Origin of the sequence: Sphingopyxis italica (genome assembly GCF_011926545.1) — a bacterium.
GTDB classification, from domain to species: domain Bacteria; phylum Pseudomonadota; class Alphaproteobacteria; order Sphingomonadales; family Sphingomonadaceae; genus Sphingopyxis; species Sphingopyxis italica.
In genome coordinates, this window is record NZ_JAATIT010000001.1 from 1,229,498 (window position 1) to 1,450,889 (window position 221,392).

General features: G+C 65.5%; 237 protein-coding genes, 2 tRNA genes, 3 pseudogenes and 1 riboswitch (1 of these 243 only partly in view). Of the genes and pseudogenes, 107 read left to right on the forward strand and 135 right to left on the reverse strand.

The features are described 5' to 3' along the window. Positions 1–125: 125 nt before the first annotated feature. The 3 genes from GGR90_RS05540 to GGR90_RS05550 all read right to left on the reverse strand — a co-directional run bounded on the left by GGR90_RS05540 (position 126) and on the right by GGR90_RS05550 (position 4,130). Positions 126–863: an energy transducer TonB gene (locus GGR90_RS05540; protein ID WP_167920050.1), complete on the reverse strand. Its 738-nt coding sequence runs from the start codon at positions 861–863 to the stop codon at positions 126–128. Between the two features lie 232 nt (positions 864–1,095). Continuing rightward, positions 1,096–2,415, reverse strand: a complete 1,320-nt coding sequence (locus GGR90_RS05545; RefSeq protein ID WP_167920052.1) for a glutamate--tRNA ligase — start codon at positions 2,413–2,415, stop codon at positions 1,096–1,098. A gap of 53 nt (positions 2,416–2,468) precedes the next feature. Continuing rightward, positions 2,469–4,130 carry an NAD+ synthase gene (locus tag GGR90_RS05550; protein WP_167920054.1) on the reverse strand — a complete coding sequence of 554 codons (1,662 nt, stop codon included), beginning with the start codon at positions 4,128–4,130 and terminating at the stop codon, positions 2,469–2,471. 145 nt (positions 4,131–4,275) lie between these two features. On the opposite strand from GGR90_RS05550, the gene GGR90_RS05555 reads away from it, so the two are divergent. Then, positions 4,276–5,211: a ribose-phosphate pyrophosphokinase gene (locus GGR90_RS05555; protein WP_167920056.1), complete on the forward strand. Its 936-nt coding sequence runs from the start codon at positions 4,276–4,278 to the stop codon at positions 5,209–5,211. A gap of 6 nt (positions 5,212–5,217) precedes the next feature. On the opposite strand, the gene GGR90_RS05560 is transcribed toward GGR90_RS05555, so the two are convergent. Beyond that, positions 5,218–5,760 (reverse strand): TetR/AcrR family transcriptional regulator, encoded by a 543-nt coding sequence (locus tag GGR90_RS05560; RefSeq protein WP_167920058.1) that lies wholly within the window; start codon positions 5,758–5,760, stop codon positions 5,218–5,220. 118 nt (positions 5,761–5,878) lie between these two features. On the opposite strand from GGR90_RS05560, the gene hisN reads away from it, so the two are divergent. The 4 genes from hisN (at position 5,879) to rplT (ending at position 7,726) form a co-directional block, all read left to right on the forward strand. Next, a complete protein-coding gene (hisN, locus tag GGR90_RS05565; protein ID WP_167920060.1) occupies positions 5,879–6,661 on the forward strand; it encodes a histidinol-phosphatase in 783 nt (260 codons plus the stop codon). 16 nt (positions 6,662–6,677) lie between these two features. Further along, positions 6,678–7,028: a GFA family protein gene (locus tag GGR90_RS05570; RefSeq protein WP_167920062.1), complete on the forward strand. Its 351-nt coding sequence runs from the start codon at positions 6,678–6,680 to the stop codon at positions 7,026–7,028. Positions 7,029–7,143: 115 nt separating this feature from the next. Further along, positions 7,144–7,347 (forward strand): 50S ribosomal protein L35, encoded by a 204-nt coding sequence (rpmI, locus tag GGR90_RS05575; protein ID WP_167920064.1) that lies wholly within the window; start codon positions 7,144–7,146, stop codon positions 7,345–7,347. Positions 7,348–7,360: 13 nt separating this feature from the next. After that, complete coding sequence (gene rplT, locus GGR90_RS05580; RefSeq protein ID WP_167920066.1) at positions 7,361–7,726, forward strand: 50S ribosomal protein L20; 366 nt, start codon at positions 7,361–7,363, stop codon at positions 7,724–7,726. A 281-nt stretch (positions 7,727–8,007) separates the two neighbouring features. On the opposite strand, the gene GGR90_RS05585 is transcribed toward rplT, so the two are convergent. Next, positions 8,008–8,898, reverse strand: coding sequence for a LysR family transcriptional regulator (locus tag GGR90_RS05585; RefSeq protein ID WP_167920068.1), 891 nt, complete (start codon positions 8,896–8,898; stop codon positions 8,008–8,010). A gap of 120 nt (positions 8,899–9,018) precedes the next feature. Between GGR90_RS05585 and GGR90_RS05590 the strand changes: the two genes are divergently transcribed. The 4 genes from GGR90_RS05590 to GGR90_RS05605 are packed head-to-tail and all read left to right on the forward strand — an operon-like array spanning position 9,019 to position 10,932. Continuing rightward, positions 9,019–9,651: a pyridoxamine 5'-phosphate oxidase family protein gene (locus GGR90_RS05590; protein ID WP_167920070.1), complete on the forward strand. Its 633-nt coding sequence runs from the start codon at positions 9,019–9,021 to the stop codon at positions 9,649–9,651. Then, a complete protein-coding gene (locus tag GGR90_RS05595; protein ID WP_167920072.1) occupies positions 9,648–10,256 on the forward strand; it encodes a glutathione S-transferase family protein in 609 nt (202 codons plus the stop codon). Before GGR90_RS05590 ends, GGR90_RS05595 begins: the two co-directional genes overlap by 4 nt. Further along, positions 10,256–10,477, forward strand: coding sequence for a tautomerase family protein (locus tag GGR90_RS05600; RefSeq protein ID WP_167920074.1), 222 nt, complete (start codon positions 10,256–10,258; stop codon positions 10,475–10,477). Before GGR90_RS05595 ends, GGR90_RS05600 begins: the two co-directional genes overlap by 1 nt. Continuing rightward, a complete protein-coding gene (locus tag GGR90_RS05605) occupies positions 10,474–10,932 on the forward strand; it encodes a DMT family transporter (RefSeq protein WP_167920076.1) in 459 nt (152 codons plus the stop codon). The genes GGR90_RS05600 and GGR90_RS05605 overlap by 4 nt, the downstream gene beginning before the upstream one ends. Positions 10,933–11,010: 78 nt before the next feature. On the opposite strand, the gene GGR90_RS05610 is transcribed toward GGR90_RS05605, so the two are convergent. The 3 genes from GGR90_RS05610 to GGR90_RS05620 form a co-directional block, all read right to left on the reverse strand. Then, positions 11,011–11,415: a GFA family protein gene (locus GGR90_RS05610; protein WP_167920078.1), complete on the reverse strand. Its 405-nt coding sequence runs from the start codon at positions 11,413–11,415 to the stop codon at positions 11,011–11,013. A gap of 80 nt (positions 11,416–11,495) precedes the next feature. Further along, positions 11,496–12,191 carry a helix-turn-helix transcriptional regulator gene (locus tag GGR90_RS05615; RefSeq protein WP_167920080.1) on the reverse strand — a complete coding sequence of 232 codons (696 nt, stop codon included), beginning with the start codon at positions 12,189–12,191 and terminating at the stop codon, positions 11,496–11,498. Positions 12,192–12,211: 20 nt separating this feature from the next. Next, positions 12,212–12,652, reverse strand: coding sequence for a DUF6265 family protein (locus GGR90_RS05620; RefSeq protein WP_167920082.1), 441 nt, complete (start codon positions 12,650–12,652; stop codon positions 12,212–12,214). 78 nt (positions 12,653–12,730) lie between these two features. Next, positions 12,731–12,842: riboswitch (TPP riboswitch) on the forward strand. Between the two features lie 42 nt (positions 12,843–12,884). Between GGR90_RS05620 and thiC the strand changes: the two genes are divergently transcribed. Both thiC and GGR90_RS05630 read left to right on the forward strand, forming a co-directional pair. Further along, complete coding sequence (thiC, locus tag GGR90_RS05625; protein ID WP_167920084.1) at positions 12,885–14,777, forward strand: phosphomethylpyrimidine synthase ThiC; 1,893 nt, start codon at positions 12,885–12,887, stop codon at positions 14,775–14,777. 166 nt (positions 14,778–14,943) lie between these two features. Beyond that, entirely contained in the window at positions 14,944–15,639 is a 696-nt protein-coding gene (locus GGR90_RS05630; protein ID WP_167920086.1) for a hypothetical protein, read from the forward strand. Positions 15,640–15,690: 51 nt separating this feature from the next. Here the strand turns inward: GGR90_RS05630 and GGR90_RS05635 are convergent, their stop codons facing one another. Next, complete coding sequence (locus GGR90_RS05635; protein WP_167920088.1) at positions 15,691–16,842, reverse strand: Fic family protein; 1,152 nt, start codon at positions 16,840–16,842, stop codon at positions 15,691–15,693. A gap of 185 nt (positions 16,843–17,027) precedes the next feature. Here GGR90_RS05635 and GGR90_RS05640 point away from each other — a divergent pair, with 185 nt between their 5' ends. From GGR90_RS05640 to arr, 6 genes are all read left to right on the forward strand, one after another. Beyond that, entirely contained in the window at positions 17,028–17,540 is a 513-nt protein-coding gene (locus GGR90_RS05640; RefSeq protein ID WP_167920090.1) for a 2'-5' RNA ligase family protein, read from the forward strand. Positions 17,541–17,571: 31 nt separating this feature from the next. Further along, positions 17,572–18,153 carry a GNAT family N-acetyltransferase gene (locus GGR90_RS05645; RefSeq protein ID WP_167920092.1) on the forward strand — a complete coding sequence of 194 codons (582 nt, stop codon included), beginning with the start codon at positions 17,572–17,574 and terminating at the stop codon, positions 18,151–18,153. A 62-nt stretch (positions 18,154–18,215) separates the two neighbouring features. Beyond that, positions 18,216–18,524: a hypothetical protein gene (locus GGR90_RS05650; RefSeq protein ID WP_167920094.1), complete on the forward strand. Its 309-nt coding sequence runs from the start codon at positions 18,216–18,218 to the stop codon at positions 18,522–18,524. Positions 18,525–18,606: 82 nt separating this feature from the next. Then, positions 18,607–19,254, forward strand: coding sequence for a hypothetical protein (locus tag GGR90_RS05655; protein WP_167920096.1), 648 nt, complete (start codon positions 18,607–18,609; stop codon positions 19,252–19,254). A 124-nt stretch (positions 19,255–19,378) separates the two neighbouring features. Beyond that, a complete protein-coding gene (locus tag GGR90_RS05660) occupies positions 19,379–19,933 on the forward strand; it encodes a PepSY domain-containing protein (protein WP_209023567.1) in 555 nt (184 codons plus the stop codon). Next, positions 19,933–20,355 carry an NAD(+)--rifampin ADP-ribosyltransferase gene (gene arr, locus GGR90_RS05665; protein ID WP_167920098.1) on the forward strand — a complete coding sequence of 141 codons (423 nt, stop codon included), beginning with the start codon at positions 19,933–19,935 and terminating at the stop codon, positions 20,353–20,355. Before GGR90_RS05660 ends, arr begins: the two co-directional genes overlap by 1 nt. 17 nt (positions 20,356–20,372) lie before the next feature. Here arr and GGR90_RS05670 read toward each other — a convergent pair whose 3' ends face one another. From GGR90_RS05670 to GGR90_RS05695, 7 genes and pseudogenes are all read right to left on the reverse strand, one after another. After that, positions 20,373–22,058 (reverse strand): recombinase family protein, encoded by a 1,686-nt coding sequence (locus GGR90_RS05670; protein ID WP_342449890.1) that lies wholly within the window; start codon positions 22,056–22,058, stop codon positions 20,373–20,375. Between the two features lie 232 nt (positions 22,059–22,290). Next, entirely contained in the window at positions 22,291–22,518 is a 228-nt protein-coding gene (locus GGR90_RS05675) for a helix-turn-helix transcriptional regulator (protein WP_088442360.1), read from the reverse strand. 406 nt (positions 22,519–22,924) lie between these two features. Further along, positions 22,925–23,479, reverse strand: a complete 555-nt coding sequence (locus GGR90_RS05680) for a fasciclin domain-containing protein (RefSeq protein WP_209023568.1) — start codon at positions 23,477–23,479, stop codon at positions 22,925–22,927. Between the two features lie 86 nt (positions 23,480–23,565). Continuing rightward, entirely contained in the window at positions 23,566–24,264 is a 699-nt protein-coding gene (locus GGR90_RS05685; RefSeq protein ID WP_167920102.1) for an anti-sigma factor, read from the reverse strand. Then, complete coding sequence (locus GGR90_RS05690) at positions 24,257–24,844, reverse strand: sigma-70 family RNA polymerase sigma factor (protein WP_342449891.1); 588 nt, start codon at positions 24,842–24,844, stop codon at positions 24,257–24,259. The genes GGR90_RS05685 and GGR90_RS05690 overlap by 8 nt, the downstream gene beginning before the upstream one ends. Positions 24,845–24,903: 59 nt before the next feature. Next, positions 24,904–25,114 (reverse strand): annotated as a pseudogene (locus GGR90_RS19415) (helix-turn-helix transcriptional regulator). 249 nt (positions 25,115–25,363) lie between these two features. After that, positions 25,364–25,591, reverse strand: coding sequence for a hypothetical protein (locus GGR90_RS05695; RefSeq protein WP_167920104.1), 228 nt, complete (start codon positions 25,589–25,591; stop codon positions 25,364–25,366). Positions 25,592–25,642: 51 nt separating this feature from the next. On the opposite strand from GGR90_RS05695, the gene GGR90_RS05700 reads away from it, so the two are divergent. From GGR90_RS05700 to GGR90_RS05720, 5 genes are all read left to right on the forward strand, one after another. Continuing rightward, entirely contained in the window at positions 25,643–26,305 is a 663-nt protein-coding gene (locus GGR90_RS05700) for a DUF4331 family protein (RefSeq protein WP_342449892.1), read from the forward strand. Between the two features lie 212 nt (positions 26,306–26,517). Then, positions 26,518–27,063 carry a DUF4331 family protein gene (locus GGR90_RS05705; RefSeq protein ID WP_342449893.1) on the forward strand — a complete coding sequence of 182 codons (546 nt, stop codon included), beginning with the start codon at positions 26,518–26,520 and terminating at the stop codon, positions 27,061–27,063. Positions 27,064–27,140: 77 nt separating this feature from the next. After that, a complete protein-coding gene (locus GGR90_RS05710) occupies positions 27,141–28,499 on the forward strand; it encodes a hypothetical protein (protein ID WP_167920108.1) in 1,359 nt (452 codons plus the stop codon). Then, positions 28,496–29,770: a HupE/UreJ family protein gene (locus GGR90_RS05715; protein WP_167920110.1), complete on the forward strand. Its 1,275-nt coding sequence runs from the start codon at positions 28,496–28,498 to the stop codon at positions 29,768–29,770. Before GGR90_RS05710 ends, GGR90_RS05715 begins: the two co-directional genes overlap by 4 nt. Before the next feature lie 232 nt (positions 29,771–30,002). Beyond that, the gene (locus GGR90_RS05720) at positions 30,003–31,952 is read left to right on the forward strand and encodes a ParB/RepB/Spo0J family partition protein (protein WP_342449894.1); all 1,950 of its coding nucleotides are present in this window, start codon (positions 30,003–30,005) and stop codon (positions 31,950–31,952) included. Between the two features lie 109 nt (positions 31,953–32,061). Here the strand turns inward: GGR90_RS05720 and GGR90_RS05725 are convergent, their stop codons facing one another. Beyond that, positions 32,062–32,616, reverse strand: coding sequence for a nucleotidyltransferase family protein (locus GGR90_RS05725; RefSeq protein ID WP_245198400.1), 555 nt, complete (start codon positions 32,614–32,616; stop codon positions 32,062–32,064). 107 nt (positions 32,617–32,723) lie between these two features. Between GGR90_RS05725 and GGR90_RS05730 the strand changes: the two genes are divergently transcribed. The 6 genes from GGR90_RS05730 (at position 32,724) to GGR90_RS05755 (ending at position 36,775) form a co-directional block, all read left to right on the forward strand. Then, a complete protein-coding gene (locus tag GGR90_RS05730) occupies positions 32,724–33,644 on the forward strand; it encodes a HEPN domain-containing protein (protein ID WP_167920112.1) in 921 nt (306 codons plus the stop codon). A gap of 150 nt (positions 33,645–33,794) precedes the next feature. Next, on the forward strand, positions 33,795–34,466 hold the full coding sequence (locus GGR90_RS19745; RefSeq protein WP_167920114.1) for a class I SAM-dependent methyltransferase: 672 nt from the start codon (positions 33,795–33,797) through the stop codon (positions 34,464–34,466). A gap of 180 nt (positions 34,467–34,646) precedes the next feature. Further along, entirely contained in the window at positions 34,647–35,186 is a 540-nt protein-coding gene (locus tag GGR90_RS05740) for a hypothetical protein (protein ID WP_245198402.1), read from the forward strand. Next, the gene (locus tag GGR90_RS05745; protein WP_167920116.1) at positions 35,183–35,695 is read left to right on the forward strand and encodes a sigma-70 family RNA polymerase sigma factor; all 513 of its coding nucleotides are present in this window, start codon (positions 35,183–35,185) and stop codon (positions 35,693–35,695) included. The genes GGR90_RS05740 and GGR90_RS05745 overlap by 4 nt, the downstream gene beginning before the upstream one ends. Beyond that, entirely contained in the window at positions 35,689–36,261 is a 573-nt protein-coding gene (locus GGR90_RS05750; RefSeq protein WP_167920118.1) for an RNA polymerase sigma factor, read from the forward strand. Before GGR90_RS05745 ends, GGR90_RS05750 begins: the two co-directional genes overlap by 7 nt. A gap of 76 nt (positions 36,262–36,337) precedes the next feature. Further along, positions 36,338–36,775 (forward strand): Ros/MucR family transcriptional regulator, encoded by a 438-nt coding sequence (locus GGR90_RS05755; RefSeq protein WP_167920120.1) that lies wholly within the window; start codon positions 36,338–36,340, stop codon positions 36,773–36,775. Between the two features lie 3 nt (positions 36,776–36,778). On the opposite strand, the gene GGR90_RS05760 is transcribed toward GGR90_RS05755, so the two are convergent. Genes GGR90_RS05760 through GGR90_RS05770 form a run of 3 tightly spaced genes read right to left on the reverse strand, consistent with a single transcriptional unit; the run spans position 36,779 to position 37,528 of the window. Continuing rightward, positions 36,779–36,946, reverse strand: a complete 168-nt coding sequence (locus tag GGR90_RS05760; protein ID WP_167920122.1) for a hypothetical protein — start codon at positions 36,944–36,946, stop codon at positions 36,779–36,781. After that, positions 36,943–37,239: a conjugal transfer protein TraD gene (locus GGR90_RS05765; RefSeq protein ID WP_209023569.1), complete on the reverse strand. Its 297-nt coding sequence runs from the start codon at positions 37,237–37,239 to the stop codon at positions 36,943–36,945. Before GGR90_RS05765 ends, GGR90_RS05760 begins: the two co-directional genes overlap by 4 nt. Continuing rightward, the gene (locus GGR90_RS05770; RefSeq protein WP_167920126.1) at positions 37,223–37,528 is read right to left on the reverse strand and encodes a conjugal transfer protein TraD; all 306 of its coding nucleotides are present in this window, start codon (positions 37,526–37,528) and stop codon (positions 37,223–37,225) included. The genes GGR90_RS05765 and GGR90_RS05770 overlap by 17 nt, the downstream gene beginning before the upstream one ends. Before the next feature lie 172 nt (positions 37,529–37,700). Here GGR90_RS05770 and traA point away from each other — a divergent pair, with 172 nt between their 5' ends. After that, the gene (gene traA, locus GGR90_RS05775; protein ID WP_167920128.1) at positions 37,701–40,706 is read left to right on the forward strand and encodes a Ti-type conjugative transfer relaxase TraA; all 3,006 of its coding nucleotides are present in this window, start codon (positions 37,701–37,703) and stop codon (positions 40,704–40,706) included. 15 nt (positions 40,707–40,721) lie between these two features. Continuing rightward, entirely contained in the window at positions 40,722–41,468 is a 747-nt protein-coding gene (locus GGR90_RS05780) for a DUF6118 family protein (protein WP_167920130.1), read from the forward strand. Between the two features lie 209 nt (positions 41,469–41,677). Here the strand turns inward: GGR90_RS05780 and GGR90_RS19750 are convergent, their stop codons facing one another. The 3 genes from GGR90_RS19750 to GGR90_RS05790 all read right to left on the reverse strand — a co-directional run bounded on the left by GGR90_RS19750 (position 41,678) and on the right by GGR90_RS05790 (position 43,371). Then, complete coding sequence (locus GGR90_RS19750) at positions 41,678–42,085, reverse strand: Rap1a/Tai family immunity protein (protein WP_425337877.1); 408 nt, start codon at positions 42,083–42,085, stop codon at positions 41,678–41,680. Further along, the gene (locus GGR90_RS05785) at positions 42,082–42,411 is read right to left on the reverse strand and encodes a PepSY domain-containing protein (protein WP_245198403.1); all 330 of its coding nucleotides are present in this window, start codon (positions 42,409–42,411) and stop codon (positions 42,082–42,084) included. The genes GGR90_RS19750 and GGR90_RS05785 overlap by 4 nt, the downstream gene beginning before the upstream one ends. Positions 42,412–42,480: 69 nt before the next feature. Beyond that, complete coding sequence (locus tag GGR90_RS05790; RefSeq protein ID WP_167920132.1) at positions 42,481–43,371, reverse strand: DUF1259 domain-containing protein; 891 nt, start codon at positions 43,369–43,371, stop codon at positions 42,481–42,483. A 204-nt stretch (positions 43,372–43,575) separates the two neighbouring features. Between GGR90_RS05790 and GGR90_RS05795 the strand changes: the two genes are divergently transcribed. The 4 genes from GGR90_RS05795 to GGR90_RS05810 all read left to right on the forward strand — a co-directional run bounded on the left by GGR90_RS05795 (position 43,576) and on the right by GGR90_RS05810 (position 47,809). Beyond that, positions 43,576–44,499 (forward strand): chromate resistance protein ChrB domain-containing protein, encoded by a 924-nt coding sequence (locus tag GGR90_RS05795; protein WP_167920134.1) that lies wholly within the window; start codon positions 43,576–43,578, stop codon positions 44,497–44,499. Between the two features lie 2 nt (positions 44,500–44,501). Further along, entirely contained in the window at positions 44,502–45,899 is a 1,398-nt protein-coding gene (gene chrA, locus GGR90_RS05800) for a chromate efflux transporter (RefSeq protein WP_167920136.1), read from the forward strand. 81 nt (positions 45,900–45,980) lie between these two features. Then, complete coding sequence (locus GGR90_RS05805; RefSeq protein ID WP_425337878.1) at positions 45,981–46,643, forward strand: superoxide dismutase; 663 nt, start codon at positions 45,981–45,983, stop codon at positions 46,641–46,643. 71 nt (positions 46,644–46,714) lie between these two features. Next, positions 46,715–47,809, forward strand: a complete 1,095-nt coding sequence (locus GGR90_RS05810; protein ID WP_167920138.1) for a Cj0069 family protein — start codon at positions 46,715–46,717, stop codon at positions 47,807–47,809. Between the two features lie 122 nt (positions 47,810–47,931). On the opposite strand, the gene GGR90_RS05815 is transcribed toward GGR90_RS05810, so the two are convergent. The 3 genes and pseudogenes from GGR90_RS05815 to GGR90_RS19755 all read right to left on the reverse strand — a co-directional run. Beyond that, positions 47,932–48,273, reverse strand: a complete 342-nt coding sequence (locus tag GGR90_RS05815) for a hypothetical protein (protein ID WP_167920140.1) — start codon at positions 48,271–48,273, stop codon at positions 47,932–47,934. A gap of 8 nt (positions 48,274–48,281) precedes the next feature. Continuing rightward, positions 48,282–48,974, reverse strand: coding sequence for a Glu/Leu/Phe/Val dehydrogenase family protein (locus GGR90_RS05820; protein ID WP_245198404.1), 693 nt, complete (start codon positions 48,972–48,974; stop codon positions 48,282–48,284). Between the two features lie 18 nt (positions 48,975–48,992). Then, positions 48,993–49,235 (reverse strand): annotated as a pseudogene (locus GGR90_RS19755) (Glu/Leu/Phe/Val dehydrogenase dimerization domain-containing protein); the annotation flags it as partial. 267 nt (positions 49,236–49,502) lie between these two features. On the opposite strand from GGR90_RS19755, the gene GGR90_RS19425 reads away from it, so the two are divergent. The 8 genes from GGR90_RS19425 to GGR90_RS05855 all read left to right on the forward strand — a co-directional run bounded on the left by GGR90_RS19425 (position 49,503) and on the right by GGR90_RS05855 (position 60,063). Next, on the forward strand, positions 49,503–50,582 hold the full coding sequence (locus tag GGR90_RS19425; RefSeq protein WP_342449895.1) for a YkvI family membrane protein: 1,080 nt from the start codon (positions 49,503–49,505) through the stop codon (positions 50,580–50,582). An 86-nt stretch (positions 50,583–50,668) separates the two neighbouring features. Continuing rightward, the gene (locus GGR90_RS05825; RefSeq protein WP_245198506.1) at positions 50,669–52,876 is read left to right on the forward strand and encodes a TonB-dependent receptor; all 2,208 of its coding nucleotides are present in this window, start codon (positions 50,669–50,671) and stop codon (positions 52,874–52,876) included. A gap of 59 nt (positions 52,877–52,935) precedes the next feature. Further along, positions 52,936–54,108 (forward strand): alpha/beta fold hydrolase, encoded by a 1,173-nt coding sequence (locus tag GGR90_RS05830; protein ID WP_209023571.1) that lies wholly within the window; start codon positions 52,936–52,938, stop codon positions 54,106–54,108. A gap of 7 nt (positions 54,109–54,115) precedes the next feature. Next, a complete protein-coding gene (locus GGR90_RS05835; protein ID WP_167920146.1) occupies positions 54,116–55,984 on the forward strand; it encodes a DUF885 domain-containing protein in 1,869 nt (622 codons plus the stop codon). A 10-nt stretch (positions 55,985–55,994) separates the two neighbouring features. Beyond that, a complete protein-coding gene (locus GGR90_RS05840; RefSeq protein ID WP_167920148.1) occupies positions 55,995–56,663 on the forward strand; it encodes a helix-turn-helix domain-containing protein in 669 nt (222 codons plus the stop codon). Between the two features lie 175 nt (positions 56,664–56,838). Further along, positions 56,839–58,383, forward strand: coding sequence for an acetolactate synthase large subunit (locus GGR90_RS05845; RefSeq protein WP_167920150.1), 1,545 nt, complete (start codon positions 56,839–56,841; stop codon positions 58,381–58,383). Between the two features lie 672 nt (positions 58,384–59,055). Continuing rightward, the gene (locus GGR90_RS05850; RefSeq protein WP_167920152.1) at positions 59,056–59,487 is read left to right on the forward strand and encodes an NIPSNAP family protein; all 432 of its coding nucleotides are present in this window, start codon (positions 59,056–59,058) and stop codon (positions 59,485–59,487) included. Between the two features lie 123 nt (positions 59,488–59,610). Next, complete coding sequence (locus GGR90_RS05855; RefSeq protein ID WP_209023573.1) at positions 59,611–60,063, forward strand: glycine zipper 2TM domain-containing protein; 453 nt, start codon at positions 59,611–59,613, stop codon at positions 60,061–60,063. 94 nt (positions 60,064–60,157) lie between these two features. Here GGR90_RS05855 and GGR90_RS05860 read toward each other — a convergent pair whose 3' ends face one another. Genes GGR90_RS05860 through GGR90_RS05870 form a run of 3 tightly spaced genes read right to left on the reverse strand, consistent with a single transcriptional unit; the run spans position 60,158 to position 61,863 of the window. Beyond that, entirely contained in the window at positions 60,158–60,556 is a 399-nt protein-coding gene (locus GGR90_RS05860; RefSeq protein WP_167920154.1) for a DUF1801 domain-containing protein, read from the reverse strand. Between the two features lie 10 nt (positions 60,557–60,566). After that, entirely contained in the window at positions 60,567–60,995 is a 429-nt protein-coding gene (locus GGR90_RS05865) for a DUF1801 domain-containing protein (RefSeq protein WP_167920156.1), read from the reverse strand. A 10-nt stretch (positions 60,996–61,005) separates the two neighbouring features. Next, the gene (locus GGR90_RS05870) at positions 61,006–61,863 is read right to left on the reverse strand and encodes a TauD/TfdA dioxygenase family protein (RefSeq protein WP_167920158.1); all 858 of its coding nucleotides are present in this window, start codon (positions 61,861–61,863) and stop codon (positions 61,006–61,008) included. A 170-nt stretch (positions 61,864–62,033) separates the two neighbouring features. Here GGR90_RS05870 and GGR90_RS05875 point away from each other — a divergent pair, with 170 nt between their 5' ends. After that, complete coding sequence (locus GGR90_RS05875) at positions 62,034–62,237, forward strand: dodecin family protein (protein ID WP_167920160.1); 204 nt, start codon at positions 62,034–62,036, stop codon at positions 62,235–62,237. 105 nt (positions 62,238–62,342) lie between these two features. On the opposite strand, the gene GGR90_RS05880 is transcribed toward GGR90_RS05875, so the two are convergent. Next, positions 62,343–63,230, reverse strand: coding sequence for an arylamine N-acetyltransferase family protein (locus tag GGR90_RS05880; RefSeq protein WP_167920161.1), 888 nt, complete (start codon positions 63,228–63,230; stop codon positions 62,343–62,345). Between the two features lie 195 nt (positions 63,231–63,425). Here GGR90_RS05880 and GGR90_RS05885 point away from each other — a divergent pair, with 195 nt between their 5' ends. Continuing rightward, the gene (locus GGR90_RS05885; protein WP_167920163.1) at positions 63,426–63,866 is read left to right on the forward strand and encodes a nuclear transport factor 2 family protein; all 441 of its coding nucleotides are present in this window, start codon (positions 63,426–63,428) and stop codon (positions 63,864–63,866) included. Between the two features lie 161 nt (positions 63,867–64,027). After that, positions 64,028–64,612 carry a 2'-5' RNA ligase family protein gene (locus GGR90_RS05890; protein WP_167920165.1) on the forward strand — a complete coding sequence of 195 codons (585 nt, stop codon included), beginning with the start codon at positions 64,028–64,030 and terminating at the stop codon, positions 64,610–64,612. On the opposite strand, the gene GGR90_RS05895 is transcribed toward GGR90_RS05890, so the two are convergent. The 7 genes from GGR90_RS05895 to GGR90_RS05925 all read right to left on the reverse strand — a co-directional run bounded on the left by GGR90_RS05895 (position 64,609) and on the right by GGR90_RS05925 (position 68,686). Continuing rightward, positions 64,609–65,037, reverse strand: coding sequence for an OsmC family protein (locus tag GGR90_RS05895; RefSeq protein ID WP_167920167.1), 429 nt, complete (start codon positions 65,035–65,037; stop codon positions 64,609–64,611). The two genes, GGR90_RS05890 and GGR90_RS05895, sit on opposite strands and share 4 nt — an antisense overlap. 73 nt (positions 65,038–65,110) lie before the next feature. Continuing rightward, positions 65,111–65,314, reverse strand: a complete 204-nt coding sequence (locus GGR90_RS05900; protein WP_167920169.1) for a DUF2061 domain-containing protein — start codon at positions 65,312–65,314, stop codon at positions 65,111–65,113. A gap of 73 nt (positions 65,315–65,387) precedes the next feature. Further along, a complete protein-coding gene (locus GGR90_RS05905; RefSeq protein WP_167920841.1) occupies positions 65,388–65,735 on the reverse strand; it encodes an Mpo1-like protein in 348 nt (115 codons plus the stop codon). Between the two features lie 317 nt (positions 65,736–66,052). Beyond that, positions 66,053–66,478, reverse strand: a complete 426-nt coding sequence (locus GGR90_RS05910; RefSeq protein ID WP_167920171.1) for an ExbD/TolR family protein — start codon at positions 66,476–66,478, stop codon at positions 66,053–66,055. Between the two features lie 35 nt (positions 66,479–66,513). After that, positions 66,514–67,035, reverse strand: a complete 522-nt coding sequence (locus GGR90_RS05915) for an ExbD/TolR family protein (protein WP_167920173.1) — start codon at positions 67,033–67,035, stop codon at positions 66,514–66,516. Between the two features lie 123 nt (positions 67,036–67,158). Next, on the reverse strand, positions 67,159–67,974 hold the full coding sequence (locus GGR90_RS05920; protein ID WP_245198406.1) for a MotA/TolQ/ExbB proton channel family protein: 816 nt from the start codon (positions 67,972–67,974) through the stop codon (positions 67,159–67,161). A 55-nt stretch (positions 67,975–68,029) separates the two neighbouring features. Beyond that, positions 68,030–68,686, reverse strand: coding sequence for an energy transducer TonB (locus GGR90_RS05925; protein ID WP_167920175.1), 657 nt, complete (start codon positions 68,684–68,686; stop codon positions 68,030–68,032). Between the two features lie 341 nt (positions 68,687–69,027). Between GGR90_RS05925 and GGR90_RS05930 the strand changes: the two genes are divergently transcribed. Next, positions 69,028–69,837 carry a hypothetical protein gene (locus tag GGR90_RS05930; RefSeq protein WP_167920177.1) on the forward strand — a complete coding sequence of 270 codons (810 nt, stop codon included), beginning with the start codon at positions 69,028–69,030 and terminating at the stop codon, positions 69,835–69,837. A gap of 132 nt (positions 69,838–69,969) precedes the next feature. Further along, a complete protein-coding gene (locus GGR90_RS05935; RefSeq protein ID WP_167920179.1) occupies positions 69,970–71,301 on the forward strand; it encodes a homoserine dehydrogenase in 1,332 nt (443 codons plus the stop codon). On the opposite strand, the gene GGR90_RS05940 is transcribed toward GGR90_RS05935, so the two are convergent. Then, positions 71,298–71,714 (reverse strand): hypothetical protein, encoded by a 417-nt coding sequence (locus GGR90_RS05940; RefSeq protein ID WP_245198407.1) that lies wholly within the window; start codon positions 71,712–71,714, stop codon positions 71,298–71,300. The genes GGR90_RS05935 and GGR90_RS05940 overlap by 4 nt on opposite strands. Positions 71,715–71,850: 136 nt before the next feature. Here GGR90_RS05940 and glpX point away from each other — a divergent pair, with 136 nt between their 5' ends. Continuing rightward, on the forward strand, positions 71,851–72,822 hold the full coding sequence (gene glpX, locus GGR90_RS05945) for a class II fructose-bisphosphatase (RefSeq protein ID WP_167920183.1): 972 nt from the start codon (positions 71,851–71,853) through the stop codon (positions 72,820–72,822). Between the two features lie 172 nt (positions 72,823–72,994). Here glpX and GGR90_RS05950 read toward each other — a convergent pair whose 3' ends face one another. The 3 genes from GGR90_RS05950 to GGR90_RS05960 are packed head-to-tail and all read right to left on the reverse strand — an operon-like array spanning position 72,995 to position 74,255. After that, positions 72,995–73,462 carry an SRPBCC domain-containing protein gene (locus GGR90_RS05950; protein ID WP_167920185.1) on the reverse strand — a complete coding sequence of 156 codons (468 nt, stop codon included), beginning with the start codon at positions 73,460–73,462 and terminating at the stop codon, positions 72,995–72,997. Continuing rightward, complete coding sequence (locus tag GGR90_RS05955; RefSeq protein WP_167920187.1) at positions 73,459–73,785, reverse strand: ArsR/SmtB family transcription factor; 327 nt, start codon at positions 73,783–73,785, stop codon at positions 73,459–73,461. Before GGR90_RS05955 ends, GGR90_RS05950 begins: the two co-directional genes overlap by 4 nt. Next, the gene (locus GGR90_RS05960; RefSeq protein WP_167920190.1) at positions 73,782–74,255 is read right to left on the reverse strand and encodes a VOC family protein; all 474 of its coding nucleotides are present in this window, start codon (positions 74,253–74,255) and stop codon (positions 73,782–73,784) included. The genes GGR90_RS05955 and GGR90_RS05960 overlap by 4 nt, the downstream gene beginning before the upstream one ends. Before the next feature lie 99 nt (positions 74,256–74,354). Here GGR90_RS05960 and GGR90_RS05965 point away from each other — a divergent pair, with 99 nt between their 5' ends. Further along, complete coding sequence (locus tag GGR90_RS05965; protein ID WP_167920192.1) at positions 74,355–75,284, forward strand: glutaminase; 930 nt, start codon at positions 74,355–74,357, stop codon at positions 75,282–75,284. Between the two features lie 3 nt (positions 75,285–75,287). Here GGR90_RS05965 and GGR90_RS05970 read toward each other — a convergent pair whose 3' ends face one another. Together GGR90_RS05970 and gyrB are read right to left on the reverse strand one after the other, a co-directional pair. Next, a complete protein-coding gene (locus tag GGR90_RS05970; protein ID WP_167920194.1) occupies positions 75,288–75,719 on the reverse strand; it encodes a septal ring lytic transglycosylase RlpA family protein in 432 nt (143 codons plus the stop codon). A gap of 131 nt (positions 75,720–75,850) precedes the next feature. Further along, entirely contained in the window at positions 75,851–78,397 is a 2,547-nt protein-coding gene (gene gyrB / locus GGR90_RS05975; RefSeq protein WP_167920196.1) for a DNA topoisomerase (ATP-hydrolyzing) subunit B, read from the reverse strand. Between the two features lie 107 nt (positions 78,398–78,504). Here gyrB and GGR90_RS05980 point away from each other — a divergent pair, with 107 nt between their 5' ends. Next, positions 78,505–78,939, forward strand: a complete 435-nt coding sequence (locus GGR90_RS05980) for a hypothetical protein (protein WP_167920198.1) — start codon at positions 78,505–78,507, stop codon at positions 78,937–78,939. 204 nt (positions 78,940–79,143) lie between these two features. On the opposite strand, the gene GGR90_RS05985 is transcribed toward GGR90_RS05980, so the two are convergent. From GGR90_RS05985 to GGR90_RS06020, 8 genes are all read right to left on the reverse strand, one after another. Beyond that, positions 79,144–79,641 carry a hypothetical protein gene (locus GGR90_RS05985; protein WP_245198408.1) on the reverse strand — a complete coding sequence of 166 codons (498 nt, stop codon included), beginning with the start codon at positions 79,639–79,641 and terminating at the stop codon, positions 79,144–79,146. A gap of 8 nt (positions 79,642–79,649) precedes the next feature. Continuing rightward, on the reverse strand, positions 79,650–80,336 hold the full coding sequence (locus GGR90_RS05990) for a nitroreductase (RefSeq protein ID WP_167920202.1): 687 nt from the start codon (positions 80,334–80,336) through the stop codon (positions 79,650–79,652). Then, on the reverse strand, positions 80,323–81,189 hold the full coding sequence (locus GGR90_RS05995; RefSeq protein ID WP_167920204.1) for an RDD family protein: 867 nt from the start codon (positions 81,187–81,189) through the stop codon (positions 80,323–80,325). The genes GGR90_RS05990 and GGR90_RS05995 overlap by 14 nt, the downstream gene beginning before the upstream one ends. Beyond that, positions 81,186–82,235: a stage II sporulation protein M gene (locus GGR90_RS06000; RefSeq protein WP_167920206.1), complete on the reverse strand. Its 1,050-nt coding sequence runs from the start codon at positions 82,233–82,235 to the stop codon at positions 81,186–81,188. Before GGR90_RS06000 ends, GGR90_RS05995 begins: the two co-directional genes overlap by 4 nt. Continuing rightward, positions 82,235–83,551 (reverse strand): DUF58 domain-containing protein, encoded by a 1,317-nt coding sequence (locus tag GGR90_RS06005; protein WP_167920208.1) that lies wholly within the window; start codon positions 83,549–83,551, stop codon positions 82,235–82,237. The genes GGR90_RS06000 and GGR90_RS06005 overlap by 1 nt, the downstream gene beginning before the upstream one ends. Next, positions 83,548–84,417: an AAA family ATPase gene (locus tag GGR90_RS06010; RefSeq protein WP_209023631.1), complete on the reverse strand. Its 870-nt coding sequence runs from the start codon at positions 84,415–84,417 to the stop codon at positions 83,548–83,550. Before GGR90_RS06010 ends, GGR90_RS06005 begins: the two co-directional genes overlap by 4 nt. 97 nt (positions 84,418–84,514) lie before the next feature. Beyond that, positions 84,515–85,753: a DUF4350 domain-containing protein gene (locus GGR90_RS06015; protein ID WP_167920212.1), complete on the reverse strand. Its 1,239-nt coding sequence runs from the start codon at positions 85,751–85,753 to the stop codon at positions 84,515–84,517. Then, on the reverse strand, positions 85,750–86,466 hold the full coding sequence (locus GGR90_RS06020) for a DUF4129 domain-containing protein (RefSeq protein ID WP_245198409.1): 717 nt from the start codon (positions 86,464–86,466) through the stop codon (positions 85,750–85,752). Before GGR90_RS06020 ends, GGR90_RS06015 begins: the two co-directional genes overlap by 4 nt. 187 nt (positions 86,467–86,653) lie before the next feature. On the opposite strand from GGR90_RS06020, the gene GGR90_RS06025 reads away from it, so the two are divergent. Beyond that, a complete protein-coding gene (locus GGR90_RS06025; RefSeq protein WP_167920216.1) occupies positions 86,654–88,855 on the forward strand; it encodes a thiamine pyrophosphate-dependent enzyme in 2,202 nt (733 codons plus the stop codon). After that, positions 88,852–89,901 carry an ACP S-malonyltransferase gene (locus tag GGR90_RS06030; protein WP_167920218.1) on the forward strand — a complete coding sequence of 350 codons (1,050 nt, stop codon included), beginning with the start codon at positions 88,852–88,854 and terminating at the stop codon, positions 89,899–89,901. The genes GGR90_RS06025 and GGR90_RS06030 overlap by 4 nt, the downstream gene beginning before the upstream one ends. Before the next feature lie 184 nt (positions 89,902–90,085). On the opposite strand, the gene GGR90_RS06035 is transcribed toward GGR90_RS06030, so the two are convergent. The 5 genes from GGR90_RS06035 to GGR90_RS06055 form a co-directional block, all read right to left on the reverse strand. Next, on the reverse strand, positions 90,086–90,739 hold the full coding sequence (locus GGR90_RS06035; RefSeq protein ID WP_342449896.1) for a response regulator transcription factor: 654 nt from the start codon (positions 90,737–90,739) through the stop codon (positions 90,086–90,088). A gap of 95 nt (positions 90,740–90,834) precedes the next feature. Continuing rightward, the gene (gene kduI, locus GGR90_RS06040; RefSeq protein WP_167920220.1) at positions 90,835–91,677 is read right to left on the reverse strand and encodes a 5-dehydro-4-deoxy-D-glucuronate isomerase; all 843 of its coding nucleotides are present in this window, start codon (positions 91,675–91,677) and stop codon (positions 90,835–90,837) included. Between the two features lie 106 nt (positions 91,678–91,783). Next, positions 91,784–93,940: a CehA/McbA family metallohydrolase domain-containing protein gene (locus tag GGR90_RS06045; RefSeq protein ID WP_167920222.1), complete on the reverse strand. Its 2,157-nt coding sequence runs from the start codon at positions 93,938–93,940 to the stop codon at positions 91,784–91,786. Positions 93,941–94,016: 76 nt separating this feature from the next. Beyond that, on the reverse strand, positions 94,017–96,713 hold the full coding sequence (locus GGR90_RS06050) for a TonB-dependent receptor (protein WP_167920224.1): 2,697 nt from the start codon (positions 96,711–96,713) through the stop codon (positions 94,017–94,019). A gap of 167 nt (positions 96,714–96,880) precedes the next feature. Next, entirely contained in the window at positions 96,881–97,654 is a 774-nt protein-coding gene (locus GGR90_RS06055) for a FadR/GntR family transcriptional regulator (RefSeq protein WP_342449897.1), read from the reverse strand. A gap of 256 nt (positions 97,655–97,910) precedes the next feature. Between GGR90_RS06055 and GGR90_RS06060 the strand changes: the two genes are divergently transcribed. From GGR90_RS06060 to GGR90_RS06070, 3 genes are all read left to right on the forward strand, one after another. Then, on the forward strand, positions 97,911–98,825 hold the full coding sequence (locus tag GGR90_RS06060; RefSeq protein WP_167920228.1) for a DUF4861 family protein: 915 nt from the start codon (positions 97,911–97,913) through the stop codon (positions 98,823–98,825). Between the two features lie 166 nt (positions 98,826–98,991). Further along, entirely contained in the window at positions 98,992–99,351 is a 360-nt protein-coding gene (locus GGR90_RS06065) for a VOC family protein (RefSeq protein ID WP_167920230.1), read from the forward strand. 53 nt (positions 99,352–99,404) lie between these two features. Next, the gene (locus tag GGR90_RS06070) at positions 99,405–99,998 is read left to right on the forward strand and encodes a DUF899 family protein (RefSeq protein WP_167920232.1); all 594 of its coding nucleotides are present in this window, start codon (positions 99,405–99,407) and stop codon (positions 99,996–99,998) included. A 48-nt stretch (positions 99,999–100,046) separates the two neighbouring features. Here GGR90_RS06070 and GGR90_RS06075 read toward each other — a convergent pair. From GGR90_RS06075 to GGR90_RS06095, 6 genes are all read right to left on the reverse strand, one after another. Continuing rightward, positions 100,047–100,121 (reverse strand) — tRNA-Glu (locus tag GGR90_RS06075). Between the two features lie 48 nt (positions 100,122–100,169). Next, positions 100,170–100,245: transfer RNA gene (locus GGR90_RS06080), tRNA-Glu, on the reverse strand. 93 nt (positions 100,246–100,338) lie between these two features. Next, entirely contained in the window at positions 100,339–102,117 is a 1,779-nt protein-coding gene (gene recJ / locus GGR90_RS06085; RefSeq protein ID WP_167920234.1) for a single-stranded-DNA-specific exonuclease RecJ, read from the reverse strand. Next, positions 102,114–103,640: a PH domain-containing protein gene (locus tag GGR90_RS06090; protein WP_245198411.1), complete on the reverse strand. Its 1,527-nt coding sequence runs from the start codon at positions 103,638–103,640 to the stop codon at positions 102,114–102,116. Before GGR90_RS06090 ends, recJ begins: the two co-directional genes overlap by 4 nt. Then, the gene (locus GGR90_RS19430) at positions 103,637–104,167 is read right to left on the reverse strand and encodes a PH domain-containing protein (RefSeq protein WP_245198412.1); all 531 of its coding nucleotides are present in this window, start codon (positions 104,165–104,167) and stop codon (positions 103,637–103,639) included. The genes GGR90_RS06090 and GGR90_RS19430 overlap by 4 nt, the downstream gene beginning before the upstream one ends. Positions 104,168–104,192: 25 nt before the next feature. After that, a complete protein-coding gene (locus GGR90_RS06095) occupies positions 104,193–106,154 on the reverse strand; it encodes an alkyl/aryl-sulfatase (RefSeq protein ID WP_167920236.1) in 1,962 nt (653 codons plus the stop codon). 64 nt (positions 106,155–106,218) lie between these two features. On the opposite strand from GGR90_RS06095, the gene GGR90_RS06100 reads away from it, so the two are divergent. The 6 genes from GGR90_RS06100 to GGR90_RS06125 all read left to right on the forward strand — a co-directional run bounded on the left by GGR90_RS06100 (position 106,219) and on the right by GGR90_RS06125 (position 117,017). Beyond that, complete coding sequence (locus GGR90_RS06100; RefSeq protein WP_167920238.1) at positions 106,219–106,707, forward strand: NAD(P)H-dependent oxidoreductase; 489 nt, start codon at positions 106,219–106,221, stop codon at positions 106,705–106,707. A gap of 69 nt (positions 106,708–106,776) precedes the next feature. Continuing rightward, positions 106,777–109,194, forward strand: coding sequence for a ligase-associated DNA damage response DEXH box helicase (locus tag GGR90_RS06105; RefSeq protein ID WP_167920240.1), 2,418 nt, complete (start codon positions 106,777–106,779; stop codon positions 109,192–109,194). A gap of 76 nt (positions 109,195–109,270) precedes the next feature. Further along, a complete protein-coding gene (locus GGR90_RS06110) occupies positions 109,271–110,302 on the forward strand; it encodes an aspartyl protease family protein (protein WP_167920242.1) in 1,032 nt (343 codons plus the stop codon). A 55-nt stretch (positions 110,303–110,357) separates the two neighbouring features. Then, positions 110,358–111,080, forward strand: coding sequence for a ligase-associated DNA damage response endonuclease PdeM (gene pdeM, locus GGR90_RS06115; RefSeq protein ID WP_167920244.1), 723 nt, complete (start codon positions 110,358–110,360; stop codon positions 111,078–111,080). Between the two features lie 152 nt (positions 111,081–111,232). Further along, positions 111,233–114,046, forward strand: coding sequence for a TonB-dependent receptor (locus GGR90_RS06120; RefSeq protein WP_167920246.1), 2,814 nt, complete (start codon positions 111,233–111,235; stop codon positions 114,044–114,046). Positions 114,047–114,287: 241 nt separating this feature from the next. Further along, positions 114,288–117,017: a TonB-dependent receptor gene (locus GGR90_RS06125; protein WP_167920248.1), complete on the forward strand. Its 2,730-nt coding sequence runs from the start codon at positions 114,288–114,290 to the stop codon at positions 117,015–117,017. A 249-nt stretch (positions 117,018–117,266) separates the two neighbouring features. On the opposite strand, the gene GGR90_RS06130 is transcribed toward GGR90_RS06125, so the two are convergent. Beyond that, positions 117,267–117,629, reverse strand: a complete 363-nt coding sequence (locus GGR90_RS06130; RefSeq protein ID WP_167920250.1) for a response regulator — start codon at positions 117,627–117,629, stop codon at positions 117,267–117,269. Between the two features lie 90 nt (positions 117,630–117,719). Here GGR90_RS06130 and GGR90_RS06135 point away from each other — a divergent pair, with 90 nt between their 5' ends. Genes GGR90_RS06135 through GGR90_RS06150 form a run of 4 tightly spaced genes read left to right on the forward strand, consistent with a single transcriptional unit; the run spans position 117,720 to position 120,262 of the window. After that, on the forward strand, positions 117,720–117,983 hold the full coding sequence (locus tag GGR90_RS06135; protein ID WP_167920252.1) for a DUF3572 family protein: 264 nt from the start codon (positions 117,720–117,722) through the stop codon (positions 117,981–117,983). After that, positions 117,980–118,621 carry an HAD family hydrolase gene (locus GGR90_RS06140; RefSeq protein ID WP_167920254.1) on the forward strand — a complete coding sequence of 214 codons (642 nt, stop codon included), beginning with the start codon at positions 117,980–117,982 and terminating at the stop codon, positions 118,619–118,621. Before GGR90_RS06135 ends, GGR90_RS06140 begins: the two co-directional genes overlap by 4 nt. Before the next feature lie 16 nt (positions 118,622–118,637). Beyond that, a complete protein-coding gene (locus GGR90_RS06145; RefSeq protein WP_167920256.1) occupies positions 118,638–119,102 on the forward strand; it encodes a RidA family protein in 465 nt (154 codons plus the stop codon). Between the two features lie 8 nt (positions 119,103–119,110). Beyond that, on the forward strand, positions 119,111–120,262 hold the full coding sequence (locus GGR90_RS06150) for a GNAT family N-acetyltransferase (RefSeq protein ID WP_167920258.1): 1,152 nt from the start codon (positions 119,111–119,113) through the stop codon (positions 120,260–120,262). Here GGR90_RS06150 and GGR90_RS06155 read toward each other — a convergent pair. Together GGR90_RS06155 and panC are read right to left on the reverse strand one after the other, a co-directional pair. Further along, positions 120,259–120,573, reverse strand: coding sequence for a sel1 repeat family protein (locus tag GGR90_RS06155; protein ID WP_167920260.1), 315 nt, complete (start codon positions 120,571–120,573; stop codon positions 120,259–120,261). The genes GGR90_RS06150 and GGR90_RS06155 overlap by 4 nt on opposite strands. Positions 120,574–120,714: 141 nt before the next feature. Continuing rightward, entirely contained in the window at positions 120,715–121,554 is an 840-nt protein-coding gene (gene panC / locus GGR90_RS06160) for a pantoate--beta-alanine ligase (RefSeq protein ID WP_167920262.1), read from the reverse strand. Positions 121,555–121,641: 87 nt separating this feature from the next. Here panC and GGR90_RS06165 point away from each other — a divergent pair, with 87 nt between their 5' ends. The 6 genes from GGR90_RS06165 to GGR90_RS06190 all read left to right on the forward strand — a co-directional run bounded on the left by GGR90_RS06165 (position 121,642) and on the right by GGR90_RS06190 (position 127,514). Next, the gene (locus GGR90_RS06165; RefSeq protein WP_167920265.1) at positions 121,642–122,463 is read left to right on the forward strand and encodes a division plane positioning ATPase MipZ; all 822 of its coding nucleotides are present in this window, start codon (positions 121,642–121,644) and stop codon (positions 122,461–122,463) included. A gap of 28 nt (positions 122,464–122,491) precedes the next feature. Further along, positions 122,492–123,874, forward strand: coding sequence for a phosphoglucomutase/phosphomannomutase PgmG (gene pgmG / locus GGR90_RS06170; RefSeq protein WP_167920268.1), 1,383 nt, complete (start codon positions 122,492–122,494; stop codon positions 123,872–123,874). A gap of 112 nt (positions 123,875–123,986) precedes the next feature. Then, positions 123,987–124,802, forward strand: coding sequence for an LPS export ABC transporter ATP-binding protein (gene lptB / locus GGR90_RS06175; RefSeq protein ID WP_167920271.1), 816 nt, complete (start codon positions 123,987–123,989; stop codon positions 124,800–124,802). Positions 124,803–124,941: 139 nt separating this feature from the next. Then, complete coding sequence (gene rpoN / locus GGR90_RS06180; protein WP_167920275.1) at positions 124,942–126,399, forward strand: RNA polymerase factor sigma-54; 1,458 nt, start codon at positions 124,942–124,944, stop codon at positions 126,397–126,399. A 271-nt stretch (positions 126,400–126,670) separates the two neighbouring features. After that, on the forward strand, positions 126,671–126,796 hold the full coding sequence (gene ykgO / locus GGR90_RS06185) for a type B 50S ribosomal protein L36 (protein ID WP_003046794.1): 126 nt from the start codon (positions 126,671–126,673) through the stop codon (positions 126,794–126,796). A 94-nt stretch (positions 126,797–126,890) separates the two neighbouring features. Beyond that, on the forward strand, positions 126,891–127,514 hold the full coding sequence (locus GGR90_RS06190) for an HAD family hydrolase (protein ID WP_245198414.1): 624 nt from the start codon (positions 126,891–126,893) through the stop codon (positions 127,512–127,514). Here GGR90_RS06190 and GGR90_RS06195 read toward each other — a convergent pair. The 3 genes from GGR90_RS06195 to GGR90_RS06205 all read right to left on the reverse strand — a co-directional run bounded on the left by GGR90_RS06195 (position 127,502) and on the right by GGR90_RS06205 (position 131,193). Continuing rightward, on the reverse strand, positions 127,502–128,491 hold the full coding sequence (locus GGR90_RS06195) for a S41 family peptidase (RefSeq protein ID WP_167920278.1): 990 nt from the start codon (positions 128,489–128,491) through the stop codon (positions 127,502–127,504). The two genes, GGR90_RS06190 and GGR90_RS06195, sit on opposite strands and share 13 nt — an antisense overlap. Beyond that, entirely contained in the window at positions 128,488–128,907 is a 420-nt protein-coding gene (locus tag GGR90_RS06200; protein WP_167920280.1) for a helix-turn-helix domain-containing protein, read from the reverse strand. The genes GGR90_RS06195 and GGR90_RS06200 overlap by 4 nt, the downstream gene beginning before the upstream one ends. A gap of 138 nt (positions 128,908–129,045) precedes the next feature. After that, positions 129,046–131,193, reverse strand: a complete 2,148-nt coding sequence (locus GGR90_RS06205; RefSeq protein WP_167920846.1) for a S9 family peptidase — start codon at positions 131,191–131,193, stop codon at positions 129,046–129,048. An 82-nt stretch (positions 131,194–131,275) separates the two neighbouring features. On the opposite strand from GGR90_RS06205, the gene GGR90_RS06210 reads away from it, so the two are divergent. From GGR90_RS06210 to GGR90_RS06235, 6 genes are all read left to right on the forward strand, one after another. After that, complete coding sequence (locus GGR90_RS06210; protein WP_167920282.1) at positions 131,276–133,102, forward strand: aminopeptidase P family protein; 1,827 nt, start codon at positions 131,276–131,278, stop codon at positions 133,100–133,102. A 7-nt stretch (positions 133,103–133,109) separates the two neighbouring features. Continuing rightward, entirely contained in the window at positions 133,110–133,571 is a 462-nt protein-coding gene (locus GGR90_RS06215; protein WP_167920284.1) for an acyl-CoA thioesterase, read from the forward strand. A 258-nt stretch (positions 133,572–133,829) separates the two neighbouring features. Further along, positions 133,830–134,297, forward strand: a complete 468-nt coding sequence (locus GGR90_RS06220) for a hypothetical protein (protein WP_167920286.1) — start codon at positions 133,830–133,832, stop codon at positions 134,295–134,297. Between the two features lie 34 nt (positions 134,298–134,331). Then, positions 134,332–135,276 carry a bifunctional diaminohydroxyphosphoribosylaminopyrimidine deaminase/5-amino-6-(5-phosphoribosylamino)uracil reductase RibD gene (ribD, locus tag GGR90_RS06225; RefSeq protein ID WP_167920847.1) on the forward strand — a complete coding sequence of 315 codons (945 nt, stop codon included), beginning with the start codon at positions 134,332–134,334 and terminating at the stop codon, positions 135,274–135,276. A 9-nt stretch (positions 135,277–135,285) separates the two neighbouring features. Further along, positions 135,286–135,900, forward strand: a complete 615-nt coding sequence (locus GGR90_RS06230) for a riboflavin synthase (protein ID WP_167920288.1) — start codon at positions 135,286–135,288, stop codon at positions 135,898–135,900. A 28-nt stretch (positions 135,901–135,928) separates the two neighbouring features. Continuing rightward, the gene (locus GGR90_RS06235) at positions 135,929–136,360 is read left to right on the forward strand and encodes a GFA family protein (protein ID WP_167920290.1); all 432 of its coding nucleotides are present in this window, start codon (positions 135,929–135,931) and stop codon (positions 136,358–136,360) included. Here the strand turns inward: GGR90_RS06235 and GGR90_RS06240 are convergent. The 6 genes and pseudogenes from GGR90_RS06240 to GGR90_RS06265 all read right to left on the reverse strand — a co-directional run bounded on the left by GGR90_RS06240 (position 136,357) and on the right by GGR90_RS06265 (position 141,499). After that, positions 136,357–136,848, reverse strand: coding sequence for an MmcB family DNA repair protein (locus tag GGR90_RS06240; RefSeq protein WP_167920292.1), 492 nt, complete (start codon positions 136,846–136,848; stop codon positions 136,357–136,359). The two genes, GGR90_RS06235 and GGR90_RS06240, sit on opposite strands and share 4 nt — an antisense overlap. Positions 136,849–136,972: 124 nt before the next feature. Continuing rightward, a complete protein-coding gene (gene ssb / locus GGR90_RS06245; protein WP_167920294.1) occupies positions 136,973–137,533 on the reverse strand; it encodes a single-stranded DNA-binding protein in 561 nt (186 codons plus the stop codon). Positions 137,534–137,565: 32 nt separating this feature from the next. Further along, positions 137,566–139,428 (reverse strand): ferrous iron transporter B, encoded by a 1,863-nt coding sequence (gene feoB, locus GGR90_RS06250; RefSeq protein WP_167920296.1) that lies wholly within the window; start codon positions 139,426–139,428, stop codon positions 137,566–137,568. Further along, the gene (locus GGR90_RS06255; RefSeq protein ID WP_167920298.1) at positions 139,425–139,673 is read right to left on the reverse strand and encodes a FeoA family protein; all 249 of its coding nucleotides are present in this window, start codon (positions 139,671–139,673) and stop codon (positions 139,425–139,427) included. The genes feoB and GGR90_RS06255 overlap by 4 nt, the downstream gene beginning before the upstream one ends. Before the next feature lie 54 nt (positions 139,674–139,727). Further along, positions 139,728–140,750 (reverse strand): annotated as a pseudogene (gene rhuM / locus GGR90_RS19435) (RhuM family protein). Positions 140,751–140,833: 83 nt separating this feature from the next. Then, positions 140,834–141,499, reverse strand: a complete 666-nt coding sequence (locus GGR90_RS06265) for a COQ9 family protein (protein WP_209023636.1) — start codon at positions 141,497–141,499, stop codon at positions 140,834–140,836. A gap of 194 nt (positions 141,500–141,693) precedes the next feature. Between GGR90_RS06265 and GGR90_RS06270 the strand changes: the two genes are divergently transcribed. Beyond that, entirely contained in the window at positions 141,694–142,779 is a 1,086-nt protein-coding gene (locus tag GGR90_RS06270) for an alkene reductase (RefSeq protein WP_167920300.1), read from the forward strand. A gap of 36 nt (positions 142,780–142,815) precedes the next feature. Here GGR90_RS06270 and GGR90_RS06275 read toward each other — a convergent pair whose 3' ends face one another. The 5 genes from GGR90_RS06275 to GGR90_RS06295 are packed head-to-tail and all read right to left on the reverse strand — an operon-like array spanning position 142,816 to position 146,676. After that, positions 142,816–143,439: a hypothetical protein gene (locus tag GGR90_RS06275; RefSeq protein WP_167920302.1), complete on the reverse strand. Its 624-nt coding sequence runs from the start codon at positions 143,437–143,439 to the stop codon at positions 142,816–142,818. Then, positions 143,432–143,857 carry a 6,7-dimethyl-8-ribityllumazine synthase gene (gene ribH, locus GGR90_RS06280; RefSeq protein WP_167920304.1) on the reverse strand — a complete coding sequence of 142 codons (426 nt, stop codon included), beginning with the start codon at positions 143,855–143,857 and terminating at the stop codon, positions 143,432–143,434. The genes GGR90_RS06275 and ribH overlap by 8 nt, the downstream gene beginning before the upstream one ends. Before the next feature lie 10 nt (positions 143,858–143,867). Next, the gene (locus tag GGR90_RS06285; protein ID WP_167920306.1) at positions 143,868–144,719 is read right to left on the reverse strand and encodes an EamA family transporter; all 852 of its coding nucleotides are present in this window, start codon (positions 144,717–144,719) and stop codon (positions 143,868–143,870) included. 7 nt (positions 144,720–144,726) lie between these two features. After that, a complete protein-coding gene (gene ribB, locus GGR90_RS06290) occupies positions 144,727–146,001 on the reverse strand; it encodes a 3,4-dihydroxy-2-butanone-4-phosphate synthase (RefSeq protein WP_167920308.1) in 1,275 nt (424 codons plus the stop codon). Positions 146,002–146,058: 57 nt separating this feature from the next. Next, a complete protein-coding gene (locus GGR90_RS06295; RefSeq protein WP_167920310.1) occupies positions 146,059–146,676 on the reverse strand; it encodes an ankyrin repeat domain-containing protein in 618 nt (205 codons plus the stop codon). A gap of 88 nt (positions 146,677–146,764) precedes the next feature. Between GGR90_RS06295 and GGR90_RS06300 the strand changes: the two genes are divergently transcribed. Genes GGR90_RS06300 through GGR90_RS06310 form a run of 3 tightly spaced genes read left to right on the forward strand, consistent with a single transcriptional unit; the run spans position 146,765 to position 148,570 of the window. Next, a complete protein-coding gene (locus tag GGR90_RS06300; RefSeq protein WP_209023578.1) occupies positions 146,765–147,409 on the forward strand; it encodes an SCO family protein in 645 nt (214 codons plus the stop codon). 2 nt (positions 147,410–147,411) lie between these two features. After that, a complete protein-coding gene (locus tag GGR90_RS06305; RefSeq protein ID WP_167920312.1) occupies positions 147,412–147,858 on the forward strand; it encodes a YcgN family cysteine cluster protein in 447 nt (148 codons plus the stop codon). 28 nt (positions 147,859–147,886) lie between these two features. After that, positions 147,887–148,570, forward strand: a complete 684-nt coding sequence (locus tag GGR90_RS06310; RefSeq protein WP_342449898.1) for a M48 family metallopeptidase — start codon at positions 147,887–147,889, stop codon at positions 148,568–148,570. A gap of 13 nt (positions 148,571–148,583) precedes the next feature. Here the strand turns inward: GGR90_RS06310 and GGR90_RS06315 are convergent, their stop codons facing one another. The 5 genes from GGR90_RS06315 to GGR90_RS06335 form a co-directional block, all read right to left on the reverse strand. Continuing rightward, complete coding sequence (locus tag GGR90_RS06315; RefSeq protein WP_342449899.1) at positions 148,584–150,719, reverse strand: PBP1A family penicillin-binding protein; 2,136 nt, start codon at positions 150,717–150,719, stop codon at positions 148,584–148,586. A 144-nt stretch (positions 150,720–150,863) separates the two neighbouring features. After that, positions 150,864–151,271, reverse strand: a complete 408-nt coding sequence (gene msrB / locus GGR90_RS06320) for a peptide-methionine (R)-S-oxide reductase MsrB (RefSeq protein WP_167920318.1) — start codon at positions 151,269–151,271, stop codon at positions 150,864–150,866. Positions 151,272–151,357: 86 nt separating this feature from the next. Then, positions 151,358–152,455: an NAD(P)/FAD-dependent oxidoreductase gene (locus tag GGR90_RS06325; RefSeq protein WP_342449900.1), complete on the reverse strand. Its 1,098-nt coding sequence runs from the start codon at positions 152,453–152,455 to the stop codon at positions 151,358–151,360. After that, positions 152,452–153,165 carry a methyltransferase domain-containing protein gene (locus tag GGR90_RS06330; RefSeq protein ID WP_245198416.1) on the reverse strand — a complete coding sequence of 238 codons (714 nt, stop codon included), beginning with the start codon at positions 153,163–153,165 and terminating at the stop codon, positions 152,452–152,454. Before GGR90_RS06330 ends, GGR90_RS06325 begins: the two co-directional genes overlap by 4 nt. Then, a complete protein-coding gene (locus tag GGR90_RS06335) occupies positions 153,162–154,232 on the reverse strand; it encodes a type III polyketide synthase (RefSeq protein ID WP_245198417.1) in 1,071 nt (356 codons plus the stop codon). Before GGR90_RS06335 ends, GGR90_RS06330 begins: the two co-directional genes overlap by 4 nt. Positions 154,233–154,363: 131 nt before the next feature. Here GGR90_RS06335 and GGR90_RS06340 point away from each other — a divergent pair, with 131 nt between their 5' ends. After that, positions 154,364–154,870 carry a DUF4402 domain-containing protein gene (locus GGR90_RS06340; protein WP_167920322.1) on the forward strand — a complete coding sequence of 169 codons (507 nt, stop codon included), beginning with the start codon at positions 154,364–154,366 and terminating at the stop codon, positions 154,868–154,870. Between the two features lie 163 nt (positions 154,871–155,033). Here GGR90_RS06340 and GGR90_RS06345 read toward each other — a convergent pair whose 3' ends face one another. Continuing rightward, a complete protein-coding gene (locus tag GGR90_RS06345) occupies positions 155,034–155,696 on the reverse strand; it encodes a YggS family pyridoxal phosphate-dependent enzyme (RefSeq protein ID WP_167920324.1) in 663 nt (220 codons plus the stop codon). Between the two features lie 57 nt (positions 155,697–155,753). On the opposite strand from GGR90_RS06345, the gene GGR90_RS06350 reads away from it, so the two are divergent. Further along, positions 155,754–156,380 carry a thiamine phosphate synthase gene (locus tag GGR90_RS06350; RefSeq protein WP_167920326.1) on the forward strand — a complete coding sequence of 209 codons (627 nt, stop codon included), beginning with the start codon at positions 155,754–155,756 and terminating at the stop codon, positions 156,378–156,380. Here GGR90_RS06350 and GGR90_RS06355 read toward each other — a convergent pair. Further along, complete coding sequence (locus tag GGR90_RS06355; protein ID WP_245198418.1) at positions 156,353–156,979, reverse strand: hypothetical protein; 627 nt, start codon at positions 156,977–156,979, stop codon at positions 156,353–156,355. The genes GGR90_RS06350 and GGR90_RS06355 overlap by 28 nt on opposite strands. Before the next feature lie 369 nt (positions 156,980–157,348). On the opposite strand from GGR90_RS06355, the gene GGR90_RS06360 reads away from it, so the two are divergent. From GGR90_RS06360 to GGR90_RS06400, 9 genes are all read left to right on the forward strand, one after another. Continuing rightward, positions 157,349–157,810 (forward strand): DUF3576 domain-containing protein, encoded by a 462-nt coding sequence (locus GGR90_RS06360; RefSeq protein ID WP_167920331.1) that lies wholly within the window; start codon positions 157,349–157,351, stop codon positions 157,808–157,810. Between the two features lie 51 nt (positions 157,811–157,861). Beyond that, positions 157,862–160,432, forward strand: coding sequence for a leucine--tRNA ligase (gene leuS / locus GGR90_RS06365; RefSeq protein WP_167920340.1), 2,571 nt, complete (start codon positions 157,862–157,864; stop codon positions 160,430–160,432). Between the two features lies 1 nt (position 160,433). Further along, the gene (lptE, locus tag GGR90_RS06370; RefSeq protein ID WP_167920342.1) at positions 160,434–160,997 is read left to right on the forward strand and encodes an LPS assembly lipoprotein LptE; all 564 of its coding nucleotides are present in this window, start codon (positions 160,434–160,436) and stop codon (positions 160,995–160,997) included. Continuing rightward, the gene (gene holA / locus GGR90_RS06375; protein WP_167920351.1) at positions 160,994–162,025 is read left to right on the forward strand and encodes a DNA polymerase III subunit delta; all 1,032 of its coding nucleotides are present in this window, start codon (positions 160,994–160,996) and stop codon (positions 162,023–162,025) included. Before lptE ends, holA begins: the two co-directional genes overlap by 4 nt. Before the next feature lie 159 nt (positions 162,026–162,184). Beyond that, on the forward strand, positions 162,185–163,285 hold the full coding sequence (gene pheS, locus GGR90_RS06380; RefSeq protein WP_167920353.1) for a phenylalanine--tRNA ligase subunit alpha: 1,101 nt from the start codon (positions 162,185–162,187) through the stop codon (positions 163,283–163,285). Beyond that, positions 163,282–165,669 carry a phenylalanine--tRNA ligase subunit beta gene (gene pheT, locus GGR90_RS06385; RefSeq protein WP_167920355.1) on the forward strand — a complete coding sequence of 796 codons (2,388 nt, stop codon included), beginning with the start codon at positions 163,282–163,284 and terminating at the stop codon, positions 165,667–165,669. The genes pheS and pheT overlap by 4 nt, the downstream gene beginning before the upstream one ends. Positions 165,670–165,854: 185 nt before the next feature. Next, positions 165,855–166,814, forward strand: a complete 960-nt coding sequence (locus GGR90_RS06390) for an alpha/beta hydrolase (protein ID WP_167920357.1) — start codon at positions 165,855–165,857, stop codon at positions 166,812–166,814. Positions 166,815–167,122: 308 nt separating this feature from the next. Continuing rightward, a complete protein-coding gene (mutS, locus tag GGR90_RS06395) occupies positions 167,123–169,732 on the forward strand; it encodes a DNA mismatch repair protein MutS (protein ID WP_167920852.1) in 2,610 nt (869 codons plus the stop codon). Then, positions 169,729–172,488, forward strand: coding sequence for a [protein-PII] uridylyltransferase (locus GGR90_RS06400; RefSeq protein ID WP_167920359.1), 2,760 nt, complete (start codon positions 169,729–169,731; stop codon positions 172,486–172,488). The genes mutS and GGR90_RS06400 overlap by 4 nt, the downstream gene beginning before the upstream one ends. On the opposite strand, the gene GGR90_RS06405 is transcribed toward GGR90_RS06400, so the two are convergent. Beyond that, complete coding sequence (locus tag GGR90_RS06405) at positions 172,485–173,036, reverse strand: methylated-DNA--[protein]-cysteine S-methyltransferase (RefSeq protein WP_167920361.1); 552 nt, start codon at positions 173,034–173,036, stop codon at positions 172,485–172,487. The two genes, GGR90_RS06400 and GGR90_RS06405, sit on opposite strands and share 4 nt — an antisense overlap. Positions 173,037–173,265: 229 nt before the next feature. On the opposite strand from GGR90_RS06405, the gene GGR90_RS06410 reads away from it, so the two are divergent. After that, positions 173,266–175,530: an NADP-dependent malic enzyme gene (locus GGR90_RS06410; RefSeq protein WP_167920363.1), complete on the forward strand. Its 2,265-nt coding sequence runs from the start codon at positions 173,266–173,268 to the stop codon at positions 175,528–175,530. An 18-nt stretch (positions 175,531–175,548) separates the two neighbouring features. Here GGR90_RS06410 and GGR90_RS06415 read toward each other — a convergent pair whose 3' ends face one another. After that, complete coding sequence (locus GGR90_RS06415) at positions 175,549–176,034, reverse strand: outer membrane protein assembly factor BamE (RefSeq protein ID WP_167920365.1); 486 nt, start codon at positions 176,032–176,034, stop codon at positions 175,549–175,551. Positions 176,035–176,193: 159 nt separating this feature from the next. Here GGR90_RS06415 and GGR90_RS06420 point away from each other — a divergent pair, with 159 nt between their 5' ends. Next, positions 176,194–176,727, forward strand: a complete 534-nt coding sequence (locus tag GGR90_RS06420) for a ubiquinol-cytochrome C chaperone family protein (protein WP_167920367.1) — start codon at positions 176,194–176,196, stop codon at positions 176,725–176,727. Then, entirely contained in the window at positions 176,724–177,248 is a 525-nt protein-coding gene (locus GGR90_RS06425) for a YceD family protein (protein ID WP_167920369.1), read from the forward strand. The genes GGR90_RS06420 and GGR90_RS06425 overlap by 4 nt, the downstream gene beginning before the upstream one ends. Here the strand turns inward: GGR90_RS06425 and GGR90_RS06430 are convergent. The 29 genes from GGR90_RS06430 to rpsL form a co-directional block, all read right to left on the reverse strand. Further along, positions 177,245–177,928, reverse strand: a complete 684-nt coding sequence (locus tag GGR90_RS06430; RefSeq protein WP_167920371.1) for a hypothetical protein — start codon at positions 177,926–177,928, stop codon at positions 177,245–177,247. The two genes, GGR90_RS06425 and GGR90_RS06430, sit on opposite strands and share 4 nt — an antisense overlap. A gap of 52 nt (positions 177,929–177,980) precedes the next feature. Further along, a complete protein-coding gene (locus GGR90_RS06435) occupies positions 177,981–178,634 on the reverse strand; it encodes an adenylate kinase (protein WP_167920373.1) in 654 nt (217 codons plus the stop codon). 48 nt (positions 178,635–178,682) lie between these two features. Continuing rightward, entirely contained in the window at positions 178,683–180,056 is a 1,374-nt protein-coding gene (gene secY / locus GGR90_RS06440; RefSeq protein WP_167920375.1) for a preprotein translocase subunit SecY, read from the reverse strand. 232 nt (positions 180,057–180,288) lie between these two features. Beyond that, on the reverse strand, positions 180,289–180,810 hold the full coding sequence (rplO, locus tag GGR90_RS06445; RefSeq protein WP_167920377.1) for a 50S ribosomal protein L15: 522 nt from the start codon (positions 180,808–180,810) through the stop codon (positions 180,289–180,291). 45 nt (positions 180,811–180,855) lie between these two features. Next, positions 180,856–181,062, reverse strand: a complete 207-nt coding sequence (locus GGR90_RS06450) for a DUF1737 domain-containing protein (RefSeq protein ID WP_167920379.1) — start codon at positions 181,060–181,062, stop codon at positions 180,856–180,858. 6 nt (positions 181,063–181,068) lie between these two features. Further along, entirely contained in the window at positions 181,069–181,254 is a 186-nt protein-coding gene (rpmD, locus tag GGR90_RS06455; RefSeq protein ID WP_037515666.1) for a 50S ribosomal protein L30, read from the reverse strand. A gap of 4 nt (positions 181,255–181,258) precedes the next feature. Then, on the reverse strand, positions 181,259–181,969 hold the full coding sequence (gene rpsE, locus GGR90_RS06460) for a 30S ribosomal protein S5 (protein WP_167920381.1): 711 nt from the start codon (positions 181,967–181,969) through the stop codon (positions 181,259–181,261). 2 nt (positions 181,970–181,971) lie between these two features. After that, on the reverse strand, positions 181,972–182,325 hold the full coding sequence (gene rplR / locus GGR90_RS06465; protein ID WP_167920383.1) for a 50S ribosomal protein L18: 354 nt from the start codon (positions 182,323–182,325) through the stop codon (positions 181,972–181,974). A gap of 3 nt (positions 182,326–182,328) precedes the next feature. Beyond that, complete coding sequence (gene rplF, locus GGR90_RS06470; protein WP_167920385.1) at positions 182,329–182,862, reverse strand: 50S ribosomal protein L6; 534 nt, start codon at positions 182,860–182,862, stop codon at positions 182,329–182,331. Then, complete coding sequence (rpsH, locus tag GGR90_RS06475; protein WP_167920387.1) at positions 182,862–183,266, reverse strand: 30S ribosomal protein S8; 405 nt, start codon at positions 183,264–183,266, stop codon at positions 182,862–182,864. Before rpsH ends, rplF begins: the two co-directional genes overlap by 1 nt. Positions 183,267–183,278: 12 nt before the next feature. Continuing rightward, positions 183,279–183,584 carry a 30S ribosomal protein S14 gene (gene rpsN / locus GGR90_RS06480; protein ID WP_037556379.1) on the reverse strand — a complete coding sequence of 102 codons (306 nt, stop codon included), beginning with the start codon at positions 183,582–183,584 and terminating at the stop codon, positions 183,279–183,281. Between the two features lie 49 nt (positions 183,585–183,633). After that, positions 183,634–184,212 (reverse strand): 50S ribosomal protein L5, encoded by a 579-nt coding sequence (gene rplE / locus GGR90_RS06485; RefSeq protein ID WP_167920389.1) that lies wholly within the window; start codon positions 184,210–184,212, stop codon positions 183,634–183,636. Continuing rightward, complete coding sequence (gene rplX / locus GGR90_RS06490; protein WP_167920391.1) at positions 184,205–184,525, reverse strand: 50S ribosomal protein L24; 321 nt, start codon at positions 184,523–184,525, stop codon at positions 184,205–184,207. Before rplX ends, rplE begins: the two co-directional genes overlap by 8 nt. 2 nt (positions 184,526–184,527) lie before the next feature. Beyond that, complete coding sequence (gene rplN / locus GGR90_RS06495) at positions 184,528–184,896, reverse strand: 50S ribosomal protein L14 (protein ID WP_011543078.1); 369 nt, start codon at positions 184,894–184,896, stop codon at positions 184,528–184,530. A gap of 59 nt (positions 184,897–184,955) precedes the next feature. Further along, entirely contained in the window at positions 184,956–185,237 is a 282-nt protein-coding gene (gene rpsQ, locus GGR90_RS06500; protein ID WP_167920393.1) for a 30S ribosomal protein S17, read from the reverse strand. A gap of 11 nt (positions 185,238–185,248) precedes the next feature. Continuing rightward, complete coding sequence (gene rpmC / locus GGR90_RS06505) at positions 185,249–185,452, reverse strand: 50S ribosomal protein L29 (protein ID WP_054589693.1); 204 nt, start codon at positions 185,450–185,452, stop codon at positions 185,249–185,251. Positions 185,453–185,456: 4 nt separating this feature from the next. Further along, positions 185,457–185,888 (reverse strand): 50S ribosomal protein L16, encoded by a 432-nt coding sequence (rplP, locus tag GGR90_RS06510; protein ID WP_037515653.1) that lies wholly within the window; start codon positions 185,886–185,888, stop codon positions 185,457–185,459. An 11-nt stretch (positions 185,889–185,899) separates the two neighbouring features. Continuing rightward, entirely contained in the window at positions 185,900–186,607 is a 708-nt protein-coding gene (gene rpsC, locus GGR90_RS06515) for a 30S ribosomal protein S3 (RefSeq protein ID WP_167920395.1), read from the reverse strand. 1 nt (position 186,608) lies between these two features. Beyond that, positions 186,609–186,989: a 50S ribosomal protein L22 gene (rplV, locus tag GGR90_RS06520; protein ID WP_088439838.1), complete on the reverse strand. Its 381-nt coding sequence runs from the start codon at positions 186,987–186,989 to the stop codon at positions 186,609–186,611. Then, positions 186,989–187,264, reverse strand: a complete 276-nt coding sequence (gene rpsS / locus GGR90_RS06525) for a 30S ribosomal protein S19 (RefSeq protein WP_166945010.1) — start codon at positions 187,262–187,264, stop codon at positions 186,989–186,991. Before rpsS ends, rplV begins: the two co-directional genes overlap by 1 nt. Positions 187,265–187,267: 3 nt before the next feature. Beyond that, positions 187,268–188,104, reverse strand: a complete 837-nt coding sequence (rplB, locus tag GGR90_RS06530) for a 50S ribosomal protein L2 (protein ID WP_058806666.1) — start codon at positions 188,102–188,104, stop codon at positions 187,268–187,270. Positions 188,105–188,106: 2 nt separating this feature from the next. After that, positions 188,107–188,418 carry a 50S ribosomal protein L23 gene (locus tag GGR90_RS06535; RefSeq protein ID WP_167920397.1) on the reverse strand — a complete coding sequence of 104 codons (312 nt, stop codon included), beginning with the start codon at positions 188,416–188,418 and terminating at the stop codon, positions 188,107–188,109. Then, a complete protein-coding gene (gene rplD, locus GGR90_RS06540; protein WP_167920399.1) occupies positions 188,411–189,037 on the reverse strand; it encodes a 50S ribosomal protein L4 in 627 nt (208 codons plus the stop codon). Before rplD ends, GGR90_RS06535 begins: the two co-directional genes overlap by 8 nt. Positions 189,038–189,039: 2 nt before the next feature. Then, positions 189,040–189,813: a 50S ribosomal protein L3 gene (gene rplC / locus GGR90_RS06545; RefSeq protein WP_167920401.1), complete on the reverse strand. Its 774-nt coding sequence runs from the start codon at positions 189,811–189,813 to the stop codon at positions 189,040–189,042. A 299-nt stretch (positions 189,814–190,112) separates the two neighbouring features. Beyond that, positions 190,113–190,424 (reverse strand): 30S ribosomal protein S10, encoded by a 312-nt coding sequence (gene rpsJ, locus GGR90_RS06550; RefSeq protein ID WP_003042199.1) that lies wholly within the window; start codon positions 190,422–190,424, stop codon positions 190,113–190,115. Between the two features lie 148 nt (positions 190,425–190,572). Then, positions 190,573–191,766 (reverse strand): elongation factor Tu, encoded by a 1,194-nt coding sequence (gene tuf, locus GGR90_RS06555; RefSeq protein WP_167920403.1) that lies wholly within the window; start codon positions 191,764–191,766, stop codon positions 190,573–190,575. Positions 191,767–191,918: 152 nt separating this feature from the next. Continuing rightward, positions 191,919–194,012, reverse strand: coding sequence for an elongation factor G (fusA, locus tag GGR90_RS06560; protein WP_167920405.1), 2,094 nt, complete (start codon positions 194,010–194,012; stop codon positions 191,919–191,921). Between the two features lie 60 nt (positions 194,013–194,072). After that, positions 194,073–194,543, reverse strand: coding sequence for a 30S ribosomal protein S7 (gene rpsG, locus GGR90_RS06565; RefSeq protein ID WP_039578261.1), 471 nt, complete (start codon positions 194,541–194,543; stop codon positions 194,073–194,075). A gap of 72 nt (positions 194,544–194,615) precedes the next feature. Further along, positions 194,616–194,987 carry a 30S ribosomal protein S12 gene (gene rpsL, locus GGR90_RS06570; protein WP_037515637.1) on the reverse strand — a complete coding sequence of 124 codons (372 nt, stop codon included), beginning with the start codon at positions 194,985–194,987 and terminating at the stop codon, positions 194,616–194,618. A gap of 318 nt (positions 194,988–195,305) precedes the next feature. Between rpsL and GGR90_RS06575 the strand changes: the two genes are divergently transcribed. Beyond that, positions 195,306–195,800 (forward strand): DNA-deoxyinosine glycosylase, encoded by a 495-nt coding sequence (locus GGR90_RS06575; protein ID WP_167920407.1) that lies wholly within the window; start codon positions 195,306–195,308, stop codon positions 195,798–195,800. Here GGR90_RS06575 and GGR90_RS06580 read toward each other — a convergent pair whose 3' ends face one another. Then, positions 195,801–197,102: a metal-dependent hydrolase family protein gene (locus GGR90_RS06580; RefSeq protein ID WP_167920409.1), complete on the reverse strand. Its 1,302-nt coding sequence runs from the start codon at positions 197,100–197,102 to the stop codon at positions 195,801–195,803. Positions 197,103–197,142: 40 nt separating this feature from the next. Continuing rightward, the gene (locus tag GGR90_RS06585; protein WP_167920430.1) at positions 197,143–199,296 is read right to left on the reverse strand and encodes a S8 family peptidase; all 2,154 of its coding nucleotides are present in this window, start codon (positions 199,294–199,296) and stop codon (positions 197,143–197,145) included. Between the two features lie 446 nt (positions 199,297–199,742). On the opposite strand from GGR90_RS06585, the gene GGR90_RS06590 reads away from it, so the two are divergent. Next, positions 199,743–200,432, forward strand: a complete 690-nt coding sequence (locus tag GGR90_RS06590; RefSeq protein ID WP_245198419.1) for a pyrimidine 5'-nucleotidase — start codon at positions 199,743–199,745, stop codon at positions 200,430–200,432. Further along, positions 200,429–201,271, forward strand: a complete 843-nt coding sequence (gene dapD, locus GGR90_RS06595) for a 2,3,4,5-tetrahydropyridine-2,6-dicarboxylate N-succinyltransferase (RefSeq protein WP_167920432.1) — start codon at positions 200,429–200,431, stop codon at positions 201,269–201,271. Before GGR90_RS06590 ends, dapD begins: the two co-directional genes overlap by 4 nt. 52 nt (positions 201,272–201,323) lie before the next feature. Here the strand turns inward: dapD and gpmA are convergent, their stop codons facing one another. From gpmA to GGR90_RS06660, 13 genes are all read right to left on the reverse strand, one after another. Then, positions 201,324–202,010 (reverse strand): 2,3-diphosphoglycerate-dependent phosphoglycerate mutase, encoded by a 687-nt coding sequence (gpmA, locus tag GGR90_RS06600; RefSeq protein WP_167920434.1) that lies wholly within the window; start codon positions 202,008–202,010, stop codon positions 201,324–201,326. A 143-nt stretch (positions 202,011–202,153) separates the two neighbouring features. Then, positions 202,154–202,621, reverse strand: a complete 468-nt coding sequence (locus GGR90_RS06605; protein WP_167920436.1) for a GNAT family N-acetyltransferase — start codon at positions 202,619–202,621, stop codon at positions 202,154–202,156. Beyond that, the gene (locus GGR90_RS06610; protein ID WP_167920438.1) at positions 202,618–203,727 is read right to left on the reverse strand and encodes a M14 family metallopeptidase; all 1,110 of its coding nucleotides are present in this window, start codon (positions 203,725–203,727) and stop codon (positions 202,618–202,620) included. The genes GGR90_RS06605 and GGR90_RS06610 overlap by 4 nt, the downstream gene beginning before the upstream one ends. Continuing rightward, positions 203,724–204,356, reverse strand: coding sequence for a DUF4136 domain-containing protein (locus tag GGR90_RS06615; RefSeq protein ID WP_167920440.1), 633 nt, complete (start codon positions 204,354–204,356; stop codon positions 203,724–203,726). Before GGR90_RS06615 ends, GGR90_RS06610 begins: the two co-directional genes overlap by 4 nt. 66 nt (positions 204,357–204,422) lie before the next feature. Beyond that, complete coding sequence (locus GGR90_RS06620; protein WP_167920442.1) at positions 204,423–205,088, reverse strand: cell wall hydrolase; 666 nt, start codon at positions 205,086–205,088, stop codon at positions 204,423–204,425. 201 nt (positions 205,089–205,289) lie between these two features. After that, positions 205,290–205,628, reverse strand: a complete 339-nt coding sequence (locus GGR90_RS06625) for a DUF1491 family protein (RefSeq protein ID WP_167920444.1) — start codon at positions 205,626–205,628, stop codon at positions 205,290–205,292. A 125-nt stretch (positions 205,629–205,753) separates the two neighbouring features. Then, complete coding sequence (locus tag GGR90_RS06630; protein ID WP_167920446.1) at positions 205,754–206,218, reverse strand: PTS sugar transporter subunit IIA; 465 nt, start codon at positions 206,216–206,218, stop codon at positions 205,754–205,756. 150 nt (positions 206,219–206,368) lie between these two features. Further along, positions 206,369–206,941, reverse strand: coding sequence for a ribosome hibernation-promoting factor, HPF/YfiA family (gene hpf / locus GGR90_RS06635; protein WP_167920448.1), 573 nt, complete (start codon positions 206,939–206,941; stop codon positions 206,369–206,371). Positions 206,942–206,985: 44 nt separating this feature from the next. Then, positions 206,986–207,687, reverse strand: coding sequence for a DNA polymerase III subunit epsilon (gene dnaQ / locus GGR90_RS06640; RefSeq protein ID WP_167920450.1), 702 nt, complete (start codon positions 207,685–207,687; stop codon positions 206,986–206,988). A gap of 19 nt (positions 207,688–207,706) precedes the next feature. Continuing rightward, a complete protein-coding gene (gene coaE / locus GGR90_RS06645; protein WP_167920453.1) occupies positions 207,707–208,330 on the reverse strand; it encodes a dephospho-CoA kinase in 624 nt (207 codons plus the stop codon). After that, on the reverse strand, positions 208,327–209,151 hold the full coding sequence (gene aroE / locus GGR90_RS06650; protein WP_167920457.1) for a shikimate dehydrogenase: 825 nt from the start codon (positions 209,149–209,151) through the stop codon (positions 208,327–208,329). Before aroE ends, coaE begins: the two co-directional genes overlap by 4 nt. Beyond that, positions 209,148–209,744 (reverse strand): Maf family protein, encoded by a 597-nt coding sequence (locus GGR90_RS06655; RefSeq protein ID WP_167920459.1) that lies wholly within the window; start codon positions 209,742–209,744, stop codon positions 209,148–209,150. The genes aroE and GGR90_RS06655 overlap by 4 nt, the downstream gene beginning before the upstream one ends. Continuing rightward, positions 209,741–210,553 carry a pyruvate, water dikinase regulatory protein gene (locus GGR90_RS06660; RefSeq protein ID WP_167920462.1) on the reverse strand — a complete coding sequence of 271 codons (813 nt, stop codon included), beginning with the start codon at positions 210,551–210,553 and terminating at the stop codon, positions 209,741–209,743. Before GGR90_RS06660 ends, GGR90_RS06655 begins: the two co-directional genes overlap by 4 nt. A 348-nt stretch (positions 210,554–210,901) precedes the next feature. Between GGR90_RS06660 and hemE the strand changes: the two genes are divergently transcribed. The 6 genes from hemE (at position 210,902) to GGR90_RS06690 (ending at position 215,337) form a co-directional block, all read left to right on the forward strand. After that, positions 210,902–211,930 (forward strand): uroporphyrinogen decarboxylase, encoded by a 1,029-nt coding sequence (gene hemE, locus GGR90_RS06665; RefSeq protein WP_167920464.1) that lies wholly within the window; start codon positions 210,902–210,904, stop codon positions 211,928–211,930. A 33-nt stretch (positions 211,931–211,963) separates the two neighbouring features. Further along, entirely contained in the window at positions 211,964–212,380 is a 417-nt protein-coding gene (locus tag GGR90_RS06670; protein WP_381448552.1) for a CopD family protein, read from the forward strand. Positions 212,381–212,574: 194 nt separating this feature from the next. Further along, positions 212,575–213,831, forward strand: coding sequence for a transcription termination factor Rho (gene rho / locus GGR90_RS06675; protein ID WP_167920468.1), 1,257 nt, complete (start codon positions 212,575–212,577; stop codon positions 213,829–213,831). A 9-nt stretch (positions 213,832–213,840) separates the two neighbouring features. Beyond that, complete coding sequence (locus GGR90_RS06680) at positions 213,841–214,134, forward strand: antibiotic biosynthesis monooxygenase family protein (protein WP_167920471.1); 294 nt, start codon at positions 213,841–213,843, stop codon at positions 214,132–214,134. A gap of 59 nt (positions 214,135–214,193) precedes the next feature. After that, positions 214,194–214,856 (forward strand): TerC family protein, encoded by a 663-nt coding sequence (locus tag GGR90_RS06685; protein ID WP_209023579.1) that lies wholly within the window; start codon positions 214,194–214,196, stop codon positions 214,854–214,856. Between the two features lie 94 nt (positions 214,857–214,950). Continuing rightward, entirely contained in the window at positions 214,951–215,337 is a 387-nt protein-coding gene (locus GGR90_RS06690; protein WP_245198420.1) for a DUF1489 domain-containing protein, read from the forward strand. Here GGR90_RS06690 and GGR90_RS06695 read toward each other — a convergent pair. The 3 genes from GGR90_RS06695 to GGR90_RS06705 are packed head-to-tail and all read right to left on the reverse strand — an operon-like array spanning position 215,334 to position 218,012. Further along, positions 215,334–216,911 (reverse strand): FMN-binding glutamate synthase family protein, encoded by a 1,578-nt coding sequence (locus GGR90_RS06695; RefSeq protein ID WP_167920475.1) that lies wholly within the window; start codon positions 216,909–216,911, stop codon positions 215,334–215,336. The two genes, GGR90_RS06690 and GGR90_RS06695, sit on opposite strands and share 4 nt — an antisense overlap. A 7-nt stretch (positions 216,912–216,918) precedes the next feature. Further along, on the reverse strand, positions 216,919–217,317 hold the full coding sequence (locus tag GGR90_RS06700) for a nuclear transport factor 2 family protein (RefSeq protein WP_167920477.1): 399 nt from the start codon (positions 217,315–217,317) through the stop codon (positions 216,919–216,921). Continuing rightward, the gene (locus GGR90_RS06705; RefSeq protein ID WP_167920479.1) at positions 217,314–218,012 is read right to left on the reverse strand and encodes a dienelactone hydrolase family protein; all 699 of its coding nucleotides are present in this window, start codon (positions 218,010–218,012) and stop codon (positions 217,314–217,316) included. Before GGR90_RS06705 ends, GGR90_RS06700 begins: the two co-directional genes overlap by 4 nt. Positions 218,013–218,119: 107 nt before the next feature. Here GGR90_RS06705 and GGR90_RS06710 point away from each other — a divergent pair, with 107 nt between their 5' ends. The 3 genes from GGR90_RS06710 to mnmG all read left to right on the forward strand — a co-directional run. Beyond that, the gene (locus GGR90_RS06710; protein ID WP_167920481.1) at positions 218,120–218,413 is read left to right on the forward strand and encodes a DUF6489 family protein; all 294 of its coding nucleotides are present in this window, start codon (positions 218,120–218,122) and stop codon (positions 218,411–218,413) included. A gap of 23 nt (positions 218,414–218,436) precedes the next feature. Beyond that, entirely contained in the window at positions 218,437–219,741 is a 1,305-nt protein-coding gene (gene mnmE / locus GGR90_RS06715; RefSeq protein ID WP_342449912.1) for a tRNA uridine-5-carboxymethylaminomethyl(34) synthesis GTPase MnmE, read from the forward strand. 75 nt (positions 219,742–219,816) lie between these two features. Beyond that, positions 219,817–221,392, forward strand: partial view of a tRNA uridine-5-carboxymethylaminomethyl(34) synthesis enzyme MnmG gene (mnmG, locus tag GGR90_RS06720; protein ID WP_167920485.1) — the 5' portion only. 293 nt of this gene lie beyond the right edge of the window; only the first 1,576 of its 1,869 coding nucleotides appear in the window; its start codon is at positions 219,817–219,819; its stop codon lies off the right edge, out of view.

Sequence of the window (221,392 nt, forward strand, 5' to 3'; positions counted from 1 at the left end):
GGCGCCGCGCGAGGCGCCGCCCTCCAATATCCGGGCGCCTTTGGCGGGATTCGGCCTTTCTGTCAAGCGAAAGCGAAGGACGGGCGGCACGATCGGCCGCCCGCCCGGAGGGGTCCGTTGGGTCCTCAGGCGTTCCTTATCTCGAAGCGGACGGTCATCACCTTCCAGCTTTCCTCGGGCACCCCGCCGCGCGTCGCGGGCTTGAAACGCCATTTGGCGAGCGCGCGGCGCTTCGTCGCCTCGAAAAAGGCGGGGCTGTCGGCGCTGATCAGCTCGACCGCCTTGACGCGCCCGTCGGTGCCGATCAGCACGCGGACCTTCGCCGCGCCCTCGATCCCGCCGCGCTGCTCGCGCGCCGGATATTCGGGCTGAAAGGCGCCGGCGAAGCGCGGATCGACGTCGGCGAGCACGAGTTTCGGCTTGGTCGGCGCGACGGGCGGATCGAGCGGGACCGACGGCCCGGTGCCCGTCCCCGCGGGCGGGACATAGGGCGGAAGCGGCGGCGCCTCGGGCGGGTCCTGCACCACCGTCGGCAGCGGGCTCGGCGGCGCGGTAAATTGCGTTTGCGGCTGCTGTGTTTGGGGTTTGGGATCAGGCTGGGGTTCGGGTGGCGTGGGCTTGGGCAAGGTGATCGATGTCCACGGCGGCGTGACGGTCGCCGGCTTATCCTCGACGATCATCGGCGACAGCGCCGCCGCAATGACCAGCGCCGCGGGCAGTCCCACCGCGAACAACGCCGCGAACGGGTGATGGGTTCGGCCGGCGCCATAGCTGCCGCGCGTTTGCAGTGCCGGGGCGGTGGCCGGGGCCGTTATCGCCTCGGGCGCGACCACAATCGCCGAAATCAGGGGTATCAGGGTCATGGCATCTCTCCTTGCCTGTCGACCCGGCCCGGGCGGCTGTCGACCGCCGCCATCAGCCCGGTCACGCAGTAATGATGTTATAACGTTACCTGCTTGTCAAGCCGATTACTTGACTCTGCTCCCCTGCGAAGACGGGGCGCATCTCCCGCCGCTGATCTTCAACCAGCCGGGCTTGGCCGCAAAATCGGGTGACGGGCTTCCGCCCTTCGCACGGACGCGATGATGGCTTTCGTTATGAGCCCCCGGCCGCCGCCAGCCGCGCGACCGCTTCGTCCTTGTCGATCAGCGGCAGCAACTCCGCCATGTCCGGCCCATGGTCGCGCCCCGTCAGCGCGCGGCGCAGCGGCAGGAAGAGCGCGCGGCCCTTGGCCCCCGTCGCCGCCTTCACCGCGCCGGTCAGCGCGTGCCAGGGGTCGCTCGCCCAGTCGATGCCCGGCGCGGCGGCGGCGGCGGCGGCGAGCACCGCGCGGTCGCCCGCATCGGCGGGCGGCGGCGCCAAGGGACCATCGAACACCGGCAGCCAGTCGGCCGCCTCGGCCACCGTCATCAAATTCGGGCGAATCGCGTTCCAGCGCGCTTCGCCGATCGCGGCGGGCAGCCGTTCGGCGACCGCGGCATGATCGGTGTGATGGAGGATCTTTTGACCCAGCAGCGCCAGTTCGGCCTCGTCAAAGCGCGCGGGGGCGCGGCCGAAGCGCGCGAAATCGATGCCCTCGATCAGCGGCGCCGCATCGGTCACCGGCTCGACCGGATCGCTGGTGCCGAGCCGCGCAAGCAGCGCGACGAGCGCGACCGGCTCGATCCCGTCCGCGCGCAGGCTCGCCATGCCGAGCGAGCCCAGCCGCTTCGATAATTTGCCCTCGGTCCCGACGAGCAGCGCCTCATGCGCGAAGTGGGGCGGCGCCTCGCCGAGCGCCGCGAACATCTGGATCTGCACCGCGGTGTTCGACACATGATCCTCACCGCGCACGACATGGCTGATCCCCATCGCGATGTCGTCGATCACGCTCGGCAGCAGATAGAGCCAACTGCCGTCGGCGCGCCGCACCACCGGGTCGGACATCGTCTTCGGCTCGAAATGCTGCGGCCCCCGGACCATGTCGATCCATTCGATCGCGGCGTCATGGTCGAGCCGGAAGCGCCAATGCGGTGCGACGCCCTCGGGCACCGGCGCATCGCCCGGCTTGCGCTCGTAAACCGGTGGCAGCCCGCGCGAGAGCAATATCTTGCGGCGAATGTCGAGTTCCTCGGGCGTCTCGTAACAGGCGTAGACGCGCCCGGCCGCCTTCAATTTCTCGAACTCACCCTCGTACAGCGCGAAACGCGCCGACTGGCGCTCCTCGCCGTCGATGTCGAGGCCGAGCCAGGCCAGGTCGGCGCGAATCGCATCGACATATTCTTCTTTCGACCGCTCGAGGTCGGTATCGTCGATGCGGAGCAGAAAGCGCCCGCCATGCTTGCGCGCCCACAGCCAATTATGGAGCGCGGTGCGGACATTGCCGACATGCAGGCTGCCGGTGGGCGAGGGGGCGAAGCGGGTCGTGACGGTCATGCCGGCGCCTATAGCGGGATTCGTCCGCGACGCGATAGAGCTAGACGGCCGCCCTACCCCGTCCTGAACCCGTGCGTGATCGGATAGCGCCGGTCGCGCCCGAAATTGCGCGTCGACAATTTGACCCCCGGCGGCGCCTGCCGGCGCTTATATTCGGCGAGCATGAGCAGCCGTTCGATCCGCGCTACCACCTCGCGGTCGAAGCCGTAACGCGCGACCACATCGTCGACGCTCGCCTCTTCCTCGACCAGCATATGCAGCATCCGGTCGAGATCGGCATAAGGCGGCAGGCTGTCCTCGTCCTTCTGGTCGGGGCGCAGTTCGGCGCTCGGCGGCTTTGTGACGATATTTTCGGGCATCACCGGGGTCACCCGGTTGCGCGACAGGCGCGGCACATTTTCGTTGCGCCACTTGGCGATCGCGAAGACCGTCATTTTGTACGCGTCCTTCAGCGGATTGTAGCCGCCCGCCATATCGCCATAGATGGTCGCATAGCCGACGCTCATCTCGCTCTTGTTGCCCGTCGTCAGCAGCATCGGGCCGAATTTGTTGCTGAGCGCCATCAGCGTCACCCCGCGGATGCGCGACTGGACATTTTCCTCGGTGATGTCGACGTCCTTGTCGGCAAAGCTGCCCGCGAGCATCGCGTCGAACGCCTCGACCGCGGGCACGATCGGGATCGTGTCGAGCCGGCATCCGATCATCCGCGCGCATTCAGCGGCATCGTCCAGGCTTTCCTTGCTCGTGTAGCGGCTCGGCAGCATCACGCACCAGACTTTGTCGGGGCCGAGCGCGTCGGCGGCGATCGCGGCGCAGATCGCCGAATCGATCCCGCCCGACAGCCCGAGCACGACGCCGGGGAAGCGATTGCGCTCGACATAGTCGCGCAAGCTGACGATCATCGCGCTATAGATGTCGGCCGGATGCGCTTCCCATTCGGCGATCGCGCCGGGTTCGCACCTCCAGCGTCCGTCGCCCGCGTTCGTCCAGCGCGTAACGCGCTCCTCGGCTTCCCAGTCGACGAGCCGATGCGCGGCCTGCCCGTCGTCATTAAGCACGAACGAACAGCCGTCGAACACCAGCTCGTCCTGCCCGCCGATGCGGTTGAGGAAGATCAGCGGCAATTGGGTTTCGGCAACGCGGCTCGCGAACACCTGCGTCAGCCGGCGCTCGTCCTTGTCGATTTCATAGGGGCTGCCGTTGAGCGAGATCAGCAGTTCGGCGCCCTGCGCGGCGAGATGCCGGCACACCGTCGGCAGCCAGCCATCCTCGCAGATCGGCAGGCCGAGCTTGATCCCGCGCCATTCGACGATGTCGGGCAGCGGCCCGGGAACGAAGACGCGCTTCTCGTCGAAGGTGCCGTAATTGGGGAGTTCATGCTTGCGCCGCGTCGCGACGATTTTCCCGCCGTCGAGCAAGGCGACGATATTATAGAGGTCTTCGCCCTCTCGCTCGACCGACCCGACGAGCATCGCCGGGCCGCCGTCGGCGGTCTCGGCGGCCAGCTCGGCGAGGAGCTTCGCCGCGCGCTCGGCGAGCGCGGGCTTCAGCACCAGATCCTCGGGCGGATAGCCGATCAGCTGGAATTCGGGATAGAGGATCAGGTCGGCGCCCCTATGCCGCGCCCGAACGCTACGCATCGCGTCGGCATTGGCGGCAAGGTCGCCGACGACCTGCGTCATCTGCGACAGGACGATGGTGAGCTGTTGGATCATGCGCCGGGTTTAGGCGCAAGCCGGACGATTTCAACCGAAGACCGATGTCCGCAACGCCCCCGGTGGCTTTAACCCCTTCCCCTTCTCTCCCGCGCTGGCTAAGGGGGCGCGCAATCCCACCCCGCGCGAAAGGGCTTCGCACCCCATGAAACTCATCTCCGGCAACAGCAACCTGCCGCTGGCCCGCGCGATCGCGGACTATCTCGAGCTGCCGCTCACCGACACCAGCGTGCGCCGCTTCGCCGACGAGGAAGTCTTCGTCGAAATCCACGAGAATGTCCGCGGCCAGGACGTCTTCGTCGTCCAGCCAACGAACTTTCCCGCGAACGACAATCTGATGGAGCTGCTCATCATCAACGACGCGCTGCGCCGCGCCTCGGCGAAGCGCATCACCGCGGTCGTTCCCTATTTCGGCTATGCGCGCCAGGACCGCAAACCCGGTCCGCGCACCCCGATCTCGGCGAAGCTCGTCGCGAACCTGATCACGACCTCGGGCGCCGACCGCGTGCTCGCGATCGACCTGCACGCCGGGCAGATCCAGGGTTTCTTCGACATCCCGACCGACAATCTCTATGCCGCGCCGGTGATGAGCGCCGATATCCAGGCGCGCTTCGCCGGCAAGAATCTGATGGTCGTCTCGCCCGACGTCGGCGGCGTCGTGCGCGCGCGCGCGCTCGCCAAGCGCCTCGACAACGCCCCGCTCGCGATCGTCGACAAACGGCGTGAACGCGCCGGCGAATCGGAAGTGATGAACATCATCGGCGACGTGTCGGGCCGCTTCTGCATCCTGATCGACGACATCGTCGATTCGGCGGGCACGCTCTGCAACGCTGCCGCCGCGCTCAAGGCCGCCGGCGCCGAGGGCGTCGTCGCCTATTGCACCCACGGCGTGCTGTCGGGCGGCGCGGTCGCACGCGTCGATGCGAGTGAGCTCACCGAACTCGTCATCACCGATTCGATCCAGCCGACCGACGCGGTGAACGACAGCGGCAAGGTCCGCGCGCTCACCGTCGCGCCCTTGCTCGGCGAAGCGATCAAGCGCATCGCCGACGAGACGTCGGTCTCCTCGCTGTTCGACTGACCCGCGTCAGCGCGCGACCAGCGCGCCGACGATAGAATCGAGCTGGCGCCGGAAACTCGCGTGATCGGGCACGGCATGGACCAGCCCGCGCGCCGTCCAGCACAGCGCCTGCGCCATGCTGCCCGCGCGCGCGACCGCCGAGCCGGGGCCGCTCAAACGGATCGCTTCGGCCATCGCGGCGACCAGCCGCCGTTCGGTGGCGCGCGCCGCGTCGGGCGGATCGCGCTGGAGCATCGCGATGATTTCGGCGCCATGCGGCGAGGCGTGGAGCGCCGCCATATGCCGCCCCACCCACGCATCGAGCGCATCGGCCAGCCGCTCGGCAAGCGTCTTCGCCGGCTGTTCGATACTGGCGAGCGCGGCCGCGAGCGAGCTATCGACCAAGCCCCTGGTCGCCCAATCGATCAGCGCGCCCTTCGACCCGAAGCGCAGATAAAGCGCCTGGCGCGAGACGCCGAGCGCCGCGGCGACATCCTCCATCGATGCCTTGCGCGGCCCGTAGCGCGCGAAAGTCGCGACGATCGGATCGAGAGGAAAATCGCCCGCCATAATGCGCGATTTTACAATTTATATCTTAATTGTAAAATCGATAAAATTGGGACCCGGAAGGGCGCAAATAGCTTTGCATGGGCTGGCGGTGCGGCGCGCGCTGGGCTAGCGCGAAGCCATGTCGATCACCTCTGACCTCGCGCTCGCCCATCGCCTCGCCGACGCCGCCGGCGAAGCGATCCGCCCGCTCTTTCGCTCCAACTGGGTCCACGAAGCGAAGGCCGACGCCTCGCCCGTCACCGAAGCCGACCGCGCCGCCGAAGCCGCGATGCGCCGCCTGCTCGATGCCGAGGCGCCGCGCGATGGCATCATCGGCGAGGAATATGGCGCCGAGCGCCCCGAAGCTTCGCGCCAATGGGTGCTCGACCCGATCGACGGCACGGTCAGCTTCATGGCGGGCCGCCCGATCTTCGGCACGCTGATCGCGCTGCTGCAGGACGGCTGGCCCTTGATCGGGATCATCGACCAGCCGATCGCCGGCGAACGCTGGGTCGGCGCGGCGGGGCATCCGACTTTATTCAATGGCGCGCCCGCGACGACGCGCGCCTGCCGCAACCTGTCCGATGCCGTGCTCGCGACGACCGGCCCGCAATATTTCAGCGACCATGACGGCGAGCATTTCATGGCGCTCGCCGCGAAGACGTCGCACAAGCGGATGCTCTTCGGCGGCGACTGCTATAATTACGGCCTGCTCGCGAGCGGCCATATCGATATGGTCGTCGAGGCGGGGCTCAAGCTCCACGACTTCGCCGCGCTGGTGCCGATCGTCGAAGGGGCGGGCGGGACGATGTGCGACTGGAACGGCGACCCGCTGCACAGCGAGAGCGCGGGCCATGTCATCGCCTTGGGCGATCCCGCGCGGCTCGAAGATGTGATCGAAGGGCTCGCCTGCCACCACTGAAGAGAAGGAAGCGATTATGGCATATGAAGGCAGCTGCCATTGCGGCGCGGTGACCTACAGCGTCGAGAGTGACATTCCCGACACGGCGATGAGCTGCAACTGCTCGCACTGCCGCCGCAAGGGCTTCCTCCTGACCTTCGTCCCCATCGACCGGTTCCGGCTGGAGAGCGGCGCCGACAAGCTCAAATCCTATCAATTCAACAAGCACAACATCGACCATCAATTCTGCGCCGACTGCGGCTGCCAGAGCTTTTCGGTCGGCACCGGCCCCGACGGCGCGAAGATGGCGGCGGTCAACCTGCGCTGCGTCCCCGCGGCCGACCTCGACGCGCTGAATATCCAGAAGGTTGACGGCGCGAGTTTTTGATCCCGAATCGCTTGCATTTCCGGGCGAATCCACCTAAGCGCCCCGCTTCCGATTGTGTCGGCTGGCTGAAAGGGCTGCCAGGCCGATACGCAAACGGACTTCAAAGGAGACCAAAATGCCCAAGATGAAGACCAAGAGCGGTGTGAAGAAACGCTTCAAATTCACCGCCTCGGGCAAGGTGAAGCACGGCGTCGCCGGCAAGCGCCACCGCCTGAGCAGCCATAATGCAAAATATATCCGCACCAACCGCGGCACCAGCGTGCTCAGCGATTCGGACGTGGCCCATGTGCGCCTCTGGGCGCCCTACGGCCTGAAGTAAGGAGCGCTAGACCATGTCACGCATCAAACGCGGCGTCACCACGCGCGCCAAGCACAAGCGCGTATTGGATCAGGCGAAGGGCTATTATGGCCGTCGCAAGAACACGATCCGCATCGCCAAGCAGGCGGTCGAAAAGGCCGGCCAATATGCTTATCGCGACCGCAAGGTTAAGAAGCGGAGCTTCCGGGCTCTCTGGATCCAGCGCATCAACGCCGCGGTCCGCGCCGAAGGCCTGACCTATTCGCAGTTCATGCACGGCGTGAAGCTCGCCGGCATCGAACTCGACCGCAAGGTCATGGCCGACCTCGCGATGAACGAAGGCGGCGTGTTCACCGCGATCATCGCGCAGGCGAAGGCGGCGCTGCCCAAGGCGGCCTGACGCTTTCAGCCAAGGCAAATGAGATCAAGGGCGGTCCTGAGGGGCCGCCCTTTTTCGTTGGGTCACGCGTGTATCGAATGCCGGGTTACGGGCGGAAGCCCCCGATCCTCCCCGGCACGGGGAGGGGGACCACCGAAGGTGGTGGAGGGGCAGGTGCGGAGTCGCGTGACGCATAGAGGACAGGAAACACCTCGCGTGCCCCTCCACCATGCTTCGCATGGTCCCCCTCCCCCAAGGGGGAGGATCGTCAGCTCACCACCCCGAAACCGCCCTTCCGACCCTCAATCCAACCCCGCCGCCCGCATCCGCGCCTTCATCGCGGCGACGAACGAGCGCACCGAGGGCAAGCCCGCGCGCGACGGCTCGAACAGCAGATGGACCGGCAGCGGCGGCGGCGCTTCGTCCGCCAGCAGCGAAATAAGCCGCCCCGCATCGACCGCCTCGGCGAGCTGATAGCTCAAGAGATTGGCGATCCCCAGCCCCGCCTCGGCCGCCGCCAGCACCCCGTCGACGCTGTTGACGACGAGCCGCGGCGGCGCATCGAGCCGCCAGCGCCGCGACGCGAATTGCCATTCGGCCGCCCAGCGCGGCCCCATCGTGCCGATCAGCTCGTGGCCCGCCAGCTCCTCGACCGTCGCCGGCGCCCCGCGCCGCGCGAGATAGGCGGGGCTCGCGACAAGCATCTGGCGCACCCGGTCGATCCGCACCGCCTTCAGCGCCGAATCGGCGAGCGGCCCGATCCGCACCGCGACGTCGATGCCCTCCTCGACGATGCGGACGTTGCGGTCGATCAGCATCATCCGCACGGCAAGCCCGGCGTGCTGCGCCATCAACTCGCCCACGACCGGCAGCACATGCAGGCGCCCGAACATCACCGGCGCGGTCAGGTGCAGCTGTCCGCGCGGTTCGGCCTCGGCGCCGCGCAGCTCGCGCTCGGCGCCCGCGAGTTCGGCGAGGATGCGCCGCGCCTGCTCCAGAAAGCCAGCGCCCGCCTCGGTCAGCGCGACCGCGCGCGTCGAGCGGTGGAACAGGCGCGTCCCCAGCCTGGCCTCGAGCGCGGCGATCCCGCGCGTCACGGCGGGCGGCGAACTGCCGAGCTTGCGCGCGGCGGCCGCGAAACCGCCCTCGCTCGCGACCGCGACGAACATTTCCAGCGTCAGCAACCGGTCCATGATTATTCCTTAAAACGAAATTAAGTTGTGCAATCTTCCGGTATTACAACGAACAGCGCAATTGCCTAAATCGGTCGCGAGCGAAGGCGGTCCCCTTCGCACCTTTCGAGAGGCCCGCAGATGGCGCAGAATTACCGGCACACGCTTTTCGACGAGGCCGTGAAAGCCGAGCAGCGACGCCAAGGCTCGCGCGCGTCCTATGACAAAATGGATGCGAACGCCGACGGCACCCCCGACACGCTGACGGCAAAGGAAATCGCCTTCATCGGCGAACGCGACAGCTTTTACCTGGCGAGCGTCACCGCCGATGGCTGGCCCTATATGCAGCATCGCGGCGGCCCCGCCGGCTTCCTTCGCCATATCGCGGGTAATCGCATCGGCTTCGCCGACTATCGCGGCAACAAGCAATATATCAGCACCGCGAACCTCAAGGGCAACGACCGCGTCTCGCTGTTCCTGATGGACTATCCGAACCGCGACCGGCTGAAGCTCGTCGGCCATGCGGTGAGCGTCGAGCTTGCCGACGATCCCGCTGCGGTCACCGCGCTGATGCCCGCAGGCTATCGCGCGACGCCCGAGCGCGCCTTCTTCATCGACGTCATCGGCTGGGAATGGAACTGCTCGCAGCACATCACCCCGCGCTTCACCGAGGCCGAAATTTCCGCGGCGGTCCGCCCGATGGCGGCGGAACTCAACCAGCTGCGCGCCGAAATTGCGGCCTTGCGCGCGGCCCAGAAAGGAGACGACCAATGATCACCCTCTACGGCTCGCCGCTATCGGGCAACACGCACAAGATCCGCATGGCGCTCGCCTTCCTCGGCCTGCCGTGGGACGAGCGGCTGACCGATGCCGCGGCGCGCCAGTCGGATGCGTTTCGCGCCCTGACCCCGATGACGCAGATCCCGCTCTATGTCGAAAGCGATTTCACCCTGCGCGACAGCCAGGCGATCCTCGCCTATCTTGCGGCGCGCCATCGCCCCGGCGAATGGGACGGCGATAGCCCCGAAGAACGCGGCCAGGTGGCGCTATGGCTCTCGCACGCCGCGAACGAGATCGCGAACGGCCCCGCGACGCTCCGCCTCGCGCGCAAGTTCGGCCTCGCCATATTCGAGGATCATGCCGCCGCCGTCACCGCGCGCATCCTGCCCGTGATCGAGGCGCATCTCGAAGGCCGCGACTGGCTCGCCGGCGACCGGCTCACCATCGCCGACATGGCGGCGAGCCCCTATCTCGCGCTGATGGGCGATGCCGGGCTCGACCTTGACGATTGGCCGGCGATCCGCGACTGGACGCGCCGGATCGCCGCCCTCCCCCTATTTCCCGAAATGCCGGGATGGGCGAGTGAAGGAGCCGCATAATGCCCTACGTCAATATCCGCATCACCCGTGAGGGTGCGACCCCCGAACAAAAGGCCGAACTGATCGGCGGCGTCACCGACCTGCTCCAGCGCGTGCTCGGCAAGAATCCCGCGACCACCGTCGTCACGATCGACGAGGTCGAATTTGAAAATTGGGGAATCGGCGGGCTGCCCGTTCTCGACTATCGCGCCGCACAGGCTGCAAAGGAGCAAAAGCGATGACCGCGAACAACGCCGCCCCCGCTTTCGCCACGATCATGCTGCTGACCGGGGTCGGCATCCCGATCCTCGCGGCACTCAACGGCGGGCTCGGGACGCGGCTCGGCAGCCCGATGGCGGCATCGATGATCCTCTTCGGCCTCGCCTTCCTTATCGCCACCGCCGGCGCGTTGATGACCGGATCGATCGGCCAGATCCGCTTCACCTCCGACATTCCCGCCCATTTCTATTTCGGCGGGTTGTTCGTCGCCTTCTACGTCATCGCGGTGACCTTCATCGCGCCCAAATTCGGGGTCGGCAATGCGATCTTCTTCGTGCTCGTCGGCCAGCTGATCAGCGCCGCGACGATCGATCATTTCGGCCTGTTCGGCGCGCTGCGCTCGGCGATCGACCTGAAGCGCACCGCCGGAATCGCGCTGATGATCGCGGGGGTATATCTGGCGCGCAAGACGGGTTGAAGGCGGGTTTCGACGGGTAGCGGCAGATACCGGCCATCGCCCCCGCTAAGGCGCGGGCGATGAGTCAGTGGAGCCCCCTCACATATGACCCGTCACCTCCGGCGCGTTCCACCAATTGTTCCCCGCGCCGTCCATATGCTGCACCGGCAGCGCCGCCATTTCGGCGGGCGACAAATCGTCGAGGCACGCGATCGACACCGAAACATAGGCGCCGCCGATTTCCTCGACATAGCCATGGCCGAACGACGACACCCCGCACGTCTTGCAGAAGACATGGTGCGCGCTGTTCGACCCGAACTGATAGTCTCCGAGCGCGACGGGATCGGTGAGCAGGCGAAAGGCGTCGGGCTTGACCTGCGCATTCCAGCCGCGCTTCTTGGTGCAGATCGAGCAATTGCATTTGCCCGTCCCCGCCGCGAGGTCGAGGTCGGCTTCGAACTTGACGGCGCCGCAGTGGCACGAACCATGATGGGTCTTGAGCATCTTCATCCTCCGGTCTGGCGGCGCCGTCACCCGGCGCCCCTCACCCGCAGAGGATTAGCCCGCTCCCCTGACAGATCATGTCAGGAGGCGGAATCATAGCCGTTCTGCCGCCACCAGTCGGCCATCAGCACCGCGCGCCGCCGCCCGAACCCCGCGTCGCCGATCCGCGCCGCGCCGATCCGGTCGATGCGAAAGCTGCGAAAATCCTGCCGCAGCAGGCACCACGCCGCGATGATCTGCTTGTCCTCGAAATAAGCGAGCGCCGCGGGCCAGATCGCGCGTTCGCTCGCGCGGCCCTTCTCGTCGGCATAGTCGATGTGCAGCGTCTTTTCGGCGCGCATCGCCTCGCGCACCGTCGCGAGCAGGGGCGCATTGCTCTCGCGCCAGCGGCTGTTCACCGGCCACAGCCCCGACTCGTCGATCCGCTGCTTGAGCTCGTCGGGGCTCGCCGCGGCGATCTTCGCGAGCGCCAGCCCCGCGGCGCGCGACAGCGCCCCGTCCTGCCGCCCCTCGACCCAGCGTGCGCCGAGAACCAGCGCCTCCAGCTCCTCGGCGGTGAACATCAGCGGCGGCAGGAAGAAGCCGGGGCGCAGCATATAGCCGACCCCCGCCGCCCCCTCGATCGGCGCGCCCAAGGCGACCAGCGCCTGAATGTCGCGATAGAGCGTGCGCACCGACACGCCCTGCTCGTCGGCGAGCGCCTCGGCGGTCACCGCCCGCCGCCGCCGGCGCAGGCTGTCGATGATCGCGAAAAGCCGCGCCGTCTTGTCCGCCATGATGCTTTCGTCCGCTCCGCTCAGCGCCGCCGATAGGCCCAGCTTCGCGCCTTCGACCCGTCGATCGCCGAAATCGTCGCGGTCAGCATGTCGCCGGAGCGGGCATAGGCGATGCGCTGCGGATAATCATGCGCCGCATTCTCGAAGGTCGCGCGCGCCATATCATGCCGCACCAGCCGGAACACGACGGGCACCCCGCCCTGCGGCATCGCGATATAGGAAATCGCGCCATCGTCGCCGCGCGCGATCCGGATGAACTCATACTCGCGCAGTTCCTCACCGCGTCCCGACCGGCTATGGCCGATCATCATCCCGCCGCGCGGGAGTGCCCAGCTCTCCTCGGTCCAGCGCCCGTCGGCCTCGCTCACCCAGTCGCCCGCGAGCCAGCCGAGATCGTCCACGCTCGCCGCCGGGCTCGCCGCCACGAGAAGCACCGCCAAAGCCGCCGCGATCATCCGCATGATCCTCTCCCTCGCCGCCCTTTACCACCGCCCGGTCCCCATCATCAATGGACAGCGCACCCCCCGCCCCCTATAACCCTCCCATCCCCGGGGAGCCTGGCGCGCAAACGCCGGTTGAGAGCGGAATAGACCGCGACCCGTTGAACCTGATCCGGCTAATACCGGCGGAGGGAGGGTCGGCTTTCACCGCGTGAGAACCGTCTTTCGCTCCGACATAATGGAGCGACTGCACATGGCCGACATCGATTCCCGCCTCGACAAAGCGCAAGCCACCCCCATCGGCGTCACCACCGGGCCCATTCGCGGCAGCCGCAAGATCCACGTCGCGGCGCAGACCGGCAGCGGTATCCGCGTCGCGATGCGCGAGATCGACCTCGACCCGCACAGCGGCGAGCCCCCCGTCCGCGTCTACGACACCAGCGGGCCTTATACGGACGTAAATGCCACCATCGACATCAACGCCGGCCTCCCCGAACTCCGCCGCGAATGGATCGTCGGCCGCGGCGACGTCGAGGAAGTCGCCCAGCGCGAGGTGCGCCCCGAGGATAACGGCCAGCTCGGCCCCGATCGCAGCGGCGGCGTCCCCGCCTTCCCCAACGTCCGTCAGAAGGTCCTCCGCGCGCGTGCCGGCGCGAACGTCAGCCAGATGCACTATGCCCGCCGCGGCATCATCACGCCCGAGATGGAATATGTCGCCGAGCGCGAGAATCTCGGCCGCGCCCGCCTGTCCGAATACAAGCGCGACGGCGAAAGCTTCGGCGCCAGCATCCCCGACTATGTCACCCCCGAATTCGTCCGCGACGAGGTTGCGCGCGGCCGCGCGATCATCCCGTCGAACATCAACCACCCCGAAAGCGAGCCGATGGCGATCGGCCGCAACTTCCTCGTCAAGATCAACGCCAACATCGGCAACAGCGCGGTCGCATCCGACGTTGCGAGCGAGGTCGACAAGATGGTCTGGTCGATCCGCTGGGGCGCCGACACCGTCATGGACCTGTCGACCGGCCGCAACATCCACGACACGCGCGAATGGATCATCCGCAATTCGCCCGTCCCGATCGGCACCGTCCCCATCTATCAGGCGCTCGAAAAGGTCGGCGGCATCGCCGAGGACCTGACCTGGGAAATCTTCGCCGACACGCTGATCGAACAGGCCGAGCAAGGAGTCGACTATTTCACCATCCACGCCGGGGTCCGCCTGCCCTACGTGCCGCTCGCGGCGAAGCGCATGACCGGCATCGTGTCGCGCGGCGGCAGCATCATGGCGAAATGGTGCCTCGCGCATCACAAGGAAAGCTTCCTCTACGAACGCTTCGACGAGATTACCGAGATCATGAAGGCGTATGACGTCGCCTACAGCCTCGGCGACGGCCTGCGCCCCGGCAGCATCTACGACGCGAACGACGAGGCGCAGTTCGCCGAGCTCTACACGCTCGGCGAGCTCACCAAGCGCGCCTGGGCGCAGGACGTCCAGGTGATGATCGAGGGGCCGGGCCACGTCCCGATGCACAAGATCAAGGAGAATATGGACAAGCAGCTGGAGGCCTGCGGCGAGGCGCCCTTCTACACCCTCGGCCCCCTCACCACCGACATCGCGCCCGGCTACGACCATATCACCAGCGGCATCGGCGCCGCGCAGATCGGCTGGTACGGCACCGCGATGCTCTGCTACGTCACGCCGAAGGAGCATCTCGGCCTCCCCGACCGCGACGATGTGAAGGTCGGCGTCGTCACCTACAAGCTCGCCGCCCACGCCGCCGACCTCGCCAAGGGCCACCCAGCCGCGCAGGTCCGCGACGATGCGCTGAGCAAAGCGCGCTTCGAATTCCGCTGGCGCGACCAGTTCAACCTGTCGCTCGACCCCGACACGGCGGAGCAATATCACGACCAGACGCTCCCCGCCGAGGGCGCCAAGTCGGCGCATTTCTGCAGCATGTGCGGCCCCAAATTCTGCTCGATGAAGATTTCACAAGAGGTCCGCGACTTCGCGAAGCTGCAAAATCAGGACAGCGCGGGCTTCATCGCCGCGGAGGAGGCCGAGAAGGGCATGGCGGAAATGAGCCAGGTCTATGAGGACACCGGCCGGGAGCTGTATATGGGCGCGGGTGGGCGGGAGCATGATTAATTTTGGCGCGAAATAGCAGAACCGTAGAGCAGTCTTATTGCAGGAATCTGTCCATGCCTACAAATCTTAGTCTTTTTATAAACATTCTTAAAATCTAGACATGGCAAATCTAACTCACTCGTCGTTCAAGCAGCCCCAAAATCCATACACGTTGCTATGGCGTTATATGGATTTGTCAAAATTTGTGGCACTTATTCAAAAGAGTTCTTTAGTATTTCCGAGAGCCGATAAATTAGGAGACCCGTTTGAAGGCAGCGCCCCGCTTCCTAATATTCAAGCCTTTCGGTATGTGATGGATTTACGGAAATCTCATCCGGATCAGGATCCCTATAAAGGCCTGTCAGATGAACAAGTTTCCTCGATTTTTTCTGGTGCCAGCTCATTCAGACGGCAAGCTCTATTGCTTAACTATATGAGTTGCTGGCATATGAATGATTCAGAATCAGCTGCCATGTGGAAAATATATAGTAAATCAAGCGATGCAGTTTGTATAACCACCGACTATCATACCTTATCTTCTATCCTGCCTGACGAGGTGTGTATGGGTGAAGTGGAATATGTAGATTACAATAGCACGTATGTTGATCCCATAAACTCTTTCAGCTTTTTTATGATGAAAAGAAAATCATTCTCACATGAAAAAGAAGCTCGAGCAATATTTGCAGACTTCGAATATTGGAACGATAGCAATTCCCCTTACATTAAGGAATTTTCTGTTCCCTTAAACCATCTGATAAAGAAAATTTATGTAAGCCCGGAATCTCCCGATTGGTTTAGAGATGTTGTTTCTGATCTTGTAATAAAATATGGGCTTGATATTCCTGTTCAACATTCAGAGCTTAACTCGGTTCCCTTATATTGAGTATCGAAGAATCACGGCGGGATTACGCTGACGGGTCCAATAACCCACAGCTCACTCTACCCGCAGCGCTTCCAATATCTCGTCGAACACAATCACCTTCGGATGGCTCCCGACCTCGCTCGCGACGCCCGCCCCGACCAGCACCGCCACATTGTTCGCCGCCGCCTGATAGGTCACGCCGATCTTGGCCGCGATGGCGGTGATCGTCATCGCGGGCTGCTCGAACGCCAGATCGATAATACGCGGCAGCAGCGCCGATTGGCGCGCCTTCTGGAACCGCTCGCGATAGCGCATCTGCAAATCCTGGAGCCGTTCGACGATCCGGATCGTGCCGAGCGCCGATTCGGTCACGGCTTCCAGAAAGAAAGATAACCACGGCAGCCATTCGCCCTTGCGCGACACCTCGTACATCAGGTCGATATAACGATCCTTATGCCGCTCGAGCCACGGCGACATGTAAAGCAAGGGCTGACGCAGCGTATCGCTCTGGATCAGGATCAGCGTGATCAGCATCCGGCCGACGCGGCCATTGCCGTCGGCAAAGGGATGGATCGTCTCGAACTGATAATGCGCCAGCGCCGCATCGATCAATGGCGGTATGCCGCCCCGATCCACCCGATTGATGAACTTAGCCAGATCGTCCAACGCATCGGCGGCTTGCATCGGTGGCGGCGGGATAAAGCGCGCCGTTTCTATCCTGCCCGTCCCGCCGATCCAGTTCTGGTCGCGCTTCAACTCGCCCGCATCAACCGCCGCGCCGCGATGCGTTGCGACACCATCCAGTAACAGGCGGTGCGCATTGCGCAAAAGTCTGCTGGAAATCGGCAACGCATCAAGTTGATCGATCGCCGTCTCCAACCCCCTCACATAATTATAGACCTCGCGGTTATCTTCCCGCTTTCCGGCGTCACCCGCACCGGCCTCAAACAGGAAGAGATCGGATAGCGTGGTGTAGGTCCCTTCCATGCCTGACGAGGAAACCGCCTCACGCCGCTGCAGAGGGCGGATGAGAAGCATCGGGTTGGCCATGCCCCGACCAATTCCGCGCAATTCGCCGATCGCTTGCGAGGCGGCCGAAAGCTGCTCTGCCACCGGATTCAAATCCAGCACCGGCGGCAGCTTCTGCGGTACAAACGCTTTGCGCCCACCGATCGTCGGAATGAGCGTGCCCGTTGCAGTCTTACCAAAACCGTTTTGCTCCATTATCGCTTCCTTGAAGAGATGGGACAGTTTTCTACAAAATCTTTGTTTCGTTGAAAACTCTTATCTCATGTTCAATGAGCGTTGAAAACCAAATTGGAGCATTCTCCTTCCATCCTGTTTCTCGCGCGCCAACACGGAACGCCCGGCAGTCGGCCTCGCCCCCACAGCATGCTACGCTCCCACCCATGCGCGCCCGGAACCCCCTCTACATCATGGCCAAGCCGCCGCCGGAGGTTCAAGCGCAGATCGCCGCGCTGCCGCGCAACGATCCGTCGCGCGGGGTCGATCTCCTCCATGTCACGCTCATCTCGCTCTACGACCTGCATCATGTGCCGCCCGAATGGCTGCCCGCGACCGTCGCCGCGCTCGACAGCTTCGTCGCGGCGCCCTTTCCGCTCCGCTTCGACCGGATCGAGAACCGCAAGGCGGTGACGCTGCGCACCCGCGATCCGCTGGCCGAGGCGCGGGCGTTCCAGAAGGCGCTGGTGAACCATCTGCTCGCCGCGAAGGCGCCGATCATGGACGGCACCACCCCCGAACCGCACATCACGATCAACTATCGCGGCGACCGGCTGAATGCACAGAAGATGCCGCCGATCGGCTGGACGGTCAGGGAAATCTTGCTGATGGAAAGCGTTGTCGGCAAGACCACCCATATCGAGCACGGCCGCTGGGCGCTTACGCCGCCCGGCGACTGAGCGCCGCGCACGGCGAAAGAGGAGCGTAGCCATGACGAAAATCACGATCGGCAAACCCGCGGACAAGGCGCGGCTGCTCCATACGCTGGTGCTCGGCTTTTCCGCCGACCCGGTGGCGCGCTGGGCCTCGCCCGATGCCGCGACCTATATGGACCGCCGTCACGAATTTTTCGATGCCTTCGGCGGCGCGGCGTTCGAGCATGGGACGGCGTTCGTCGCCGACGACGGCGCCGCGGTCGCGACCTGGCTGCCGCCCGGCGTCGAGCCCGACGGCGAGGTCATGGCGGCGATCATGGACGAACAGACGCCGCCGCACCGCAAGGCCGAAATGGACGATCTCGTCGAACAGATGGACCGCTTTCACCCGAAGGAGCCGGTCTGGTACCTGCCGCTGATCGCCGCCGATCCGGCGCATCGCGGCCGCGGGCTCGGCACCGCGCTGATGGAGGCGGCAATCGCGGTCATCGACGCCGACGGCCGCCCCGCCTGGCTCGAAAGCTCGAACCCGCGCAACATCCCCCTCTACCAGCGCTTCGGCTTCGAAACCGTCGGCGAGATCCGCACCGAAACCTCGCCGCCCCTGACCCCGATGCTCCGCCGAGGAAAAAGATGACGCAAGTCGCGCGCCCGGCCCCGCCATTGCCAACCCCCGCCCCGCGCGCTTATTCTCACCGCATGGCCCACCCCTCGAACATCGTCTATTGCACCGGCCCGCACGATCCGCACGCGCTCGACGGCATTTCGCGGCGCCACCGCAGCGGCGATCTCGACACGCTTTGTCCGGTCTGCCTCGGCTATGGCCAGTGGAACACCCAGATCGACCTCGTCAGCCACCGCTCGATCCGCCACGCCTGCCCCAAATGCGACGGGCGCGGCTGGATCGAGACCGGCGCCGACATGGTCCCCAGCCACGACACCGCGCTGTCGCCCGACGGCCAGCCGATGTGGGTCGTGCGGCTCGACCCCTCCGACGACCGCGAGTGACCGCGGCGCGCGATCCTATTTCGCACCGCGCCCCCCCCGAAAAGCCTTTCCTAAAATATCGGCGTCTGGTTCATCCTGTCCGATGAAGCCGGAAAAAATCCCCGCTCGCCCCGCCGCGCCGCACGACGATGCCGCGCCGGCTCCCTGCCACGCCCCCGCCGCCTTCGCCCCCGCGGTGCTGCGCGCGCGCCACGACGGCTGGACGCCCGAACGACAGGTCGGCTTTATCGAGGCGCTCGCCGAAAGCGCCTGCGTCGTGCAGGCGGCGGCCGCGGTCGGGCTCTCGGCCACCGCCGCCTATAACCTCCGCCGCCGGCCCGAGGCGCAGGCGTTCCGCCTCGCGTGGGACGCGGCGCTTGAGATGGGGGTGCGGCGGCTCGCCGATGCGGCGCTGTCGCGCGCGGTGCACGGCGTCGCGCGCCCCGTCTTCTATCAGGGCGCACAGGTCGGCGAGCGGCGCTATTATGACGAGCGGCTGACCCAGTTCATCCTTCGCCGCCGCGATCCGGTGCGCTTCGGCGACTGGCGCGACGGCCGCGAGGCGGTGCAGCATTTCGACGGCCCCGCGCTGATCCTCGCGCGGCTGCTCAGCCTCGCCGAAGACGCCGCCTATATGGGCGAGGATCGCGGCACCCCCGCGCCGCCCGACCCCGCGCTGCTCGCCGCCGCGCTCGGCCTCGACCCGCGCATCCTCCGCCCCGAAGACGCGGACGACGATGACGATTATTGAGCGACGGGTATCATTTTACCGGAGGGGAATGACAAGTTTGACAACTTCCGCCCGCCGCGTCCGCCTCGACTCGTCGCCGGGTCCCCGATAGGCTGACCTCCCTTGCCTTTATGGGAGAGTGACGATGCGTGGACAGGCCTGGTTGATTGCGGGCGCGATGCTGGCGCTAACGGGGTGCGGCAAGGCCGAGGCGCCCGCGCCGCCCGAAGCTGCGGCGCCCGAAAAGTCGGTGCTCGCCGACGGCCCCGCGGCCGAGATCAGCGGCGTCGCCGCCGCCGACCTGCCGCCGGGGGTGCGCGATGCCGTGCTCGCGCGCGTGCCCGGCATGAAGGTCGCCGAGGCCGAGCGCAAGGAACGCGGCGGCAAGCTCTTCTACGACGTCGAGGGGACGCGCCCCGACGGCAGCGAAATCGAGCTCGATCTGATCGAGGAAGCGGGCGCCTGGCGCGTCGTCGAGATGCAGCGCGACATCGCCTGGGCCGACGCCCCCGCGCCGGTGCGTGCCGCCGCGGGCGCCCCGGACGACGCCTTCACCCCCGCGCGCGTCATCGAAAGCACGCAGGAGGACGGCACGATCGTCTATGAACTCTTCGCCCCCGGCAAGGCCGACGAGCCCGCCGCCGAGGTGAACTGGAAGGACGGCAAGGCGGTGCTGCGCACGACACGCAACGAATATTGATGGCCGACGCCCCCAATGGCCCCGATGCGGGCGCGACCTTCTACCACGGCACGCGCGCCGACCTCGCCGTCGGCGACCGGCTCGCCGCGGGCTGGACGAGCAATTACGGCACCGAAAAGCCGCTATCGTGGATCTATTTCTCCGCCGCGCTGGAGTCCGCGATCTGGGGCTGCGAACTCGCCGCGGGAGAGGGGCGCGAGCGCATCTATATCGTCGAGCCGACCGGCGACTGGTTCGACGACCCCAACCTCACCGACAAGAAATTCCCCGGCAACCCGACGCGCAGCTATCGCAGCCGGTCGCCGCTCCGCATCGTGGGCGAAGTCGAAAGCTGGACCCCGCACGCGCCCGAGGTGCTCGCCGCGATGAAGGACGGCCTCGCCAAGCTGAAGGCCGAAGGGAGGGACGTGATCATCGACTAAGCGTCCAGAATGTTTCGTCATTCCCGCGAACCCGAGGCCACCGTTGTTATAACTTGGCTGGCGTCGGGTGCGGGGTTGTTGTTAGCGAAGTCGAGTATCCCCATCAACGAACCGTGAAGGGTCGCATGGATTTCGCCGCGCTTCGCACCGGGTTGCAGCACGATCTTGCCAACGAGCGAGCGAATGTTGCTCGAAGCATCGAGCCGTGTTTCCGGGTCCGCAAGCGTTTGTGTCAGGCGTTCCACCTTGCGCTTGTAGATTTCGGCGATGCCGGGATGGATGGCTGGAACATCCTGCGGCGCCTCGGCAAGGCGTGCGGTGATTTCAGCTTGTTCCTGTTCCAGCTCGGCCATGCGCGCCTTCATGGCGGGCTGGTATAGTCCGTCCTCGATCGCGGCCATGATGCCCGCGACGGCCTTGTTGTTCTTCGCGAGCGCGCGCCGGTCGGCATCCGCCTCAATCCGCCGCTCGCGGTTCTCGCGGTTGATGTGAGCCGTGTAGGCCGCAACAGCCGCCTCAATCTTGTCCGCCGACACCAGCCGGTCGGTCATGCCTGCCAGCGCCCTGCGTTCCAGTTCATCGCGCCGGATCGTCCGACCGTTGGTGCAGGCGCGACCGCGATGATGACCGGTGCAGCCATAGCGGTCTCCTACGACGATCGCATATACACCGCCGCATACACCGCATTCGAGGAGCCCCGAGAGCAGATAGGCGGGCCGACGAGCGCCATGCAGGGCGCGCGCCTGCGCGGCTTCCTTGATCCCGGCATGGCGCTCGGCAAGCGTCGCCTGCTGGCGCTTGACCGCTGCCCACAGGTCATCACTAACGACGCGAAGCTCGGGAACCGCGTTCCTGACCCATTCGGCTTCGGAGTTGAGGCGCGTGACGCTCTTGCCGGTGCTGGGGTCTTTGACCGAATGCTTATGGTTCCAGACACGGACGCCAACATAAATCTCATTGTTGAGAATGCCAGTTCCGCGGCGAATATCGCCGCGGATGCTGGTATCGCGCCAAGCCTTGCCCGCGGGGCCGGATATGCCCTCGGCATTGAGGTCGCGCGCAATCGCGAGCGGGCTCTTGCCCGCCGCGAACTCGCGGAAGATGCGTTCGACAATCAGTGCTTCGCCGGGATCGATCTCGCGCTCGCCGCGCACCAGTTCGCCTTCGCTCGAAAGGCGGCGGATCATACGATAGCCATAGCCGACCGCTCCCGCCGAGAATCCCTTCTCGACGCGCCCGCGTAGGCCGCGATGGGTTTTCTTCGCAAGGTCTTTCAGGAACAGCGCATTCATCGTCCCTTTGAGACCGACGTGAAGCTCTGAAATCTCGCCTTCGGCGAGCGTGACGAGCGGCACCCGCGCAAACTGGAGGTGCTTGAAAAGGGTCGCGACATCGGCCTGATCACGCGACACGCGGTCAAGCGCCTCGGCGAGGACGATATCGAACTTCCCCGCCTGCGCGTCGGCGAGCAGCCGCTGAATGCCGGGACGCAGAATCATACTCGCGCCCGAGATCGCGGCATCCTCATAGACGCCTTCGATCTGCCACCCTTCGCGCGCTGCGCGTTCGCTGCAGATACGCTGCTGGTCGGCGATCGACGCCGAACTCTGTTGATCGGAGGAATAGCGAGCATAGAGCGCGGCGCGGATCAAGACATCTTCCTTTCGAGCAGGGGCAAGCGGACACCGACCCGCTTGCCCCACTATGACAGTCTCGCGCGCCATGCCCTTAGGGTCAACGCTTGCGGGCCTTCGCATATTTACGGAAGATCATTGTCGTTGGCGGCTTTCCGCGCGCGAACATGCTCGCGCGCGATGTGTCGTCCGATCGCCTCTGCGATGCGCGTCAAGGCCGCGTCAACGGCGGCAGGAGCAAGTGCGGAAGAGTTGTCATTCGCGGCCGTGAGCGTCCGCGAACGCGGCGCCTCGTCCTTTTTCATACCGGCCCATCACCGATGGGTCGATTGTCATTTTCGGCGCGGTAGCCGGGCGGGTCGGCGATCCACCGATTGATGGCGGACTCCCACCACCCGGCACCATGGACGCTTATCTGAACCTGCGCCGGGAAGGTGCCCTCGGCGATCTTCCGGTAGAGGGTAGAGCGTGACAGTCCTGTGCGATTGAGAACGGTGGGTAGGCGGATGATCCTTTCGGAGACGGGCATGGCAATTACTCCATCGGCTGGCGTCGGTCGGGCTCCCTTGGGTATAGAATTGGCGATCCGAAAAAATCGCGCAAGAGTGCCAAAAATGGTGCCAACTGCCTCTGTCGTGTCCTGTCGTGTCCTGTCGTTTCTTGTTGTTTCCCAGCGTGCGATTTTTGGATCGAAATAATTTTCCCATGCTGTCCCAGCGACCCGGATAAATCCTCATTCCGCTTCGCTGCGGACCTTGCTCAAATAAGCAGCCGATCCGAATCGAGACCGACCTGCACCTATCTAAGCGCGAATCTAATTGCTATTGGAACGCTTGCAGCTCGTGGGCTTCGCCGCACGACTAGCGAGATATCGGAAGCTACGAAACGACGACGTCGGCCCCTGCAAAGAATGAAGCGGCCGACGTCTCAAGGTATCAGTTCGGCAACAGGACGCTGTCAACGACGTGGATAACCCCGTTCGACTGTTTGACGTCGGCAATGGTGATTTGGGCCATGCCGTCCTTGGCGTCCGTCACATACCATTTTCCATCCTTGCCCCACACTGTCAGCTTGGCCCCTTGGACGGTCGTCAATACGGCCTTCCCTCCATTTGCCTGGGCCTTCGCGGCAAGGTCGGCCGCGGTCAACGTGCCGGGCACGACATGATAGGTGAGGACTGCGGTCAGCATGGCCTTGTTCTCGGGCATCAGCAGCGTGTCGACGGTGCCCGCGGGTAGCTTATCGAAGGCGGCGTTCGTCGGCGCAAAGACGGTGAACGGTCCCGCGCTCGACAGCGTGTCCACCAAGCCCGCCGCCTTGACGGCGGCGACCAGGGTGGTGTGATCCTTGGAATTAAGGGCATTTTCGACAATATTCTTTGTTTCGAACATCGCAGCGCCGCCGACCATCGGATTGGCAGCGATGGCAACGCCGCCTCCGGCGAACATCATCAGAGCAGCGAGCGACACGGAGATTTTGGAAAGTTTCATCGTACAATCCTCTAATTGGCTGCACCTCGAAGATGTGGGATGCGCCGCAGCTACGGCGGCAACCTGCATCCGGATGCGCGCTAACGTCAGATCGTGATAATTTTCCCGGCTGCGACCGGCGGTGCGCTCGGCGACTTGTGCGGGATTCTAGACACTGGCTCCATGGTCACTGCGAGGGTCGCGCCTTCGACGATCAGTTTCCGGTGCGGCTGAGGCATGGTCATTTCGGCGCGTCCGGCACGCGCGACCTGGCCTAGCGACACTGGTGAGCCACCTTCGGGAATGATCCACAGTTCGGGCACCAGCGCGCCAGACTCAAAACCGTCGATTTGCAACTCCATCACGCCGTTGCTTCGGTCGTATCGAGCAAGGACCAATGGGCCTGCGTTATCGCTTTCGATCCTTGCTACCGCCAACTGCGGTGCCGTGGGCACGGGCGGAGACTGAAAAATGAGCGCAAAAGCCAGCGCTGCGGCGATTCCACCCGACACGAGCGCGCCGGCTCGCCAGCGGCGCAGACGCGTCTCGATGGCAGTCACAATGGATGGTGCTGGCCGGGACAGCCGCGCAGCGATCCCGTCCCACACGGCGGCTGCGGGTTCGGCATCGATCCATTCGGCGTGCAAAGGCAAGAGCCTCGTTTCCCAACCCTCGACGAGCTTTGCGAAGGCGGGGTCACGAAGCGATAGCCGCAGCGCACCGGCCAACGCCTGTCCATCAAGCAAGCCCAGCGCCAGTTCGGCAGCGAGGAGGTCGCGCTCGGCGGGAGTCAGTGGATCAGCCATTGCCGAGGCAACCCTTCAGACGCATCAATCCGCGCCGTATCCAGCTTTTCATAGTCCCCAACGGAATATTCTCGCGGTGCGCAAGCTCGGCATAGGTCGAACCGTCGAAGAAGGCGGAGCGAATGCACCACCTCGTCCGCTCGTCGAGTTCTTCCATGCAGAGCCGCAATTTCTCGCCATCCTCCGTCGCCATCAGCATCTGATCGGCGCGCGGCTCATCGTCGGCCACAGCAAGGGCAGCCTCCAGCGGCAGTGCGTCGCGCACCGCGCGGCCAGCAACCGATCGCCGCCAATCGATCGCACTATTTCGTGCAATTGTTGCCAACCACGTGATCGGGCTGGCCCGCGCTGCATCGAACCGTCCCGCACGCTCCCAAACCCTGATATAAACAGCCTGCAAGACATCCTCCGCGCTGGCCCTCTCGCCACAGATACGGAGACAAATTCCAAATAGTTTCGCGGACGTCATTCCATATACCACGCGCAAGGCATCAGCGTCGCCGCTCGCCACGCCTTCGATAGCGGAAACGAGCAAGCGTTGTTTGTCGTCCGAGTTGGAAGGCGAATGTACTGCGCTCACTTAAAGCACCCTACGCACATGGTCGGGTTTGGCAAGCGAACGCGGCGCTTTGTCCTTTTTCATACCGGCGCATCGCCGAGAGGCCGATTATCATTTTCGGCGCGGTAGCTGAGCGGGTCAGCGATCCACCGATTGATGGCAGACTCCCGCCACCCGGCGCCATAAAAGCTGATCTGTACCTGCGCCGGAAAGGTGCCCTAGGCGATCTTGCGGTAGAGGGTGGAGCGTGACAATCCGGTACGATTGAGACACGGTCGGAAGGTGGATGATCCTTCGGAGACGGGCATTGCAATTACTCCATCGGTTGGCGTCGGTTGAACTCCCCGGGTGTAGAATTGGCGATCAAAAAATTCTGCAATATTGCTAATAATAGCCCCAACTGCCTCTGCCGTATCCCGTCGCTTCCTATTGCTTCTTGTTGTTTGCTAGCGTGTGATCTTTGGACCGAAATAATATTGTCATGCTGTCCCAGCCTAGGGGGGTGCCAGTGTTTGGCACCGATCGACAGGGCCGCTCGTCTCAAATTTCGAGTCGCCTTTGGCGTCGCGATCCGTCGCTACGTTCGGTCATTTGCAAATTGAACACCGACGACGTCAGTTGCGCCAATGCGGCTTTCTGTGATTTTTTTGCGACCTCTGCATCCGCGCCCACACCGGCCTCGTAGCTGGGCTGAAATATAATAAAATCACGCTTTCTTCTGTTCAGGAAGAAGGGACGGTCGCGGTCGGATATCTGAACTGGACCCATTCCCTGCTGCTGAAAACATAGTCGTCGCAAACTACAGCAAGGAGCATGAAGGTGAGGAAGAAATACCAACTCCTGATGGGGGCAGGCGTTCTCGCGTCCGCCGGCGCCATAGCCCTGATTTTACCCGGCCAGTTCCTGACGGCGGCCGATCATCTCGATCCACCTGCGTTGACCGATCCAGCCGTCGATACGACGCCCGACCGGCCGGCGGATATCGCCGACCTCTACGCATGGCATACAGATTCATCTGTCATCATCGCGCTGACGTTCGCCGGTCCCCAGGCTACGTCGCTGCCGGCCACTTATGATCGGGACGTGCTTTACACGGTGAATATTTCTAACGCTATGCCCCGCACCACGGCCGACATTCCCATCCGCGTGCGCTTCGGCACCGGCTCGGGAGATCAAGTTGGTGTCCAGGTCAGCGGGTTGCCGGGGGTGACAGGCGATTTGACGGGTTCCGTCGAAACCGATCTGGCCAAAGATGGTGTACGGGTGCGAGCAGGTTTGTTCGACGATCCCTTCTTCTTCGACTTGCAGGGCTTCCGCGACACGCGCGCGACGGGAACGCTCAGCTTCAACAAGGACCGCGATTTTTTCGCCGGCCAGAATCTTACCGCAATCGTTATGGAGATACCGCGCGACAGGATCGCCAATGGCAGCAATCTGATCGACATCTGGGCGACCACCGCCCGCTTTGGAGGACAGCTGTGATGCACCGGAAAATTCAAACGGCAGCTGCGGCTGCAAAAAATCGCTCTCTGGGTAAAAAAGGGGGCGTAGCCAGTCTGGCTGTGCTCGCCGCCATCGGTCTCGCAGCCTGTAACGATAGGGGTGACAATGGCGCTCCGCCTCCCATAACCGTCACGCCGACACCGAGTCCCACGCCCACACCCGCGCCAACCCCGACACCCACGAGCTTCGACGTGACCGCCTGCCTGAATCAAGCGATTCCGGGAACGGGGTTCACTGTCGCGCAGGCGGTTGTGCCCGACACATTGACGCTAACATTGTCGGCGGCTTCGGGATTTCCGAACGGGCGGCGGTTGCCCGATCCGGTCATTGACGTCACGCTGGCCGTCATATTCCTGGACCTGACACGGCATAGCCCGGCGCTCTTTGCCGGCTTGCCGGTCAATCCGTCAGCAAATGATCAGCCGTTTCGCACTTCTTTTCCATATCTCGCGCCGCCACAAGGCTCACCGTCGCTGGCAGCGACGGGAGGGACGAGCTTCAATTTCCGGACCGACGGCCCCTCGAGCTATGTACGGGTCGACCGCATGGGGATGCCTGCCGTCGCGACCGCGCTCATCGGATCTTCAGCGAAGACGGCCTATAATGCCGCCGACCCGGTGAATGACGCTAACGGCGATTTTGTTCCCGAACTCACGGCTCAGCTCACTGGCTTGACCAATGCGCTGGCGGATGATTTGACGGGGCTTGGCCTGACACCCTGCGCCAGGCCGCGCTGATGCCGCAACCGGCCACGGACATGGGGCCTTGGGCCTCGCAGTCGTGGCGAAATCGTGCCCTGGTCATTCGGAAACGAATGACCGGGGCACGTCTTCGTCGGGCCTTGCGGACATGGCACCTGCTTCCGATCTTCGCGGTATTGTTGATTGTCGCGGCAGGCTTTGTCGATGACCGCTGGCGGGCAAGGCCGGAAACGGACGCACCCGCCCTCGATCTTCCGCTACCGGCATTTGGGCCCGCCAATTTTGAGGCGGCGTTGGTCGATGCCGATCGCCGCATCGAGCTGGGTCGAGAGAAGCTACGCCGCGCTCCGGGCGACTGGGCAAGTTTGGAAGTTCTTGCCAATGGTCTAACTTCACGCGCCCGCCTCACCGGCGATTATAGCGACTGGGCCGAAGCCCGGCGCCTGCTCGACGCCAGCTTGATGATGGCTCCAAAGACATCCGGACCCGTGGTTGCCAATGCGACGCTGGCGCTGTCCACGCATCGGCTAGCCGTTGCAGAACGCGACCTGACCACCATGGAAGGCGCGGCGGTTCCACCTGATCGCGGACAGATGGCAGGAATGGCGGGCCTCGCCGGAGACATCGCTTTCTACCGGGGCGACATGTTGGCTGCCCAGCGCCAATATGCGCGCGGCACGGCGCTCGGGGGAGGTTCGGCTATCGATTTTCGTCTAGCCGTCCTCGCGATGGCGCAGGGACGCTTTGCCGATGCCGACGCCGCCATTTGGCGATCGGTGTCTGGCGACCGAAAACATACGCCGCAAATGTTGGCCCAGGCTGCGATGCGGCTTGGCGGGCATGCACTTGCGCGGGGAGAATGGTTTGTCGCCGAACAGTGGTTTGCGCGCGCCGACGCGCTGTTCCCGGGCTATTGGCTGATTGCCGCGCATCGGGTGCAGGCGCGCGCGCTTCGCGGTGATGCCACCGCCGCAGAACAGATGGCGGCCATCGCGGCGCGCAGCAACAGCGCCGAGGCGATGGATGCGACCGCGATGCTCTTTCGCCAGCGGGGCGACGGTCCGAACAGTCGGCTGTGGGCTGGACGAGCAGCCGCTCTTTGGCAAGAGCGGCTCAGCTTGCTGCCCGAGGCTGCCTATGGCCATGCCGTCGAACATGAACTCGCATTCGGGGACCCGGCAGCGGCGCTCGACCTTGCGCAGCGGAACTTCGTGCAACGGCCCTATGGCGAGGCGCGGTTGCTTCTTGCCAACGCGCTCCTGATGAACAATCGACCTCAGGATGCGCTGGACGAAATCGCCCGCGCCGAAGCGTCGGGTTGGCGCAGTGCACCACTATATGCCCTCAAGGCCGAAGCCGCAGCGCTCGCTGGCCGATCGGAGACGGTTGAGGTTGCCCGCGCGGCGGCCGTGCGGATCAATCCGCAGATATTCCACCCCCGTACGCCGCTTATCTGGTTTTCGCACGGATGACCCGCTTCACCCGCATGGCGCTGGCCGCGGTCATCTATTTCGCGTCGCAATTGGCTTTGGTGTCGCCCGCGGCGGCGCATCTGACGCCGAACTCCGAGGTCGGCCTGACCATAGGCGCCGAAGACGTCCGCGCTGATATCATCATTCCCCAGAGTGAATATATGGTCGCGACCTCGCATTCGGCGGGCAATGATCGGCAAAGCCTGTCGCGCGCCAGAGCTTATATCGAAGACCGTTTCAAAGTGTTCACGCCGCAAGGAACGCCCTGGTCGGTGCGCGTCGATTTTGTCGAGTTCGCGCAGCGCGCGGGCCCGCCGGACTTGCACGCGGCCGCCGTCCTGACCCCTCCGTCGGGGGCTTCGCCGCGCAATTTTGTTGCCGAGTGGCACGCCGTCGTAGACGAGCTTCCGAGCCATTTCGCCTTGTTTGTCATCCGGCACGATATGGCTGGCGTATCGGGCGCGGGACCACAAATCGCCGGCGCGGTGCGGTCAGGCGCCGCACGCATCGTGATCGACGTCGGCGGCGCGAGTAAATGGCGCGAGTTTCGCAATACGGTCAAGCTCGGTATCGATCACATTATCGGCGGATATGACCATTTGATGTTCCTGCTCGCGCTCTTGCTGCCAGCGCCGCTGGCCGCAAGCGCTGGCCGCTGGGCAACAGTTCGCGACTGGCGCAGTACTGTTCGGTCGATTGTCAGCGTGGTCACCGCTTTTACGATCGGGCACAGTCTGAGCTTGATCGGCGCCACCTCGGGCGGCTGGCTGCTACCGGTACAACCGGTTGAAATCGCAATTGCAATGTCGGTGTTCATGTCGACGGCCCACGCGGTCCGCCCGTTGTTCCCCGGCTATGAGCCAGTGGTCGCGGGTGGGTTCGGACTGATCCATGGTCTGGCGTTTGCAACCTTGGTTGCTGATCTGCATCTCGGCAGCGCAGTGGCGCCGCTAGCCTTGCTGGGATTCAACCTCGGAATCGAAATCGTTCAGCTCGTTATCGTACTTGTAGCTATGCCGGCGCTCATTCTGCTCGCGCCATATCGATACTATCACCCCTTCCGTACCGGCCTTGCGGTGGTCGGCATGGGGGCAGCGGTCGTATGGCTCATAAATCGCGCCTTCGGCGTTGGTGATGGCTTCATGCGAATAGCAGAACAAGCGATCGCAGCAATCGCCGTCATCCTTGCGGTCGTGTCGATTGCTCTCGTCGCCAGCCATTGGTTGCGGCGCTGCGTCCTTCGACTGCGTGCAGTTGGTCAGGGGCACTGAGGCAGCGCCTTCTGAATAGGAAACCACGTAGTGGTGACCTCGAAATCGAAGCCCAGTTCAGATGGTAACTGCGAAAGGGTTTGCGTCCCGCCTGCGGCGGCCGCGCTCTATTCCGCTGCGCTCCACCGAGCCGCCGCTACGCGCCATCTCTTCGGCCTCGCCGTAACGATCGCTGACGCGGGGCCGGAGCTTGGCTCCGGCCCGAAGGTCATCGCGCTGACGCGCGCTGGCGATGGCCTCCGGCCGCGCGGTGTGGTCGTCGCTCTCCTCTGAGGCCCGCCCGGCAGGGCGCAACCCCTGCGGGGTCCTCCATTGCATTTCGGCCTGCGGTGCGCCCTGCCTTCATGGCGGACCTCTCCGGTCGCTCTCGCCGCCCACCCCGCTCAGCCGGGGCTGCGGTGGTTTGGAAGAGCAAAGGAGAGACATCATGGAACTCAAGCATATCGACATCGCCAACCTCTCGGTTTCGTCCGCCAACATGCGCGGGATTACCAAGAAGCCGGACCTCACCAATATCCTGCCATCGGTGCGGGCGCGCGGCATTCTGGTGCCGCTGATCGTCAGGCCGGGTGCGGAAGACGGCAGCTACGAGATCGTCGCGGGCAAACGGCGCTATCATGCGGCACTGACGGTCGCCGAGGAGCAGGAATGCATCGACCCGCTGCCCTGTGCGGTCGTGGAAGCAGGTGACGACGCGGCGGCGCTCGAAGCCTCGCTGATCGAGAACATTGCCCGTCTTGATCCCGACGAGGTCAATCGCTGTGAAGCCTTCACCCGGCTTGTTCGCGAGGGCCGGAGCGTCGAGGCGGTCGGTCTGACCTTTGGGCTGACCAGCTTGCAGGTGAAGCGAACCCTCGCCATCGGCAATCTGCTGCCACGCATCCGCAACCTCTATCGGGCCGAGAAGATTGATGTCGTCACCATGCGGCATCTGACCCTCGCCACCAAGGTGCAGCAGCGCGACTGGCTGGACCTTGTCGATTGCCCCGAGAAGCACGCCCCGACCGGCGCGCAGCTGAAAGCGTGGTTGTTCGGCGGCAGCGCGATTGCGACCAAGGCGGCGCTGTTCGACCTTGCCGATTACAAGGGCGAGATCATTTCCGACCTGTTCGGCGAGGATCGCTATTTTGCCAGTGCGGACGATTTCTGGACGGCGCAGATGGCGGCGATCGAGGATCGGGCCGACGTCTATCGCGAGGCGGGCTGGTCCGAGGTCGTCGCCATGGCGCGCGGGGATTATTTCAACAGCTGGGAGCATGACCGCTGCCCGAAAAAGAAGGGTGGCAAGGTTTTCGTGTCGGTCAGCCATCGCGGCGAGGTCGCCTTCCACGAGGGCTATATCACGATGAAGGAAGCCCGGCAGCGCGCCAGGGGTGAACCGGGTGCCGACACGCCAAAGCCCGTTCGTCCCGAGGTCAGTGCCGCGCTTGGCAACTATATCGATCTCCACCGCCATGCCGCCGTGCGCGCATCGATCTTGTCCGAACCGGGCGTGGCGCTGCGCTTGATGGTGGCCCATACCATCGTTGGGTCGCCGCTTTGGCGGATCGATGTCGAACGGCAGCGCGCCGCGAGCGATGCCGTTGCCGAGAGCGTCGAGGTGTCGGCCAGCGAGGCGGCGTTCGACGCGAAGCGCCGGGAGGTGCTTACCATGCTCGGCTTCGATCCCGAGACACCCACCGTGGTTGGTGGCTATGACGGCGAGCTTGGCATTGCCGGGCTGTTCGTCCGGTTGGCGACGCTCTCCGACGAGGCGGTGATGGGCATTCTTCCCGTCGTCATGGGAGAAACGCTTGCCGTTGCCAGCATCGAGGTCGATATGGTGGGGCAGCTGCTTGGCACCGACATGCAGACATCTTGGCAGGACGACGCGGTGTTGCCCGATCTGATCCGCGACAAGCAATTGCTCACCGCCATCGTCGGCGAGGTTGCGGGTGCCGATGTGGCGGAAGCCAATGCCGGGGCGACCGCCAAGGTGCAGCGCGCGATCCTCGTTGATTGCCTCACTGGCAGAAATGGCCGTGAACAGGTCAACGGGTGGCTCCCCAAATGGTTTGTCTTCCCGCCGTCGGGTTATACCGAGCGCGGCGGCATCGGCTGTGTCGAGCGGAGTGGGAACATCGCGAAGCTCGCCATCACGCCCGAGATCGTGGAGCAGCCGGAGATGCGCCAAGCCGCGTAATTACCAATCACTATCGGAGGAACGGCTTCGTCCGTTCCTCCAGATTTTTGCCCGGCGCAAAGCGCCGGGCATTTTGTCCTTGTCAAAGCGAGCGAACTCGCTGCGATTCTCATTCACACGACAGCAGCGGATAGCGAACGCGCCATCCCTTTTGAGCGGTCCGCTGCTCGAATATATGCCGCTTCTTTCCGAGGAACGATGGCGTCGGCACGAGCTTGGGTGCGAATAGATCGTCAAGCCCGAACGGAGCATTGATCTCCAATCCACCTTCCGGAGTCAGCCGCACCGCTATAGCCGTGGCTGTTTCCGGCCAGAAGCACATGGCGTCCGCCACCGAGTCATATGGCCGGTCTCCATTTCGAGCGTGCATTCGCGCCTGATTCTTCACGGACCAATGGAAATTCGGCCGACAAGCTCGGAGCCTGCTTTCGATTTCCCGGTCGCGTTCTTCTTCGATTCGATGCCTGTCGAACCAGACGACATCGACATCAGCCGATGGCGAACGGATCTCCCGGCCATGGAGATGGTCCCAAACCGCATCGCGGACGAAGCCCGCCCCGATCCAGCCATCGGGCAGCGCGAGTTCCCGGATCGCTTCGAGCGCCATCATTCGATGCCTGTCATCATTGATGACGTTCGAGAGGCGGGCGCTAAAATCCATCATCCCGTTATAGCGTCTACTGCCTCTGGAGGTCGAAATTATCGCGCCCGTTACCGCGCAGGTGCCGATAGGTCTTGCCAAGGGCCGGAGATTGGCTGAAGATTCCGGCAATGCGCACCGACGTCGATCATCTACCTGCCACGAAGCAGCGCGAGCTTGAGCGCATCGTCGAAATCCTGTTCGACGAGTTCCGCGAGGCAACGGAAAATGCGACCGGGCGCCGCAAGGGCGCCCGCATATTAAAGGTCGTCCTGTTCGGTAGTCACGCGCGCGGCGATTGGGTCGATGCGCCGCTGTCGGCGAACCAGTATAAATCCGACTACGATATCCTCGCCATCGTCAGCCAAAAGGAGCTGACCGACCGCGCCGCCTATTGGGCGAAAGCCGAGGAACGGCTGATCCGCGCCTATACGATCGAAAAGATGCTCCGGACCCCGGTCAATTTCATCGTGCATTCGCTACATGAGGTGAACGACGGGCTCGCGCACGGTCGCGTCTTCTTCATGGAGGTCGCAAAGGACGGTATCGCGCTCTACGAGGTCGATAGCAGCGAGCTCGCCACGCCACGTCCCAAAACGCCTAAACAAGCCTTGGCAACAGCGAAGGAGTATTTTGGGGAGTACTTACCTTCCGCCGAGCAATTCCTGATTCAAGGGAAGGAGGCCAATGCGCGCGGCTGGCATAAGAAAGCAGCATTTGAACTGCATCAGGCAACCGAACGCCTCTATCAGGGGCTGTTGCTCACCCTGACTTTCTACACGCCCTACAATCACAACATCGCGTTTCTGCGTGCGCTTGCCGAAGGACTCGACCGTCGCCTTCATAGCATCTGGCCCGAGGCCAATCGGAGCGAGCGCGCGATGTTCCAGAAATTGAAGGAAGCCTACACCAAGGCCCGCTACTCCAAGCACTACAAGATTAGCGAAGAAGAACTCACCTGGCTCGGCGAGCGCGTCGAGGAACTGGGCCGCGTCGTTCACCAGGTTTGCGCCGACAAGATCGCCGAACTCGAAAAGGCCGCGCGCGGATAAGCGCCGCGCCGTGCGGACGGCACGGACAAATTTGGGCAGTGAACAAGCTTCTCATTTCGGGAGGCCGGCCGACAGGTTGGAAAGGCAATGGATTGCGCCTGTCTCCTTTCGGGTGCTTATCTTCCATCTCAGGCTATTCGAGGGAAGCCGATGCAGGACGTTCTGGAAGGATATGCCACCGCCGCCACAGCGGACTTTATCGCTGCGTATGACGGGCTCTCACCGGAAAGCATATACGAGCACGTCATCGACCTTTTCCCAAGCCGGAATGCCAGAGTTGCGGATATCGGAGCCGGAACTGGCCGAGACGCAGCCTGGTTCGCCCTTAATGGGCACGACGTGCTCGCGGTCGAGCCAGTGCTGGAACTTCGCGAGGCAGGTCGGGCGCTTCACACCGCCGGAAATATCAAGTGGCTCGATGATCGTCTGCCACACCTTGGCGCGGTGCCGCCCTCGGCTTCGTTCGATCTGGTAACCTTATGCGCCGTATGGCAGCACTTAACCGACGAAGATAGGATGACGGCAATGTCGCGCCTCGCAACGGTCATCGCACCGGGAGGCGTACTGATCATGTCGCTTCGGAATGGCCCCGGCGCTATAGGGCGCAGGGTATATCCGGTATCGCCCGACCTGACAGTCGAAATGGCAAAGGCAAGCGGCCTACGCCTCGTCCGCAGGCAGGAGGCCAACTCCGTGCAAGCGGAAAACCAAGCAATGGGTGTATCTTGGACGTGGCTCGCGTTCGAGAAGGTCCGCGAGCAGGACGCTGCACGACGGCATCTATCAAGCCCCTTCGCTTGGATTCCGAACAGCAGTTTATAAGGCCAAATTTGCTTCCCAGCAGCGCCGCTTGTCGAAACTCCCCGATTCTGGCATAATCGCCGTCACGGGATGAAGTGACTGGCGGTCATCCCGAGGATAACCCTGCCAGGCATCATGTAGGTTCGGCCATTTCGGTCGGGCAGTTGCTGAACGCCGCAACAACGGCACAGCGGACACCGCTTGCACATCCGCGCATCAACGTGCGGACCGCCGCTGTGCGAGCTTACCATGACCACACCAACGAACGACGTTTACGCGCGCGAAGTCGTGATGGCGCGCGTCGGCCATCTCATCCGCCGCAAGCAGCGCGAGATCGAACGGATCACGCGTATCCTGCGCGGCTTCTTCGCCCCATCTACAGTGCAAGCCCCTGAACCGGGCCAGATCAAACGCATCATTCTGATCGGCCCCTATGCGCGGCGATCTTGGTACGAAGACCGACGAACGATCGACTTTTCGGATTACGAGTTTTGGATCGTCGTCAACCATCCGCTGTTCACGGATGAACGATGCTGGCAGCGCGCCCGCGACGTCATCCGCAGCGAGCTTGGCGACCGCTGCGCGGTCGACCTCGAAATCTATGCCAAGTCCGACATTCGGGTCGCCAAGGCCGAGCGGGACACCTTCATCCTCGACCGGATCGAAGCAGGCATCACCCTCTATCGGTCGTCGCGCGATGCCGGTCTGGGTGATCACGACAGTCGGGGGATACGGCCATGACCGCGCCCGGCTCTACCGCGGTCTCCTTCGACGCCTTCTATCGCGCCCAGCACGCGCGGGTGCTGGGCTATTTTCGGCGGAAGGCGGGGCGCGACGCGGCTCCCGATCTCGCACAGGAGGTCTTCACGCGGCTGCTGCGCAGCGGAGCACTCGAACGCGCAGAATGCCCCGAGGCCTATCTGACCCGGATCGCGCGTAATCTGCTGATCGACAACGCGCGGTGCAAGAGACCAAGGCCGACGGCGTTCTACTCGCTGGACGAGGAGCGCGACGCAGTGTCGTGCGCCGACCAGACATGGCGCATCGAAGCGGCGGACCTGTCCCACCTCTACCGGCGAACGGTGCGCGCCATGCCACCCAAAACTCGGCGCGTGTTTCTGATGCGCCGCGTGAGGCGCATGAGCTATAAAGAGATCGCCGCGTCGCTCGGCGTCAGTGTCGCGACCGTCGACTACCATATGGTGCAGGCTCTCGCGCTGTGCCGTGCTGCAGTTGCAGCACAATGGTGACCGGGACATGCGACGGGCACGCGCCCGACACCGGCGCCGGCGAATTTGAGAGCGGTCCGGTCTCGCCCGGTTCGACCGCCGCCTTCGCGGCCTTCTATCGCGAGGAGCAGGCTCGGCTGTTCCACTATTTCCGGAGGAAAGTCGGCCGCGAGGCCGCGCCCGATCTTGTGCAGGAAGCTTTCACGCGAATGTTCCGCAGCGGAGCCTATGGGAGAGTCGAGCAACCTCAAGCCTATCTGATGCGGACCGCCCATAATCTGCTCATCGAACGGGCGCGAACGTGGCACCGCAAACAATGCACGCTCTGTCCCCTCGATGAAGCGTGCGACGCTGCGGTGCTGCCAGACCAGGAACGTCAGTTTGAAGCGATGGAACTGCGGCGGGCATTTCGCAAGGCGCTGCTCGCCATGCCGCCCCGGACCCGGCGCATCTTCCTGATGCACCGGCTGCGCGGTCTCACCTATGCACAAATCGCAGACCAGCTCGGGCTCGGCATCAAGGCTGTCGAAAAACATATCGGGCGCGCGTTGAAGCGATGCCGTAAAGTTGCTGCGCGATTTGCTTGATGCGCTCGCGACATCGGTGCATGTCGCGGACCGGTGACTTGCTTTCGTGCGCAAAACAGCATCGACGGAGATGAAAATGGAAGATCAGGAAACGCTCGTCACGCTGACGGCTGACATCGTCGCTGCGCATGTGAGCAACAACAGCGTCGCCATATCGGATATTCCGCTCATCATCCGCTCGGTGCATGACGCGCTCGCCGGACTGGGGACGAACGTAGAACCCGAAGTCAAACAGGAGCCTGCAGTGTCGATCCGCGCGTCGGTGAAGCCCGATTACATCGTGTGCCTCGAAGACGGGAAGAAGCTCAAGATGCTGCGCCGTCACCTGATGACGCATTACGGCATGACGCCCGACGATTATCGCGCCAAGTGGAACCTGCCGAAGGATTATCCGATGGTCGCGCCGAACTACGCAGAGAAGCGCCGCGCGCTTGCATTGGAAATCGGCCTTGGAACCAAGGGGCGCGGCGGTGGGCGCAAGAAGACCGTCACGCGCCGAACGACCGCGAAATAACTCTCAGGCCTCGCCGTCGGCTTGGCTATCGAGCGCGACGGCGATCATCGCCGCGAGCGTTTCTTCGGCGCGGACGCGCGCGACCGGATCTTTTGTATCAAGGTCTCGCCGTATCCATTGCGGCGCGCGCTCCACCACGCGAAGAATGGCGTCGGTAAGTTCTTGTGTCATCGCGGGCCTATGGCAGGCGGGTCGATGTCGGGCAATGTGTCAGCATCGAACGCCCGCCGCCCTTTGCGCTTCCAGAGAGCCGATGCACGCGCGCCATCTTCGCTCCGCAGCTTGTCGGCCATCCAGAGAAACGCTCCATAGAGCATCGCGCGATCATCGTCCGCGAGATCGACGAGTTCCGCCTTCACGACAAGGCCGCCGAGTTCGATCAGTTGGCGCGTGCGTTCGCGGCGCTTGATCTGCCAATCGCGCACGCCGGTCCGCGCCTGCGCCATTTCAAGCCGATGCCGCATGGCTGTCAGGCGCCGCGTCATTCGCTGCGCCGCGATTAGTTCCCGTTGCAGCTTTGCGTGCGCCGCGCTGAAAGAAGCCCGCGCCCGCCTTGCGCCAGCCCTCCTTCGCGTTTGCATCCTTCGTTGTCACGGCGCCAAGCAATGCCCCCGCGAGCATCTCAGCTTCGAGCGCGTCGGCACCAGTGGCAATGACGAGTTCGCCAAGCTGGCGAACACGGCGTTCCTTGAGGGTCTTCGCTTTGGCTTCGAGCGCCTTCAGTTCCGAATCGATATCGCGGGGTTTGCGCATGTCGCATCTCCATGATGGTGTGATGCATCCATCATAAAGACGCGCCTTCCGATGCGCAGCAAGGTGATCGGGACAGCCTGGCACAGCCTAGTCCCTCCGCGGATTTTTCCGTGTGAGGGCGCGCTTATACGTCGTGCCGACGTGCTCTTTGAAGTGTAGATGGATTGCCGTCATGGCGATCTATCACTTCTCCGTCAAAGTCATCAGCCGCGCCGCCGGACGGAGTGCGGTTGCGGCGGCCGCCTATCGTTCGGCCGATCGACTGCACGATGAGCGGCTCGACCGCGACCACGATTTCTCGAACAAGTCGGGCGTCGTGTATAGCGAAGTGCTGCTACCCGAAGGTGCGCCCGAACGCCTCTCCGATCGCGCGACACTCTGGAACGAGGTCGAGGCGACCGAGAAGCGGAAGGACGCGCAGCTCTCTCGCGAGGTTGAGTTCGCCATCCCGCGCGAGATGACCCAGCAGCAGGGCATTGAGCTTGCCCGCGACTTCGTAAGCCAAGAATTTGTCGAACGCGGCATGATCGCCGACCTCAATGTCCATTGGGACATCGGCGCCGACGGTCTCGCCAAACCTCACGCCCATGTCATGCTCACCATGCGCGAGGTGGGCGAAGATGGTTTTGGCGCGAAGGTGCGCGACTGGAACCGCACCGAACTTGTCGAGCAATGGCGTGAGCGTTGGGCGGATCAAGTCAATCGGCGGCTTGCCGAACTCGACATCGATGCGCGCATCGATCACCGCAGTCTGGAAGCGCAGGGCATCGCCCTCGAACCGCAGGATAAGATCGGTCCCGCCGCATCGCGCATGGGGGAGCGCGGTCTCGAAGTCGAACGGATCGAAGATCATCGCGCGGTCGCGCAGCGCAACGGCGAACGCATCATTGCGGAACCTCGCGTCGCGCTCGATGCGATCACCCACCATCAGGCGACGTTCACGCAGCGCGATATGGCAATGTTCGTGCATCGTCATAGCGACGGGAAGGATCAGTTTGATGCCGTGATGTCGGCAGTCAAAGCATCGCCCGACATGATCGCGCTTGGCAAGGATGGACGCGGCGAAGATCGGTTCACCAGCCGCGAGATGATCGAGACCGAGCAACGGCTGGACCGCGCAGTGGAAAGGCTCAGCGACGGGCGGGGCTTTGGTCTCCCGGCAGCGTCGCTGCAAAGTGGGCTCGACGCCGCCGGGAGTGGTGGCCTGGTGCTCGGGAAAGAGCAGCGGGCCGCGCTGGTACATATCACCGATGAGAGGCGGCTTGCAATCGTCGTGGGCTATGCCGGGACCGGTAAAAGCGCCATGTTGGGCGTCGCGCGCGACATATGGGAGTCGGCTGACCTCAATGTGCGCGGTGCAGCGCTGTCGGGCATCGCCGCCGAGGGTCTGGAAAACGGCTCCGGCATCGCCTCGCGCACGATCGCCAGCATGGAACATGGCTGGGCGCAGGGTCGCGATTTGCTGACCGCGCGCGATGTTCTCGTCATCGACGAAGCGGGCATGGTCGGCACGCGCCAGATGGAACGCGTGCTGGGTCACGCCGCCGATGCCGGAGCCAAGGTCGTACTGGTCGGCGACCCGCAGCAGTTGCAGGCGATCGAGGCGGGCGCGGCGTTCCGGGCGATCCACGAACGGCATGGCGGCGTCGAGATCACCGAGGTGCGCCGCCAGCATGAAGGCTGGCAGCAGGAGGCCACCCGGCATCTCGCGACCGGGCGGGCTGGCGAGGCGATCGGCGCCTATTCCGACAGGGAAATGCTGCACGCCGCCGATACGCGCGAGGCGGCGCGCGACCACCTTATCGAGCGCTGGGATCGCGACCGGCAGGCGAATCCGGACGCCAGCCGGATCATTCTCACCCATACCAATGCCGAGGTGCGCGAACTCAACGAAGCGGCGCGCGGAGCGCTGCGCGCCAGCGGTGATCTTGGCGACAACGTTCGCATCAAAACCGAACGCGGCGAACGGGATTTTGCCGCCGGCGACCGCATCATGTTCCTGCGCAACGAGCGCAGTCTGGAGGTGAAAAATGGCACGCTCGGGACGGTCGAGCGGGTCAGCGAGCAGCGCATGGCGGTGCGTACCGATAACGGGCGCAATGTCGCGTTTGACGTCAAAGACTATCGCGATTTCGATCATGGCTATGCCGCCACGATCCACAAGGCGCAGGGCATGACGGTGGACCGGACGCATGTGCTGGCGACGCCGGGCATGGATCGTCACAGTGCCTATGTCGCGCTGTCGCGTCATCGTGACGGCGTGGCGCTCCATTATGGCCGCGATGACTTCAAGGATCGGGGTAAGCTTGTTAGCACCCTGTCGCGCGACCGGCCCAAGGATATGGCGCAGGATTACGCCAAGGCCGATCCCGAGCGCACCTTTGCCGAACGGCGCGGCATCAGCTTCGGCGAGCGTGTCGCGGGAATCGTCAAGGCCGTGCCGGAGAAAGCGCGCGGCATGTTCGATGGCTTGCGTCTCGCGATCGGCAGGACGGAGCGCGGAGCGGCAGCGCCCGAACGCGAACGCTCGATCTTCGCCGACTTCCGGCCAGCGCGCCGACCGCACGAACCGGAACGAAGTAACCAGTTCGCCCGCGACCAGCAATCCATGCGCGCCGGTGGTGTTCGCGGCGCGGTGGAGCGCTACGCAAAGGCGCTCGACGCCGTGCAGCAGACCCGCGCGCAGGGGCTCGACCCGATGCCGCACCAGCGCACAGCGCTGGACCGGGCAAAGGAATCGCTCGACGCGATCCGGCCAAATGCTTCCACCGATCTTGGCGCCGCCTTCAAGCGCCAGCCCGAGCTTGTCCGCGAGGCTGCTGGCGGGCGCGGCCAGTCCGCGCTCCAGGCGATGCAGCTTGAGGCGGAAATCCGCATCGATCCGTTCCAGCGCGCCGACCGCTTCGTCGAGGGCTGGCAGCAGTTGCAGCGCCAGCGCGAAGAGCTGGTCCGCGATGGCGATCTACGCGGCGCGAAGCGTGTCGCGCAGAGCATGGCGGGCATGGCGAAGAGCCTCGCGCGCGACGCCCAGCTTGAATCGGTGCTCGACGGACGCAGCCGCGAACTCGGCCTCGAGATCAGCCGCGACATGGCGCGCAGCCTGTCGCGCGACCTCGCCAACTCCATCCCCTCCGATCAGATCCGCGACCTCGGCCGCGACATGGGTATCGGTCATTAGCCAGGAGAAGATGACATGGACGAACAACAATTGCCGTCGAAAGCACCAAAGCCGGAACCCCGACAGGAAAACGCGGCGGAAGCTTTCGCGCGGCTCGACGATCGGGTGGCGGGACTCGACGAGCGCATCGCCCTCATGGTCCGCGCCGTCGAGCATATGGCGGCCGAACGGCTGAACATCGAGATCCCCGACTATAACCCTACGCTGGAAAAGACGAACGCCTATCTCGCCGGGATCACCATGCGGTTGAAGGCGATCGAGGATGCACCCGCGCTGGACATGACCCCGGAGGATATGGGGGAGCGCATTGCCGCAGCGGCGCAGAAAGCCCGCGAGGGCGACCGGGCTGGCGTCCAGCAGGTCCAGCAGAGTCAGGTGGACGCTGTTCAGGCATTGCATCGGATCATCGGCAACGCCCACACGCGGGAGCAGCAGCGCGAGCATATATGGTGGGGCATCGGCTGCGGAGTTCTTGCCGGTTGCCTGCTCTGGGCGATCTTGCCCGGCGTGGTCGCGCGCATCATGCCGGTCAGCTGGCACTGGCCCGAACGCATCGCCGCACGAACCGTGCGCGAGCCGACGCTGTGGGAGGCCGGAGCCCGGATCATGCGTGCCGGTCGCCCAGATGCATGGCAGGCCATCGTCGATGCCGCCGAGATGCGCCGCGACAACCGCGATGCCATCGACGCCTGCGAGCAGCAGGCCGTCAAGGCTAAGCAACCGGTGCGATGCACAATCAGGATAGGGAATCGGCAGCTTTGACCGGAGCGAGCGGGGCAGCCCCCAGCGAAGCCGACCTAGCGCTACGGCGCAATATTAGAAGCGCGCGATCAGTCGGCTTTGCAACACGCTAACTGACGAGCTTGAGTCGCGACATGGGATCGTTGAGCGGGCGGAATTCACCGTCAGGCGGACGCTTCGCCTACCCTAAAAACAGTCGCCAGCAGGCTGCGCCGCCGGAATATGGCGTGCTACGGGCATGGCCATGCCTCCTTTAGCGCCCGTTCAGCGCCCGCCACCATATGAACGCTCAGGAAATAGCTATTCCGCTCCGCCCAGCGTAGGTATGCCGCGCGCAGCGCCGCCCGGTCGTAGCGTGGAGCACCGCATTCTGCTTCTCGTGCACCAATCATCATGTCGAGCACGCCTTGCAGATAGGCGCCGCATCGCGGCTCATTCGCTTGGCAGCTTGCGAACAGTACCGAGCCTGTTGCTGAAGCGGGTTCTGTTTGACCGACCGCGCTACCTGGCAGGGCGGCCAAGACAGCGCAGAACAATATCAATCGCCTTGGCCTCATTTTCCTCTCCCGTCTCGTGACATTGCATTCGAGGTAAGTGGGCCGGCCCGCCGACAGCCGACCCGCCGAGATTTTCATCATTCGCGGCCGAGCACCTGGCCTTCAGGCGTGACGAACAGTTCGATCGTCTTGCCGTCACTGTTCTTGCCCTTGATTTCATAGAGCGTGCTTCCGTCCGCCTTTCGAGTGACTTGCTCCGCTTTGCTTATTGACGCGAGTTGCGCACGTGCGGCGTTCATCGCGGCCTGAGGCACCTGATCGAGCGGGATATCTCTTTCGCTGTGCTCGCCGATGATCCGGTTCTCGTTCGCCTCGTGGTTTTGCGCGATCGCGACACCGGCAATCGCCAGCGCGGCCGCGCCGACGCCCGCGACGACAGTGAGAGTTCGTTTGCTAGCCATGTTCATTCCACTTCCTGGATGAGGGCCGTGGGTCGAGCGGGCGGCGGTCACGGCCCAATGAGCCGTCGTCCGGTTTCAACTCCTCTGATTGTTCATCCTGTCGAGCGCCGCGCGCAGCCCACGGGCGAGTTTGGCTGCGTCGTCGTTGGCCCAGAAGTGCATGAAGAACAACCGCGGCTCGTCGTTCAGCATGTGATTATGCAGCGCGGTGACTTCGATCCCGTTCGCTCGCAGCGCGCGCAGGACTGGATCGACCTCGCTTGCGACTAGTACGAAGTCGCCAGTGATCGCAGCTCGACCGTTCCCGGTCGGCTGAAAGTTGATCGCGGTCGCCGTGCCCATCGTCGGCGGAGTCTCCATGCCGCCGTCCATCAGCCGCTCGACGCGCGGAAAGCTGTATTGGAGGACGCCGCCGGCGGTCTTGCCCTCACCGCCCATCAATCGGTTGAGCGTGGCCGTGTCGAGATCGAGTGCCGATGCGGTTGCGCTGACCGAGGGCGATTGCGGCGCGGTGAGCGGGGTCCGACTGGCTGACAGTGCCTGCCGGAGCGCGGCCGCGAGCTTCACCGGGTCTCCGTGGCCGGCGATGTGCATGTACATGGTCGCGGGCGACGAGCGGAGCAGATGATTGTGGAGTGCGGTGATCGTGAAACCGCTTGCGAGCAGGCGGCTCATAACGGGGTTCACCTCGTCGTGCGTCAGCACGAGATCGCCCATCACCATCGCCTCGTCGCCCATCGGCTGAAACGCCGCCCAGGAACCGAGCGCGAGGGAGGGCTTGATCGTCACCCCATCCAGCGTGACGCTTAGGTCCGAACGCGGGAAGCTGTAGCGGTGAACGCCCCCCGCCTGTTCAGCCCCCGCTCGTCCTATCGCCCGGTCGACCGCCGACCAGTCCAGCGCTGCCCATGCCGGGCTTGCAAGCAGGAGGCTGGCGAATCCCAAGGCGAGGGCCTTTTTCAGCATAATTGATCCTTTATCAGCGCATTCGGCACGGAAAGCCTCCCGTCATGCGAGCGCGCCGCCGGCGAGCCGCGACAAACCCAGCATCGCGCGCCGGTTTCTTTCTTCGCGATAAGCAGTCCTATGCTCATGGGACTTGTGATGCAACCCTTACACTCGTAGACTAGTGACGATACAACTATGATAAACACACAAGTTTCCCCTTGGTTGCTCCTGATCCCGCAGCTTCCGGCCAAGCCTGCCTATTTGCGGGTGAAGGTGTGGCGGCGCTTGCAGGCGATCGGGGCCGCGCCGCTCAAGAATGCCGTCCATGCGCTTCCCAATCGCGAGGATACGCGCGCGCTGTTCGAAGAGCTGCATCGCGAGATCACCGAGAATGGCGGCGAGGCGCTGATCCTCGAAGCGCGGCTCGCCAGCGGCATGGGCGATGCGGAGCTGCGCGGACTGTTCGACGCCGCGCGTGACGCCGACTACGAGGAGTTGACGCGCGAGGCGCGCGAGCTGTGTGAGGGCGAGTACGTCGCGGCGGCGGATGTGGGCCGCCTGCGCAAGCGCCTGAACGAGATCGCCGCCATCGACTTTTTCGGTGCCCACGGCCAGCAGGCGACTGAGGCCGCCATTGCCGAGGCAGAACGCCGCTCTCACCAACATCCCGATGTGAGCGGCCCGGGTGCGCCCGAGCTGACGCCGGCCGAACTAAAACGCCGCGTTTGGGTGACGCGCCGCCATGTCCATGTCGATCGCATCGCCTCCGCTTGGCTCATTCGCCGCTTTATCGACCCAGAGGCGAGCCTCAAGTTCGTCGATGGCAAAGGCTATGCGCCGGAGCCTGACGAACTCAGGTTCGACATGGCGGACGCGGAGTTCACCCACGAGGGCGACCGCTGCACCTTCGAGGCCTTGGTGTTCCGCACCGGTCTCGAGGCCGATCCGGCGCTGCGGGCGCTCGGCGAAATTGTTCACGACCTGGATATTGCCGACGCCCGGTTCGAGCGCCCGGAGACGCCGGGAGTGAGCGCACTTATCGCCGGCATCTGTGCCGGCACCGACGACGACGAGGAGCGGATCGCGCGCGGATCGACCGCGCTCGACGGCTTCTATGCTCACTTCACCCGGCGAAAAGAGGATTAAAGATGGAGGCCAGCGCACGCGCTGAAATCGCAGTCGAGTCGCCGCACGAGCACGGCGTCAGCTTTGGCGCGGCGATGCGCGTCTGGAGCCGGATCGCGCTGCTCAGCTTCGGGGGACCGGCGGGCCAGATAGCGGTGATGCATCGCATCCTGGTCGAGGAGAAGCGCTGGATCGGCGAGGAGAGGTTCCTCCACGCGCTCAACTATTGCATGCTCCTGCCCGGCCCCGAAGCGCAGCAGCTTGCGATCTACATAGGCTGGCTGCTCCACAAGACCAAGGGCGGCCTGGTTGCCGGCGCGCTGTTCGTGCTGCCCGGCTTCCTCGCCATTCTCGCTCTCAGCTACATCTATGTGCTGCTCGGCCAGGTGCCGTTGGTCGAGGGCCTGTTCTTCGGATTGAAGGCGGCGGTGCTGGCAGTCGTGCTGCAGGCAGTGGTGCGGGTCGGCTCGCGTGCCTTGAAGAACAACGTCATGCGCGGTCTTGCCGCGCTGGCGTTCGTCGCGATTTTCGTTCTCGACGTGCCTTTCCCGCTGATCGTGCTCGCCGCCGCGCTGATCGGCTTCTTCGGTGGCCGCGCTGGTTACGCCGCATTCAGGGGCGGCGGCGGACACGGTCCCGCCGGTGCCGAGATAATCCACGACCGCGACACCGCGCTTGGCGAGGGCCTCCCCGATCATGCGCGGCCGAACCTTTCCTGGTCGCTGCGCATCTCCGGCGTTCTGCTTGTGCTCTGGCTGGCACCGGTCGCAGCGCTACTGATCGCGTTCGGTGCGGATGACGTATTCAGCCGCATCGCCATCTTCTTCAGCCAGATGGCGGTAGTGACCTTCGGCGGCGCCTATGCGGTGCTCGCCTATGTCGCTCAGGAGGCGGTCGAGACCTATGGCTGGCTCCAGCCCGGCGAGATGCTTGATGGGCTCGGCATGGCCGAGACTACGCCGGGTCCGCTGATCATGGTGACGCAGTTCGTCGGCTTTCTGGCAGCCTTCCGCGAGGCCACCGGACTGCCGCCGCTCATCGCCGCGACGTTGGGCGCGATTCTCACCACCTGGGTCACTTTCCTGCCCTGCTTCCTGTGGATCTTCGCCGGCGCGCCGTTCATCGAACGCCTGCGCGGCAACCGCGCATTGTCGGCCGCGCTTTCGGCGATCACCGCCGCAGTGGTGGGTGTCATTCTCAATCTGGCAGTCTGGTTCGGGATTCACACCTTGTTCGGGCAAGTCCGCGAAGTGCCGTTCGCGGCCGGCGCCATCGATCTCCCAGTCCTGACGTCCGTCGACTGGCCCGCGTTAGCGCTGGCGGTGGGTGCGATCCTCGCCATGTTCCGGTTCAAGGCCGGCATGCTGCCGGTGCTCGGCGTCTGCTCCGTCCTCGGGGCCGCATATGTAATGATCATCTGAAGGGAGTGACGTGTGACGATCGACCAATTTTCCCGACGCAGTGCAATCGCAACTCTTGGCATTGGAGCCGCAGCCATGACTATGAACGAAGCCTCGGCGCAGACGCCGACCGCAGCGCCGACGAATGTCCTCGCATTCGCCGGCAATCATCAGATCAAGCCGCTCAGGTTCGATCCCGCCAGGCTCCACGGCCTCTCCGAAAGGCTGATCACATCGCACCACGAGAACAATTATGCCGGCTCGGTCAAGGCGTTGAATATGATCGAAACACGCCTTGCCGCCGCGCTCGCTGACCCGGACCTACCGCCGGTGGTCTATGGCGGCCTCAAGCGCGAGGAGCTGCACCGCACCGGCTCGGTCGTGCTCCATGAAATCTATTTCGACGGGCTGGGCGGCAACGGTCAAGCAGCCGGCTCGATCCGCGACGCGCTGGGCGCGGCGTTCGGCTCGTTCGACCGCTGGGAGACCGACTTCCGCCGCACCGGCATGAGTCTTGCCGGCGGATCAGGTTGGTGCGTGCTCGTCTACAATCTCCACACCCGCTCGCTGCACAACCATTGGGCGTGGGATCATATGCACGGCGCAATCGCCGGCGTGCCGCTGCTGGCGCTCGATATGTACGAGCATAGTTTTCACATGGATTACGGCACCGCCGCCGCCAAATACGTCGACGCCTTCTTCCGCAACATCGACTGGGAAGTGGTCGACCGCCGCTATGCCGCGGCTTTGCGCGGCGGCGGCTGACCCGTCCGCCGAGGATCAACACCCACTTCTGCGCGACACCTGAGTTGGCGACCACAAAGGGGGCAGGTCCGATGGGAGATGCAACAGTGACATCCGGCCCGAACATCGCTCTTCTTTGGCGCGGACAAGCGGCCGAGTGGACGCATCGCTTTCATGAAGCTCGGCAGTGGCCGATCGTTCAAGCCTTGCGGTCGTTCGGGGCGACCACAAGGCCTGTACTGTACAGAGACGAAGCGGTTCGCGACATTCGTGACGAGTTGCTGTCGTTCGACGCGGTGCTGGTCTGGGTGAATCCGTTGGACATTTCAGGCGACCGCTCGGTGCTCGACCCGATGCTGCGCGAAGTCGCGGCGTGCGGCGTTGTCGTCAGCGCGCATCCCGACGTGATCGCCAAAATCGGCGTCAAGGACGTGCTCTACACAACACGGTCCATGGAATGGGGCAGCGATGTCGCTAGATACGTGGACGCTGAAGGCCTTCGTGCATATTTTCCGCAACGTCTTGTCGGAGGTCCGCGCGTGCTGAAGCCGAACTACGGGAACGGCGGCAGGAATGTGTGGCGTGTCCAACTGGCCGGAGCGGGAGACGATCCTGCTTTGGAAACGTGGGTGGAAGTTCAAGAGGCCCGTCAAGGAAGCAAATCGGAGCGCATCAGCCTAGCCGAATGCTTGGATAGGTGGGTGCCGTTTCTGAACGGCGGCGGCGTGCTGATCGATCAGGCTTATCAGCCGCAGTCGTCCAAGGGCATGGCCCGCTGCTACGTGAGCGGGCACCGTGTGGTGGGCTTTGGGCACAACCTGATCACTGCGCTGATGACGCCAACGTCCGTTGATACAATGTCGTCACCCCCACAGCCGATGGGCCGCGTCATGTTCGGACCGGAGGTAACGCGCTTCGCAGCCTTACGCAAAGCGATGGAGGATCGCTGGATTCCGGAGATGCAAAGTTTGCTGTCGATCGCCGACCACGATCTTCCGCTTCTTTGGGACGCCGACTTCCTGTTTCGCGCTCGTAAAAGCGCCAACGATAGTCCGTACGTGCTTTGCGAAATCAACGCCAGTTCGGTTGCACCATTTCCACCAAGTGCTGTCCAGCCAGTCGCCGCGGCGGCCGTCGGTCGCGCTCTGGCTGGTCGTTTGCGGAAGGAGACCTCCAATCCGCATTGATATGATTCAAGCAATTCAAGAGACGTGACATTGGTCGTAAGCATAGTTGCCTATCGATCAGGCAAGCCCAAGGGTGAGCGAGGCTGGGTGAAACTTCGGAAGCCAACCTGAGAACCAATGCTTTAAATGGCAATCTCTAAGGAATTATAACATAGGTGTTCCCGTGAACCCGAGACAACCGATGTTATAACTCGGCCGTGGTCGGGTTTCGGGGTTCCGTTGACGAAATCAAGGATGCCCATGAGCGAGCCGTGGAGCGTGGCATGAATCTCGCCGCGCCGTTCGCCGGGCGAGAGGATGATCTTGCCGACGAGCGAACGGATATCGCTTGAGGCATCGAGCCGCGTTTCGGGATCGCGGAGCGTCGCGGTGAGCCGCGCGACCTTGCGCTTGTAGATTTCGGCGATGCCCGGATGAGCATCGGGAATATCGGCGGGCGCTTCGGCAATACGAAGGGACCGCACTCGCCGACTCAGCGTCCGATCATCTCCCGCGCCATCCGTTCGGCCGCGATTTCCGGTGCGACATTATAGGCATCGGCGTGATCGAAGATGCCGAGCAGCCGGTCGTGGATCGCCTCAATCGCTTGATCGAGCGATGGCGCGTGCGGCGTCTCGCGTCCCGGCAATGCGGCCGCGCCGAGAATTCCGCTTATGATTCCCCCGGCATTGATGACATAATCGGGGGCGAACAATATTTTCCGTTCCGCAAGGGCCGCCCCGGCCTCTGCCGAAGCCAGCTGATTGTTGGCCGAGCCGGCAACCGCCTTTGCCTTCAGGTCCGGCACCGTCGCCTCCGAAATCACGCCGCCGAGAGCACAGGGCACGAAAATATCGCAATCGACGGCATGGATGTCATTGCAAGGCACGGCGCGGGCATCGAACGCGGCCACCGCCAATTTCACCCGCTCCTCGCGCACGTCCGCGACGATCAACCTGGCGCCTTGCGCATGCAGGCGTTCGGCCACACCCCAGCCGACGGCGCCAAGGCCTTGCAGGGCGAATTGCGCGCCGGCGAAACTGTCGGTGCCGAGCGCCCTTTTCAGAACGGCGCGCAATCCATGAACGACGCCTTCCGCGGTCGGGATGGACGGGTCGATGCCCTTGGAGGTTCCGCCCACATATTTGGTCACCTCGGCGATCCGGTCCATGTCGGCGACCGTCATGCCGACATCCTCTCCGGTCGCGAAGTGATTGCCGATTCGATCGATGAAGCGGCCATAGGCGTGCAGCAGTTCGGGCGATTTCAGCTGGTGAGGGTCGCCGATGATGACCGCTTTGCCGCCCCCGACCGGAAGGCCGGCGAGCGCAGACTTGTACGACATGGCCCGGGATAGGCGAAGCGCATCGTCCAGCGCATCGGAATCGCTCGAATAGACCTTGAAGCGTGTTCCGCCCGCGGCCGGCCCAAGCGCCGTCGAATGGATCGCCACGATCGCCTTCAATCCGGTCTTCTCGTCGGTGAAGACGCAGACCTGCTCGTGACCGTCGAATTCCGCGGACTCCCAAACGCTCATCAAAATTCTCCCGACCTGTAAACGATATTCCAATTCACCAATCTATTGCCAAATCAGAAATATTTCGTCTACAGGAAATTTCGCAAGAGGAAAACGCGCTAAAGCTCGGAGGGCACGATGACCCAGAATGACTGGTTTCGCCGGATATGGCTTCCCGGACTGGCTTTCAAAGCAGCAGTGATCGGCGGCGGCTATGCCACCGGGCGTGAGCTCGCGACCTTTTTCGTCCCGAGCGGGCCGGTCGGCGGCTTGTGGGGCTTGCTCGCTGCAACCGCGATCTGGAGCGCGGTTGCGGCTTTGACCTTCGCCTTTGCCGTCCACACGCGAGCGCGAGACTATCGCACCTTCTTCCGCCATCTGCTCGGACGCTTCTGGTGGATTTTCGAGGTGGCCTATCTCATCGCGATTCTTGTCATTCTTGCTGCGTTCGCCGCGGCAGCGGGTTCAATCGGCGCGAGCTTGTTCGGTTGGCCGGAAATCGGCGGCGCCCTGCTATTCATGGCCGCCACGACCTTCTTCGCATCCCGGGGGAACGAGTGGGTCGAGCCGCTCTTCAAATATGTCTCGGTCCTCCTCTATGGCACCTACGCAATCTTCCTTATTCTCGCGCTCAGCCGCTTCGGCGATCGCATCGCTGCAACCTTCGCCGCCTCTCATCCCCCGGACGGCTGGCTGACCGGCGGCGTGACCTATGCGAGTTACAATATCATCGGCGCCATCGTGATCCTTCCCGTCCTGCGCCACCTGCACTCGCGCCGCGACGCCGTCATCGCCGGCCTTCTGGCAGGGCCGCTGGCGATGCTCCCGGCTGTGCTCTTCTTTTTGCCGATGCTCGCCTTTTTTCCGGGTATCGAGTCGGTCGAATTGCCTTCCGATTTTCTGCTCGAGCGGCTGAATCTGCCCTGGTTCCGGGTCGTGTTTCAGCTCATGGTTTTCGCCGCCCTGCTCGAAAGCGGCGTGGGAGGCGTCCACGCCGTCAATGAACGTATCGCGCAGAGTTGGACGGCCCGGCGAGGCGGCGACTTTCCAATGCCCAAACGGGCCGCCGTCGCAGCCGCCATCCTCGCCCTCGCGGTGTTCGTCGCCGGCCAGTTCGGTCTCGTCGCGCTTGTGGCCGAGGGTTATCGCTGGCTCGCCTATCTATTCCTGCTGATCTACGTCCTCCCGCTTTCGACCCTTGGGCTGCGACACATGTTGCGCGTGCGGCGCGCCGAGCCGCTCGCGACCATCATTCCCGCCACCGATGCGGGCAGTTGACTTTCCCGTATCAGCAATATTATCTAATAAGGAAATATATTCCAATTTGGAAATTACAAAAAAATAATGTGGGAAGGGATGCCGAGATGGACAAGAAAAAAGGACTTTCGTTTCGCGGCGGGCGGGTTGCCGCTTTTGGTGCGGCAGCGGTTTTGGGAGCGACCGGGCACGCGCCCGCGGGCGCCCAGACGACCGACACGGCGCAGGCCAGGGCCAGTGTCGATACCGAAATCATCGTGACGGCCACGCGGCGCGAGGCCCGCCTGCTCGACGTGCCCATCAGCATCCAGGCCGTCACCGGCGAGGAACTGGCCCGGATCGGCGCGGTCAATTTTTCGGATTATGCGCGCGGCATCGCCGGCGTGTCCTTCCTCGACAACGGCCCCGGCAGGAACCAGATTTTCATCCGCGGCGTGTCCGCCGGGGCGGAAGTCGATACGGGCACCGAAGCGACCGTCGGTCTCTACATAGATGAGACGCCGGTCGGCGAAGGCTCGTCGCAACCCGATATCCGCCTTTACGACATCGACCGGGTCGAGGTGTTGCGCGGGCCGCAAGGCACGTTGTTCGGCAGCGGCTCGCTTGGCGGAACGTTGCGCGTGCTGACCAACCAGCCGCGGTTCGACCAAATCGCCGGCTATCTGCAACTGACCGGCTCGGTCACGGACCATGGCGGCGCCAACGGTGCGGCAAACGGCTGGATCAATATTCCGCTGTCGGACAAGGTCGCGGTGCGCGCCGCCGCCTATGGAATCCGCAATGCGGGATTCATCGACGACCTCGGCGGAGAGAAGAATATCAACGAGGAAAAGACCTACGGCGGCCGGCTCGCCGTGCGGTTCCAGCCCGTCGAAGACCTGAACGTCACATTGACGGGCATGTATCAGGATACGCGGATCGGTGCGCTGGACCAGGCCACCGATACATTTCCGGACCTGATCCAGGATCGCAGCGCGGATACCCCTTATCGGGACCGAATCGCGACCGCCAATCTGCGTATCGACCTCGACCTGGGGTTCGGGACGCTGACATCGTCAAGCTCCTACTTCGATCGCCGCCGCCGCTTCAGCAACGACATCGACCATTTTCTCGGTCTCCTCAATTTCGTGGGGGCGATCCCCTTTTCGCTCGGGGATTCGCGCCTGTCCTATCCGTCCACGTCAAAAGTCCAGGAAATCCGACTGGCCTCGAACGGCGACGGACCGTTCCGCTGGGTCGTCGGCGGCTTCTATCTCGACCGCGACGACAAGGTGGGGCAGACGATCAATCCGCTTGGCGTGCCGCCCCAGGCCCGGACGGGCGACAATATCTATTATGAGGATGATCGTTTCGGCGCGAAGCAACTCGCCGGATTCACCGAACTCAGTTATGATCTGACCGACCGGCTCACCGCGACAGCAGGGGCGCGTGTGTCGCGCACCAGGCGCAGCGAAGTCCGCGTCACCGACGGTCCCTTCCTCGGCGGATTTTCGCGGGTGAGCGGGCGGTTTAGCGAAACCTCCACGACGCCCAAATTCAATCTCTCCTACAAGCCCGCGGACTCCGCACTTCTCTATGTTCAGGCCGCAAAAGGCTTTCGTATTGGGGGCAACAACGCCGGCTTGCCGCCCTGCGGCATCGGCTGCACGATCGATGTCGGGCCGGCCTTCGATTCCGACTCGCTGTGGAATTATGAAGTCGGCGCCAAGTTTTCGGTCCTCGATCGCGCTCTGACCGTAACGGCAGCCGCTTTCCGCATCGACTGGAAGAATATCCAACTCAATGTCGAGCGCGGGGACGGTTTCAATGGCTTTCTGAACGCCGGCACAGCGCGTATCGAGGGGGCGGAACTCGAAATCAACGCCCGCATCGGCGATCATTGGCGCTTCGGTGGGCAAGCCACCTATACCGACGCGACGCTCCGCAGCGTCGCTCCGGGTGTTCCCGCGACCCCCGGGCAGCGCCTGCCGCAGGTAGCGCGATGGAATGCCGCAGCTCACCTCGAATATGGACGGCCTGTCGGCGGTGATGGATACGCTTATATTCGCGGTGACGTCCAATATGTCGGGCCGCGCGTGAATTCGATATCGGCGGCCCCCTTGCCGATCGACGATTATGCACTGTTCAATTTGAAGCTCGGATTGAACAGTGGCTCCTACGAGTTTTCGCTGTTCGGGAAAAATCTGCTCGACAAGCAGGCCCAGCTTGGTCGCACCCGGCTCGACGGCGTGCTGAGAGGGGTGCCGGTGTCGCTCGATCGGATTTCGGTAAATGTCCCGCGCACGATCGGCTTGTCGGTCGCGCGCTCCTTCTAGAGGCGGCGCACGCCGACCGCGTCGCGGGCGAGGCGGTAACCAATCGCATGGAGAAGATGATGATCAAATCGAGTGAATGGTTCCGCCGTGCCGCCGGCCATGCCGCCATGACGGCCTTGCTGGCCAGCCCGCTGGTGGGCGCCGCCGCGGCGCAGGAGGCGCCGCAGGCTCCCGTCGCCGCGCCCGATGCGCGCGCAATCATCGCCGACGCCCGCAGGATCATGGCGCCGCGCGGGATCGAGGAAAATTATGCGGTCGAAATCGGCGGCATAAAGCAGTGGGTCTCGGTGCGTGGCCGTGACAGCCGCAATCCGATCCTTTTGTTCATCCACGGCGGTCCCGCCACCACCGAAATGCCGGTGAGCTGGCTCTATCAAAGCTCGTGGGAGGATTACTTCACCGTGGTGCAATGGGACCAGCGTGGTGCCGGAAAAAGCTGGACTGCCAACGAGGATCCCGCGGCGATCGCCGAAGGCATCTCGATCGAGCGGATGACGCAGGATGGCGTGGAACTCGTCGACTACCTGCGAAAGAAATACGACAAGCGCAAAATCTTTGTTCTGGGTCATAGCTGGGGCACGGTTATCGGCCTGAATGTCGCGCTTCGCCACCCGGACTGGCTGCATGCCTATATCGGCATGGGACAGGTGATCAACGGACAGGAGAATGAAGAACTCGGTTATGCCTTCGCCCTTCGCGAGGCGCGCCGGACCAAAAACGCTCAGGCGATAAAGGAATTGGAGGCGATCGCGCCCTATCCCAATCCCTCCGCGCCGACCTTCTTCGAGCAGGTCCTGACCCAGCGCAAATGGGTGATTTACTTCGGCGGACTGACGGCGGGACGCAGCGACTTTTCCTATGATACCAATGCCCGCCTGCTGGCGCCCGAATATAGTGATGCCGACCTCGCCGCCGCGCGTTACGCCGGGCTGAGCCTCGTGGCGCTGATACCGGGTCTGACGCAACTCGATTATCGCAAGGTGCATCGCCTCGACACGCCGCTCTTCATCGTGGCGGGGCGCCGCGATTTCGAGACCCCGTCGGCGCTGGCGGCCGATTGGTTTTCCTCGGTGCAGGCGCCCTACAAGCGCTTGTTCTGGTTCGAGCATTCAGCGCATATGATGCAGCTCGAGCAACCCGGAAAGCTGCTGATGCATCTGGTGAACGATGTGCGTCCCATTGCGGCCAGAGCGGGCGATGTCGCGCCGGGCGACGCGCCGGGCGTGGACTGACCGCATCATGCCAGCGCCGCTTCCGCTTCGCCGCCGTGAACTGCTTGCCGGTGCGGCTTGCCTCGTCCCCTCGCCGCTCTGGGCGGCGGACGGCGAGGCCGCGCCCGCGCAGCGGCTGGACCGCGTTCTTGCGTCCATCCTGTCGGACATGCTCGCCGATTCACCGGAGGCGGCGACGCGCTACGGCCTCGACGTCGGTTCGCATACCGCGCTTCGGGCGCGGCTCGACGACCGCTCGCCCGCCGCGGCGACGCACCGGAGGGACAGGCTCCGTTCGCAGCTTCAGGCGCTGCGGTCGATCGATGCCGAAGCGCTCGATCATCGCGACCTCATCGATCTGCGGGCTGTTGCAACGACGCTCGGGCACCGCAGCGCAGTCGCCGATGCGTTCGCCTATGGCGACGCCGCTCAGGCCCGGCCCTATGTCGTCAGCCACCTCCACGGCGCTTATGTCGATGTTCCGGAATTCCTTAGTTCAAAACATCCGGTCGGCGATGCGGCCGACGCCCACGCTTATCTCGACCGCGTAGACGCGCTCGGCGGCGTCCTGCGGGGCGAGACGGCCCATATCAGGCGTGACGCCGGGCTGGGCGTCGTACCGCCGCCCTTCGTCCTCGACCGCATGACGCGGCAAATGACTTGGCTTCGTGACCAGTCGGTCGCCGATACGCCGGTGCTGGCATCCTTCGCGCGCAAGCTGCGGATTGCCGGCTTGCCGGACCATTACGCGGCGACGGCGAACACGCTATGGCGCGAGAAAGCCCTGCCCGCCCTCGACGAGCAGATTTCTGCGCTTCGCGCCTTGAAGGCGCCTGCACAGGGCGACGGCGTCGGTCGCTTGCCGAAGGGCGATGCCTATTATGCCGCCAGTCTCCAGCTTCATATCACGGCCAGGCCCGACATCGCCGATTTTCACCGGACGGGAATCGAGGCGACCGCCGCTATGGCGGCACAGTTGCGGGCACTCCTCACCAAGCTTGGCTATGCGGCCGACACGATCTCGAAGCAGATTCTGGCCTTCCTGACCGATCCGGTGCACCTGTATCCCAATACCGATGCGGGCCGCGCGACGCTGATCGAAGATATGACGGCCCGGTTGGACACGATGCGCACGCGCTTGCCGCGCTACTTTCGAACGTTGCCGCGGATTCCGTTTGAAATTCGGCGGGTGCCCGAGTTTCTCGAGAGCGGGGCGCCGATCGCCTATTATGAAGACCCCGCGCTCGACGGCTCGCGCCCCGGCACATTCTATCTCAATCTTGGCGATACATCTAATGTCCCCCGGTGGATGCTGCCGACAACGGCTTTTCACGAAGCGATCCCCGGCCACCATCTGCAGCAGGTGGTTTTGCAGGAAAGTTCGCCGGTGCGGACGATCCGCAAGATATTGTGGTCGTCGGGCTATGGCGAGGGTTGGGGCCTTTATGCCGAGCAGCTCGCGGACGAGCTTGGGATGTATGACGAGGATCCGGTGGGGCGGGTGGGTTATCTTCTTGCGACGCTGCTGCGCGCCGCGCGAATGGTCGCCGATACCGGCATCCACGCCTTGCGCTGGAGCAGGGAGCAAGCCGCGACGTGGATGATCGATAATGGCGTCCCGCCGCCGATCGCCGCGAACGAGGTGGAACGATATTGCGTCTGGCCGGGGCAAGCGTGCAGCTATCTTGTCGGCAAGCGCCACTGGACCGACCTGCGTGCGAGGGCAGAGAAAACCCTTGGACCGCGGTTCGATATACGCGATTTCCATGCCACGACGCTTTCCGTCGGCGCGGTGCCGCTTTCCGTGCTTGAGCAGGTCGTCGATCGCTTCATAGTGAAAACCGGCAAGCCGGGCGGGAACGGCACGCGCACCAACGTCCGCAGCCAGTCAAGATAAAGAGGGACTCATGACGAAGGATATCGAAACCATCTTCAAGTCGGCGGCGCGCGCAAGCCCCGACCCTCAATTGCTCCGACCCGGTCAGGCGCTGCGCGGTTTTCGGACCGAGCAGGGCTTGACGCTGGCCGAAGTCAGTCAGCGGACCGGCCTGACGGCCTCGACATTGTCGAAGATCGAAAACGGCAAGATGGAATTGACGGTCGACAAGCTCATTCGCATCAGCCTTGCCCTCGAAGTGAATGTGGCGGACATTTTCGGCTCGCCCCGCGGGCAGTTCACGAGCGGGGAGAAGGCGCGGCGTCGCAGCATTACGCGGGCCTCCGAGGGGCAGGCGATCAGGTCGAAAAATGGTGAGTACCGGTATCAGGCTTTCGATCTCCTCAGCAAGGAAATGACGCCGATGGTCGCCGACGTCGAAGCGCGCAGTATCGAGGAGTTCGGAGAGTTCCATCGGCATCCGGGCGAGGAATATGTCCACGTGCTGGAAGGAAGGCTTGTCTTTTATTCCGATACATATGCGCCGGCCTATCTCGACGCAGGCGATTCCATCTATTTCGACAGCGATATGGGGCACGCCTATGTGAACGCGGGCGACGAACGCTGCCGAATATTGTCAATATTTTCTACGCTGGATTCCCAAGTGTTGCCTCTGGTTGAGAGCCGGACAAAGCCTTGAGTCCGGGCGGCACAGCCCAGAGCCCCATTTTCCAAGCATTTCATGTCGTCGCGTTAAGCGGCGAGGCGCATTACAGGAAGAAATTCATGAACCCGGCAATTTCGATCGTCCATCACGGCGCAGCAGACAGTGGCGCGAAAACCCGTCCGGCAGGATGTCGCCCGGAGCAAGGCTGGTGAACGGGGCGCGGGCATTGCTCGAGACGTTGAAAGCCAGCGGAGTCGAGGTCTGTTTCGCCAATCCGGGCACCTCGGAAATGCAGCTTGTCGCCGCATTGGACGAGGTCGACGGCATCCGGGCCGTGCTGGGACTGTTCGAAGGGGTCGTGACCGGCGCCGCCGACGGATATGGACGGATGGCCGACAAACCCGCGGTCACGCTGCTGCATCTGGGGCCCGGGCTGGCCAACGGGCTCGCCAACCTGCACAATGCCCGCCGCGGTGGATCGCCGATCGTGAACCTCGTCGGCGACCACGCGGACTATCATCTTTATCTTAACTCACCGCTGACGTCCGACATCGAAGGGCTCGCCCGCCCTGTATCCGACTGGGTGCACCGTGCGACATCCGCCGACGATCTCGCCGAGGCGGGCGCGGCCGCGGTGGCAATCGCGCATGAGGGAGCCGGGCGCATCGCGACGGTGATCGTTCCGGCCAACCATGCCTGGAGCGGCGATGCCATATCTGCACCGCCGCGTCCGACGGACGCGCGCGCCACGGTCGCTCCTGACGTCATCGAGCGGGCTGCGGACGCCCTGCGGAACGCCAGGATGCCCTGCCTGTTCGTCGGCGGCCGGGCGTTGCGCGAAGACGCGATGCTGGCAGCCGGGCGGGTCGCGACCGCAACCGGCGCACGTATCGTCTGCGAAACCTTCGCCACGCGGCATCAACGTGGTGCCGGCAGGGTAGCGGTAGAGAAACTTCCCTATTTCGGGGAGGAAGCCCAAGCCTTCCTCGCGGAATTCGACGCCATTGTCTATTGCGGAGCGGACGCTCCTGTGTCCTTTTTCGCCTATCCTGGGAAACCGAGTATCCTGGCTCCGGATACGGCCTTGTCCGTTCGCCTCGCATCGAAACGGCAAAACCATCTTCATGCTCTCTCGGCGCTAGCCGACGCGTTGGGAGCACCGGCAGAAACCGACCGCCTGCAGCGAGCGGGCACACCGCCAGTGGAGGAGGGCAAGCTTACTCCGGTGAATGCTGGCGCGATCATTGCGGAAATGCTGCCCGACGACGCCATCGTCAGCGACGAAGGGGCGACGTCGAGCTTCGCGGCATTCGCCCAGTCGGCGGGCGCTGCGCGCCACGACTGGCTGCAATTGACAGGGGGCGCCATAGGCCAGGGCCTGCCGGTCGCTATCGGCGCGGCGATCGCCTGCCCCAACCGCAAGGTCATCGCGCTTCAGGCCGATGGATCGGCGATGTACACCAACCAGGCGCTATGGACCATGGCGCGCGAGCGCCTCGATATCGTCACTATATTATTCAATAATCGGTCCTACGCGATCCTGAACATCGAAATGACGCGCGTCGGTGCGCAGACACCCGGACCGAAAGCCAAAGCCATGCTCAATCTCCGGGAACCGGATATCCAGTGGCGCACTTTGGCCGAATCGATGGGCGTCGAGGCTACAACGGCGACGACGACAGAAGAGTTTCGTGCATCGTTGGGAAGGGCGCTGGCGCGAAAAGGGCCAGTGCTGATTGAAGCAATGATATAGGGGGCTTCCGTTCGTTCAAATTAGCATTTTCCGACAGGATTTGACCCTCTAAATGCCGTAATGGTCCGGTGTCTCAGACGGCAGCCAGCATGGGCTTCTGTCTTTCAGAATGATGGTGTTGAAACGGGGGCCAAATGATCGGCCCCGAGCATTATGAGAAGAACAGCCGTGGACTATTATGCGGGAATCGATGCCTGTCGCAAAGAAAGCAGCGCGTGTGTTGTTGATGCCGAGGAGAAGGTGCGCGTGAGATCAACGTCACCAGCGAACCTACTACGCTTGGCGTCGCCGGTTTCGAGTTGGTGTTGCTGAAGCCGATCGACAATATCCCGCCCGCCAACACCGAAGAACGATGCTATGCCATGCGGGACGACCCATGGCTGCGTAACTCAATCCCAATGGCTTCCGGCAGCCTCGGGGTGGTTCACCGTTGCCAATCCGTCCTATTTCAGGCGTTACCAATCCTCCCAACAAAGTTTCTATACGCTGGCGTGTCGCGTTAAATTGCGACCGACATGCGTGTGCTGCCGAGAATGCTGAAACTGAAGCGCGAAACCGCCGTTCTCTGGCCTCTCAAGAGGTTCAAATGGTGATCGCCAACGAGTTATAACAATGGTGTGCCCGTGAAAGCGGGAATGACGAGAATTTGCAGATAGAAATGGAGAAACGCCCATGCCCTCCCCCATCCGTATCCTCACCCTCGCCGCGCTGCTCGCCCTCGCGCCCGCCGCCGCAGCAGCAGCACCGGCGGCCAACCCCGCCCCGCTCCAGCAACTGCGCATCTACGAAATCCCGCGCGCCAACGAGGGCGTGTTTCACGACCGTTTCCGCGATCACGCGCTGCGCATCATGGCGCGCCACGGCTTCGCGGTGCGCTCGATCTGGCGCAGCGAGCATGAGGGCAAGGTCGAATTCGTCTATCTGCTCGACTGGCCCGATGCCGCTACGATGAAAGCGGCGTGGGCCGCCTTCATGGCCGATCCCGAATGGGCGGCGATCAAGAAGGAAACGGGCGCGCGCCACGGCCGCTTCGTCGACGCGATTTCGGACCGCACGCTCGAACCCGTGCCTTACTCGCCCGACCGCGCCGGCGCGGGCGGCTAGGGGGCCGGAGCGGGGAAGGGGGTGGACGGAACCGGGAGACGCCTTCGCGGGTCTATCATGCAGAGGGGCCATTCGCATGCCCCGCCACTTGGCCCGGCACGCGATCCGAATGGAGTGATGTCGATGAACAAGCTCATGATCCTGCCCCTCGCCGCCGCGACCGCGCTCGCCGGCTGCGCCTCGACCGGCGGTTATGGCGGCGGCTATGACGACGGTGGTTACGGCTATTACGACCGCAGCTATTACGACCAATATGGCCGCTACGACTGGGACCGCCCCGATCCGCGCCACGACGGCTATTATGCCGATAATTATTATCGCAACGACCGCCGTTACCGCGAGCGCCGCCTGTCGAACAACGACCGCATCTATCGCGGGCGCGACGGCAAATATTATTGCCGCCGCAACGATGGCTCGACCGGGCTGATCGTCGGCGGCGTCATCGGCGGCATCGCGGGCAATGTCATCGCACCGGGCGATTCGAAGACGCTTGGCACCGTGCTCGGCGCGGTCGGCGGCGCGGTCGCCGGGCGCGCGATCGAACGCAGCGGCAACGACGATGTGCGCTGCCGCTGAGCTGCGGGCTCCCGCTTAGGGTGTGCGATCCCGCGCATCTCCGGATGCTGAACGGCGCGATCGGCCGGGCGCGCCGGGAAGGGAGTGACTGCGACTAGGCCTTCTTCGTCCGCGCTGGCTTTTCAATGTTCGCCTCGACCGCGGCGCGGATCAGCGCCTTGAACGCCGCCTCGTCGATCGTATCGCCCTCGAACAGGTCGATCGCGCGCCGGGTGTTGCCGTCGAGGCTCGAATTGAACAACGCTTTCGGATCGGCGAGCGCCGCGCCCTTGGCAAAGGTCAGCTTGACCTTATCCTTGTACGTCTCGCCGGTGCAGAGGATGCCCGCGTGGTCCCACACCGGCACGCCCGCGGGATTGCTGGGCTTCTGCCACTTGACCGTTTCTTCGACGTCGGGATCGGCAGCGTGGATCAGCGCGCGCAGCCTTGCCAGCATGTCGCCGCGCCAGTCGCCGAGACCCGCTATCTTCGCATCGATCAGTTCCGCCGCCATAGTCTAGTCCTCACATCTTCTCGCCGGGCAGCGCCGCGGCCTGCTTTACCCAGTCGGCGAACGCCGCCTCGCCGACCGTGTCATCCTCATGGATATGGAAATAGCGCGTATCGCCGCTTTTCGACGCGACCGGCGGCACCGGATCGAGCGACTGGCCGCGAAAGAAGGCGACCTTGATATATTTGTCGAAGCAATGGATGCTCAGGAACCAGTGCGTCGGCTCGTCCCCCTGCCCCGCCGCACCATAGAAGGGCGAGTTCCATTTGACCGCCTTTGCCACCCCCGGCACAGCCTTCTCGATCAACCTGTCGAGCCGCGCCCATGCCGCCGACTTCCACCCCGGCATCGCCGCGATATAGGCCTGCACCGGCGCGTCGCCATAGCCTTTGGCGATCTGCGGATTGCCGCCCGACAGCAGCACGACCTTCTTGTCGCTCATCGCGGGGCCCTCAGCGTTCGTCGCGATAGAAGGGCCGGTCGCCCGCGATCGTCACCCGCTCCATCCGCCGCACCGCCGGGAAATAGTCCGACGCCGCGTAATGCTGCGCGGCGCGATTGTCCCAAAAGACGATCGACCCCGCGCGCCAGCGGAACCGGCACTGGATTTCGGGGACGGCCGCCTGGGCATAGAGATGCGCGAGCAGTCCCTCGCTCTCCTTTGCCGACAATCCCTCGATATGGCTCGTGAAAGCGGTGTTAACGTAGAGCGCCTGTTCGCCCGTCTCGGGATGGGTGCGCACCACGGGGTGAAGCTGCGGCGGATATTGTTCGTGCAGTTCGTGCGCGCTCTTGCCCAGTCTTTTGGCAAAGACGCGCGCGATGTCGTGCACGGCGCTCAGCGAACGGCACCAATCCCGCATCGCGGGCGACAGGCCGCGAAACGCCGCTGCCATATCGGCGAACAGCGTGTCGCCGCCGACCTCGGGCACCTCGATGGCGCGCAGGATCGATCCCAGCGACGGTTCGGCGCGCCAGGTGACGTCCGAATGCCAGAAATTCTCGCGCCCGCGCGACTCGGGCCCGTGCGCGATGTGCAGAACCTCGCGGTTCGCCTGATCCTGCGGCGTTGCGGGGTGGATTTCGAGCGGGCCGAATCGCCGCGCAAAGGCGATATGCTGCTCGGCCGTGATGAACTGGTCGCGAAAGAAGACGACTTTATACGCGAGCAGCGCGGCGCGAATTTCAGCGATCGTCGCGTCGTCCTGTTCGCAGGCAAGGTCGATCCCCGAAATTTCGGCGCCGATCCCGGGAGTCAGCGGCGCGAATTTCAGACGGACAAAGCTGTGCGGCGCCGCGACGGTTTCCATGGCATTCCTCTTCGATCGTTGGTCGTCAAGGGAAGTTGGGACGCGGGGATGCGGCGAGTCAAGTCGGGGCGTGAACCTTTTGCCGCGTCACCTGTTATCACCGGCAGGGATGCGCCGATGCCGGGCGGCGGTATCCCCGGCTGTGCGCCCGGCCAATGGGAGGAATCCTCATGTCTGTTGCCAAGGTCACCGAAATCATCGCCGCATCGACCGTCAGTGTCGAGGACGCTGTGCGCCAGGGCGTCAAACGCGCGTCGAAAACCATCAACGGGATTCAGGCTGTGTGGGTCAAGGACATCAAGGCTGCGGTCGCGGAGGGCGACATCACCGAATGGCGCTGCACGCTGAAACTCACCTTCGTCATCAAGGATTGAGACGGCGGGCGGGCCGGCACCGCCGCCGGCCCGATCGTCCAACGCCAGCCGGTCGGGTCGTCAACCGCCTTCGCGGTGCCGTGACGACGGCGCGATGCTGCTGCGTCAGGCCGTGCCTGCGACCTCCGCCGTCGCCGCGCGCTCGATCGCCGGGCGCCAGCATGGATTGACCGGCAGCAGGAAAATTTCATCGAGCACATGTTCGATCTCGTCGGCGGTCAGATACCGCCGGTCGATGCGTCCGTCGACGAGCCGCGTCGTCAGCCGGTTGTCGCGCAGGCCATAGCGCGCCTCGGCCGTCGTCCGCGCCGCGATCAGCTGATGGCGGAAATGCGAATCGGGATGCGCCGACGTGTACCAATTGCCGAGCTCATAATCGATCGCCGGCGCCGCTGCGTCCTCGATCCGGTAGAGCGTCCGCCATTGGTCCTCGATCAAGGCGGCGACCTGCCATTCGTCGCGGCGGCGAACGACGCGATAGCTTTCGTGCCGCGTCGGCTGCGAATCCTCGCGGTCCATCGCCAGCGGCTGCGGCGGCACCGCGGCGCCAAAGCCGACGTCGGCGAGCCACGGGCGCCCGTCGATCGTCACGCGCACCACCATGTGCGAGCGGGGTGTCGGCGGCGCATCGTCGGGCAGCATCCAGCGCACCCGCCCGATCAGTCCCTCGGCCGCGAAGCCGATCGCCTGCAAGACGCGAAGGAACAAGCCGTTCTGCTCGAAGCAATAGCCGCCGCGCCGCTGGCCGATCAGCTTCGCATCGATCGCGTCGGCGCCGATGTCGATCCCGGCGCCGGTCAGCGCGTCGATCGCCTCAAAGGGAATGGCCGCGATATGCGCGGCCTGGAGCGCGGCGAGCACATCCCATGTCGGCGCCACGGCGCCGCTATAACCGATGCGCGCGAGATAGCGCGGCAGGAACGCGGCGGCGGCGTCCGGGGACGCCTCGCCGGTATCGGCCGGATCGGTGGGGGGCGCGGGATAGTGCAACATGGACAAGGCTCCGTTCGAGTTCATCTGCCCACCTTATGAAAGCTCAACCGCGGTTGAGATCAAGCGCGAATCCGGTCCGCATGCCCGATTCCCGAAACGCCCCCTGGCAACTTAGGCCTTGCGGCGCCGCATAGGCCGCGCACACCATGCCATATATTGGCTATGCGCGTCCCGGGGGGAGGAATTATGCGAGGCATGACGGCAATGCTGCTGTTTATCGGGATGATTCCACCGGCCATCGCCGCCGAGGCGCAAGGCGACATCGCCGACCTCACCGCCTTCGCCGACGCTTTCGACGCGGCGCAGATCGCGCAGGATCGCGCCGCGCTGGGTCGCATGGTCGCCGACGACCTCGTTTTCATTGATGGCAGCGGCAAGCGTTATGGCAAGGCCTCCTTCATCGATGGCTGGACCGGCCCCGATGATGATTACGATCCGGTGACGCTGACGGACCGGGTCATCCTGCCGCTCGGCAAGGACGCCGGCCTCGCGAGCGCCGAAGCGATCCTGTCCGGCCGCGCGGCGGGCAAGCCCTTCCGCGTCCGCATCCGCTTCACCGACATCTTCCGGCGCCATGGCGATCGCTGGCAGGCGAGCTATATCCACGTCACCCGGATGCCGATCGGGGACGACTAGCTCCTTCTCGATCGTCATCCCGGCGAAAGGCGGGATCTCGCCGGTGCTCGGGGCGCAGCGATGAGGTCATGCGTCAGAAAGCGCGCTCGGGCAGGAACGATTCGACTCCCGCGACCCGCGAGAACATAATAGGAACATTGATCCGATTCGGAGGAGCCGCCATGTCGCCCATGTTCCGCTATTTTCTGGGGTTTCAGCTGGCCGCCGACCGCGCCGGCTGGCTCGCACGCCAATTGCCGCCGGTTTCGGGCGATCTGTTCGCGGGGCTGAAGCCGCAAAATTATCATCTCACCCTCTGCACGATCGACGAGACGTCGGTTCCGCATCCCTTCCTGCGGCAACGCGTCGCCAAGGCCTTCGAAGCCGGCCTGCCCGCCGCCGGTTCCATTCCCTTCGGCCGCATCGTCAGCCGCGATGCCGGGGCGGAACTCGTCACGGCCGGGAGCATCGCCGCCGTTCGCCAGCTTTATGAGGGCCTCGTCGCGCTGCTCGCGCCGCACGGGATCGCGCCCTGGTATCGCCAGTCGGGGCTCCGTCCGCATATCACGCTCGGCTATGGCCGACATGCGTTCGACCCGGTGCCGGTCGCGTGGAACTGGACGCCGCGCGACCTCGTCCTGATCGAAAGCCATGTCGGCCACAGCCGCCACCGCGTCCTGCAACGCTGGCAACTGCCCGCGCCCGCGCAGGGCGCCTTCGACTTCATGGACGACGCGCTACCGCCGCCGCTGCGTTACGCGGCTTAGGCTTCGAGACTGTGCTCGAGCGTGATCTCGCAGTCGAGCAGCTTCGACACCGGGCAATTCTTCTCGGCTTCCTCGGCGATCTTGGCGAATTCGTCGGCTGCGATCCCCGGCACCTTGCCGGTCAGCGTCAGCGCCGATTTGGTGATCGTGAAGCCGCCGTCCTGCTGTTCGAGCGTCACCGCGGCGCTCGTTTCGAGCGAGTCGCCCGAATAGCCCGCGCGCGCGAGGCCGAAGGACAGCGCCATGGTGAAGCAGGCCGCATGCGCCGCAGCGATCAGCTCCTCGGGATTGGTCCCGGGCTGCCCCTCGAAGCGCGTCCCGAAGCCATAGGGCTGCTTGTCGAGTACGCCCGACTTGGTCGTGATCGATCCCTTGCCCTCCTTGCCGAAACCTTCGTAGCGGGCCGATGCGCGATTGACGGTCATGCGATTTCTCCTGGGTTTGATGGATGGGTTTGTCGAGCGTGGAAATGGAAAAGGCCCCGGGACTCGGGAGTCCTCATGCGGCGAGCAGCCTACCCCTCGCACCCACCCGCTGCCATGCCTTTTCGTGAAAGAAGAAGGCGACCGCATTGATGCACGGCTCGATGATCGCGATCCCGCCCGCGAGGGCGACCGATCCGGTCATCACATAAGCGACGCTGAATCCGATCGTCAGATGGATCGACAGATAGGTGAAGGTCTTGATCAGGTCGGTGGGCATGGCCCGTCTCCAGCAGCTGGGAACCCGGCGAAGTTAAGATCGGTTCGCAACAAGCGCCAGCGAGGGCTTTCGCTCAGTCTGATCGATTTTTCCGCGTTACGCCCGCCCGGTCGAGTTCGGGCCCGAGCCGCCCGCCGAGCCACATCGCCCACATCTTGAAGTCCGCGGCGAGACTCCACAGCGGATAGGTGAAGGTCGCGGGCCGGTTCTTCTCGACCCCGAAATGCGCAACCCAGGCAAAGAAATAGCCCGCAACCGGCAGCGCGACCAGCCAGCCCCAGCGGCCGCTGACCGCCGCCGCGACCGCGATCGCCACCACCAGGCTGGTCCCGACATAATGCAGCGCGCGCGTCGACGCCTTGCTGTGCTCGCGCAGGTAAAAGGGCCAGAACTCGGCAAAGCTGGTGTAGAGCCGCGGCATGATGCGAAGGATGCTGCGCCCCACGCGCGGCGTCAAGGCGGGCGCTAGTGTTGGACCGCTCCGGTAGTCGGCATTGGGGTGGAGAGCTGTCGTATAGTTTCGTCATGCTGAACTTGTTTCAGCATCCAAGGCCTGACCTCCGATCCCGCGCAGCGCCGAAGGAAATGGCTGGGCCATTGACCCTGAAACAAGTTCAGGGTGACGAAATATGGAATGTCTTGTTTCGGTCGTTTCCACCCGGTGCACATCGGCAAAAGAAAAGGGCCGCGAATTGCTCCGCGGCCCATCTCTTTTCGCCTGACGGCCCCGATCAGAGATCAGAAGACGCGGGCATATTGTTCGTTGCCGACGAAACCCAACTTGCCGACGCCGCTGCGCTTGATGACCGCCATGACATTGTCGACGACGATATAGCGCGCATAGGGGTCGGGCTGGACCTGCAGTTCAGGTTCGACCGGCATCGCCTTGGTCTGTTCCAGATATTGCGCCAGCTGCGCAAGGTCGACCGGCGTTCCGTTCCAGGTGATCGTCCCTGCGGGGTCGATCATCACCTTGTTCTTCTCGGGGTCGACATTGCTTTGGCTGTCGGTCGGGATCGGCAGGTCGATCTTCACCGCGTGGGTCTGGACCGGGATGGTGATGATGAACATGATGAGGAGCACGAGCATGACGTCGATCAACGGCGTCGTGTTCATGTCCATCATCGGTTCGTTTTCGTCCCGATCTCCAACTGCCATGGACATGCGATTATTCCTTCGTTCCTAAACGGAAGATCGCCTTAGAGGCGACCCACCGTGCCCGAGCCAGGAGCAGGTTCGGAAATGAACCCGATCTTCTGGAAGCCGGCATATTGCATCGTATAGATCACGCCGCCGATGCACTGGTACGGCGTGTTCACGTCGCCGCGGATGTGCACTTCGGGGAAGTTCTCTTCGGTGATGTTCTGCACGCCGCCGATATCTTCGATCAGCTTTTCAAGCTTGGCCTGCCCGCGTTCGAGCAGTTGTTTCGAATCGACCGGGGCCTGGCCCCAATAGACTTCGCAGGCACTGCTGTCGGCATTGGGCTCGCCATCACCGTCGGTGTCGGCCGAACGGATCGACAGCAGCACATTTTCAGGCTTCGTCGTCGTCGGCTCGAAGGCCACGTCGGGCAGCTTGAGGTTCACCGTCTCCAGCACCACGGGAACCGTGATGAGGAAGATGATGAGCAACACAAGCATGATGTCCACGAGCGGGGTCGTGTTGATTTCGGACATCGGGGCGTCTTCACCGCCACTGTCGCCTACACTCATCGCCATAGGATTAGCATCCTGTCACAAAATTACTGTCACGGACTTGGGGTGGCAAGCCAGCGGCCTGCGTCCTAGTCCAGCGGACCCCGCCCTTCGCCATGCGGCGGGGGGCGGGGATCCAGGAACCAATCAGGCCTTCTTCGGCGCCGCGGCCGGAGCAGCGGCCTTCGCCGGAGCGAGCGACGCCGGCTTCACCTGGCCGTTCGACATGATCGAGCCGAGAACGTCGTTCGAGAAGGTCGAGAGACGGCGGGCAATCGACTTGTTGCGGCTCTGGAGCCAGTTGAAGGCGAGCACCGCGGGAACCGCCACGATCAGACCGATGGCGGTCATGATCAGAGCTTCACCGACCGGACCGGCGACGGTATCGATCGAGGCCTGGCCCGACGCACCGATCTTCACCAGCGCGCGAAGAATACCGATAACCGTACCGAACAGGCCGACGAACGGCGCGGTCGAACCGACGGTCGCGAGGAAGGCGAGGCCGCCGTTGAGCTTCGAGTTGATGTGGTTCTGCGAACGCTCGAGCGTGCCGTGCATCCAGTCATGGGCTTCGACGGGATCGGTCAGCTTGTTATGCTCTTCGTTGGCGCGCAGGCCGTCTTCGACGACCTGGCGATAGGCGCTGTTCTTTTCCAGCTTCGAAGCGCCGTCGGCGAGCGTCGGCGCGCGCCAGAAATTGGCGTCGACCGCCTTGCCCTGGCCGATGACCTTGTTCTGCTCGAACAGCTTGGTGAACAGGATATAGAGCGTGCCGACGAACATGATCAGCAGGACGAGGAAGGTGACCTGCGACACGATGCCGCCTTCGCAGAGCGCGGGGACGAGGCCGTAGGGGTTCTGGCCCTCTTCCTTCACGCACATCGATGCGGGCATCAGGCTCATGCCTGCGTCGTGAGCGGCGGCCGGCGCCGCAGCGGCGGCATTTGCGATCAGATTAAACATATAGGAAATTCCCTCTCAAAATATTCAAAATCGAAAACAGGTGGTCCGGCGCCGATCAGCGCGGAATCTGCCAACGGATACGGTTGCTGTAGGTGCCGCCCGTCGGATTGCCCGCACGGTCCTTGCCCGGATTGAACCGGCCGCGGCGCGTGATGAGCTTGCAGGTTTCGGCATCCAGATCGGCGTGACCGCTCGACGACGTGATGTCGCACGAGGTCACGCGGCCCTCGACATTATAGGTCACGCGGAAACCCGCCGTGCCTTCGCGTTCCTCGCGCATGGCGCGCGCCGGATAGTCGTCGTTCGTCGCCCAGCGGCCCGGATTGCCACGCGGCGTACCGGCCTTGCTGAGGTCGGGCGTCGGCGGCGGAGCCGGCGGGGCCGGCGGCGTGAAGACGGGCGGCGGCGGCGTCGGCGGCGCCTTCGGCACCGACTGGACCGTATTGGTCGTCACCGGCGGCGGAATCGGCGACGGCGGCGTCACGACCGGCGGCGGCGGCGGCAGCTGATTGTCCGGCGGCGGCGGCGGCGGGGGCTCCTCCGGCGGCGGCGGCTCTTCGACGTCCACCACATCCAATTTTTCGGCGATTTTCTTGACGATGCTGATATTCAGGCCGTTGACCAGGCCATAGCCCAGCACTGCCGTAAACAGACCAACCAAGACAATCGCCACTACCCTGTTTTTAGGGTCGACATTATCACCATAAGCCATTCAGGGACGACGCTCCTTGCTAGATCATCCTGACACCAATTCCCAACCACCGGGACGGTTGCCAAATGCCCGGATGATTTCCGATGCGTTTTCACAGACCCGACGGCGCTACATCCGGCTTATTATGTTTTCGCCGGACGCTTCGCGGCCCGTCCTATCGCGGTGGCGGCACATTCGCAAACCCTTTATCAGCGGTTAATGTGCCTTGTCCCATGATGGGGATTCAGGCGCCGATACCGGTGTCACAGATGATGGAAAGTAGATCGATCATGCGCCTCCCTCACCCGGCCGCTATCGCCGGCATATTGACCTTGAGCTTTGGAATCCCAAGCGTTTCCGCGATGCAGGCGCCAGCGGGCGCCGCGGCGGCAAGCCCGTACACCTATGCCGACATCGCCGATCTGGCGACCGAAGCGCCGATCGTGCTGCACGCGCGCATCCACCGGGCGACCGACCTGAAACCCGAGCGCGCGCCCGGAGTCGCGGCAGGTCACGTCCGATTCTATGTCGAAGCCGACGTCGTCAGCCTGATTCGCGGCCGTGGACCGCTCGCCGCGCGAATCTCCTATCTCGTCGATTTGCCGGTCGATGCGAAGGGCAAGGCGCCGAAGCTCAAAAGGAAGCAGCCGGTGCTGATCTTCGCCGGCCCCGTCGCGGGTTCGGCGGCGGGTACCAACAGCACCGGCAGCGTCCGCTTGATCGCCCCCGATGCCCAGCTGCCGTGGGATCCGGCGACCGAGGCGCAATTGCGCGCGATCCTGACCGAGCTGGTCGAGCCCGGCGCCCCGCCCGCGATCACCGGCGTCGCCAACGGCTTCCACGTCCCGGGCACGCTTCCCGGCGAGGGTGAGACGCAATTGTTCCTGAATACCGAGACCGGCGATCCCGTGTCGCTCACCGTGCTGACCGCCGCCGACGGGTCGCGGCGCTGGGCCGCGGCGTTCGGCGAGATCGTCGACGGTTCGGCGGCGGTGCCCGCGCGCGATACGCTCGCCTGGTATCGTCTCGCCTGCGGCCTGCCGCGCCAGCTGCCGCTGAACAAGCTCGCGGGCACCCCGCCCGAGGACCGGCGCAAGGCGGCGTCGGACTATGGCGTCATCCTCGGCGCGCTCGGCGAATGCACGCGCACGCGGACGCCGCCGGTCGATTGATAGATCATCTTCGCCTGACGGCGAAGACGGCATCGCGCAGCGGAAACAGAAAAGCTTCCTTGTTTCGCGGGGAAAAGCCGATAGGGCGCTCGCGATGACGGGGCGAGGCTCCGTGCTTAAATGGAGTCCCGCATGTCCCCCTATTCCGCCCCGACCGCCCCCCGCCCGCCGCTGCGCGTCGCGCTCGCGGGGATCGGCGTCGTCGGCGGCGGGGTCGTCCGGCTGCTCGAGACCAACCGCGAGCTGATCGCGCGGCGGGCGGGGCGGCCGATCGAGATCGTCGCGGTGTCGGCGCGCGACCGGCACAAGGACCGCGGCGTCGACCTTTCGCGCTATCGCTGGGAAGACGATATGGACGCGATCGTCGCCGCCGACGATGTCGATGTCGTCGTCGAGATGATCGGCGGCGCCGACGGCCCGGCGCTGACGCTCGCGCGCCACGCGCTCGGCGCGGGCAAGGCGCTCGTCACCGCGAACAAGGCGATGATCGCGCATCACGGGCTCGATCTCGCGCGGCTCGCCGAGCAGAAGGACACGCCGCTCAAATATGAAGCCGCGGTCGCGGGCGGTATTCCGGTGATCAAGGCGATCCGCGAAGGCGCCTCGGCGAACGAGATTGCGCGCGTCTATGGCATCCTCAACGGCACCTGCAATTATATCCTGACGCAAATGGAACGAAACGGCGCGAGCTTCGCCGACGCGCTCGCCGCCGCGCAGGCGGAGGGCTATGCCGAGGCCGATCCGAGTTTCGACGTCGACGGCATCGACGCCGCGCATAAATTGGCGATTCTCGCCGCGCTCTGCTTCGGCACAAGGCTCGACATCGGCGCGGTGACCGCCGACGGGATTCGCGGGCTGATCGCCGCCGACATTCGCGAGGCCGAAGCCTTGGGGCATCGCGTCCGCCTGATCGGCATGGCCGAACGCGATGGCACCGACAAGGGCGGCGGCCTCTATCAGCATGTCCAGCCGTGCCTCGTCCCCGCCGACCATCCGCTCGCCTATGTCCCCGGCGCGCTGAACGCCGTGGTTGCCGAGGGCAATTTCGTCGGCCGCCTCTTCTTCGAGGGCGCGGGCGCGGGCGCGGGGCCGACCGCTTCCGCCATCGTCGCCGATATCATCGACATCGCGCGCGACGAATATGGCCCCGCCTTCGCGATGCCCGTCGACGTGCTCGACGCGGCGCCCGCCGCCGATGCCGGCGCGCGCGTCGGCAAACATTATGTCCGCCTGATCGTCGAGGACCGCATCGGTGTCCTCGCCGAAATCGCGGCGGCGATGCGCGACGCCGGCGTCTCGATCGAAAGCCTGATCCAGCGCGGCAGCGAGGACGGCAACGGCGTCGTCATCGTGCTCGTCACCCACGAAGGGCCCGCGCGCGCGATCCACGCCGCACTCGATATGCTGGGCGCGTCGGACCATGTCGTCGGCGCGCCGATGCACATGCCCATTTTGGCGCTTTAGGGCTCCCCTTCCGCCGGTGGCGGCGGATTGCCCGTTTCGGGATCGGTCCGCTCCTTCGCCATTTCATAAAGCGCATTATATTCGGGGCCCGGCGGATAACCGCCGCCGATCGAGATCCAATTATAGGGCAACTTGTCCATCGTCATCGCCTGCGCCTCGGCGCGGGGCAGCTTGGGCGGCGCCTCGCGACCCACCCCCGCGATCGCGCGCAATTCGGGGGTCAGGCGGTGGCGCTCGGTGTCGGTGCCGCACACGTTGATCGAGCCGTCCTCGGCGGGTTTGCAGCGCCGGATCGGGTCGATCATCTCCTTCGCATTGGCGGCCGCCGTTTCGGCGTCGCGCGGCGGCGGCGGCGCGGGCGGTCCCTGCACCTGCGCGGCGGCCGGCGCCGTTGCGGCCATCGCCCCGGTCATCACGGCGACACGGCTCAGGGTGAAAGCGGCACCGAATCGGGCGAAGCGTTCTCGACAAGTGGCGCGGGCGACCATATGGCGCGCACCATGCCCGACCGGGGCGCCAAGGCAAGATCAAAGACGGAGAGCGCGAAAGATGACGGATACCGGCAGCAACCTCGACCGGGTGCTCGTGCTCGAAATGGTGCGCGTCACCGAAGCCGCGGCGATCGCCGCCGCGAAGCTGATCGGCCGCGGCGACGAAAAGGCCGCCGATGCCGCCGCGGTCGAAGCGATGCGCACCGCCTTCAACACCCTCTATATGGACGGCACGATCGTCATCGGCGAGGGCGAGCGCGACGAGGCGCCGATGCTCTATATCGGCGAAAAGGTCGGCAACGCGCCGGGCAAGGGCCCCAAGATCGACATCGCGGTCGACCCATTGGAAGGCACGACGATCACCGCCAAGGCCGGCCCCAACGCGCTCGCGGTGCTCGCGATCGCCGAGGAAGGCTGTCTGCTCAACGCCCCCGACGTCTATATGGACAAGCTCGCGGTCGGCGCCGGCTATTCGCCGGGCGTCGTCGGTTTCGACAAGAGCGTGCGCGAGAATGTCGAGGCGGTGGCGCGCGAAAAGGGCTGCAAGCCCGAACAGATCATCGTCTGCGTGCTCGACCGCCCGCGCCACGAGGCGATCATCGCCGAGCTGCGCGCGATCGGTTGCGGCGTCGCGCTGATCCCCGACGGCGACGTCGCCGGCGTGATCGCGACGACCAACCCCGATACCAATATCGACATCTATATGGGATCGGGCGGCGCGCCCGAGGGCGTGCTCGCCGCGGCGGCGCTGCGCTGCGTCGGCGGCCAGTTCAAGGGCCGCCTGCTGTTCCGCAACGACGACGAACGGCTGCGCGCGAAAAAATGGGGCATCGACGATCTCGACCGCATCTACGACCTCGAAGATCTCGCCAAGGGCGACGTGATCTTTGCCGCGACGGGTGTGACCGACGGATCGCTGCTGCGCGGCGTCAAGCGCCGCCGCGACGGCGTGATGACCACCGAAACGGTGGTGATGCGCGCCTCGTCGGGCACCGTGCGCTGGGTCAAGGGCGAACATCGCGCGCATTGAGGACAGGCTGACAGCGGCCGTTCGCGGCCGCTAGCTTTTCCAAACCCGTTCGCATCGAGCGAAGTCGAGATGCCCCTCGGGCTAGGCGCTGCACCGGCGGGTGTCTCGACTTCGCTCGACACGAACGGAAACTGGGGGCGTCTGGAACTCACCCCCCAAAACTGACATCCCCTCAAACCCGCTCGCGCATCCCCTTCAGCAACCCCCGCCAATATTCCCCCAGCCGCCGCTGGAACAGCATCAGCTCGAACCCGTGCCGCGCGGTGTGGTTTTGCGGGATGGCGTCCCAGCCGCGATGCTCGACGGTCACGCGCGTTTCGCCGCCCACCGCCTCGAAGCGCACATCGACCTCGGTCGCCTGATCCTCCCGAAAACTCGGCAGGCGCCAGGCGAAGGTCAGCCGTTCGCCCGGCAGCCAGTGGCGCACCGCGCCGATCTCCCACTCCGCGCCATCGTCGAAGCGCGTGATGAGCCGCCCGTCCGGCCCTGCCGGGTCGAATCGCAACACACCGTCGCCTGCACGCGAAAGCTGGAACAGCGGATGGCTCCGCCACCATGTCCCGATGTCGCGGGTGAAGGCGGTGAACGCCGCCTCAGGCGTCGCCGCGACGCGCAGCGCGACGATCACCGCCGCGCTCATACGCCGCCCTCGACATGGCGCTTGAAGCTCGCGAGCTGGTCCGACCACAATGCCTCGGTCTCGGCGATCCATTGTTTGAGTTCGGCGGTCGCGCCGTCCTTCAATCGATAGATGCGCACGCGCGCGTCGAAGGTCGGATGCCCGTCCTCGACCAGCCCGCCTTCCTTCAGCGCCCGCAAATGCCGGCTCATCGCGGGCGGCGCGAGCCCGAGCGCGCCCGCGAGCTCGCCGGCGCTGCGCGGCCGCTCGCCGAGAAGCTCGATCGCGCGCCGCCGTTTCGGATCGGCGAGCGCGCCCAGCATCCGGTCGAGCGCCGCGCTCAATCGTCGAGCCGCGTCCGGGTCGTGAAACCGCCCGCAGCGTCCCAATCGTCGGCGGTCTTCTCTTCGACCGTTACGCCGAATGTCCAGATATGCCCCTCGGGGTCCTTCGCGCGGTAGGTGCGGTCGCCGTAGAATTGCGTCGAGGGTTCGGCGATGACGTCCGCCCCCGCCGCGCGCGCCTTTGCGCAATGCGCGTCGATATCCTCGCCGCGGCCGAGCTGGACGTGCACCGTCTGCGTGTTCTTGCCGCCGAGGTTCGCGGGACTGCGATGGTCGTCCGACCATTCATTGCCGACCATGATCGACGAATTGCCATATTCCATCTCGCTGTGTGCGAGATTGCCCTGATCGTCGAGCAGCACGAAGGCCGGCTCGAACCCGAACGCCGCCTCCAGCCAGCGGAACGCCGCCTTCGCGTCCTTGTAGCAGACGGCGCTCGCAAGCCCCTTGGAACGCGGATGATCGGCCATGTCTCGTCCCCCGATTCGCTATTTGATTTCCACTTCATAGAATATTTTCACATAAACGAAAATAAATCCTTTGCGCGGCGATTATGCTAGGCGCAGCGGATGACCGACAACCTCCGCAATCATATCAACGAGGCGATGACGCGGGCGGCGGACCATCTCGGAAAAGGCCGCGTCGCCGACTATATCCCCGCGCTCGCCAAGGTCGATCCCAACAAGCTCGGCTTCGCGCTCGCGCTCCCCGACGGCACCGTCCATAGCTCGGGTGACGCCGACGAGCCCTTTTCGATCCAGTCGGTGTCGAAGGTCTTCACGCTCGCGCTCGCGCTCCGCCGCGTCGGCAGTTCGCTGTGGGACAGCGTCGGGCGCGAGCCGTCGGGGTCGGCGTTCAATTCGATCGTCCAATTGGAAAGCGAACAGGGCATCCCGCGCAATCCGCTGATCAATGCGGGCGCGCTCGCGACCACCGACCGGCTGATCGACGGGCGCAGCGGCGATGCGGTCGCGGAAGAGATCGTCGATTTCATGCGCGCCCGCGCGGGCGACGACAGCGTCGAAATCGACTTCGACGTCGCCTTTTCCGAATCCGAAACCGGCGCGCGCAACCGCAGCCTCGCGCATTTCATGGACGCCTTCGGCAATTTGACGCACCCGGTCGAAACCGTCGTCGGCGTCTATTTCCGTCAGTGCGCGATCGCGATGTCGTGCCGCCAGCTCGCCCGCGCCGGCCTCTTCCTCGCGATGGAAGGCCGCGATCCGCTCAGCGGCGAACAATTGATCGAACCGCACCGCGCGCGGCGCATCAACGCGATCATGATGCTGTGCGGCCACTACGACAACAGCGGCGAGTTCGCCTTCCGCGTCGGCCTGCCGGGCAAGAGCGGCGTCGGCGGCGGCATCCTCTGCGTCGCGCCGGGACAGGGATCGATCGCGGTCTGGTCGCCGGGGCTGAATGAGGCGGGAACGTCACTGGCCGGCGCCGCCGCGCTCGAACATTTCGCTTATGCCGCCGGCTGGTCGGTGTTCGACTGAGCCTCAGTCGTCGGCGAGCAAAGCCAGCTTCACCCGCGCGATTCCGCTGCGCTGCATGCCGATCTCGCGCGCTGCGGCGTGGCTGACGTCGATCACGCGGCCGCGCGAAAAGGGGCCGCGGTCGTTGATGCGGACGACCACGCTGTCGCCGTTCGACATGTTGGTGACGCGCACCTTGCTGCCGAAGGGCAGCGTGCGGTGCGCCGCGGTCAACTCGCCGGGATCGAAACGCTCGCCGTTCGCGGTGCGATTGCCGGCGAGTTCATTGCCGTAATAGCTCGCCATTCCGCCATCGATTTCGGTTTCCATGTCGGCAGCGTCGGCCAGGGGAATCGCGCTGGCCGCGACCGCCGAAATGGCAGCCGTGTCGGTGTCCTGAGCCGCGGCCGACGCGACGAGCATCAACGGCATCACCAAGGTAACAAGCGCCCGCATGGCATCCTCCCTTTTCGGTGAGAGCGCCAAAAGCAGCGGCGGCCTGCCGAAACAAGCCGCCGCGCGTTAAACTGAACAGATTTTGCGCCCGGAAGTGCGAATCGGCGCGATTCTAAGGAACCGATCCGAAGTTACACGTCGAGATTCGCGACCGAAAGCGCGTTCGTCTGGATGAAGTCGCGGCGCGGTTCGACCTCGTCGCCCATGAGGCGTTCGAAGATTTCGTGCGCGACATCGGCCTGCTCGGCCTCGACACGCAGCAGCGAACGGTTCGACGGGTCGAGCGTCGTTTCCCACAATTGCTCGGCATTCATCTCGCCCAGCCCCTTGTAGCGGCTGATCGCGAGCCCCTTGCGGCTGTGCGCAAAGATCGCCTCGAGCAGTTCGGACGGGCGCGTGACCGGGTTGGCTTTCGCGTTCGTCGCCGCGGGAAGGTCGCTTTCTTCGCCATCGGCAACCTCGGTCTCAACCTCGGCCGCCGCGCCGCTCGCCTTCACCAGCCGGCCGGGCCGCGCATAGCTTTCGGCCTGTTCGGCGGCAAGCTTGTGCATGCGGCGCGCTTCCTGGCTGGCGAGGAAACCCGCGTCGATCGCATGATGATCGCTGACCCCGCGCCAGCGGCGTTCGAGCGTATAGCCGCCGCCCTCGACCGCTTCGACGGTCCACACCGCTTCGGCGCCGCCGGTCAGCGCGCGCTCGGCGGCGTTGAGCCACGTCGCCGCGGTCGCCGCGGCGCTGTGCCGTCCCGCGGTGTCGAGATCGGGATCGAGCGCGCCGGTCAGCGCGAGCGCCTCGACGAGCCCGTGATCAAGGCTGCGCGGCACATAACGCATCAGCGCGCGCAGGCGCCGACCATGCTCGATCAACGAGCGGAGGTCAGCGCCCGAGCGCGCGCCGCCCGCGGTTTCGAGCAGCAGCGCGTCGATCCCCGCGTCGACGAGATAATTTTCGAGCGCGGTGTCGTCCTTGAGATAGACCTCGCTCCGCCCCTTCGCGACCTTATAGAGCGGCGGCTGGGCGATGTAGAGATGACCGTTCTCGATGATCTCGGGCATCTGGCGATAGAAGAAGGTGAGCAAAAGCGTGCGGATATGCGCGCCGTCGACGTCGGCGTCGGTCATGATCACGATCTTGTGATAGCGCAGCTTTTCGAGGTTGAACTCGTCGCGAATCCCGGTGCCGAGCGCCTGGATCAGCGTGCCGACTTCCTTCGACGAGATGATGCGGTCGAAGCGCGCGCGCTCGACGTTCAGGATCTTGCCCTTTAAGGGCAGGATCGCCTGGACCTTGCGGTCGCGACCCTGCTTGGCGCTGCCGCCTGCCGAATCGCCCTCGACGAGGAAGAGTTCGCACTTCGAGGGATCGCGTTCCTGACAATCCGCAAGCTTGCCGGGCAGGCTCGCGATGTCCATCGCGCCCTTGCGCCGCGTCAGCTCGCGCGCCTTCTTCGCGGCCTCGCGCGCCGCGGCGGCGTCGATGACCTTCTGGATCACCGCCTTGGCATGCGCGGGATTTTCCTCGAGCCATTCGGTCATCCGGTCGGCCATCAGGCTTTCGAGCGGTTGACGGACTTCGGAGGAAACCAGCTTGTCCTTGGTCTGCGACGAGAATTTGGGATCGGGCAGCTTGACCGAGACGATCGCGGTCAACCCTTCGCGTATATCCTCGCCGGTCAGCGAGACCTTCTCTTTTTTGAGGATACCCGACTTGTCGCCATAGCCGTTCAAGGTGCGCGTCAGCGCGGCGCGGAACGCCGCGAGGTGCGTGCCGCCGTCGCGCTGCGGGATATTGTTCGTGAAGCAGAGGACATTTTCATAATAGCTGTCGTTCCACTCCAATGCGACGTCGATGCCGATGCCGTCGCGCTCGCTGCTGATCGCGATCGGATCGGGCAACAGCGCGGTCTTGTTGCGGTCGAGATAGCGGACGAACGCGCCGATTCCGCCTTCGTAGAACAGGTCGTGCGTCTCATGCTCGGCGTGGCGCGCATCGACGAGCTTGATCCTTACACCCGAGTTGAGGAAGGCGAGCTCGCGATAGCGGTGTTCGAGCTTTTCGAAATCGAACTCGGTGACATTCTTGAACGTGTCGGTCGAGGCGCAGAAGGTGACGCGCGTGCCCTTCTTGCCCGCGGGCGCCGGGCCGTTGACCTTGAGCGGCGCGACCGAATCGCCATGTTCGAAGCGCATCCAATGCTCTTCGCCATCGCGCCAGATCGTGAGTTCGAGCCATTCCGAAAGCGCGTTGACGACCGAAACGCCGACGCCGTGCAGGCCGCCCGACACCTTATACGCATTGTCGTCGCTCGTATTCTCGAACTTTCCGCCGGCGTGAAGCTGGGTCATAATGACCTCGGCCGCCGAAATGCCTTCCTCGGCATGGATGCCGGTCGGGATGCCGCGGCCGTTATCCTCGACGCTGACCGACCCGTCGCTGTTCAATGTGATCAGCACGAGATCGCAATGCCCCGCAAGCGCCTCGTCGATCGCATTGTCCGAAACCTCGAACACCATGTGGTGCAGGCCCGACCCGTCGTCGGTGTCGCCGATATACATGCCCGGCCGTTTGCGCACCGCGTCGAGGCCCTTCAGAACCTTGATCGAATCGGCGCCATAGGCGTTGGTGTTGGGCTGATTGGCGGGCGCGACCGGCGCCGTATTTTCTGGGGTGTCCGTCATATCGATTATATAGGGTCGCAGGCGGCAAAACCCAAGCGAAAATGCGGTTCTCGGGTCCTGACCGACGAGCGTTGCGCAGGGGCGCCGTGGCGGCTAGTTTCGCAGGCATGAAACAAGGTCTCGCTCCCCCCCTCGCCGCTCTCGTCGCCCTCTCGCTTGCCGCGTGCAGCCAGCCCGCTCCGCCCGCCGACAACGCCCCCGTCGTCGCGGGCGAACCTATCGCGACGCGCGCGGTGATGATCGGCACCGAAGGGCCGACCCTGCCCGCCTGTTCGAGCATCAGCCGCGTCAAGACGGGCGGCACCGACGTCTATTGGGGGCCGGACGAGACGCGCGCGGTCAAGGCGAAGCTCGCCGGCGGTGCGAGCGTGTCGCTATGCGAAGCGGCCGAGAACGACGCCTGGTTCGGCGTCGTCTTCGCCGCGCCCGGTACCGACCCCGACATGTGCGGCGTCGGCAAGTCGGTCCAGAATCCGCGCGAATATCAGGGTCCATGCCGATGGGGCTGGATCAAGGGCGGCACGGTACAGCTGGGCGGCTAGGTGCCGGCCGCAACGGGCCGCCGATGACCGATTTCCGCCGGAACACGACATTCCTTATCTCGTCACCCTGAACTTGTTTCAGGGTCCATGGCCTGCCGTTTCCTTCGGCGCAGCACCATATTCGAGTCCCGGCCATGGATGCTGAAACAAGTTCAGCATGACGAAGGTTGAAGGGCAATTCACCACCCCAAAACCGACATCCCACTACCCCCGGCAATCCTCGATCACCCGGCCAATCTCCGACTGCACCGGCAATGTCAGCGCGCCGCCGCCCGGCGCCTCCAGCGCGAAGCGGCCGCGGCTGAAGGCGATGCGGTCGAGCCGCGGGTCGCGGGTCGGAAGGTTCGCGCTGCCGCCGTCGAAGCGGAGCTGGTCGGTGCCCGCGCTCGTGCGCAGGCTGACATTGCCATCGAGCGCGGAGGTCATGCGAATGCCGCCGCCGCTGCACGCCATCGTCAGCAGCGCATTGGCGCTGCCCGTCGGCACGAAAGCGGCGGTGCGGCTGGCGGTGTCGTAACGCCACGCGCCGCGATCGACCGCGCGATCTTCCCACCCGGCCGTCGGGGTCGGCAGCGGCGCGGGCGCCGGCGCGGGAGCGACCGGCTGCGGCGCGGGGGGCGGCGCCGCGGGCTGGGGGATCGCGGCGCACCCCGCGACGACCAGCATCAGCGCCCCTGCCGCCGCATAGCGAAACCCGGACATTTTCATCCTCAAAACCCCTGCCAATCAATCACTTCACCCAGCGGGGCGCGCGGCACCGGCCACCGGTTCACCGCCGCGCCCTCGTCGGCATAGCCGATCGCGAGCCCGGTGAACAAAATCTGCCCGTCGTCCAGCCCCAGCGTGCGCCGGACGGTCTCACCATACATCGCCCAGCATTCCTGCGGGCAGCTGGCGAGGCCATGTTCGACGAGCAGCAGCATCACCGACTGCAGCCACATGCCCATGTCCGACCATTGCGGCGGCCCCATGATGCGCGAGCAATGGAGGAAAAGCATCACCGGTGCGTCGAAACCCCGGTAATTGTCCATGAACCGAGCGAGCCGCCCCCGCTTGTCCTCGCGCGGGATGCCAAGCGACGCGTACAGCGCCTCGCCGACCCCGAAACGGCGGTCGGTCCAGGGTTCGGTCAGTTCGCGGGGGTAGATGTCATATTCGGGCTGCTGCCCTTCGCGCCCCATCGCGATCCGCGCGGCGACTTCATCCTTCACCGCCTGCCAGGGTTCGCCGGTCAGCACCGTCACCTGCCAGGGCTGAAGGTTGCCGCCCGATGGCGCGCGCTGCGCCGCCGCGAAAATCTCTTTCAGCAGCGCCGGATCGACCGGCTGGCCCGTAAAGGCGCGCACCGATCGGCGCTTGTGCAGAGCTTCGGTAACGCTTCGATCAGTCGCTGGCATATTTATCCTCTCGCCGCTTGCCGAACAGCAATTTGCGTTCGAGCCGGGCTTTCAGCTGGCGGTAATAGGAAAGCAGGAAGACGTCATCCTCTTCGGCGATCGCGCGCCCGATCTTGGCGCGGATCGCGTCGGCGACCTCGCGCATCGCGCGCGGATCGCGGCCGCGGAGCACCTGTTCGAGTTCCTGCAGCTCGAAAATGCCATAGACGGCGAGTTCGGTCTCAGTGAAGAGCATCGCATCACCGGCGGCATCGACAGCGATATCGGCGTCGAGTTTCACGCGCTGCGCCATCACCACCCAGGTTCCCGCGATCAGGTCGCCCATCCGCATCCGGTCGCGGTTGAACAGCAGGAAGAGGCTGAGCGTCAGCGACCAGAGCACGCCCGCGAGCATGATCCAGCCCGAGACCATATCCTCGGACGCGCCCGCGCCGAGCATCATCAGCGGCAGGAACAGCTCAAGCTCGCGGATCAGATTGCGCGCGACCACCGCGTCGGCGGTGAGCCGGCCGCCATCGCGCGCGACGACACGGATACCCATCAGCCTTTTGCCTGGCGTCGCGGCGCGCTGGCCGAGCTCGAAGCCGACGAACCAGAAGGTGCGCAACACGAAGGCGCCGAGCATCCACACGACGACGGTGACGTCGGACCGCGAGGCGAGCCCGACCCACAGCATGAACAGCGAAAAGAGGAACAGCGCCAGCGCGATCAGTATCAGGTCGACGAGCAGCGCGCCGAAGCGCAGCCCCGCGCTCGCGATCCTGAGTTCGAGGTCGACACCCTCGGGCGTCACGAACGGGCGGATCTTCTTCGCTTTCGCGGCGCGCTGTTTGGCGTTGGCGGCGGCGGTCATGTCACATCCTCGCGCCGCGGGATGTAATAATAGGCGAGCCAGAAGAGCAGCATCAGCGTGCCGATCGCATAGCGGAGCATCGTGTCGGCGATGAGCTGACGCCCGAAACCTTCGAGCAGCCCGGCGGCGAACAGCATCAGGATCACGCCGACCATCACCTTGCCCGCCGTTCGCCCCGCCGCCGACGCCGCCTGCAACCGCCCGCGCGCGCCGGGAAAGACGACCGCGGTGCCGATGCGAAGGCCCGCGGCGCCCGACAAAGCGGCGGCGAACAATTCGGTGGTGCCGTGGATGAACAGCCAGCCGCCGAAATCGAAGCCGAGCCCCTTGGCGGAAAAGACCGCCATCATCGCGCCGAGCCCGATCCCCTGATAATATTCGAGCATCAGCGTCGGCACGCCGAAGGCGAAGCCGAGCGCGAAGGACAGGATCGACACGCGGCTGTTGTGCGTGAACAAATAGGTCGCAAAGACGTGGAGCCCGCTTTCGCCCTTCTCCGCCGCTGCCTTGCCATGCCCCAGCGTCGTTTGCAGATATTCGGCGGTCGCGCGCGGGTCGCGCCCCCCCGACATCTCCTCGTCGACGAAGTTGAAATACCATTCGGGGTTGCTCGATACGAGCGAATAGCTGGTCAGCGCGCCGAGCAGGATGACCAGCGCGATGATCAGCGTCTCCTTCCACACCGACCGCACCGCGGCGGGCCAGTCATAGAGGAAAAAGCGGCGGAGACGGTTCCAGCGGCTTTCGCGCACCCCATAGACGAGGAAATAGCCGCGGATCGACAGCGCCTCGAGATGATCCAGCAACGCCTTGTCGAGGCTCGTCGCGCGCGCGATCGACAGCGACGACAGCGTCGCGCGATAGAGCAGGGGAAGCTGAAGCAGCTCGTCGCTGGTCAGCGCCTTCGCGCCCTTCTTCTCGAGCTTGGTCAGCAAAAAGTCGAAGGCGATCCAGTCGGCCTCGCGCTCGGCGCGAAAACGGCTGGTCGAGAAGTTCGGCGCGTCGATCGTGCGGGTGGGGATGGCAGTCGGGATCACAAACTGCATCATAGGCTACCTTGGCGCTTGATGCCGAGATAGGCCTCGACCGCGCTCGCCCCCATCGCGTCCGCGGGAACTTCGATTACATCCGCGCCCAAACGCTGGAGCCGTGCGATCACCAGCTGCCGGTCGCGCAGCATCGCCGCGGCGACGTTCGACCGCGTCACGTCGGCGCCGGTCTCGGGCCGCCGCCGTTCTTCGCTCTCGACCTCCTCGTCGCGGATCACGACGAAGAGCAGACGATGCTTCTGCGCCAGCCGCCCGGCGGCGCGGATCATCAGGTCGGCGCTCGTCGCGTCGGTGAATTCGGTGAAAAGGATGATCAGCGAACGGCGGTTGAGCTGCGCGCTGAGCGTCGTCAGCGCGAGGGTGAAATTGCTCTCGACATGGGCATAGTCGATCAGGCTCGCGGCGCGCTGCAGCGCCGGGAAATCCTGCGTGTGCATATAGGCCGGGGTCAGCGTCTGCGGCTTCGCGGCGAAGGAGAAGAAGCTGATCCGGTCGTTCAGTTTCAACCCGACATAGGCGAGCAGCAGCGCCGCCGACACCGCGCGGTCGACGCGCGGCATGCCGCCGACCGGCTCCGCCATCGTCCGCCCGCTGTCGATCGCGAGGACGACGCGGTTGTCGCGTTCGACGCGATATTCCTTGGCGAGCAATTTGACGTGGCGCGCCGAGGCGTTCCAGTCGATCGCGCGCCGATCCATCCCCGGCTGATATTCGGCGAGCGATTCAAACTCGGCGCCTTCACCGCGAAAACGCTGCTGGCGGAGGCCGAACCAGCTGTTGCGCTGAAAGAGCCGGCTGCCCTCATCGGTCACCGCGCGCAGGCTCGGCACGACGTTGATCATGCCGTCGATCGGAAATTTTCGCTGTTTCCAGACGAGCCCGAGCGGCCCCGCCCAGCGGACCCACAATGCCTCGATTTGCGCCTGCCCGCGCCGCGATGCGGTGAGCGCGAGCGTGCGGACGAGCGTGTCGCCCGTGCCGACGCGGCGCATATCGCCCGCAAGCCGCCCGCCTTCGGCGAGCCGTTCGTCGAGCGCGAGCGCGAGTTCGGCGCGCGGCGGGACACCGCGGCCGCTTGCGGTGAGCAACAGGTCAAAGGGATCGCCGACCCCGACCTGATGCGGGAAACGCGCGTCGAGCATCAAGTGACGCGGATTCGCGCCGGCGACGGTGTCGAGGATCAGGCAGCCGATGATCACGCCGATCCAGCCAGGCGCGACCAGCCACAACTCGGGCCGGATCAGCCCGAGCGCGAGCGCCATCGGCGCGCCCGCGAGCAACAAGTAGATCGCGCGCCGCGTCGGGTAGATCACCGCGGCACCTCTTCGCGTTCGAGCAGCGCCGCGACGACCTGTTCGACATTGCGTCCCTCGATCTCGGCGGCGGCCGACAGGATGACGCGGTGGCGAAGCACCCCGGCGGCGAGGCGCTGGATGTCGTCGGGAATCACATAGTCACGTCCGTCGAGCGCCGCCGCCGCGCACGCCGCGCGTGCCAGCAAGGTCGCGGCGCGCGGGCTGGCGCCACATTCAAGGTCGGCGCTCTCGCGCGTCGCGCGCACCAGCCGGACGATATAGTCGACGATCTCTTCGGCGAGCCGCACGGTCGCGATGATGTCGATCGCTTCGCCGATCCCCGTGGCGTCGGCGACCTGCGTCACCCCGAAATCGCCGACCGCGGGGCTTTTGAAGCGCCCGCCATGGTCGGCGACGATCCGCCGTTCCTCGTCGGCGTCGGGATAATCGACGACCAGCTTGAACAGGAAACGGTCGAGCTGCGCTTCGGGCAGCGGATAGACACCCTGCTGCTCGATCGGATTCTGCGTCGCGAGCACGGTGAAGCGCGGGCTCATCACATGCGACTCGCCGCCCACCGTGACGCGTCGTTCCTGCATCGCCTCGAGCAGCGCGGCCTGTGTCTTCGGCGGAGTGCGGTTGATTTCGTCGGCGAGCAACAGCTCGGTGAAGATCGGCCCCTTGGTGAGGGTGAAGCTCGACGTCTGGAAGTTGAACAGGTTCGACCCCAAAATGTCGCCGGGCATCAGGTCGGGGGTGAACTGGATGCGCCCGAAATCGAGCCCCGTCGCGCGCGCGAACGCTTGCGCGAGCAGCGTCTTCGCCGTCCCCGGCGGCCCTTCGAGCAGGACGTGCCCGCCCGCGAGCAGCGCGATCGTTACCATGCGCGTCAGCGGCCCCTGTCCGAACACGGCCTTGGCGACCTCGCCCTCGATCGCGGCACCGAGCGCCTGGACGCTTTCGACCCCTTTGCCGACGGGATTAGCTGTCACGGAGTAGATCCTTCCTGATGTCGTGCAGTGCCTGTGCGTCCGCAACGAATTCGTGGGTGTTGCGCGCGAGCGGCAGGCGCCGCGCGAGCGAAGAGAAAAGGTCGCCGCCGCCGCGCAGATGCTTGTCGATCCATACGGCGGTTTCGGCATCGTCGAGCCCTGCGGGCGCGTGCAAGCGTCTTGCGATCGCGGTGCGTTGGCTCTTCACATAGGCGTCGGCGCCATCGAGTTCGCGCCGCGCCTGCCGGATCAGATCGGCGCTGTTCGCGATCAGCGCCGCCTTCGAAACCGGGATCGCGCGGCCGGGCTTCAGCGCCGGGCCGAAGCGCATCCACGCCTGCCACAGCGCCAGCAGTCCCGCCGCGAGCAGGCAGAGCGTGATGCCGATGAAGGGCGGGACGAAGGCGAAGCGGAGCAGCGAACGCTGACCGCCGAAGCCGTTGAGTGTCACGTCGAAGGCGAGCCCGTCGGCATCGGCATAGTCGGCGACGGCGTCGATCAGCATCGCGCCGCCGACCGCCCCGTCGCGCGAGGCGAAGGCGAGGTTGTTGATGAGGTCGGGGTCGGCAAGAATGTAAAGATCGCGGTCGCCGACCTGCGCCAGCACCGCGCCGCCGCCCGGCCCGGCAATCAGCGTTTCGAGATTGTCGCCCGAAATCGTCTGGACATTGCCGGGCAACCAAGCGGTGAAGCTGTGCCCGGCAAGCCGCGCTGGCACCTGTTGCGCCTTGCTCGGCGCAGCCTCGATCGCGACCTTTCCGAAATGCGCGGGCGGCAGCATCGCGACCGGCGGGCGGGCGGGAAAACCGACACTGACCCAACCCGGCTTCTGCGTCTGGCCCGGCACGGCCATCGTCTGCCATTTGGGCAGCACGATCAGAGCAGGCCCCCGACGCCCGGCGTCGAGCAGTTCGGCGATCTCGGGCGCACGGGTGCGGTGCGTCGGGGTCAGCACCAGCAGCGGCTCATATTCCTCATAGCGCGTCGTCTCGACGCGGCGGCGAAGCTCGACCTCGGCGCCCGCCCGCTCGGCAAGGTCGACGATCCCGGCATAGCCCGGCGCCGCCTTCGACAGCGCATGGCCGCCGCCGTCGTTGCCGCTGCTGAGCTGCGGACCGAGGGCGATGAGCGCCCATAGCGCGATGAAGGCGATCACGCCGATCGCGACGACACCGACGATCAACCGCGGGTTGAAGCCATGATCGTTGGCGGCGGCGGCGTCGCTCATGCGCGCGCCCAATTCTTCGGCACCGTCAGCTCGGCATAGGCGGCGCGGCATTGCTCCCACGCCCTCGCATCAATCGACCGCCCGCCGAACAGGCTGATCTCGACCGCGCGCGCGATGCGGCTGAACGCGCCGCGCGCGGCCGGCGGCAAGTCGTGCGCCTCGGCAAGGTCGCGCGAGGTCATGGCAGGTTTGACGAGACCCGGACGTCTGCCCTCGATGTCCTCGACGCTGCGATAGAGCAATAGATGCGCGGCTTCGGCAAAGCGCCCCTCGGCGGCAAGCGCATCGGCCTCGGCGAGCAGCGCGCGCGCCGCCCCAGCCTCGGCTTTTCCAATATGGTCGTCGGCGTCTTCATCGCCGCGTTTGCGGCCGAAGCGCAGATTATCGACCCACCGCGCAAAGGCGGGGACGAAATGATAGAGGAGGAACAGCAGGATGAGCGCGACCGCCACCCACATCAGCGGCTTCGCCGCGGGCGCGCTCCATTCGAAGAAATTGCCGATCGCGTTGAAGAGCGACTTCAGCCACTCGGGTGTCGGAGGCGGCGGCGGCGGTGGCGGCGGAAAGGCGGTCTGGATCTCGCCGCCGGCGATCGTCTGGCTATAGCCCGGATCGACGAGTTCGGGATCGAGCAGCCAGCCCCCGCCCCTGTCGGCGCTCAATGCGTCGGCGCTCGATGTGTCGGCAGCGGCCGACGCCTGGGCGATCCACATGGATATCATGTTGAAAAGATGATCTCGCCCCGCTCGGTCATTGCCGATCTTGGTAGCGCGAGCGTGCGCGAGAAGGCAAGAGAGGAGGGCAAGAGATGCTTGCGCGCCGGACTGCCCCGTTCTAGCGCGCGGCAAAACGGCCCTGTGGTTACGATTGCAACCAAAGGCCGCGCGACAGGAGAGACAGGTGGACGCGGCGCAGGCGGTACATGAAAAATTCCTCGCGGCACTGGCAGGGGGCGTTCTGCCCGATCGCGCCGACACGCCCGACCCCGCCGCCGCCGGCCTGTCGCGCGCCGAAGCGACCGATATCTTCCTGTCGCAGTTGACCAGCCGCCAGATGGACCGGCTGTCGCGCCATCTGCAGGCGCGGGGCGAGGGGTTCTATACGATCGGCTCGTCGGGGCATGAGGGCAATGCCGCGGTCGCGGCGGCGCTGCGCGTCACCGACATGGCGTTCCTCCACTATCGCTCGAACGCCTTTCAGCTTCATCGGTCGCGCCAGCTTCCCGGCGGTACCCCGACGTGGGACATGCTGCTGAGCTTCGCCGCCTCGTCCGAAGATCCGATCTCGGGCGGGCGGCATAAGGTGATCGGGTCGAAGCCGCTCAATATCCCGCCGCAAACCTCGACGATCGCCTCGCATCTGCCCAAGGCGGTCGGCGCGGCTTTCTCGATCGGAATCGCGCGCCGGCTCGGCATGACCGGGCTGCCGCTGCCCGATGATGCTGTCGTGCTGACGAGCTTCGGCGACGCCTCGGCAAACCATTCGACCGCGCAGGGCGCCTTCAACACCGCGGGCTGGGCGGCGTTCCAGGGCTCACCGATGCCGCTCATTTTCCTCTGCGAAGACAATGGTATCGGCATTTCGACGCGCACGCCGACGGGCTGGATCGAGGCGCAATTCCGCCACCGCGCGGGGCTGCACTATATCAAATGCGACGGCACCGACCTCGTCTCGGCCTATGCCGGCGCCGCCGAGGCGGCCGAGTATGCGCGGCGCACCCGCAAGCCGGTTTTCCTGCACATGGCGACGGTGCGTCTCTATGGTCACGCCGGGTCGGACGTGCAGGGCGCGTACCTCCCTAAGGCGCTGATCGAGGCCGACGAGGCGCGCGACCCGCTGCTCGCGGGTGCCGCGCTGATGACCGAACATGGCTGGATGAGCGCGGGCGAGATCGCCGAAGCCTATGAGGAGATCGGCGCGACCTTGGCGCGGCAGGCGGAGGCGGCGATCCAGCGGCCCAAAATCACCACTCCGAAGCATGTGATGGACAGCCTGATCCCGCCGAAACGCGAGGTGGCGCGGCCTAACACCCCGACCGACGAAGACCGCAAGGCGATGTTCGGCAGCGATGCCGGCGCGATGGACAAACCCCAGCATATGGCGCGGCTTTTGAGCTGGGCGCTCGCCGATCTGATGCTCACGCATAAGGAAATCGCCGTCATGGGCGAGGATGTCGGGCCAAAGGGCGGCGTCTACAATGTCACCGCCAAGCTTCATCAGCGTTTCGGATCGGCGCGCGTCGTCAACACCCTGCTCGACGAACAGGCGATTCTCGGGCTCGCGATCGGCATGGCGCATAACGGCTTCCTGCCGATGCCCGAAATCCAGTTCCTCGCCTATGTCCACAATGCCGAAGACCAGATTCGCGGCGAGGCGGCGACGCTCAGCTTCTTCTCCGACGGGCAATTTACCAACCCGATGGTGCTGCGCATCGCCGGGCTCGGGTACCAGAAGGGCTTCGGCGGCCATTTCCACAACGACAACAGCCTCGCCGTCTTCCGCGACATTCCGGGCGTGATCCTCGCGGTGCCGTCGAACGGGCGCGATGCGACCCAGATGCTGCGCGAATGCGTGCGGCTCGCGCGCGAGGAGCAGCGCGTGATCGTCTTCGTCGAGCCGATCGCGCTTTATATGACGCGCGACCTCCACGAAGAAGGCGACGGCCTGTGGACCAGCGTCTATGAAGCGCCCGGCGACGGCACGCCGATCCACTTCGGCGACGTCGGGGTGCATGGGCAGGGCACCGACCTCGCGATCGTCACCTACGGCAACGGTTATTATCTCTCGCGGCAGGCCGAGAAGCTGCTTGCAGCCGACGGCGTGAAGGCGCGCGTGATCGACCTGCGCTGGCTCGGTCCGGTCGACGAGGACAAGCTTGTCGCCGCGGTGGGTGACGCCAAACGCATCCTGATCGTCGACGAATGCCGCATCACCGGATCGCAGAGCGAGGCGCTGATGGCGACTTTCGTCGAGCGCACGCCGGTCAAGAAGCTGAAGCGTATCGCCGCCGACGACAGCTTCATCCCCTTGGGCCGCGCTGCGACGCTGACCTTGCCGAGCCGCGATTCGATCTATGCGGCCGCCAGCGAGCTGCTGACATGAGCGCGCGCAAGACCGCGCTGGTCGTCGCGCCGGGGCGCGGTACCTATGGTAAGGGCGAGCTAGGCAGCATCGCGCGGCTGCACGGCGCGCACTTTGGCGACCTTATCGCGAATTTCGATGCGCAGCGCCGCGACCGCAGTCAGCCGACCGTCACCGAACTCGACGGCGCCGACCGCTTCAGCGTCGCGACGCATATGCGCGGCGACGTCGCGGCGCCGCTGATCTACACCGCGACCGCGCTCGACTATCTGAGTATCGACCGCGACAAATATGACGTGGTCGCCGCCCTCGGCAATTCAATGGGCTGGTACAGCGCGCTGGCGCTCGGCGGGGCGGTTTCGGTTGAGGACGGCTTCCGCATATCGAACGCGATGGGCCTCAACAGCCAGACGCACGGCCCCGGCGGACAGATATTGCTGCAAGTCGTCGACGAGGATTGGCGCCCGGTTCCGGGCCTCCGCGCCGCGCTGCTCGATCTCGTCGCCGCGATCGACGCGCGGCCCGATCACGCCCTCGCGCTCTCGATCGACCTTGCCGGAATGCTGGTGCTTGCCGGCAATGAGGAGGGCCTCGCCGCGCTGCTTGCCGAAGCGCCGGCGACGCCGGGGCGCGACCCCCTACGCCTCGCCGGTCACGGTCCCTTCCACACGCCCCTGATGTTCGGCAGTTCGGACAAGGCGAAAGCCGAACTGCCCGCCTCGCTGTTCGGCCGTCCCGCGCTGCCTCTCGTTGATGGCCGCGGCCATATCTGGCGCCGCTTCTCCAGCGATCCTGCCGAGATTGGAGATTACAGCTTCGGCCACCAGATCCTCGCGCCCTATGATTTCGCCCTCTCGGTGGAGGTGGCGGTCAAGGAGTTCGCCCCCGACGTGATCATCCTGCCCGGCCCCGGCGACACGCTCGGCGGCGCGATCGCGCAATCGCTGATCGGCATCGGCTGGCGGGGCCTTGCTGGCAAGGCGGATTTCATGGCGCGGCAGGCGTCGGACCCGATCCTCCTATCGATGGGCCGCGCCGATCAGCGCGCGCTTGTCGTCCAGTCATAGACGCCGGACAACATAGGGCCGGCAGAGAGGAACGTCTCTGCCGGCCCTGTTGTTTGCCCGGGATCAGGTGGGGTTGACCCCGGGCGGATGAACGGCAGCGCCAATGGGGACCAACTCAAGGGCGGTAGACCGTTCATTTTCCTTATAGGCGCACCGCGCGGTGCTTGGCCGGGTTCCCGCGCGATCATGCACCGAAACGGACCCGATCAACCGGCGCGGCGCGCGCATGTTCGGCGGTGAACTGCAACCGCAGCAGTTCGGCGACATTGCCCGCGCCTGCGCGTCGCATGATATTCGCGCGGTGTACTTCGACCGTGCGCGGACTGAGCGCGAGTTGCCGCGCGATCGCCTTGTTGCCGAGCCCGGCGGCAATCGCGTCCAATATGTCGCGCTCGCGCGGGGTCAGCGCCGCCAATCGCGCCTCGGCCTCGCGGCGCCGGACGAACGCGCCTTGCGCCGCGCGCCAGTCGACAAGTGCGATATCGATCGTGCGCCGGACGAGGCGCGGATCGAGCGGCGCGGGCAGCAAATCCCGCGCGCCGCCGCGCAGAATGGCGCGCGATTCGGCGATGCTGAGCTGCTCGGCGGCGACGAAGGCAAAAATGGCGGGATGCCGGGCGATCCGCTCGAGCAGCGCCGCGCCGTCGGTCCGCCCCGGCTGGCGCCAGCGAAAGAGCAGGATAGCGCACAGATCGCCGCCCTCCGCCTCGATCCATGCGTCCGCGCTCGCAAAGCTGCGCACGACCCGCTCGCCTCCCGCCGCAAGCGCACGAAAACACGCCGCCCGTTCGACGGGATCGGGCAGGATCAGATGGATATGGCCCCCGCTTTCGGTCACGCTGCGATGCTGCGCCCCGAGTAACCGGACGGACAGCGCGAAAGGGTCGAAGGCGGCGCCATTTCGGCGCGTTTTCTGGAAAATTCGAGGGCAATTTAGCGGAGCTGGCAGATGTCGAGGAGGTTCATGTCGTCATAGTCCTGATTCTCCCCGGCCATCACCCAGATGAATGCGTAGGCGCTGGTTCCCACGCCCATGTGGATCGACCAGGGCGGGGAAATCACCGCCTCGCCATTCGCCATGACGATATGGCGGGTGGCGTCGCCCTGCCCCATGAAGTGCATCACCCGGCCTTGCTCGGGATCGTCGAGATCGAAATAGAAATACACCTCGCTCCGGCGTTCATGCACGTGCGGCGGCATCGTGTTCCACACGCTTCCCGGCTTGAGGATCGTGAGGCCCATCGCCAGTTGCGCGCTGTCGCACACGCCCGGGATGACGAGCTGGTGGATCGTCCGGTCGTTGGCCGTCTCCAGGCTGCCGCGCTCGAGCATCTTCGCGTTGGCGAGCGGCAGTTTGCGCGTGTCGAAGGCGCGATGGGCGGGGGATGAAGCCAGATAGAAACGCGCGCCATCGCCGGAGAAGGCGACGTCTTTCGCACCCATCGTGACGTACAGGCTGTCTTTCGCGCCCAGCGTGAACGGCTCGCCATCGACGGTCACGGTGCCTTCGGCGCGCCCGACATTGACGATGCCCAGTTCGCGCCGCTCGAGGAACGGGTGGCCGGCGGCCGAAGCGGGCTCCGATTGATCGGGCAGCCGGACGCTCCCGCTCTCGACCAGCACCCCGCCGATCGCCAGCCGATCGGCATGCGTATAGTTGAGCACGCATTGGTTCGGGCGGAACAAATTCTGAATAAGATAGCGGTCGCGCAGTTCATCATTGGACACGCACGCCATCATGTCCGGATGGGTGGCGTAATAGGTTCGATCGAACATGACTGCTCCGAAAAAAGACCGGGCGGGCGGCGCCGCCCGGGTCAAAAGGGCCGCGTGCAGCCGTCAGAGCGCGAAGCGCCGACGACCGCACGGGCAGGGGGGAGGGCTATTTCGTTTTCCGGAAGACCGGCGGCGTGAACGCACCGTTCGTCGCGACGTCCCACACCTCGATGCGCGCCCATTTGCGGCCGCTGAGGTCGACGCGCTTCTCGATCGTGCGGCTTCCGAAGGGGGCGGCGCCGGTCAGGTCGATGCGATCGCGATAGACCTTGCTGCCATCGCCGCTGACGATCTCGGCGAAGGCGGGCGGGAAGGTCCATTCGATCTTCGCGCGCACCACGCTATTGCGTCCGAACGCGGCTTCGTCGCCGCTCTTGGCGCCGCCGATCGTGAATTCGGGAATCAGCACTTCGCCGGTGGTGGTGAAGAACTTGCCGCCGCGCAGCGCGTCGAGCACGCTCTGCCAGCCATCGGAATAGCGCGGCAATGGCCCGTCGAGTTTGAGATAGTTGATGTTCATATGCGCATAGAGTTCGCTCTCGTCGGAGATCTGGAACACGTCGACCTCGCCGGGGGCGAACTTGCGCTCGGACGGTTTCGTCGCCCAGTTGTTCATGTCGTCGAGCGTGTCGAGCACCCGCCAGCCGAGGCGCGGCTGCGAATAGTCCACCGGCATATTCTTCCACGCACCGCCGAGGAAGCGGTCGCTCTTGAAGAAGGCGGTGTCCTTGTGCTTGTCGGGGAAGCCCGTCGATCCCTTGATCCGCGGGTGCGCGGTCCACATCAGGCCGTTCTCGTCCTGCATCAGCTTCAGGACGTCCGCCTGCGAACCGACATGATAGATTTTGCCGAGCTTGGGATCATTTTCGACGAAGGGCTGCCCCTCCTTGCGGTCGAGCGTCCAATAGACCGGCTTGGGAAAGAAGCTGATCCAGTGCCCGCCGAGATGGGCGTTGGGCTCCTCGCCGGGAAGCAGCAGCAGCTTGTCGTCGGATAGCCGCGCGGTCTCGGCGTGCATCGTCTTGAGCAAGGTCAGCCGGTCGCCGGCACGATCGAGCGCCTCGCGCCCGAGGTGAAGCTCGGCGAGGTGGACGATCTCGACGTTCATATCCTTGAAGCGCTTGACGAAATCCGGGGACTCGAGCCCGTCGGGAACGCCCGTCGATTGCTGGAAGCGCTGCGTATTCAGAAAGTCTTCGGTGTGCTCGACATGATAATGGCTGGTGAAAGTGCGGTGCCCGTCGAGCGCCTTGAAGCGGTCGCCGCGCGTATAGGCGAGTGCGGCCTTGGTGACGCTCGCGGCATCGCCGCTGTCGGGCAGCAGGAACACGCCCATGTCTTGCGTCGTGCCTGGCGGCGCGTTGACCCACGGCACATAGCGCCGATCGCCCTCGAGCGTCTGGCGCACGCCGAAACTCGTGCGGCCGTCGAGGTTGCGATAGTCATTGCCGTACCAGGCCGAATTGTCGTTGTTGGCGTAGTCGAGCGGGTAGTAGAATTGGTGCGGCGGCGGGACTACGCCCAGCGAACCGCCTGCGGCGCCCTCGGCAACGATCATGCGTGCGCGCACCTTGGGGGACACCGCGGGCGTGCGCGAAGCATCGCCTTCCTTGCGCACCATCGCGTCGCTGGTGTCGGTGAAGGCGATCGAGCGCCACGGCAAGGCGGCCGAGGACGCGACGCTGAGGCCGGCATCGAAGGTGTAGGCGGTGGCATCGCGCTGCGTCGTCATCACCATCGCCGCACGCACCAGCCGCGAGCCCGGATAGATGGTGAATTCATAGGCGCCGGAGAACGGCCCGGCCGCCGCGCCGCCGACGATCACTTTGGTATAACCGCCCTCCGCGCGCACGCTGATGTCGCTGCGCGACAAGGTCAGCGGGAAGCTTTCGAACGGACGCTTGCGGGGGTTGTCGAAAAAGATCGTCCAGCCCTGCTTGAGGTCGCGGGTGCCGACGGTGACGACACCGGCCGGATCGACGCCGCCGAGCACCGTCTTGCCGGCGATGGAGATCGCCTGGATCAGCGGCTTGCCGGGATCGCGCGACAGGACGAGCTGCGCGCGCTCGCCCTGCGCGGAGGGCCAGTCGACCGTCACCGAGTCCTGCGTGCGTGCGACGCGCACGTCGCCTGGGAGCGTCTGGCCGGACTCGCCCAGAGCCGTGGCCGGCGCCTGCGCATATGCCGCGCCGGCGATTACGGAGCTTCCGATCGTCAGAGCTGTTGCCAGCCCGAGCACCGTAAATATTCTCTTCCTGTTCAAGCCATCCTCCTTTTTCATCGTTCGGGTGCGTCGCCGGCCCGCGTCGTCCGCCGCGGGCCGGGCACCCATTTCATGCTCAGAAGTTAAAGCGCACCCCGAGCGAGTAGGTCGTGTCGTCGTTACGTACTTCACGAACGAAATCCTCGCGCGTTTCGAAGTTGCGCGTCTTTTGACCCAAGATGTTCGTGCCGGCGAAGCTGACCGTGATACCCGGCGCGACGTCGTAATTCAGGCCGAAATCGAGCCGTCCCGCGGCGCGGATGCCGTTGCGCCCGACGGGGATCGAAACCGGACGGAGCGAGAGGCCGTTGGTGATGTCGCCGTCGAAATAGCTGGAGCGATAGGTATAGATCGCCCGCGCCGAGATCCCGTATTTTTCATAGATCAGGCCGATGTTGTAATTATATTTGGAGACGCCGAGCAGCGGCAGGCCCTGAAGCCGGTCGCCGGGGGTCGTCACCTCGCTGTCGATGACCGTGAAGTTTCCGATCACGCCCGCGCCGTCGAGACCTTCGGGAAGGAAATCGAGGAACAGCTGGCCGCCGACTTCGACGCCCTTGATCTTGGCCGAACCCAGGTTGCGGGGGGTCGAAATCACATATTGCAGGCCGTCTATCGTGCGCACCTCGGTCCCGTTGATGATCCGGTCCGTGATGTCGCGATAGAAAGCGACCGCCGAGACATAGTTGCTGCGGCCGAAATAATATTCGAGCGACGCATCGAAGCTGTCGGCCTTTTGCGGACGGAGGTCGGGGTTGCCGCCCGATCCGGAATTCTGGATCGTGTTGACGTAGGAAACGACATAGCTGAGGCCGGGATTGAGCTGGCCGAAGCTGGGCCGCGACAGCGTCTTCGAATAGTTGAAACGCGACTGGAGACCGCCGCCGAACTCGATGCGCGCACTGGCATTGGGCAGCAGATCGGTGTCGCTGGTCGAACGCCGGACCAGCACGACGCGCGACGTGCCCGTCGCCGGATCGGTCACGCGGCCCGAACCCGCAATCTCACGGTCGGTGCGGGTCAGGCGGGCGCCGACCATGCCGTCGATCGAGATCGCATCGGTCAGCGCGAATTTATAACCCGCTTGCAGGAAGCCGGCGTAGCTCTTTTCCTGCGCGTCATAGTCGCGCGTCGGGTCGAACCCCGGCGTGTCCGGCGAGATGCCGTACAGGGTCCTGAGCTGCCGCTTGATCGATTCCTGTGTCAGATATTCGGGGTCGAGCTGCAGGAAGGACGCGCCGTCGTTCATCTGCGGAACGCCGGGGGCCTGCGAAAGAATATCGCCGGGAAGGCCGGCGCCGTCCAGCGGCGTCACGAACGAACCGCCCGGGGCCGGCGGGCCGCCGAGATACTGTTCGAATCCCGCCTTGCGCTTCGCGACGCGAACGCCGGCCTGAATATAGTCGAGGAACCCGCCAAAGTCATATTTGGCGTCGCTCATCACGGCCCACAAAGTGCCCCGGCTGCGGTTGATATTTTCGCTCATGCCGTTGGCGAACGCCAGGCCCGCCGGATCGTTCATGGGGTTGCCGGGCATCGTCGCCTGAACCTCGTGATCGACGTCGCGGACCAGAACCAGTTCGTCGATGCGCTTGCCGATGTCGACGCGGAAGCTGTCGTTCCGATTGGTCGAGGATTCATAGGAGATGTCGGTGTTCCAGGTGAGCGCGCCGATCTCCTTGTTGAAGCCGGTGGCGATCACAAAGATGTCGGTGCGCGACTGGTTGGCGACCGTTGCGGTATAATATTCGATATTGCGCGCGGTATAGCCGGTCGCGTTGCAGAGCTCGCGGATCGTGCCCGTACCCGTCGGATTGGCCGGGCTCTGCACATTCCCCGAATAATAGCCGTCGGGGTTCACCGCGAAATCCTCGCAGCTATCGCCGGCGGTCGCTTCGAGCGAGGTGCCGGTGAAGGCGCGGAAGGTCGGGCGCGCCTGGAAGACGTCGCCGCGATAACCCGCGAACAGACCCTCGAGATAGATTGTGGTGTCGCTGTCAGGCGCCCATTCAAGCGAGAAATTGGCCTGAGGGCGCTCATATTTGCCGAACTCGATGGCAGCGGCGAAGCCGGTGGGTGCATGCAGATTCTGGGGCGAGCCGGCGGGGCCGGCGCTGGTGGCGCGCGTCCAGTCGTTCCAGGCAACCGGCCGGGCATATTCGTTGCGCTGGTAGGAAACCCCGACCATCGCGGCGATCTCGCCCTCACCCGCGGACCAGCGGTTGGCGACGAGCAGGCTCAGCGCCGGATTGAGCGTGTTCTTCGAACCGGCTTCCTGCAGATAGGTCGCGCGCGCGCTGCCGGCGATCGTCAGTTCCTTGAAGTCGAGCGCACGGCGCAGGCGCAAATTGACGCCGCCGGCCACGCCGCCTTCGAGCCGCTCGGCCGAACTGGACTTGTAGACATCGACGCCCGCGAGCGCTTCGGCGGGCAGGTCCTGAAACGAGAAGCCGCGGCCGACGCCGGTGAAGATCTCGCGCCCGTTGAGCGTGGTGACAATGTCGTCGAGGCCGCGGATACGCGCGCCGACGATCTCGTTGTTGCCGCCGACGACCACCTGCACGCCGGGCACGCGCTGGAGCGCCGACGCCGTGGTGAGGTCGGGAAGCTTGCCGATATCCTCGGCGACGATCGAATCGACCACGGCGGTCGACTCGCGCTTGATCTCGGCGGCGCGCGAAAGGCTCTGGCGGATGCCGGTGACGACGATGTCGCCCTCCTGCGCCTCGCTTGCGGTCGGAACGGCGGGTGGCGCGGTTTGCGCAATTGCCATGGGCGCACCACTTGCGAGTGCGATCAGCGCCACGGAGGCGCGAAGACTGACCTTCAATGGACCTCTCCTATAAGACATCATACAAGTTTGACAGATTGATCTTATTATTCTGCCGGGCGTAGTGGGGCGCCTGAATTGTTCGTCAGGTCTGTCGTGTTGGTCTGGTTTCAGCCCGTCGGGCTGTTGGACGACATGAAGTCGTGAAGTTCGCGATGCCGCTTGAGGCTGCCGCTCATATGCGTTCGCGCGGCAACCCGCGCGGCGTCGGGATCACGGCGGATGATGGCCTCGAGGATCGCCTCATGCTCCGCGCTGATCACCGCCTTGTAGCTGTCGCCGATATAGGCCTGGCCTTGCCGCAGATAGAGCGAGCGCGGCGGAACGAGGCGGACGCCAAGGAAATCTATCAGTTTGGCGTAATAGCTGTTCTTGCTCGCGCGGGCGATGGCGTTGTGGAACTCGACATCGGCCTTGACCGAATCCTCGAGGCCGACCGCGGCTTCGCCCAGAATCCTGATCTGCTGACGCATATTCATCACGTCGAGCTCGCTGCGCCGTTCGGCGGCGAGCGCCGCCATCTCGGTTTCGACGCAGAGCCGCAGTTCGAGCAGCTGGATCACGTCGCTGAGATTCTCAACCTCGTCGCGCGTGATCTGGAACGCCTGATAGCGCGCGGTTTCGCTGACGAAGAGACCTTTTCCCTGGCGGGCCTCGACCAATCCCGCCGCGGCGAGGCGGGCGATCGCTTCGCGAATCACCGTCCGGCTCACGCCCAACAAGTCGACGAATTCCGCTTCGGTAGGGAGCTGGGCGCCGGGCCGATGCACGCCCGACATGATGCTGGTGCGGATATGCTCGCACGCGGCATCGACGAGGGACGGCCGCCGCTTGCGAAGCGCCAGCCTGTCGTCATGCACAGCGTCGGTGCCGCTTTGCCTCACGCGCCCATCCTCCCGTTGCCGACGCATGAGCGCCGTACCCGCTTGTGTGTAACGATTATAAGTCATATGACAACTTAAATAATTTCTTTTGATTTTAAAATATGGTCGATCAGGCATGCGAGCCATGGCCGCAAGGGCGCCACGCCGTGGTAGAGCGTCAATATGGTGGGGTCGCAGCACGATGAGACCGGCCGACACAGGGAGAGATAGAATGCGGACTTCGACCATCAGGAAGAGCCGACGCGCCCCGGTAACGATGGCGTTCTTATGTGCGGTGACCGCAGCGATGTCCGCCGCGGCACAACCTGCCGAAACGCCGGACATGCCAGCGGTGGCGGGGTCGCTGCCGCCGCCACCCGACCGGAAAGCTCAGGCCGCGGTCGTGCGTGCGGACTATCGCTACGACGATCTGCTTTGGGAGAATGATCGCACCGCGCACCGGATTTACGGCCACGCGCTCGAAGCGGCGGAACCGCCATCGGGTTCGGGGATCGATTCGTGGGGCAAGAATGTCCGCTGGCCCTTCGCCGATCGTCAGCTGCGCAGCGGCGACCAGCATAGCTATCGCGGCGAAGGCCTCGATTTCTACAACGTCGGTTCGACGCGCGGCGCCGGCGGGCTCGGCATCTGGCACGACAACAAGCTGTGGACGTCGCGCAATTACGTCCGCCACCAAATCCTGTCCGCAAGCGGGAAAGCCGCCGATTTCACTGTCGATTACGCGCCCTGGCCCGTCGATGTGGATCGCAAGGTGTGGGAGACGCGCCGCTTCACGCTTCCGCTCGATACGCATTTCACCCGCATGGTCTCGACGATCGCGTCCGACAGCGACGAACCGCTCCTCGTCGGCATTGGCATCGGCAAGCGGACGACGGGGTCCGGCGCCGGCGAACTGACGGTCGACCGGGCGAAAGGACTGCTCTCGTGGTGGGGGCCCGCCGACAGCGACCATGGCCGGATGGCGATCGCGATCCGGGTCGATCCCGCGATGATCGCCGAGATACGCAGCGACGCGGACAATCATCTCGTCCTGCTGCGCGTCGTGCCCGGCAAGCCGTTCGTCTATTTTTCGGGATCGGCCTGGGACAAGGGCCAGGGCGGCTTTCGCACGCGCCAATCGTGGGACGCCTATGCGGCGGGCGAAAAGCTGGACTTCACAGTGCCAAAATGACCTGGTTGCCCGCTCGGGCCGCCCCCGAGTAACGAGCGATCATTGCCCATGTGCGCCAAATGCACATCTCCTCTTCGCTCTATGCACGGAACCAAAGCCCCTCCCCATGCCATATTACTCCGAAGCTCTGGTTTGATCACGAGCCTAGGCACCCCGGAGAGCGTCGATGAAGTTGGAGAAGACCTATCCCTCCTTGCTCACAGCCGATCTCGCGGCGGCTGAGCTCTGGTATATGAGGCTGCTCGGCCGCGCGCCGGATTATCGGCCGATGCCGACGTTGCTGCATTGGGAATTGTCCGATCAAGGTGGCCTCATGCTTTCGAGCAGCGAGGAGATTGCCAGCCGCGGCTCGATTTTCCTCTATGTTGCGGATCTCGCGGCGGAACGCCGCCGGCTCGACGAGGCGGGGATCGTGCTCGGCAGCGATATTGCGGGGGATTATTCGACGCTGGCGCAGGTGCGCGATCCCGATGGCAACCTGATCACGCTGGCGACGCCGCCGTCGGGGCCCTTTCCGCCGGCGTAGGACTTCTCGCCGCGGCAGGCACGCACAGACGATCGATTCGGGAGTTGGACAAGATGCGGCACATTTCCGAAAATGAGGCGGCGACGCCCGAAGTGGCGGACCGGGCGACGTTCCAGGCGGGCCTCGACGCTCTGCGGACGCGGGAAAAGGCCCATATGCGCGAAGGCGACGAAATCGCGGCCGCGCGGCGCCGGGTGCCGATGGTCGCGGTGGACGGACGCACGCCGATTATCGGCGCGGAGGGTCCCACGACGTTGCTGGACGCGTTCGAGGGACGGCGAATGCTCATCGCCTATTATTATATGTGGTTCACCGGCAGGCCCGCAGCGAGACAATGCCAGGGATGCAGCTGGTTCACATCGCAGGTGCGCGAATTGAGCTACCTGCATTCGCGCGACGTGACCTATGCGACATTTTGCCAAGGACCCTATGACGAGAGCGCGCGTTACCGCGATTTCATGGGGTGGGATATGCCATGGTATTCGGTCCTCGCCTCGCGCGACACATTGCTGGCCGGGCGCGAGGTCGGCAGCATGTATCTTTCCTCGCGATTGAAAAGCTCTGGCCTCCATCGGATGACAAGACCCGGGAACCGCACGAACGACGCCGAATGGCGAGGCCCAAGCAAAAGGGTGCGATCTCTGTAATCGGGCTTTCGGGGGGTTTATACGCGCGCCGACCACCCGCTTGACCGATGGTGACCCCTACGGGAATCGAACCCGTGTTTCAGCCGTGAGAGGGCCGCGTCCTGACCGCTAGACGAAGGGGCCTTAGGTCGGAAATTTTGCGGGAAAAAGAGCCGACCGCTCTATGACCAATGGTGACCCCTACGGGACTCGAACCCGTGTTTTCGCCGTGAAAGGGCGACGTCCTAGACCGCTAGACGAAGGGGCCGTCTGATCGGTGAGCGGGCGCCTTAGACGGGCGTTCCGGTGCGGTCAAGCGCGGCGGCGGGATCGCCGCGCAAAAATGTTGCGCGGCGGCAAATCAATCGGCCCAGGCGGCGTCCTCGAGATGGAGCTCGGCGGCCGGACGGCTGCCCCAATCGTCGCGTTTTGCGCGTCCCGCCAACCATAATTTGCGCCCGCGCGCGTGGAGCAAAGCCTGTCCCAACTCGGTCGCGGCGCTGCGAAAGGCGACCGCCTTGAAGCGCGCGCCGTCGTCACCCGATACGATCAGGCGGACATGGTCGGTGCCGACGATCCCCGATTCCACGATTCGCACCGGGCCGGTCGCAACGCGGGGCGCGGGCCAGCCGGCGCCATAAGGACCCGCGCTCTCGATCGCCTCGCACCACAGCGGATTGATTCCGCGCGGCGCGAGTACCGCGTCGATCAGCAGCGACTTTTCGCCGCTCGCGCGTTCGACGTCGGCGGCAAGGCGGTCATTGAGGAAAGCGCCGAGCGCATCGACCTTGTCCTTCGCGACGGTCAGCCCCGCCGCCATCGCATGGCCGCCGCCCGCGACGAGCAGTCCCGTTTCCTTCGCGGCGAGGATCGCGGCGCCCAGATCGACGCCGCTGATCGAGCGCCCCGAACCCTTGCCGACGCCATCCTCGTCGAGCGCGATCACGATCGCGGGGCGATGCAATTTTTCTTTCAGGCGCCCGGCGACGATGCCGATCACGCCCGGATGCCAGCCCTCGCCCGCGACGATCGCGACCGGCGCGTTGCCGCAAGCGGCGCTCGCCTCGACCGCCTGTTCCAGCACCGCCGCCTCGATCGCGCGGCGCTCTTCATTCAGCCGATTGAGTTCCTGCGCGATCTCGGCCGCCTCCTGCGGGTCGCTCGTGGTGAGCAGCCGTACCCCGAGGTCGGACTTGCCGACGCGTCCGCCGGCGTTGATCCGCGGGCCGAGCGCGAAGCCCATGTCGCTCGCGCCCGGCGGCTTGGTGAGCCGCGCTGCATCCATCAGCGCGGCGAGGCCGATGTTGCCGCGCCGCGCCATCACCTTCAGCCCCTGCGTCACGAGAGCCCGGTTGAAGCCCGTGAGCCGGGCAACATCGGCCACCGTGCCCAATGCGACGAGGTCGAGCAGCTCGATCAGCGCGGGTTCGTCGCGGCCCGCGAAAAAGCTGCGTGCGCGAAGCGTGCGAAGCAGCGCCGCGCCGAGCAGGAAGGCGACTCCGACGGCGGCCAGATTGCCGTGGATCGCGGCCTCGGCCTCCTCGTCGAGCCGGTTGGGGTTCACGAGAGCAAGGGCATCGGGCAGCGTCGTCGCGCATTGGTGGTGATCGACGACAATCACCTCGACCCCCGCCGCCTTGGCCTCGGCGATCGCGTCGAACGCCTGCGCGCCGCAGTCGACGGTGACGACGAGCTTCGACCCCGCTTCGCCGATCTTGACGAGCGCGGCGCCTGAGGGGCCATAGCCTTCCATCAGCCGATCGGGGATATAGGCGCCGACGGGGAGACCGAGCGCGCGGAGCAGCCGCACGAGCAGCGCCGCCGAGGTCGCGCCGTCGACGTCGTAATCGCCGAAAATCGTCACCGCTTCGCGGGCCTCGACCGCATCGGCGAGCCGCGACGCGGCGGCGTCCATGTCGCGAAATAGCGAGGGATCGGGCATGAAGCCGCGCAAGGTCGGCGTGCGCTGGCGATCGAGGTCGTCGCGCGTCACCCCGCGCGCGAGCAGCAATTGCGTCACGAGATCGTCGGGCGCGAGATTCTCGCCGTCCATGTCGGCGCTCGCCCGCCGCCAGTGCCAGGGTTGGCCGGCGATCGAGCGCGTGATGCCCAAAGCCAGGCCGTTCGCCGCGCCGCTCATCGCCGCGCCCTCGCGGCAAGGATGCGGGTGCGCAGGTCGTGCGCGGCGCCAAGAGGGATGGCGGGAATCTCGTGGCTCGCGAGCGAGCTGCCGCCGGGCACGCCGAACACCAAGGTCGCGAGGCCCAGCGGACGCAGGATGAAATCGCTCTTGAGGTCGATGCTCTGCACCGACGCATGCGGCAGCAGCGTCGTCTTGGGCTTCCAGATGCCGCGCCGGATCGCCACTTGCTCGCCGAGGTCGGTCCAGCGGTGGAAGCGGGCACCGAACAGCGACCCCGCACCGATCAACAGTCCGGCAACCGGACCGAGCCAGCCGAGCGGCTGGCCGAAAGACACCGCGACAATCCCGCCCGCCGACGCGCCGACCGCGCCGATCAGGCCGCCGAGCGCGACGATGCGGTGGCTGTGCTGCCACGCCGCCTCCGCGCCCGGCCGCGCGATCGCGATCTCGCCCAGCACCGGGTCGATCTCGGCCAGCTTGCCGAAGGGGACGACCTGATGGTCGCGCTCCTTCTCGCCATCGCTCGCAAGACTCTGCAAGCGGAGTTCGTGCCAGCCGAAACGCCGGCGAAACCAGCCGGTGACAAGGATCGCCGCCTGCACGCGCTTCACCGGCAGCGCGACGTCGGTGCGCGTCGTCAGCCCGCGGGTCCGGCGCAGCGCGCGCGGCTCACGCGTCAGGCGAAAGCCCCAGTTGGCGAAAAACATCGTCGCGATTCCGCTGACGAAACCGATCAGCAGCAGCGACAGCGCCGCGCCGATCCCGGCAATCCAGCGATGCGCGAGCAACCACTGATCGAGGCCCTGGTCTTCGGCGATGTCGATCCAGTCCACCGGATTGAAAATGTTGAAATCGAACGGCAGCAGGCCATCGAAAAACTGCATCGCCGCGCCGACCACCGCCAGCGCGGCGAGCGAGAAGTTGAACAGCCCCGCCGTCAGGAGCCGCCCCGGCGCCATGGCGAAGAGCAACCGGTCGTCCGGCGCGGGCGCGACGTCGGGGGCGTCGGCTGCGACGACCGCCGCCGCCTCGCCGCTGCGATGCGCGCGGATCGTCGTGCGCAGCGCCTGCGCGGCGTCGAGCGCGATCGCGTTGAGCGCGGCGTCATTCTCCTTGCCGCCCGCGCCGGTTTCGAACCCGACCTTGGCGATACCGAACGCGCGCGCGATCAGCCCCTGCTCGATGCTGACGTCCTGAATCCGGTCGAAGGGAATGGTGCGGTGCTGGCGTGCAAAGACGCCGCTTTCGATCACCACCTCGTCGTCGCCGACGAGGAAGCGGAAACGCAGCCACTGGAACCAGGCGGCGAGCAGCGAGATGAGCAGAAAGGCGCCGATCGCGGGCACGATCCAGATCCAGTTGCCCGTAAAGCCGAGCGCCGCGACCGCGGGCAGGGCGTTGAGCGACTTCGGCCCGAGCGCGACGACCGCGAGCGCCAGCGTCGCGGGGTGCAGCCGCTGCCAGCCGGACTCGTCGCCTGGCGCGGCTATGGCGGCGTCGGGGGGGGCGGCGTCGCTCATGCGAAGTCGGTCTGGATATGGCGGCGGATCGTCTCGCGCATCGCCGCTGCCAGATCGCTGGGCAATCCCGGCAGCGTGACCGTGCTGTTGTGCGTGCCCGACGTGTGGACGATGAGGTGAGAGAGGCCGAACCAGCGTTCGATCGGCCCCTGTCCAACGTCGATATGCTGGACGCGCACGAAGGGCACGATCGTGTCGGTACGAAACAGCCAGCCGCGCGCGACGCGAAGCTGGCCTTCGCCGATCTTGTAACCCCAGCGCGACACGCGCCGTGACGGGAAGCTGACGATCGTGACGATCGCGATCAGCCAGGCGAGCGCGGTGATCAGCCCGTACGGCCCCTCGATATGGCGGATCAGCAACGCGTCGAAGACGCTCGCGCCGATCGCCAGCGGGATCAGGTTGAGCGCGGTCGCGATGCGCAGCACCTTGGCATAGGCCGGATCGACCGGATGAAGCCCCTCGGCGGCGTTCAGCGCCTCGGCGTCGAAGGGATCGGTCGGGTGCGCAGCGGGCGTGTCGGTCATATTCCTCCGTTAGCGGCTTCTATCGTTACGGCACAACAACATTGAAGCGCGGATCGGCGAGCGGGTGCAGCGCGAACCACGACAGGAAGGCTTGCCGGTCGCCGGCGATCTTGATCGCGCCCGACTGGATCAGCGCGGGGAATTGCACGCGGCCCATCATCGCTTCGTCGAGAATCTTGCGGTCAATGGTCACCGTCGCGGTCGGGGCCGGGTCGGTCACGCCGTAGCGCGGGAATTCGACGCCGCCGCCGACGACGACGGCAACGCTTTCCTTGCTGTCGGGCAGGATAAACTGGAACGTCCCCCTGACCCCGCTTCCCTTCGCCGCGTCGAAGCGCGTCGCGAGCGCATCGAAGAAGACCGCGGTCGGGATCGCGCTGACGAAACTGCGGCTTTGGCCATTGCTCGTCGCCGCTTCGACCGCATTGCCGCGCAGGCTCGCCGCTCCGGCGAGATAATAATTCCGCCACGCCCCCGATTCGGCCTGATAGCCCAGCTGGTCATAAGCCGAGGCAAGCGCCGCGCGGGCGTTCTCATTGTCCGGCTGAGCAAAGACCAGCTTGTTCAATATTTCCGCCGCCCATCGATAGTCGCCGGCTTTCAGCGCCTCGCGCCCCGCCGCGAGCAGCTTGTCGGCGCCGCCCGCGAGCGCGACATATTTGGGCGCCGATTGCTCGGGAGGCAGCGGGTTGAAGTTCGCCGGATTGCCGTCCCACCAACCGAAATAGCGCTGGTAGGTCGCCTTCATGTCGTGATTGACCGTGCCATAATAGCCCCGCGTCGAAAAATCCGCCGCTTGCACCGGCGCCTCGGCGGTCTGGTCGGCGAGTTCGTGCAACGTCGCGCCGCGGTTCGCGAGGAAAAGCGTGCGGTCGTGGACATAGCGATAGGCGTCGCGCTGGTTCGCGAGCAGCGACGATACTTCGCCCGCGCCCCATGTGGGCCAATGGTGCGACGCCATCGCGACATCGGCCGTGCCGCCCCATTTGAGCAACATCGCGTCGATCACCTTCGACCAGCGCAGCGCATCGCGCACCTGCGCGCCGCGCAGCGTCAGGATATTGTGCAGATTATGGGTCACGACCTCGGTCGTGTGCAGCGCCTTATAGGCGGGGATATAGAAGACGAATTCCGACGGCGCCTCGGTGCCACCCGCGTCGAGAAAGTCGAAGACCAGCCCGTCGATCGTCAGCGTGCCGCCCTTTTCGCCGACGCTTTCGGTCGGTTCCATATAGCCGATCGTCCCCGACGACAGCTTCGGGCCCAGCCCCGCGTCGACCTGGCCCGTCGGGCCGGGGGCGAGGATCGCGCCGAACATATAGAGCGCGCGCCGTCCCATCGCGCCGCCCGCGAGGACATTCTCCGACGTCGCTTCCTCCGAAAAACCGTGCGGCGCGATGATGCGTATCTTTTCGGCCTTCACCCGCTCGGGCGTCACGATCCCGCCGACGCCGCCGAAATGGTCGCTGTGGCTGTGGCTGAAGATCACCGCCTTGATCGGTCGCTTGCCCGATTTCGCTTCAACCGTGTCGGCGAACAGCTTCCATCCGGCTGCCGCAGTCTCCTCCGACAAGAGCGGATCGACGACGATCCAGCCGGTCTTGCCGCGGATGATCGTCATCACCGACAGGTCATAGCCGCGGACCTGCCAGATCTTGTCCGGCACCACTTCGAACAATCCGTGCACAGCGTTGAGCCGCGCCTGCCGCCAGAGCGACGGATTGACCGTATCGGGCGCCTCCCGGGCATCGAGGAAGGCATAGGGCCGCCGGTCCCATATGACCCTGCCGTCTGCGGTCTGGATCAGCCCGTCCGGAATCTCGGCGATCTTGCCGCGCGTCGCATTGGCCGCGTCGCGCGGATCATCGAGCGGCAGGCGCTTTGCGAGTTCGGCCTGCGCGGCGCGGGTCGCCTCGCTCGCGGCATCCTGCGCGAGCGCAGCGAACGGCATCCAGCCGGCGAGCAGCATCATGGTCAGTCGGCGCATCACATCTCTCCCCCATGTTCGGGGCAGCTTGCGCCGCGCCCTTGCGCTTGGCAAGCATCGCCGCATGACCGACGCGCCGCATCTGCTCATCGTCTGGCACAGCCGCACCGGCGGCAGCGAGGCGCTCGCTGCAGCCGCGGCGGAAGGTGCCACTACGGCCGCGAAGCTGATCGCCGCGGACGGCGTCACGCCGGCGCTTCTGCAGGAAGCGGGGGGTTACCTTTTCGTCGGCCCCGAAAATCTCGCCGCGCTGTCGGGCGCGATGAAGGAGATGTTCGATCGCTGCTATTATCCCTGTCTGGGAAGACTCGAAGGCCGTCCCTATGCGACGATCATCTGCGCGGGGTCCGACGGCGAGAATGCCCAGCGCCAGCTCGACCGCATCGCCACCGGCTGGCGGCTGAAGCGCGTCGCCGATCCCGTGATCGTCCATACTGCGGCGCAGACCCCCGAAGCCATCCTCGCGCCGAAGGCCATCGCGCCCGACCGCCTCGCCGAAGCGCGCGACATGGGCGCCGCGCTCGCGGAGGGGCTCGCCGCCGGTATCTTCTGACGATCGCGTCCGGCGCGGTAAGGATTTGAAGCTCTTGCCCCCATCCATGCGCCGCGCCACATCTTGTCCATGCCGCTCCCCGCCCCTTTCACCGACTGGTTCGCCGCGCGCGGGTGGCGGCTGCGGCGGCATCAGGCCGATATGCTCGGCGCGGGCGAGCGCGGCGAGCACGCCTTGCTCGTTGCGGCGACGGGAGCGGGCAAGACCTTGTCGGGGTTTTTGCCGAGCCTCGTCGATCTCGCGCAGCACCCGTCGGACCGGCTCCACACGCTGTATGTTTCGCCGCTCAAGGCGCTCGCGGCCGACGTCGAGCGCAACCTCCTCGGCCCGATCGCCGAGATGGAGCTCGACATCAGCGTCGAGAGCCGCAGCGGCGATACGTCGTCGGACAAGAAGGCGCGGCAGCGCAGCCGGCCGCCGAATATCTTGCTGACGACGCCCGAATCGCTGTCGCTGCTGCTCTCCTATCCCGACAGCTTCACGATGTTCGCGCATGTGAAGACATTGGTGATCGACGAGATCCACGCTTTTGCGCCGGGCAAGCGCGGCGATCTGCTCAGCCTCGCGATGGCGCGGCTCCAGGCGATCGCGCCCGGCCTCCGCCGCGTCGGGCTGTCGGCGACGATCGCCGATCCGGTGCAATATGCCGGCTGGCTGGCGCCGGACAGCCGCGGCGAAACGGTGACGATCGTCGAGGGCGAAGCCGGCGCCGAGCCCGACATCGAGATATTGCTGCCCGAGGGCGCGGTGCCGTGGGCGGGGCATTCGGGGCGCTGGGCGGTGCATCAGGTGATGGAGGTGATCGCCAAGAACCGCACGACGATCATCTTCTGCAACACGCGTGGGCTCGCCGAGCTGATTTTTCAGGAGCTGTGGAAGGTCAACGACCTGAGCCTCCCGATCGCGATCCATCACGGCAGCCTCGACCGCGAAGCGCGCCAGCGCGCCGAAGCCGCGATGGCCGAGGGACGCCTCCGCGCGCTCGTCGCGACCGCGAGCCTCGATTTGGGGCTCGACTGGGGCGACGTCGACTGCGTGATCCAGATGGGGGCGCCAAAGGGCTCGTCGCGGCTGCTTCAGCGCATCGGGCGCGCCAACCACCGGCTCGACGAGCCGAGCCGCGCGTTGATCGTGCCGGGCAACCGCTTCGAATATCTCGAAGCGCAGGCGGCTCTCGACGCCGTGGAAGCGGGCGAGCGCGACGCCGACCGTTTCCGCCCCGGCGCGCTCGACGTGCTCGCGCAGCATGTGATGGCGCTCGCCTGTGCCGCGCCGTTCGACGAGGCCGAGCTGCTCGCCGAGATCCGCACCGCGGCGTCCTACCGCTGGATCGACGCCGATATTTTCGCGCGGCTGCTCGGCTTCGTGCGCGACGGCGGCTATGCACTCAAAAGCTATGACCGCTTCCGCCGCCTCGCCCCCGACGGACCGGGCAAGTGGCGGATCGCGCATCCGCGATTGGCGGCGCAGCACCGGCTCAACGCCGGGATCATCGTCGAAGCGCCGATGGCCGATGTGCGGTTCAAAAACGGCCGCCGCCTCGGCAAGGTCGAGGAATATTTCGCGAGCACACTGACCCCCGGCGACACTTTCGCCTTTGCCGGTTTGAGCCTCGAGGTCGAGGCGATCCGCGACACCGACCTGATCGTCCGCGCGACGACGCGCCCAGCGCGCATCCCGAGCTATATGGGCGCGCGGCTCGCGATCTCGACGCGGCTCGCCGACCGGGTGCGCAGCTTCCTCGCCGAGCCGGCAAGCTGGCAGCGGTTTCCCGAGGATGTCCGCTTCTGGCTCGAAATGCAGGCGCTGCGCTCGGCGCTGCCGAGGCCGGGCGAACTGCTCGTCGAAACCTTCCCGCACGAGGGAAACCATTATCTCGTCTGCTATCCGTTCGAGGGCTGGAACGCGCACCAATCGCTCGGCATGCTCATCACCAAAAGGATGGAGCGCGCCGGATTGCAGCCGCTCGGTTTCGTCGCGTCGGACTATGCCATCGCGGTCTGGTCGCTGCGGCCCGTCACGCACCCCCAAAATCTGTTCGATGCCGAAATCCTGTCCGAGGAGTTCGTCGAATGGGTCGAGCGATCGCACCTTCTGAAGCGCGCGTTCCGCGAGGTCGCGGTCATCGGCGGGCTGATCGAGCGCCAGCACCCGGGCAAGCGCAAGACGGGCAAGCAGGTGACCTTTTCGACCGACCTGATTTTCGACGTGCTGCAAAAATATGAGCCCGACCATCTGCTCCTCGAAGCCGCGTGGGCCGACGCGCGCGAGCGGCTGACCGACGTCGCGCGGCTCGGCGACCTGCTCGACCGCGCCGCGGGGACGATGTTGCACAAGACGCTCGACCGGATCAGCCCGCTCGCCATCCCGGTGCTGGTGCTGATCGGGCGCGAGAATGTCGCGGCGTCGGACCTCGACGATATGCTGCTCGGCGAACTCGCCGATGCGCTGGCCGAAGAGGCGATGCGCGTTGACCCGCAGGAATGAGACGTCGGGCGGCGCGTCGCTTGCCGCAAGGGCCTCACAGGCGTAGACTGGCGCCAGATACATAAGGATGCCAGCGATGACCCGTGCAACCAGGTGGTCCGTCCCATTGGCGCTGCTGCTCGCCGCCCCGGCACTGACCGCGCCCCCCCTCTCTAGCGCGACGCCCGCGCCCGCCGCAGCCCCGACGCCGCCCGGGGCGATGGTCGCGCCGCCGGTCACCGTCGTCCCCTTCATCCAGCCGTTCGACCTCGACGCGACGCGGCGCATGGCGGTGCAGGTCATGGTCGGCGGCGAAGGCCCCTTCTCCTTCCTCGTCGATACCGGCGCCGAGCGCACGGTGATCGCGCGCGAACTCGCCGCGCGGCTGAAGCTGGTCGAAGGCGCCAAGCTCAAGCTCGCGACGATCGGCGGATCGGCGGTGGTGCCGAGTTTCCGCGTCGCGGCGCTGCGGATGTCCGACCTGCACCTCGCCCCGGTCGATGCCCCCGCCTTTTTCGGCCGGCATATCGGCGCCGCGGGGCTGATCGGGGTCGACATGCTCGAAGACCGGCGCCTACTCATCGATTTCCGCAAGGAGACGATGGAGATATTGGAGACGCGCAGGCGTGCGCGCCCGATCATCCGCGACAGCGACGCGATCATCGTCACCGCGCGCAACTCGGCGGGGCGGCTGATCCTGTCCGACGCGCGGCTCGACGGCAAACGCATCGACGTCATCGTCGATACCGGCGCGCAGACCAGCGTCGGCAATATCGCGCTGCAAGAGCTGGTCGCTGCGAAGCGCGCGAACCGCCTGCCGTTCGTGCCGACGACGCTCGGCGCGGTGACCGGCGAGGTGGTGCCGGCGGTGCGCACCGCGATCCGGCGCATCGTGATCAACGGCATGGACGTCAACGACCTGCCCGTCAGCTTCGCCGACAGCCAGGCGTTCCGCGCGCTCGGCCTCGTCGAGCGGCCGGCGCTGCTGCTCGGCATGGACACCTTGTCGCTGTTCGACCGCGTCGAAATCGATTTTCCGAACAAGCGCGTCGTGTTCGACCTGCCCGAAGGGGCGAGCCGCAACATGGGGCGGCGCTTTGCCAACAACGGATTCCGCGTCGGCGGTTAGCTCCGGGCCATCATGGGCGCTTGCGACGGAGCGGCGTCGCCTCCATAGCGGCGCCATGTCCGCCGCGCCGATCTTTGCCTTTGCGGGCCAGCAATTCGAGATGCTGGCCGACCGGGCGCTGTTCTGGCCGCGCCACGGCGCGCTGATCGTCGCCGATCTGCATCTGGAAAAGGCGAGCTGGTATGCGGCGCTGGGCCAGCCGCTGCCCCCCTATGACAGCCACGACACGCTCGACCGGCTCGCCGCGCTCGCCGCCGAAACCGGCGCGCGCGCGATCTGGTGCCTCGGCGACAGTTTCCACGACCGTCACGCCGCGGCGCGCATCGTGCCGGCGGTGGCCGAACGATTGGCGCGGCAGGCGGCATCGGCGCGGCTGCTGTGGGTCGCGGGCAATCACGACGGGCTGACCGGCGGCGCATGGGGCGGCGAGGTCGCCGACGAGCTGGCCGTCGACGGCATCGTCTTTCGCCATCAGAGCCTGGCGCACGAGACGCGGCCCGAAATCTCGGGACATTTCCATCCCAAATTGCGGATCAATGTCCGCGGCCGGCCGATTGCCCGGCCCTGTTTCGCGGGCGACGCGCGGCGGCTGATTCTGCCGGCCTTCGGCAGCCTGACCGGCGGCCTGGCCGCCGAGGACCCGGTCATCGCCAAAAATTTCGATGGACCCTATGAAGCGATGCTCGTCGCGCGCGGACGTCGGCTCCGCTTCCCCTGCGCCGGACGGGGCCGCGATGACGCTACGGCAAGCCGCCCTCTCCGTCGGACGGGGACTTAAGTCCCGCCGAACAGGCGCTTTTCCGGCTGTGGCCGAAAAGCATCACTTTCCCAAAAATGACGCAAATCGGCGCCTCCGGCTGGATCGGAGACGCAATTGAGTTATGCTCCCCCGGCAACAAAAACAATGAAATGTTGAGAGGAGTGCCCGATATGAAATCATCTTCCCTTCGTGCTGCCCGTTTTCTGCGTACCAGCGCGCTGGGCGTCTCGATCGCCATGGCGGCGGTCGCAGCCCCGGCTTTCGCCCAGGATGCACCGGCCGATACCGCGACCGACGATAGCGATAACACGCCGATCATCGTCACCGCGCAGGGCCGTTCGCAGCTTCTGTCCGACGTGCCCGTCGCGATTTCGGCGGTGAGCGCCGAAACGCTGCAGAACAGCGGCGCGAACGACATTCGCCAGTTGAACCAGCTCGCACCGTCGCTGCTCGTGTCGTCGACCGGCTCGGAAGCCAATGGTTCGGCGCGCATCCGCGGCATCGGCACGGTCGGCGACAACCCCGGCCTCGAAAGCTCGGTCCCGGTGTTCATCGACGGCGTCTATCGCTCGCGTTCGGGCATCGGCCTCAACGAGCTGGGCGAGATCGACCGCATCGAAGTGCAGCGCGGCCCGCAGGGCACGCTCGGCGGCCGCAACTCGTCGGCGGGCCTGATCAGCATCTATTCGAAAAAGCCCGATTTCCAGTTCGGCGCCACGGGTGAGATCACCTATGGCAATTATGATTACTGGCGCCTCGGCGGCAGCGTCACCGGCCCGATCAGCGACACGCTCGCCGCGCGCCTCGACGGCGTGTGGGTCAAGCGCGACGGCTTCCTGCACGATGTGAACAACGACCGCGACATCAACAACCGCGATCGTTATTTCCTTCGCGGCCAGCTGCTTTTCGAACCGACCGACGCGCTGTCGGTCCGCCTGATCGCCGATTATACGTCGCGCGAAGAGGAATGCTGCGGCGCCACCTATGTCGGGCCGTCGGTCAATTCCTATATCGGCAATCTCAACAATCCGTCGAACCTGCCCTATCCGCCGGGAACGCCGGTCGGCAACGACGAGAATAATATCATCCAGGTGCTCGCCGACCTCGGCCAGCCGCTCGGCGCGTTCGACCAGGGCTATAGCCGCGACATCTCGGTCACTCCGGGGCGCAGCTTCGCCGGCAAGACGAAGGATTACGGCTTCTCGGGCCAGATCGACTATGACTTCGGCGGCGCGACGCTGACCTCGATCACCGCCTATCGCGAATATCGGTCGAGCCAGGCGGGCGACCTCGACTATGGCGCGGTCGACATCCTCTATCGCGCGCCCGACGCCGACGCCTATCGCCAGTTCCATACCTTCACGCAGGAACTGCGCCTGCAGGGCGAAGCCTTCGACGGCAAGTTCGACTGGCTCGTCGGCGGCTTCTACGCCAATGAAAAGCTGCGCGTGCGCGACAACCTGCGCTTCGGCGAGGATTACGGCCGTTTCGCCAGCTGCCGCATCATTTCGGGCGGCGGGCTCAATTTCCTTTATTCGCCGACGAACCCGCTGTGCGTCGCCCCCGGCGTCGGCCCGGCGACGATCGCGGGTGCCAGCGGCGCGTCGGGTCCCGACATCCTTGCGGGGTTCAATGCGCTCGACGGGCTCGGCGACCTTGGCAGCATCAACGACGTCTATCGCCAGGACGGCGAGAATTGGGCGCTGTTCACGCACAATATCTTCCACATCACCGACAAGCTCGATTTCACCTTCGGGCTCCGTTACACCAACGACAAGAAGAAATTCTCGGCGAGCTTCACCAACGACAACACGGTCTGCACCACCGTTCAGGGGCTGGTGCTCGATGATCTTTCGAGCCCGAACGCCACGGCGCGCGCGCTCGCCGGCGCGCTCATCGGCCTCAGCTGCCAGGGCAATTCGACCGCCGAACTCAATGGCGTGTCGATCAACGACAAAAGAAGCGAGGATGAATTCACCGGCACCGCGATCCTGTCGTACAAGCCGGTCGACGACCTGATGGTCTATGCGAGCTATTCGCGCGGCTATAAGGCGGGCGGCTTCAACCTCGACCGGTCGGCGCTGAAATCGCCGATCCTGCCCTTCGCGCTGTCGGGCGGGGCACAGGCGCTGGTCGGCGCGCTGCAGTTCGATCCCGAAACGGTCGACAGCTATGAAATCGGCGCCAAATATTCGACCGGCCCGTTCGGCCTCGGCCTCACCTTCTTCCGGTCGGATTTCTCGAGCTTCCAGCTCAACACGTTCAACGGCACGGTCTTCCTCGTCCAGAACGTCAACGGCTGCGACAGCGACCTGGGTGGCGGCGACCGCGATCAGAGCAAGTTCCTCGGCGCGCCCAATTACAACGGCGCGGCGGCGACCACCGGCGCTTGCCCCGCGGACGACGTCAGCCATGGCGTCCGGTCGCAGGGCTTCGAGCTCGAAGCCTCGCTCGTTCCGGCGCGCAGCTTCCGCATGACCGCCGGCCTGACCTATGCGAAGACCAAATATCGCGGTCAGCTGGTCGGCAATGATTCGGGCGCGCCGCTCGATCAGGCACTGCGCCTGCTGCCGGGCAACAATCTGTCGAACGCGCCCGAGCTGGTCGCGACCGGCAGCGTCGCCTGGACCCCCGACATCGGCAGCAGCGGGCTGACCGGCCTCGTCTATGTCGATGGCCGCATGACCAGCGACTACAACACCGGGTCGGACCTGTTCCCGCAAAAGGCGCAGGACGGCTATGCGCTGTTCAACGCGCGCCTCGGCGTGCGCGGACCCGATGAGAAATGGGGCATCGAACTCTGGGCCCAGAATATCTTCAACAAGCAATATGCCCAGGTCGCGTTCAACTCGCCGTTCCAGGAAGGCGCGACTTCGACCGGCACCGCCTTCGCCGACCCGCAATATCCGGGCGGGCGCCAGATCTTCTCGCAGTTCCTGGCCGAACCCAGGACCTATGGCGTGACGCTGCGCGGCAAATTCTGATCGCGTCGATCGGGTGAATTCGAGGGGGCGGAGCCGGTGGCTTCGCCCCCTTTTCTTTGCCCGGACGCGTCAACCCGTCACATCTGACAGCTGTGACACAAAAGCCGCGCGCCCAGCAGAATGACGTTAGGGCGGCGGCGCCGCGCTGGCATCGCGCGCGCAAGTCGTGATACGCCTCGACCATAAACAAAAATCGCTCTCCCCCGCACCGATGAACGATCGTGAGAGGAGGGCCATTTTCATGAAAAACAATTGCCGCCGTGCCGCCGGGCTGCTGCGAACCAGCGCTGCAGGGCTGTCGCTTGCGCTCGGCCTCGTCGCCGTGCCCGCCATCGCGCAGGACGCCGCGGGCGCCGAAACCGACGACAGCACCATCATCGTCACCGCGACGCGGCGCAGCGAGGCGCTGTCCGACGTGCCGATCGCGGTCTCGGCGGTCACCGGCGACACGCTCGAAAAGACGGGAGCGACCGACGTGCGCGCGCTGGGGCAGGTCGCGCCGTCGCTGCTCGTGTCGGGCGCGACGAGCGAGGTCAACTTCACCGCGCGTATCCGCGGCATCGGCACGGTCGGCGAGAATCCCGGGCTCGAAAGCTCGGTCGGCCTGTTCATCGACGGCGTCTATCGCAGCCGGACCGGGGTCGGCCTGTCCGAACTCGGCGACATCGAGCGCGTCGAGGTGCTGCGCGGGCCGCAGGGCACGCTGTTCGGCCGCAACTCGACCGCCGGCTTGATCAACATCGTCACCAAGGGGCCTGAGCTCGGCCGTTTCGCCGGCAAGGGGTCGCTATCCTACGGCAATTACGACTATTGGCGCGTCGACGGCATGATCAACGCGCCGCTGGGCGACAAGGCGGCGGTGCGGCTCGACGGTGTCTGGCAGCAGCGCGACGGCTTCATTGACAATGCGACCGACGGCGAGCCCGATATCAACGACCGCGACCGCTGGCTGATCAAGGGCCAGCTGCTGCTCGAACCCGCCGAAAATATCACGCTGCGGCTGATCGCGGACTATTCGAAGCGCGAAGAGAATTGCTGCGGCGGCGTGCTGCTGAATCCTGTGCGCAGCCTGACGCGCGGGCCCGACGGCGTCCCCGTGGCGTCGCCGAACACGCTGCTGCCGCTGCTCCAGTTCCTCGGCGCCAACCATCAGGTCGCGCCGGCCGGCGACAGCTTCGTGCGCCGCCAGTCGACGACGCCGGGCGTCGGCTACCGGTCGGACACCAAGGATTGGGGCGTGTCGGGCGAGCTCGACTGGGATTTCGGCGGCGCGACGCTGACCTCGATCACCGCCTATCGCGATTACAAGAATGCGCAGGGCCAGGATTCGGATTTCAACACGCTCGACATATTGCGGCGCACCGACCTCGACCGCCGGTTCCGGCTGTTCACGCAGGAGCTGCGGCTGCAGGGCGAGGCGTTCGATGGCCGCCTCGACTGGCTCGTCGGCGGCTATTATGCCAACGAGAAGCTCGATGTCGACGACGACATCGTCTATGGCGCCGACTATCAGCGCTATGCCAACTGCCTCGCGGCGGCGGCGCTCGCCCCGACCTTCCTCAACCCGGCGTCGCCGACCTGTTCGAACCTGCCCGCGGCGAGCTTCCCGGGCTTTCAGGGCATCGCCGCGCTGCTCGGCGCCGCGCCGCTGGGTGGCACCGGCAACAATGGATCGACCTTTGCCCAGCGCAGCACCAATTATGCGGTCTTCACGCATAACAGCTTCGACATTGTCGAGGATGCCCTGACGCTGACCGTCGGCGCGCGCTACACGCATGAGAAGAAGACGCTGTCCGGCGATGCCAATTTCACCAACACTTTGTGCCCCGCGATCGTCAATTCGCCCTTGCAGGCGCTCGCGAGCCTCGCCTGCGTGATCAACGGCACCGCGCCCGACATCGTTGCCGGCGCGCCGGGGACCAAATTCAGCGAAGGCCAGTGGACGGGCACGGCGGTGCTGAGCTGGAAGCCCGCGCCCGAGTGGCTCGTTTATGCCTCGGCGTCGAAGGGCTACAAGGCGGGCGGCTTCAACCTCGACTATTCGGCGCTCGACCGGCCGTGCAGCACGACCGCGGGATCGGACGCGCAGGATGCTGCCTGCGTGACGTTGCTCGCGCGGCCGGCGAACACACCGGGCAACGCGCGGCCCGAGACGAGCGACCTGCAATTCGCGAGTGAGAAGGTCGACGCCTATGAACTCGGCGTCAAATGGGATGGTCCGGGGATCGACGTCAATCTTGCTGCCTTTTGGCAGGAATATAGCAATTACCAGCTCAACACCTTCAACGGCGTCAATTTCGAAGTCACCAACATCCAGGCGTGCAAGGACGATCTGGGGACCGGACCGACCGACAACAGCGCCGCGACGGGCGGCTGCGCGTCCGACCGGCTGAAGCCCGGCGTCGTCGCCAAGGGGTTCGAGATCGAGACCTTCCTGCGCCCCGCGCGCTATCTGTCGGTCAATATGGGGCTGACCTATGTCGACACCCTCTATCGCCGCAACCTCGTCGGCACCGGCGGCCGGCCGCTGTCGCCCGTCCTGTTCCAGCTGCCCGGGCGCGGGGTTTCGAATGCCGCCAAATATGTCGCGACCGCGGGGATCAGCTGGACGCCGCCGATCGGCGACAGCGGGCTGAGCGCGCTCGTCTATTTCGACACGCGGCTCCAGAGCGACACCAACACCGGGTCGGACCTCGACGTCGAAAAGGTGCAGGACGGCTTTGCGGTCTTCAACGGCCGGATCGGTCTTTATGGGCGCGATCGCCGCTGGGGGATCGAGCTGTGGGGGCAGAATCTGTTCAACAAGCGATATTTCCAGATCGGCGCCGACATGCCGCTACAGGGATCGGGGTCGTTCCGCACCGTCGCGGCACCCGCGTCGCTCGGTTTTCCGGCGACCGCGAACCCGCTCTTCGTCGGCTTCCCCGGCGAGCCGCGCACCTATGGCGTGACCTTGCGCGGCCAGTTCTGACCGTCTCTCCCCCTCCCCGAAGTCGGGGAGGGCGTAGGGAGGGCCTGCCGCGGCCGGGCACTGTCGCGACAGGCCCTTTCCTTCAGGGAGAGGCGGTTTGGGGGTGGAGAGCTGCAGTCCCGTTTACGTTCGTGTCGAGCGAAGTCGAGATACCCATCGATGGAGCGCCCGGCCCCGAGGGGCATCTCGACTTCGCTCGATGCGAACGGGTTTGGAAAAGCGAGCCGCAGCTATCGGCCGCAACCCGCCCTAGGCGAACACTCCGACGCTCTCGATGAACTTGATCACCGAAATCGGTTTCGAGACATAGGCTTCGGCGCCCGCGGCGCGGATCTGTTCCTCGTCGCCCTTCCCCGCATAGGCGGTGACCGCCATGATCGGCACCGCGCGCAAGGTCAGGTCGGCCTTCATCTGGCCGATCAGGTCGAGCCCGCTGACGTGCGGCAGCTGGATGTCCATGATGATGAGGTCGGGCGACACTTCGCGCGCCTTCGCCAGCGCATCGCGCCCGTCGCGCACCGGATGCGCGCTATAGCCATGGGCGTTGAGCAGGTCGCAAAACAGGCGCAGGTTGAGCTCATTATCTTCGACGACCAGGATGGTCTTGCCCATGTGCGTTCCGTTCCCCACCTTGCTTGCGCGGTCCGTTTAGGCGAATCGGCCGCACGACACAATTGTATCGCGGCGAAGGGAAATCGATTCGTGCACGACGATGACGTGGCGCTGGCGCTCCAGGCGCTTGGGTGGATATTGAGCGACGAACCGCGCGCCGAACGGCTGCTTGGTCTGACCGGGCTCGCGCCGGACGAGCTGCGCGCCTCGCTCGGCGAGCAGGCGACGCTCGCGGCAATCCTGTCGTTCCTCACGAACCACGAGAACGACCTTCTCGCTTGCGCCAGTGCGCTGCAGGTGCCGCCCGCCACGATCGCCGCCGCCGCCCAACGACTTGAAGGAACACCCGCATGACCCGCCCGCTCGTCATCACCGATTGCGACGAGGTGCTGATGCACATGGTCGTGCCCTTCGCCGAATGGGTCGACGCCGAACATGGCGTGATTTTCCGCATCGAGGATGCGAGCTTCGCCAATGCGCTGAAGCGCAAGGAATGCGGCACGCCGCTCGAGGCGGCCGAGGTCTGGCCTTTGCTCGACGGCTTCTTCCGTAAGGAGATGGTACGGCAATATCCGATCCCCGGCGCCTTGGCAGCAATGGCGACGATCGGCGCCGAGGCCGATATCGTGGTGCTGACCAATGTCGGCCCCGAGCATCAGCAGGGGCGGATCGAGCAGCTCGCGCTCCATGATTTCCACGCGCCGGTGATCGGCAGCCGCGGCGGCAAGGGCGAGCCGGTGCGCCGTCTGATGGAGCAATATCAACCCTCGGTCGCGGTGTTCATCGACGATCTGGCAGGTCATCACCAGTCGGTCGCTGAGGCCGCCCCCGATGTGTGGCGCCTCCACCTCGTCGGCGAGCCCGCGATCGCCGACAAGATCGCGCCCTCGCCTTATGCCCATGCGCGAATCGACGATTGGAAAGCGGCGCAGCACTGGATATTGGCGCGCCTCGCCGAAAACATCCCCGCCCCGGCCCGCGAACCGGTTTAATCAAGGAACACACCCCATGGATATCGCCGCCAAAATCGCCACCCTCGGCCTCGAACTCCCCAAGCCCGCCGCGCCGGTCGCCGCCTATGTGCCCGTCGTCGAACATGGCGGCCTGCTCTATGTCAGCGGCCAGCTGCCCTTCCGCGATGGGCAGGTCGTCACCGGCCGCCTTGGCGAAGATGTCGACGTTGCGGGCGGGCAGGACGCCGCCCAGCGCGTCGCGCTGATGCTCGTCGCGCAGATCGGGCAGGCACTCGGCGGCGACTGGTCGCGCGTCGAGCGCGTCGTCAAGCTTGGTGTGTTCGTCAACAGCGCGCCCGGCTTCACCGATCAGGCGAAGGTCGCCAACGGCGCGTCGGAGCTGTTCGAAACGCTGTTCGGCGAGGCGGGTCGCCACGCGCGCGCCGCGGTCGGCGTTGCGGTGCTGCCGCTCGGCGCGGCGGTCGAGGCCGACGCGATCGTCGCGGTGAAACCCGCGTAAGGAACCCGGTGGCCGAAGCCGACCCACCCGCGCGAACGATATCGCTCGGCACCGGCGTCGCCGCGATCGATGCGGCGGCGTGGGATGCGCTGCACGATGGCGGCAATCCGTTCGTCGGCCACGCCTTCCTGAGGCTGCTCGAGCAATCGGGCAGCGTCGGGCCGGGCACCGGCTGGCAGGCGGCGCCCTTGCTCGTCGAGGATGCGGCCGGTGCGCTGGTCGCGGCCGCGCCCGCTTATCTGAAATCGCACAGCCAGGGCGAATATGTCTTCGACCATGCGTGGGCCGATGCCTGGACGCGCGCGGGCGGCGATTATTATCCCAAGCTGCAGATCGCCGCACCCTTCACGCCCGTCCCGGGACCGCGCCTGCTGGCGAAGGACAGAGGCGACGCGCTGTTGCTGCTTCGCGCCGCCGAGGCGGTGGTGCGGCAAAACGGGCTATCGTCGGCGCATGCCACTTTCGTGGCGCCCGATCAGATGTCGCTGTTCGAGGAAGCGGGCTGGCTCGTCCGCCGCGACATTCAGTTCCATTTCGCGAACGCGGGCTACGCGAGCTTCGACGATTTCCTCGCCACGCTGAATTCGCAGAAACGCAAGCAGTTGCGCAAGGAACGGGCGCGCGCGACCCAAGGTCTGCGCGTCGAGGAATGGACGGGCGATGCGATCCGTCCCGAACATTGGGACGCGATGTGGCTTTTCTATCAGGACACCGGCGCGCGCAAATGGGGACATCCCTACCTCACGCGCGAAGCGTTCGACCTGATGGGCGAACACATGGCGGACCGGATCATTTTGCTCATCGCCTATGACGCCGACGAGCGGCCGATTGCCGGCGCGCTGCATTTCCTCGGCGCCGACACACTCTATGGCCGCTATTGGGGCTGTCTCGTCGAGATCCCCTATCTGCATTTCGAACTATGCTATTACCGCGCGATCGACATCGCGATCGAGCGCGGGCTCAAACGGGTCGAGGCGGGGGCGCAGGGCGGGCACAAGCTCGCGCGCGGTTATGGCCCCGTCGCGACATGGTCGGCGCATTATATCGCCGATCCCGGCTTTCGCCGTGCGGTATCCGATTATCTCGAGCAGGAACGGCAGGCCGAAGCGACCGAAATGGAATGGTTGGAAGGGAAAACGCCGTTCAAGCGGGAGGATTAAGCCGCGAAGCGCCGCGCTGCGGGCCGTCTTGCCGTTTCGTCGAGCCAGGCGCGCGCCTGGCGCTGCGCCTCGGCGATTTCATCGCGCGACATTTCGCTCGACAGGTCGGCGCGGCACTGCTGCCCTTCGACATTGCCGCCGAGCGCAGCGAGATTGAACCATTTATGCGCCTGGATCAGGTCGACATCGACCCCGCCCGAGCCGGTCGAAAACGCGATGCCGAGATCGAAATAGGCGCCCGCATCGCCGCGCGCGGCGTCGAGCAAGCGGCTCTCGATCAGATATTGGGCAGACTTCAGACTGTTCGCCATGATAACCCCCTTTGCCTCCACCCCACATGGAGATTCCGGGGGCCAAATTTGCGGTTTATGGTCAACAAAGCGTTAACGGCGATCGCATTTTTTTGTGGATATTGTGTGAACGCCGAAGAAATCGGCGGCTTTCCGCGTTAATCAACCCACCGGCAAATTGTCGATCAGCCGCGTTTTTCCGATCCGCGCTGCCGCGAGAAGGCGAGCGGACTTCCGGAAAGCACTCAATCTTTCAAGGCTGTCGGCGTCAGCCAGGGCAACATAATCGACGCTGTCGAAGCCGCCCTTGACGATCGCGGCCTCGGCCTTGGCGAGCGTATCGCCAACGTCCGCACCGCCGACGATGTCCTGTGCCGCCGCGTTCAGCACTTCGGGAAAGGCGGTCGCCGCCGCGCGCTGCGCGTCCGAAAGATAGGCGTTGCGCGACGACAGCGCGAGGCCGTCGGCGTCGCGCGCGATCGGGGCGCCCAAAATGTCGATCCCGAAATCGAGGTCGCGCGCCATGCGGCGGATGATCGCGAGCTGCTGCCAGTCCTTTTCGCCGAAGATCGCGACGTCGGGCCGCACCTGATTGAACAATTTGGCGACGACCGTCGCGACGCCGTCGAAATGACCGGGACGCGCGGCGCCGCAATAATCGGCGCCAAGCTCGGCGACCTCGATATGCGTGCTATGCCCGCCCGGATACATGGTGCCGACGTCGGGCGCCCAGAGCAAGCTTACGCCTTCCTCGACGAGCAGCGCGGCGTCGCGCGCCTCGTCGCGCGGATAGGCGCCGAAATCCTCATTGGGGCCGAATTGCGTCGGATTGACGAAAATCGACACGACGGCATGGTCGGCGACGCGCCGGCCCATGCGGACGAGCGAGAGATGGCCGTCGTGCAGCGAGCCCATCGTCGGGACCAGCGCGACGCTCTTCCCCCCCTGTTTCAGTGCCGTAACGGCACGGTGCAGCATCGCGATGTCACGGATGATTTGCACGGCTCGTCGCCCTCCGATATTGGCGCGACTATATCACTTCGCGCGCCGGCCGCCCATGCCGCGCAAACAGGAAAATCGCAACGCCCCATGACGACCTCTGCGACGACGCCCGCACCGCACCGCATCATCTTTGCCAATGAAAAGGGCGGGACGGGCAAATCGACCTGCGCCGTGCATTTCGCGGTGGCGCTGGCGAGTCAGGGCTGGCGCGTCGCGGGCATCGACCTCGACCCGCGCCAGCGCACCTTTCATCGTTACCTCGAGAATCGCGAGAATACGGCGAAGCGCCGCGAGATCGCGCTGCCGACCCCGCGCTTCGAGGTGTTCACCGGCGGGACGATCGAGGAGCTCGACGAACAGGTCGCGCGGCTGAGCGTGGACGCCGACTATCTGATCGCCGACACGCCGGGCCGCGACGACATCTTCGCGCGGCATCTTGCGACGAGCGCCGATACGCTCGTCACCCCGATCAACGACAGCTTCATCGATTTCGACTTGATCGGGCAGGTCGATCCCGAGACGTTTCAAGTCACCAGGCCGAGCTTCTATTCCGAACTGATCTGGGACACGCGCAAGGCGCGCGCCAAGAGCGACGGGCGGACGATCGACTGGATCATCCTGCGCAACCGCCTCCAGCATGTCGACGCGCACAATATGCGCCGCGTCGGTGAGGCGCTGACCCAGTTGTCGCGCCGCGTCGGTTTCCGCGTCATCCCCGGGCTCGGCGAACGCGTCATCTATCGCGAACTTTTCCCCGCCGGCCTCACCCTGCTCGACAAGGCGCATCTGGGCGGCATGGGAATCGGCCATGTCGTCGCGCGGCAGGAACTCCGCGAGGCGATGGGCGGACTGAACCTTCCGGCGCGCGAGCGGTTGCATCCGGACGGGGACCTGTTCGCCGCCGCCTGACTTCCTTCTCTCCCCAAGAGGTTCGAATATGACGCACAATTTCCATCCGACGATGCTTCGCGAATATGACATCCGCGGGATCGTCGGCGATACGCTGTCCGACAAGGACGCCACTGCCATCGGCCGCAGCTTCGCGACGATGATCCGCCGCGCCGGCGGCAAAAGCGTCGCGGTCGGCTATGACGGGCGGCTGTCGTCGCCGATGCTCGCCGACGCGCTGGTCGCGGGAATCAACGCCGCGGGGGTCGATGCGCTCAATGTCGGGCTCGGGCCGACGCCGATGCTCTATTATGCCGCGTCAACCGAGGATGTGGACGGCGGCATACAGATAACCGGCAGCCACAACCCCCCCGACTATAATGGTTTCAAGATGGTGTTTCAGGGGCGTCCCTTCTTCGGCGCCGACATTCAGCGGATCGGCGAAATGGCCGCCGCGGGCGACTGGGATGCGGGCGAAGGCACGTCGCAGAGCATCGACATCGTCGACGCCTATGTCGACCGGCTGGTCGAGGGCTTCGCGGGCGGCGCCTTCCGCATCGGCTGGGACGCCGGCAACGGCGCCGCGGGCACTGTCATCGAAAAGCTCACCGCGCGTTTGCCCGGCGAGCACCACCTGCTGTTTACCGACATCGACGGCCATTTTCCGAACCACCATCCCGATCCGACCGAGGAGAAGAATCTCGCCGATCTGCGCAAGCTCGTCGCCGAGAAGAGCCTCGATTTCGGTGTCGCTTTCGATGGAGACGGCGACCGCATCGGCGCGATCGACGGCGAGGGCCGGGTGATCTGGGGCGACCAGCTGTTGCAGATTTATGCCGCGGCGGTGCTGCAGGACCATCCGGGCGCGACGGTGATCGCCGACGTGAAGGCGAGCCAGGCGCTGTTCGACCGCGTCGTCGAGCTCGGCGGCCAGCCGCTGATGTGGAAGACCGGCCACAGCCTGATCAAGGCGAAGATGAAGGAAACCGGCAGCCCGCTGGCGGGCGAGATGAGCGGGCATATCTTTTTCGCCGACCGCTATTACGGCTATGACGACGCGCCTTACGCCGCGGTGCGGCTGATCGAGGCGGCGACGAAGCTTGGACAGAGCGTCACCGAATTGCGCGGCGGCATGGCGCCGATGGTCAACACCCCCGAAATGCGCTTCCAGGTCGACGAGAGCCGCAAATTCGCCATTGTGGATGAAGTCCTCGACCGGCTCGCGGCTTCGGGCGCCGAGGTCGATCGCACCGACGGCGCGCGCGTGCTCACCGACGACGGCTGGTGGCTGCTCCGCGCCTCGAACACGCAGGACGTGCTCGTCGCGCGCGCCGAGGCGAAAGACGAGGCGGCGCTGACGCGACTGCTCGCCGCGATCGACGAGCAGCTGGCGCTGTCAGGGATCGTGCGCGGTCCACAAGCGGCGCATTAGGCGCCGTTGCCGGCGCTTCCCCTGGTTGCCCTGCAAAAATCTTGCCAGATTGACCTTGGCCGCGTCGCTGGAGTAACGCCGCGCGGGGGCTAGAAACGGAACCGACCGACCTATGACCGACGACGAATCCACTGTTGGCACGCTGACCGAGGGCGATCATGGCGTCGCCGAGCACCGCGCGCATGTTCGCGAGGATGCGGCGGCGGGCAATGGGCTGGCGGTCATTTCGATCGCGAAAAGCTATGACAAGCGTGTCGTGCTGTCGGACGTGTCGCTGTCGGTCGGCAAGGGCGAGGTCGTCGGGCTCCTGGGCCCGAACGGCGCGGGCAAGACGACGTGTTTCTATTCGATCATGGGGCTGATAAAGCCCGACGCCGGGCGCATCATGCTCGATGGCGCCGACATCACCGCACTGCCGATGTATCGCCGCGCGATCCTCGGCCTTGGTTACCTGCCGCAGGAAACTTCGATCTTTCGCGGCATGACCGTCGCGCAGAATATCGAGGCGGTGCTCGAACTCGCCGAGCCCGACAAGATCGCGCGCGAGCGGCGGCTCGAGGAACTGCTCGACGAATTCGGCCTCACGCGGCTGCGCGACGCCGCCGCGATGGCGCTGTCGGGCGGCGAACGCCGCCGCGCCGAAATCGCCCGCGCGCTCGCCGCCAACCCCTCGATCATGCTGCTCGACGAACCCTTCGCCGGGATCGATCCCTTATCGATCAGCGACATCCGCGATCTGGTCGCCGATCTCAAGACGCGCGGCATCGGCGTGCTGATCACCGACCATAATGTCCGCGAAACGCTCGACCTCGTCGATCGCGCGTGCATCATCTATGACGGCAAGGTGCTGCTTGCCGGCTCTCCGGCCGAACTCGTCGCCGATCCCGAGGTGCGCCGGCTCTATCTGGGCGAGGGTTTCTCGCTGTGATCGCCGGTGGCTCTCGCCGCACAACAATCCGTGTGTCCCCGCGAAGGCGGGGACCCATCTCTGGTGGGTTCAAACTCGCACCGTTCGGAGATGGGCTCCCGCCTTCGCGGGAGCACGCAGAATAGTGATTTAGCCGCTGATGGCGCTCGGTCCGCGCCTCGATCTCCGCCAGTCGCAATCGCTGGTGATGACGCCGCAGCTGCAGCAGGCGATCAAGCTGCTGGCGCTGTCGAACCTCGAGCTCGAGGCCTATCTGGCCGAAGCGCTCGAAGGCAATCCGCTGCTGGACGCCGCGTCGACCGACGGCGACGGCAGCGGTGGTGACGAACTGGCGGGTGACACCCCCGCGGTCGAAGCGGCGTCGCTCGAAGCCGATCAGGCGATGTCGGCCAATGGCGGGAGCGAAAACGACCTCGACGTCGATTTGGCTGCCGAAAGCTTTCACCACGACAGCGCGAGCGACAATGTCGGCCTGTCGGGCGGCGGCGAGGATATCGATTTCGACAGCTTTGCGGAAGCTGACGACACGCTCCACGACCATCTGCTCGCGCAAGTCGGCGAACGCTTCAGCGGGATCGAAGCGATCGTCGCGGGGCAGCTCGTCGCGCTGATCGACGAAGCGGGCTATCTGCGCGCCGACCTTCCCGAACTCGCGGCGCAATTGGGCGTGCCGCTCGCATTGCTCGAAGCGGTGCTCGCGATCATCCAATGCTTCGACCCCTCGGGCATCGGCGGACGCGACCTCGCCGAATGTATCGCGATCCAGGCGCGCGAGGCCGACCGTTACGACCCCGCGATGGCGACGATGATCGCGCATCTCGATCTCGTCGCCAAGGGCGCCTTCCCGCAATTGAAGCGCATCTGCGGCGTCGACGACGAGGATCTGGCCGACATGATTCGCGAGCTGCGCGGCTATGATCCGAAACCCGGCCTCAAATTCGGCGGCGCCGGCGCGCCGGCGGTCGTCCCCGATCTCTATATCCGCCGGACCGTCGAGGGCTGGGCGGTCGAGATCAACAGCGGCACGCTGCCCCGCCTGCTCGTCAACCGCCGCTATTACAGCGAACTGGCCGAGGGCGCCGCGGCGAAGAGCAAGGCGTGGCTGTCCGAACAGCTCGCGGGCGCGAACTGGCTGGTGCGCGCGCTCGACCAGCGCCAGCGCACGATCGTCAAGGTCGCGAGCGAGATCGTCAAGCAGCAGGAAGGCTTTTTTCTGCACGGCGTCGCGCATATGCGCCCGCTGACGCTGCGCCAGGTCGCCGAGGCGATCGGGATGCACGAATCGACGGTCAGCCGCGTGACGAGCAACAAATATCTCTCCTGCGCGCGCGGGCTGTTCGAACTCAAATATTTCTTCTCGTCGGGCATTTCGGACACGCAAGGCGACGGCGCGGTGTCGGCCGAGGCGGTGAAGAGCCGGATCAAGGCGATGATCGAGGCCGAGGACGCCAAGGCGATCCTCTCCGACGAAACGATCGCGCAGAAATTGTCGGCCGAAGGCCATGACATCGCGCGGCGCACGGTGGTCAAATATCGCGAGGCGATGGGCTATGGCTCGTCGGTGCAAAGGCGGCGGCAGAAGGCGTTGGCGGGGTAGGATTTGATTCGCACCGAGGAGGCGGAGCGCGCAAAGATTCTGGTTCACGCGGAGACGCGGAGGCGCGGAGATAAGTTGAATGAGCGGCTTCGCCGCTTTTTTCTCTCCGCGAGGTCAGTGTTCTCTGCGCGAATTTCTTCTTCTCCGCGTCTCCGCGCCTCCGCGTGAACTTTTTGAGCCTGCGGCGCGCCATGGAGCGGTTGACTTTTCACCCGCTTCCCCATAGTTGCGCCGCTTCGCGTAACAACGCCAAGATTTACGGAACAGAACGATGAAGATTCGCAACAGCCTGAAGTCGCTGAAAGACCGCCACCGGGACAACCGCGTGATCCGCCGCCGTGGCCGCACCTATGTGATCAACAAGACCAACCGCCGCTTCAAGGCGCGCCAGGGCTGAACGTCCTGCCGGGACATATGTCCCGCGCGCATTTGCGAGTTAGCGTGACGCCGTCGGATGCTTCCGGCGGCGCTTTCGCGTGTCTGGAGACCGCATGATACGCCCCCCTCTGATTCGCCAAAGCGTGATCTTCGACGTCGGCCGCGTCCTCTTCGACTGGGATTTGCGTCATCTGTTCGCCAAGCTGGTCGCCGATCGGGACGAGCTCGAATGGTTCGTAACCAACGTCGTCACACCTGAGTGGCACTTCCAGCACGACGCCGGCCGCCCGCTCGCCGAGATGGTGCCCGAACTCAAGGCCGGGTTTCCTGACCATGCAATGCTGATCGACGCCTATGCCTCGCGATTCAACGAGACGATCCCGGGGCCGATTCCGGGCAGCCTCGAACTGGTCGAGCGGCTCGATGACGCAGGCGTGCCGCTGTTCGCGATCACCAACTTCGGCCATGAATTCTGGGAAGGCTTTCGCCCGATCCAGCCGATCTTCGACCGCTTTCGCGATATCATCGTCTCGGGCACCGAAAAGCTGATGAAGCCCGATCCCGCAATCTACCGCCTCGCGATCGAGCGATTCGGCATCGACCCCGCGGGCGCACTGTTCATCGACGATGTGGCCGCGAATGTCGCGGGTGCCGGATCGGTGGGTATCGCGGGACACCGGTTCGTCGATGCGGCGACGCTGGAACGCACGCTGGTGGAGCGCGGCTACCTGGGCTGACCGTCGCTGGACGTTTTGCCGAGCGCTTGTTTCGCAAGCGACAGCGCGGTTTCGAGCGCCTGGTCGGCGGGAACCGCGACATCGGGATGGACTCCGACGTCCTGCCAATTGGTTCGCGTGATCGGGTTGATCGACCGTTTCTCCGGCAGGCTCAGCGCAAAATGCGTGTGCACGCGCCGATATTCGAACGGGTTGGCGCCGCCTCCGGTGATTTCGCCGACGATCGTCGCGCGTTTCAGCGCCTGAAGATCATAGGCGAGCGCCTCAGCGGCCGAGAAGGTGCGCTTGCTGGTCAGGATATAGAGCGGCTTTGTGTCGCCGAACCGGCGCCCCCCTGACGGCGCGGGCGAGACGTGAGTCGTCGACGCGCCACTCGGGCGGTCGAAACTGCCGCTGAGCGGCGACCCTTGGGGAACCAGCTGGCTGATGATCGTGTCGACGGTATCCATGCCGCCGCCATTTTTTCGCAGGTCGATAATCAGCGCGTCGCCCTGCGCCGCGACCGTCATCATCGCCTCGATGACGTCGCCGCCGAGTTCGTGCGGCGGAAAGACGCGAAGGTCGATCAGCATGATATTGCCGTCGAGCCGTTCGATCTTCTGCACGCCGTGATTGATGTGAGCGCCGTAATAACGCTCGATCTCCGCGTCGAGAAACTCCTCCTCGCCGCCATCGGCGGGGATCGGGCTGGCGCTGTAATCGACCGCGAAATGCCCGTCGCCCGAAGCTTGACGCAGCCAACCGGTGAGTGCCTTGGCGAGCGTCGGGCCGTCGGCGACGGCTTCCCACTGACCGCGCGCCCGCCGCAGTTCCGCGGCGAGCCGCCGCCCCTTTTCGGCATCGACATAACGCGCTTCGAGCAGCCGGGCGATCTCATCGATCGTCCGTCCGCGGTCGGCGGCGCTGATCGGTTGGGCTGCGGCAGGCAGCGCGAGGCAAGCAAGCGATAGCGAAAACGAAAGCAGGGCACGTATCATCGGGCACGTTCCTTCTTGATGAGATCGCCGAACGACTCGCGTTCGAGTTGTTCGAGGGCGGCATCGACTGTCGCGCCCAAGGATTGCGGCAGCGCCGCATCGAGTGCGCGCGCGGCGCCGGCCGTCGCGGCCCATGCCGCTTCGAGATCGGGGATCATGGCGCGCGCCGCGATCGTGAGCGCAAAACGACGTTCACGCCGGTCGCGACCGGGCACCGGTTCAATCAGTCCTTGGCGTACCATCATCTGCAGCGTCTGGGTGGCGGCGGGCTGGGTGAAGCCGAGGGCGGCGACGCATTCGCCGACCGATGCCGACCCGCGCGCCATGAGCAGCCGGAAATAGGGATAGAAGCGCGGTCGGAAATTGAGTCCGGCGTCGCGATAGGCCTGCTCGACCGCGCCGTCGAGCGCGGCCACCAGCAGACGCAGACGTGTCCCGAGGCCTGATCGATAGTTCATACATAAGGGCTTATATATTCCACGCCCTCAAAGCAACCCCTGAAGCCGGCGGTGTGCCCGCGGCCGGCGGTCAGTCGTCGACGCTGGTAATTGCGACTACTTCTCCACCCCGAGCTGCGTCAGCACGAAGGCGAACTCCTCGGCATCCTCGCGCAGCGCGCCCCAGCGGCCCGACTTGCCCGCGTGGCCCGCACCCATGTTGGTGCGCAGCAGCAGCGTGGCATCGTTGGTGCGCGTCGCGCGGAGCTTGGCGACCCACTTTGCGGGCTCCCAATAGGTCACGCGCGGATCGTTGAGCCCCGCCGACACCAGCATCGGCGGATAGGCCTTGGCGGTGACATTGTCATAGGGGCTATAGCTCAGCATATAGTCGAACGCCGCCTTGTCGGTGATCGGATTGCCCCATTCGGGCCATTCGCCCGGCGTCAGTGGCAGCGTTTCGTCGACCATCGTGTTGATGACATCGACGAAGGGCACGCCGGCGAGCACCGCGCCCCACAGCTCGGGCGCCTGATTGTAAACCGCGCCCATCACCTGCCCGCCCGCCGAGCGGCCCTCAATCGAAATCTTGCCCGCGCTCGTATATTTGGCGGCGATCAGGCCCTTGGCGACGTCGATGAAGTCGTTGAACGTGTTCTTGCGCTTGTCGGTCTTGCCCGCGAGATACCAGGCGCGGCCGAGGTCGTCGCCGCCGCGAACATGCGCGATGGCATAGATCATGCCGCGATCGACGAGGCTGAGGCGCGTCGTCGAGAAGCCCGGGGGGACGCGGTAACCGTATGAGCCATAGACATAAAGGTGCATCGGCGCGCTGCCGTCGCGCGGCGTGCCCTTCTTGTAGACGAGCGAGACCGGAACCGGCGTACCGTCGCGCGACGGCATGTGAACCAATTCGGTTTCATAATCGTCATGATTATAACCGGACGGAATCTCCTGCACCTTCAGCGTTTCGAGCTCGCCGCCCGCGAGGTCGTAATCGAAGACCGTATCGGGGGTGACCATCGATTCATAGTCGAGCCTGAGCTTGTCCTGATGATATTCGGGATTGTCGCCGAGCCCCGCGACATAGGTCGCCTCGGGAAACTGGATGCGGCCGGGTGTCAGCGGCGCGTCATAATGGCGGACATCGACCTGATCGACGCCCTTTTCGCGCGATTCGAGCACGAAATAGTCGCGAAAGACCGAGAGGCCGGTGATGTAATTGTCATCCGAGCCGGGGATCAGCGTCTTCCATGTCCCCGGCGCCGCGATGCTCGCGGTCGCGACGCGGAAATTGGGGTGCTCGTCGTTGGTGTGGATATAGAGCGTGCCGCCCCGCTCATCGACGCTATATTCGCGGCCCTTCTTGCGCGCCGAGACGAGCTGCATCTCCGCCTCGGGATTGTCGGCGGGGAGCAGGTAGACTTCGCTCGTTTCGTTATCGCCCGTCGCGATGACGATATAATTATCGGCGGCGGTCTTGCCGATCCCGACGCCGAAGCCGATGTCGGCCTCCTTGTAGAGCAATTTGTCCTGCTCGACCGGCGTGCCGAGCTTGTGCAACCGGACATTATCGGTGCGCCAATTCTCGTTCGCGAGGCCATAGAGGATCGCGTCATTGCCCGAGGTCCAGACGAGCGATGACAGCGTGCCGGGGATGGTGTCGGGGAGCAGTTCGCCCGTTTCGAGGTTGCGAATGCGCGCCTCGAAGCGTTCGGAGCCATTGTCGTCGAACGAATAGGCCATCAGCTTGCCGTTCGGGCTGACCGACACCTCGGCGAGGCGGAAATAATCCTTGCCCGCGGCCATCGCGACCTCGTCGAGGATCAGCTGCGTGTCACCTCCTGCCGCGGGTTTCCGGTACCATTTCTTGTACTCGGCGCCTTCTTCATATTCGACCCAATAGACCCAGTCGCCATCCTTCTGCGGCACCGAGGAATCGGCTTCTTTGATCCGGCCCTTCATCTCCTGGAACAGCGTTTCGACGAGCGCGGCGTGCGGCTTCATCGCGGCGTCGAACCAGGCATTCTCGGCTTTCACATAGTCGAGCACATCCTTGTCATCGATCACCGGATAACTCTCGTCCTTCAGCCAGTGATAGGGGTCGGAGAGCGTCTTGCCGTGCAGCGTCACTTCGTGCGGGCGCTTCTCGGCAACCGGTGCGGCGGACAGGGCAGGGGTGGGGCTGGTCAATGCGGCGTCTTTCTCTTTGGCGAACAGGGGCGGGGACGCGACAAGCGGGGTGGCAATTGCTGCCAGAAACATCCAAATAGCGCGCATCGAAAAATCCCCCGCGATGTCGCCCGATTGGGCGGGATCGCTGCGATGTAGGAATAAGGAACGTCTGATGTCCAGCGCCATCCATGCAGAACGCCTCGCGCGTGTCCGTGCCGAACTTGCCGCGCGCGGCCTCGACGGCTTCGTCGTGCCGATCAGCGACGAGCATATGAGCGAATATGTCGGCGACTATGCGCAGCGCATGGCGTGGCTGACCGGCTTCGGCGGATCGGCGGGGACCGCGGCGGTGCTGCCCGAAAAGGCCGCGGTGTTCGTCGACGGGCGCTATACGGTGCAGGTGCGCGATCAGGTCGACGGCACGCTCTTCGACTATGTCGGCGTGCCGCAGTCGAGCGTCGCCGAATGGCTCGGTGCGAACATCAGCGCGGGGCAGAAGGTCGGTTATGATCCGTGGCTGCACGGCATCGACTGGGCGCGGTCGCTCGAAAGGGCGCTGGCGGCGAAGGGCGCGATTCTCGTCGCGGTCGATGCGAACCCGGTCGACGCGGCCTGGGACGAGCAGCCGGCGCCGAGCGCGGCGGTCGTGACGGTCCACGATGCCGCGCTCGCGGGGCAGGGCGCGGTCGAAAAGCGCGAGATCATTGCCGACTGGCTGAAGGCGAAGGGGCTCGACACGACGGTGATGACCGCGCTCGATTCGATCGCGTGGACGTTCAACATTCGCGGCGAAGACGTCAGCCATACGCCGGTGGGCCTCGCCTTTGCGCTGCTCCACGCCGATGCGACCGCCGACCTGTTCATCGCGCCCGAAAAGCTCACCGACGCGGTGCGCGCGCATCTCGGCAACAGCGTACGGATCCATGACCGCGACGCTTTCGAGGCGGCGCTCGCGAATCTTTCGGGCAAGAATATCGCCGTCGATCCCGACCGCGCGGTCGCGGCGATCTTCACGGCACTCGAGGGTGCGGGCGCGAAGATCGCGCGCCATCGCGATCCCGCGGTGCTGCCCAAGGCGATCAAGAACGATACCGAGTTGAACGGCACGCGCGCCGCGCACGTCCGCGACGGCGTCGCGGTGTCGCGCTTCCTGAAATGGATGGAAGCGGTCGCGCCCACGGAGACTCTCGACGAACTCGGCGCCGCGGCGAAGCTGCGCGAATTTCGTGACGCGAGCGGCGCGCTCCGCGACCTGTCGTTCGACACGATCTCGGCCGCCGGCCCGAACGGTGCGCTGCCGCATTACAAGGTCGACGAAACGACCAATCGCGCGATCGAGACGGGCACGCTCTATCTCGTCGATTCGGGCGGGCAATATGATGACGGCACGACCGACATCACGCGCACGATCGCGATCGGCACGCCGACGCCCGAAATGCGCCGCCGCTTCACGCAGGTGCTGAAGGGCCATATCGCACTCGCGACCGCGCGCTTCCCCAAGGGGACGCGCGGCAGCCAGCTCGACATTCTCGCGCGCCAATATCTGTGGGCCGACGGGGTCGATTATGCGCATGGCACCGGGCACGGCGTCGGCACCTATCTGGCGGTCCACGAAGGGCCGCAGCGCATCGCCAAGCCCGCCGGCGGCCAGGCGGGGACCGAGGAGCCGCTGCACGCCGGCATGATCCTCTCGAACGAGCCGGGCTATTACAAGGCGGGCGCCTTCGGCATCCGTATCGAGAACCTCGTCGTCGTCACGCCGCAGAGCATCGCGGGCGCCGAGGAGGAGATGCTGGGGTTCGAGACGATCACCTTCGCGCCGATCGCGCAGAATCTGGTCGAGGTCGCGCTATTGTCGAAAGCCGATGCCGATTGGCTCGACGCCTATCATGCCGAAGTGCTGGCGAAGCTCGGAGCGGATATGGAGGGCGAGGAGCGCGCATGGCTCGAAGCCGCGTGCGCGCCGCTCGACCGCACCCCCGCCGCGCTCGCGGCCTGAGGCCGGAATGACCGATGCTCGCAGCGACGTGCCGCTCGCCGATTTCCGTGTGCAGGAACGCGTACGCGTGCGCTTCAACGAGATCGACGGGCAGAATATCGTCTTCAACGCCAATTATCTCGTTTACGCCGACATCGGCGTCACCGAATATTTTCGCGCGATCGGCGAGGGTCAACCCGGTCCCTATTTTAACCAATATGGCACAGACATTCGCGAAACGCATTGCGAGATCGACTATCATGCGCCCGCACGGCTCGACGAGCTGATTACGATTGCGGCGCGAATCAGCCGCTTCGGGCGCACGAGCTTCACGCTTCATTGCGGAATTTTCCACGATAATGAACGGCTTACTGATATCGAGATTAGTTACGCGCATCTCGATACCGATAGCGGCCAACCGACGCCGCTGCCCGGCAGCTTCATTGCGGAAGTGCGGCGATTCGAAACGCGGACGCCGACGCAGGACTGATTCGAACGAGCCGAATCGACCCTCTCAACCAAAAAAGTCGAAAAAAAAGGGCCACCCGAGGGTGGCCCGTGAAAGTTTTGGGAGAGGATGCCTAAAAGGCATGCTCATATTGCAGCGCACAAAAAATTGTGCAACTGCGAAATAAACATCTGCTATTGCATTTTTTGCAATCGAGAGCTTCCCGGCGATCATAGGGGGCAATCCTTGCGCGCACCGCTTCCCCTCGCAAATTGCCGCGACATCGCCTAAATTGGGCCGATGGGAATGTTCAACAAGATGGATGTCGGCGGCGGCCTGTCCGATTTCTGGGCCTATATCCGCGAACCCCGCCCGCACCGTTGGGCGGTTTGGGGCGTCGCGCTGGCGCTGACCTGGCTTATTTTCACCGGGGTCGAGAAATATCTGATCCCTTATGAAAAGCCCAAGGAGCAGATCATCTATTTCGAGAACTGGACCGCGGATCGCAGCGCCGCCGAAATTCGCGCCGACTGGGTCGCGCGCGCGAAGGAGACGACCCGCCGCAACGCCCAGAAGCGCGCCGAATATCAACGCTTCGCCGACAGCCTGGGTATCGAATATGATTCGGCCGAGGCCGACAAGGTGACGCGCGAGACGCTGGGCGAAGAAGAAGCCGCGGCGGCCAAGGCAAAGCCCGCGCCCGTGCAAACGCGCTCGACGCTCGCCGAACGCGCGGCGCGCGGCGCGCAGCCCAAAACCGCCGACTGACCGGATGCGCCAAGCGCCCGCCGACGCCGACTGGATGGCGGTCGCCATCGCGCTGTCGCGGCGCGGCCGGCCGGCTTCGGCGCCCAATCCCAATGTCGGCTGCCTGATCGTCAACAACGGACTCGTCGTCGCGCGCGGCTGGACCCAGCCGGGCGGGCGTCCGCATGCCGAGGCGATGGCGCTAACGGCGGCGGGCGGCGCCGCGCACGGCGCCACCGCCTATGTCACGCTCGAACCCTGCGCACATGCGAGCCCGCGCGGGCCGGCGTGCAGCGACGCGCTGATCGCCGCCGGCATCGCGCGCGTCGTGATCGCCGCGCAGGATCCCGACCCGCGCACCGACGGCAAGGGAATCGCGCGGCTGCAGGCGGCGGGGATCGAGGTCGTCTTCAATGTCCTTCCCGCCGAAGCACGCGCCGCGATGGCGCCGTGGTGGACGCGGCAGGTCGAGGGCCGGCCCTTCGTGACGCTGAAGCTCGCGACCTCGCTCGACGGCCGTATCGCGATGGCCGACGGGTCGAGCCGCTGGATCAGCGGAGCGCGCGCCCGCGCGCACGGCCATCTCGAACGCGCGCAGCATCAGGCGATTCTGGTCGGACGCGGGACGCTCGAAGCCGATGCCCCGAAGCTCGATGTGCGCTTGGACGGGCTTGAAGAACGCAGTCCGAAGAAGCTGCTGCTGACATCCGGCAAAGCGCCTGAGGGCTGGGCCGCCGTCGCTTCCCCCGAAGCGGTCGCCGATGTCGACTCGCTGCTCGTCGAGGGCGGCGCTGGTGCCGCCTCGGCCTTCCTTGCCGCCGACCGCGTCGACCGGCTGCTCCTTTATCGCGCGCCGATCTTGATCGGCGGCGGCCGGCCAGCGCTCGGCGACATCGGCCTAACCGATCTGGGGGACGCACACGGGCGCTGGCGCCTCGGGGATAGCCGGATGCTTGGCAGCGACCGGCTCGACGTCTACGAGCGCATCAGGATAATTTGAGGACCCTGCATGTTCACCGGCATCATCACCGACATCGGCACCATCCGCAGCCGCGAAGATCGCGGCGACACGCGGCTCGTCATCGGCACCGCCTATGACATCGGCACGGTCGACCTTGGCGCGTCGATCGCCTGCTCGGGCGCGTGTCTGACCGTGGTCGACAAGGGGGCCGACGCCGACGGCCACTGGTTCGCGATCGATGCGAGCGCCGAAACGCTCGCGCGCACCGCGCCGGGGATGTGGGACGCGGGGCGCCGCCTCAACCTCGAACGCGCCTTGAAGATCGGCGATGAGCTCGGCGGGCACATCGTCACCGGCCATGTCGACGACATCGGGCGCATCGTGTCGGTCGAACCGGTCGGCGACAGCGTGACGGTCACCGTCGCGGCGCCCGCATCGCTCGCACCGCATATCGCGCCCAAGGGCTCGATCACCGTCGACGGCGTGTCGCTGACGGTCAACGAGGTCGCCGACCAGCCCGACGGCGAGGCGCATTTCACGCTCAACATCATCCCCCACACGCAGGAAATGACGACGCTGGACGAGGCGGCGGCGGGGCGTGCGGTCAATTTGGAGATCGACATCCTCGCGCGCTATCTGGCGCGGATGCAGGCGCGGGGATAGTCCTGCGACGAACGGACAAGGAGGGTCTATGACAAGCGCGCTTCATGGCTCCTGCCTGTGCGGTGAAATCCGTTTCGAGATCCACGGAAAAATTGGACCCGCCGGCCAATGTCATTGTTCCAAGTGCCGAAAGGTCTCGGGTACGGATGGCAATGCGGTCTTCTATGCGCCCGCCGCCAGCTTCCGTTGGCTGGCAGGGGAGGACATGATCCAGCGTTTCGCCGTTCCTGACGGAGGCGGCTGGTCGTCGCATTTCTGCCGGCAATGCGGCAGCCCGGTGCCGCTGAGCGGCAATGACGGAAAGTTTCTTTTCGTCCCGGCCGGTTTGCTTGACGAAGACCCGGGATTCCGCGGCTACGCGGCCCATATTTTCGTCGGTTCAAAAGCGCCATGGGTATGTATCGCCGATTCGGCACCACAGTATGAAACGGGCTTCGGTTCGGCGCGGATCGATCGCTAGCCTTCGTTCCACCCCACCGCCAGTTCGGGGTCCGCCGCGACCATCGAGCGCCGCATCGCAAGCCGGCCGATTCTGAGCAGTTCGGCCTTGCGCCGCGCGGGGGCGATGTTGCAGCTTGCGGCCTCGCGCACCACCGCCGCGCCATAGCGGTCGGCGACGATCAGCCCCGATGTCTCGCGGCGATAACCTTCGGTTTCGAGGATTGCGGGGTCGAGCCCCGACGCGAGCGCCCAGTAAAAACGGTCGCACCAGTCGCAATAGTCGGGCCATTTGCCGTCGCCGTGCAGGTCGGCGCGGCTGACCTTGATTTCGACGATGGTGATCCGGCCCTTGGCGTCGATCGCGGTGAGGTCGGTGCGCCGCCCGTTGGGCAGCGACACCTCGGGAATCGCGACCAGCCCCTGTTGCGCGAACAGCCGGCACACGCCACGCGCGACGTCCGCGGCGGTGGTCGCGGGTTCGGGGTTGATGCCAGCCAGTCCGGCCATTGTTTCCCTCTCTTCCGCTCGCCCTGACCCCGGATCAAGTCCGGGGGAAGGGCCGTTCCGGTCTGCGCCAAGGCAAAGAACGGTGCCTCGACAAGCTCAGCACGAACGAATTTGAATGTGATCCTCAGAACGGAACGTCGTCGTCCAGATCGTCGTCGAAGGGCGGACGTCCGCCGCCGCTCGATCCGCCGCCGAAGCCGCCGCCGGACGAGCTGCCGCCACCCGACGAACCACCGCCGCCCTGGTTCCAGCCGCCGCCCGAGCCACCGCCCGACGAACCGCCGCTCCACTCGTCACCGCCGCCGCCGCCGCCGCGCGAACCGCCACCGCCCGGCGCGCCGTCGAGCATGGTCAGCGTGCCGCCCATGCCGGCGATCACCACCTCGGTCGTATATTTATCGTTGCCGTCGCGGTCCTGCCATTTGCGGGTACGCAAGGACCCTTCGATATAAACCTTCGAGCCCTTTTTGAGATAACGCTCGACGACGCCGACCAGCCCTTCGCCGTTGATCACGACATTATGCCATTCGGTGCGCTCCTTGCGTTCGCCGGTCATCCGATCCTTCCACTGTTCGGAGGTCGCGATGCGGATATTGGCGATCTTGCCGCCATTCTGGAACGACTTGATTTCGGGATCGGCGCCGAGGTTGCCGATGAGAATTACCTTGTTGACGCTGCCAGCCATCGCCGCTCCGCTCCGCTAGAAAATGTGGAGGATCAGCCTAGTCCAAAGGCGACGGCTGTCCAGTAAGTGATTCCGGCAGCGGCATAGGCCAGCAGGAACAAATAGCCAACCATGAACATGGGCCATTTCCACCCATTGGTCTCGCGCCGGGTGATCGCGATCGTCGAAATGCACTGCGGCGCGAAGACGAACCAGGCGAGGAAGGCGAGCGCGGTCGCAAGGCTCCACTTGCCCTGCAGTCTCTCTCCCAGCGATTCGGCCATCGCATCCTCGTCACCGTCCGCGTCGATCGCGTTCGCGGTCGCCATCGCCGAGACCGCGACCTCGCGCGCGGCCATCGCGGGGATCAAGGCGAGCGCGATATCGTGGTTGAAGCCGATCGGCGCGACGACCACCTCGAGCCCGCTCGCGATCCGGCCGGCGACGCTATATTCGACCTGACTCTCGCCCTCGGGCGCCTGCGGAAAGGTGAGCAGTAGCCACAGCACGACCGTGGTCATCGCGATGATCGTGCCCGCGCGGCGCAGGAAGATCCACGCGCGCTGCCACAGGCCGAGCAGGATGTCGCGGAGCTGCGGCATCTGATAGCGCGGCATTTCCATCATGAAGCCGGCACCCGCGCCCTTGGCCACCGTGCGGCGCAGCGCATAGGCGACGACGAGCGCACCGATGATTCCCGCGAGATAGAGGCCGAACAACACGAGGCCCTGCAAGCCGATGCCCGTCCCGCCGACGCCGCGATTCGGGATGAAGGCGGCGATGATCAGCGCATAGACGGGCAGCCGCGCCGAGCAGGTCATCAAGGGCGCGATCAGGATCGTCGTCAGCCGGTCCTTCTCGTCGGGGATCGCGCGCGTCGCCATGATACCGGGGACCGCGCAGGCGAAGCTCGACAGCAGCGGGATGAAACCGCGTCCCGACAATCCGACCTTGCCCATCAGCCCGTCCATCAGGAAGGCGGCGCGCGTCATATAACCCGATGCTTCCAAAAGCAGGATGAAGAGGAAGAGGATCAGGATCTGCGGCAGGAAGACGACCACCGCGCCGACGCCCGCGAGCAGACCCTCGACGACGAGGTCGCGCAGGAAATTCTGCGGGATATTGTCGACGACCCACGCCTGCATCGTCCCGACGAGGCCTTCGAGCGCGTCGGCGGGCGGACCGGCCCAAGCATAGACCGCCTGGAACATCACGAACATCAGCGCGAGCAGGATGATCATCCCGAGGGCCGGATGCAGCACGACATTATCGACGCGCTGCGTCCAGCGGCGCACCGGGGTTTCGCTGACGATCGCGGTGCGCGCGAGCGCGCGAGCGCGCTGGTGCAGCGCGACGTCGTTGGTTTCGGCCGGAGCCGTGGCGCCGCTCGCGGCGTACGACCCGATCGCGCTATCGACCGCGGCGAGCAGCTCGGTCAGCCCGCGCTTGCGTACCGCGACCGTGGGCACGACGGGCACGCCGAGTTCCTTCGACAATCGCTCGGCGTCGAGCGTCAGCCCGTCGCGGGTCGCGAGATCGACCATGTTGAGCGCGACGACGGTCGGCAGGTCGAGTGCGAGCAATTCGAGCGCGAAGCTCAAATGATTGTCGAGATTCGCGGCGTCGAGCACGACGATCAGCGCGTCGGGGCGCGTCTCGCCCTCCTGGCGGCCGAGCACGACATCGCGCGTCACCGCTTCGTCGAGGCTCGCGGGCGTCAGGCTGTAGGTGCCGGGCAGGTCGATCAGCGACAGCGGGCGGCCGTCGGCGAAGCTCGCATGCCCCGCCTTCCGCTCGACGGTGACGCCGGGATAATTGGCGATCTTCTGCCGCGCGCCGGTCAGCGCGTTGAACAGGCTCGATTTACCGGCATTGGGATTACCGACGAGCGCGATCGAGGGAATGGCCGCCGTCATGCCGCCGGCTCCACTTCGATCGCCGCGGCTTGCCGCGCGCGGATGATCACCTTCATGCGGCCGACGGTCAGCGCGAGCGGATCGCGCGAAAAGACGCTGCCGCGATGGTGCGGGGTGACTTCGCACCCTTCCATCAGGCCGAATTCGCGCAAGCGCCGGCCCTCGTCGTCGGACATGGCGGTCCAGTCGATACGCGCGATCCGCACCATCACGCCCAGCGGCGACTTGTCGAGCAAAGCAGTCATTTGCGAGCGATTATCAATAACAACCGCTGAGCGCCAGTCCTTTATCGAAACGGGTCAGCGGCCCGGCTTCTTTAAATCTTTCTGCGCCGCCTTGATCGCTGCAATGTCGCGATCGGCTTGGTCGTGACGAAGTTGCTTTTGCGCAGTCTTGAATTTCTCATATTCCCGTTCGGCATGCAGGGCCGCGTCAGCCATCGACACGCTGCCGCCGGAACGAAGAACGACGCGGCCCAAATTGGAAAGCTGCCCGTCGAGCAATGCGGCCGCCTGCGTCATCGATGTCAGGCGTCCAATATCAGCCTGATCCTCGAAAATATCGAGGAGGATCGTGGTGAGCCGATTGAGTTCCTTGACTTCGCCTTCCGCGAGATAATTTTTAGAGGTGCCGACGTCGGCCTTGCGGATATTCTCGTTCGGCCAGCTTTACAGGCCCATATTGGGCTGACCGGCATCGGCCCGAAGGCGCAGGACCTCCGCTGGGGTATTCGAGCAGACGGCGTAGATCAGCTTGGCCTGCGTGTTCCGATAGAAATCCCGCCATGCGGGCGATGTCCCGTCATAGTCCTGGCACATCGCGCAAATGGCGCGCAATTCGCGATAGACATTTGCCTCGTCGGAGCGGATGTCACGGATGATTTCCTTGAGTTCGGCAATGCGATCACGGTTCTCGGGGTTTTTCAACCGTGTGGCGTCGATGATGAAGCCCTTCGTCGCAAATTGAACGAGCTTTTCGGTCGCCCATTTACGGAACAGCGTGGCTTGCTTTGAAGCTACGCGATAGCCCACCGAGATGACCATATCCAAGCTGTAGAAGGTCACTGGTTTCGTGGATGAGGCAATTTGCGTTTTATGCAAATTGCTCTCGTCGAGTTCGCCTTCTTCAAGGATGCTAGCTATGTGCCGCGAGATCGTTGAAACATCCCGGCCAAATAGTTCAGCGATTTGCGCTTGGGTCATCCAAAGCTGATCGCCGGCGTAGTTGATTTCGACATGCAAACCCGCACCATCGCCATATACGAGGAAACGGTCCCCAGTGGCCTCATCCTCTTGCAGATGCACTGGCTCAAGATTTGACATTTCGCGAAGCCTCGATTTGAACAGAAAGTGAACAAATCTAGCAGGCGACTGGCTGCAACGCTAGTATCAAATCCGCCGAGAGCTCAGCGCCCCGGATAGCGCAGCCGCCCAACGAAGCGTGCGAGGCTGGGCCGTTCGACGGTGCGCGCGGCGCGGCGGTGCTTCCAGCTTTCGAAGCGCATCACCTGATCGATGCGGCGCGCGAGAAAGGCGCGCGTATCGGCGAAATCCTCGCTCTCGTCGTTCAGGAAGACCGCCATCGTCGAGCCGTAGACGGCGCCGAGGATCGCGCGCTTGCTGTAGTGATTATAATCGGTCGCGGTGTCGCCCGCGAGGCGCCACATATGATCGGCGGCGCGCCAGCCGAGCTTCGCGGCGTGCGGCGCATTGATCGGGAGCGCGAGCAGCGCCAGCGCGCGGCGCAGCGATTCGCGCCCAGGCGCGAGCAGGTCGATACGCGTTTCGACGAGCGTCGTGATCCGCTGGCGTATCTTGAGCGCCCCGAGCTTTTCGGCGGGCCAGCGCGCTTCCATCGCCATATCGATGTCGGCGAACCAGGCATCGACCATGTCACGGGGACCGCCGGGAAAGGCGAGGCGCGCAACGTCGGGATCGACGCCGGCGCGCGCGGCGGCATCGGCGAGCGCGGCGTCGCCGAAGCCGTCGAATGCCGCCGATGCGGCAATGAGCGGCGCGAGCGCGGCGCGAATCTCGTCGAGGGTCGGGTCGGCGGGCAATATGGAGGCCATGAGCGTCAGATAGGCCGCGCCGCGAGGTTCGGCAACCGCGCCGGCACCGGCCCTGTCGACGCGCGCCTTCTTCGCCGTCATTTAGATTTTCTTTTGCTACTCGCCATTGTGCCGGCACCGCTGCGTCCATAGCTTCGCGGGCCAAGGTGGCGGCCGATGGGGTCGCGCGCCAAGAAAGTGAATGTGGAGGAAATATGGCCGTATCCCTGTTCGATCCGATCAAGCTGGGCGCGATCGACGCGCCGAACCGCATCGTCATGGCGCCGCTCACCCGCGGCCGCGCCGGGCCGGGTTTCGTGCCCAATGAGCTGGCGCGCGAATATTACCGCCAGCGCGCCTCGGCGGGGCTGATCATTTCCGAAGCGACCGGCATTTCGCAGGAGGGTCTCGGCTGGCCGAGCGCACCCGGCCTGTGGACCGACGCGCAGGTCGAAGGCTGGAAGCCGGTGACCGACGCGGTGCACGAAGCCGGCGGGCGCATCGTCGCGCAGCTCTGGCACATGGGCCGCGTCGTCCACTCGGTGTTCAACGACGGCAAGCCGCCCGTTTCGGCGTCGGCGACGCAGGCGCCGGGCAAAGCGCACACCCCCGTCGGCCGCCTCGAATATGAGGTCGCGCGTCCGCTCGAGCTGGGCGAAATCCCGCGCGTCATCGCCGATTATGTCAAGGCCGCCGAAAATGCGAAGCGCGCCGGCTTCGACGGCGTCCAGCTGCACGGCGCGAACGGCTATTTGATAGACCAGTTCCTGCGCGACGGCAGCAATCTGCGCGACGATGATTATGGCGGCCCGGTCGAGAATCGCATCCGTCTGCTCCGCGAAGTCACCGAGGCGCTGATCGCGGTCTGGGGCAAGGACCGTGTCGGCGTACGTCTGTCGCCCAATGGCGACACACAGGGCGTCGACGACAGCGCGCCCGAAAAGCTGTTTCCTATCGCCGCCGCGGCGCTGGGTGCGCTCGGTATCGCCTTCCTCGAATTGCGCGAACCCGGTCCCGACGGCACCTTCGGCCGCACCGATGTGCCGAAACAGTCGCCTTCGATCCGGGCGGCTTTCAAGGGCCCACTGATCCTCAACAGCGACTATGATGTCCCGCTCGCCGAACAGGCGCTCGCCGACGGCACGGCCGACGCGATCGCTTTCGGCCGGCCGTTCATCGGCAACCCCGATCTCGTCGAGCGAATCGAAAAAGGCGCCGACTGGGCGGCGGACGACCCGCAGACCTGGTATGCGCCGGGGCCGGTCGGCTATACCGATTATCCCGCGCTGCGGCCGGCATAGGCCATCGATGATCCGGGCGGCGTTGCGCGGTCCGGATCATCCCTTCTCGGCGCGCGCCTTGTCGACGATGGCGGCGCCGATCGGTCCGAGAAAATTGCTGCCGAAACGGAACAGCAGGAACGCGCCGACGAACAACAGCAGCGGCGCGATGAAGGCGACGACAATCGCCGCGATCACCACCCCGAAGAACAGGAACATGAGGCGGCCGGTCAGTTCGGTCTGCCCATTTGGGTCCAGTTCGATCGTGCGCGGCCCCTTCGCATCCCACCATTTCGCCGTGACGATCGTCTTCCGGTCGCCCGTTTGCGGTCGAGACTGCTGGCGTTGCGGGATGATGGCGGGGCCCGCACCCTTCGCCTTCTGACCCCATGGCTGCTTGCGGTTCATCGCGGGGACGGCGGCAGCTTGCCGGTCGTTCGGCGGTCGTGGCAATTCGCGCTGCGGCGCCGGGGCGGCTTCGGCAAGGTCGAGGACCCTCTCGGCCCCGGCCGAAGCAGCCTGCGCCGCGGGCCGGTTCGGCGCGACCGCCATGCGGCGATCACGCGCGTCCATCCGCTCGGCCGCGCTCAGCGGAGTCTGCCCGGTTTCGCGGTCGATCACCACCAGCCGCCCGCCGCGTTCGACGACCGAAAAACGGCTGGGAGGCGGACGATCAACCAATACCGAATTGTTCCTTGAGCGCGAGCATGGCGAGCGCGGCCTTCGCCGCTTCGCCGCCCTTATCCTTGCGCGTCTTGTCGGCGCGCGCAAGCGCCTGTTCCTCATTCTCGACCGTCAAAATGCCGTTGCCGATCGCGAGACCGTCGAGCGTCAGCGCCATGACGCCGCGCGCGCTTTCGTTCGACACGACTTCGAAATGATAGGTTTCGCCGCGGATCACGACGCCCAACGCGACATAGGCGTCGTAGCGCCCGCTGTCGGCGGCGAGCGAGATCGCCGCGGGCACTTCGAGCGCGCCCGGAACGGTGACCGTCTCGTGGCTGTGCCCCTCGGCATCGAGCGCGCTGCGCACGCCACCCAGCAGCATGTCGTTGAGGTGCGAATAGAAACGGGCTTCGACGATCAGAATATGTGCCATGACGGCCTCCTTAGATGGATGGGAAGAGATGGGGAAGCAGGAGAAGCAGGGCGCCCGCCGCGATCAGGACAGCGGCGGTCAGGCTGTGAAGCGTGACGCGCTCCTTCATCCAGAACCACGCGATCAACAGGCTGACGAGGATACATGTTTCGCGCAGCGCGCTGACCACGGCGACGGGCGCGTAACGCAGCGCGACAAGCGTCGATCCGAAGCTGACGATCGCGAGCGATCCGGCCGCGATTCCGGGCCGCAAATTGTTTCGCATGCGCGCGAATGCGGAAGGGCCGGCCGACGCCCGGAACTGGACAATCAGTGCCATCCCGGTGGCGAAGAAGAACCAGCAGAGAAACGGAAGAACCCCGTCGCTCGCCCGCATTCCGCCCGCATCGACGACGGTATAAGCGGCGGTCAGTATCCCCGCCCCCAGCGCGGCGATCAGCCCTTTCGTGCCGATGCGCCCGCCCGCCGACAGCGAAAATATGCCAGCGCAGATCGCGGCCACGCCCAATATCTCTCCGACACCGGGCGTTTCGGCAAACAGCAGCGCACCGGCTGCCGTCGCGACGAGCGGCGCGGTTCCCCGTGCGATCGGGAAGGCGACCGAAAAGTCGTTGAGTGTGTATGATCGCGTCAACACGAGGGAATAGAGGCTGTGCAAGGTGACGGCGCCGGCCAGCCACGGCAGTATCGCCGGGGCCGGCGCGCCGATGAACGTCAGGGGGATGGCCGCTGCCGCGGCCCAGGTCACCCCGCACAGCGCACGAACGGCCTCCTGATCCTCTCCCGACTTGAGCAGCGCATGCGACGAAGCGGTGGTCAGCGCGGCAACGATTGCAAAGCCGATCCCCAGCGCCTCGCTCACCGTCCGATCACGCCTCTCCGGGGATGGGGCGTTCGCCGACGACCGACAGGCCATAGCCTTCGAGTCCGACGATATTGCTGTGGGTGGGGGTGAGCAGTTCCATCGCATGGACGCCAAGGTCGGCGAGGATCTGGGCGCCGATCCCGTAAGTGCGAAGGTCCATGCCGCCGGTCGGCGGCGGCAGCGCCTCGGCATCGGCCGAGCCGGGGAGCGGGCGCATCAGCATCACGATGACGCCGGCACCGGCTTCGCCGATCGCGTCCATCGATCGCTGGAGGCGGCGCTTCTTGGGGCCCGGGCGGCCCATGATGTCGTCGAAGATCGACACCGGGTGCATCCGCACGAGCGTCACGCCCGCGGGATCGACCGGCCCCTTTTGCAGCACCAGATTGACGCTGCCGTCGATCTTGTTGCGATAGGATTTGAGGCGCCAGTCGCCGCCATAGTCCGATTCGAACGGATCGTCGGCCACGCAGTCGACCAGCCGGTCGCTGCGGTTGCGATAGGCGATCAACTCGGCGATCGTCCCGATCTTCAGCCCGTGGCGCCGCGCGAAGGGGATGAGGTCGTCGAGCCGCGCCATCGTGCCGTCGTCGTTCATGATCTCGCAGATCACGCCCGAAGGATTGAGCCCCGCGAGGCGCGCGATATCGACCGACGCCTCGGTATGACCGGCGCGGACGAGCACGCCGCCGTCGCGCGCGATCAGCGGAAAGATATGGCCCGGGGTGACGATGTCGTCGCGGCTCTTGCCCGCATCAATCGCCACGGCAACGGTGCGCGCGCGGTCGCCCGCCGAAATGCCGGTGGTGACGCCTTCGCGCGCCTCGATCGAGGTCGTGAAGGCGGTTTCATGCCGCGTGCCGTTCTGGCGGCTCATCAGTTCGAGCCCGAGCGTATCGACGCGCGCTTTGGTCAGCGTCAGGCAGACGAGGCCGCGGCCGTGGGTCGCCATGAAATTGATCGCGTCGGGGGTCGCCATCTGCGCGGGGATGACGAGGTCGCCCTCATTCTCGCGGTCCTCGTCGTCAACGAGGATGAACATGCGCCCATTGCGCGCCTCGGCGATAATCTCTTCGGGACTTGCCATTGGCGACAGGTCGCTGCCGTTCGCGAGCCAGTTTTCAAGCTTGCGCAGCGTTTCGGCGGTGGGGTTCCAGCCGGGCGAGTCGAGGTCGCGCAGGCTGTTGGCGTGAAGACCCGCGGCGCGTGCGAGACCCGAGCGGGACATGGTCCCGTCGTCGACGATGGCGCGGATGCGATCGATGAGCTGTGTGGACATGGTCGCCATGTCTCACATCATAATGTGATTGTCAATCTGGCTATCACATTGACTTGATCATTGCGGTCCGAAAGTCGGGCCGAATTCGCGCGCCGGCGCATCTGCCTTGGCTTCGAGCAGTTCGAGAATGCGTGCGCTGCGACCGTCGCGCTTGGCATAGTCGCGCGCCGACATACCCGCGATATGGTCGGCCTTGTCGGGATTGGCACCGCGCTTGACGAGCAGTCGCACCATCGCGACATTCTTTGCCTGCACCGCAAGGATCAGCGCGGTTTCGCCGCGGCGATTGGTCTGATCGACGGGCGCCTTCCGGTCGAGCAGCTCTTGGGCGCCGTCGGTGAAGTTGATGAGCGCCGTGTGCATCAAGGGGGTCACGTCCTGACGGTCGCCGATCGACGGGTCGGCGCCTTTGCCCAGCAGGAAGCGCAGCCAGCTGATATCGCGCCGCTTGGTGACGATGATCAGCGCGGTTTCGCCGGTGTCCGGATTGCGCGTGTTGACGTACGACGGATCGTCCTTCAGCGCCTCGGTCGCCTTGGTCCCGTCGCGGTTGCCGACCGCCTGCAAAAAGGCATAGCCGCCGCGGAACTGCGCCTGCGCGGGGTGCGCGAGGCCCACGACCGCGAGCAGCATGAGGAAGAAGGAGGCGAGGCGGAATTCCACGCGTCGAAACATGATCGGGCGACCCCTGAGGCAATTTGTCCATCGCGCGCCGCGACGACAATGGTTGATTTTAGACAGCTAGCCGACCAAGGCTGGCCACATGATGAATATCGCAAATATGGGACAAAGGCTTGTCCGTGCAAGCCTGATCCTCGCTTTCGGCGCGGCACTCGCGGGATGCAATGGCTCGGGCGAAAGCGCGCCCGCGAAACCGCCGCTCGAGGGCGCCCGGATCGGCGGCGCCTTCACGCTGACCGACCAGAACGGCAAAACCGTCCGCGATACGGATTTCGCCGGCAAATATCGCCTCGTCTATTTCGGCTACAGCTTCTGTCCCGACATCTGCCCGGTCGACCTGCAAAAGCTGATGCGCGGCCTGTCGCAGTTCGAAAAGACCGACGCGGCGCGCGGCGCCAAGGTCGCGCCGCTTTTCATCACCGTCGATCCCGAGCGCGACACGCCCGAGGCCTTGAAGCCCTTCGTCGAACGTTATCACCCGCGCCTGCTCGGCCTGACCGGCACCCCCGAACAGATCGCCAGCGTCGCCAAGGCCTATGTCGTCACCTATAACAAGGTGCCGGGCTCGGCACCCGACCGCTATCTGATGGCGCACAGTCAGCTCGCCTTTCTGATGGATCCCGACGGCAAGCCGCTCGCGCTGCTGCCGCTCGACGATCCTTCGACCGATGTCGATGAGGGTGCGCCCGGCAAGGTCGCCGCCGAGCTGGCGAAGTGGGTCAAATAGCGATGGCGGGGGCGACATCGGAGCGCCCCTTCTGGGAAGCGCCGCTCGCCAGCCTCGACGCGGGTCAATGGGAGGCCTTGTGCGACGGCTGCGGCAAATGCTGCCTGCACAAGCTGGAGGATGAGGATACGGGCCGCATCTATCCGACCAATGTCGCGTGCCGCCTGCTCGACCTTTCGACCGCGCGCTGCGGCGATTACAAGCATCGGCGCCGCCATGTTCCCGATTGCCTGACACTGACCAAAGCGAAGGTCGACGACCTCGAATGGCTGCCGCAGACCTGCGCCTATCGCCTGCGCGCCGAGGGCGAAGCCCTGCCCGACTGGCACTATCTCGTCTGCGGCGACCCTGATGCGGTGCACCGCGCGGGCCAGTCGATCGTCGGCTGGACGGTCGGCGAGGATGTCGCGGGCCCGCTCGAGAATCATCTTGTCGAACGCGTCGTTTGATCCGTCGGAGGGCCGGCCGCACATATGGGTGGCGGGCGATGCCTGGCCCGTGCGCGTCGTCCGCCATGCGCAGTCGCGCCGCTACCGCCTCGTCTTCGACGGCGCGCGCGGCGAGCTGCGGCTGACGGTGCCGCGCCGCGCCAGCGAGCGCGCCGCGCTGACATGGGCGGGCGAGCAGCAGGCGTGGCTCGCCGAACAGGTCGGCAAGGCGGTGGTGCCGATCCTCGTCGGACCGGGCGCGGCGCTGCCCTTTCGCGGCATCGAGCGTCATGTCGACTGGGCGCCGGCCGCGCCGCGCGCGATCCGCCTCGACGGCGACCGCTTGTATGTCGGCGGCCCGCTCGAGACGCTGGGGCGGCGTATCGAACGCTGGCTCAAGACGCAGGCGCTCGACCTGATGGAGCGCGAGAGCCGCGATATCGCCGCCGCCGCGGAGCTCGCGGTCGGCCGCGTTGCGGTCGGCGATCCGCGCAGCCGCTGGGGCAGCTGCACCCACGACGGCGACCTCAGATACAGCTGGCGGTTGATCATGGCGCCCGACCATGTCCGGCGCGCGACCGTCGCGCACGAGGTCGCGCATCTTCGCCATATGGACCATGGCGCCGCGTTCCACGCGCTCGTCGACGAACTGCACGACGGCGACGTCGCGGCGGCGCGCGGCTGGCTGCGCCGCGAAGGGCGCGGGCTCCACCGCTATCGCTTCACGGCTTGAGCCGGCTTAAGCCCTAATAATCGGAGGATTCCGACGGCGGGCGCTGTTGCGCCGGCCGCGCTGTCGGCGGCACGACCTTCGGCACCGTGACGATTTTGGGCTGGCCGCCGTTCTGGCGCACGCCATTCTGCGGCGTCGCGCCATTCTGGGCCGGTGCGCCATTGTCGGCCGGGGGACGCCGCCCGGTCTGCTCCTCGATCCATTGCTGGTCGAGCACGGGGCCATCGTCGACCGGCGGCGGCATCGGTCCCGTCATTTCGGGCGGCCGGCTATCATAGGGCAGCTCGATCGGCATGCCATTCTCGTCGACGAATCCGTCTTCGCCGGGCTCGCCCATATAGGCTTCGTCTTCGTCCTCGAGCTGCCATTCGGGCAGCACGACTTCGGTGTCGAATTGCTCGACCGGGCGCCGCGCGACCGCGACGCGCATATAATCGGCGAATGCCCGCGCAGGCGCGCGCCCGCCCTGCAGCCCGCCGACGGGTTTCGCATCGTCGCGGCCCATCCAGACGCCGGTCGTGATGCCGCTCGAAAAGCCCAAAAACCAGCCGTCCTTGTTGCTCGACGTCGTGCCGGTCTTGCCCGCGACGGGGCGACCGATCTGCGCCGCCCGGCCCGTGCCGGTGTTCACGGCGGTCTGCAAAAGATCGGTGATCCCGGCGGCCACCCAATGATCGACAAGCGTCGTCCCCCGCTCGGCGGGGCGCTGATAGAGCAGCTCGCCGCCCGCGGTCGTCACCTTGGTGATGCCATAGGGCTGCACCGACACGCCGCCGCGCGCCACCGCGGCGAAGGCGGCGGTCATGTCGATCACGCGGACCTCGGCGCTTCCGAGCACCATCGAGGGGTGGGTGTTGACGGGGGTGGTGATGCCGAAGCGGCGCGCCATGTTCGCGACCGCCGAAAATCCGACTTCGTCGCCCAGCTTCGCCGCGACGGTGTTGACCGAATAGGCGAAGGCGCTGCGCAGGTCCATCGTGCCCGAAAAGCGCCCCGACGAATTGCGCGGGCTCCAGCCGTTGATCGTGACGGGTTCGTCGACGACCGGATCATTGACCTTATACCCCGCCTCGAGCGCCGCCATATAGACGAATAATTTCCACGCCGATCCCGGCTGGCGCAGCGCCTGCGTCGCGCGGTTATAGTTCGACGCGACATAATCGCGGCCGCCGATCATCGCGCGGACGGCGCCGTCGCGGTCGAGCGACACGAGCGCGCCCTGCACGCCTTTCGGCGCGTTGGCCTGAATCGCCGCGGTCGCCGCGCGCTGCATGCCGAGATCGATCGTGGTGTGGACGTCCAAGGCTTCGCTGCCTTCGTCGATCAGCATGTCGAGCTGCGGCAGCGCCCAGTCGGTGAAATAGCGCGCGCTGTTCTGCCCGCGTTCCTTCGCGAGCTGGACATTGGCGGGCTCGGCGGCGTCGGCCTGCGCCTGGGTGATGACGTCCGCGTCGACCATGACGTCGAGCACGACGCCGGCGCGGCCCAAAGCCGCCTGCGCGTCGGCGGTCGGCGAATAGCGCGACGGCGCCTTGACCAGCCCCGCGATCACCGCCGCCTCCGACAGCGACATTTCGGTCGCACTATGGCCGAAGAAGCTGTTCGACGCGGCGTCGATGCCATAGCTGCCGCCGCCGAAATAAACTTTGTTCAGATAGAGTTCGAGGATCTCGTCCTTCGAGAATTTCCATTCGAGCGCGAGCGACAGAACCATCTCGCGCATCTTGCGCGCCCAGGTATAGCTGTTCGAGAGGAAGATGTTGCGCGCGAGTTGCTGGGTGATCGTCGAGGCGCCCTGCATCCGGCGGCCGGTGCCGTAATTCTGGACCGCGAGCACCGCGGCGCGCGCCATGCCGACGGGATCGACGCCCGGATGATAGCGAAAGCGCCGGTCCTCGACCGCAACCATCGCATCCTGCATCACCTGCGGCGTTTCGCGCAGCGTCAGCCAGCGGCCGTAATTGGGGCCGAGCGACAGGAAAACCGTGCCGTCGGCGGCGCGGACGCGGATCGTCTGTCCCGCGGGCGATTTCTTGAGCTCCTCGAAGCTCGGCATCCGCTGCACCGCGATGCCGACCGCGACGCCGAGCGCGACGAGGACGACGACCGCGAGGCCGAGGCCCCAGCGAAAGGCGCGGCGCAGCCACACGCGCCAGCGCGGCGGCTCGCCGCGGGGCGAGCCGCCGCGCTTACTGGATGATGACGATTTATTCGACGAAGCTTGCTGTCTTTCGCGGCGCAAAGCCCGTATTCCTTCCCTCGCGTCGCCCCTGATGCGTCAGTAGCGAGGGCATCAGCCTTCGCCGGTTGACGCCTCATCCTGCCCGCGGTCCGCGAAGTCAAGCGCCGCGCTGTTGATGCAATAGCGCAGCCCGGTCGGTCCGGGGCCGTCGGGGAAGACATGGCCGAGATGGCCTTCGCACTTCGCGCAGCGCACTTCGGTACGGACCATGCCGTGGCTGGTGTCGGTCAGTTCAGTCACCGCGCCACCCGCGGCGGGCGCGGTGTAGCTCGGCCAGCCCGACCCGCTGTCGAACTTGGTGCGACTGTCGAACAGGGGTTCGCCGCAGCCGGCGCAGCGGTACATGCCGTCGCCCTTGTGATCGGTATATTTGCCGGTGAACGCCCGCTCGGTGCCGCCCTCGCGCAGCACATGATGCGCCAACGGATCGAGCGTCTTTTCGGTTTTGGGATCGGTCATGGAGAAGCTCCTTCGGATGGCCGTTCGGGGGCCATCATGTCGATACCAATATCGGTGCGGCGCCCCGTCATCGCAAGGGGGAGCGGTCAGCTCGGCTCGATCCGCGTCGCTTGCGACATCATTCGCACCAAAGCCGGAAAAAGAGACGCCATGCCTGTCATGGCCGCCGCCATGCGCGGGTTTTCGCCCATCCGCCACACCAGGTTGGCAAGTGCGAAGGGTCGCGTCATCCGGGCCGCGATGCGTTTCTGGAATGCGGGCGCGGCGCCGCCGCCACCGTGACGCCACGCCGTCACGGCCGCCTCCGCGCTCGCAAGCGCGAGTCCCATGCCCTCGCCGGCAAGGCTCGGGATCACCCCGGCCTGGTCGCCGAGCCGGAACAGACCCGCCGTCGTCTCTGCCGCACGCCAGCCATAGGGGACGTGCCCGATCGCATCGACGGCGCGACACCAGTCCGCATGCGCCAGCCGTTCGCCGAGGTGCGGAAGCGTGCCGCCCAGCGCGCGCAGCAGCGCCTCCGGATCGCCGCCCGCTTCATCGAGCCGCGATTTATGAACCGCGAGGCAGAGGTTGCCGCTGCCATCCTCCTGCCGCACCAGACCCGCATAGCCGCGGTCGAACAGGTGGAGCTCGACCGCATCGCCGACCAGCCGGTCGAGCGAAGGGTGCGAAGGAAGCCGCAAGCGCAACCCCATCGCGGGGTCGGCGCGCTGCCATTCAGCGGGCTCGCGCGGAAAACCGCGAAAACCATGCTTGCCGGCCGCCAGAAAGATCGCAGGCGCCATCAGGGTCGCACCATCGCGTGTTTGAACCGCGCCGCTTTCGATTGCCGTCGCATGGATACCGCGTTCGACCCCCGCGCCCGCCGCTCCCGCCGCCGCTTGCAACAGGCTATCGAGCCGATGGCGCGACACCCCCATCGCCTCGCCGGGGAGCGCGGTCTCGCTCCGCCGCTGGCCCGCGAACAGGCGCACGCGGCGGACCGCCTGCCCGCCGAGCGCCGCGCGCTCGATCCCGAGCGCATCGAGCCGCGCGAGGCTTTGCCAGCTCAGAAAGCCGCCGCACAGCGCGTCGCCCGTTTCGCGCGCGCGTTCGAGCAGCAGCGTTCGCGCACCGCTGCGCGCCAGTCCGATCGCCGCGGCCGACCCGGCGGGCCCGGCACCGACGACGATCGCGTCGCTCACCGGATACGCTCGACGCAGAGGCGGTAGGGGAAGCTGCGAAAGATGCGGCAATTGCTCGCCACATCGGGCAATGCTTCGCCCAGCATCGCCGCCCATTCGGCGGGGCGAAAGCTTCGCCCGACCGATAGCTGCCCGTCGCGCCGCACGATCGGGTCGACCCATGCCAGCGTAGCGAGCAAGGGATAGCCGGCAAAGGGCAGGCGCCGGCGATGGAGATCATTGACCAGCCAGCCGCGCGCCGCCTCGCTTTCCATGAAGCGCAGAAATTCCGTGCGCTGTGCCGGCGTCATATGGTGGCTGACGAGGCTCGACAGGATGATGTCCCACCCCTGCCCCGCCAGATCGCGATAATCGCCGGTGACAAGCCGCGCTCGCCCGCCAAGGCGTGCCTCGGCGACCGCCTCGCTCTTCGGATTGAGGTCGACCCCGGCCAGATCGAGCGCGACGCCCCGGCGTTCGCCCCAGCGCGCGATCCGCACGAGCATGTCGCCCGCGCCGAAGCCGACGTCGAGGATGCGCCAGGGGCGGTCACCGGCACCGCGCGCACGCACCCGTTCCAGGAACCCCAGCGTCGGTCGCGGCGCCAGCGTCAGCGCGTTGATGCGCGACAGGTCGGCGAGCACGCGCGCATAGCGGCCCGGTGGCAGCGTGGCGGCATCCATTTCCTCTTCGCGCTCGATCGGCATGCGAAGGCTGGCGAAGGGGTTCATGCCCGGAACCGGATCGCCTCGGCGGCCAGCCCCGGACCGAAGGCGATCGCGATGCCTTCGCCGCTCGCCCCGCGCGCCATCATGTCGGCGAGCACGAACAGGATCGTCGCCGACGACATATTGCCATATCGCGCGAGCACCGACCGGCTGTCGGCGAGCGCCGCGGGCGCGACCTCCAGCGCATGTTCGACCGCGTCGAGCACCGACCGGCCGCCAGCGTGGACCGCGAGCAGCGGCGGCGGCCCGGCATCGCCGAACAGCTCGCGCTGGATGTCCGGACGGGCCAGCGTTTCGCGCAGCCGTCCGGGCACTTCGCCCGACAGCGTCATCTCGAAACCCCGGTCGCCGATGTCCCAGCGGATCAGATTTTCGCTGCCCTCCAGCGCAAGGCTGCGGCCTTCGCCCAGTTCGAATCCGCCCGCCGCCGCCGATACGATCCCCGCCGCGGCGCCATCGCTGAACTGAAGCATCGCCAGCAGCGGCTCGGGTTCATCGGCCAGACTGAGGTGCAGCGTCGACAGCTCGACGCTCACCACCAGCACCACCGCGCCCGGTTCCGATCGCACGATATGCCGCGCGGTGCGCAGCGCGGTGACCCCGGCATAACAGCCCATGAAGCCAATCAGAACGCGCTCGACCGCCGCGCCGAGCCCCAGTCGCCGCGCGAGGATCTGGTCGATGCCGGGGGCGAGGAAGCCGGTGCAGCTCGCGACGACCAGATGGGTGATGCGCGCCGGATCGAGCGCATCGTCCAGTCCCGCGATCGCCTGCATCGCCAGATCGGGCGCATGGTCCGCATAGGCGGCCATGCGGACCGATGTCGGCGGCAATCCGGGCATGTCGTAAAATCCGCCCGCCGCGACCGGCGACCCACCGGACCGTGTGGGCGGCAGCACCGACCAGCGATGATCGATCCCCGACCGCGCCGTCATCCGCGTAAAGATCGCGCGCACCCGCTCGTCGGTCAGCCGCGGCGTCGCCCAGTCGATGAAAGCCTGATGAATATCATGCCCCGGCGCCGCGGTGGCGAGGGCGTTCAGCCGGGGAGACGGCATGCTCTTTTTCATCGCGCGGGTTTGGCCGAAAAGCGCCGCGCTGGCCAGCGGATTAAGAGATGCACGATGACGGCCTTCCGGCGCGCGTGAGCACCGATTTTACGCGGAATTAACCGTAACGCGGTTATCGCGAAGGGGTGAAAATGCGCCCGCTTCTTGCCCTTGGACTATTGTTCGCCTCGGCCCCCGCGGTGCAGGCGCGGTGCCTGCTTTGCGCGCGGGACGGGGCGGCGGGCGGCGCGGCGCGCCAAGCCGGGATACCGCTTCGCGTCGAAGTCGAAACGCGACTCGATATGGGCCGCGTCGCCGTCGGTGCGATGGGCGGCGAGGTGGAAGTCGATCCGGTGTCGGGCGCGCGGCGCGTGCGCGGCGATGTCGTCGATCTGGGCGGCTTCGCGCTGACCGGCGTCGTGACCGTGCGCGGCGAACCGGGCGCCGAGGTGCGCGTGATCCTGCCCGCGAGCGTCGATCTCGAGAGCGGCCACGGCCGCACCGCGCGCGTCACGGGTCTTGTCACCGATCTCTCGGCGGCGCCGCGTCTCGGCGCCGACGGCCGGCTTCAGTTCCGCTTCGGCGGCCGGTTGCGGATCGCTGCGCTCGACGACGGGGATTATCGCGGGCGGATTCCGGTGACGGTCGAGTATCAATAAGCAAAGGGCTGCTTTGGGGTGGTTAGCGGGCACACCCAATATTCGTCATTCCCGCGAAAGCGGGAACCCAGTCTGGGATCAGCCTATGCACGCTCTGGGTCCCCGCTTTCGCGGGGATGACGAAGGAAAAGGCGGGCGACAGCTTTCGGCCGCTAGCGGACTCTCAACCCCGCGCGCCGAACAAGGCCGTCCCGACACGCACATGCGTCGCGCCCAGCATCACCGCGGTCTCGTAATCACCGCTCATCCCCATCGAGCGGAGCGGCAGACCGTGGCGTTCGGCCAGCTCGTCGAGCAGGGCGAAAAAGGGCGCGGGCTCGACGTCGGCTGGCGGGATCGCCATCAGTCCGGCGATTTCCAGACCAGCCGCCTTGGCTTCGGCAAGCAGCGCGGGGAGATCGGCGACAGCGCAGCCGCCCTTCTGCTCCTCGTCGCCGATATTGACCTGCACGAACAGCTGCGGCCGCCGGCCCGCTTTGGCGCAAACCTTGGCGAGCGCCTGTACCAGCGACGAGCGGTCGACCGAGTGGATCGCGTCGAACAGCGCGACGGCTTCTTCGGCCTTGTTCGATTGCAGCTGGCCGATCAGGTGCAGCACGATGTCGGGGGTCTCGGCGCGCAGTTCCGGCCATTTGGCCGCGGCCTCCTGCACACGATTCTCACCGAAATGGCGCTGGCCCGCCGCGATCAGCGGACGGATCGCCGGCGCGTCGTGCGTCTTCGACACCGCGATCAGGCAGATTTCGCCGACCTCGCGCTGCGCGCGCTGCGCCGCGTCGGCGATAAGTCCCTGCACTTCGGCCAGCCGCTCTGCTGCTTCGCTCATCGTCCCGCTTTCATCCCGCGCGTTGCGCGCGCTCGCGACGCGCCTATAGAAAGCGCGATGCGCCCGCGCCACCCCCTGCCCTCCAAATTGCCGAAACTCTGGCTGGTCAGCGACGAGCGGGCGGCGACCGGTCTTGCCGAACTCGCCGCGCTGCTGCCGCCCGGCGGCGGTATCATTTTCCGGCACGACGGGCTGGCGCCGGAGCCGCGCTGGCGCCTGCTCCGGCGGTTGATGCGCACCGCGCGGGCGCGGGGGCTCGTCGTCGTGCTTGCGGGATCTCCCGATATGGCGTGGCGCTGGGGCGCCGACGGCGTCCATCTGCGTCAGCGCGATGCCGACCGGGCGCGACAGGCCCACGAGCTCGGCCTGCTGGTAACGATGCCCGTCCACGATGCCCGCGAAGCGCGCCAAGCGCGCCGCGCGGGAGCCGACGCGGTCTTCATCTCGCCGCTTCATCCGACGCGTTCGCATCCCGGAGCGCCCGCGCTGAGCCGGGCGGCGTGGCTGCGGCTCGCGCGCCTTTCGGGAGCGACACCGATCGCGCTCGGCGGGATGACCGCGCCGCGCGCACGCGCGCTAAATCGCACAAGCGACAGGACGAACGGCTGGGCCGCGATCGATGCGTGGGATGAAAAGGCGGCGAAGCGCCGGGCGCGTCAGAAGCGGAACGCCGTCCCGATATAGACCGCCTGGCTGTCGCGCCGCGAATCGGTGAGCGGCTCGACGCGGTCGTCGCTCCTGTACCGCACGCCCGCGGTGACATCGATATTCTTGGTCAGTCGATAGCTGCTGACGACATCGACGGCGGACGCCTCGCCGGGAGCGGTGACGCGATCGGTGGCTCCGCTCGGGTCGCTTGGGCGGTTCACCATACGCGTGGCGAAGCGTGACTTTTTCTCTTCCTGTTCGGGCGCCTTGGCGACCGGCAGGTTGCGCAGGTCGGTGCCGCGCGGCAGCGACGGCGTGACGAATTTTTCGAAGCCGACCGACGCGCCGAGATTATATTTGACGGGGGCGATCGCGACCGGCGCAGTGCGGCCCGCCGCCAGCGCCGAGGTGCGCGCGGCACTCGACGCATCGTCGCGGGCGCGAATCACGACGGTGATCGCGCGGTTCTGACGGGTCCTGTCGGTCAGGGCGGGCGTGAAGCTGAAGTTGCCGCGCTGTTCGGCCGACATCTTGTTGTAGCGCGCGATCAGCCTTTCGTCGCCCGACGCCGGAGTGAACTGGCCCAGCAGGGTTTCCGAAAGCGTGGTGTCGCGAATTCGGTCGGCGTTCGACATCGCGGCAAGGGCCGGCGGCAACGCAAGCGAAACCACCGCCAAAGCGGTGAGACCTGCTTTCCAAAAATGTCGCGACGTCCGCGCCATTGCCTTGCGACTCCAACCCCAATCGACTCGTCAAATAGGACCGCTAGCCCGATAATGCCAGTGAATCCCGCCAAATTGTTGCAACGATTCCGCTTTTTGCCGAAATTGTTGCGGGATCGTCACAGTGCGGATTAAATCTGACCAGAATCTGAATGGTGCCGCGGCCGAAATTGCCGCGCTTGCAGGGTGGCGGCAAGGGCGATAGAGACGCTGGCAATTCCGTTATGCGCGGCCGATTTTTTACCATTCGGACGGGCTCCAAAGAGATAAGGTGTTATCGGCATGTCCCAGCTTTCTGTCCTTGCCACGATCGGTCGCCGCCCGGCCACGCTCGCGCTGCTCGGACTTGCGGCGCTCGGTCTTTCGGCGTGCGCGAACAAGGACCGGCCGCGCGCCGACCTCGCCCCCAGCCAGGTGACGACGATCGGCGTGAACAGCTATCTGTGGCGCGCTTCGCTCGACGCGCTGTCGTTCATGCCGCTGCTCCAAGCCGACAGTGCGGGCGGCGTCGTGATCACCGACTGGTATGCGAATCCGTCGAATCCCGGCGAGCGGATGAAGGTCACGGTGTCGATCCTCGATCAGGATCTGCGCGCCGACGCGCTGCGCGTCGCGGCGTCGCGGCAGGTGTCGCAGGGCGGCACCTGGGTCGACGCGCCGGTGCAGGCGGCCACCGTGCAGAAGCTCGAGGAAGTCATCCTCACCCGCGCCCGCGACCTGCGCCGCAGCGCCATCAGCGACTAATCCGGCGGCGCGCGCCCGCGCGCCCACACAGACTAACGGGGTAACCGACGAATGACCCGCGAAACGCGCTTTGGCGCCCTCGCCGCCGACGCCCGCTGGCAAAAGGCGTGGGAGGCGGCGAACAGCTTTGCCACGACCGATACGGCGGAAAAGCCGAAAGCCTATATCCTCGAGATGTTCCCCTATCCCTCGGGGCGCATCCACATGGGGCACGTCCGCAACTATGCGATGGGCGACGTGCTCGCGCGGTTCAAGCGGATGACCGGGCACGACGTGCTGCATCCGATGGGCTGGGACGCGTTCGGCATGCCCGCCGAAAACGCGGCGATGGAAAAGGGCGTGCATCCCGGCGGCTGGACGCGCGACAATATCGCGTCGATGCGCGGGCAGCTCAAGCGCCTCGGCCTCGCGATCGACTGGAGCCGCGAACTCGCGACGTGCGAGCCCGATTATTATGGACAGGAACAGGCGCTGTTCCTCGACCTGTTCGCCGCGGGGCTCGTCACGCGCAAGCACAGCTATGTCAATTGGGACCCGGTCGACATGACCGTGCTCGCGAACGAGCAGGTGATCGACGGCCGCGGCTGGCGCTCGGGCGCGCTGGTCGAGAAGAAGAAACTGTCGCAGTGGTTCCTCAAGATCACCGACTTCGCCGAGGAGTTGCTCGAGGGGCTGGGCAGCCTCGACAGCTGGCCCGACAAGGTGCGGCTGATGCAGGAAAACTGGATCGGCAAGTCGCAGGGGCTGGAGTTTTCGTTCAAGCTCGCGGGCGGGGCGCCGGGCTTCGACGTCTTCACGACGCGCCCCGACACGCTCTATGGCGCGAGCTTTGCCGCGATTTCGCCCGACCATCCGCTCGCCGAGAAACTCGCCAAGGATTCGCCCGAACTCGCCGCGTTCATCGAGGAGTGCCGCCGACAGGGCACCGCCGCCGAGCAGATCGACACCGCCGAGAAGATGGGCTTCGACACCGGTATCGCCGTCGAGCACCCGCTCGACCCGAACTGGCACCTGCCCGTCTGGGTCGTGAACTATGTGCTGATGGACTATGGCACCGGCGCGATCTTCGGTTGTCCCGCGCACGACCAGCGCGACCTCGACTTCGCGCATAAATATGAACTGCCCGTCTATCGCGTGATCGCGGAGCCTGCCCTCGCGAATGCGGGGGGCGACGAGGTCGCCCAGCATTTCACCGGCACCGAGGCCTACACCGGCCCCGGCCGCCTCGTGAACAGCCATTTCCTCGACGGGATGACGATCGACGGAGCCAAAGCCGCCGTGATCGCGCGCGCCGAGCATGAAGGCTGGGGCAAGGGCACGACCGTGTGGCGCCTGCGCGACTGGGGCGTGTCGCGTCAGCGTTATTGGGGGACGCCGATCCCCTTCATCCATTGCCCGGCGTGCGGTATGGTGCCGGTGCCCAAGAGCCAGCTCCCCGTCATACTGCCCGAGGACGCCGATTTCTCGGTCCCCGGCAATCCGCTCGACCGTCATCCGACGTGGAAGCATGTCGCCTGCCCGAGCTGCGGCGGCGAAGCGGTGCGCGAGACCGATACGCTCGACACTTTCGTCGATTCGTCGTGGTATTTCCTGCGCTTCGCCTCGGCGCCCTCGGACAAGCCCTTCGATCCCGAGGTGATTCGCCGCTGGCTGCCCGTCGACCAATATATCGGCGGCATCGAGCATGCGATCCTCCACCTGCTCTACGCGCGCTTCTGGACGCGCGCGCTGAACAAGATGGGGATGATCGATATCAAGGAGCCCTTCGCCAGCCTGTTCACGCAGGGCATGGTGACGCATGAAACCTATAGCCGCAGCCAGGGCGAAAGCTTGCCGCCGCTCTTCTTCACCCCCGACGAGGTCGAACGCGGCGCCGAAGGCGCGACGCTGACCGCCGATGGTGCGCCGGTCGAGATCGGCCGCGTGATCAAGATGTCGAAGTCGAAGAAGAATGTCGTCGATCCCGATGCCATTCTCGACCAATATGGCGCCGACGCCGCGCGCTGGTTCATGCTCTCCGACAGCCCGCCCGAGCGCGACCTGCCGTGGAGCGAAGCGGGGATCGAGGGCGCGTGGCGCTTCGTCCAGCGCCTGTGGCGCCTGTTCGGCGACACGGCTAACGTCGGCGATGGCGCCGAAGACAAGGCGCTCGCGCGGAAGCTGCATCAGGCGATCGCCGGGGTCGCGGCCGACATCGAATCGCTGGGCTTCAACAAGGCGGTGGCGAAAATCCATGCACTCGCGAACGAGATCGAGAAAGCACCGCCCTCGGCGACCCGCGCCGAAGCGTGCCGCACGCTGATCCTGCTCGTCGCGCCGATGCTGCCGCATCTCGCCGAAGAAGCCTGGGCGGCATTGCCCGAGGGCCAGCGCACGACGCCGATGATCGCCGACGCGGCGTGGCCCGCCGCCGATCCGGCACTGCTCGTCGATGACGAGGTGACAATCGCGATCCAGATGGCGGGTAAGCTGCGCGATACGATGACGATCGCCAAGGGTCTCGACAAGGATTTGGTGGAAGCCGCGGCGCTCGCGCGTCCGCGCATCGTCGAGCTGCTCGCCGGTGCGACGCCGAAGAAGGTGATTGTGGTGCCCGACCGTTTGGTGAATATCGTTCCCTGATATGCGCGCACTCCTGACCTCCGCCCTCGTCGCCGCTTCGCTGATGCTCGGCGGTTGCGGCCTGCGTCCGCTCTACGCGAACGGCAGCAAGGGAGCGGTGGCGCAGGTGCTGGCCGACGTCGATGTCGCACCGATCGAAGGGCATGAAGGCTGGCTCGTCCGCAATGCGCTTCGCGACCGGCTCCAGGCGACGCAGGGCGGCGAGGGTGCGGGCAAGCGCCTCCGCCTCGACGTGCGGCTCGAGGATTCGATCATCGGCTTCGGCGTCCGCGCCGACGATACGGTGACGCGCGAACGCCGCACGCTGCGCGCGCGCTATCAACTCGTCGATTCGGCATCGGGCGCGGTGCTGCTCGACGCGACCGCGGCGCAGGATGCCGGGATCGACGTCGTCGGTAGCGAATATGCGACGATCGCCGCCGAATCGACCGCGCTCGAACGGCTCGCTTCGGGCGTCGCCGACCAGATCGTCGCGCGGCTCGCGGTCTATGCGAACCGCGGCGGCGGCCAGCCGGGGGCGGTACTCGCCCCCCCCGTATCCGTGCCCGCGCCTGCCGGGCAATGAAGAGCGTCAAGCCCGCCGACCTCGAACGCCAGACGCGCCTCGACCCCGCGGTTCGCTTCACCCTTTTGACCGGTCCGGACGAAGCGACGATGGAAGCCGTCGCGAGCCGTCTGATCGGTCTTGCCGGCAAGGATGCCGAACGACTCGACCTGACGGGATCGCAGCTGTCGCAGGATCCTTCACTGCTCGCCGCCGAAGCGGCATCGATGTCGCTTTTTTCGCCGAGCCGGATCATCAAGCTCGAACTTTCGGGCAGCGGCGACGACAGCCTCGCCGCGGTCGAGGCACTGCTCGCCGCCGAAACCGCGATCAACCCGGTCGTCGCGACCGGCGCGTCGGTCACCGCCAAATCGAAGCTCGTCAAGCTGGTCGAGGGGTCGGATCATGCAGTCGCGGCGATCTGTTACCAGCCCGACCGGCGCGCGCTCGTCGGCATCGCGATGGCGGCGGCACAGGAACAGGGGCTCCGCATCGCCAACGGCGAGGCGCAATTGCTCGTCGACCTCGTCTCGGGCGATCAGGCGCTGATGCGCCGCGAGATCGAGAAGATCGCACTCTATCTCGACGCCGGTCCCGACCGCCAGCGGCAGGTCACATCCGCCGACATCGATGCACTGGGCGCCGCGACGCACGAGGAGGATGTCAGCGAGTGCATCAACGTCGCGCTCGGCGGCAAGCTGCGCGATCTGCCCGAGATGCTCGCCAAGGCGGCGGCGGTCGGCGTCGCCGAAATCCGCATCATCCGCGCCTTGGCGATCCGTGCGCTCGCGCTCGCGCGCCTGCGCGCCGAAGTCGACGGCGGCGCGCATCCTGCGACGGTCGTCTCGGCGCGATCGAGCGGCATTTTCTGGAAGGAACGCGACGCGGTGACCGCGCAGCTTCATATCTGGGATTCGGTGCGCATCGCACGGCTGATGAGCCGCCTGCTCGACTGCGAACGCGCGCTCAAGGCATCGGGCACCGCGGGCGGCGCGCTGTTCCGCAAGCTGATGACCGATATCGCGCACCAGGCGGCGCGGGCGCGTTAGGGTCGGGCTCGAAAGGCCGCCTTTCCGCCAACGGGCTTGACCCGCGCGGCGGCTTCGGTGCAAGCGGCGGACGACGGACGCGCGGGCACCCGCCTATCCACCTATTCAGGAAAACATGATACCGGCAGCGGCAACGCCGCCGGAACAGGACGAATGACGATGAGCGATATCGAAGCCATCCAGGCCCAGCTGCTGGGCGACATCGAAGCGGCCGCCGATGCCAATGCGGTCGAGGCGCTGCGCGTCGCCGCGCTCGGCAAGACGGGCAGCATCACCGCGCTGCTTAAGACGCTGGGCGGTATGAGCCCCGAGGAACGGCAGGCGCAGGGCCCCGCGATCCATGGGCTGCGCGAAGCCGTCACCGCCGCGCTCGCCGCGCGCAAGGCGGTGCTCGACACGGCGGCGCTCGACGTCAAACTCGCTGCCGAAGCGATCGACATGACGCTTCCCGCCGACGCAGCCCCGCGCGGCAGCGTCCATCCGGTGAGCCAGGTGATGGACGAGCTCGCCGAAATCTTCGCCGACATGGGCTTTGCGGTCGCGACGGGTCCCGAGATCGAGGACGATTGGCGCAACTTCACCGCGCTCAACATCCCCGAGACGCATCCCGCGCGCGCGATGCACGACACCTTCTATTTCCCGCCGCAGATGAACGATACCGAGGGCCGCGCGATGCTGCTGCGCACGCATACGTCGCCGGTGCAGATCCGCACGATGATGAGCGAGGAACCGCCGATTCGCATCATCGCGCCCGGCCGCGTCTATCGCAGCGACAGCGACGCGACGCACACGCCGATGTTCCATCAGGTCGAAGGTCTCGTCATCGATCGCGGAATCCATATGGGTCACCTCAAATGGACGCTCGAAACCTTCCTCAAGGCCTATTTCGAGCGCGAGGACATCGTCCTGCGCCTCCGCCCCAGCTATTTCCCCTTCACCGAGCCCTCGGCCGAGGTCGATGTCGGCTATAAACAGGAAAAGGGCCGCCGCATCGTCGGCGGCAATGGCGACGACGACGGCCATGCGTGGATGGAGCTGCTCGGCAGCGGCATGGTCAACCGCCGCGTGATCGCGAATTGCGGGCTCGATCCCGACGAATGGCAGGGCTTCGCCTTCGGAGTCGGCGTCGACCGCCTCGCCATGCTCAAATATGGCATGGACGATTTGCGCGCCTTCTTCGATGGCGACCTCCGCTGGCTGTCGCATTACGGGTTTGGCGCACTATCGGTGCCCACGCTGAGCGGGGGAGTTTCGGCATGAAGATCACCCTCGATTGGCTGCGCGAGCATCTCGAAGGCGACTATTCGGTCGCCGAAGTCGTCGCGACATTGAACCGCATCGGCCACGAGGTCGAAGGCGTCGAGAATCCGGCCGAGAAGCTCGCGGGTTTCCGCGTCGCCAAGGTGCTGACCGCCGAGAAACATCCGCAGGCCGACAAGCTGCAGGTGCTGACCGTCGACACGGGTGACGGCGACGCGCCGCTGACCGTCGTGTGCGGCGCGCCCAATGCGCGCGCCGGCCTGATCGGCGTGCTCGGCCTGCCCGGCGCGGTGGTGCCCGCAAACGGCATGGAGTTGAAGGTCGCCGCCGTGCGCGGCGTCGAATCGAACGGCATGATGTGCTCGACGCGCGAACTCGAACTCGGCGACGACCATGACGGGATCATCGAGCTGCCCGAAGACGCACCGGTCGGCACGCCCTTTGCCGACTACAGCGGAGCGAACGATCCGGTGATCGACATTTCGATCACCCCGAACCGGCAGGATTGCATGGGCGTGCGCGGCATCGCGCGCGATCTTGCCGCCGCCGGGCTCGGCGCGCTGAAGCCGCTCGACGTCCCGACGATCACCGGCGAGGGCGCGCCCGCGACCGAAATCCGGACCGACGATCCCGAGGGCTGCCCCGCCTTCTTCGGCCGCACGATCGGTGGCGTCACCAACGGCACCGCGCCCGAATGGATGCGCCGCCGGCTGGAAGCGGTCGGGCAGCGCTCGATCTCGGCGCTCGTCGACATCAGCAATTATGTGATGTTCGACCTCGGCCGCCCGAGCCATATCTATGACCGCGCCAAGCTGACCGGCGCGCTCGTCGCGCGGCGTGCGAACGCCGGCGAGACCGTCACCGCCCTCAACGGCAAGAACTATAGCCTCGCCGACACGATGACTGTGATCGCCGACAACAGCGGCGTCCACGACATCGCGGGCATCATGGGCGGCGAGCATAGCGGGTGCAGCGAGACGACGACCGACGTGCTGATCGAAGTCGCCTATTTCACCCCCGAACGCATCGCGCTGACCGGACAGGCGCTCAGCCTGACCAGCGACGCGCGCAGCCGTTTCGAGCGCGGGGTCGATCCGGCGTTCCTCGACGACGCCACCGCGATCGTCACCGCGCATGTGCTTGCCATCTGCGGCGGCACGCCCTCGGCCGTGACGCGCGCGGGCACCCCGCCCGCCGACGTGAAGACGGTCGATTACGACCCGGCGCTGTCGGCGACGCTCGGCGGCATCGCGATCGCGCCCGAACGGCAGCAGGAGATTCTGGCCGCGCTCGGTTTTTCGGTGATCGAACAGGGCGGCCGCTGGCAGGTCGCGGTGCCGAGCTGGCGCCGCGATGTCGACGGCGCCCCGGATCTGGTCGAGGAAGTCACACGGATCACCGGCTTCGACGCGATCGCGTCGGTGCCGCTGCCGCGCGCCGATGGCGTCGCGAAACCGACCGCGACCGCCGAGCAGCTCACCGAACGCCGGCTCCGCCGCGCGGCCGCCGCCGCGGGTTTCGACGAGGCGGTGACCTGGTCGTTCATCAGCGAGGCCGAGGCCGCACCCTTCGGCGGCGGCGTCTGGAGCCTCGCCAACCCGATCAGCGAAGATTTGAAGGTCATGCGCCCGTCGCTGCTCCCCGGCCTGCTCGCCGCGGCGCAGCGCAACCAGAATCGCGGCGCGGGCAGCATCCGCTTGTTCGAGATCGGCCGGCGCTATCTGGCCGACGCCGAGCATCCGACGCTCGCGCTGCTGATGGCGGGCGACAAAAGCGCGCGCGGCTGGCAGGCGGGCAAGGCCGCGCCCTTCGACGCCTTCGACGCCAAGGCCGCGGCGCTGTCCTTGCTCGAGGCCGCCGGCGCGCCCGCCGACCGGCTGCAGGTGATGGAGGCCGTCACCTCCGGCAATATCTGGCACCCCGGCCAGTCGGCGACGCTGCGGCTTGGCCCCAAGGCGGTGCTCGCCGAATTCGGCGCGCTCCACCCCGCGCTTACGCGGGCTTTCGACGTCGACGGCCCGGTGATGGCGGTGCAGATCTTCCTCGATGCGTTTCCGGCGAAGCGCGCGAGCGGCCCCGCCCGCGCCGCGTTCGCGCCCCCGGCATTGCAACCGGTGCGCCGCGACTTCGCCTTCCTCGCAGCCACGAGCCTGACCGCCGCCGACCTCGTCCGGGCGATCCGCGGCGCCGACAAGGCGGCGATCGTCGATGCGCGGCTGTTCGATCGCTTCGCCGGCCAGGGCGTGCCCGAGGGTCAGGTGAGCCTGGCGGTCGAGGTCGAGCTGCAGCCCGCCGAGAAAAGCTTCACCGATGCCGAACTGAAGGCGATCGCCGACAAGGTGGTGGCGGCGGCCGCGAAGGTCGGAGCGACGCTGCGCGGATAAGTGGATAAAATCCCGTCTGGCGGGAAGGCCGTCTTGGGGTGGTGAGCGGGCCGATCCTCCCCCCTTGGGGGAGGATCCGCAGCTATCGGCCGTCTTTCGACATCCGGAACATGTCCATACAGGCTGGAGCATGAAGCGATTTCGTGCAATTTGATCCGGCAACGGATTCCGGGGAGGAACGCGCCATGGACACCCGCCACCTTGTCGATCGCGAGATCGCGCCGATCATCGACCTGTTCCCGCGGGTCGATCTCGACGCCGCGCCGATCGCGCAGATTCGCGCGAAGGCGGCGGAGACCTATGCGATCCTGCCGCCGCCGGTGATCGTGCCCGAAGAGATTTTCATCCCGTCGATCCACGACGGCCCCGACATCGCCGTCTATCTTTTCCGCCCCGAGGCGATCCGCGCCGATGCCGGCGCGATCCTGCACATCCACGGCGGCGGGATGGTGCTGGGATCGGTGAAGCTGATGCAGGCGGGGCCCGCCGCGCTCGCCGCCGCCGCCGGGGTGCCCGTCGTCTCGGTCGAATATCGGCTCGCGCCCGAACATCCCTTTCCCGCGCCGCAGGAGGATTGCCACTCGGCGCTGAGCTGGCTCGCGGGACAGGCCGAGGTGCTGGGGTTCGACGCCGGCCGGATTGTCGTCGCGGGCGAGAGCGCCGGCGGCGGGCTGGCGGCGGCGCTCGCGATCATGGCGCGCGACCTGGGCGGGCCGGCAATCGCGGGTCAGCTCCTCACCTATCCGATGCTCGACCATCGGACGGGCGGCGATACCTGTCCCTATGCCAATCCCGCGACCGGCGAGTTCATCTGGACGCGCGCGAGCAACCGCTTCGGCTGGCGCGCGCTGCAGGGCGATTACCAGGCCGACGACGAACGGCGCGGCTGGTTTTCGCCGAGCCTGGCGGAGGATCTGACAGGCCTGCCGCCCGCCTATATCGCGACGGGCAGCCTCGATCTCTTCTTCGACGAAAATCTCGACTATGCACGCCGGCTCGTCGCGGCGGGGGTGCCCGTCGACCTCCACAGCTATGCGGGGGCGATCCATGCCTTCAACGCGATTCCCGATGCCGCGCTGTCGCAGCGTTTCAACGGCGGGCTGCTCGTCGCGGCGGCGGCGATGGCGGGGCCGGCGAGCGGTTGACGGCGCCTGCGGGTCGGCTGGCGACCGGAACACGAGATTTTTATCTCGTCACCCTGAACTTGTTTCAGAGTCCATGGCCCGCCGTTTCCTTCAGCGCCGCGTCCTATTCGAGCCCCGGCCATGGATGCTGAAACAAGTTCAGCATGACGAAGATCGAAGGGCAGCTCACCACCCCATAGCCGCCATTGGCATCGCCCAACCTTGCCATGCCGCCCTCAATGACTAAGCAGGGGCGGATGGCCGCCACCGCTCCCCGACCCGCCAACAGCAACGCCGCCGCGCGCGCCCTCCCCGTGGCCGCGACGCCGATGATGGCGCAATATTGGTCGCTGAAGGACAAGGCGGGCGAATGCCTGCTTTTCTATCGCATGGGCGATTTCTTCGAGCTGTTTTTCGACGACGCCAAGGCCGCGGCTTCGACGCTCGATATCGCGCTGACCTCGCGCGGCGAGCATGACGGGCAGCCGGTGGCGATGTGCGGCGTGCCGGTCCATGCCGCCGAATCCTATCTGGCGCGGTTGATCCGCGCCGGGCACCGCGTCGCGATCGCCGAGCAGATCGAGACTCCGGCCGAGGCGAAAGCGCGCGGCGGGTCGAAGGCGCTTGTCGCGCGCGACATCGTGCGTTTCGTCACCGCGGGCACGCTCACCGAGGAAAGCCTGCTCGAAGGACGCAGCGCGAACCGGCTCGCCGCGCTGGCGCAGGTCGGCGACGAGGTCGCGATTGCCGCGGCCGATATTTCGACGGGGCGCTTCGAGGTCGTCGCGGTTCCGGCGGCGGCGGTCGACGCCGAACTCGCGCGGCTCGCACCCTCGGAGCTGCTGCTGAGCGAGAGTGCGGAGGAGCTGCCGATCAGCTCGGCGCGGCAGATCGTGCGCCGGCCTTCGTCGGACTTTTCCAGCACGAGCGCGCAAAAGCGGCTCGAAACCTTCTTCGGCGTCCAGACGCTCGACGGCTTCGGCCAGTTCGGGCGCGGCGAAATCGCCGCGATGGGGGCGCTCGTCGCCTATCTCGACCATGTCGGCACCGGCGGGCCGACCTTCCTCCAGCCGCCGCTGCGCCACCTCGCATCGGGCCGGATGGCGATCGACGCCGCGACGCGCGAGAGTCTCGAACTCGTCCGCACCATGATAGGGGCGGGGGCGGGCGCACGCGAGGGCAGCCTGCTCGGAACGATCGACCGGACGGTGACCGCTGCCGGCGCGCGCCTGCTCGCCGACGATCTCGCCAGCCCGCTGACCGACAAGGGCGCGATCCTCGACCGACTCGACCTTGTCGATGGCCTCGCGCGCGATGCCCTGTGGCGCGGCGAACTGCGCGCGGCGCTGCGCGCCTTGCCCGACGCCGCCCGGGCGCTCGGCCGCCTCGTCGCGGGGCGCGGGGGACCGCGCGATCTGGCGCAGCTCCGCGATGCGCTCGGCGGCGCAAGGCTTCTGCGCGAACATCTCGCGCGGCGCGCCGACCTGCCGCCATTGCTCGCGCACCTGCTGCCGGGGCTCGACGGCCATGGCGCGCTCGTCGACGAGTTGGCGCGCGCGCTCATCGAAACCCCGCCGGTCGACGCCGCGCAGGGTGGCTATGTCGCCGAGGGCTATGATCATGCGCTCGACGCGCTGCGCGAAACCGCGCGCGACGGGCGGAAGGCGATAGCATCGCTCGAAGCGCAATATCGCGACCGCACCGGCATCGCGTCGCTCAAAATCCGCCACAACGGCGTGCTCGGCTATCATGTCGAAGTGCCCGCGAAGCATGCCGACGCGCTGATGGCACCCGAATCGGGCTTCACCCATCGCCAGACGCTCGCGGGGGTCGTGCGTTTCAACTCGTCGGACCTCCACGAGGCCGCGAGCCGCGTCACCCAGGCGGGCGTCCACGCGATCGCCGCCGAAGCCGCGCATCTCGAGGCCCTCACCGACGCCGCGATCGGCCGCCGCGCGGAAATTGCCGCGTCGTGCGACGTGCTCGCGCGAATCGACGTCGCCGCCGCGCTCGCCGACCATGCGATGAGCCACAATTGGTGCCGCCCCGACCTTGCCGACGAGCCGTGCCTCGAGGTCACCGGCGGGCGGCATCCGGTGGTCGAGGCGGCGCTCGCGAAATCGGGCGAGCGCTTCGTCCCCAACGATGTGTCGCTGTCGGAAGCCGACCGGCTCTGGCTCGTCACCGGCCCGAACATGGGCGGTAAATCGACCTTCCTTCGGCAAAACGCGCTGATCGTCGTGCTCGCGCAGGCGGGCGGCTTCGTCCCCGCCGCGACTGCGAAGCTCGGGCTCGTCGACCGCCTCTTCAGCCGCGTCGGCGCGAGCGACAATCTCGCGCGCGGGCGCTCGACCTTCATGGTCGAGATGGTCGAAACCGCCGCGATCCTCGCGCAGGCGACCCCGCAAAGCTTCGTGATTCTCGACGAGGTCGGGCGCGGCACCTCGACCTATGACGGGCTCGCGCTCGCCTGGTCGGTGGTCGAGGCGGTGCACGAGGTCAACAAATGCCGCTGCCTATTCGCCACCCATTATCACGAGCTGACGCGGCTCGCCGAAACGCTCGACGCGCTCTCGCTCCACCACGTCCGCGCGCGCGAGTGGCAGGGCGATCTGGTGTTGCTTCACGAGCTTGCCGAGGGCCCCGCCGACCGCAGCTACGGCCTTGCGGTCGCGCGCCTTGCCGGCGTGCCCGCGGGCGTGGTCAAGCGCGCCGAGGCGGTGCTCGCCAAGCTCGAGGCCGGGCGCGAGAAGACCGGCGGGCTCGCCGCGGGGCTCGACGACCTGCCGCTGTTCGCCGCAACGCTCGCCGCCGCGCCCGAAGCGGCGAAGGACGCGCTGCGCGAAGCTCTCGGCGCCATCGACCCCGACGCGCTCGCCCCGCGCGAGGCGCTCGATGCGCTCTACACGCTCAAACACCTGCTGGCGGACGAGGCATGAGCGGCCTGTTCGACAATCTCGACCAGCGCCGCGCGATCATCGACCGCCGCGCGATGGCGGGCCGGCTCGACGAGATTGCCGCCGAAAGCAGCGATTCGGGCGCCCGTCGCCGCGCGATGGTCGCGCTCCTCAAAGCGGCGCTCGACGCCGGACGCGCCGAGATCGAGCGCCGCTTGCTCGAACGGCCCTCGTCGGGGCGCGTCGCGGCGAATGCGACCGCCTTCCTCATCGATCAGCTCATCCGTCTCAGCCATGATTTCACCACCGGCCATCTCTATCCCTCGGCGAACCGCTCGGCGGGCGAGCGCATCACGCTGATCGCGGTCGGCGGTTATGGCCGCGGCGAGATGGCGCCGCACAGCGACATCGACATCGGCTTCCTCACCCCGTTCAAGCAGACGAGCTGGACCGAGCAGGTGATCGAGGCGCAGCTTTATACGCTGTGGGACCTCGGGCTGAAGGTCGGGCATTCGTCGCGCTCGCTCGACGAGATGGTGCGCGCGGCGAAGGAGGATCTCACCGTCCGCACCGCGCTGCTCGAAGGGCGCTTCGTCTGGGGCGACCGCGACCTTTACGACCAGGCGTCGGCGCGCTTCGATGCCGAGGTCGTCGCGGGCAACGCCCGTTCTTTCGTGGCCGAAAAGCTCGCCGAACGCGACGAGCGGCACAAGCGCATGGGCGATTCGCGCTATGTCGTCGAACCCAATGTGAAGGAAGGGAAGGGCGGACTGCGCGACCTCCACGCGCTCTTCTGGATCGGCAAGTTCATCCACCGCGTGCGCACCGTGCCCGAACTCGTCGACGCCGGGCTGATGTCGGCGCGCGAGCTTCGCCAGTTCGAACGCGCCGAAAATTTCCTGCTCGCGGTGCGCTGCCACCTCCACATCCTCGCGGGGCGCGCCGAGGACCGGCTGACCTTCGATTTCCAGCGCGAGATCGCGAGCCGGATGAAATTCGCCGACCGCCCGGGCAAGAGCGCGGTCGAACGTTTCATGCAGCTCTATTTCCTCCATGCCAAAAGCGTCGGCGACGTCACCGGCACTTTCCTCGCGCACCTCGACGACCAGATGGCGGCGCGCGGGCGGCGCTTCCTGCCGACGATCCGGCGGCGCCCGGGCAAGCTCCACGGCTTCGTGCTCGACCGCGGGCGGCTCGCGCTGCCGGCGGACGATTTCTTTCAAAAGGACCCGGTGCGGCTCATCGAGATTTTTGCGCTGGCCGACAAGCACGGCCTTGAAATCCATCCGCAGGCGATGCGGCAGACGCGCCACGACGCCAAGCTGATCGAGACGCAGGGGGTGCGCCGCGACCCGCGCGCGAATGAGCTGTTCCTCGACGTGCTGACGTCCCCACGCGATCCCGAAACGGTGCTGCGCTGGATGAACGAGGCGGGGGTGTTCGGCCGCTTCGTTCCTGATTTCGGCCGCGTCGTCGCGCAGATGCAGTTCGACATGTATCATCATTATACCGTCGACGAGCATACGATCCGCGCGATCGGGCTGCTCGCCGACATCGAGCAGGACCGGCTGAAGGACGATCACCCGCTGTCGACGGTGATCATGGACCAGATACACTCGCGGCGTGTCATCTATTGCGCGGTGCTGCTCCACGACATCGCCAAGGGGCGCGGCGGCGACCATAGCGTGCTCGGCGCCGAACTGGCGCTGCGCGTCTGTCCGCGGCTGGGGCTCAGCGAGGCCGAGACCGAGACGGTGTCGTGGCTCGTGCGCTATCACCTCCTGATGTCGGCGACCGCGTTCAAGCGCGACCTCGCCGACTTCAAGACGATCCTCGATTTCGCGCAGGTCGTGCAGAGCGCCGAACGCCTCCGTCTGCTCCTCGTGCTCACCGTCGTCGATATTCGCGCGGTTGGGCCGGGCGTGTGGAACGGCTGGAAGCGCCAATTGCTTACCGAACTCTTCGACGCCGCCGAGGAAGTGCTGCGCCTCGGCCACAAGCAGAAAGGGCGCGAGGCGCGGATCGAAAGCAAGAAGGAGGCGGTGGCCGCCCAGTTCGGCTTCGATGCCGGGACCTTTGAAAAGCTCGCGAGGCGGCTTCCCGAAAGCTACTGGATTGCCGAGCCGGTCGAAGTGATCGCGGCGAATATGGTCCATATCCGCCAGGCGGGCGACGCGCCGCTTCATATCGCCGCGGTGCCCGACGACGATCGCGGTGCGACGCTGGTGATGGTGCTCGCCGCCGACCACCCCGGTCTCTTCTATCGCATCGCCGGCGGCATCCACCTTGCCGGCGGCAATATCATCGACGCGCGCATCCACACGACGCGCGACGGGCTCGCGCTCGACAATTTCCTCGTCCAGGACCCGCTCGGCCGGCCGTTCGACGAGGCGGGCCAGATCGGCCGGCTGACCCGCGCGATCGAGGACGCGCTCGCCAACCGCCAGAAACTGCTGCCGAAACTCGAGGCGCGCGCGCTGCCGCGCACCCGCGCCGAGGCCTTCCGCATCGCCCCCAGCGTCTTCGTCGATAACAAGGCCTCGAATCGCTTCACGGTGATCGAGGTCAATGCGCAGGATCGCCCCGCGCTCCTCAACCAGCTCGCCCATGCGCTGTTCCAGTCGAAGGTCACGGTGCACAGCGCGCATGTCGCGACCTATGGCGAGCGCGCGGTCGACACCTTCTATGTCACCGACCTGATCGGCGACAAGATCGACAGCGCCGCACGCGTGAAGAGCCTTGAAAAGCGTCTGCTCGAAGCCGCAGCGAGCCGCAGCGAGGAAGCTGTGGCCGCCTAAAAGTCGAACCTCCGTTGCGCTGGACCGGTCGCCACGCCTTCGAGTTCGAGCATGCGCGCCTTCGATTGCGAGCCGCCCGGCGCGGAGAAGCCGCCGATCGCCCCGCCCGCCGCCAGGACCCGGTGGCAGGGGATGATCAGCGGAACGGGATTCGTCGCCATCGCCTGCCCGACGGCGCGGGCATGTTCGGGCCTGGCGTCGAGAGCGCGAGCGACCGCGCCATAGGTCGTCGTCTCGCCCCAGCCGAGCGTGCGCACATGATCGTAGACTTGCGCGAAGAAGGGCGGCGGCTCGCCGAGTGCGACCGGCGCCTCGAAAAACTCGACCCGCTCGCCTTCGAAATAGCGGATCGCGGCGGCGATCACCGCCGCGATCGTGGCCGGCGGCTCGGCGCGCTTCGCACCGGGAAAGTGGCTCAAAATGGCGCGTTCGGTTTCGGGCGTGGCCGGCGCGGGCAGACGAAAGCGCGTTATGTCGCCGCCCGTCCAGCCGATCGCCGCGATCCCCGCCGCGGTTTCGAAAAGCTGATACTGGCTTTGATCGGCCATGCGCGAATCTCCGTCCTTGTCCGAGATATAGGGCGTCATTTTTTCTGAACCATATCGTCGGCGCGAAGGCCAAGGGCCTGACCGCTTTGGGGTGGTGAGCTGCCGATCCCCATAACCGTCGCCCCCGCTTCCTGGCCACCGGCGCAACATTGCCGGTTACATTTTGGCGAGGCGGCGCTAGGGGAAATATTCGGGCGCGCATCTTGTGGAAATTTCGAGAGGATACAGAATGGACAGCGGCAGCAAGGTGCAATTTTCAGACCGCGAGGCCCTGCTTTACCACGAATATGGCCGGCCCGGAAAAATCGAGATCGTCGCGTCGAAACCGATGGCGACGCAGCGCGACCTCAGCCTCGCCTATTCACCTGGTGTCGCGGTTCCGGTCAACGCGATCGCCGAAGACCCCGCCAAGGCCTATGATTATACGATCAAGGGCAATCTGGTCGCGGTGATCTCGAACGGCACCGCGATCCTCGGGCTCGGCAATCTCGGCGCGCTCGCGTCGAAGCCGGTGATGGAAGGCAAGGCGGTGCTGTTCAAGCGTTTCGCCGATGTCGATTCGATCGATCTCGAGGTCGATACCGAAGATCCGCAGCGTTTCATCGAGGCCGTCGAACTGCTCGCGCCGAGCTTTGGCGGCATCAACCTGGAAGATATCGCCGCGCCCGACTGCTTCATCATCGAAGCGGCGCTGAAGGAACGCATGAACATCCCGGTGTTCCATGACGACCAGCATGGCACCGCGATCATCACCGCCGCCGGGCTGATCAACGCCTGCTACCTGACCGGGCGCGACCTTTCGACGGTGAAGATCGTCGTCAACGGCGCCGGCGCCGCCGCGATCGCATGCACCGCGCTGATCAAGGCGATGGGCGTACGGCACGAAAATGTCATCATGTGCGACCGCAAGGGCACGATCTATCAGGGCCGCACCGAAGGGATGGACCAGTGGAAGTCGGCGCATGCGGTGCCGACCGAAGCGCGCAACCTGACCGAGGCGCTCGTCGGTGCCGACGTGTTCCTCGGCCTGTCGGCGGCGGGCGCGCTCAAGCCCGAGATGGTCAAGGACATGGCGCCGGCGCCGATCATCTTCGCGATGGCGAACCCCGACCCCGAAATCTCGCCGCCCGACGCGCGCGCGGCAAGGCCCGACGCGATCATCGCGACCGGGCGCTCGGATTATCCGAACCAGGTCAACAATGTCCTCTGCTTCCCCTTCATCTTCCGCGGCGCGCTCGACGTCCATGCGACCGCGATCAACGAGGAGATGAAGATCGCGGCGGCCTATGCGATCGCCGACCTCGCGCGCCAGCAGGTGCCCGAAGAGGTCGCCGCCGCCTATGGCGGACGCGCGTCGAGCTTCGGCCCCGAATATATCATCCCTTCCCCCTTCGATCCGCGGCTGATGGAAATCGTCCCCGCTGCGGTCGCCAAGGCGGCGATGGATACCGGCGTGGCGCAGCGGCCGATCGAAAATCTCGACGAATATCGCACCCGGCTGCGCGCGCGGCTCAACCCTACGACCTCGGTTCTGACGCTCGCCTATGAAGCCGCGCGCAACAATCCGAAGCGCGTGGTCTTTGCCGAAGGCGAAGAGGAGGTCGTGCTGCGCGCCGCGATCCAGTTCCGCGACGGCGGATACGGCATTCCGGTGCTCGTCGGCCGCGAGGGGCTGCACGACAAGCTGCGCGCGATGGGCGTCGCCGACGCGGAGAGCTTCGAGGTCCACAACAGCGTCAATTCGCCGCATGTGCCGCAGATGGTCGACATGCTCTATGAGCGGCTGCAGCGGCGCGGATACCTCCGCCGCGACGTCGAGCGCATGGTCAATCGCGACCGCAACATCTTCGGCTCGCTGCTGCTCAAGATGGGGCTCGGCGATGCGATGATCACCGGCACGACGCGCACCTATTCGCAGACGATGCGCGAGATAAGGCGCGTGATCGACCATGCCGAGGGCAAGACGCCGTTCGGCATCCACGTCCTCGTCGACCAGCATCACACCATCTTCATGGCCGACACGACCGTCAACGAACGGCCGACCGCCGAAATGCTCGCCGACATCGCCGAACGCACCGCGCAGGTCGCACGGCGCATGGGGCACGAGCCGCGCGTCGCCTTCCTCTCCTATTCGACCTTCGGCAACCCCGAGGGAAGCTGGCTCGAGAGTATCCGCGAAGCGGTGTCGATCCTCGACCAGCGCAAGCCGGCCTTCGAATATGAGGGTGAAATGGCGCCCGACGTCGCACTCAACGAGAAGGTGATGAAAAACTATCCCTTCTGCCGCCTGTCGGGCCCGGCGAATGTGCTGATCATGCCGGGGCTGCAGTCGGCGAACCTGTCGGCGAAGCTGCTGCGCGAACTCGGCGGCGGCGCGGTGATCGGCCCGATGCTCGTCGGCATGGAGCATCCGGTGCAGGTCGCGACGATGGCTTCGAGCGCGTCAGATCTCGTCACGCTCGCGGTGCTCGCGGCGGGGGGAATCGCGCAGTAATATAGAAATTTCGTCGCTTTACCGCCCGCCGGGCGCGCCCGCACCCGGCGCGCCGACCGCGCCGATATTGCCGAAAATATCCTCGAAGAAGCTGCGTTCGCGGCCGAGCGTCGGCGTCTTGTCGCCTTCGGGGCTGATCTTGCTGACCAGTTCGAGCCCGGTGCGATCGACCGCGGCGACATTGCCCGCTTCATCGAAGCGGATGCGCAGCACCTGTTGATCGATCGGGCGCGGCCGCGCGAAGGCGAGCTGGCGCGTTTCGCGCGAGACATAATAATATTCGTCGGTGCCGAACTGACCGACGAAGGTCGGGCGGCCGAGCGTCTTTTCGACCGACTCGCGGTTATCGACGCCGGGGGTGATCGCCTGGGTCAGCGCCGGATCGGCGACATAGCCCTGCCGCCCCTTGAGCTGCGTGCAACCGCTGGTGGCGAGTGCAAGCGCCATCCCCGCGACGATCAGGCGCACGGGACGAACGGGAAGCTTGGGCTTATGGCTCGGCATTGACATATCTCCGTTGCACCATTTCCATCCGGTGCTGGCAATCGCGCCTCTTAACCGCAAGCGGACGGCGCGCACAAGCGGCTTATGCCGCGGCAAAGCTTGCGCCAAGCTGACTCAGGCCCCTTTTCCGCCGACATGATTCGGCCTAAGCGAATCGCCATGTTTTCATCGCTCCGCAAACTCTTCAAATCCGAACCCGACCCGCGCGAGGCGCGCCGTCCGCTGTGGAACGCCGTCGTCGCCACCGCGCGCGCGCCGCACTGGTATGCCGAGGGCGGCGTTCCCGACACGCTCGACGGCCGCTTCGACATGGTCAGCCTCATACTCGCGCTCGTGCTCCACCGGATCGATGAAGACGCCGGGCGGGGACTCGCCGGCGTCCAGCTCACCGAATTGTTCGTGAACGACATGGATGGGCAAATGCGCCAGATCGGTTTCGGCGACATGGTCGTCGGCAAGCAGGTCGGGCGGATGATGAGCGCGCTCGGCGGCCGGCTGGGTGCCTACCGCGCCGCCGACGGGTCGGGCGAATTGCGCGAGGCGCTGATCCGCAACCTGTGGCGTGGCAAGGAGCCCGCCGAAGCGGGGCTGGCGCATGTGATGGCCGAAGTCGCGGCGCTCCGCGCGGCGCTCGCGGCGACGCCGGTCTCCGAGCTGGTCATCGCCGATCGGCTGGGTGGCGTCCGGGAATGACTGCCGAGTTTCCGCTGATCGTGACGCTCGCCGATGCCGCGCACGGCCGAACGATCACGGTCGAAGCCGACGCCGGTACGCGCGAGGCGATCGCCCGGCGGCTCGGCTTGCTTGCGCTCGACCGCTTTTCCCTTGTGGCCGAAATCCGTGCGATCGCGGGCGGGATCGGCGCCAGGGGCGAAGTGAGCGCCGATGTCGTGCAGGCGTGCGCCGCGACCGACCTGCCCGTCCCCGCGACGATCGCCGAGCCGTTCGACCTGCGCTTCCTGCGCGACGTCGATGCCCCGGTCGGCGAAGAGGATGAGATCGAGATCGGCAGCGACGACCTCGACCTGCTGCCGCTCGAAGGCGACCGGATCGATTTGGGCGAAGCGGCGGTGCAGACGCTCTCGCTCGCGCTCGATCCCTTCCCGCGCCATCCCGACGCCGACCGCGTCCTCGCCGAAAAGGGCGTGCTCAGCGAAGAGGCGACGGGACCGTTCGCCGCGCTGGCGAAGCTGCGCGGCAAGCCCGGCGCCTAACGGCCTTCGTCGGGGGCGGGCTTCGCTTCCTCCTCGACCAGATCGGCGACCGCGGCGTCGAGTCCGGGCTCCTCTTTCGCGTCCGGGGTTTCGGCCGCGGGTTCCTCGGCCGCCTTTTCGTCGCGCGTCGGCGGCAGCGCCCCGCCGAGCGCATTGGCAAGGCCGACCAATTGTTCGCCGATCACCTTGTCGACCGCGGGCGCGATGTCGGCGGTCTTGAAGCGCATATAGCCGCCGACGACATAGTCGAAGCGCAGCGCGCTGCCCGTCGGGGTTTCCTTGATCTGGATCGTCAGCGTGCCGGTGAGCGCCTCGCCCTGCAGCGGGCCGAAGGCGCCCGACAGGCGGAGCATCTCGTTCGGTTTCGCAAAGACGATGCGCGCGTGCTGGACGCTGCCGACGCCCGATCCGGTATCGGGCAGTTTTTCGCAGAAGCAGCCGCCCGCCTGCGAATCGAGCCAGAAGTTCGCGGCATCGCCCGACCAGCTATGCTCCTTCGACCACCAGCTTTGCGGCATGCGGAGCATTTTCCACACATCGGAGGGCGTCGCGGCGACTTGCGCCGTGTGCGCGACCGTAAAGCCGGCATCGCTCTGGTCGATAATCCTGGCGCTTGCCGCCGGTGCGAAAGCGAGCGCGGCGACGAACGCAGCGCCGGTCAAATATTCCGAAATCATCATCAGCCATTCCCCCTGGCGCCTGAATAACCGGCGCCGGGGAAACTGGCTAGCCTCAGCCCGCGAGGATCGTTTCGAGCGCGTCGTTGACCTGATCGATCGGCGCCATGCCGTCGACGTGGGTGACGATACCGCGCGCTTCGTAGATCGGCAGGATCGGCGCGGTCTTGGCGCGATATTCGGCCATGCGCGTACGCACCGTTTCCTCATTATCGTCGGGGCGGCGCTTGAATTCGCCCGAGCCGCAAACGTCGCAGACATTCTCCATCTTGGGGAGCTTGTAACGATCGTGGTAACCCGCACCGCAGTTGGCGCAGCTGAAGCGGCCGGTGATGCGGTCGACGAGCGCGTCCTCCTCGACTCGCAGCTCGATCACATGGTCGAGCTTGCGGCCGCGCGTCGACAGGATCGTGTCGAGCGCGTCGGCCTGCGCGGCGGTGCGCGGATAGCCGTCGAAGATCACCGAAACGTCGCCGCCAAGCTCGTCGAGCCGCTCGCCGATCAGCCCCGAGACGATGGCGTCGGAGACGAGTTCGCCGGCGTCCATCACCGCTTTGGCCTGGAGGCCGATCGGCGTTCCCGCCTTGACCGCGGCGCGCAGCATGTCGCCCGTCGAGAGCTGGACCATGCCATGCTCGTCCTCGAGGCGCGACGCCTGCGTTCCCTTACCCGCCCCCGGCGGGCCCAGCAAAATGATGTTCAGCGTCATGGGGACCCCTGTTTGCCCTACCGTGTCGCAAAGGCCGTAGCGAGGCGATCAACGCCGCGCAACGCCGCCCTTCAATTTGGCCTTCTTGATGAGGTCGCCATATTGATGCGCGAGCATGTGGCTCTGAATCTGGCTGATCGTGTCGATCGTGACGTTGACGATGATCAGGAGGCTGGTGCCGCCAAGCTGGAACGGCAAGCCCGACTGCGCGATGAAATATTCGGGGATCAGACAGATCGCCGCCAGATAGGCCGCACCGAGCACGGTGATGCGCGTCAGCACGAAATCGAGATAGGCGGCGGTGTTCTTGCCCGGGCGGATGCCGGGGATGAAACCATTCTGCTTTTTGAGATTGTCGGCGGTTTCTTCGGGATTGAAGACGACCGCGACGTAGAAGAAGCAGAAGAAGATGATGCCCGCGGCATAGAGCGCCATATAGAGCGGCTGGCCGTGCGCGAGATACTGGTTGAGCGTGATCAGGAAATCGCCGGTCGCGGTGTCGCCCTGAACATTCTGGCCCATCATCTGCGTCACCGTCAGCGGCATCAGCAGCAGCGACGAGGCGAAGATCGGCGGGATGACGCCCGCGGTGTTGACCTTGAGCGGCAGATGGCTGCGGTCGGCCTGCATCACGCCGCGCTGCGTCGCGCGCTTCGGATACTGGACGAGGACGCGGCGCTGCGCGCGTTCCATGAAGCTGATGAAGGCGATGATCACGATCGCGCCGCCAATGACGGCGAAGATCGTGCCGCCGCCCATCGAGCCTTCGCGGACCTGGGTGAACATCTGCGAGAAGCTGCGCGGCAGCTGGGCGAGGATGCCCGCCATGATGATCAGCGAGACGCCGTTGCCGATGCCGCGGCTGGTGATCTGTTCGCCGAGCCACATCAGGAAGAGCGTGCCCCCGACGATCGAGATCACGGCGCCGACGCGGAACATCATGCCGGGGTCGACGACCGCGGCGATGCCCTGCGACGCGCCGAGCGTTTCGAGCCCGACGGCGATGAAATAGCCCTGGATCGCGGTCAGCGCGACGGTGCCGTAGCGCGTATATTGATTGAGCTTCTTGCGCCCGCTTTCGCCCTCTTTCTTGAGCGCGGCGAGGCTGGGCGACAGCGCGGCCGCCAACTGCACGACGATCGAGGCGGTGATATAGGGCATGACGCCGAGCGCGATGATGCTCATGCGCTCCAGGCTGCCGCCCGAGAAGGTGTTGAAAATGTCGAGGACGCCGCCCGAAGCGGCCTGGCTGTAGAGCGACGCCAGCGCGACCGGATCGACGCCGGGAAGCGGCACGAACGACAGGAAGCGAAAGACGATCAGCGCGCCGATCGTGAACCAGATACGGTTCTTGAGTTCGGTCGCCTGACCGAACTTCGAAAAGTTCAGGTTGGAAGCAAGCTGGTCGGCGCGAGAGGCCATGGGTGTTTTCCTCGGATATTCCGGACCGCGCCCCCCGCGACCCGGCGCCTATGTGCGTTCGGCGGTGACGAAGCGCAAGGGGAAAGGCCTATTTTAGCCCCTCTTTGGAGGAGGGCTTGAGTGGGATCCGCCCGCCTCGCGCAAGGCCCCATCACCCTCCCCGCTGCGACTAGCGAGCAAGCTCGCAAGTCTCGCTGCCCCTCCCGCAAGCGGGAGGGGAGCAATTTTCTGTTTAGTCGGCCTTGGCTTTGGCGCGGCGCTGGGCCTTCTTGCCGTCGCCTTCCGGCTTGGCTTCGGGCAGTTCGACCTTGCCGCCGGCCTTTTCGACCGCTTCGATCGCGCCCTTCGACGCGCCGGCAACGGCGAAGTTCAGCTTCGCGGTCAGTTCACCCTTGGCGAGGAGGCGGACGCCGTCCTTGCCGCCGCGGGCGACGCCAGCGGCCTTGAGCGCGGCGTGATCGATCGTTGCCTTCGCGTCGAGCTTCTTCGCGTCGATCAGCTTCTGGACCATGCCCAGATTGACGATCGCGAAGTCCTTGCCGAAGATGTTGTTGAAGCCGCGCTTCGGGATGCGCATGTGGAGCGGCATCTGGCCGCCCTCGAAGCCGTTGATCGCGACGCCGCTGCGGGCCTTCTGACCCTTCTGGCCGCGGCCGGCGGTCTTGCCCTTGCCCGAGCCGATGCCGCGTCCGACGCGCATGCGGCCCTTGCGGGCGCCGTTGTTGTCACGAAGTTCGTTAAGCTTGATAGTCATGGTTGCACTCGCTTTCGCTGTGTTCGCGCTAAGGACCGAAAGGCTTCAGTCCGGTTCGATTTCACTCGACGGCTGAAAGCCGGGATAGGGCCCGGCTTTCTCCATCACGATGGCCTGGGCGACATAGCCGCGGCCATCGACACTGGTGATCGAGGGGCTACCGTGAAGCTGCCATCCCCGGTTGAGCAGCCCTTCGACGCGCGCGCAGAAGGCGGCGTCATCGGGACCGGTCAACAGGCGATAAAGCTTCACTGGCGTTTAGCCCTCGACGACTTCCACCATGTGCGGAAGCTTGCGGATCATGCCGCGCACTTCCGGGGTGTCGACCAGTTCGACCTCGCGGTGCATCTTGCCCAGGCCGAGGCCGGTCAGGATCGCACGCTGGCTCTTGGGACGACGGATCGGCGAGCCGATCTGGCGGATCTTGATCTTCTTGTCGGCCATGGTCTTACTCCGTCACCGCCGCGGCTTCGGCCTCGGCTGCGCGGTCGGACGCACCGCCACGCTTGATCAGGTCCGAAACCTTCTTGCCGCGACGCTGCGCGACCGACTTCGGGCTGGTCTGTTCGCCGAGCGCCTCGAAGGTCGCACGGATCATGTTATAGGGGTTCGAGGTGCCGACCGACTTGGTCACCACGTCGGCAACGCCCAGCGATTCGAACACGGCGCGCATCGGGCCGCCGGCGATGATGCCGGTTCCGGCGGGTGCCGAGCGCAGCGTCACGTTGCCGGCACCGAAATGGCCGCGGCCGTCATGGTGCAGCGTACGGCCATCGCGCAGCGGAACGCGAATCATCGCCTTCTTCGCGGCGGCGGTCGCCTTCGAAATGGCTTCGGGCACTTCGCGCGCCTTGCCATGACCGAAACCGGCGCGGCCCTTGCCGTCGCCGACGACGACGAGCGCGGCGAAACCGAAGCGCTTGCCGCCCTTCACGGTCTTTGAAACGCGGTTGATGTGGACGAGCTTTTCAATGAGCTCTTCGCCGCCGTCATCGTCGCGCGGGCGACGATCGTCGCGGCGGCCACGGCCACCGTCACGGCCGCCACGGCCACCATCGCGACCACCGCCGCCGCCACGGCCGCGGCGCGGAGCCTGGCCTTCGGTGGGGGTGGGGGCCGCTTCGGGAGCGCCTTCGACCTTCTGTACTTCGTCTGCCATAATCAGAACTCCAATCCGCCTTCGCGTGCCGCGTCGGCCAGCGCCTTGATGCGCCCGTGGAACAGGAAGCCGCCGCGGTCGAACACGACCTGCGTCACGCCCGCCTTCTTGGCGGCAGCGGCGAGGCGCTTGCCGACATCGGCGGCAGCAGCCGTCGTCGCGCCGGTCTTGCCGCGGACATCCTTGTCGAGCGTCGAAGCCGAAGCCAGCGTAGCACCGGCGGCATCATCGATGAGCTGCGCATAGATGTGACGGCCCGAACGGTGCACCGAAAGGCGCGGACGCCCGGCGGCGCGCTGACGGAGCGCGGTACGGACGCGCTGGCGGCGTTTTTGGAAAGTGGTAAGATGTGCCATGGCTTACTTCTTCTTGCCTTCTTTGCGGAAGATGTACTCGCCGCGATATTTGATGCCCTTGCCCTTATAGGGTTCGGGCTTACGCCAACGGCGGATTTCCGCCGCGACTTGGCCGACCTGCTGCTTGTCGATGCCGTTGATCTCGATCGTCGTGTTGTCCGGCGTCTTGATCTCGATGCCTTCGGGCACCGCGAAATCGACATCGTGGCTGTAGCCGAGCTGCAGCTTCAGATTCTTGCCCTGCGCGTTGGCACGATAGCCGACACCGGTGATTTCGAGCACCTTGGTGAAGCCTTCGGTCACACCGGTGATCAGATTCTGGACCAGCGTGCGCTGCATGCCCCAGAACGCCCGAGCTTCGCGGCTGTCGTTCGCGGGCTGAACCGAAATGCTGCCTTCGCCGACTTCATATTTGATGTTGTCGGAAAGCGGCATCGCGAGCGTGCCCTTCGGACCCTTGACCGACAGCTGGCCGCCGTCGATCGCGGCGGTGACGCCGCCCGGGATCGCTACTGCCTTTTTACCAATGCGCGACATCAGAACACCTCCGCCAGCACTTCGCCGCCGACATTATGCTCGCGGGCTTCGGCGTCCGAGAGAACGCCGCGCGGGGTCGACACGATGGTGATGCCAAGGCCGTTGCGCACGATCGGCAGCTCTTTCGAGCCCGAATAGATGCGGCGGCCCGGCTTCGAGACGCGGGCCACGTGGCGGATCGCCGGCTGGCCTTCGAAATATTTGAGCTCGATGCGGATGCCCTTGTGCTGGCCCTTGGCACCCAGCGCTTCTTCGCTGTAGCCGCGGATATAGCCTTCGCGCTGGAGAACATCGAGAACGCGGACGCGCAGCGTCGAAGCCGGCGTCAGGACGCTGTCCTTCTTCGCCGTCTGGCCGTTGCGGATGCGGGTGAGCATATCACCCAGGGGATCGGTCATTGCCATCTTGTCAGTCCCTTACCAGCTCGACTTCACAACACCGGGGATCAGGCCCTTGTTGGCCAGATCGCGGAGCTGGATACGGCACAGCCGGAATTTGCGATAATAAGCGCGCGGGCGGCCGGTCAGCTCGCACCGGTTACGGATGCGGGTCGGGTTGCCGTTGCGCGGAATTTCCGCCATCTTGAGGCGCGCGATCAGACGCTCGCCATCGTCGAGCGACGTGTCCGCCGCAATCGCCTTCAGCTTCGCGTAGCGGCCGGCGTATTTCTTCACCAGCTGCTTGCGACGCTCGTTCTTGTTTACCGAACTCAGTTTCGCCATGACTTAAGTTCTCTTTCCTTCTTGAAAGAGCCTGCCTGGTCCCGAAGGATCAGGCGGCTTCCTTTTCCTGCGCATCGATCGGGAAGGGGAAGCCGAACAGCTTGAGCAGTTCGCGGGCTTCTTCGTCCGTACGGGCGGTGGTGGTGACGATCACGTCCATGCCGCGCACCTGGTCGATGCGGTCATAGTTGATCTCGGGGAAGATGATCTGCTCTTTCAGGCCCATGGCATAGTTGCCACGGCCGTCGAAGCTGGTCGCCGACACGCCGCGAAAGTCGCGGATGCGCGGCATGGCGATCGTGATCAGACGGTCGAGGAATTCATACATGCGTTCGCGGCGCAGGGTCACCTTGCAGCCGATCGGCATGCCTTCGCGCAGCTTGAACTGTGCGATCGACTTCTTCGCCTTGGTCACGACGGGCTTCTGGCCGGCGATGAGTTCCATCTCGGCAGCGGCCGATTCGACCTTCTTCTTGTCCTGCGTGGCTTCGCCGACGCCCATGTTGAGCACGATCTTGTCGATCTTCGGCACTTCCATCACATTCTTGTAACCGAATTTCTCGGTCATCGCCTTGACGATCACATCGTCGTAGCGGGTGCGCATGCGCGGGGTGTAGTTATCAGCCATTGATCGTCTCCCCGGACTTCACGGCCACGCGGACCTTCTTGCCGTCCTTGGTTTCAAAACGAACGCGCGTCGGCTTGCCGGTCTTGGGATCGGCGAGCGCAACCTTGCTTGCGAACAGCGGCGCTTCCTTGCGTTCCAGACCGCCCTGCGGGTTGGTCTGGCTCGGCTTGCGGTGGCGCGTGATGACATTGACGCCCGCGACGACGACCTTGCCGTCCTTCGGCAGGCTCTGCGTCACTTCGCCGGTCTTGCCCTTGTCCTTGCCAGACAGGATGACAACCGTGTCGCCCTTCTTGATCTTTGCCATACCCATGGTCAGAGAACCTCCGGTGCCAGGCTGATGATCTTCATATAGCCGCGGCCGCGCAGTTCGCGGACGACGGGGCCGAAGATACGGGTGCCGATGGGCTCTTCGTTCTTGTTGACGAGCACGGCGGCGTTGCTGTCGAAACGGATCACCGAGCCATCGGCGCGGCGCACGTCCTTGGCGGTGCGAACGATGACGGCGCGATGCACGTCACCCTTCTTCACCTTGCCACGCGGCTGGGCTTCCTTGATCGACACGACGATCACGTCGCCGACGCCGGCGGTACGACGCTTCGACCCGCCCAGCACCTTGATGCACTGGACGCGCTTCGCGCCGCTGTTGTCGGCGACTTCCAATTGTGACTGCATCTGGATCATCGATGCACTTCCTTCTTGTTTGGCCTACCGGGTAATCCCGGCGGTTCCGTGAATCTGCGTCAGCCTTCGGCCGGAGCTGCGGCGGGGGTCGCCGGCTTGCTGTGAGTGTCGACCTTGTCGAGCACCTTCCAGGTCTTCAGCTTCGAAATCGGCTTCGTTTCCTCGATACGGACGGTTTCGCCAGCCTTGATGGCGTTGTCCTCATCGTGGGCGTGATATTTCTTCGAGCGGCGGATGATCTTGCCGTACAGAGGGTGCTTCACCTTCCGTTCGACCTTCACCACGACGGTCTTGTCGCCCTTGTCGGACACCACCGTGCCGGTCAGAATGCGCTTCGGCATCGATAGTCTCCTTACTTCGCGGCCGAGCGCGAACGCTCGGTCTGCTGCGTCTTGATGCGGGCGATCGAGCGCCGCACTTCCTTGACGCGCGAGGCCTTTTCAAGCTGGCCGGTGGCCGCCTGGAAGCGGAGGTTGAACGCCTCGCGCTTCAGTTCGCCAAGCTGTTCGGCGAGCTGGTCGTCGGTCTTGGCCTTGAAATCTTCGGTCTTGGCCATGTCCTTAACCCTCCAGGTGCGAGGTGTCGCCGAGGCGGGCGATCACCTTCGTCTTGATCGGCAGCTTCATCGCGGCGCGTTCGAACGCCAGCGCGGCCACGGGGCCGGGAACGCCGTCGAGTTCGAACAGGATGCGACCCGGCTTCACGCGCGCGGCCCAGAATTCCGGCGAACCCTTGCCCTTACCCATACGGACTTCGGCAGGCTTCGACGACACGGGGACGTCGGGGAAGATGCGGATCCACAAACGGCCCTGACGCTTGATCGCGCGGCTGATCGCACGGCGCGCCGCTTCGATCTGGCGCGCGGTGATGCGCTCGGGTTCCATCGCCTTCAGCCCGTAGGAGCCGAAGTTCAGGCTGGTGCCGCCCTTGGCATTGCCATGGATGCGGCCCTTGAAGGCCTTGCGGAACTTGGTTTTTTTCGGTTGCAGCATGTCAGCAGTCCTTAGCGGCGATCTTCACGAGCCGGACGGACGCCGGTCGTCTGCGCATCGAGCATCAGACGGTCGGTCGCCATCGGGTCGTGGCCGAGAATCTCGCCCTTGAAGATCCACACCTTGATCCCGCACACGCCATAGGCGGTGTGCGCGGTCGATTCGGCATAGTCGACGTTGGCGCGCAGCGTGTGCAGCGGCACCCGGCCCTCGCGATACCATTCGGTACGCGCGATTTCCGCGCCGCCGAGACGGCCAGCGCAGTTGATGCGGATGCCTTCGGCGCCGAGACGCATCGCCGACTGAACCGCGCGCTTCATGGCGCGGCGGAACGCGACGCGGCGTTCGAGCTGGTCGGCAATGCCCTGGCCGACAAGCTTGGCGTCGACTTCGGGCTTGCGGATTTCGACGATGTTCAGCGACACGTCGCTGTTCGTCAGTTCACCGAGCTTCTTGCGCAGCTTTTCGATGTCCGCGCCCTTCTTGCCGATGATGACACCCGGACGGGCGGCATAGATCGACACGCGGCACAGCTTGGCCGGGCGCTCGATCACGACCTTCGAGATCGCTGCCTGCGGCAGGGTCTTGAACACATATTGGCGGATCTTCAGATCCTCGACCAGCATGCGGCCATAGTCCTGACCTTCGGCGAACCAGCGGCTGTCCCAGGTGCGGTTGACCTGCAGGCGCAGGCCGATCGGATTGCTCTTCTGGCCCATCTTACGCCTCTTCTTCCTGTTCGCGGACGACGATGCGGATGCGGCTGAACGGCTTGACGATCCGGGTCGACTTGCCGCGGCCACGAGCGTGCCAGCGCTTCATCGAGATCGACTTGCCGACGCTGGCTTCCTGGATGACCAGGGCATCAACATCGAGGTTGTGGTTGTTTTCCGCGTTGGCGACGGCGCTGGCGAGAACCTTGCGCACGTCGACGGCCATCGCCTTCTTCGAGAAGGTGAGGATGTTCATCGCGTCTTCGACCTTGCGGCCACGGATCAGCGCGGCAACGAGGTTCAGCTTCTGGGCCGAGCCGCGGATCTGCGTGCCGACCGAGAGCGCCTCATTGTCCGCAACGCGGCGGGGGGACTTTTCCTTGCCCATTAGCGTTTGCCCTTCTTGTCAGCCGCGTGGCCGGGGAAGAAGCGCGTCGGCGCGAATTCACCCAGCTTCATGCCGACCATGTCTTCATTGACCGACACCGGCACGAACTTGCGGCCGTTGTAGACGTTGAAGGTCAGCCCGACGAACTGCGGCAGGATGGTGGACCGGCGCGACCAGGTTTTGATAGGCGCAGAGCTGCTGCCTTCCTGGGCCGTTTCGGCTTTCTTGAGGAGATGGAGGTCCACGAAAGGACCCTTCCAGACCGAGCGAGCCATGGCTTACCTCTTCTTCTTCGCGTGACGCGACCGGATGATCATCTTGTCGGTCGATTTGTTGTGACGGGTACGAGCACCCTTGGTCGGCTTGCCCCACGGAGTAACCGGATGACGGCCACCCGAGGTGCGGCCTTCACCACCACCGTGCGGGTGATCGACCGGGTTCTTCGCGACGCCGCGCGTCAGCGGACGCTTGCCGAGCCAGCGGTTGCGGCCGGCCTTGCCCAGGTTGGTGTTCTGGTTGTCGGGGTTCGACACCGCACCGACCGTGCCCATGCACTCGCCGCGGATATAACGCTGTTCGCCCGAACCGAGACGCACGATGACGAGACCGCGGTCACGACCGACGACCTGCGCATAGGTGCCGGCCGAACGGGCGATCTGGCCGCCCTTGCCCGGCTTCATCTCGATATTGTGGACGATCGTGCCGACCGGCATCTGCGACAATTCCATCGCATTGCCCGGCTTCACGTCGGTCTTCTTGCCGGCAACGACGGTGTCGCCCACGGCCAGACGCTGCGGCGCCAGAATGTAGGTCTGCTCACCGTCTTCATACTTGACGAGCGCGATGAAGGCCGTGCGGTTGGGGTCATATTCCAGACGCTCGACGGTAGCCGGCATGTCCCACTTGCGACGCTTGAAGTCGATGAAGCGGTACTTCTGCTTGTGGCCGCCGGCGATGCCGCGCGAGGTCACATGACCCTTGTTGTTGCGGCCACCGGTCTTGCGCTTGCCTTCGGTCAGCGCCTTGACGGGCTTGCCCTTCCACAGCGACGATTTGTCGACGAGGATCAGGCCGCGCTGCGCGGGGCTGGTCGGATTATAGGATTTAAGTGCCATGGTCAGCGCACTCCTTCGGTGATGTCGATCGACTGGCCTTCGGCCAGACGAACGATCGCCTTCTTCACGTCGCTGCGGGTGTAGGGCTTGCCCTTCCAGCGCTTGGTCTTGCCCTTGGTGATCAGCGTGTTGACGCTCAATACCTTGACATCGAACAGCGCCTCGACGGCGGCCTTGATGGCGGGCTTGGTCGCGTCGTTCGCGACCTTGAACACCACCGCGTCATTTTCGCTGAGCAGCGTCGACTTTTCGGTGATCACCGGAGCGAGGATCACGTCATAGTGACGCGCGTCGATGGTTTTTGCCTTAGCCATTGCAGCGGGCCTCCAGCTGTTCGACCGCCGCGCGGGTCAGGACCAGCGTGTCGGCACGGATGATGTCATAGACATTGGCACCGATGGCGGGCAGCGCGTCGACACCGATGAGGTTGGCCGAAGCCATTGCGAAGCTTTCGTGCACCGCGTCACCGTCGATGAAGAGGGCGCGATTGCCGAGTTCGAGCTTGCCGAGCTTGCCGGCCAGCGCCTTGGTCTTCGCGTCCTTGAGCTCGAGCGTGTCGATGACGACGAGCTTGCCGCCCTTCGCCTTGTCGCTCAAGGCCATCTTCAGGCCGAGGGTGCGGATCTTCTTGTTCAGCGAGTGGCCGAAGGTGCGGGCACGGGGGCCATGCGCCTTACCACCACCGATGAAGATCGGCGCCTTGCGATCGCCGTGACGTGCGGTACCGCCGCCCTTCTGACGACCGAACTTCTTGCCGGTGCGCGACACGTCGCTGCGTTCGCGGGCGGCACGAGCCGGACCACGGCGCTTTTCGAGCTGCCAGGCCACGACGCGATGCAGGATGTCGGCGCGGGCGTCGACACCGAAGACGTCGTCGTTGAGATCGATGTCGGTGCCGGCTTTGCCGTCGAGGGTCTGAACCTTGACCTTCATGATCAGGACTCCTGTGCGCCGTCGGTGGCCGCGGTGTCGACGACGGTTTCTTCGACCGGCGTTTCGACCGGCGCGTCAGCCGGGGCATCGTTGGTGTTGGCCGCGCTCTTGACGCCCGCCGGATAGGGGGCCTCCGGGTGGCGGGGCAGCTTCACCGCATCGCGGACGAGCAACCAGCCGCCCTTCGAACCAGGGACCGAGCCCTTGACGAAGAGAAGGCCGCGCTCGACGTCGGTGCGGACGATTTCGAGATTCTGCTGGGTGCGGTTGCGCGCGCCCATGTGGCCGGCCATCTTCTTGTTCTTGAAGACGCGGCCCGGATCCTGGCGGTTACCGGTCGAACCATGCGCACGGTGGCTGATCGAAACACCGTGGGTCGCGCGCATGCCGCCGAAACCCCAGCGCTTCATCGCACCGGCAAAGCCCTTACCCTGGGTCACGCCCTGGATGTCGACGATCTGGCCGGCGACGAAGTGGTCGGCCGACAGTTCGGCGCCGACGTCGAGCGCCGCGTCGTCGGCGACGCGGAATTCGACGAGCTTCGCCTTGGGCTCGACTTCGGCCTTGCCATAGGCGCCGCGCTGCGGCTTGGCGACGTTCTTCGCCTTGGCCGAACCGGCACCGAGTTGAACGGCCACATAGCCGTCACGTTCTTTATCGCGCACGGAGACGACCTGGCAGCCTTCGAGGCTCAGGACGGTGACGGGCACGTGGCGGCCGTCGTCCTGAAACAGGCGGGTCATCCCCATTTTCTTCGCGATCACGCCAGTACGCATGATCATACTCCTCAACAGAGGCCGGGCGGACCATTCCGCACGGCTTGCGGGACCCATCAAGGCGTTGCCCCAATGGAACCCTCCCAGCCCAAAATTTCGATACATCGCCCCGTCCGGGCTGAGGTGCCGCCATCCCGAAGGAGAAGCGGCGAGACGGGGGACGCAGCCCGGTCGTAATGGCTTCCGGAGAAACCGACCGGCGGTATCCACCCTATCGTCGGTCCGGATCGCTCCGGACGATGCAGGCGGCGAACCGCCTGCCGATAGAGACCCCGGTTTTCACCGGGGCTTCGCTGGCCTTAGGCCAGCTTGATCTCAACGTTCACGCCCGCGGCGAGATCGAGCTTCATCAGCGCGTCGACCGTCTGCGGGGTGGGCTGCACGATGTCGAGCAGCCGCTTGTGGGTGCGCACCTCGAACTGCTCGCGCGACTTTTTGTCGACATGCGGGCCGCGGTTCACGGTGAATTTTTCAATACGCGTCGGAAGCGGGATCGGGCCGCGAATAAGCGCTCCGGTACGACGTGCCGTATCGGCAATGTCGGTGGTGGCCTGATCGAGCACGCGGTGATCAAAGGCCTTCAGGCGAATGCGAATATTCTGCGTTTCCATGACTATTCCAGTCGAATCCCGTCTAACGATGCGAAAGAGCCGAAATGGCCTGCTCCGATTTCCGCGTGGAAACCGGATCGGCCATCAAAATTCTTTAAGCTACGAGCCGCGCGAATCAGTTCCGAATCGCGCGGCTCGCGGCCCTATATTACTTTGTGACGGTTGCCACAACCCCTGCGCCGACCGTGCGGCCACCTTCGCGAATTGCGAAGCGGAGACCCGGGTCCATGGCGATCGGAGCGATCAGCTTGACCGACAGCTGGACGTTGTCGCCCGGCATGACCATCTCGGTGCCCTCGGGGAGGATGACCTCACCGGTGACGTCGGTGGTGCGGAAGTAGAACTGCGGACGATAGTTCGCGAAGAACGGCGTGTGACGGCCGCCTTCGTCCTTCGACAGGACGTACACTTCCGAGGTGAACTCGGTGTGCGGCGTGATCGAGCCGGGCTTCGCCAGAACCTGGCCACGCTCGACTTCTTCACGGCCGACGCCGCGGATCAGCGCACCGACGTTGTCGCCAGCCTGACCCTGGTCGAGCAGCTTGCGGAACATTTCGACGCCGGTGACGACGGTCTTCTTGGTGTCCTTGATGCCGACGATTTCGACTTCTTCACCCACCTTGACGACGCCGGTTTCGATACGGCCGGTCACGACGGTACCGCGACCCGAGATCGAGAACACGTCTTCGATCGGCATCAGGAAGGGCTTGTCGAGCGGACGTTCCGGCTGCGGGATCCACGCATCGACGGCCGCCATCAGCTTCAGGATCGCGTCCTTGCCGATGTTGTCGTCGCGACCTTCGAGGGCGGCGAGAGCCGAACCCGGAATGATCGGGATATTGTCGCCGTCGAAGTCGCGCTTCGAAAGTTCTTCGCGGATTTCGAGCTCGACGAGTTCGAGCAGTTCGGGATCGTCGAGCTGGTCGACCTTGTTGAGGAAGACGACCATCGTCGGAACGCCGACCTGCTTCGCGAGCAGGATGTGCTCCTTCGTCTGCGGCATCGGGCCGTCAGCGGCCGACACGACGAGGATCGCGCCGTCCATCTGGGCGGCACCGGTGATCATGTTCTTCACATAGTCGGCGTGGCCCGGGCAATCGACATGCGCATAGTGGCGGCCGTCGGTTTCATATTCGACGTGGGCGGTCGAAATGGTGATGCCGCGCTCGCGCTCTTCGGGCGCCTTGTCGATGTTCGCGAAGTCGACGGCCGCGTTACCCGCGACGTTTTCCGCGAGGATCTTGGTGATCGCTGCGGTCAGCGAGGTCTTGCCATGGTCGACGTGACCGATGGTGCCGATGTTGCAGTGCGGCTTCGTCCGCTCAAATTTAGCCTTGGCCATGATGTATAACCTTCTTGTTCAATGTTTGCGTTGATCAGTCCTGGACGAGCCTGCTGAATCAGGCGCCGCCATTAGTAGGTCTTGTCGCGCGGTGCAAGTCCGCGCTTATTCGGGTCTCGCCGCGCGGTGCAAGCCCGCGCGGCTTTGACCCATCAGGCCATCTTGGCCTTCACTTCTTCGGCAACGTTGGTCGGCACTTCCTCATAATGCGAGAATTGCATCGAGTAGCTCGCGCGACCCTGGCTGAAGCTGCGCAGCTGGTTCACATAACCGAACATGTTCGCGAGCGGAACGATCGCCTCGACGACCTGGGCGATGCCCCGGCTGTCGGTGCCCTGAATCTGCCCGCGGCGGCTGTTGAGATCGCCGATCACGTCGCCCATGAACTCCTCAGGGGTGACGACTTCGACCTTCATCACCGGTTCGAGCAGCTTGATGCCGGCCTTCGCCGCCACTTCGCGCATCGCCGCACGGCCCGCGATTTCGAACGCCAGCGCCGACGAGTCGACGTCGTGATACGCGCCGTCGGTGAGCTTGATTTCGAAGTCGATGATCGGGAAGCCGATCATGTGACCGTTTTCGGCCGATTCGCGCATGCCCTTTTCGACCGACGGGATATATTCGCGCGGAATGTTGCCGCCCTTGATCTCGTCGAGGAAGGTGATGCCCGCGCCGCGTTCGCCGGGAGCGACGCTGACCTTGACGCGGCCGAACTGGCCCGAGCCGCCCGACTGCTTCTTGTGGGTATAGTCGACGTCGACGGCCTTCGCGAGCGATTCGCGGTACGCCACCTGCGGCGCGCCGACGTTCGCTTCGACCTTGAACTCGCGCTTCATGCGATCGACGAGGATGTCGAGGTGGAGCTCGCCCATACCCTTGATGATCGTCTGGCCCGATTCATGGTCGGTCGAAACGCGGAACGAGGGATCCTCGGCGGCCAGGCGGTTGAGCGCGATGCCCATGCGTTCCTGGTCGGCCTTGGTCTTCGGCTCCACCGACAGCTCGATGACCGGCTCGGGGAATTCCATCCGCTCGAGGATGATCGGCGCGCCCGTCGCGCAGAGCGTGTCCCCGGTGGTGGTTTCCTTGAGGCCGGCGAGCGCGACGATGTCGCCCGCATAGGCTTCTTCGATGTCTTCGCGGCTGTTCGCGTGCATCAGCAGCATACGGCCGACCTTTTCCTTCTTGTCCTTCACCGAGTTCAGGTAGGTGCCCTTGTTCAGGGTGCCCGAATAGATGCGGGCGAAGGTGAGCGAACCGACGAACGGATCGTTCATGATCTTGAAGGCGAGCAGCGACAGCGGCGCGGCGTCCGACGTCTCACGCGAGTCGGGCTGGTCGTTGTCGGGATTGATGCCCTGAACGGCCGGAATGTCGAGCGGCGAAGGCAGATAGTCGACAACCGCGTCGAGCAGCGTCTGGACGCCCTTGTTCTTGAACGCCGAGCCGCAGAGGACCGGGACGAACGCCTGCGCCAGCGTACCCTTGCGGATCAGCTTCTTGAGCGTCGCGACGTCGGGAACGGTGCCCTCGAGATAGGCTTCCATCGCGTCGTCGTCCTGTTCGACGGCGAGCTCGACGAGCTTTTCGCGATATTCGGCCGCCTTGTCGGCGAGGTCGGCGGGGATTTCCTCGTAGAAGAATTCGGCGCCGAGGCTTTCGTCCTTCCAGATGATCGCACGCTCGTTGACGAGATCGACGAGGCCCTTGAAGTCGCCTTCGGCGCCGATGGGCAGATAGAGAACGGCGGGCGTCGCGCCAAGGCGATCGATGATCGTCTGGACGCAATAATAGAAATCGGCGCCGGTGCGGTCGAGCTTGTTGACGAAGCACATCCGCGGAACTTTATACTTGTCCGCCTGACGCCACACGGTTTCCGACTGCGGCTCGACGCCGGCAACGCCATCGAACGCGGTGATCGCGCCGTCGAGGACGCGCAGCGAACGTTCGACTTCGATCGTGAAGTCGACGTGTCCGGGGGTGTCGATGATGTTCAGGCGATGCTCGGGACCATTGCCCTCTTCCGCCTTCCAGAGACAGGTGGTGGCGGCCGACGTGATCGTGATGCCGCGCTCCTGCTCCTGCTCCATCCAGTCCATCGTGGCGGCGCCGTCATGGACTTCGCCGATCTTGTAGGACTTGCCGGTGTAATAGAGGATGCGCTCGGTCGTCGTGGTCTTGCCGGCGTCGATGTGCGCCATGATCCCAAAGTTGCGATAATTTTCGAGCGGATGGCTGCGTGCCATGAGAGATTCCTTAAGGCTGGGGGGAGGCGGTGACCGCCTCCCCCAATATAGGAAGTGAAATTACCAGCGGTAGTGCGAGAAAGCGCGGTTCGCTTCGGCCATCCGGTGCGTGTCTTCGCGCTTCTTCACCGCGTTGCCGCGGTTGTTCGACGCGTCGAGTAATTCGCCCGACAGGCGCGCGGCCATCGTGGTTTCGCTGCGGTTGCGCGCGGCGGTGATCAGCCAGCGAATCGCGAGCGCCTGCGCACGTTCGGGACGGACTTCGACCGGAACCTGATAGGTCGCACCGCCGACGCGGCGGCTGCGGACTTCGATGTTCGGGCGGATGTTCGCCAGCGCTTCGTGGAACACTCCGATGGGTTCCTTCTTGGCGCGGGCTTCGACCGACTCGAGCGCACCGTATACGATGCTTTCGGCGACGGACTTCTTCCCGTCCAGCATGACGCTGTTCATGAATTTCGACAGCACCGTATCACCGAAACGGGGATCGGGCAGGATTTCGCGGCGTTCAGGACGACGACGACGAGCCATAGGGTATTCCTTTACAACAGCATCCCGGCGCAGCGCGCTCGCGGGATGATCAAATAGCCGAAAAAGCGGTCCTTACTTCGGACGCTTCGCACCGTATTTCGAACGGCTCTGCTTGCGGTCCTTCACACCCTGCGTATCGAGCACGCCGCGCAGGACGTGGTAACGCACACCGGGAAGATCGCGGACACGACCGCCGCGGATCAGCACGACGCTGTGTTCCTGGAGGTTGTGGCCTTCGCCCGGGATGTAGGTGATGACTTCGCGCTGGTTGGTCAGGCGGACCTTCGCAACCTTGCGGAGCGCCGAGTTCGGCTTTTTCGGGGTCGTCGTGTAGACACGGGTGCAAACGCCGCGCTTTTGCGGGTTTGCGTCCATCGCCGGGACCTTGGACTTCACCTTCTGGGGAGTCCGGCCCTTGCGGACCAGCTGGTTGATCGTGGGCATGAATGCTTCACCTTTAAATGTCCGCCCATCAAAGCGAACGGTTACTGTACCGCGGTGGATGAAGCTCCGGCCGCTAACCCGCCAAAAATGGCGAAAAACGGCCGACCTGATAACAGCAAAAGACCCCGGCGGATCGCTAAGATCTTCCGGAGGCTCCATCCGCGCCAGCAATGTTCAAGCGCTGTTGCAACTGAAAGAGGCGGCAAACCGCCCTTTTCGGTCGAGCGCGCCCCTAGACCCGATTCCCCTTGTGGTCAAGAGGGGCGGGTCGAGGGCAGGCAATATTGTTGCGCCGGGCCGGACGGGCTATCGGGAGCCATGCCCGCCGTCCGCCACGCCAGTTTCGCGCCGCACGTCGCGCCTGATACGCGGCTGCTGATCCTCGGCAGCCTGCCCGGGGTCCGCTCGCTCGCCGAACGGCAATATTATGCCCATCCGACGAACCAGTTCTGGCGGCTCGTGGGCGAGGTGGTCGAGCGGCGCCTCGTGGACATGCCCTATGAAGAAAGGCTCACCGTGCTGCGCGAGGCGAAGGTCGGGTTGTGGGATGTGATTCGCAGCGCCGAGCGGCACACGAGCAGCGACTCGCTGATCCGCGAAGCCGAAGCGCACGACCTCGCGGCGCTGGTCGCCGACCTACCCGATTTGCGCGCGATCGCCTTCAACGGCGGCAAGGCCGCGGCGATCGGGCGAAGGCAATTGCCGCCACTCGAAGGTATCGCTGTGGTCGACCTGCCTTCGAGCAGCGCGGCGCATACGATCGGCTTCGCCGCGAAGCTGGAGCGGTGGCGGGCGCTGCGCGACGCGCTCTGATCAGTCGACGACACTCCCCCGCGCCATCACGAAATCGACCTTCTTGAGCACGCGCACGTCGGCGAGGGGGTCGCTGGCGACCGCGATGATATCGGCGCTCTTGCCGGGCGCGATCGTGCCGATCTCATTGCCCAAGCCGAGCAGGTCGGCGGCGTTGACCGTCGCGGCCTTGAGCGCCTCGACCGGGGTCATGCCGTGTTGGACCATCAGTTCGAACTCGTCGCCGTTGCGGCCGTGTTTCGAGACGCCGGCGTCGGTGCCGAAGGCGATGCGCACGCCGCGCGGGACGAGCGTTTGGAGGCTTTTGCCGGTGATCGAGATGCGCCATTTGATCTTCGCCAGCACGTCGGGTTCATAAGCGTCGGGATTCGCGGCGAGGCGTTCCTTGTAACCGTTCACCGTCGAGAGGGTCGGGACGTAATAGGTCTTCGACTTCGCCCACGCTGCGATCGTCGGTTCGTCGAGGATCGTGCCATGTTCGATCGAGTCGGCGCCGGCGTCGATCGCAAGGCGAATGCCGTCAGCGCCGTGCGCGTGCACCGCCACCTTCTTGCCGAACATATGCGCGGTCTCGACGATCGCCCGCGCCTCGTCGTCGAACATCTGCTTGCCGAGGCCCGCTCCTATCCGGCTGTTGACCCCGCCGGTCGAGGCGAATTTGATCACGTCGGCGCCGCGGCCGATCTGAAGCCGCACCGCACGGCGGCAATCGTCGGCGCCGTTGCAGGTGTTGCCCGCGCCCGCGAAGAAGGGGCGGAGTTCATCGCGATAACCGAGCGAGCCGTCCATATGTCCCGCGCTGCCCGAAATGCTGGCGCCGGCATCGACGATGCGCGGCCCCAGCACCTTGCCCGCGGCGATCGCGTCGCGGAGCGCCAGCGTCGCCCCGTCGCCGTCGCCGAGGTTGCGCACGGTGGTGAAGCCCGCGCGCAGCGTCTTCATCCCGTTCGCCTCGGCATTGAAGGCCTGTGCGGCGGGGCTGAGCGTGATTTCCTCGAGCTGGCCGGCGATGCCGCCCGAGTCACTCGTCAGATGGACATGGCTGTCGATAAGGCCGGGGAGGACATATTTGTCCTTGAGGTCGATCAGCGTCGCGCCGGGATCGGCCGCCTGATAGCCGTCGGCGATGCTCACGATCTTGCCGCCCTCGACGATGATCGTCGAGGCGCCGCGCGCGGGCTTGCCGGGTTCGGCGAGCAATTGACCAGCGTGGATGATGGTGCGCGCGGGCGCCTGCGCGGCGAGCGGCATGGCGAGCGTCGCGCCGAACAGCGCCAGCGGAAGGAGGTAAAGCGGCTTCATTTCGGCATCCCCTGTTTTGATTGGGGAGCGTTAAAGCCGATCAGAAGCCTCTCGTAAAGCGGAGCGCGGCGCCGCGGTCGTCGGGCATCGCGGCGATGTGGCCGGGGTCGCGGCGCCACCATGTGTTGGCGACGAGTTCGCCGTCGAACAGCGACAGCGCATAGCTCGCCTCGACCACCAGCTCGCGCCCCGTCGGCGCGAGATTGTAGGTGCGTCGGCCGAAATCGGTGCGGCCGCTGGCATAGTCGTGCGCGACGGGGAGCATCAGGTCGATACCGCCGCGCGTGACGCGCAGGGGCTGCGCGAAGCGGAGCGCGGCGCGGTCGCCGCTTTGCAGCAGACCCGCCTTGGCGATGTCGAACGAGAAGGCGGCCGAGCGGAGCGCGCCGCCCGCGACGAGGCCGCGCGCGTCGGGGCGGGTCCACATCTGGCGCCAGGCGGCGGCAATTTGCCAATCTTCGCGCATATCGAGCGTGAAGCTCATATCGCCGACGAGGCTGGTCGCGCCGCCGGCGGCGAAGACGGGGCCGAGGCGGGCGCCGAGAAGGCTGTCCGATTCGCGCAGCCAGCTGGCGCCGAGCGCGGCGCGGATCGGACCGAAGCGGCCGTCCCATGCGGCGCCGAGCCGCTGGTAGCGGCTGTCGCGGCGCGAGCGGTAGCGGAGGAGGGGGTCGTCCTGCCAGCGCGAGCCCGAGACCCAGCCATTTTCCGCAATGATATTAACATATTGATTATAAAGGATATTATGTCGGATTATCGTTCCGACGCCGGGGCTCGCGGCAAAGCCCAGCCCCTCGTGCGCGGCGTCGCCGATCAGCATCGCATGGCCGCTTTCGCCGCGCTCGCCCGCGAGTAGACCGCCGGTGCCGCGCCCCGCCGCGAAGCCGATGCGCGTGCGCGCGTCGAGGCGCGTCATCACCGAGGCGGCGAGGGTGCGCGCGCGTTGCGCGTCGTGAAAGGACAGCCCGGCGAGCGCATCGGTGCCGCCCGCGCCGGGCGCGGTGACGAGCGAAAGCGCGAGCGACGGGCCGGCGGCGCTTTGCTGGCGGACGAGGCCGCCGATCGCGCCCGACAGTTTGAAATCGGGGGGCCGTAGGCCAAGCGATCCCCCGAAGTCGACGGTGAAGGCGCGGCCGAAACCGTCGGTGACGAGACCCACCGTACCGGCGCCGCCCGCATCGCCCATCGGCCCGCCGAGGACGCCGAGCGGGGTGTCCAGCGCGATGGCGGTCGATGTTCCGGCGAGTGCGGTCGCGCCCATCGGCTGGAAGGCGCGCGCGATGTCGAGGACGCCCTGACCATAGACGGTGTCGGCGCCCGCCGCGCCCGCATCGCGCGCCGACTGGTAGAGAAGCGAGACGATCTGCTGGCTGGTGAGGTTCGGGAAAGCCTGCGCGATCAGCGCGACCGCGCCCGCGATCTGCGGCGCGGCGAAGCTGGTGCCGTTGAGGACGAAGACGAAATCGCCCTCGGTCTTGAGGGCGCCATTTTCATAGGCGCAGCACACGCCCTCGCCGAGCGCGGTAAGATAGGAACCCGCATAGCCGCCCGCGCGATTGCTGAACGGCGAGATCGCGCCGCCGCCATCGACCGACCCGGCGATGACGACGAGCCCGCCGCCGGCATCGCGCAGCCCCTGCGCGAAACGATCGGGGTTGTCCGGATCGTTGCCGTTCGCGGTCGTGTCGCCGTCGTTGCCCGCCGCGACGATGACGATGATACCCGCCGCGGTCGCGCGCGACACCGCCGCGCGAAGCGTCGCGCCCGGCGGATCCTCACCGCCGAGCGAGAGGTTGACGACGCGCGCGCCGGCGCTCACCGCGCGGTCGAGCCCCGCCGCGATCGCGGTTTCGGGATAGCGGCAGCCGCTTTCGTCGTTCGACGGATCCTCGGTCGCGCAGCTGCCCGGCCGGTCGGCGCGCAGCACGAGCAGGCCGGCGTCGAAGGCGATGCCGAAGGTGCCGGCGTCGTTTTTCGCGCCGAGCAGCACCTGCGCGACATTGGTGCCATGCGTCCCTTCGCCGTTGATGCCGCGCGATCCCGCGAGGTCGGCCGACTGCGGCGAGATGCGGCCGGCGAATTCGGGGCTGTCCTGGTCGATGCCGTCGTCGATGACGCCCGCCAATATGCCCTGCCCGGTTGCGCCCGCCCGATAAGCGGTGATCGCGCCGTGGAAATTGACCCCGTCGGACATGCGCGTTTCGGCGGTGTCGAAATTGCCGGTCGGCGGTGGGGGCGTGGGCGTGGGGGTCGGCGTCGGAGCGGGCGGTGGAGCCGGAGTCGGCGAGGGGCGGGCACCGCCGCCACCTCCACCGCACGCCGCAAGCGAGAGCGCGGCGATGCCAAACAAAAGAGGTAAAGACCGCCCAGCCATCCGGTGGATGCGGCTGCGTCGGTTCGCGTCGGCCATCGCCGTTCCCCTTTGCCCTGATGCCCGCCTTTTAACGCGACGGAGAGGGAAGGGGTAGCAGAATGCGGTTAATTGCGGGTTCCGATCCTCCCTGCCGCGAAGCGGATGGTGGAGGAGCCGAGACGACGCGCTATCGCCCCTCCGTCAGCGGCTGCGCCGCTGCCACCTCCCCATGGCTTCGCCACAGGGAGGATCTTTCGAGCGCCTTGCCGCTGCCCACCGCAGCCTTTATGCGCCGCATCATGCCCCCCGCGCTCGACCATATCGACAGCTGGATCTTCGATCTCGACAACACGCTCTATGCGCCGTCGGCGAAGCTGTTCGACCTGATCGACGCGCGCATGGGAGCCTTCATCATGCGGCTGCTGAACGTCGACGCGGTCGAGGCGCGGCGCGTGCAGAAGCGATATTTCCACGACCATGGCACGACGATGGCGGGGCTGATGCGCCATCACGGCGTCCACCCCGAGGATTTCCTGGTCGACGTCCATGATATCGCACTCGACCGGCTGACCGTCGACACGCGGCTGCGCGCCGGGCTCGGGCGGCTGCCGGGACGCAAGCTGGTCTTCACCAACGCCGATGCCGATTATGCGGCGCGCGTGCTCGAAGCGCGCGGGATCGCCGACCTGTTCGACGGCATCTGCGATATCAGGGTCACGCGCTATACGCCGAAGCCCGACGCGGCCGCCTATGAGATGATGGTCGCGCACCTCGGCGTCGATCCGGCGAAGAGCCTGTTCGTCGAGGATATGGCGCGCAATCTGACCCCCGCGAAAGCCCTCGGCATGACGACCGTCTGGCTGGACAATGGCAGCGAAAGCGGTCATCGGGGCCACCTGCCCGACCATGTCGATTTCCACGCGATCGACATCGCCGACTGGCTCGATAGCTTACCTTCACCTTGGGGAATTTCATGACGACCGACCTGCAATCGACGATCGAAGCCGCATGGGATGACCGCGACACGCTGGGGCTGACGACGACCGGCGCGGTGCGCGAGGCGGTCGAGAATGCGCTCGCGGGACTCGACGACGGCAGCTTTCGCGTCGCGGAGCGCGACGCCGGTGGCACCTGGCAGGTCAACCAGTGGCTGAAGAAGGCGGTGCTGCTGTCCTTCCGCCTCAACGACATGGAGATCATCGAGGGCGGCGCCGGCGGCGCGACCTGGTGGGACAAGGTGCCGTCGAAATTCGCCGGCTGGGGCGAGAACCGCTTTAAGGGCGCGGGTTTCCGCGCCGTCCCCGGTTCAATCGTCCGCCGCGGCGCTTTTATCAGCAAGGGCGCGGTGCTGATGCCGAGCTTCGTCAATATCGGCGCCTATGTCGGCGAAGGGTCGATGGTCGACGCCTGGGCCACCGTAGGAAGCTGCGCGCAGATCGGCGCGAACGTCCATCTGTCGGGCGGCGCCGGGATCGGCGGCGTGCTCGAACCCTTGCAGGCGGGGCCGGTGGTGATCGAGGACGGCGCCTTCATCGGCGCGCGCGCCGAGGTCGCCGAGGGCGTGATCGTGCGCGAGGGCGCGGTGCTGTCGATGGGCGTCTATCTCGGCGCGTCGACCAAGATTATCGACCGTGCGACGGGCGAAATCTTCATCGGCGAAGTTCCCGCCTATTCGGTCGTCGTGCCGGGTTCGCTGCCGGGCAAGCCACTCCCCGACGGGACGCCGGGGCCGTCGCTTTATTGCGCGGTGATCGTCAAGCGCGTCGACGCCAAGACACGCGCCAAGACCGGGATCAACGAGCTGCTGCGCGACTGATCATGCCACCTTCGCCCTCGCGAAGGTGGGGGCAAGATGTTGCCCGTTGCGGTCAGCGTTCGCTGAGATAATAGCGTTCGCGCGCGGTCAGGTCGTCGGCGAGGTCGTAGATGATCGGCTGGCCGGTCGGGATTTCGAGCCCGGTGATGTCGGCGTCCGAAATACCCGAGAGATGCTTGACGAGCGCGCGCAGACTGTTGCCGTGCGCCGAGATCAGCACCGTCTTGCCCGCCGCGAGTTCGGGGACGATCGCGCTTTCATAATAGGGGAGCACGCGCTCGATCGTGTCCTTGAGGCTTTCGGCCGACGGGATGTCGATGCCGGCGTAGCGCGGGTCGCTCGACAGGTCCCACGGCGAGCCGGCTTCGAGCGGCGGCGGCGGGATGTCGAAGCTGCGGCGCCAGATCTTGACCTGATCGTCGCCATGCTTCGCCGCGGTCTCAGCCTTGTCGAGCCCGGTGAGCCCGCCATAGTGGCGTTCGTTGAGGCGCCAGTCCTTGGTGACGGGGAGCCACAGGCGGCCCATCGCCTCGAGCGCGAGGTTGAGCGTCTTGATCGCGCGCGACTGCACCGAGGTGAAGCAGGTGTCGGGGGCGATGCCCTTCGCCTTCATCAGCTCGCCCGCAGCGATGGCCTCCGCTACGCCCTTTTCGGTGACATCGACATCCCACCAGCCGGTGAAGCGGTTTTCGAGATTCCACTGCGACTGGCCGTGACGGATGAGGATGAGCTGGGGCATTTGGGATCCTTGCGCTGGAGAGATGTCCCGCCCTTTAGCGCGGCTTTTCGCCGAACGCCAAGCGCGCTCTTGAAATGGTTTCGGCGGCAGCCGATCCGGCCGACGGGGTGCTTTGTGGCTTCGTGGCTTTGTGCGAGTTCTCTTTACAATTTTCGCGTCATGAAGCGGCTGAAGGGATCGGGTTTGTAGTCGGCGAAGGGATCGCAATCCTCGAAACCATGACGCCGATAGAGCGCGAGCGCGGCTTCAAAAGCGGGTCCCGATCCGGTTTCGAGGCTGAGCCGCTCGAGGCCGCGGCTACGTGCTTCGGCGACGATATGGACGAGCATGTGCGCGGCGACGCCTTGGCGCAGGAAGGCTTCGGCGGTGCGCATCGACTTGATCTCGCCGTGCGCGCCATCGAGCATCTTCAAGGCGCCGCAACCCGCGAGATCCTCGCCCTTGTGGATCGACCAGAAGGTCACGTCGCCCGCTCGCAGGCCATCGAAATCGAGGAAGTGGCAGCTACCCGCCGGTGAGTTGGCGAGCATGCCGGCGAAATGCTGCTCGAGCAGCGCGCGGATCGCGGCGCCCGACAGATCGTCCTCGACGATCCGCCAGGCGTCGCTCACAGTAGCTGGTCCAGCGTCCGAAGGCAGGCGTGCGCGAGCAGCTTCGAGCGTTCGGGCGACCAGCCCTGCACCGGATCGGGGAGGTCGCGATTGTCCTTGAACGGCATTTCGAGCGTCATCGACACCGCGCCGAAACGTTCGGCGAGCTGCGTCGTCGACATCGAGAGATTCGCCTGCCCCGGCGCCGATTGTTCGTAGCCGAGATCGACCTGAAAATCGGGGGTGTTCGTCGCAAGCGCGGCCTCGAACGCCTTATATTTTTCGCTCTGTTCGGGTTTCAGCGACGGGATGCCTTCGAAGCCCGCGAGGAAGACCGCGGGGATCGCTTCGTCGCCATGGATGTCCATCGCCCAGTCGACACCGCTTTCGTCCATCGCACCCCGGACGGCGAGCACTTCGGGGCTGCGTTCGGCGGTCGGATTGTCCCATTCGCGGTTGAGGTTCACGCCCGCATAGTTGGTGCGCAGATGGCCGCGGCGCGAGCCGTCGGGATTCATGTTCGGGACGATGTGAAAACGGCATTTGCCGAGCAGCGAGCGCGTGTGCGGGTCGGCCGGGTCGGTGAGCTTTTCGAGCGCGCCTTCCATCCACCATTCGGCCATCGATTCGCCCGGATGCTGGCGCGCATAGAGCCAGACCTGCCTGTCGCCGGTGCCCATTTCGAGGCAGTCGATCGGCTGGCCTTCGAGGCTGGTGCCGAGGCAGCGATAGGTGACGCCTTCGCATTCGGCGACCGAGGCGATCAGGTCGTGGTGGCGTTCCATCGAGTAAGGCGCGAAATAGGCGATATAGAGGATCGGGCTTTCGGCGGTGTGCTGGATCGTCAGCGTGCCGGCATCATAGCTGGTGTCGAGACGGAACCAGGTTTCGCGATCGGTGCTCGCGCAGGCGGCGTAGCCCGGCCAGCCGTCGGGATAGGCCGATTCCGCCAGCCCGGTGATCGCGAGGTCGAGCGCGTCGCCGACCGCGCACGACACGCGGAAGTGGAACCACTGGAAAAAATCCGACTCGCGGTCCTTGCGAATCGAAAGGCGCGCCGACGTGCCGTCGACATTTTCCACGACGATATTGCCGCTGTCGAAAGCGGCGTTGATGCTGATGGTCATTTGACGCTGATAGTGCGTCCCGATTCGCCGGGGAAGTCCTTGAATAGGGCTTCGGCCAATTTCGCCGCGGCGAGACTCGGTTGATTGGCGGGCGCCTTGACCGGAACCGCGGTCAACGCGCGGCCTTCCCACAGCGCCTGCCCGGATGCGGCATCGTCGATGCGGACGAACAGCTGGAGATCAGCCATCCGCTTCGGACCGCCGCCGAGATTGATCCCGATGCCGAGCCCGACCCCCGAGCCGTAGCTGCCCGTCGAACCGCCGACGCCGACCGACACGGGCGAGCGGCGCCCCTCGGGCAGCTGTTCGGCGCGGTCGAAGGATATGCGGACGAGGAGCGGCGCGCGTTCGCCCGATCCGGCGGGGACCAACCCCTGGCGCTGGAGCTGCTGATCGACCGCGGTGCGGTAGCTGTTCCATTCGAGCGATGGCATCGCCGCCGCACCCGGGACTTCCGTTCCGGGGCCGTCCAGCGGCGCGGTCGCAATGGCGTAGCGCGTGCCCGGCGCCCAGCCGGCGACCGCATTGGTGTGGAAACGGGTGACTTCGACCGGCGGGACCGCCGTCGCGCAGCCGCCGAGTGCAAGCGCCGCTGCGAAAGGCAGGGCGACGGAGATAGGACGCGTCATTGGCGCATCATGCGCCAGCATTTATGGCTTGGCAATGAACGGGATGCTGTGCACCCCGCCCGAAGATCAGCGATAGAAGATATGGTTGTCGATCTGCGCGATGCGCGTCTTGCGCCAGCCGGGCGAGACGTAGCGCGCGTGGAAGAAAAGCGCGCCGGGGGCGTGATTCTTCCACGTGCCGTCGCGCGCGATCTGAGCGATCGCAACGGCCTTGTTCCACAGCGCCGTGTTGCGCACCGCTGGCATCCGGCCGCCGCGCACGAAGCTGAATTGGCTCTTCTGAAGCACGACACCGCACAGGCTCTTGGGGAAGCGGCCCGACTGGGCGCGGTTGATCACGACATGCGCGACCGCGAGCTGGCCGGGCAGCGATTCGCCGCGCGATTCGAAATAGACCGCGCCGGCGAGGCAGCGCAGTTCGGGGTCGATTTCGGCGGGCCGCGGCGTCGCGGCGACGAGTTCGGCGAGCGAAGCGGCGGTGACCGGCGCCGGTGTCGGCGCGGAATCGGCTTCGGTTTCGATTTCAGTGCTGTCTTCGACCGGCGTTTCGGCTTCGGCCCGAAGATCCCCCTTTTCCTCGACCGCCGGCGCGTCGGCACCCGGGAGGATGATGGCGGGGAGATTGGCGTCGGCGGCAAGATCGCTTGCGAAGCCCGGTTCCGCCAGAAGCAGCATGGAGGCGGCAGTCATGCCCACGGCAGCCATGCCGGCTACGTTCAAAATGCGACTCATAGTGTCCGTCAAAAGTGCGGCCGATGAACCGAACCTCTCAAACCAGGCGGGGGACTATGGTCCAGTATCGCCGCCTGCGGTCATCGTCCGACTGCGTGTCCAATCCGCTTTGCCGGGTGCGCCGTAAAAAAAATCAGTGCAACCCGCGGATCGACCTACGCGTTATCGAATGGGCGCCAATTATGTTGCGCCGCAACAGAGTCAAGTTAACGCGGCCCACTCCGCGACGAGTCGTGGCGCATCTGCGATATCCAGTTCGACGATCCACAAATCGGGATCGACCTTTCGCCGCCGGTCCTGATAGTTTGCGCGCGATTCACCATCTTTTGGGTCGGCCGGGCCAACCTCCTCCCAGATATAGTGGCCATCGAGGCCGAAGCGCCGCTCGAGAAGCGGCCCGGATTCACCGCGATCGCTGCACTGGACGAGAATGATGCCCGATATGTCGTCGCCCTTGGCGAGAATCGTGGCGAAGCCGCCGGCCGCCTCGGTGCGTCGGAGCAGCAGGTCGACAAGGAAACGGCTTTTGAGGCGGGTCATCTCAGCTTGTGCCCCAGCGAAGGCAGCGGCCCATCACCGAACCTGCCGGCCTGAGGCGGAGGAAACTGAAATCGCGACGGGGGGTGATGGGCCCCTGCCTTCGCAGGGGCGCGGCTGATCTTTTGTCAGGCCGCGTCACGCGTTTCGGTGTCGGCGAGCAGCGCGTAGAGGGCTTCGTCGTTCTTCGCGCCGCGCAACCGGTCGGCGATCGCCTCGTTGCGCAGCATCCGCGACACGCCCGCGAGCGCCTTCAGATGGTCGGCGCCGGCGTCGAGCGGTGAGAGCAGGACGAAGAGCAGGTCGACCGGCAGGCCGTCGACCGCGTTGAAATCGATCGGCCTCGCCAGTTGCAGAAACAGGCCGCGCACCCCGCCGAGGTCGGCCATCTTGGCGTGCGGCAGCGCGATGCCGCGGCCGAATCCGGTCGAACCCAGACGTTCGCGTTCGAGCAGCGCCTCGCTGACTTCGCCGGCGTCGAGCCCGAGCGAACGCGCCGCAAGATCGCCGACGAAGGGGAAAAGCGCCTTTTTCGAATCGAGCTGAACATGCGCGCGCACGGTCGCCGGATAGAGAAGGGAAGAAAGATTCATTGCTCTGGTCAAATCTTGTTAAACGCCGGCCACCGCCAGGAACATCTGCTGGCAAGCGGTTGCGGATCTGTCGTGGCAGGCCCCCCGCCATCCCGGCTTCGGGCATCGTTGGGCGCGGCCCTTAAGCCGGATGGCGGAGAAAATCCAGCCCTATCGTGGTTCGACCCAGCCGATCGTCCCGTCGTCGCGACGATAGACCATATTGTGCGTGCCGGTCTTGCTGTTGACGAAGAGCAAAGCGTTGGTGTTGCGAAGGTCGAGCATCATCACCGCGTCGGACACGCTGCTGCTCGGGACATCGACGCGCGTTTCGGCGATGATCGCGGGTGCGTCGCCCGCATCCTCGTCATTGCCGGCGTCGAAGACGGTGTAGCCCGCATTATCCTCGATCTCGTCGACGGTCGGCGACGGCGCCGCCACGCCATTATTATGATCCTTCAACCGCCGCATATAGCGCCTGAGCTGTTTTTCGATGCGTTCGGCCGCGCCCTCGAACGCGACATGCGCATCCTGCGCCTGGCCGTGGCCCTTGAGCACGAGGCCCTGCATCACATGCGCGACGATGTCGCACTGGAAACTGTCGTGCGGACCTTTCCCGAAGGTCGCGTGCGCTCCGATCGCGCGCGAGAAATATTTGTCGGCAATCGCGTTCATCCGGTCCGACACATGCGCCTGAAGCGCTTCGCCGGTTTCGATCTGGTGTCCAGAGACGCGGATTTCCATTTTTCTTCTCCTTCTTGGCCGGTGCGACGACAATGGGAGAGTCGTTACACCGTATCGAGCCACAGCGGCTGGTTCAGCCCTGCGACAAATTCGGCGTGTCGCGCGCGTTCGGCGGCCGACGCCATATGGGGACGGGGTTCGCGAAAGGGGCGGTCGGGCTCGCGCGACGCGGCGGGCGTCGCGACATCGATCGACACCGATACGGAAGCGGCGGCCGCGAGGCCGAGGCCGATCTGCCGCCCGCCGGTCATTTCGATATAGAGATGCGCGAGCAGTTCGGCGTCGAGCAGCGCGCCATGTTTGACTCGGTGGCTGCGGTCGATGCCGTAGCGCGTGCAGAGCGCGTCGAGGCTGTGCTTGGCGCCCGGATGGAGCTTGCGCGCCATTTGCACCGTGCAGCACATGCGCGCCATGTCGAGCGCGGGCCGGCCGGCCCGCGCGAATTCGGCGTTGACGAAGCCGAAGTCGAAGGCGGCGTTATGCGCGACGAGCGGCGCGTCGCCGAGGAATTCGATCAACTCGTCGACGCGCGTCGCGAACAGCGGCTTGTCCGACAGGAACTGGATCGACAGGCCGTGCACCGCTTCGGCGGCGGCGGGCATGTCGCGTTCGGGATTGAAATAGGCGTGAAAGGTAACGCCGGTTTCGCGGCGGTCGATCAACTCGACACATCCGATTTCGACCAGCCTGTCCCCGTTCCTGGGATCGAAACCCGTGGTTTCGGTATCGAAAATAATCTCGCGCATCGAAGCCTTAATCTGGACCCTATCGGGCGTGGAAACAAGAGGCGATGAAGCGAATTTGACGGTGCGTCTCGCTTTTGGGCCGGCCCGTTTCGATGATGAAATCGGCGCGCGACCGCTTGACGCGGTCGGGGACCTGCAGGCGGCGGATCGCCTTCAGCTTCGCCGCGGTCATGCCGGGGCGGCGCATCACGCGCCGCCGCTGCATCCACGCGGGCGCCGAGACGACGGCGATCGCGCCGACCCGCCGCCAGCCGCCCTTTTCAAAGAGCAGGGGGATATCGAGCACGACGACGTCGCGCGCGCGGTGGCGCGCGAGGAAGCGTTTTTGCGCCTTGCCGACCGCGGGGTGGACGATCGCTTCCAGCGCCGCGAGTTCGTGGGTGTTGCCGAGCACGCGCGCGCCGAGTTTCTGCCGGTCGACGCCGCTCGGGCCGGTGGTGCCGGGAAAGCGCGCCTCGATCGCCGCGACGAGCGCGCCGCCGGGGCCTTGCAATCGGTGCACCTCGGCATCGGCGTCGAAGACGGGGACGCCTTCACGCTCGAACATCGCCGCCGCGGTCGATTTGCCCATCCCGATCGAGCCGGTGAGCCCGAGAATGAAGGGCCGGCGGAGCGGCGAGCCGGGGCGCTTGCGGTGCGTCATGCCGTTAGGAGAGCGCGCAATTCCTCGTCGCGGCCCTCGGGCGGCGACGCGCCGAAGAAGAGTTCGAAAGCGAGCGCGGCCTGGCCGATCAGCATGTCGAGCCCGTCGACAATGTCGAGCCCGCGCGCTTCGGCGGCCTTGAGCAGCCCCGTTTGAAGCGGCGAATAGACGAGGTCGTAGACGATCGCATCCTCGGGGAGCGGCGACAGGTCGAGATCGAGCGGCGGATTTCCGGTCATGCCGAGACTGCTCGAATTGACGAGCAGCGATACGGGCGGAAGCTGCGCGTCGAGCGCGACGACGTCGCCCTTGAGGCCGAAGGTCGCGAGCAGGCCCATCGCCTTCAGCGGGCTTCGGTTGAGGATCGTCACCTTGCCGACGTTGGCGCGCGCGAGCGCGAACAGCACCGCGCGCGCCGCGCCGCCGGCGCCGACGACCGCAACGGGCGCGCCTTCCAGGTCGAGTTCGGCGAGCGGGGCATAAAAGCCCGCGGCATCGGTATTGGTGCCGATCAACGCGCCGTCGGGCTGGCGCACCACGGTGTTCATCGCGCCGATCGTGCCGCGAATGTCGCCCGGGTCGTCGACGAGATCCATCACCGCGCCCTTGTGTGGCATGGTGACGTTGCAGCCGCGCCAGTCGGGATCGGCGCGGCGTTCTTCAATATAGCCGGCAAGCTCATCGGGCGTCACATGCGCGCGCCGGTAATCGCCCGCGATTCCCAGCGCGTCGAGCCAGAAGCCGTGGATCAGCGGCGATTTCGACTGCGCGATCGGGTCGCCGATCACCTCGGCGTAAGGAGGGGCATAGGGCGTATTCATTGCGGGGCCAATCCGGTGGCGCGGAGCCACGAAAGCAGGGGGAGCATCGGCATGCCGATGATGGTCCAGGGGTCGCCCTCGACCCGGTCGAACAATTGCACGCCCGCTCCTTCGATTTCGTAACAGCCGACGGTCCAGCGGATGCTGTCCCAGTTTTGCGCGACATAGTCGGCGATGAAGGCGTCCGACAAGGGGCGCATCCAGAGCTTCGCTTCGCCGATCGCGCGCCAGACGGGCGCGCCGTCGCGCGCGGCGACCGCGGCGCTGAACAGGCGGTGGCGGGTTCCGGCCATGCGGCGGAGATGATCGGCGGCCTCGTCGGGGCTTTCGGGTTTCGACAGCATCGCGCCGTCGTCGAGCGCGAGCGTCGAATCGGCGCCGAGCACCGTGACGCCGGGAAGCCGCGACGAGATTTTGACGGCCTTCGCCTCGGCGAGCGCGTCGGCGATATTGCGCGGGGTCTGCCCGGCGGCGAGCAAGGAAGCGGTGAGGGCTTCCTCATCGACATGCGCGGCGCTGGTTTCGAAACTCAGCCCGGCGGCGCGGAGCATCGCGGCGCGGCCGCTGCTTTGCGAGGCGAGCAGCAACGTCATGCGCCGGTCCGGTCTTCGACGAGCTTGATCACCGCGGCGGCGGTTTCCTCGATCGAGCGGCGCGTCACGTCGATCACCGGCCAGCCATTGTCGGCGAACATGCGGCGCGCATAAGCGAGTTCGGCCTTCACGCGCTCGTCGTCGACATAGGCGGTTTCGGGCGCCTGGTTCAGCGAGAGCAGCCGGTTGCGGCGCACCTGGACGAGCCGATCAAGCCCGGTGGTGAGCCCGACGATCATCGGACGCTTGAGCGTGAACAGCGCGCCGGGCGGCGGCGATTCGGGAACGATCGGGATATTCGCGGTCTTGAAGCCGCGGTTCGCGAGATAGATGCTCGTCGGGGTCTTCGAGGTGCGCGAGACGCCGGCAAGCACGATGTCGGCCTGTTCCCAATTTTCCCAGCCGATGCCGTCGTCGTGCGCGACGGTGAATTGTATGGCCTCGACGCGCGCGAAATAGGCGGCGTCGAGGACATGCTGGCGGCCGGGGCGCGCCTTCGCTTCCTGTCCGAGCATCCTCGACAATGCGTCGGTCACCGCATCGAGCGCGGCGACGGTGGGGAGATTGAGGGCGCTCGCGCGGCGTTCGAGGCTGACGCGCAGCTCGCCGTTGACCAGCGTGAAGAGGATCATGCCCGGGCTGGCCTGCACTTCGGCCATGATGCGGTCGAGATGCGATTCCGATCGCACCATCGGCCAGAAATGGCGCACCACTTCGACATCGTCGAACTGCGCGATCGCCGCCTTGGCGATATTTTCGAGCGTCTCGCCCGTGGAATCGGATATGAGGTGAAGGTGAAGCCGGCCCATCGCGCCACCATGTCGGGAATCCGCGAAAAAAGGCAATGCCGGATCGCGCCCGCGATGACGAAAAACCCCTTGTGGATAAGTTTGGCAAAAGCACGGGTATGAATTCGGCACGCAGGATTCATCCCCCGCCGCGCCGATTCCGCTCCCTCGCTTATCCACAAAGGATGAATCTTATCCACAGGCTGTGAATTAGGGGCAAAGCCGCTCACGACTCCGTGACACGTCCGGCGACACAAGGAGTCAAGCTGTTGGCAAAAAGGACGCCCCGGCCTAAAGCCGCTTTGTCCGCCGACCAACAAACCACCACAATCATATTTAAAACTATATGAAGAGAGAAAGAGGGGCCGCGTGAAGGCGTCACCGAAGACACTGCTCGCGACGCTGCGCGGGGTGCGGCAGGAACGCCCACCGCTCTGGCTGATGCGTCAGGCCGGACGCTATCTGCCCGAATATCGTGCCTTGCGCGAGACCAAGGGCGGTTTCCTCGAGCTGTGCTATGATCCCGAGGCCGCGGCCGAAGTGACCTTGCAGCCGATCCGCCGCTTCGGTTTCGATGGGTCGATCCTCTTTTCGGACATTCTCGTCATCCCGCACGCGCTCGGCCAGCATCTGTGGTTCGAGGCGGGGGAGGGGCCGCGGTTGGCGCCGCCGCTCGTCGATGGCGCCCTGGCGTCGCTCGAGGCGGCACCGCAGCGGCTTGACCCCATCTATGCGACCGTGGCGCGCGTTGCCGCATCGCTACCGCCCGAGACGACCTTCCTCGGCTTCGCAGGAAGCCCGTGGACGGTCGCGACCTATATGGTGGCGGGGCAGGGGTCGAAGGATCAGGCGGCAGCCCGGCGGCTCGCGTTCGGCGATCCAGCGGCCTTCCAGGCGATCATCGATGCGATCGTCGATCTGACCGTCACCTATCTCGCGGGCCAGATCGAAAATGGCGTCGAGGCCGTGCAATTGTTCGACAGCTGGGCGGGCAGCCTCAGCCCCGCGCAATATGAGCAATGGGTGATCGCGCCCAATGCCGAGATCGTGCGGCGATTGAAGGCGCTCCATCCCGATACGCCGGTCATCGGCTTTCCGAAAGGGGCCGGCGGCAAGCTTCGCGCCTATGCCGACGAGACCGGGGTCGATGCGATCGGGCTCGACGAGACGGTCGATCCCGTGTGGGCCGACGCCGCCTTGCCGGCGCATTTTCCCGTGCAGGGCAATCTTGACCCGCTCGCGCTCGTCGCGGGCGGCGCCGCGCTCGATGCGGCGATCGATCGCATCCTTGCGGCGTTCCCCGATCGTCCCCATATCTTCAATCTCGGCCATGGCATCGTGCCCGACACGCCGATCGCGCATGTCGAACATCTGATCAAACGCGTTCGCGGCGGATAATCTATGGAACTGGCAGGTTTTTTGGGGGCGACGATGCTTTGGATCAAAGCCGCGCATATCATTTTCGTGATTTTCCTGATGGCCGGCCTGTTCATGATGCCGCGCTTCTTCGTCTATCACCAGCAAGCGCCCGTCGGGTCCGACGAGGACAGAAAGTGGATCGAGCGCGAGGACCGGCTGCGGCGGATCATCTTGAATCCGTCGCTGACCATCGTCTGGGTTTTTGGGCTGATGCTCGCCTTCAACGGCGATTATTGGCGCGAGGGCTGGTTCATCGCCAAATTGCTGCTCGTGGTCGCGCTGTCGGGTTATCACGGCTGGCTGATCGGCTATTTCAAGAAGCTGCAGAAGGGCGAGCGTCCGCTGAGCGAAAAGCGGCTGCGGATGCTCAACGAGGTGCCCGGAATCGCCGCGGCGATCATCGTCATCCTCGTCGTGGTGCGGCCCTGACCCCGTTCATCCCGGCGCAGCCCGATTGACTTGATCCCGAGCCGGTTATAGGGGCGATCCAACCCCGTTCCACACGGGCGGCGCGTCCCCCGCGCCGATGCTATCGAAACGGTCGTCCCCCGGCCGGATAGGCACCCCTTCGGTGCAACAAAATTACGTCTATCTCTCCCGATTATCTATCTGGAATCCATCCCATGCACCTTAAAGAACTCAAGACCAAAGCGCCCGCCCAGCTCGTCGAAATGGCGGAAGAACTGGGCGTCGAGGGCGCGTCGACGCTGCGCAAGCAGGACCTGATGTTCTCGATCCTGAAGGAACTCGCCGAAGAGGGCGAGGAAATCATCGGATCGGGCACGATCGAGGTTCTCCCGGACTCGTTCGGTTTCCTGCGCTCGTCCGAAGCCAATTATCTGGCGGGTCCCGACGACATCTATGTCTCGCCGAACCAGGTCCGCAAATATGGCCTGCGCACCGGCGATACCGTCGAGGGCGAGATTCGCGCCCCGCGCGACGGCGAACGCTATTTCGCGCTCACCAAGCTGATCAAGGTCAATTTCGACGATCCCGAGGCGGTGCGTCACCGCGTCAATTTCGACAATTTGACGCCGCTCTATCCGAACCAGAAGCTCTCGCTCGATACCGTCGATCCGACCGTCAAGGACAAGTCGGCGCGCGTGATCGACCTCGTCAGCCCGCAGGGCAAGGGCCAGCGCGCGCTGATCGTCGCGCCGCCGCGCACCGGCAAGACGGTGCTGCTGCAGAATATCGCCAAGGCGATCACCGACAACCATCCCGAGGTCTATCTCATCGTCCTCCTCGTCGACGAGCGTCCCGAGGAAGTCACCGACATGCAGCGCAGCGTGAAGGGCGAAGTCGTCTCCTCGACCTTCGACGAGCCCGCGACGCGCCACGTCCAGGTCGCCGAAATGGTGATCGAAAAGGCCAAGCGCCTCGTCGAGCACAAGAAGGATGTCGTCATCCTGCTCGACTCGATCACGCGCCTCGGCCGCGCCTACAACACCGTCGTCCCGAGCTCGGGCAAGGTGCTGACCGGCGGTGTCGACGCGAACGCGCTCCAGCGTCCGAAGCGTTTCTTTGGCGCCGCGCGTAACATCGAGGAAGGCGGTTCGCTGTCGATCATCGCGACCGCGCTGATCGATACCGGCAGCCGCATGGACGAGGTCATCTTCGAAGAATTCAAGGGCACGGGTAACTCCGAAATCGTGCTCGACCGCAAGGTCGCCGACAAGCGCATCTTCCCGAGCCTCGACGTCGGCAAGTCGGGTACGCGCAAGGAAGAATTGCTCGTCGAGAAGGACAAGCTGTCGAAAATGTGGGTGCTGCGCCGCATCCTCATGCAGATGGGCACGATCGACGCGATGGAATTCCTGCTCGACAAGATCAAGGATTCGAAGACCAACGAGGATTTCTTCGACAGCATGAACCAGTAAGCCGGCATCATGGCCGTTCTCGAACATGCCTTGCTTTCGGTTCGTGCTGGAAGCGAGGTCGCGTTCGAGGCGGCGATTTCCGAGGCCCGTCCGGTGATCGAGACATCGCCGGGATTCATTTCGCTCGAAATTCGCCGCCCGACGGCAACCGGACGGGCCTATCTGCTTTTAGTGAAGTGGAGGTCGATTGCGGATCACCGCGACGGCTTCCGGCAATCGGACCGTTATCAGCAGTGGCGGACGTTGCTGCATCCCTTTTATGACCCCATGCCCGAGGTCAGCTATTTCGGAGAGCCGCTGTGATTTTGGAATTTTTGGTGCAAGCCGGTGCGGCTACCGAAGGATTTGGCGGGCCTGCCGGCATGTGGGCAGCGATCGTCAAGGATTTCTCGAACATCACTGAACCCGCGGCCTTGGCGGCCTTCCTTCAGGTGCTGATGATCGACCTCGTTCTCGCGGGCGACAACGCGATCGTCGTCGGCGCGCTGGCGGCGGGGCTTCCCGCCGATCAGCGCAAGAAGGTCATCCTGATCGGCGTGCTCGCCGCGTTGGTGTTGCGGATCGCGTTCGCGCTTGTCGTGCAGCAATTGATGGGGATCGTCGGTCTGATTTTCATTGGCGGCCTGTTGCTCGTCTGGGTGGCATGGAAAATGTGGCGCGAGCTGCGTCACACTGGCCAGTCGCACGGTTCGCCCGAAATTGAAGGCGACGAGCATTCGGGCCTGAAGCCTGCCAAGAGCTTTGCCGGCGCTGCCTGGGCGGTCGCCGTTGCCGACGTGTCGATGAGTCTCGACAATGTGCTCGCGGTCGCTGGCGCGGCGCGCGAGCATCCGGGCATCATGATCGTCGGTTTGATCTTTGCCGTCGCCCTGATGGGCCTCGCGGCGAACATCATCGCCAAATATATCGAGCGGTATCGCTGGATCGCTTACCTCGGGCTCGCCGTGATCGTCTATGTGGCGGTCAAGATGATCTACGAAGGCTGGGTCGACCCGGGTGTCGGGGTGGGGACGCTCTTCGGCTGACCGGTTTTTCAGCGTGAAAACGAAAGGGCCAGCTCCGCGAGGGGCTGGCTTTTTCGTACCGGCTTCCCATCTCGCCACCATGCTCCAACTCCACATGACTCGCGTTGCCGTCGGCTGCGCCGATTATCCGGCGCTGCAAGCGCGGATCGCCAACTATGCGCAAGGCGGCGAAATCCGGTTCACGACGCGGTTCAAGCCCAAGCGTGCCGACGAGCTGATCGGCGGCAAGCTGCATTTCATCGTCAAACACACGCTGGTTGGGCGCGTCGAGATTTTGCGCTTCGAGGATCGCAGCGACGGGCGCATCGATATCGTGTGTGTGTCACAGCTTGAGCGCATTCATCCGCAGCCGAAACGCGCGCACCAAGGGTGGCGTTATCTGGCCGGCAGCGATGCGCCGAAAGGAATCGACGAGAGCGACGGACTTGCCGATTTGCCGCCTGAACTTTACCGCGAGCTTGCCGAACTCAGCCTGATCTAGACAGCGGCCCGGAAACTGTTAGCGCTTGCCATCGCCCAGTAGCGGGCACTTGCCACCGATCCCGGATCTGCCAGCAGGACGCCGCGCTCGTAGAATGTATAGATGCGGTCGATCGAGTCCGAGCGCGCCGAATTGAGGCGTTCGTGCAAATGATGCGGCCGAATCGCCCACGGATCATCGAGGCCCATCGCGCAGCTGATATCCCACAAGGCCGAAACGGTCGCGGCCTGAAAGCGGCGCACGCGCTCGGCCTTGTCCTCGACGACGAGGCCGCTCTGGCGGCCGGGATCCTGCGTTGCGACGCCGGTCGGGCACATGTCGGTATGGCATTTGAGCGACTGGATGCAGCCCAGCGAGAACATGAAGGCGCGCGCGGCGTTCGACCAGTCGGCCCCGAGCGCGCAATTGACCGCGAGGCCCGCGCCCGAATGAACCTTGCCCGACGCGGCGAGGCGAATTTCTTCCTTGAGGCCGCACCCGACGAGTGCGTTGCGCACGAAGATGAGACCCTCGCGCAAAGGCATGCCAACGCGGTTCGAAAATTCGACCGGAGCGGCGCCCGTGCCGCCCTCGGCGCCGTCGACGATGATATAGTCGAGGCGGATGCCGGTCTCGATCATCGCCTTCATGACGGCATAGATCTCGTGCGGCTGCCCGACGCAGAGTTTGATCCCGACGGGCTTGCCCCCCGACAGCTCGCGCAATTTCGCCGCCCATTCGACCATCTCGATCGGGGTCGCGAAGGCCGAGTGCGCGGCGGGGGAGATGCAGTCCTCTCCTTCGGGAATGCCGCGCGTCGCGGCGATCTCGGCGCTGACCTTGGGGCCGGGGAGCACTCCGCCATGCCCCGGCTTGGCGCCCTGGCTGAGCTTGATCTCGATCATCTTGATCTGCTCGTCCTGCGCGCGGTCGCGGAAGCGTTCGGGGTCGAAGCGGCCGCCTGCATCGCGGCAGCCGAAATAGCCGCTGCCCAACTCCCAAACGATGTCGCCGCCGTGGGTGCGATGATAGGGGCTGAAGCCGCCTTCGCCGGTGTCGTGGTAGAAATTGCCCAGCCGCGCGCCGAGATTGAGCGCCTCGATCGCCCGCGCGCCGAGCGAGCCGAAGCTCATCGCCGAGATATTGAGCAGCGCCGCCTCATAGGGACGCGCGCATTGTGCGGTGCCGATCTTGACCCGCCGCGTCCGGTCGTGGCCGATCTCTGGCGCGATGCTGTGGCTCATCCATTCATATTCGTCCGAATAGACGTCGAGTTCGGTTCCGAACGGGTGCGCGTCGAGATCGCCCTTGGCGCGGGCATAGACAATATCGCGCTCGGCACGGGTGAAGGGGCGGCCGTCGAACGGGCTTTCGACGATATAGGAATAGAGGAAGGGCCGCAGATCCTCGAACAGCCAGCGGGTGCGCGCGATCAGCGGATAGTTGCGGCGGAGCGTGTGGCGCCGCTGGAGCGCATCGTAGAGCGCGACAAGCAGTAGCGGCACCCACAGCAGCAACGTCCAGCGCGCCGGCGTCCACCAGATCGCGAACGCCGCGAGCAGCAGCAGAACCGGAAAGACGAGCCAGCGGCGCATCGGCGGCCTAGCTCGCTTGTGCCGTGAGCATCGCCGCCATCTTCTCCCAGACCTTGTTGATCGCCTTGAGCGGTCGGACCATCACCTTGAAATCCTGGATCTTCCCTTCGTCATTCCAGCGGATGATGTCGACCCCGTTGATCTGGATTCCATCAAGGCTGCTCTGGAACTCGAGCACCGCCTGATCGCCGTCGACGATCTCGCGCAGATAGCGGAAATCGTCGCCGCCGAGGACATGGCTCGCGGCATGGAGATAGGTGAAGACCTTGTCGGCACCTTCCTGCGGCGTGTGGACGACGGGCGAGTGGAATACCGCATCCTCGGCGAGCAGGTCGCGCAGCGCCCGCGGGTCGCCGCCGCCCGCCATATAGGTGTGCCAGGCGGCGAGGCCGGGATGCTGGCTCATGCGAGCTTCTCGGCGAAAAAGGCGCGGGTGCGCCCGTCGGCGAGTTCGGCGCCTTCCTCGTTGCGGCGGTTGCCCATCGTCGCGGCGAAACCGTGGTCGAGCCCGGGATAGTCGTGGAGCGTGACCTTTGGATGCGGGTCGAGCGCCTCGTGAATCGTCTTCTGCGCCGCATGATCGACGAAATGATCCTCGGTCGGGATGTGGAGCATGAGCGGGTTGGCGATCGCGTGCGCTTCGTTCAGCATCTGGTCGATCATAACGCCATAATAACCGACCGACGCGTCGATATCGGTGCGCGTGGCGGCCATATAGGCGAGGCGGCCGCCGAGGCAGAAGCCGACGCATCCGATCCTGTCGACTCCCTCGCCGCGCAGCCAGTGGATCGCGGCCTCGATATCCTTGACCCCGTCGTCGGCGTCATATTGGCCGAAATAGCCGAGCGCCTGCTGGAATTCGGACTCGACATCGGGGCTGAGTTCGACGCCCGGAGCGAAGCGCCAGAAAATGTCGGGTGCGATCGCGAGATAGCCTTCGGCCGCCCAATCGTCGCACTTCTGGCGGATGCCTTCGTTGACGCCGAAGATTTCGGGGATGACGATGATCGCGCGCGCGCTGTCGGCGTCGGGCCGCGCGACATAGGCGGGGATCGTGCCGGCGCCGTCGAGCGTCGGGATGTCGGTGTTGGTCGCGGCCATGTGGGGAGCTCTCCTGTCTTGCTTCTTTGCTGTGAAAGCGCGAAGCTAGCGGGGCTGCGGGCAGGGCTCAAGCGGCTAACCGGCATTTTTCGGGGCGGAGACATGCGATGAAGTTCCATATCGAGATCGATTGCACCCCGGAGGAGGCGCGCCGGCTGTTCGGCCTTCCCGACTTGGAGCCGCTGCACGACATCTATCTCGACCGCGTCAAGGAATTGATGGCGAAAGGGATCACCCCCGACATGGTCCAGTCGATGGTCAAGACCTGGGTGCCGATGGGGGAGAGCGGGCTGGGGCTGGTCCAGTCCTTGCTCGGCCAGTTCGGTGGCGGGTTGATGGGCGGGGCGAAGCCGACCGACACGACCGATGATGACAAGCCCGCCAAGGGGCGCAAGAGCTGAACCAAAGTCCGGTAAGCGACACGATTTTTGCGCTGTCGAGCGGGATGCCGCCGGCGGCGATCGGCGTCGTGCGCGTCAGCGGACCGGGGGCTGGTGCGGCGTTGACGGCGCTGGCGGGGCGGTTGCCCGAACCGCGCCATGCCTCACTCGCCGCGCTCAAAGATGCCGATGGCACGCCGCTCGATAACGCTTTGATCCTGTGGTTTCCCGGTCCGGCGACGGCGACGGGCGATGATCTCGCCGAATTGCACCTGCATGGCGGCCGCGCCGTGGTCGCGGCGGTCGAGACGGCGCTCGCGGCGATGCCGGGGTTGCGGGCTGCCGTTGCGGGCGAATTTACGCGGCGCGCGTTCGATAATGGACGGATCGACCTCGCCGAGGCCGAGGGGCTCGCTGATTTGCTTGCGGCCGAGACCGAGAGCCAACGGGTGCAGGCACTCGGCATGGCGAGCGGGCATGTGTCGCGTGCGGTGGCAGAGTGGCAGGACCGGCTGCTCGGCTTGATGGCGGGGGCCGAGGCCGAGCTTAATTTTGCCGATGAGGATGATGTCGAAGTCGGCGACGCTGTCGCGCGGCGTTTGATTTCGGGGATGGGTGAGCTGGCGGGCGAGTTGGGGGAGTGGCTGGCGCGTCCGGCGGCAGAGGTCATTGCCGAGGGGTTGTCGGTGGTGATCGCGGGGCCGCCCAATGCCGGAAAGTCTACCCTTATCAACGCGTTGGCGCAGCGCGAGCTGGCGATCGTGTCGCCGGTGGCCGGCACGACGCGCGATGTGATCGAAACGGTGCTGGCGCTGGACGGGATCGCGATGCGATTCTCGGACACGGCGGGGATTCGGAGCGAAAGTGCCGATGCGATCGAGGCGATCGGGATCGACCGGGCGAAGGCGGCGGTCGAGGGCGCCGATATATTGCTGTGGCTCGGGCCGCCGAACGAGGCGCCCGATCATCCGCGCCCGATCCTGATCGCGGCGAAGGCCGATCGGTGGCGCGGCGATGTGGCGGCCGAGGCCCGGGCGGCGCATTGCGATCTGGTCCTGTCGGCGGCGACGGGCGAGGGGATGGACAGCCTCCACAAATATATCGTCGAGATGGCGCGGACCTTGTTGCCACGCGAAGGCGACGCGGCGTTGCGCCAGCGTCAGCGCGCTGCACTTGCCGAGGCGAAACAATGGCTTGAAGTCGAGGCGGGGTCGCGCGAGGCCGTTGACCTGATCCTGCTCGCCGAGCGGTTGCGCCTCGCCGCGACGGCGCTCGACCGCATTACGGGGCGGGCGGGGGTCGAAGAAATGCTCGACGCACTGTTCGGCCGTTTCTGCATCGGGAAATGATGTTTCACGTGGAACATCGCTTTGGTCGCGATCCGGTAGATTCACTACGCGCTTTGCGCTAAGGGCGCCGCAATCATGCAAAATAGCGCAAGTTTCGATGTCATCGTCGTTGGCGGTGGACACGCCGGGACCGAGGCCGCAGCGGCCGCGGCGCGGCTGGGCGCGCGCGTCGGGCTCGTCAGTTTCGACCCCGCGCTGATCGGGACGATGTCGTGCAACCCGGCGATCGGTGGGCTCGGTAAGGGCCATTTGATGCGCGAGGTCGATGCGCTCGATGGGTGGATGGCGCGCGCGGCGGATAGTGCGGCGATCCATTACCGGATGCTCAACGCGTCGAAGGGCGCGGCGGTGCAGGGACCGCGTATCCAGGCCGACCGAAAACTTTATCGCGAGGCGATTCAGGCACTGTTGGCTTCCGAAGAAGGCATCAGGGTTGTAGCCGGCGAAGCGGCGGCGTTGCGGTTGTCGGATGAGGGGCGGGTCGAAGGACTCGAACTCGCCAATGGATCGGTGCTGACGGCGGGCGCGATTGTCCTCGCGACCGGAACTTTTCTCGGCGGCCGGCTATTCCGCGGTGAAGAGCGAATGGAGGGCGGGCGCATCGGTGAAGCGGGCGCGCATCGCCTCGCGCAGCAATTGCGCGCGGCCGACCTCCCGATGGCGCGGCTCAAGACGGGAACGCCGCCGCGGCTAGACGGGCGCACGATCGATTGGGCGCGGCTCGCCGAGCAGGCTTCGGACAGCGCCGAAGGCGCGACATGGACCTGTTCCACGTGGAACAGCGAACGGACGGTGCCGCAGATTTTCTGCGCAATCACGCACACGAATGGTAAAAGCCACGCGATCATCGCGGCGAACCTCGATCGTTCGCCGCTGTTTACCGGCGCGATCGGCGCGGCGGGGCCGCGTTACTGCCCGTCGATCGAGGACAAGATCCACCGTTTCGCCGACCGCGACGGACATCAGGTATTTCTCGAGCCCGAGGGGCTCGACTCGGTCCTCGTCTATCCGAACGGCATTTCGACCTCGTTGCCCGCCGATGTCCAGTTGAGCATGTTGCGCACGATGGAGGGTCTCGAAACGGTCGAAATGGTCGTTCCGGGCTATGCGGTCGAATATGATCATATAGACCCGCGCGCGCTCGACCGGACGTTGCAGGTTCGCGCGATCGCCGGGCTCTGGTGCGCGGGGCAGATCAACGGGACGACGGGATATGAAGAGGCGGCGGCGCAAGGGCTGATCGCGGGCGCCAATGCCGCACTCGCGGCGCAAGGCCGTGACCCGATGATTTTCGACCGCAGCGAATCCTATATCGGGGTGATGGTCGACGATCTGGTATTGCAGGGGGTGACCGAGCCATACCGGATGCTCACCGCGCGCGCCGAATATCGGCTGCGGCTGCGCGCCGACAACGCCGCAACGCGGTTGACGCCAAAAGGGATCGCGCTCGGGCTGGTTCGTCCAGCGACGGCGGCGCTGTTTGAGACGCGGCAGCGCACGCGCGTGCGGGCCGAAGCTCTGCTCGATGTCACGGTGACGACCGCCGATTATGCGGCGATCGGGCTGGCACTGCCGGGCGACGGGATCGCGCGCAAGCGGATCGAGCTGCTGCGCTATCCCGAGATGTCGATGGCGCGGCTTGCCGCCCTTG

Coding starts and splice junctions, on each gene's coding strand:
- GGR90_RS06425 (WP_167920369.1), top strand. CDS start 176,724: ATGACTGCCGAGTTTCCGCTGATCGTGACGCTCGCCGATGCCGCGCAC.
- lptE (WP_167920342.1), top strand. CDS start 160,434: ATGCGCGCACTCCTGACCTCCGCCCTCGTCGCCGCTTCGCTGATGCTC.
- GGR90_RS05880 (WP_167920161.1), bottom strand. CDS start 63,230: ATGTTGCACTATCCCGCGCCCCCCACCGATCCGGCCGATACCGGCGAG.
- rplV (WP_088439838.1), bottom strand. CDS start 186,989: ATGGGCAAGGAAAAGTCCCCCCGCCGCGTTGCGGACAATGAGGCGCTC.
- ribH (WP_167920304.1), bottom strand. CDS start 143,857: ATGGCACATATTCTGATCGTCGAAGCCCGTTTCTATTCGCACCTCAAC.
- GGR90_RS06330 (WP_245198416.1), bottom strand. CDS start 153,165: ATGAACCCCTTCGCCAGCCTTCGCATGCCGATCGAGCGCGAAGAGGAA.
- rpsS (WP_166945010.1), bottom strand. CDS start 187,264: ATGGCTCGCTCGGTCTGGAAGGGTCCTTTCGTGGACCTCCATCTCCTC.
- GGR90_RS05650 (WP_167920094.1), top strand. CDS start 18,216: ATGGCCCACCCCTCGAACATCGTCTATTGCACCGGCCCGCACGATCCG.
- hpf (WP_167920448.1), bottom strand. CDS start 206,941: ATGGAAATCCGCGTCTCTGGACACCAGATCGAAACCGGCGAAGCGCTT.
- GGR90_RS05605 (WP_167920076.1), top strand. CDS start 10,474: ATGACCGCGAACAACGCCGCCCCCGCTTTCGCCACGATCATGCTGCTG.
- GGR90_RS06700 (WP_167920477.1), bottom strand. CDS start 217,317: ATGAGCCAGCATCCCGGCCTCGCCGCCTGGCACACCTATATGGCGGGC.
- ribB (WP_167920308.1), bottom strand. CDS start 146,001: ATGTCCACACAGCTCATCGATCGCATCCGCGCCATCGTCGACGACGGG.
- GGR90_RS06575 (WP_167920407.1), top strand. CDS start 195,306: ATGCCCGCCGTCCGCCACGCCAGTTTCGCGCCGCACGTCGCGCCTGAT.
- fusA (WP_167920405.1), bottom strand. CDS start 194,012: ATGGCACGCAGCCATCCGCTCGAAAATTATCGCAACTTTGGGATCATG.
- GGR90_RS05675 (WP_088442360.1), bottom strand. CDS start 22,518: ATGCCCGTCTCCGAAAGGATCATCCGCCTACCCACCGTTCTCAATCGC.
- GGR90_RS05825 (WP_245198506.1), top strand. CDS start 50,669: ATGGACAAGAAAAAAGGACTTTCGTTTCGCGGCGGGCGGGTTGCCGCT.
- GGR90_RS05990 (WP_167920202.1), bottom strand. CDS start 80,336: ATGCCAGCGACTGATCGAAGCGTTACCGAAGCTCTGCACAAGCGCCGA.
- GGR90_RS06120 (WP_167920246.1), top strand. CDS start 111,233: ATGAAATCATCTTCCCTTCGTGCTGCCCGTTTTCTGCGTACCAGCGCG.
- GGR90_RS06585 (WP_167920430.1), bottom strand. CDS start 199,296: ATGTCCGACGGGGTCAATTTCCACGGCGCGATCACCGCTTATCGGGCG.
- GGR90_RS05905 (WP_167920841.1), bottom strand. CDS start 65,735: ATGCCGCGGCTCTACACCAGCTTTGCCGAGTTCTGGCCCTTTTACCTG.
- rplB (WP_058806666.1), bottom strand. CDS start 188,104: ATGGCACTTAAATCCTATAATCCGACCAGCCCCGCGCAGCGCGGCCTG.
- rplN (WP_011543078.1), bottom strand. CDS start 184,896: ATGATCCAGATGCAGTCACAATTGGAAGTCGCCGACAACAGCGGCGCG.
- pdeM (WP_167920244.1), top strand. CDS start 110,358: ATGTCCGCCGCGCCGATCTTTGCCTTTGCGGGCCAGCAATTCGAGATG.
- GGR90_RS06695 (WP_167920475.1), bottom strand. CDS start 216,911: ATGCGCCGCTGGCTCGTCTTTCCGGTTCTGCTGCTGCTCGCGGCGTTC.
- GGR90_RS05830 (WP_209023571.1), top strand. CDS start 52,936: ATGATCAAATCGAGTGAATGGTTCCGCCGTGCCGCCGGCCATGCCGCC.
- GGR90_RS06360 (WP_167920331.1), top strand. CDS start 157,349: ATGTCCCAGCTTTCTGTCCTTGCCACGATCGGTCGCCGCCCGGCCACG.
- GGR90_RS05660 (WP_209023567.1), top strand. CDS start 19,379: ATGCGTGGACAGGCCTGGTTGATTGCGGGCGCGATGCTGGCGCTAACG.
- GGR90_RS05755 (WP_167920120.1), top strand. CDS start 36,338: ATGGAAGATCAGGAAACGCTCGTCACGCTGACGGCTGACATCGTCGCT.
- GGR90_RS05820 (WP_245198404.1), bottom strand. CDS start 48,974: ATGACGGTCGCCGACATGGACCGGATCGCCGAGGTGACCAAATATGTG.
- GGR90_RS05710 (WP_167920108.1), top strand. CDS start 27,141: ATGACCGGGGCACGTCTTCGTCGGGCCTTGCGGACATGGCACCTGCTT.
- GGR90_RS06000 (WP_167920206.1), bottom strand. CDS start 82,235: ATGCAGTTTGTGATCCCGACTGCCATCCCCACCCGCACGATCGACGCG.
- GGR90_RS06050 (WP_167920224.1), bottom strand. CDS start 96,713: ATGGCAATTGCGCAAACCGCGCCACCCGCCGTTCCGACCGCAAGCGAG.
- GGR90_RS05980 (WP_167920198.1), top strand. CDS start 78,505: ATGAAACAAGGTCTCGCTCCCCCCCTCGCCGCTCTCGTCGCCCTCTCG.
- GGR90_RS06235 (WP_167920290.1), top strand. CDS start 135,929: ATGACAAGCGCGCTTCATGGCTCCTGCCTGTGCGGTGAAATCCGTTTC.
- GGR90_RS06095 (WP_167920236.1), bottom strand. CDS start 106,154: ATGCGCCGACTGACCATGATGCTGCTCGCCGGCTGGATGCCGTTCGCT.
- rpsH (WP_167920387.1), bottom strand. CDS start 183,266: ATGGCAATGACCGATCCCCTGGGTGATATGCTCACCCGCATCCGCAAC.
- GGR90_RS06220 (WP_167920286.1), top strand. CDS start 133,830: ATGGGAATGTTCAACAAGATGGATGTCGGCGGCGGCCTGTCCGATTTC.
- GGR90_RS05960 (WP_167920190.1), bottom strand. CDS start 74,255: ATGGCCGATCATCCGCGTTCCAAGGGGCTTGCGAGCGCCGTCTGCTAC.
- GGR90_RS05545 (WP_167920052.1), bottom strand. CDS start 2,415: ATGACCGTCACGACCCGCTTCGCCCCCTCGCCCACCGGCAGCCTGCAT.
- GGR90_RS06070 (WP_167920232.1), top strand. CDS start 99,405: ATGCGGCACATTTCCGAAAATGAGGCGGCGACGCCCGAAGTGGCGGAC.
- GGR90_RS05860 (WP_167920154.1), bottom strand. CDS start 60,556: ATGGCGGCGGAACTGATCGATGCGAAGATAGCGGGTCTCGGCGACTGG.
- dnaQ (WP_167920450.1), bottom strand. CDS start 207,687: ATGCGCGAGATTATTTTCGATACCGAAACCACGGGTTTCGATCCCAGG.
- GGR90_RS05935 (WP_167920179.1), top strand. CDS start 69,970: ATGTCCCCCTATTCCGCCCCGACCGCCCCCCGCCCGCCGCTGCGCGTC.
- GGR90_RS05970 (WP_167920194.1), bottom strand. CDS start 75,719: ATGCGGGCGCTTGTTACCTTGGTGATGCCGTTGATGCTCGTCGCGTCG.
- mutS (WP_167920852.1), top strand. CDS start 167,123: ATGATGGCGCAATATTGGTCGCTGAAGGACAAGGCGGGCGAATGCCTG.
- GGR90_RS06340 (WP_167920322.1), top strand. CDS start 154,364: ATGCGCCCGCTTCTTGCCCTTGGACTATTGTTCGCCTCGGCCCCCGCG.
- GGR90_RS05635 (WP_167920088.1), bottom strand. CDS start 16,842: ATGGAGCAAAACGGTTTTGGTAAGACTGCAACGGGCACGCTCATTCCG.
- rpoN (WP_167920275.1), top strand. CDS start 124,942: ATGGCGCTCGGTCCGCGCCTCGATCTCCGCCAGTCGCAATCGCTGGTG.
- arr (WP_167920098.1), top strand. CDS start 19,933: ATGGCCGACGCCCCCAATGGCCCCGATGCGGGCGCGACCTTCTACCAC.
- GGR90_RS05655 (WP_167920096.1), top strand. CDS start 18,607: ATGAAGCCGGAAAAAATCCCCGCTCGCCCCGCCGCGCCGCACGACGAT.
- GGR90_RS05715 (WP_167920110.1), top strand. CDS start 28,496: ATGACCCGCTTCACCCGCATGGCGCTGGCCGCGGTCATCTATTTCGCG.
- GGR90_RS05550 (WP_167920054.1), bottom strand. CDS start 4,130: ATGATCCAACAGCTCACCATCGTCCTGTCGCAGATGACGCAGGTCGTC.
- GGR90_RS06300 (WP_209023578.1), top strand. CDS start 146,765: ATGATGAATATCGCAAATATGGGACAAAGGCTTGTCCGTGCAAGCCTG.
- rpsE (WP_167920381.1), bottom strand. CDS start 181,969: ATGGCAGACGAAGTACAGAAGGTCGAAGGCGCTCCCGAAGCGGCCCCC.
- GGR90_RS05600 (WP_167920074.1), top strand. CDS start 10,256: ATGCCCTACGTCAATATCCGCATCACCCGTGAGGGTGCGACCCCCGAA.
- GGR90_RS06145 (WP_167920256.1), top strand. CDS start 118,638: ATGGATATCGCCGCCAAAATCGCCACCCTCGGCCTCGAACTCCCCAAG.
- GGR90_RS05865 (WP_167920156.1), bottom strand. CDS start 60,995: ATGAGCGACAAGAAGGTCGTGCTGCTGTCGGGCGGCAATCCGCAGATC.
- GGR90_RS05950 (WP_167920185.1), bottom strand. CDS start 73,462: ATGAGCGCGGCGGTGATCGTCGCGCTGCGCGTCGCGGCGACGCCTGAG.
- GGR90_RS05840 (WP_167920148.1), top strand. CDS start 55,995: ATGACGAAGGATATCGAAACCATCTTCAAGTCGGCGGCGCGCGCAAGC.
- GGR90_RS06350 (WP_167920326.1), top strand. CDS start 155,754: ATGCGCCCGCGCCACCCCCTGCCCTCCAAATTGCCGAAACTCTGGCTG.
- GGR90_RS06345 (WP_167920324.1), bottom strand. CDS start 155,696: ATGAGCGAAGCAGCAGAGCGGCTGGCCGAAGTGCAGGGACTTATCGCC.
- GGR90_RS05810 (WP_167920138.1), top strand. CDS start 46,715: ATGGGAGATGCAACAGTGACATCCGGCCCGAACATCGCTCTTCTTTGG.
- kduI (WP_167920220.1), bottom strand. CDS start 91,677: ATGTTCGATCGAACCTATTACGCCACCCATCCGGACATGATGGCGTGC.
- rplD (WP_167920399.1), bottom strand. CDS start 189,037: ATGAAGGTCAAGGTTCAGACCCTCGACGGCAAAGCCGGCACCGACATC.
- rpmC (WP_054589693.1), bottom strand. CDS start 185,452: ATGGCCAAGACCGAAGATTTCAAGGCCAAGACCGACGACCAGCTCGCC.
- GGR90_RS05885 (WP_167920163.1), top strand. CDS start 63,426: ATGACGGCAATGCTGCTGTTTATCGGGATGATTCCACCGGCCATCGCC.
- GGR90_RS06140 (WP_167920254.1), top strand. CDS start 117,980: ATGACCCGCCCGCTCGTCATCACCGATTGCGACGAGGTGCTGATGCAC.
- rpsJ (WP_003042199.1), bottom strand. CDS start 190,424: ATGGAAACGCAGAATATTCGCATTCGCCTGAAGGCCTTTGATCACCGC.
- GGR90_RS05620 (WP_167920082.1), bottom strand. CDS start 12,652: ATGCGGATGATCGCGGCGGCTTTGGCGGTGCTTCTCGTGGCGGCGAGC.
- GGR90_RS06105 (WP_167920240.1), top strand. CDS start 106,777: ATGCCGCTCCCCGCCCCTTTCACCGACTGGTTCGCCGCGCGCGGGTGG.
- feoB (WP_167920296.1), bottom strand. CDS start 139,428: ATGACGGCGGCCATTCCCTCGATCGCGCTCGTCGGTAATCCCAATGCC.
- GGR90_RS06705 (WP_167920479.1), bottom strand. CDS start 218,012: ATGGCCGCGACCAACACCGACATCCCGACGCTCGACGGCGCCGGCACG.
- GGR90_RS05850 (WP_167920152.1), top strand. CDS start 59,056: ATGCCCTCCCCCATCCGTATCCTCACCCTCGCCGCGCTGCTCGCCCTC.
- GGR90_RS06295 (WP_167920310.1), bottom strand. CDS start 146,676: ATGTTTCGACGCGTGGAATTCCGCCTCGCCTCCTTCTTCCTCATGCTG.
- GGR90_RS06010 (WP_209023631.1), bottom strand. CDS start 84,417: ATGGTAACGATCGCGCTGCTCGCGGGCGGGCACGTCCTGCTCGAAGGG.
- GGR90_RS19745 (WP_167920114.1), top strand. CDS start 33,795: ATGCAGGACGTTCTGGAAGGATATGCCACCGCCGCCACAGCGGACTTT.
- recJ (WP_167920234.1), bottom strand. CDS start 102,117: ATGAGCGGCGCGGCGAACGGCCTGGCTTTGGGCATCACGCGCTCGATC.
- GGR90_RS05940 (WP_245198407.1), bottom strand. CDS start 71,714: ATGACCGGGGCGATGGCCGCAACGGCGCCGGCCGCCGCGCAGGTGCAG.
- GGR90_RS06430 (WP_167920371.1), bottom strand. CDS start 177,928: ATGATGATTTCGGAATATTTGACCGGCGCTGCGTTCGTCGCCGCGCTC.
- rplP (WP_037515653.1), bottom strand. CDS start 185,888: ATGCTGCAACCGAAAAAAACCAAGTTCCGCAAGGCCTTCAAGGGCCGC.
- rpsC (WP_167920395.1), bottom strand. CDS start 186,607: ATGGGCCAGAAGAGCAATCCGATCGGCCTGCGCCTGCAGGTCAACCGC.
- GGR90_RS05760 (WP_167920122.1), bottom strand. CDS start 36,946: ATGACACAAGAACTTACCGACGCCATTCTTCGCGTGGTGGAGCGCGCG.
- chrA (WP_167920136.1), top strand. CDS start 44,502: ATGGAGGCCAGCGCACGCGCTGAAATCGCAGTCGAGTCGCCGCACGAG.
- GGR90_RS05790 (WP_167920132.1), bottom strand. CDS start 43,371: ATGCTGAAAAAGGCCCTCGCCTTGGGATTCGCCAGCCTCCTGCTTGCA.
- GGR90_RS05985 (WP_245198408.1), bottom strand. CDS start 79,641: ATGTCCGGGTTTCGCTATGCGGCGGCAGGGGCGCTGATGCTGGTCGTC.
- GGR90_RS05750 (WP_167920118.1), top strand. CDS start 35,689: ATGGTGACCGGGACATGCGACGGGCACGCGCCCGACACCGGCGCCGGC.
- GGR90_RS05725 (WP_245198400.1), bottom strand. CDS start 32,616: ATGATGGATTTTAGCGCCCGCCTCTCGAACGTCATCAATGATGACAGG.
- GGR90_RS06190 (WP_245198414.1), top strand. CDS start 126,891: ATGATACGCCCCCCTCTGATTCGCCAAAGCGTGATCTTCGACGTCGGC.
- GGR90_RS06625 (WP_167920444.1), bottom strand. CDS start 205,628: ATGACCCGCCTCAAAAGCCGTTTCCTTGTCGACCTGCTGCTCCGACGC.
- GGR90_RS05540 (WP_167920050.1), bottom strand. CDS start 863: ATGACCCTGATACCCCTGATTTCGGCGATTGTGGTCGCGCCCGAGGCG.
- GGR90_RS05685 (WP_167920102.1), bottom strand. CDS start 24,264: ATGGCTGATCCACTGACTCCCGCCGAGCGCGACCTCCTCGCTGCCGAA.
- GGR90_RS06030 (WP_167920218.1), top strand. CDS start 88,852: ATGAGCGCGCGCAAGACCGCGCTGGTCGTCGCGCCGGGGCGCGGTACC.
- GGR90_RS06210 (WP_167920282.1), top strand. CDS start 131,276: ATGTCCAGCGCCATCCATGCAGAACGCCTCGCGCGTGTCCGTGCCGAA.
- GGR90_RS05590 (WP_167920070.1), top strand. CDS start 9,019: ATGGCGCAGAATTACCGGCACACGCTTTTCGACGAGGCCGTGAAAGCC.
- GGR90_RS06590 (WP_245198419.1), top strand. CDS start 199,743: ATGCGCCGCATCATGCCCCCCGCGCTCGACCATATCGACAGCTGGATC.
- GGR90_RS05615 (WP_167920080.1), bottom strand. CDS start 12,191: ATGGCGGACAAGACGGCGCGGCTTTTCGCGATCATCGACAGCCTGCGC.
- GGR90_RS05585 (WP_167920068.1), bottom strand. CDS start 8,898: ATGGACCGGTTGCTGACGCTGGAAATGTTCGTCGCGGTCGCGAGCGAG.
- GGR90_RS05835 (WP_167920146.1), top strand. CDS start 54,116: ATGCCAGCGCCGCTTCCGCTTCGCCGCCGTGAACTGCTTGCCGGTGCG.
- GGR90_RS06620 (WP_167920442.1), bottom strand. CDS start 205,088: ATGAGTCGCATTTTGAACGTAGCCGGCATGGCTGCCGTGGGCATGACT.
- GGR90_RS05785 (WP_245198403.1), bottom strand. CDS start 42,411: ATGAACATGGCTAGCAAACGAACTCTCACTGTCGTCGCGGGCGTCGGC.
- msrB (WP_167920318.1), bottom strand. CDS start 151,271: ATGACCGATCCCAAAACCGAAAAGACGCTCGATCCGTTGGCGCATCAT.
- GGR90_RS05610 (WP_167920078.1), bottom strand. CDS start 11,415: ATGCTCAAGACCCATCATGGTTCGTGCCACTGCGGCGCCGTCAAGTTC.
- pheT (WP_167920355.1), top strand. CDS start 163,282: ATGAAGATCACCCTCGATTGGCTGCGCGAGCATCTCGAAGGCGACTAT.
- GGR90_RS05640 (WP_167920090.1), top strand. CDS start 17,028: ATGCGCGCCCGGAACCCCCTCTACATCATGGCCAAGCCGCCGCCGGAG.
- GGR90_RS06270 (WP_167920300.1), top strand. CDS start 141,694: ATGGCCGTATCCCTGTTCGATCCGATCAAGCTGGGCGCGATCGACGCG.
- GGR90_RS05870 (WP_167920158.1), bottom strand. CDS start 61,863: ATGGAAACCGTCGCGGCGCCGCACAGCTTTGTCCGTCTGAAATTCGCG.
- dapD (WP_167920432.1), top strand. CDS start 200,429: ATGACGACCGACCTGCAATCGACGATCGAAGCCGCATGGGATGACCGC.
- ssb (WP_167920294.1), bottom strand. CDS start 137,533: ATGGCTGGCAGCGTCAACAAGGTAATTCTCATCGGCAACCTCGGCGCC.
- GGR90_RS06615 (WP_167920440.1), bottom strand. CDS start 204,356: ATGACGCGTCCTATCTCCGTCGCCCTGCCTTTCGCAGCGGCGCTTGCA.
- GGR90_RS05680 (WP_209023568.1), bottom strand. CDS start 23,479: ATGAAACTTTCCAAAATCTCCGTGTCGCTCGCTGCTCTGATGATGTTC.
- lptB (WP_167920271.1), top strand. CDS start 123,987: ATGACCGACGACGAATCCACTGTTGGCACGCTGACCGAGGGCGATCAT.
- GGR90_RS06610 (WP_167920438.1), bottom strand. CDS start 203,727: ATGACCATCAGCATCAACGCCGCTTTCGACAGCGGCAATATCGTCGTG.
- GGR90_RS05910 (WP_167920171.1), bottom strand. CDS start 66,478: ATGTCCATGGCAGTTGGAGATCGGGACGAAAACGAACCGATGATGGAC.
- GGR90_RS05720 (WP_342449894.1), top strand. CDS start 30,003: ATGGCCTCCGGCCGCGCGGTGTGGTCGTCGCTCTCCTCTGAGGCCCGC.
- gyrB (WP_167920196.1), bottom strand. CDS start 78,397: ATGACGGACACCCCAGAAAATACGGCGCCGGTCGCGCCCGCCAATCAG.
- GGR90_RS05630 (WP_167920086.1), top strand. CDS start 14,944: ATGGATTTGTCAAAATTTGTGGCACTTATTCAAAAGAGTTCTTTAGTA.
- GGR90_RS06195 (WP_167920278.1), bottom strand. CDS start 128,491: ATGATACGTGCCCTGCTTTCGTTTTCGCTATCGCTTGCTTGCCTCGCG.
- pgmG (WP_167920268.1), top strand. CDS start 122,492: ATGACGCACAATTTCCATCCGACGATGCTTCGCGAATATGACATCCGC.
- GGR90_RS06390 (WP_167920357.1), top strand. CDS start 165,855: ATGGACACCCGCCACCTTGTCGATCGCGAGATCGCGCCGATCATCGAC.
- gpmA (WP_167920434.1), bottom strand. CDS start 202,010: ATGCCCCAGCTCATCCTCATCCGTCACGGCCAGTCGCAGTGGAATCTC.
- GGR90_RS05995 (WP_167920204.1), bottom strand. CDS start 81,189: ATGACCGCCGCCGCCAACGCCAAACAGCGCGCCGCGAAAGCGAAGAAG.
- GGR90_RS05570 (WP_167920062.1), top strand. CDS start 6,678: ATGGCATATGAAGGCAGCTGCCATTGCGGCGCGGTGACCTACAGCGTC.
- GGR90_RS06335 (WP_245198417.1), bottom strand. CDS start 154,232: ATGAAAAAGAGCATGCCGTCTCCCCGGCTGAACGCCCTCGCCACCGCG.
- GGR90_RS05745 (WP_167920116.1), top strand. CDS start 35,183: ATGACCGCGCCCGGCTCTACCGCGGTCTCCTTCGACGCCTTCTATCGC.
- GGR90_RS06155 (WP_167920260.1), bottom strand. CDS start 120,573: ATGGCGAACAGTCTGAAGTCTGCCCAATATCTGATCGAGAGCCGCTTG.
- GGR90_RS06240 (WP_167920292.1), bottom strand. CDS start 136,848: ATGGCCGGACTGGCTGGCATCAACCCCGAACCCGCGACCACCGCCGCG.
- GGR90_RS06655 (WP_167920459.1), bottom strand. CDS start 209,744: ATGACGTTGCTGCTCGCCTCGCAAAGCAGCGGCCGCGCCGCGATGCTC.
- GGR90_RS19750 (WP_425337877.1), bottom strand. CDS start 42,085: ATGATGAAAATCTCGGCGGGTCGGCTGTCGGCGGGCCGGCCCACTTAC.
- GGR90_RS06680 (WP_167920471.1), top strand. CDS start 213,841: ATGGCCGTTCTCGAACATGCCTTGCTTTCGGTTCGTGCTGGAAGCGAG.
- GGR90_RS06435 (WP_167920373.1), bottom strand. CDS start 178,634: ATGACGCTGAACATCATTTTGCTGGGCCCGCCGGGGGCGGGTAAGGGA.
- GGR90_RS05770 (WP_167920126.1), bottom strand. CDS start 37,528: ATGCGCAAACCCCGCGATATCGATTCGGAACTGAAGGCGCTCGAAGCC.
- tuf (WP_167920403.1), bottom strand. CDS start 191,766: ATGGCCAAGGCTAAATTTGAGCGGACGAAGCCGCACTGCAACATCGGC.
- GGR90_RS05890 (WP_167920165.1), top strand. CDS start 64,028: ATGTCGCCCATGTTCCGCTATTTTCTGGGGTTTCAGCTGGCCGCCGAC.
- GGR90_RS05780 (WP_167920130.1), top strand. CDS start 40,722: ATGGACGAACAACAATTGCCGTCGAAAGCACCAAAGCCGGAACCCCGA.
- GGR90_RS05805 (WP_425337878.1), top strand. CDS start 45,981: ATGAACGAAGCCTCGGCGCAGACGCCGACCGCAGCGCCGACGAATGTC.
- GGR90_RS06630 (WP_167920446.1), bottom strand. CDS start 206,218: ATGAATCTTTCTTCCCTTCTCTATCCGGCGACCGTGCGCGCGCATGTT.
- GGR90_RS05595 (WP_167920072.1), top strand. CDS start 9,648: ATGATCACCCTCTACGGCTCGCCGCTATCGGGCAACACGCACAAGATC.
- rplF (WP_167920385.1), bottom strand. CDS start 182,862: ATGTCGCGCATTGGTAAAAAGGCAGTAGCGATCCCGGGCGGCGTCACC.
- GGR90_RS05555 (WP_167920056.1), top strand. CDS start 4,276: ATGAAACTCATCTCCGGCAACAGCAACCTGCCGCTGGCCCGCGCGATC.
- rpsL (WP_037515637.1), bottom strand. CDS start 194,987: ATGCCCACGATCAACCAGCTGGTCCGCAAGGGCCGGACTCCCCAGAAG.
- GGR90_RS05915 (WP_167920173.1), bottom strand. CDS start 67,035: ATGGCGATGAGTGTAGGCGACAGTGGCGGTGAAGACGCCCCGATGTCC.
- GGR90_RS06710 (WP_167920481.1), top strand. CDS start 218,120: ATGAAGTTCCATATCGAGATCGATTGCACCCCGGAGGAGGCGCGCCGG.
- rplX (WP_167920391.1), bottom strand. CDS start 184,525: ATGGGTATGGCAAAGATCAAGAAGGGCGACACGGTTGTCATCCTGTCT.
- rpsQ (WP_167920393.1), bottom strand. CDS start 185,237: ATGCCGAAGCGCATTCTGACCGGCACGGTGGTGTCCGACAAGGGCGAC.
- GGR90_RS05875 (WP_167920160.1), top strand. CDS start 62,034: ATGTCTGTTGCCAAGGTCACCGAAATCATCGCCGCATCGACCGTCAGT.
- GGR90_RS06660 (WP_167920462.1), bottom strand. CDS start 210,553: ATGGGCCGGCTTCACCTTCACCTCATATCCGATTCCACGGGCGAGACG.
- rplO (WP_167920377.1), bottom strand. CDS start 180,810: ATGACTATCAAGCTTAACGAACTTCGTGACAACAACGGCGCCCGCAAG.
- secY (WP_167920375.1), bottom strand. CDS start 180,056: ATGGCCTCTCGCGCCGACCAGCTTGCTTCCAACCTGAACTTTTCGAAG.
- GGR90_RS06535 (WP_167920397.1), bottom strand. CDS start 188,418: ATGGCTAAGGCAAAAACCATCGACGCGCGTCACTATGACGTGATCCTC.
- GGR90_RS05765 (WP_209023569.1), bottom strand. CDS start 37,239: ATGCGGCATCGGCTTGAAATGGCGCAGGCGCGGACCGGCGTGCGCGAT.
- rho (WP_167920468.1), top strand. CDS start 212,575: ATGCACCTTAAAGAACTCAAGACCAAAGCGCCCGCCCAGCTCGTCGAA.
- rpsN (WP_037556379.1), bottom strand. CDS start 183,584: ATGGCGAAACTGAGTTCGGTAAACAAGAACGAGCGTCGCAAGCAGCTG.
- GGR90_RS06685 (WP_209023579.1), top strand. CDS start 214,194: ATGTGGGCAGCGATCGTCAAGGATTTCTCGAACATCACTGAACCCGCG.
- GGR90_RS05925 (WP_167920175.1), bottom strand. CDS start 68,686: ATGGCTTATGGTGATAATGTCGACCCTAAAAACAGGGTAGTGGCGATT.
- GGR90_RS06400 (WP_167920359.1), top strand. CDS start 169,729: ATGAGCGGCCTGTTCGACAATCTCGACCAGCGCCGCGCGATCATCGAC.
- rpmD (WP_037515666.1), bottom strand. CDS start 181,254: ATGGCCGACAAGAAGATCAAGATCCGCCAGATCGGCTCGCCGATCCGT.
- holA (WP_167920351.1), top strand. CDS start 160,994: ATGAAGAGCGTCAAGCCCGCCGACCTCGAACGCCAGACGCGCCTCGAC.
- rplR (WP_167920383.1), bottom strand. CDS start 182,325: ATGGCACATCTTACCACTTTCCAAAAACGCCGCCAGCGCGTCCGTACC.
- GGR90_RS06410 (WP_167920363.1), top strand. CDS start 173,266: ATGGACAGCGGCAGCAAGGTGCAATTTTCAGACCGCGAGGCCCTGCTT.
- GGR90_RS06205 (WP_167920846.1), bottom strand. CDS start 131,193: ATGTTTCTGGCAGCAATTGCCACCCCGCTTGTCGCGTCCCCGCCCCTG.
- GGR90_RS06015 (WP_167920212.1), bottom strand. CDS start 85,753: ATGAGCGACGCCGCCGCCGCCAACGATCATGGCTTCAACCCGCGGTTG.
- GGR90_RS06670 (WP_381448552.1), top strand. CDS start 211,964: ATGCTTTGGATCAAAGCCGCGCATATCATTTTCGTGATTTTCCTGATG.
- GGR90_RS06130 (WP_167920250.1), bottom strand. CDS start 117,629: ATGGGCAAGACCATCCTGGTCGTCGAAGATAATGAGCTCAACCTGCGC.
- GGR90_RS06125 (WP_167920248.1), top strand. CDS start 114,288: ATGAAAAACAATTGCCGCCGTGCCGCCGGGCTGCTGCGAACCAGCGCT.
- pheS (WP_167920353.1), top strand. CDS start 162,185: ATGAGCGATATCGAAGCCATCCAGGCCCAGCTGCTGGGCGACATCGAA.
- rpmI (WP_167920064.1), top strand. CDS start 7,144: ATGCCCAAGATGAAGACCAAGAGCGGTGTGAAGAAACGCTTCAAATTC.
- GGR90_RS05920 (WP_245198406.1), bottom strand. CDS start 67,974: ATGTTTAATCTGATCGCAAATGCCGCCGCTGCGGCGCCGGCCGCCGCT.
- GGR90_RS05895 (WP_167920167.1), bottom strand. CDS start 65,037: ATGACCGTCAATCGCGCATCGGCCCGCTACGAAGGTTTCGGCAAGGAG.
- glpX (WP_167920183.1), top strand. CDS start 71,851: ATGACGGATACCGGCAGCAACCTCGACCGGGTGCTCGTGCTCGAAATG.
- ykgO (WP_003046794.1), top strand. CDS start 126,671: ATGAAGATTCGCAACAGCCTGAAGTCGCTGAAAGACCGCCACCGGGAC.
- GGR90_RS06405 (WP_167920361.1), bottom strand. CDS start 173,036: ATGGCCGATCAAAGCCAGTATCAGCTTTTCGAAACCGCGGCGGGGATC.
- GGR90_RS05730 (WP_167920112.1), top strand. CDS start 32,724: ATGCGCACCGACGTCGATCATCTACCTGCCACGAAGCAGCGCGAGCTT.
- GGR90_RS06580 (WP_167920409.1), bottom strand. CDS start 197,102: ATGAAGCCGCTTTACCTCCTTCCGCTGGCGCTGTTCGGCGCGACGCTC.
- GGR90_RS05930 (WP_167920177.1), top strand. CDS start 69,028: ATGCAGGCGCCAGCGGGCGCCGCGGCGGCAAGCCCGTACACCTATGCC.
- GGR90_RS06420 (WP_167920367.1), top strand. CDS start 176,194: ATGTTTTCATCGCTCCGCAAACTCTTCAAATCCGAACCCGACCCGCGC.
- GGR90_RS05560 (WP_167920058.1), bottom strand. CDS start 5,760: ATGGCGGGCGATTTTCCTCTCGATCCGATCGTCGCGACTTTCGCGCGC.
- GGR90_RS06355 (WP_245198418.1), bottom strand. CDS start 156,979: ATGTCGAACGCCGACCGAATTCGCGACACCACGCTTTCGGAAACCCTG.
- GGR90_RS06415 (WP_167920365.1), bottom strand. CDS start 176,034: ATGCCGAGCCATAAGCCCAAGCTTCCCGTTCGTCCCGTGCGCCTGATC.
- rplC (WP_167920401.1), bottom strand. CDS start 189,813: ATGCGTACTGGCGTGATCGCGAAGAAAATGGGGATGACCCGCCTGTTT.
- GGR90_RS06690 (WP_245198420.1), top strand. CDS start 214,951: ATGACTCGCGTTGCCGTCGGCTGCGCCGATTATCCGGCGCTGCAAGCG.
- GGR90_RS06110 (WP_167920242.1), top strand. CDS start 109,271: ATGACCCGTGCAACCAGGTGGTCCGTCCCATTGGCGCTGCTGCTCGCC.
- GGR90_RS06100 (WP_167920238.1), top strand. CDS start 106,219: ATGACCGACGCGCCGCATCTGCTCATCGTCTGGCACAGCCGCACCGGC.
- GGR90_RS06305 (WP_167920312.1), top strand. CDS start 147,412: ATGGCGGGGGCGACATCGGAGCGCCCCTTCTGGGAAGCGCCGCTCGCC.
- thiC (WP_167920084.1), top strand. CDS start 12,885: ATGGCCGACATCGATTCCCGCCTCGACAAAGCGCAAGCCACCCCCATC.
- GGR90_RS05965 (WP_167920192.1), top strand. CDS start 74,355: ATGACCGACAACCTCCGCAATCATATCAACGAGGCGATGACGCGGGCG.
- aroE (WP_167920457.1), bottom strand. CDS start 209,151: ATGAATACGCCCTATGCCCCTCCTTACGCCGAGGTGATCGGCGACCCG.
- traA (WP_167920128.1), top strand. CDS start 37,701: ATGGCGATCTATCACTTCTCCGTCAAAGTCATCAGCCGCGCCGCCGGA.
- GGR90_RS06060 (WP_167920228.1), top strand. CDS start 97,911: ATGGCGTTCTTATGTGCGGTGACCGCAGCGATGTCCGCCGCGGCACAA.
- rpsG (WP_039578261.1), bottom strand. CDS start 194,543: ATGGCTCGTCGTCGTCGTCCTGAACGCCGCGAAATCCTGCCCGATCCC.
- GGR90_RS06090 (WP_245198411.1), bottom strand. CDS start 103,640: ATGAGCGACGCCGCCCCCCCCGACGCCGCCATAGCCGCGCCAGGCGAC.
- GGR90_RS06230 (WP_167920288.1), top strand. CDS start 135,286: ATGTTCACCGGCATCATCACCGACATCGGCACCATCCGCAGCCGCGAA.
- rplT (WP_167920066.1), top strand. CDS start 7,361: ATGTCACGCATCAAACGCGGCGTCACCACGCGCGCCAAGCACAAGCGC.
- GGR90_RS05855 (WP_209023573.1), top strand. CDS start 59,611: ATGAACAAGCTCATGATCCTGCCCCTCGCCGCCGCGACCGCGCTCGCC.
- GGR90_RS06265 (WP_209023636.1), bottom strand. CDS start 141,499: ATGGCCTCCATATTGCCCGCCGACCCGACCCTCGACGAGATTCGCGCC.
- leuS (WP_167920340.1), top strand. CDS start 157,862: ATGACCCGCGAAACGCGCTTTGGCGCCCTCGCCGCCGACGCCCGCTGG.
- GGR90_RS19430 (WP_245198412.1), bottom strand. CDS start 104,167: ATGACCGACACGCCCGCTGCGCACCCGACCGATCCCTTCGACGCCGAG.
- GGR90_RS06165 (WP_167920265.1), top strand. CDS start 121,642: ATGACGACCTCTGCGACGACGCCCGCACCGCACCGCATCATCTTTGCC.
- GGR90_RS05900 (WP_167920169.1), bottom strand. CDS start 65,314: ATGCCCACCGACCTGATCAAGACCTTCACCTATCTGTCGATCCATCTG.
- GGR90_RS06255 (WP_167920298.1), bottom strand. CDS start 139,673: ATGACTGCTTTGCTCGACAAGTCGCCGCTGGGCGTGATGGTGCGGATC.
- GGR90_RS05645 (WP_167920092.1), top strand. CDS start 17,572: ATGACGAAAATCACGATCGGCAAACCCGCGGACAAGGCGCGGCTGCTC.
- rplE (WP_167920389.1), bottom strand. CDS start 184,212: ATGGCTGATAACTACACCCCGCGCATGCGCACCCGCTACGACGATGTG.
- GGR90_RS06065 (WP_167920230.1), top strand. CDS start 98,992: ATGAAGTTGGAGAAGACCTATCCCTCCTTGCTCACAGCCGATCTCGCG.
- ribD (WP_167920847.1), top strand. CDS start 134,332: ATGGCGGTCGCCATCGCGCTGTCGCGGCGCGGCCGGCCGGCTTCGGCG.
- hisN (WP_167920060.1), top strand. CDS start 5,879: ATGTCGATCACCTCTGACCTCGCGCTCGCCCATCGCCTCGCCGACGCC.
- GGR90_RS06020 (WP_245198409.1), bottom strand. CDS start 86,466: ATGTGGATCGCCCAGGCGTCGGCCGCTGCCGACACATCGAGCGCCGAC.
- GGR90_RS06215 (WP_167920284.1), top strand. CDS start 133,110: ATGACCGATGCTCGCAGCGACGTGCCGCTCGCCGATTTCCGTGTGCAG.
- GGR90_RS05695 (WP_167920104.1), bottom strand. CDS start 25,591: ATGGGTCCAGTTCAGATATCCGACCGCGACCGTCCCTTCTTCCTGAAC.
- coaE (WP_167920453.1), bottom strand. CDS start 208,330: ATGACGCACCGCAAGCGCCCCGGCTCGCCGCTCCGCCGGCCCTTCATT.